The organism is Massilia eurypsychrophila, from assembly GCF_002760655.1.
Classification (GTDB): Bacteria; Pseudomonadota; Gammaproteobacteria; order Burkholderiales; family Burkholderiaceae_D; genus JAFCUW01.
On record NZ_PDOC01000004.1, the window covers coordinates 230687 to 454915 of the forward strand.

General features: G+C 64.7%; 221 protein-coding genes, 1 other RNA gene and 1 pseudogene (2 of these 223 only partly in view). 83 read left to right on the plus strand and 140 right to left on the minus strand.

Annotation, left to right across the window (positions count from 1 at the left end):
- Both CR105_RS09020 and secA read right to left on the minus strand, forming a co-directional pair.
- Positions 1–407: the start of an esterase/lipase family protein gene (locus CR105_RS09020; RefSeq protein WP_131021669.1), read on the minus strand. The gene continues 661 nt to the left of window position 1, outside the view; 407 of the gene's 1068 nt are visible here — the first part of the coding sequence; it begins with the start codon at positions 405–407; its stop codon lies beyond the left edge, outside the window.
- A gap of 151 nt (positions 408–558) precedes the next feature.
- On the minus strand, positions 559–3327 hold the full coding sequence (secA, locus tag CR105_RS09025) for a preprotein translocase subunit SecA (protein WP_099788106.1): 2769 nt from the start codon (positions 3325–3327) through the stop codon (positions 559–561).
- 227 nt (positions 3328–3554) lie between these two features.
- Between secA and CR105_RS09030 the strand changes: the two genes are divergently transcribed.
- Together CR105_RS09030 and CR105_RS09040 are read left to right on the plus strand one after the other, a co-directional pair.
- Positions 3555–4049: a DciA family protein gene (locus CR105_RS09030; RefSeq protein ID WP_229413777.1), complete on the plus strand. Its 495-nt coding sequence runs from the start codon at positions 3555–3557 to the stop codon at positions 4047–4049.
- A gap of 351 nt (positions 4050–4400) precedes the next feature.
- On the plus strand, positions 4401–4685 hold the full coding sequence (locus CR105_RS09040) for a helix-turn-helix domain-containing protein (protein ID WP_229413779.1): 285 nt from the start codon (positions 4401–4403) through the stop codon (positions 4683–4685).
- A gap of 91 nt (positions 4686–4776) precedes the next feature.
- Here CR105_RS09040 and lpxC read toward each other — a convergent pair whose 3' ends face one another.
- The 4 genes from lpxC to CR105_RS09060 all read right to left on the minus strand — a co-directional run bounded on the left by lpxC (position 4777) and on the right by CR105_RS09060 (position 8080).
- A complete protein-coding gene (gene lpxC / locus CR105_RS09045; protein WP_099788109.1) occupies positions 4777–5712 on the minus strand; it encodes a UDP-3-O-acyl-N-acetylglucosamine deacetylase in 936 nt (311 codons plus the stop codon).
- 39 nt (positions 5713–5751) lie between these two features.
- A complete protein-coding gene (locus CR105_RS09050; RefSeq protein WP_099788332.1) occupies positions 5752–6594 on the minus strand; it encodes a DMT family transporter in 843 nt (280 codons plus the stop codon).
- A gap of 126 nt (positions 6595–6720) precedes the next feature.
- Positions 6721–7224, minus strand: coding sequence for a peroxiredoxin (locus CR105_RS09055; RefSeq protein WP_099788110.1), 504 nt, complete (start codon positions 7222–7224; stop codon positions 6721–6723).
- A gap of 115 nt (positions 7225–7339) precedes the next feature.
- Complete coding sequence (locus CR105_RS09060; protein WP_099788333.1) at positions 7340–8080, minus strand: GntR family transcriptional regulator; 741 nt, start codon at positions 8078–8080, stop codon at positions 7340–7342.
- Positions 8081–8319: 239 nt separating this feature from the next.
- Here CR105_RS09060 and CR105_RS09065 point away from each other — a divergent pair, with 239 nt between their 5' ends.
- The 4 genes from CR105_RS09065 (at position 8320) to CR105_RS09080 (ending at position 11867) form a co-directional block, all read left to right on the plus strand.
- On the plus strand, positions 8320–8601 hold the full coding sequence (locus CR105_RS09065) for a UxaA family hydrolase (RefSeq protein WP_099788111.1): 282 nt from the start codon (positions 8320–8322) through the stop codon (positions 8599–8601).
- Between the two features lie 50 nt (positions 8602–8651).
- Positions 8652–9821, plus strand: a complete 1170-nt coding sequence (locus CR105_RS09070; protein ID WP_099788112.1) for a UxaA family hydrolase — start codon at positions 8652–8654, stop codon at positions 9819–9821.
- Positions 9822–9847: 26 nt separating this feature from the next.
- Positions 9848–10783 carry a hydroxyacid dehydrogenase gene (locus CR105_RS09075; RefSeq protein ID WP_099788113.1) on the plus strand — a complete coding sequence of 312 codons (936 nt, stop codon included), beginning with the start codon at positions 9848–9850 and terminating at the stop codon, positions 10781–10783.
- A gap of 64 nt (positions 10784–10847) precedes the next feature.
- On the plus strand, positions 10848–11867 hold the full coding sequence (locus CR105_RS09080) for an Ldh family oxidoreductase (protein ID WP_099788114.1): 1020 nt from the start codon (positions 10848–10850) through the stop codon (positions 11865–11867).
- Positions 11868–11909: 42 nt separating this feature from the next.
- On the opposite strand, the gene glpD is transcribed toward CR105_RS09080, so the two are convergent.
- Together glpD and glpK (CR105_RS28835) are read right to left on the minus strand one after the other, a co-directional pair.
- On the minus strand, positions 11910–13430 hold the full coding sequence (glpD, locus tag CR105_RS09085) for a glycerol-3-phosphate dehydrogenase (protein WP_229413801.1): 1521 nt from the start codon (positions 13428–13430) through the stop codon (positions 11910–11912).
- Positions 13427–14920 (minus strand): glycerol kinase GlpK, encoded by a 1494-nt coding sequence (gene glpK, locus CR105_RS28835; RefSeq protein ID WP_099788115.1) that lies wholly within the window; start codon positions 14918–14920, stop codon positions 13427–13429. The genes glpD and glpK (CR105_RS28835) overlap by 4 nt, the downstream gene beginning before the upstream one ends.
- 185 nt (positions 14921–15105) lie before the next feature.
- Here glpK (CR105_RS28835) and araD point away from each other — a divergent pair, with 185 nt between their 5' ends.
- The 10 genes from araD to CR105_RS09140 all read left to right on the plus strand — a co-directional run bounded on the left by araD (position 15106) and on the right by CR105_RS09140 (position 27259).
- Positions 15106–16842: an L-arabinonate dehydratase gene (gene araD / locus CR105_RS09095; protein ID WP_099788116.1), complete on the plus strand. Its 1737-nt coding sequence runs from the start codon at positions 15106–15108 to the stop codon at positions 16840–16842.
- A gap of 63 nt (positions 16843–16905) precedes the next feature.
- A complete protein-coding gene (locus CR105_RS09100) occupies positions 16906–17718 on the plus strand; it encodes an HpcH/HpaI aldolase family protein (protein WP_099788117.1) in 813 nt (270 codons plus the stop codon).
- An 11-nt stretch (positions 17719–17729) separates the two neighbouring features.
- Positions 17730–18842, plus strand: coding sequence for an ABC transporter ATP-binding protein (locus CR105_RS09105; RefSeq protein WP_099788335.1), 1113 nt, complete (start codon positions 17730–17732; stop codon positions 18840–18842).
- A 3-nt stretch (positions 18843–18845) separates the two neighbouring features.
- Positions 18846–20111 carry an ABC transporter substrate-binding protein gene (locus tag CR105_RS09110; protein ID WP_218968680.1) on the plus strand — a complete coding sequence of 422 codons (1266 nt, stop codon included), beginning with the start codon at positions 18846–18848 and terminating at the stop codon, positions 20109–20111.
- An 11-nt stretch (positions 20112–20122) separates the two neighbouring features.
- Positions 20123–21016, plus strand: coding sequence for a carbohydrate ABC transporter permease (locus tag CR105_RS09115; RefSeq protein ID WP_099788119.1), 894 nt, complete (start codon positions 20123–20125; stop codon positions 21014–21016).
- Positions 21013–21843 carry a carbohydrate ABC transporter permease gene (locus tag CR105_RS09120; RefSeq protein WP_099788120.1) on the plus strand — a complete coding sequence of 277 codons (831 nt, stop codon included), beginning with the start codon at positions 21013–21015 and terminating at the stop codon, positions 21841–21843. The genes CR105_RS09115 and CR105_RS09120 overlap by 4 nt, the downstream gene beginning before the upstream one ends.
- 47 nt (positions 21844–21890) lie before the next feature.
- On the plus strand, positions 21891–24131 hold the full coding sequence (locus tag CR105_RS09125; protein WP_099788121.1) for a glycoside hydrolase family 31 protein: 2241 nt from the start codon (positions 21891–21893) through the stop codon (positions 24129–24131).
- A 7-nt stretch (positions 24132–24138) separates the two neighbouring features.
- A complete protein-coding gene (locus CR105_RS09130) occupies positions 24139–25014 on the plus strand; it encodes an aldose 1-epimerase (protein WP_099788122.1) in 876 nt (291 codons plus the stop codon).
- Positions 25011–25784, plus strand: coding sequence for an SDR family NAD(P)-dependent oxidoreductase (locus CR105_RS09135; protein ID WP_099788123.1), 774 nt, complete (start codon positions 25011–25013; stop codon positions 25782–25784). Before CR105_RS09130 ends, CR105_RS09135 begins: the two co-directional genes overlap by 4 nt.
- Before the next feature lie 20 nt (positions 25785–25804).
- Positions 25805–27259, plus strand: a complete 1455-nt coding sequence (locus tag CR105_RS09140) for an NAD-dependent succinate-semialdehyde dehydrogenase (protein WP_099788124.1) — start codon at positions 25805–25807, stop codon at positions 27257–27259.
- 58 nt (positions 27260–27317) lie between these two features.
- On the opposite strand, the gene CR105_RS09145 is transcribed toward CR105_RS09140, so the two are convergent.
- The 17 genes from CR105_RS09145 to mraZ all read right to left on the minus strand — a co-directional run bounded on the left by CR105_RS09145 (position 27318) and on the right by mraZ (position 48165).
- On the minus strand, positions 27318–29642 hold the full coding sequence (locus tag CR105_RS09145) for a TonB-dependent receptor (protein WP_099788125.1): 2325 nt from the start codon (positions 29640–29642) through the stop codon (positions 27318–27320).
- 210 nt (positions 29643–29852) lie between these two features.
- The gene (locus CR105_RS09150; RefSeq protein ID WP_099788126.1) at positions 29853–30860 is read right to left on the minus strand and encodes a YeiH family protein; all 1008 of its coding nucleotides are present in this window, start codon (positions 30858–30860) and stop codon (positions 29853–29855) included.
- A gap of 170 nt (positions 30861–31030) precedes the next feature.
- Positions 31031–32242 (minus strand): cell division protein FtsZ, encoded by a 1212-nt coding sequence (gene ftsZ / locus CR105_RS09155; RefSeq protein ID WP_099788127.1) that lies wholly within the window; start codon positions 32240–32242, stop codon positions 31031–31033.
- Between the two features lie 157 nt (positions 32243–32399).
- Complete coding sequence (ftsA, locus tag CR105_RS09160) at positions 32400–33632, minus strand: cell division protein FtsA (protein WP_099788128.1); 1233 nt, start codon at positions 33630–33632, stop codon at positions 32400–32402.
- Between the two features lie 11 nt (positions 33633–33643).
- On the minus strand, positions 33644–34465 hold the full coding sequence (locus CR105_RS09165) for a cell division protein FtsQ/DivIB (protein ID WP_099788129.1): 822 nt from the start codon (positions 34463–34465) through the stop codon (positions 33644–33646).
- A gap of 6 nt (positions 34466–34471) precedes the next feature.
- A complete protein-coding gene (locus CR105_RS09170) occupies positions 34472–35440 on the minus strand; it encodes a D-alanine--D-alanine ligase (protein ID WP_099788336.1) in 969 nt (322 codons plus the stop codon).
- Positions 35441–35442: 2 nt separating this feature from the next.
- Complete coding sequence (gene murC, locus CR105_RS09175) at positions 35443–36837, minus strand: UDP-N-acetylmuramate--L-alanine ligase (protein ID WP_099788130.1); 1395 nt, start codon at positions 36835–36837, stop codon at positions 35443–35445.
- Positions 36834–37910: an undecaprenyldiphospho-muramoylpentapeptide beta-N-acetylglucosaminyltransferase gene (gene murG / locus CR105_RS09180; RefSeq protein WP_099788131.1), complete on the minus strand. Its 1077-nt coding sequence runs from the start codon at positions 37908–37910 to the stop codon at positions 36834–36836. The genes murC and murG overlap by 4 nt, the downstream gene beginning before the upstream one ends.
- Positions 37907–39118, minus strand: a complete 1212-nt coding sequence (ftsW, locus tag CR105_RS09185) for a putative lipid II flippase FtsW (protein ID WP_099788132.1) — start codon at positions 39116–39118, stop codon at positions 37907–37909. Before ftsW ends, murG begins: the two co-directional genes overlap by 4 nt.
- Entirely contained in the window at positions 39118–40629 is a 1512-nt protein-coding gene (gene murD, locus CR105_RS09190; protein WP_099788133.1) for a UDP-N-acetylmuramoyl-L-alanine--D-glutamate ligase, read from the minus strand. Before murD ends, ftsW begins: the two co-directional genes overlap by 1 nt.
- Complete coding sequence (gene mraY, locus CR105_RS09195; RefSeq protein WP_099788134.1) at positions 40629–41798, minus strand: phospho-N-acetylmuramoyl-pentapeptide-transferase; 1170 nt, start codon at positions 41796–41798, stop codon at positions 40629–40631. The genes murD and mraY overlap by 1 nt, the downstream gene beginning before the upstream one ends.
- Before the next feature lies 1 nt (position 41799).
- A complete protein-coding gene (locus tag CR105_RS09200) occupies positions 41800–43185 on the minus strand; it encodes a UDP-N-acetylmuramoyl-tripeptide--D-alanyl-D-alanine ligase (RefSeq protein ID WP_099788135.1) in 1386 nt (461 codons plus the stop codon).
- Complete coding sequence (locus CR105_RS09205; RefSeq protein ID WP_229413781.1) at positions 43185–44726, minus strand: UDP-N-acetylmuramoyl-L-alanyl-D-glutamate--2,6-diaminopimelate ligase; 1542 nt, start codon at positions 44724–44726, stop codon at positions 43185–43187. Before CR105_RS09205 ends, CR105_RS09200 begins: the two co-directional genes overlap by 1 nt.
- Positions 44723–46498 carry a peptidoglycan D,D-transpeptidase FtsI family protein gene (locus CR105_RS09210; protein ID WP_099788136.1) on the minus strand — a complete coding sequence of 592 codons (1776 nt, stop codon included), beginning with the start codon at positions 46496–46498 and terminating at the stop codon, positions 44723–44725. The genes CR105_RS09205 and CR105_RS09210 overlap by 4 nt, the downstream gene beginning before the upstream one ends.
- Positions 46495–46767 (minus strand): cell division protein FtsL, encoded by a 273-nt coding sequence (gene ftsL / locus CR105_RS09215; protein ID WP_099788137.1) that lies wholly within the window; start codon positions 46765–46767, stop codon positions 46495–46497. The genes CR105_RS09210 and ftsL overlap by 4 nt, the downstream gene beginning before the upstream one ends.
- The gene (gene rsmH, locus CR105_RS09220; RefSeq protein ID WP_099788138.1) at positions 46764–47726 is read right to left on the minus strand and encodes a 16S rRNA (cytosine(1402)-N(4))-methyltransferase RsmH; all 963 of its coding nucleotides are present in this window, start codon (positions 47724–47726) and stop codon (positions 46764–46766) included. Before rsmH ends, ftsL begins: the two co-directional genes overlap by 4 nt.
- Before the next feature lie 10 nt (positions 47727–47736).
- The gene (gene mraZ / locus CR105_RS09225) at positions 47737–48165 is read right to left on the minus strand and encodes a division/cell wall cluster transcriptional repressor MraZ (RefSeq protein WP_099788139.1); all 429 of its coding nucleotides are present in this window, start codon (positions 48163–48165) and stop codon (positions 47737–47739) included.
- 436 nt (positions 48166–48601) lie between these two features.
- Between mraZ and CR105_RS09230 the strand changes: the two genes are divergently transcribed.
- Both CR105_RS09230 and nhaA read left to right on the plus strand, forming a co-directional pair.
- Entirely contained in the window at positions 48602–49552 is a 951-nt protein-coding gene (locus CR105_RS09230; RefSeq protein ID WP_099788140.1) for an AAA family ATPase, read from the plus strand.
- Between the two features lie 147 nt (positions 49553–49699).
- Positions 49700–50926, plus strand: a complete 1227-nt coding sequence (gene nhaA / locus CR105_RS09235; protein WP_099788141.1) for a Na+/H+ antiporter NhaA — start codon at positions 49700–49702, stop codon at positions 50924–50926.
- Positions 50927–51077: 151 nt separating this feature from the next.
- Here the strand turns inward: nhaA and CR105_RS29340 are convergent, their stop codons facing one another.
- Positions 51078–51341, minus strand: a complete 264-nt coding sequence (locus CR105_RS29340) for a hypothetical protein (RefSeq protein ID WP_307189619.1) — start codon at positions 51339–51341, stop codon at positions 51078–51080.
- 111 nt (positions 51342–51452) lie between these two features.
- Between CR105_RS29340 and CR105_RS09245 the strand changes: the two genes are divergently transcribed.
- Positions 51453–51629: a DUF3606 domain-containing protein gene (locus tag CR105_RS09245; protein ID WP_099788338.1), complete on the plus strand. Its 177-nt coding sequence runs from the start codon at positions 51453–51455 to the stop codon at positions 51627–51629.
- A gap of 56 nt (positions 51630–51685) precedes the next feature.
- On the opposite strand, the gene glpK (CR105_RS09250) is transcribed toward CR105_RS09245, so the two are convergent.
- From glpK (CR105_RS09250) to CR105_RS09270, 7 genes and pseudogenes are all read right to left on the minus strand, one after another.
- Positions 51686–53185 carry a glycerol kinase GlpK gene (glpK, locus tag CR105_RS09250; protein ID WP_099788142.1) on the minus strand — a complete coding sequence of 500 codons (1500 nt, stop codon included), beginning with the start codon at positions 53183–53185 and terminating at the stop codon, positions 51686–51688.
- Between the two features lie 53 nt (positions 53186–53238).
- Positions 53239–53577, minus strand: an RNA gene (rnpB, locus tag CR105_RS09255) — RNase P RNA component class A.
- 70 nt (positions 53578–53647) lie between these two features.
- Positions 53648–53791, minus strand: a complete 144-nt coding sequence (locus tag CR105_RS29345) for a transporter associated domain-containing protein (RefSeq protein ID WP_307189617.1) — start codon at positions 53789–53791, stop codon at positions 53648–53650.
- 162 nt (positions 53792–53953) lie between these two features.
- Complete coding sequence (locus CR105_RS29350; protein WP_307189618.1) at positions 53954–54316, minus strand: CBS domain-containing protein; 363 nt, start codon at positions 54314–54316, stop codon at positions 53954–53956.
- A 117-nt stretch (positions 54317–54433) separates the two neighbouring features.
- Positions 54434–54957, minus strand: a pseudogene (locus tag CR105_RS29355) (CNNM domain-containing protein); the annotation flags it as partial.
- Positions 54958–55155: 198 nt separating this feature from the next.
- Positions 55156–55722 carry a hypothetical protein gene (locus CR105_RS09265; protein ID WP_099788143.1) on the minus strand — a complete coding sequence of 189 codons (567 nt, stop codon included), beginning with the start codon at positions 55720–55722 and terminating at the stop codon, positions 55156–55158.
- Between the two features lie 3 nt (positions 55723–55725).
- Positions 55726–56118, minus strand: a complete 393-nt coding sequence (locus CR105_RS09270; protein WP_099788339.1) for a hypothetical protein — start codon at positions 56116–56118, stop codon at positions 55726–55728.
- Positions 56119–56381: 263 nt separating this feature from the next.
- On the opposite strand from CR105_RS09270, the gene CR105_RS09275 reads away from it, so the two are divergent.
- The gene (locus tag CR105_RS09275; protein ID WP_099788144.1) at positions 56382–58085 is read left to right on the plus strand and encodes a thiamine pyrophosphate-binding protein; all 1704 of its coding nucleotides are present in this window, start codon (positions 56382–56384) and stop codon (positions 58083–58085) included.
- A gap of 2 nt (positions 58086–58087) precedes the next feature.
- Here CR105_RS09275 and CR105_RS09280 read toward each other — a convergent pair whose 3' ends face one another.
- The 9 genes from CR105_RS09280 to CR105_RS09320 all read right to left on the minus strand — a co-directional run bounded on the left by CR105_RS09280 (position 58088) and on the right by CR105_RS09320 (position 65233).
- Complete coding sequence (locus tag CR105_RS09280; protein WP_131021670.1) at positions 58088–58315, minus strand: hypothetical protein; 228 nt, start codon at positions 58313–58315, stop codon at positions 58088–58090.
- A 114-nt stretch (positions 58316–58429) separates the two neighbouring features.
- Positions 58430–58861 carry a nuclear transport factor 2 family protein gene (locus tag CR105_RS09285; protein WP_099788146.1) on the minus strand — a complete coding sequence of 144 codons (432 nt, stop codon included), beginning with the start codon at positions 58859–58861 and terminating at the stop codon, positions 58430–58432.
- Positions 58858–59625, minus strand: a complete 768-nt coding sequence (locus tag CR105_RS09290) for an SDR family NAD(P)-dependent oxidoreductase (RefSeq protein WP_099788147.1) — start codon at positions 59623–59625, stop codon at positions 58858–58860. Before CR105_RS09290 ends, CR105_RS09285 begins: the two co-directional genes overlap by 4 nt.
- Positions 59622–60164, minus strand: a complete 543-nt coding sequence (locus tag CR105_RS09295) for a DUF3833 domain-containing protein (RefSeq protein WP_099788148.1) — start codon at positions 60162–60164, stop codon at positions 59622–59624. The genes CR105_RS09290 and CR105_RS09295 overlap by 4 nt, the downstream gene beginning before the upstream one ends.
- Before the next feature lie 16 nt (positions 60165–60180).
- The gene (locus tag CR105_RS09300; protein ID WP_229413782.1) at positions 60181–61413 is read right to left on the minus strand and encodes an MFS transporter; all 1233 of its coding nucleotides are present in this window, start codon (positions 61411–61413) and stop codon (positions 60181–60183) included.
- Positions 61410–61952 carry a chalcone isomerase family protein gene (locus CR105_RS09305; RefSeq protein WP_099788149.1) on the minus strand — a complete coding sequence of 181 codons (543 nt, stop codon included), beginning with the start codon at positions 61950–61952 and terminating at the stop codon, positions 61410–61412. Before CR105_RS09305 ends, CR105_RS09300 begins: the two co-directional genes overlap by 4 nt.
- A complete protein-coding gene (locus CR105_RS09310) occupies positions 61949–63169 on the minus strand; it encodes an SAM-dependent methyltransferase (RefSeq protein ID WP_099788150.1) in 1221 nt (406 codons plus the stop codon). The genes CR105_RS09305 and CR105_RS09310 overlap by 4 nt, the downstream gene beginning before the upstream one ends.
- A complete protein-coding gene (locus tag CR105_RS09315) occupies positions 63166–63960 on the minus strand; it encodes a DUF1365 domain-containing protein (RefSeq protein ID WP_099788151.1) in 795 nt (264 codons plus the stop codon). The genes CR105_RS09310 and CR105_RS09315 overlap by 4 nt, the downstream gene beginning before the upstream one ends.
- Positions 63950–65233 (minus strand): NAD(P)/FAD-dependent oxidoreductase, encoded by a 1284-nt coding sequence (locus tag CR105_RS09320; RefSeq protein ID WP_099788152.1) that lies wholly within the window; start codon positions 65231–65233, stop codon positions 63950–63952. Before CR105_RS09320 ends, CR105_RS09315 begins: the two co-directional genes overlap by 11 nt.
- 313 nt (positions 65234–65546) lie before the next feature.
- Here CR105_RS09320 and CR105_RS09325 point away from each other — a divergent pair, with 313 nt between their 5' ends.
- The 6 genes from CR105_RS09325 (at position 65547) to CR105_RS09350 (ending at position 71225) form a co-directional block, all read left to right on the plus strand.
- Positions 65547–66488, plus strand: a complete 942-nt coding sequence (locus CR105_RS09325; RefSeq protein ID WP_099788341.1) for a MerR family transcriptional regulator — start codon at positions 65547–65549, stop codon at positions 66486–66488.
- Between the two features lie 109 nt (positions 66489–66597).
- Positions 66598–67785, plus strand: a complete 1188-nt coding sequence (gene ftsY, locus CR105_RS09330; protein WP_099788153.1) for a signal recognition particle-docking protein FtsY — start codon at positions 66598–66600, stop codon at positions 67783–67785.
- A 6-nt stretch (positions 67786–67791) separates the two neighbouring features.
- The gene (locus CR105_RS09335; RefSeq protein ID WP_099788154.1) at positions 67792–68451 is read left to right on the plus strand and encodes a cell division ATP-binding protein FtsE; all 660 of its coding nucleotides are present in this window, start codon (positions 67792–67794) and stop codon (positions 68449–68451) included.
- Positions 68448–69368, plus strand: coding sequence for a permease-like cell division protein FtsX (gene ftsX / locus CR105_RS09340; RefSeq protein WP_099788155.1), 921 nt, complete (start codon positions 68448–68450; stop codon positions 69366–69368). The genes CR105_RS09335 and ftsX overlap by 4 nt, the downstream gene beginning before the upstream one ends.
- A 449-nt stretch (positions 69369–69817) precedes the next feature.
- Positions 69818–70717 carry an RNA polymerase sigma factor RpoH gene (gene rpoH, locus CR105_RS09345; RefSeq protein WP_099788156.1) on the plus strand — a complete coding sequence of 300 codons (900 nt, stop codon included), beginning with the start codon at positions 69818–69820 and terminating at the stop codon, positions 70715–70717.
- A 97-nt stretch (positions 70718–70814) separates the two neighbouring features.
- Positions 70815–71225, plus strand: coding sequence for a hypothetical protein (locus CR105_RS09350; RefSeq protein ID WP_099788157.1), 411 nt, complete (start codon positions 70815–70817; stop codon positions 71223–71225).
- A gap of 31 nt (positions 71226–71256) precedes the next feature.
- Here the strand turns inward: CR105_RS09350 and CR105_RS09355 are convergent, their stop codons facing one another.
- Together CR105_RS09355 and CR105_RS09360 are read right to left on the minus strand one after the other, a co-directional pair.
- Entirely contained in the window at positions 71257–71988 is a 732-nt protein-coding gene (locus CR105_RS09355; RefSeq protein WP_099788158.1) for a hypothetical protein, read from the minus strand.
- On the minus strand, positions 71985–72863 hold the full coding sequence (locus CR105_RS09360; protein ID WP_099788159.1) for an ABC transporter ATP-binding protein: 879 nt from the start codon (positions 72861–72863) through the stop codon (positions 71985–71987). Before CR105_RS09360 ends, CR105_RS09355 begins: the two co-directional genes overlap by 4 nt.
- 147 nt (positions 72864–73010) lie before the next feature.
- Between CR105_RS09360 and ggt the strand changes: the two genes are divergently transcribed.
- Positions 73011–74774, plus strand: coding sequence for a gamma-glutamyltransferase (gene ggt, locus CR105_RS09365; RefSeq protein WP_099788160.1), 1764 nt, complete (start codon positions 73011–73013; stop codon positions 74772–74774).
- Positions 74775–74844: 70 nt separating this feature from the next.
- Here ggt and CR105_RS09370 read toward each other — a convergent pair whose 3' ends face one another.
- The 4 genes from CR105_RS09370 to CR105_RS09385 all read right to left on the minus strand — a co-directional run bounded on the left by CR105_RS09370 (position 74845) and on the right by CR105_RS09385 (position 77935).
- Positions 74845–75426 carry a TerD family protein gene (locus CR105_RS09370; RefSeq protein WP_099788161.1) on the minus strand — a complete coding sequence of 194 codons (582 nt, stop codon included), beginning with the start codon at positions 75424–75426 and terminating at the stop codon, positions 74845–74847.
- A gap of 18 nt (positions 75427–75444) precedes the next feature.
- Positions 75445–76140 carry a TIGR00266 family protein gene (locus tag CR105_RS09375; RefSeq protein ID WP_099788162.1) on the minus strand — a complete coding sequence of 232 codons (696 nt, stop codon included), beginning with the start codon at positions 76138–76140 and terminating at the stop codon, positions 75445–75447.
- A 68-nt stretch (positions 76141–76208) separates the two neighbouring features.
- Complete coding sequence (locus tag CR105_RS09380) at positions 76209–76784, minus strand: TerD family protein (RefSeq protein WP_099788163.1); 576 nt, start codon at positions 76782–76784, stop codon at positions 76209–76211.
- A gap of 116 nt (positions 76785–76900) precedes the next feature.
- A complete protein-coding gene (locus CR105_RS09385) occupies positions 76901–77935 on the minus strand; it encodes a DUF475 domain-containing protein (RefSeq protein ID WP_099788164.1) in 1035 nt (344 codons plus the stop codon).
- Between the two features lie 105 nt (positions 77936–78040).
- On the opposite strand from CR105_RS09385, the gene nhaR reads away from it, so the two are divergent.
- Both nhaR and CR105_RS09395 read left to right on the plus strand, forming a co-directional pair.
- A complete protein-coding gene (gene nhaR, locus CR105_RS09390) occupies positions 78041–78949 on the plus strand; it encodes a transcriptional activator NhaR (RefSeq protein ID WP_099788165.1) in 909 nt (302 codons plus the stop codon).
- 154 nt (positions 78950–79103) lie between these two features.
- Entirely contained in the window at positions 79104–80444 is a 1341-nt protein-coding gene (locus CR105_RS09395; protein WP_099788166.1) for a hemolysin family protein, read from the plus strand.
- A 7-nt stretch (positions 80445–80451) separates the two neighbouring features.
- On the opposite strand, the gene CR105_RS09400 is transcribed toward CR105_RS09395, so the two are convergent.
- Entirely contained in the window at positions 80452–80697 is a 246-nt protein-coding gene (locus tag CR105_RS09400) for a hypothetical protein (RefSeq protein WP_099788167.1), read from the minus strand.
- Positions 80698–81023: 326 nt separating this feature from the next.
- Here CR105_RS09400 and CR105_RS09405 point away from each other — a divergent pair, with 326 nt between their 5' ends.
- Both CR105_RS09405 and CR105_RS09410 read left to right on the plus strand, forming a co-directional pair.
- Positions 81024–81839 (plus strand): class I SAM-dependent methyltransferase, encoded by an 816-nt coding sequence (locus CR105_RS09405; RefSeq protein ID WP_099788168.1) that lies wholly within the window; start codon positions 81024–81026, stop codon positions 81837–81839.
- Between the two features lie 382 nt (positions 81840–82221).
- Positions 82222–83184, plus strand: coding sequence for a PilZ domain-containing protein (locus tag CR105_RS09410; protein WP_099788169.1), 963 nt, complete (start codon positions 82222–82224; stop codon positions 83182–83184).
- Between the two features lie 18 nt (positions 83185–83202).
- Here the strand turns inward: CR105_RS09410 and CR105_RS09415 are convergent, their stop codons facing one another.
- The 6 genes from CR105_RS09415 to CR105_RS09440 are packed head-to-tail and all read right to left on the minus strand — an operon-like array spanning position 83203 to position 88313.
- Positions 83203–84288 carry an AI-2E family transporter gene (locus CR105_RS09415; RefSeq protein ID WP_099788170.1) on the minus strand — a complete coding sequence of 362 codons (1086 nt, stop codon included), beginning with the start codon at positions 84286–84288 and terminating at the stop codon, positions 83203–83205.
- Between the two features lie 3 nt (positions 84289–84291).
- Positions 84292–84888 (minus strand): SCO family protein, encoded by a 597-nt coding sequence (locus CR105_RS09420; protein WP_099788171.1) that lies wholly within the window; start codon positions 84886–84888, stop codon positions 84292–84294.
- A gap of 2 nt (positions 84889–84890) precedes the next feature.
- Positions 84891–85793, minus strand: coding sequence for a heme o synthase (gene cyoE, locus CR105_RS09425; protein ID WP_099788172.1), 903 nt, complete (start codon positions 85791–85793; stop codon positions 84891–84893).
- A 5-nt stretch (positions 85794–85798) separates the two neighbouring features.
- Positions 85799–86950 carry a COX15/CtaA family protein gene (locus tag CR105_RS09430; RefSeq protein WP_099788173.1) on the minus strand — a complete coding sequence of 384 codons (1152 nt, stop codon included), beginning with the start codon at positions 86948–86950 and terminating at the stop codon, positions 85799–85801.
- Positions 86951–86953: 3 nt separating this feature from the next.
- The gene (locus CR105_RS09435; RefSeq protein WP_218968681.1) at positions 86954–87607 is read right to left on the minus strand and encodes a redox-active disulfide-containing membrane protein; all 654 of its coding nucleotides are present in this window, start codon (positions 87605–87607) and stop codon (positions 86954–86956) included.
- Positions 87576–88313 (minus strand): SURF1 family protein, encoded by a 738-nt coding sequence (locus CR105_RS09440; RefSeq protein ID WP_099788174.1) that lies wholly within the window; start codon positions 88311–88313, stop codon positions 87576–87578. The genes CR105_RS09435 and CR105_RS09440 overlap by 32 nt, the downstream gene beginning before the upstream one ends.
- Before the next feature lie 50 nt (positions 88314–88363).
- On the opposite strand from CR105_RS09440, the gene CR105_RS09445 reads away from it, so the two are divergent.
- Positions 88364–88564 (plus strand): twin transmembrane helix small protein, encoded by a 201-nt coding sequence (locus CR105_RS09445; RefSeq protein ID WP_099788175.1) that lies wholly within the window; start codon positions 88364–88366, stop codon positions 88562–88564.
- 88 nt (positions 88565–88652) lie between these two features.
- Here CR105_RS09445 and CR105_RS09450 read toward each other — a convergent pair whose 3' ends face one another.
- The 5 genes from CR105_RS09450 to CR105_RS09470 form a co-directional block, all read right to left on the minus strand.
- Positions 88653–89510 (minus strand): cytochrome c oxidase subunit 3, encoded by an 858-nt coding sequence (locus CR105_RS09450; RefSeq protein WP_099788176.1) that lies wholly within the window; start codon positions 89508–89510, stop codon positions 88653–88655.
- A gap of 85 nt (positions 89511–89595) precedes the next feature.
- Positions 89596–90159, minus strand: a complete 564-nt coding sequence (locus CR105_RS09455; protein ID WP_267873889.1) for a cytochrome c oxidase assembly protein — start codon at positions 90157–90159, stop codon at positions 89596–89598.
- Positions 90160–90327: 168 nt separating this feature from the next.
- Positions 90328–91920 (minus strand): cytochrome c oxidase subunit I, encoded by a 1593-nt coding sequence (ctaD, locus tag CR105_RS09460; protein WP_099788177.1) that lies wholly within the window; start codon positions 91918–91920, stop codon positions 90328–90330.
- 15 nt (positions 91921–91935) lie between these two features.
- Positions 91936–93120 carry a cytochrome c oxidase subunit II gene (gene coxB, locus CR105_RS09465; RefSeq protein ID WP_099788178.1) on the minus strand — a complete coding sequence of 395 codons (1185 nt, stop codon included), beginning with the start codon at positions 93118–93120 and terminating at the stop codon, positions 91936–91938.
- Positions 93121–93537: 417 nt separating this feature from the next.
- Complete coding sequence (locus tag CR105_RS09470; RefSeq protein ID WP_099788179.1) at positions 93538–94437, minus strand: methyltransferase domain-containing protein; 900 nt, start codon at positions 94435–94437, stop codon at positions 93538–93540.
- A 72-nt stretch (positions 94438–94509) separates the two neighbouring features.
- Here CR105_RS09470 and CR105_RS09475 point away from each other — a divergent pair, with 72 nt between their 5' ends.
- On the plus strand, positions 94510–95232 hold the full coding sequence (locus CR105_RS09475; RefSeq protein ID WP_099788180.1) for a ComF family protein: 723 nt from the start codon (positions 94510–94512) through the stop codon (positions 95230–95232).
- A gap of 19 nt (positions 95233–95251) precedes the next feature.
- On the plus strand, positions 95252–95722 hold the full coding sequence (gene trmL, locus CR105_RS09480) for a tRNA (uridine(34)/cytosine(34)/5-carboxymethylaminomethyluridine(34)-2'-O)-methyltransferase TrmL (RefSeq protein WP_099788181.1): 471 nt from the start codon (positions 95252–95254) through the stop codon (positions 95720–95722).
- A 78-nt stretch (positions 95723–95800) separates the two neighbouring features.
- Here trmL and CR105_RS09485 read toward each other — a convergent pair whose 3' ends face one another.
- From CR105_RS09485 to CR105_RS09500, 4 genes are all read right to left on the minus strand, one after another.
- On the minus strand, positions 95801–96073 hold the full coding sequence (locus CR105_RS09485) for a helix-turn-helix domain-containing protein (RefSeq protein ID WP_229413784.1): 273 nt from the start codon (positions 96071–96073) through the stop codon (positions 95801–95803).
- Between the two features lie 500 nt (positions 96074–96573).
- On the minus strand, positions 96574–97050 hold the full coding sequence (locus CR105_RS09490) for an adenylyltransferase/cytidyltransferase family protein (RefSeq protein ID WP_099788182.1): 477 nt from the start codon (positions 97048–97050) through the stop codon (positions 96574–96576).
- A 6-nt stretch (positions 97051–97056) separates the two neighbouring features.
- Complete coding sequence (locus tag CR105_RS09495) at positions 97057–97281, minus strand: DUF3717 domain-containing protein (RefSeq protein ID WP_180288142.1); 225 nt, start codon at positions 97279–97281, stop codon at positions 97057–97059.
- Positions 97281–98453 carry a PilT/PilU family type 4a pilus ATPase gene (locus tag CR105_RS09500; RefSeq protein WP_099788183.1) on the minus strand — a complete coding sequence of 391 codons (1173 nt, stop codon included), beginning with the start codon at positions 98451–98453 and terminating at the stop codon, positions 97281–97283. The genes CR105_RS09495 and CR105_RS09500 overlap by 1 nt, the downstream gene beginning before the upstream one ends.
- Before the next feature lie 156 nt (positions 98454–98609).
- Here CR105_RS09500 and CR105_RS09505 point away from each other — a divergent pair, with 156 nt between their 5' ends.
- Positions 98610–99551, plus strand: coding sequence for a hydrogen peroxide-inducible genes activator (locus tag CR105_RS09505; protein WP_099788345.1), 942 nt, complete (start codon positions 98610–98612; stop codon positions 99549–99551).
- A 12-nt stretch (positions 99552–99563) separates the two neighbouring features.
- Here the strand turns inward: CR105_RS09505 and CR105_RS09510 are convergent, their stop codons facing one another.
- Complete coding sequence (locus tag CR105_RS09510; protein WP_099788184.1) at positions 99564–100523, minus strand: class I SAM-dependent methyltransferase; 960 nt, start codon at positions 100521–100523, stop codon at positions 99564–99566.
- A 126-nt stretch (positions 100524–100649) separates the two neighbouring features.
- On the opposite strand from CR105_RS09510, the gene ubiA reads away from it, so the two are divergent.
- Together ubiA and CR105_RS09520 are read left to right on the plus strand one after the other, a co-directional pair.
- The gene (ubiA, locus tag CR105_RS09515) at positions 100650–101504 is read left to right on the plus strand and encodes a 4-hydroxybenzoate octaprenyltransferase (RefSeq protein ID WP_099788185.1); all 855 of its coding nucleotides are present in this window, start codon (positions 100650–100652) and stop codon (positions 101502–101504) included.
- An 81-nt stretch (positions 101505–101585) separates the two neighbouring features.
- Positions 101586–101906 (plus strand): ElaB/YgaM/YqjD family protein, encoded by a 321-nt coding sequence (locus tag CR105_RS09520; RefSeq protein WP_099788186.1) that lies wholly within the window; start codon positions 101586–101588, stop codon positions 101904–101906.
- A gap of 105 nt (positions 101907–102011) precedes the next feature.
- Here CR105_RS09520 and proC read toward each other — a convergent pair whose 3' ends face one another.
- The gene (gene proC / locus CR105_RS09525) at positions 102012–102833 is read right to left on the minus strand and encodes a pyrroline-5-carboxylate reductase (protein WP_099788187.1); all 822 of its coding nucleotides are present in this window, start codon (positions 102831–102833) and stop codon (positions 102012–102014) included.
- A gap of 9 nt (positions 102834–102842) precedes the next feature.
- Positions 102843–103544: a YggS family pyridoxal phosphate-dependent enzyme gene (locus tag CR105_RS09530; protein ID WP_099788346.1), complete on the minus strand. Its 702-nt coding sequence runs from the start codon at positions 103542–103544 to the stop codon at positions 102843–102845.
- A gap of 92 nt (positions 103545–103636) precedes the next feature.
- On the opposite strand from CR105_RS09530, the gene CR105_RS09535 reads away from it, so the two are divergent.
- From CR105_RS09535 to CR105_RS09560, 6 genes are all read left to right on the plus strand, one after another.
- Positions 103637–104680: a type IV pilus twitching motility protein PilT gene (locus CR105_RS09535; RefSeq protein ID WP_099788188.1), complete on the plus strand. Its 1044-nt coding sequence runs from the start codon at positions 103637–103639 to the stop codon at positions 104678–104680.
- Positions 104681–104693: 13 nt separating this feature from the next.
- On the plus strand, positions 104694–105830 hold the full coding sequence (locus CR105_RS09540) for a PilT/PilU family type 4a pilus ATPase (protein WP_099788189.1): 1137 nt from the start codon (positions 104694–104696) through the stop codon (positions 105828–105830).
- A 398-nt stretch (positions 105831–106228) separates the two neighbouring features.
- Entirely contained in the window at positions 106229–107887 is a 1659-nt protein-coding gene (locus CR105_RS09545) for a methyl-accepting chemotaxis protein (protein WP_099788190.1), read from the plus strand.
- A 95-nt stretch (positions 107888–107982) separates the two neighbouring features.
- Positions 107983–108465, plus strand: coding sequence for a glutathione peroxidase (locus CR105_RS09550; protein WP_099788191.1), 483 nt, complete (start codon positions 107983–107985; stop codon positions 108463–108465).
- A 118-nt stretch (positions 108466–108583) separates the two neighbouring features.
- The gene (locus tag CR105_RS09555) at positions 108584–109108 is read left to right on the plus strand and encodes a DUF4231 domain-containing protein (protein ID WP_099788192.1); all 525 of its coding nucleotides are present in this window, start codon (positions 108584–108586) and stop codon (positions 109106–109108) included.
- An 85-nt stretch (positions 109109–109193) separates the two neighbouring features.
- Positions 109194–109472, plus strand: a complete 279-nt coding sequence (locus tag CR105_RS09560; RefSeq protein ID WP_099788347.1) for a KTSC domain-containing protein — start codon at positions 109194–109196, stop codon at positions 109470–109472.
- On the opposite strand, the gene glcF is transcribed toward CR105_RS09560, so the two are convergent.
- The 4 genes from glcF to CR105_RS09580 all read right to left on the minus strand — a co-directional run bounded on the left by glcF (position 109469) and on the right by CR105_RS09580 (position 113614).
- Entirely contained in the window at positions 109469–110692 is a 1224-nt protein-coding gene (glcF, locus tag CR105_RS09565) for a glycolate oxidase subunit GlcF (protein WP_099788193.1), read from the minus strand. The genes CR105_RS09560 and glcF overlap by 4 nt on opposite strands.
- A gap of 15 nt (positions 110693–110707) precedes the next feature.
- Positions 110708–110944: a hypothetical protein gene (locus CR105_RS09570; protein WP_099788194.1), complete on the minus strand. Its 237-nt coding sequence runs from the start codon at positions 110942–110944 to the stop codon at positions 110708–110710.
- A gap of 110 nt (positions 110945–111054) precedes the next feature.
- Positions 111055–112125 carry a glycolate oxidase subunit GlcE gene (glcE, locus tag CR105_RS09575; RefSeq protein ID WP_180288143.1) on the minus strand — a complete coding sequence of 357 codons (1071 nt, stop codon included), beginning with the start codon at positions 112123–112125 and terminating at the stop codon, positions 111055–111057.
- A 7-nt stretch (positions 112126–112132) separates the two neighbouring features.
- Positions 112133–113614 (minus strand): FAD-linked oxidase C-terminal domain-containing protein, encoded by a 1482-nt coding sequence (locus CR105_RS09580; RefSeq protein WP_099788196.1) that lies wholly within the window; start codon positions 113612–113614, stop codon positions 112133–112135.
- A 71-nt stretch (positions 113615–113685) separates the two neighbouring features.
- Here CR105_RS09580 and CR105_RS09585 point away from each other — a divergent pair, with 71 nt between their 5' ends.
- Positions 113686–114240 (plus strand): cob(I)yrinic acid a,c-diamide adenosyltransferase, encoded by a 555-nt coding sequence (locus tag CR105_RS09585; RefSeq protein WP_099788197.1) that lies wholly within the window; start codon positions 113686–113688, stop codon positions 114238–114240.
- Between the two features lie 174 nt (positions 114241–114414).
- On the opposite strand, the gene dxs is transcribed toward CR105_RS09585, so the two are convergent.
- The 3 genes from dxs to CR105_RS09600 are packed head-to-tail and all read right to left on the minus strand — an operon-like array spanning position 114415 to position 117452.
- Complete coding sequence (dxs, locus tag CR105_RS09590; protein WP_099788198.1) at positions 114415–116286, minus strand: 1-deoxy-D-xylulose-5-phosphate synthase; 1872 nt, start codon at positions 116284–116286, stop codon at positions 114415–114417.
- Complete coding sequence (locus CR105_RS09595; protein WP_099788348.1) at positions 116287–117177, minus strand: polyprenyl synthetase family protein; 891 nt, start codon at positions 117175–117177, stop codon at positions 116287–116289.
- Between the two features lie 2 nt (positions 117178–117179).
- Complete coding sequence (locus CR105_RS09600) at positions 117180–117452, minus strand: exodeoxyribonuclease VII small subunit (protein WP_099788199.1); 273 nt, start codon at positions 117450–117452, stop codon at positions 117180–117182.
- A 338-nt stretch (positions 117453–117790) separates the two neighbouring features.
- On the opposite strand from CR105_RS09600, the gene CR105_RS09605 reads away from it, so the two are divergent.
- The 3 genes from CR105_RS09605 to CR105_RS09615 are packed head-to-tail and all read left to right on the plus strand — an operon-like array spanning position 117791 to position 120693.
- Positions 117791–118903, plus strand: coding sequence for an aromatic ring-hydroxylating oxygenase subunit alpha (locus CR105_RS09605; protein WP_099788200.1), 1113 nt, complete (start codon positions 117791–117793; stop codon positions 118901–118903).
- 7 nt (positions 118904–118910) lie between these two features.
- Positions 118911–119834 carry a DMT family transporter gene (locus tag CR105_RS09610; RefSeq protein ID WP_099788201.1) on the plus strand — a complete coding sequence of 308 codons (924 nt, stop codon included), beginning with the start codon at positions 118911–118913 and terminating at the stop codon, positions 119832–119834.
- 7 nt (positions 119835–119841) lie between these two features.
- Positions 119842–120693, plus strand: coding sequence for a sulfurtransferase (locus CR105_RS09615; protein WP_099788202.1), 852 nt, complete (start codon positions 119842–119844; stop codon positions 120691–120693).
- A gap of 90 nt (positions 120694–120783) precedes the next feature.
- Here CR105_RS09615 and CR105_RS09620 read toward each other — a convergent pair whose 3' ends face one another.
- Positions 120784–121467, minus strand: a complete 684-nt coding sequence (locus CR105_RS09620) for a UCP032817 domain-containing protein (protein WP_099788203.1) — start codon at positions 121465–121467, stop codon at positions 120784–120786.
- Positions 121468–121547: 80 nt separating this feature from the next.
- Entirely contained in the window at positions 121548–122297 is a 750-nt protein-coding gene (locus tag CR105_RS09625) for a ZIP family metal transporter (RefSeq protein WP_099788204.1), read from the minus strand.
- Between CR105_RS09625 and CR105_RS27755 the strand changes: the two genes are divergently transcribed.
- Positions 122236–122514: a hypothetical protein gene (locus CR105_RS27755; protein WP_131021671.1), complete on the plus strand. Its 279-nt coding sequence runs from the start codon at positions 122236–122238 to the stop codon at positions 122512–122514. The genes CR105_RS09625 and CR105_RS27755 overlap by 62 nt on opposite strands.
- On the opposite strand, the gene CR105_RS09630 is transcribed toward CR105_RS27755, so the two are convergent.
- Both CR105_RS09630 and polA read right to left on the minus strand, forming a co-directional pair.
- Positions 122492–123718 carry a DUF4382 domain-containing protein gene (locus tag CR105_RS09630; RefSeq protein WP_099788205.1) on the minus strand — a complete coding sequence of 409 codons (1227 nt, stop codon included), beginning with the start codon at positions 123716–123718 and terminating at the stop codon, positions 122492–122494. The genes CR105_RS27755 and CR105_RS09630 overlap by 23 nt on opposite strands.
- A gap of 187 nt (positions 123719–123905) precedes the next feature.
- Positions 123906–126656, minus strand: a complete 2751-nt coding sequence (gene polA / locus CR105_RS09635) for a DNA polymerase I (protein WP_099788206.1) — start codon at positions 126654–126656, stop codon at positions 123906–123908.
- A 189-nt stretch (positions 126657–126845) separates the two neighbouring features.
- Here polA and CR105_RS09640 point away from each other — a divergent pair, with 189 nt between their 5' ends.
- From CR105_RS09640 to CR105_RS09660, 5 genes are all read left to right on the plus strand, one after another.
- Entirely contained in the window at positions 126846–127271 is a 426-nt protein-coding gene (locus tag CR105_RS09640; protein WP_131021672.1) for a DUF2782 domain-containing protein, read from the plus strand.
- Between the two features lie 72 nt (positions 127272–127343).
- Positions 127344–128303 (plus strand): homoserine kinase, encoded by a 960-nt coding sequence (locus CR105_RS09645; protein ID WP_099788208.1) that lies wholly within the window; start codon positions 127344–127346, stop codon positions 128301–128303.
- Positions 128300–129064, plus strand: coding sequence for a BPSS1780 family membrane protein (locus CR105_RS09650; protein ID WP_099788209.1), 765 nt, complete (start codon positions 128300–128302; stop codon positions 129062–129064). Before CR105_RS09645 ends, CR105_RS09650 begins: the two co-directional genes overlap by 4 nt.
- Before the next feature lie 53 nt (positions 129065–129117).
- Positions 129118–129654: a hypothetical protein gene (locus CR105_RS09655; RefSeq protein ID WP_099788210.1), complete on the plus strand. Its 537-nt coding sequence runs from the start codon at positions 129118–129120 to the stop codon at positions 129652–129654.
- Positions 129655–129675: 21 nt separating this feature from the next.
- Complete coding sequence (locus CR105_RS09660; RefSeq protein ID WP_099788211.1) at positions 129676–130047, plus strand: YajD family HNH nuclease; 372 nt, start codon at positions 129676–129678, stop codon at positions 130045–130047.
- Here CR105_RS09660 and CR105_RS09665 read toward each other — a convergent pair.
- Positions 130044–132350: a UvrD-helicase domain-containing protein gene (locus tag CR105_RS09665; protein WP_099788212.1), complete on the minus strand. Its 2307-nt coding sequence runs from the start codon at positions 132348–132350 to the stop codon at positions 130044–130046. The genes CR105_RS09660 and CR105_RS09665 overlap by 4 nt on opposite strands.
- Positions 132351–132472: 122 nt before the next feature.
- Between CR105_RS09665 and CR105_RS09670 the strand changes: the two genes are divergently transcribed.
- On the plus strand, positions 132473–133018 hold the full coding sequence (locus CR105_RS09670) for an SRPBCC family protein (RefSeq protein WP_099788213.1): 546 nt from the start codon (positions 132473–132475) through the stop codon (positions 133016–133018).
- 33 nt (positions 133019–133051) lie between these two features.
- Here CR105_RS09670 and CR105_RS09675 read toward each other — a convergent pair whose 3' ends face one another.
- The 7 genes from CR105_RS09675 to CR105_RS09705 form a co-directional block, all read right to left on the minus strand.
- Positions 133052–133495 carry a hypothetical protein gene (locus CR105_RS09675; protein WP_099788214.1) on the minus strand — a complete coding sequence of 148 codons (444 nt, stop codon included), beginning with the start codon at positions 133493–133495 and terminating at the stop codon, positions 133052–133054.
- Positions 133496–133594: 99 nt separating this feature from the next.
- Positions 133595–135385, minus strand: coding sequence for a M56 family metallopeptidase (locus tag CR105_RS09680; RefSeq protein WP_099788215.1), 1791 nt, complete (start codon positions 135383–135385; stop codon positions 133595–133597).
- A 272-nt stretch (positions 135386–135657) separates the two neighbouring features.
- On the minus strand, positions 135658–136764 hold the full coding sequence (locus tag CR105_RS09685; RefSeq protein ID WP_099788216.1) for an S-(hydroxymethyl)glutathione dehydrogenase/class III alcohol dehydrogenase: 1107 nt from the start codon (positions 136762–136764) through the stop codon (positions 135658–135660).
- Between the two features lie 58 nt (positions 136765–136822).
- Positions 136823–137221 carry a response regulator gene (locus tag CR105_RS09690; RefSeq protein WP_099788217.1) on the minus strand — a complete coding sequence of 133 codons (399 nt, stop codon included), beginning with the start codon at positions 137219–137221 and terminating at the stop codon, positions 136823–136825.
- A 1-nt stretch (position 137222) separates the two neighbouring features.
- Positions 137223–137708 (minus strand): DNA-binding transcriptional response regulator, encoded by a 486-nt coding sequence (locus tag CR105_RS09695; RefSeq protein ID WP_131021673.1) that lies wholly within the window; start codon positions 137706–137708, stop codon positions 137223–137225.
- Between the two features lie 304 nt (positions 137709–138012).
- On the minus strand, positions 138013–138648 hold the full coding sequence (locus tag CR105_RS09700) for an ANTAR domain-containing response regulator (RefSeq protein WP_099788219.1): 636 nt from the start codon (positions 138646–138648) through the stop codon (positions 138013–138015).
- Between the two features lie 92 nt (positions 138649–138740).
- The gene (locus CR105_RS09705) at positions 138741–139364 is read right to left on the minus strand and encodes a glutathione S-transferase family protein (protein WP_099788220.1); all 624 of its coding nucleotides are present in this window, start codon (positions 139362–139364) and stop codon (positions 138741–138743) included.
- A gap of 351 nt (positions 139365–139715) precedes the next feature.
- On the opposite strand from CR105_RS09705, the gene CR105_RS09710 reads away from it, so the two are divergent.
- Positions 139716–142526, plus strand: coding sequence for a valine--tRNA ligase (locus tag CR105_RS09710; RefSeq protein ID WP_099788221.1), 2811 nt, complete (start codon positions 139716–139718; stop codon positions 142524–142526).
- A gap of 21 nt (positions 142527–142547) precedes the next feature.
- Positions 142548–142994, plus strand: coding sequence for a DUF2147 domain-containing protein (locus tag CR105_RS09715; protein ID WP_099788222.1), 447 nt, complete (start codon positions 142548–142550; stop codon positions 142992–142994).
- A 114-nt stretch (positions 142995–143108) separates the two neighbouring features.
- On the opposite strand, the gene CR105_RS09720 is transcribed toward CR105_RS09715, so the two are convergent.
- Entirely contained in the window at positions 143109–143564 is a 456-nt protein-coding gene (locus CR105_RS09720) for a YaiI/YqxD family protein (protein WP_099788223.1), read from the minus strand.
- A 185-nt stretch (positions 143565–143749) separates the two neighbouring features.
- On the opposite strand from CR105_RS09720, the gene CR105_RS09725 reads away from it, so the two are divergent.
- Entirely contained in the window at positions 143750–144145 is a 396-nt protein-coding gene (locus tag CR105_RS09725; RefSeq protein ID WP_099788224.1) for a hypothetical protein, read from the plus strand.
- 9 nt (positions 144146–144154) lie between these two features.
- Here the strand turns inward: CR105_RS09725 and ruvB are convergent, their stop codons facing one another.
- The 10 genes from ruvB to tyrS all read right to left on the minus strand — a co-directional run bounded on the left by ruvB (position 144155) and on the right by tyrS (position 152956).
- Positions 144155–145222 carry a Holliday junction branch migration DNA helicase RuvB gene (ruvB, locus tag CR105_RS09730; protein ID WP_099788225.1) on the minus strand — a complete coding sequence of 356 codons (1068 nt, stop codon included), beginning with the start codon at positions 145220–145222 and terminating at the stop codon, positions 144155–144157.
- A 3-nt stretch (positions 145223–145225) separates the two neighbouring features.
- Positions 145226–145804: a Holliday junction branch migration protein RuvA gene (gene ruvA / locus CR105_RS09735; RefSeq protein ID WP_099788226.1), complete on the minus strand. Its 579-nt coding sequence runs from the start codon at positions 145802–145804 to the stop codon at positions 145226–145228.
- Positions 145805–145824: 20 nt separating this feature from the next.
- Entirely contained in the window at positions 145825–146361 is a 537-nt protein-coding gene (ruvC, locus tag CR105_RS09740) for a crossover junction endodeoxyribonuclease RuvC (protein ID WP_099788227.1), read from the minus strand.
- A 364-nt stretch (positions 146362–146725) separates the two neighbouring features.
- Positions 146726–148312 carry a bifunctional phosphoribosylaminoimidazolecarboxamide formyltransferase/IMP cyclohydrolase gene (gene purH, locus CR105_RS09745; protein ID WP_099788228.1) on the minus strand — a complete coding sequence of 529 codons (1587 nt, stop codon included), beginning with the start codon at positions 148310–148312 and terminating at the stop codon, positions 146726–146728.
- An 81-nt stretch (positions 148313–148393) separates the two neighbouring features.
- Positions 148394–148627: a helix-turn-helix domain-containing protein gene (locus tag CR105_RS09750; protein WP_099788229.1), complete on the minus strand. Its 234-nt coding sequence runs from the start codon at positions 148625–148627 to the stop codon at positions 148394–148396.
- 90 nt (positions 148628–148717) lie between these two features.
- Complete coding sequence (gene dusB, locus CR105_RS09755) at positions 148718–149743, minus strand: tRNA dihydrouridine synthase DusB (protein ID WP_099788230.1); 1026 nt, start codon at positions 149741–149743, stop codon at positions 148718–148720.
- Between the two features lie 73 nt (positions 149744–149816).
- Positions 149817–150464, minus strand: coding sequence for a histidine phosphatase family protein (locus CR105_RS09760; RefSeq protein ID WP_099788349.1), 648 nt, complete (start codon positions 150462–150464; stop codon positions 149817–149819).
- A 58-nt stretch (positions 150465–150522) separates the two neighbouring features.
- Positions 150523–151185 carry a YbhB/YbcL family Raf kinase inhibitor-like protein gene (locus CR105_RS09765; RefSeq protein WP_099788231.1) on the minus strand — a complete coding sequence of 221 codons (663 nt, stop codon included), beginning with the start codon at positions 151183–151185 and terminating at the stop codon, positions 150523–150525.
- A 50-nt stretch (positions 151186–151235) separates the two neighbouring features.
- Entirely contained in the window at positions 151236–151694 is a 459-nt protein-coding gene (gene dtd, locus CR105_RS09770; protein ID WP_099788232.1) for a D-aminoacyl-tRNA deacylase, read from the minus strand.
- A complete protein-coding gene (gene tyrS, locus CR105_RS09775) occupies positions 151691–152956 on the minus strand; it encodes a tyrosine--tRNA ligase (RefSeq protein WP_099788233.1) in 1266 nt (421 codons plus the stop codon). Before tyrS ends, dtd begins: the two co-directional genes overlap by 4 nt.
- Positions 152957–153114: 158 nt before the next feature.
- On the opposite strand from tyrS, the gene CR105_RS09780 reads away from it, so the two are divergent.
- Together CR105_RS09780 and CR105_RS09785 are read left to right on the plus strand one after the other, a co-directional pair.
- Positions 153115–154482 (plus strand): M23 family metallopeptidase, encoded by a 1368-nt coding sequence (locus tag CR105_RS09780; protein ID WP_099788234.1) that lies wholly within the window; start codon positions 153115–153117, stop codon positions 154480–154482.
- Between the two features lie 72 nt (positions 154483–154554).
- On the plus strand, positions 154555–155658 hold the full coding sequence (locus tag CR105_RS09785; RefSeq protein WP_099788235.1) for an anhydro-N-acetylmuramic acid kinase: 1104 nt from the start codon (positions 154555–154557) through the stop codon (positions 155656–155658).
- A gap of 33 nt (positions 155659–155691) precedes the next feature.
- On the opposite strand, the gene erpA is transcribed toward CR105_RS09785, so the two are convergent.
- The 5 genes from erpA to rplM all read right to left on the minus strand — a co-directional run bounded on the left by erpA (position 155692) and on the right by rplM (position 158876).
- Positions 155692–156054, minus strand: coding sequence for an iron-sulfur cluster insertion protein ErpA (erpA, locus tag CR105_RS09790; RefSeq protein WP_099788236.1), 363 nt, complete (start codon positions 156052–156054; stop codon positions 155692–155694).
- 52 nt (positions 156055–156106) lie between these two features.
- A complete protein-coding gene (locus CR105_RS09795; RefSeq protein WP_099788237.1) occupies positions 156107–156505 on the minus strand; it encodes a bactofilin family protein in 399 nt (132 codons plus the stop codon).
- Positions 156506–156670: 165 nt separating this feature from the next.
- Positions 156671–157708, minus strand: coding sequence for an N-acetyl-gamma-glutamyl-phosphate reductase (gene argC, locus CR105_RS09800; protein WP_099788238.1), 1038 nt, complete (start codon positions 157706–157708; stop codon positions 156671–156673).
- A 337-nt stretch (positions 157709–158045) separates the two neighbouring features.
- Positions 158046–158438: a 30S ribosomal protein S9 gene (rpsI, locus tag CR105_RS09805; protein ID WP_099788239.1), complete on the minus strand. Its 393-nt coding sequence runs from the start codon at positions 158436–158438 to the stop codon at positions 158046–158048.
- 9 nt (positions 158439–158447) lie between these two features.
- Complete coding sequence (rplM, locus tag CR105_RS09810; RefSeq protein ID WP_099788240.1) at positions 158448–158876, minus strand: 50S ribosomal protein L13; 429 nt, start codon at positions 158874–158876, stop codon at positions 158448–158450.
- Between the two features lie 274 nt (positions 158877–159150).
- Here rplM and CR105_RS09815 point away from each other — a divergent pair, with 274 nt between their 5' ends.
- Genes CR105_RS09815 through CR105_RS09830 form a run of 4 tightly spaced genes read left to right on the plus strand, consistent with a single transcriptional unit; the run spans position 159151 to position 162986 of the window.
- Positions 159151–160587 (plus strand): alpha/beta fold hydrolase, encoded by a 1437-nt coding sequence (locus CR105_RS09815; RefSeq protein ID WP_229413788.1) that lies wholly within the window; start codon positions 159151–159153, stop codon positions 160585–160587.
- Positions 160588–160602: 15 nt separating this feature from the next.
- Positions 160603–161337 carry an ABC transporter ATP-binding protein gene (locus CR105_RS09820; protein WP_099788242.1) on the plus strand — a complete coding sequence of 245 codons (735 nt, stop codon included), beginning with the start codon at positions 160603–160605 and terminating at the stop codon, positions 161335–161337.
- Complete coding sequence (locus CR105_RS09825; protein WP_099788243.1) at positions 161334–162518, plus strand: ABC transporter permease; 1185 nt, start codon at positions 161334–161336, stop codon at positions 162516–162518. Before CR105_RS09820 ends, CR105_RS09825 begins: the two co-directional genes overlap by 4 nt.
- 42 nt (positions 162519–162560) lie before the next feature.
- A complete protein-coding gene (locus CR105_RS09830; protein WP_099788244.1) occupies positions 162561–162986 on the plus strand; it encodes an OsmC family protein in 426 nt (141 codons plus the stop codon).
- A gap of 30 nt (positions 162987–163016) precedes the next feature.
- On the opposite strand, the gene coq7 is transcribed toward CR105_RS09830, so the two are convergent.
- Positions 163017–163661 carry a 2-polyprenyl-3-methyl-6-methoxy-1,4-benzoquinone monooxygenase gene (coq7, locus tag CR105_RS09835; RefSeq protein ID WP_099788245.1) on the minus strand — a complete coding sequence of 215 codons (645 nt, stop codon included), beginning with the start codon at positions 163659–163661 and terminating at the stop codon, positions 163017–163019.
- A 31-nt stretch (positions 163662–163692) separates the two neighbouring features.
- Positions 163693–164166: a hypothetical protein gene (locus CR105_RS09840; RefSeq protein WP_229413789.1), complete on the minus strand. Its 474-nt coding sequence runs from the start codon at positions 164164–164166 to the stop codon at positions 163693–163695.
- 112 nt (positions 164167–164278) lie between these two features.
- Here CR105_RS09840 and petA point away from each other — a divergent pair, with 112 nt between their 5' ends.
- The 4 genes from petA to CR105_RS09860 all read left to right on the plus strand — a co-directional run bounded on the left by petA (position 164279) and on the right by CR105_RS09860 (position 169844).
- The gene (gene petA / locus CR105_RS09845) at positions 164279–164875 is read left to right on the plus strand and encodes a ubiquinol-cytochrome c reductase iron-sulfur subunit (RefSeq protein WP_099788246.1); all 597 of its coding nucleotides are present in this window, start codon (positions 164279–164281) and stop codon (positions 164873–164875) included.
- Positions 164876–165117: 242 nt separating this feature from the next.
- Positions 165118–166008, plus strand: a complete 891-nt coding sequence (locus tag CR105_RS09850) for an ABC transporter ATP-binding protein (protein ID WP_099788247.1) — start codon at positions 165118–165120, stop codon at positions 166006–166008.
- A gap of 8 nt (positions 166009–166016) precedes the next feature.
- Entirely contained in the window at positions 166017–169586 is a 3570-nt protein-coding gene (locus tag CR105_RS09855; RefSeq protein WP_099788248.1) for an ABC transporter permease/M1 family aminopeptidase, read from the plus strand.
- A gap of 45 nt (positions 169587–169631) precedes the next feature.
- On the plus strand, positions 169632–169844 hold the full coding sequence (locus CR105_RS09860; protein WP_099788249.1) for an addiction module protein: 213 nt from the start codon (positions 169632–169634) through the stop codon (positions 169842–169844).
- Between the two features lie 154 nt (positions 169845–169998).
- On the opposite strand, the gene CR105_RS09865 is transcribed toward CR105_RS09860, so the two are convergent.
- The 4 genes from CR105_RS09865 to CR105_RS09880 form a co-directional block, all read right to left on the minus strand.
- On the minus strand, positions 169999–172665 hold the full coding sequence (locus CR105_RS09865; RefSeq protein WP_099788250.1) for a DNA topoisomerase III: 2667 nt from the start codon (positions 172663–172665) through the stop codon (positions 169999–170001).
- Between the two features lie 240 nt (positions 172666–172905).
- On the minus strand, positions 172906–173370 hold the full coding sequence (locus CR105_RS09870; protein WP_099788251.1) for a Smg family protein: 465 nt from the start codon (positions 173368–173370) through the stop codon (positions 172906–172908).
- Between the two features lie 52 nt (positions 173371–173422).
- Positions 173423–174547 (minus strand): DNA-processing protein DprA, encoded by a 1125-nt coding sequence (gene dprA, locus CR105_RS09875; RefSeq protein WP_099788252.1) that lies wholly within the window; start codon positions 174545–174547, stop codon positions 173423–173425.
- A gap of 7 nt (positions 174548–174554) precedes the next feature.
- Positions 174555–175655 carry a LysM peptidoglycan-binding domain-containing protein gene (locus CR105_RS09880; RefSeq protein WP_099788253.1) on the minus strand — a complete coding sequence of 367 codons (1101 nt, stop codon included), beginning with the start codon at positions 175653–175655 and terminating at the stop codon, positions 174555–174557.
- A gap of 294 nt (positions 175656–175949) precedes the next feature.
- Here CR105_RS09880 and def point away from each other — a divergent pair, with 294 nt between their 5' ends.
- Together def and fmt are read left to right on the plus strand one after the other, a co-directional pair.
- Positions 175950–176492 (plus strand): peptide deformylase, encoded by a 543-nt coding sequence (gene def, locus CR105_RS09885; protein WP_099788254.1) that lies wholly within the window; start codon positions 175950–175952, stop codon positions 176490–176492.
- Positions 176493–176515: 23 nt separating this feature from the next.
- Positions 176516–177472: a methionyl-tRNA formyltransferase gene (fmt, locus tag CR105_RS09890; protein WP_099788255.1), complete on the plus strand. Its 957-nt coding sequence runs from the start codon at positions 176516–176518 to the stop codon at positions 177470–177472.
- A 329-nt stretch (positions 177473–177801) separates the two neighbouring features.
- On the opposite strand, the gene CR105_RS09895 is transcribed toward fmt, so the two are convergent.
- On the minus strand, positions 177802–178032 hold the full coding sequence (locus CR105_RS09895) for a BrnA antitoxin family protein (protein WP_180288144.1): 231 nt from the start codon (positions 178030–178032) through the stop codon (positions 177802–177804).
- 284 nt (positions 178033–178316) lie between these two features.
- On the opposite strand from CR105_RS09895, the gene metH reads away from it, so the two are divergent.
- Positions 178317–182081: a methionine synthase gene (gene metH / locus CR105_RS09900; RefSeq protein WP_099788257.1), complete on the plus strand. Its 3765-nt coding sequence runs from the start codon at positions 178317–178319 to the stop codon at positions 182079–182081.
- 27 nt (positions 182082–182108) lie between these two features.
- Here metH and yiaA read toward each other — a convergent pair whose 3' ends face one another.
- The 11 genes from yiaA to rsmB form a co-directional block, all read right to left on the minus strand.
- Positions 182109–182525: an inner membrane protein YiaA gene (yiaA, locus tag CR105_RS09905; protein ID WP_099788258.1), complete on the minus strand. Its 417-nt coding sequence runs from the start codon at positions 182523–182525 to the stop codon at positions 182109–182111.
- A 100-nt stretch (positions 182526–182625) separates the two neighbouring features.
- Positions 182626–183927: an ABC transporter permease gene (locus CR105_RS09910; RefSeq protein WP_099788259.1), complete on the minus strand. Its 1302-nt coding sequence runs from the start codon at positions 183925–183927 to the stop codon at positions 182626–182628.
- A 1-nt stretch (position 183928) separates the two neighbouring features.
- Positions 183929–184870 carry an ABC transporter ATP-binding protein gene (locus CR105_RS09915; protein WP_099788260.1) on the minus strand — a complete coding sequence of 314 codons (942 nt, stop codon included), beginning with the start codon at positions 184868–184870 and terminating at the stop codon, positions 183929–183931.
- A gap of 15 nt (positions 184871–184885) precedes the next feature.
- The gene (locus CR105_RS09920; RefSeq protein ID WP_099788261.1) at positions 184886–186163 is read right to left on the minus strand and encodes an EAL and HDOD domain-containing protein; all 1278 of its coding nucleotides are present in this window, start codon (positions 186161–186163) and stop codon (positions 184886–184888) included.
- A 99-nt stretch (positions 186164–186262) separates the two neighbouring features.
- Positions 186263–187030 carry a class II glutamine amidotransferase gene (locus CR105_RS09925; RefSeq protein WP_099788262.1) on the minus strand — a complete coding sequence of 256 codons (768 nt, stop codon included), beginning with the start codon at positions 187028–187030 and terminating at the stop codon, positions 186263–186265.
- Positions 187031–187110: 80 nt separating this feature from the next.
- Complete coding sequence (locus tag CR105_RS09930; RefSeq protein WP_054266260.1) at positions 187111–187368, minus strand: BTH_I0359 family protein; 258 nt, start codon at positions 187366–187368, stop codon at positions 187111–187113.
- A gap of 82 nt (positions 187369–187450) precedes the next feature.
- Complete coding sequence (locus CR105_RS09935; RefSeq protein WP_229413790.1) at positions 187451–187837, minus strand: GTPase; 387 nt, start codon at positions 187835–187837, stop codon at positions 187451–187453.
- Positions 187834–188556 carry a response regulator gene (locus CR105_RS09940; protein ID WP_099788263.1) on the minus strand — a complete coding sequence of 241 codons (723 nt, stop codon included), beginning with the start codon at positions 188554–188556 and terminating at the stop codon, positions 187834–187836. Before CR105_RS09940 ends, CR105_RS09935 begins: the two co-directional genes overlap by 4 nt.
- 101 nt (positions 188557–188657) lie before the next feature.
- Complete coding sequence (locus CR105_RS09945; RefSeq protein WP_099788264.1) at positions 188658–190946, minus strand: sensor histidine kinase; 2289 nt, start codon at positions 190944–190946, stop codon at positions 188658–188660.
- Positions 190947–191510 (minus strand): DUF4390 domain-containing protein, encoded by a 564-nt coding sequence (locus CR105_RS09950; protein WP_099788265.1) that lies wholly within the window; start codon positions 191508–191510, stop codon positions 190947–190949.
- Between the two features lie 45 nt (positions 191511–191555).
- Positions 191556–192974, minus strand: coding sequence for a 16S rRNA (cytosine(967)-C(5))-methyltransferase RsmB (rsmB, locus tag CR105_RS09955; protein ID WP_099788266.1), 1419 nt, complete (start codon positions 192972–192974; stop codon positions 191556–191558).
- Positions 192975–193227: 253 nt separating this feature from the next.
- On the opposite strand from rsmB, the gene argS reads away from it, so the two are divergent.
- Genes argS through CR105_RS09990 form a run of 7 tightly spaced genes read left to right on the plus strand, consistent with a single transcriptional unit; the run spans position 193228 to position 199287 of the window.
- Complete coding sequence (argS, locus tag CR105_RS09960) at positions 193228–194940, plus strand: arginine--tRNA ligase (RefSeq protein ID WP_099788267.1); 1713 nt, start codon at positions 193228–193230, stop codon at positions 194938–194940.
- 32 nt (positions 194941–194972) lie between these two features.
- A complete protein-coding gene (locus CR105_RS09965) occupies positions 194973–195644 on the plus strand; it encodes an SPOR domain-containing protein (RefSeq protein WP_099788268.1) in 672 nt (223 codons plus the stop codon).
- 11 nt (positions 195645–195655) lie between these two features.
- Positions 195656–196324, plus strand: coding sequence for a thiol:disulfide interchange protein DsbA/DsbL (locus CR105_RS09970; protein ID WP_099788269.1), 669 nt, complete (start codon positions 195656–195658; stop codon positions 196322–196324).
- A gap of 22 nt (positions 196325–196346) precedes the next feature.
- Positions 196347–197117: an SDR family oxidoreductase gene (locus CR105_RS09975; RefSeq protein ID WP_099788270.1), complete on the plus strand. Its 771-nt coding sequence runs from the start codon at positions 196347–196349 to the stop codon at positions 197115–197117.
- Positions 197114–197878, plus strand: a complete 765-nt coding sequence (locus tag CR105_RS09980) for a biotin--[acetyl-CoA-carboxylase] ligase (protein ID WP_099788271.1) — start codon at positions 197114–197116, stop codon at positions 197876–197878. Before CR105_RS09975 ends, CR105_RS09980 begins: the two co-directional genes overlap by 4 nt.
- Entirely contained in the window at positions 197878–198615 is a 738-nt protein-coding gene (locus CR105_RS09985; protein WP_099788272.1) for a type III pantothenate kinase, read from the plus strand. Before CR105_RS09980 ends, CR105_RS09985 begins: the two co-directional genes overlap by 1 nt.
- A 3-nt stretch (positions 198616–198618) precedes the next feature.
- Entirely contained in the window at positions 198619–199287 is a 669-nt protein-coding gene (locus tag CR105_RS09990; RefSeq protein WP_099788273.1) for an SPOR domain-containing protein, read from the plus strand.
- 299 nt (positions 199288–199586) lie between these two features.
- On the opposite strand, the gene CR105_RS09995 is transcribed toward CR105_RS09990, so the two are convergent.
- The 6 genes from CR105_RS09995 to CR105_RS10020 form a co-directional block, all read right to left on the minus strand.
- A complete protein-coding gene (locus CR105_RS09995) occupies positions 199587–200594 on the minus strand; it encodes a septal ring lytic transglycosylase RlpA family protein (protein ID WP_099788274.1) in 1008 nt (335 codons plus the stop codon).
- A gap of 26 nt (positions 200595–200620) precedes the next feature.
- Positions 200621–201733, minus strand: a complete 1113-nt coding sequence (gene rodA / locus CR105_RS10000; protein WP_099788275.1) for a rod shape-determining protein RodA — start codon at positions 201731–201733, stop codon at positions 200621–200623.
- Between the two features lie 3 nt (positions 201734–201736).
- Positions 201737–203698 (minus strand): penicillin-binding protein 2, encoded by a 1962-nt coding sequence (mrdA, locus tag CR105_RS10005; RefSeq protein ID WP_099788276.1) that lies wholly within the window; start codon positions 203696–203698, stop codon positions 201737–201739.
- Entirely contained in the window at positions 203698–204210 is a 513-nt protein-coding gene (gene mreD, locus CR105_RS10010; protein WP_099788277.1) for a rod shape-determining protein MreD, read from the minus strand. Before mreD ends, mrdA begins: the two co-directional genes overlap by 1 nt.
- On the minus strand, positions 204207–205292 hold the full coding sequence (gene mreC, locus CR105_RS10015; protein ID WP_099788278.1) for a rod shape-determining protein MreC: 1086 nt from the start codon (positions 205290–205292) through the stop codon (positions 204207–204209). The genes mreD and mreC overlap by 4 nt, the downstream gene beginning before the upstream one ends.
- A 72-nt stretch (positions 205293–205364) precedes the next feature.
- On the minus strand, positions 205365–206408 hold the full coding sequence (locus CR105_RS10020) for a rod shape-determining protein (protein WP_099788279.1): 1044 nt from the start codon (positions 206406–206408) through the stop codon (positions 205365–205367).
- A 318-nt stretch (positions 206409–206726) separates the two neighbouring features.
- On the opposite strand from CR105_RS10020, the gene gatC reads away from it, so the two are divergent.
- Genes gatC through gatB form a run of 3 tightly spaced genes read left to right on the plus strand, consistent with a single transcriptional unit; the run spans position 206727 to position 210030 of the window.
- Entirely contained in the window at positions 206727–207029 is a 303-nt protein-coding gene (gene gatC / locus CR105_RS10025) for an Asp-tRNA(Asn)/Glu-tRNA(Gln) amidotransferase subunit GatC (protein ID WP_099788280.1), read from the plus strand.
- Positions 207030–207078: 49 nt separating this feature from the next.
- Entirely contained in the window at positions 207079–208551 is a 1473-nt protein-coding gene (gene gatA / locus CR105_RS10030; protein WP_099788281.1) for an Asp-tRNA(Asn)/Glu-tRNA(Gln) amidotransferase subunit GatA, read from the plus strand.
- Between the two features lie 18 nt (positions 208552–208569).
- On the plus strand, positions 208570–210030 hold the full coding sequence (gene gatB, locus CR105_RS10035; protein WP_099788282.1) for an Asp-tRNA(Asn)/Glu-tRNA(Gln) amidotransferase subunit GatB: 1461 nt from the start codon (positions 208570–208572) through the stop codon (positions 210028–210030).
- Positions 210031–210133: 103 nt separating this feature from the next.
- On the opposite strand, the gene CR105_RS10040 is transcribed toward gatB, so the two are convergent.
- Genes CR105_RS10040 through pyrE form a run of 3 tightly spaced genes read right to left on the minus strand, consistent with a single transcriptional unit; the run spans position 210134 to position 211587 of the window.
- Entirely contained in the window at positions 210134–210487 is a 354-nt protein-coding gene (locus tag CR105_RS10040; protein ID WP_099788283.1) for an HVO_A0114 family putative DNA-binding protein, read from the minus strand.
- Positions 210471–210872 (minus strand): toxin-antitoxin system TumE family protein, encoded by a 402-nt coding sequence (locus CR105_RS29695; protein WP_502521905.1) that lies wholly within the window; start codon positions 210870–210872, stop codon positions 210471–210473. The genes CR105_RS10040 and CR105_RS29695 overlap by 17 nt, the downstream gene beginning before the upstream one ends.
- 52 nt (positions 210873–210924) lie before the next feature.
- A complete protein-coding gene (gene pyrE, locus CR105_RS10045) occupies positions 210925–211587 on the minus strand; it encodes an orotate phosphoribosyltransferase (RefSeq protein WP_099788284.1) in 663 nt (220 codons plus the stop codon).
- 87 nt (positions 211588–211674) lie between these two features.
- On the opposite strand from pyrE, the gene CR105_RS10050 reads away from it, so the two are divergent.
- The 3 genes from CR105_RS10050 (at position 211675) to CR105_RS10060 (ending at position 213640) form a co-directional block, all read left to right on the plus strand.
- The gene (locus CR105_RS10050) at positions 211675–212451 is read left to right on the plus strand and encodes an exodeoxyribonuclease III (protein WP_099788285.1); all 777 of its coding nucleotides are present in this window, start codon (positions 211675–211677) and stop codon (positions 212449–212451) included.
- 89 nt (positions 212452–212540) lie between these two features.
- Positions 212541–213230, plus strand: coding sequence for a DUF433 domain-containing protein (locus tag CR105_RS10055; protein WP_099788286.1), 690 nt, complete (start codon positions 212541–212543; stop codon positions 213228–213230).
- A complete protein-coding gene (locus CR105_RS10060; protein ID WP_099788287.1) occupies positions 213227–213640 on the plus strand; it encodes a PIN-like domain-containing protein in 414 nt (137 codons plus the stop codon). Before CR105_RS10055 ends, CR105_RS10060 begins: the two co-directional genes overlap by 4 nt.
- A gap of 6 nt (positions 213641–213646) precedes the next feature.
- Here CR105_RS10060 and CR105_RS10065 read toward each other — a convergent pair whose 3' ends face one another.
- From CR105_RS10065 to CR105_RS10115, 11 genes are all read right to left on the minus strand, one after another.
- Entirely contained in the window at positions 213647–214516 is an 870-nt protein-coding gene (locus CR105_RS10065) for an RluA family pseudouridine synthase (RefSeq protein WP_099788351.1), read from the minus strand.
- Positions 214517–214563: 47 nt separating this feature from the next.
- Entirely contained in the window at positions 214564–215484 is a 921-nt protein-coding gene (locus CR105_RS10070) for a M48 family metallopeptidase (RefSeq protein WP_099788288.1), read from the minus strand.
- A gap of 68 nt (positions 215485–215552) precedes the next feature.
- A complete protein-coding gene (gene metW / locus CR105_RS10075; RefSeq protein WP_099788289.1) occupies positions 215553–216173 on the minus strand; it encodes a methionine biosynthesis protein MetW in 621 nt (206 codons plus the stop codon).
- Positions 216170–217333 (minus strand): homoserine O-succinyltransferase MetX, encoded by a 1164-nt coding sequence (gene metX / locus CR105_RS10080; protein WP_099788290.1) that lies wholly within the window; start codon positions 217331–217333, stop codon positions 216170–216172. The genes metW and metX overlap by 4 nt, the downstream gene beginning before the upstream one ends.
- Positions 217334–217420: 87 nt before the next feature.
- The gene (ptsP, locus tag CR105_RS10085) at positions 217421–219169 is read right to left on the minus strand and encodes a phosphoenolpyruvate--protein phosphotransferase (RefSeq protein ID WP_099788291.1); all 1749 of its coding nucleotides are present in this window, start codon (positions 219167–219169) and stop codon (positions 217421–217423) included.
- A 41-nt stretch (positions 219170–219210) separates the two neighbouring features.
- Entirely contained in the window at positions 219211–219480 is a 270-nt protein-coding gene (locus CR105_RS10090; RefSeq protein WP_099788292.1) for an HPr family phosphocarrier protein, read from the minus strand.
- A gap of 59 nt (positions 219481–219539) precedes the next feature.
- On the minus strand, positions 219540–219947 hold the full coding sequence (locus tag CR105_RS10095) for a PTS sugar transporter subunit IIA (RefSeq protein WP_099788293.1): 408 nt from the start codon (positions 219945–219947) through the stop codon (positions 219540–219542).
- Between the two features lies 1 nt (position 219948).
- Entirely contained in the window at positions 219949–220908 is a 960-nt protein-coding gene (gene gshB, locus CR105_RS10100) for a glutathione synthase (RefSeq protein ID WP_099788294.1), read from the minus strand.
- A 145-nt stretch (positions 220909–221053) separates the two neighbouring features.
- Complete coding sequence (gene gshA / locus CR105_RS10105) at positions 221054–222355, minus strand: glutamate--cysteine ligase (RefSeq protein ID WP_099788295.1); 1302 nt, start codon at positions 222353–222355, stop codon at positions 221054–221056.
- Positions 222356–222495: 140 nt separating this feature from the next.
- Entirely contained in the window at positions 222496–224085 is a 1590-nt protein-coding gene (locus CR105_RS10110) for an ammonium transporter (protein WP_099788296.1), read from the minus strand.
- A gap of 11 nt (positions 224086–224096) precedes the next feature.
- Positions 224097–224229: the 3' portion of a P-II family nitrogen regulator gene (locus tag CR105_RS10115; protein ID WP_099788297.1), read on the minus strand. It continues 206 nt past the right edge of the window; only the last 133 of its 339 coding nucleotides appear in the window; the start codon falls outside the window, past its right edge; the stop codon is at positions 224097–224099.

Genomic DNA, 224229 nt, shown 5'->3' on the forward strand with positions numbered 1-224229 from the left:
TGCGCGCGGATGATGGCCGCGTTGGCCTCGGCGCTGGCGCGCCCCAACACCGGCGCATGGCTGACCCGGTAGCCGCTGGCACGCAGGCGCGCCGCGGCGTCGCCGAAGGTCGGCACGGAAGGCAGGCATTCGCCGAACAACCCGCCGACGATGACGACGCTCACCGCCGGCGCGCTGTCGATTGGCGGCGTGTCGACCGCCGCCGCTGCCTCGTCGGGAAAGCGGCGCAGCTTGTCGCTGCAATCGGCGTCAGGATCGTCACGCTGCACGACGGCGCAGAACATGGCGCGGTATTCGGCACGGGCATCGGCGATACGGGCGACCGGCGGCGGCGCCGCACAAGCGGCGTGCGCGGCCGTCCACAGCACCATTGCCGCCGCCGTGAGAATCGTACGTGATACGGTCATGCCTTTCCCCTCTAAACACTACGCTCAGATCAGCATCGACCCCGCTTTCGCGAGGAGTCATTTCCGCCAGTGGCGGCAATGACGTGCTTGGAGGCGAACGAAAAAAAAGCGGCGGGGTTTTCACCCAGCCGCTCTTCTCACGCGCGCCGCTTTAAGCGAGCTTGCCGTGGCACGCCTTGAACTTCTTGCCGCTGCCGCAAGGGCACGGGTCGTTGCGGCCAACCTTGACGCCCATGTAGCCTTCGTCGGCCGGCGCAGCGCTTGGCGCCGCCGTCGGCGCCAGCAGTTCCTCAGACGCCGCGTTTGGATTGAAGTCGGCATGCTGGAAGTTGAGGTTCTCGACCTGCGCCTGTTGCGCCGCGATGGCCGCTTCGGCCGCGTCGATCTCATCGCGCGACTGGATCCGCACCGTCATCACCATGCGCACCACCTCGTTCTTGATCTGGTCGAGCATGCTGCCGAACAGTTCGAACGCTTCGCGCTTGTATTCCTGCTTCGGGTTCTTCTGCGCATAACCGCGCAGGTGGATACCCTGGCGCAGGTGGTCGAGTGCGGCCAGGTGCTCGCGCCAATGGCTGTCGACGCTTTGCAGCATGACGTTGCGCTCGAAACCGCCGAACGACTCCTTGCCGACGACAGCAATCTTGGCGTTGTACGAGTCGTCCGCGGCAGCCAACACCTTCTCGAGAATGTCGTCGTCGGTGACGTTCTGGTCGTCGGCGAGCATCTGCTGCAGCGGCACGTCGAGGTTCCACTCGCCGGCCAGCGTTTTTTCCAGCGCCGGCACGTCCCACTGTTCTTCGACCGATTCGGCCGGCACGTGAGTACGCACGACGTCGTGGAAGACGCCGACGCGCAGCGACCCGATCAACTCGGAGATGTCGGTCGTCTCGAGCAGTTCGTTACGCTGGGTGTAGATCACCTTGCGCTGGTCGTTGGCGACGTCGTCGTACTCGAGCAGCTGCTTGCGGATGTCGAAGTTGCGCGCTTCGACCTTGCGCTGCGCCGATTCGATCGAACGCGAGACGATGCCCGCTTCGATCGGTTCGCCTTCCGGCATTTTGAGGCGGTCCATCACGGCGCGCACGCGGTCGCCGGCGAAGATGCGCAGCAGCGCGTCGTCGAGCGACAGGTAGAAACGCGACGATCCCGGATCGCCCTGGCGCGCCGAACGGCCGCGCAACTGGTTGTCGACGCGGCGCGACTCGTGACGCTCGGTGCCGATGATGTGCAGGCCGCCGGCATTGACGACGTGGTCGTGCAGCGACTGCCACTCGTCGCGCAGCTTGTGCGACTGCGCTTCTTTTTCCGATTCCGGCAGGGCGATGTTCTCTTCGATCAGCTGGATCTGCTTTTCGACGTTACCGCCCAAAACGATGTCGGTACCGCGGCCGGCCATGTTGGTGGCGATGGTGATCATCTTCGGACGACCCGCCTGCGCGATGATCTCCGCTTCGCGTGCGTGCTGCTTGGCGTTGAGGACGTTGTGTTCGAGCTTGGCGCCGGTCAGGATACCGGACAGCAGTTCGGAGTTCTCGATCGAGGTAGTGCCGACCAATACCGGCTGGCCGCGCTCGTAGCAGTCGCGGATATCGACCAGCATGGCGCCGTACTTCTCCTGCGCCGACTTGTAGACCTGGTCCTGGCGATCGACGCGCTTGGACGGACGGTTCGGCGGAATCACCACCGTCTCGAGGCCGTAGATTTCCTGGAACTCGTACGCTTCAGTGTCGGCGGTACCGGTCATGCCGGACAGCTTGGCGTACATGCGGAAGTAGTTCTGGAACGTGATCGAGGCCAGCGTCTGGTTCTCGTTCTGGATCTTGACGCCCTCTTTCGCTTCGACGGCCTGGTGCAGGCCGTCGGACCAGCGGCGGCCGGTCATCAGGCGACCGGTGAATTCGTCGACGATCACCACTTCATCGTTCTGCACCACGTAATGCGTGTCCTTGTGGTACAGCGCGTGCGCGCGCAGCGCCGCGTACAGGTGGTGGATCAGGGTGATGTTGGCGGCGTCGTACAGCGAGGCGCCTTCCGGCAGCAGGCCCATTTTGGTCAGGATCGCCTCGGCGTTCTCGTGGCCCGCTTCGGTCAGCAGCACCGAGTGCGCCTTCTCGTCCTTGGTGTAGTCGCCCGGCACCTGGATCACGCCTTTGCCGTCCGGCGTCTCTTCGCCGATCTGCATCGTCAGCATGCCAGGCACTTCGTTGATCTTGTGGTACAGGTCCGTGTGGTTCTCGGCCTGGCCGGAGATGATCAGCGGGGTGCGCGCTTCGTCGATCAGGATCGAGTCGACTTCATCGACGACGGCGAAGTTGAGCGAACGCTGCACGCGCTCGCGCGCTTCGTAGACCATGTTGTCGCGCAGGTAGTCGAAGCCGAATTCGTTATTGGTGCCGTAGGTGATGTCGGCGGCGTAGGCGGACTGCTTGGTGTCGTGGTCCATCTGCGACAGGTTCACGCCGGTCGTCAGGCCCAGCCAGCCGTACAGACGGCCCATCCACTCGGCATCGCGCTGCGCCAGGTAGTCGTTGACGGTGATGACGTGCACGCCCTTGCCCGACAGCGCGTTCAGGTACGTCGGCAAGGTCGCCATCAGCGTCTTGCCTTCGCCCGTGCCCATCTCGGCAATCTTGCCGTAATGGAGAACCATGCCGCCGATCATCTGGACGTCGAAGTGACGCATCTTGAGCACGCGCCGGGCGGCCTCGCGGCATACCGCGAACGCTTCCGGCAACAGGTCGTCGAGCGCCTCGCCCTTCGCGATGCGGTCCTTGAATTCAGGAGTTTTGGCCTGGAGCTCAGCGTCGGACAGCTTTTCGATCTGGGGCTCGAGCGCGGAAATCACGCGCACCGTCTTTTGATATTGCTTGAGCAGCCGCTGGTTGCGGCTACCGAAAATCTGGGTCAGTAATGACATGCTTGAATTCTTGAAAAATGCGCCGCGAAAAAGAGCCTGAATGATATCAAAAAGATACGCATCCGAAGCCGACTATGGCAAAAAGACAGTGATTTTATCATGCGATGCCGCCACACTTGGGGATATCGGCCCGGATAACAAGTGCGTCCGGTGAAACAATGTTATCAAATTGTACCGCCCCGGCACCAATCGCCCGTCAGCGACCCAGCTGTGATATGTTGCGCCTCATGCGGTTTAATTCCCACAATCAAGGCATCGGCCATATCTACGGCACCAAGTCGCGCCAGACGTCGGTTGGCGCCACCAGCTTCCTGACCGGCAACGCCAGGATGGCCAGCCTGTTGCCGGCTGCAATGCGCATGGCCAGCCTGCAAAAGGACTGCGCCGCAGCCCTGCCGCCGATGTTCGGCACCTGCGACGTGCTGTCGTTCGAGGACACCCAGCTGGTGCTGGCGACCCCGACCTCGGCCGTCGCTGCCAAACTCAAGCAGCAGTTGCCGAAACTCCAGGCGGCGCTGCAAAAGCGCGGCTGGCAGATCAATAATATACGCCTGAAGGTGCAGGTCACGCGCAGCATTCCAGCGGTGGTGCACACGCGCCAGCTGGACTTCCCGCAGACGGCGGTGGCGGCGTTCGAAGAGCTCGGCAACACCTTGCCGGAAAACGCCCAGAACGCGTCGCTGATTGCGGCGATCAAGGCGATGGCGGCCAGGCGGCGCTGAACCAAATTGCTGTCTTGCAGCACTGCATGAAGCTACGCAACAACAACGTCATAAAAGCATAAAAACATCTCCAAGTTAGATACACTTGGTGGCATGGTCTTTTACGAACTCCCCGCTTTCGCGAATGTCCGTCAGGACTACCTCGATGACGACGCATTCAAGGCGCTTCAAGATGCGTTGATTGAGAACCCCGACGCGGGCTCCATCATCCAGGGAACAGGCGGCTTGCGCAAGATGAGATCAGGCAGACGATCTTACGCCGGCCCAGGCCAAGCTCCTCAAAGCCCGACTCGCGCAACAAATCAAGGCTAAGACACTGACCTGACCAAAGGCGATATTTTTACAGAACTGATGGGCGGCTTTGATGCCCTCGATCAGGCACGCGAAGGCAAGGTTACACTCCGGAAGTACAAAGTCGAACCAAAACCTGTGCCTCGGATGGACGCTGCAGCCGTTCACGCCTTACGGACAAAGCTTGGCATGTCGCAGCCGGTTTTTGCTCGTCAATTGCGGATTGAACCGCGCACGGTGGCGAACTGGGAGCAAGGCGTATCGACACCGAATTCTCGGGCCGCGATCTTGCTCAAGTTGATAGAACGTCACCCGGAGTTACTCGCAGAAATTGCCATGCTTTAAGTCGGTCAGCAATGGGAAAGCCCGCATAAGAGCGGGCTTTTTTCTTATCAACCAAAACGGCGCCACCGAACTGTGTCGCCATGGCGTCGCTTCAGGTCAGCGCCCACTCGCGCGCCATCTGCCGCACGTACGACGCCGGCGCCGTGCCGGGCGCGTCGAACGAGACGATTTCAAAGGCATCCGGGCGCGCCAGCAATTCGAGCAGCAGCAGGTTGTTGAGCGCGTGGCCCGACTTGTGGGCGTGGTAGCTGGCCAGCAGCGGATGGCCGACCAGGTACAGGTCGCCGATGGCGTCGAGAATCTTGTGGCGCACGAATTCGTCCTCGTAGCGCAGCCCGTCCGAATTGAGGATGCGGTACTCGTCCATCACGATGGCGTTTTCCAGCGAGCCGCCGCGCGCCAGGCCCATGCCGCGCAAGCTCTCGACGTCCTGCATGAAGCCGAAGGTGCGCGCGCGGGCGACATCGTGCACGTACGAGACGTCGCCGAAATCGACCAGCGCGCGCTGGGTGGTGCCGTCCACCGCCGGGTGGTTGAACTCGATGAAGAAATCGAGCTTGAAGCCGTCGTGCGGCGACAGGCGCGCCCACTTTTCGTTGTCGCCGCTGCCCTGGCGCACTTCAACGTCTTTCAGCACGCGGATGAACTTTTTCGCCGCGCCCTGCTCCTGCACGCCGGCCTGCTGCAGCAGGAACACGAACGACGACGCCGAGCCATCCATGATCGGGATCTCTTCGGCCGAGACGTCGACGTACAGGTTGTCGATGCCGAGGCCGGCGCAGGCCGACATCAGGTGCTCGACGGTGGAAACGCGCGCCTTGTCCTTGATCAGCACCGAGGCCATGCGGGTGTCGCCGACCACGCCGGCGCTGGCCGGAAACTCGACCACCGGATCGAGGTCGACGCGGCGAAACACGATGCCGGTGTCGACCGCCGCCGGACGCAAGGTCAGCTCGACCTTGGTGCCGGAATGCAATCCGACGCCGATCGTGCGCACCAGCTGCTTGATGGTTCGTTGTTTTAACATGCTGCGATTATATCCAAGTTGGATGGCCGGCGCTCAGCCTTACGGGTGTTCCGCTTCGGCGTGGACGCGCTCGTGGCGGATCAGGTAGATGCCGCTGCCGATGATGATGGCGGCACCGATGATGGTGTAGTAATCGGGCAGCACGCGCCACAGCAGCCAGTCGAGGCCGACGCCCCATGCCAGCGCCGAATACTCGAACGGCGCCACCTTCGACGCCTCGCCCGAGCTGAACGCGGCGGTGATGGCCAGCTGGCCGATGAAGCCGGTGATGGCCAGACCGCACAGCAGCAAGGTGTGCTCGGCGCGCAGCGGCACCCAGTTCGGCGCGGCCAGCGCGGACGCGCCGATCGCCATCATCACCATCAGCCACACCACCATGTGTTCGCTGCGGTCGGTGCGCGCCAGGATGCGCACCGAGATGGCCGAGACGGCGTAGAAGGCGGCCGCGCACAGCACCGCCAGGCCGCCCATGGTGAGAAAGCCGGCGCCGCTCGGGCGCAGCACCACCAGCACGCCGCCCAGGCCGACCGCGATCGCGATCCACTGGGCGCCGCTGACGCGCTCTTTCAAGAACACCACCGACAGCGCCGTGATCAGGGCCGGCGCGATGAAGAAGATGGTGTAGGCCTCGGCCAGCGACAGCGTCTTCAGGCCATACGCGAACAGCGCCAGCATGGCGATGCCGAGCACCGCGCGCATCAGGTGCATGCCCCAGCGGATCTGCAGCATCGAGCGGTGCGCGCCGCGCCAGACGACGTAGACGCCCACCAGCGGCAGCGCCACCAGCGCGCGCAATGCGGCCACCTGCATCGCCGGGTAATGCGCAGACAGCAGCTTCATCGCCATGTCCATCAGCGAGAACACGGCTGCCGCGATCAGCATCATGGTGATGTTGCGGCGGTTTGCACCGCGGCTGGCGATTGCCTGCTGCATAAGGGGGCCGTATCAAATCAGGTAAAGAACAAAAAACGGCGCCGCGGCGCCGTTTTGCGAGAACTGCAGGATGCTTTAGCCGAGCTGCTCGAGCATCGTTTCGGCATTCGATACCTTGAAGCCGTTTTCTTCGACGTTGAGCTGCTTGACGACGCCGTCTTCGACGACCATCGAGTAGCGCTGCGAGCGCGTGCCCATGCCGTGCTTGGAAAAGTCGACGGACAGGCCGAGTGCCTTGCTGAAGTCGCCGTTGCCGTCAGCCATCATGCGGACGATGCCGGTCGACTTCTGGTCGCGGCCCCATGCGCCCATGACAAAGGCGTCGTTGACCGAGATGCACCAGATTTCATCGACGCCTTTGGCCTTCAGGGCGTCGGCATTGGCGACGTAGCCTGGCACGTGCTGGGCCGAGCAGGTCGGGGTGAAGGCGCCCGGCAGGCCGAAGATGGCGATCTTCTTGCCCTTGGTCAGTTCGGAGACCTGGAACGTGTTCGGGCCGAGGGAGCAGCCTTCGGTTTCGGTCTCGATGAATTCTGCGAGCGTGCCTTCTGGCAATTTATCGCCGACTTTGATGGTCATTGAAGACTCCTTATCTGGTAAAAGAATATTGTGGGATCGATCATAGTGCGAACAGGCAGTATGCCTGATCTGACAAGAACGTGCAGGCAAGCGACCGGCCTCGGCCGGCTGGCCGCTACTGGCTGCCGGCAGCGAAGTATTCGTAGTTGGCCGTGTTGACCGACGACACCCGGTACTCGATCGGCTGCTGATTGAACGACAACGCTACCCGGTGCATTTCCAGCAGCGGCGCGCCCGGCGCGCAACCGAGCAGCGCCGCGTGGGGCACGCTGGCGAGGTTGCCGCGCAGGCGTTCGTCGATGCGGATCACGTTCATGCCAAAGCCGGTCTGGTACAGGTTGTAGAGGGTGTTCGGGCGCTCGCGCAGCATCTGCTCGGTCAGGCCGGCGAACATCGCGGCGGGAAGATAAATCTCGTCGACGATCACCGGCTCGCCGTTCAAGGTGAGCACGTTGGTGTAGTGGACCACCTTGGCATTGCGCGAGATGGCCAGCTTGTCGGCGACGCGCTTGTCGGCCTTGGCGTGGCCGAAGCCAACCAGTTCCACCGTCGGGTAGGTGCGCACGCCGTCCTGGCGCACGATATTGAAGAAGCGGAACAGCTGCTGCTCGCGGTTGTGCGTGGCCACATACGTGCCGCGCCCCTGGTGGCGGATCAGGATGTTCTCGGCCACCAGCTCGTCGATCGCCTTGCGCAGCGTACCGATCGACACGGCGAAGCGTTCGCTGAGCTTCTTTTCGGCCGGGATCGCTTCACCCGGCTTCCACTCACCGGCGGACAGCGCCGCGAGCATGCGACGCGCCACTTCCTTGTAAAGCGTCGCGCCCAGGCTGGTAGACGGATCGAGGTCGTTCATGGTCATGGCGGCAGAGAAGCTGATGGAGCCACCATTTTAATAGCAATAAGGCGCCGCAAGGCGATTTCCCGTCCTATTTATCCAGATGATCCAGTTCACATGCCAAGCCGCTCGGCCAGCGGTCTTTAATTAAGTCTGTATGATCTATGTCATCTAGTTGACTTGGTGAATATTTGCGCCTACTATGGACTCGTTTGCAGCTCAGCGCATCCCACCCAACCCACACCCAGGAGACAAGCATGATCCATGTTGTATTGCATGACGCGACCGACACAGTCGCGGTGGCGGTCGTCGAAGGCATCCAGGCAGGCGCCGAACTGACCGCGTGGATCATGGACGACGACCGCACGGTGATGCTCACCGCGCTCGACGACATCCCGATGGGGCACAAGATCGCGATGGCCGACCTGGCCGTCGGCGACACGGTGATCAAGTACGGCGTCGACATCGGCAAGGTGGTGGCCAGCGCCCGGCGCGGACAGCACGCGCACGTCCACAACATCAAGACCAAGCGCTGGTAAGCGCGGCGTATTTCATTTCCTGCCCTCCCAACCACGAACAGGCCTATCCAATGATCTCGAAAGACACCACCTTCCTCGGCTACCGCCGCGAAAACGGCCGCGTCGGCGTGCGCAACCACGTCATCATCCTGCCGCTCGACGACCTGTCCAACGCCGCCTGCGAAGCAGTCGCCCACAACATCAAGGGCGCGATGGCGATCCCGCACCCGTACGGCCGCCTGCAGTTCGGCGCCGACCTGGACCTGCACTTCCGCACCCTGATTGGCACCGGCTCGAATCCCAACGTGGCCGCCGTGGTGGTGATCGGCATCGAGGACGGCTGGACCCAGAAGGTGGTCGAAGGGATCGCCGCGACGGGCAAGCCGGTGGTCGGCTTTGGCATCGAAGGCCATGGCGACCACGAGACGATCCTGAAAGCGTCGCGCAAGGCGCGCGAATTCGTCCAGACGGCGTCCGAGCTGCAGCGCGTCGAATGCCCGATCAGCGAACTGTGGGTATCGACCAAGTGCGGCGAGAGCGACACCACCTCCGGCTGCGGCGCCAACCCGACCGTCGGCAACGCATTCGACAAGCTCCATGCGCTGGGCAGCACGCTGGTGTTCGGCGAAACGTCCGAGATCACCGGCGGCGAGAGCATCGTGGCGGCGCGCTGCGCCAACGACGATGTACGCGAGCGCTTCATGTTCATGTTCAACCGTTACCAGGACATGATCAACCGCCACAAGACGTCCGACCTGTCCGACTCGCAGCCGACCAAGGGCAATATCGCCGGCGGCTTGACCACGATCGAAGAAAAAGCGATGGGCAATATCCAGAAGATCGGCAAGAAGTGCAGCGTCGATGGCGTCATCGACAAGGCCGAAATACCGACCCACCCGGGCCTGTGGTTCATGGATTCGTCCTCCGCCGCAGCCGAGATGGTAACGCTGTGCGCGGCGTCGGGCTACGTGGTCCACTTCTTCCCGACCGGCCAGGGCAACGTGATCGGCAACCCGATTCTGCCGGTCATCAAGATCTGCGCCAACCCGCGCACGGTACGCTTGATGAGCGAGCATATCGACGTCGATTGTTCCGGCCTGCTGCAGCGCGAAAAGTCGCTCGACCAGACTGGCGACCAGCTGCTCGAGATGATGGTGGCCACCGCCAACGGCCGCCTCACCGATGCCGAAGTGCTCGGCCACCGCGAGTTCGTGCTCACGCGACTGTACGAAAGCGCGTAATTCCCAGCCCTGCCAATGGAGCGACAATGACTGTACTGATCAGCGAATTCATGGACGAAGGCGCGGTGGCCGCGCTGGCCGCAGAATTCGCCACCGACTACGATCCGGACCTGGTCGACCACCGCGCCGCGCTGCTGGCGCGCGTGGCCGGCGCCACTGCGCTGATCGTGCGCAACCGCACCCAGGTCGATGGCGCCGTGCTCGACGCCGCGCCGCTGTTGCGGGTGGTGGGACGCTTGGGTGTTGGCCTCGACAATATCGACGTGGCCGCCTGCGCGGCGCGCGGCGTGGCCGTCATTCCCGCCACCGGCGCGAACGCGCTGGCGGTGGCCGAATACGTGATCTGCACGGCGATGGCGCTGCTGCGCCAGGCCTACACGCGCAGCGGCGAAACGGCCGCCGGCGCCTGGCCGCGCGGCGCCTTGTCGAATGGCCGCGAAATCGGCGGCAAGACGCTCGGCCTGATCGGCTTCGGCGGCATCGGCCAGCTATGCGCCAGCCTGGCCCGGGGCCTCGGCATGCAGGTCGTCGCGCATGATCCGCTGCTGGCCGCCGCCTCGCCGCTGTGGGCGCAAACCGGCGTCGGCCGGCGCTCGCTCGAGGCGCTGCTGGCCGAGTCGGACGTGGTGTCGCTGCACGCGCCGCTCACGCCCGGCACGCGCAACCTGATCGACGCCGCCGCGCTTGGACGCATGCGCGCCGGTGCTATTCTGGTCAACACCTCGCGCGGCGGCATCGTCGACGAAACGGCGCTCTCTGCCGCGCTGCACTCCGGGCATTTGGGCGGCGCGGCGATCGACGTGTTCGAGCAGGAGCCGCTAGGCGCCGGTAGCGCGCTGGCCGACGCGCCCAACGCGATCCTGACGCCGCATATTGCCGGCGTGACGTCCGAATCGAACCTGCGCGTCAGCGGCCTGATCGCCGAACGGGTGGCCGCCTTGCTGCGCACTGCGCCACATTAAACGACAACGCGGTGCGCGGCGCTTGTGCCTTGCCCCGCTTCACTTTTCCGCCCCAGGAGCGACCATGCCGCGTCATTCTATTGAACACCTCACCGAACTTGCCGTGCGCGCGCTCGAAGCGGCCGGCGCCAATGCGCCCGCGGCCCGCGCCAGCGCGCGGGCGCTGGTTGCGGCCGACGCCCAGGGACTGAACTCGCACGGCCTGTCGCGCATCCCGCAGTACACCACTTTCCTGCGTAACGGCCGCAGTGTGGGCAGCGCCGAACCTTCCATCCGCAACGCCAAAGGAGCGGCCGCGCTGGTCGATGCCCACTGCGGCATGGCCTACGCGGCGTGCGACCTGGCGGTCGAACGCTGCATCGCCAACGCGCGTGAATTTGGCATCGGCTGCGTCGGTGTCACAAACAGCAACCACTTCGGCGCCGCCGCCCTGCACCTTGAAGCAATCGGCGCGGCGGGCATGGTGGGCATGGCGTTTTCCAATTCACCGGCGGCGATGCCGGCCTGGGGCGGGCGCACGCCGCTGTTCGGCACCAATCCGATCGCCGCCATTTTCCCGCGCCGCCGCGCAGAGCCGCTGGTCATCGACCTGGCGCTGAGCGAGACGGCGCGCGGCAAGATCATGCTTGCCGCCAAAGAAGGCAAGCCGATTCCGGCCGGCTGGGCGGTCGACCGCGACGGCAAGCCTACTACCGATGCGCGCGAAGCGCTGGCCGGCAGCATGCTGCCGGCGGGCGGCGTCAAGGGCGCGATGCTGGCGCTGACGGTGGAACTGCTGGCGGTGGCGCTGACCGGCGCCGCGTTCGGCTTCGAGGCCGACTCCTTTTTTACCGATGAAGGCAATCAGCCGCGGCTTGGCCAACTGTTCCTGGCGGTCGACCCGGGCGCGCTGGCCGGCGCCGACGCCTATTTTTCGCGCACCGAGGTACTGGTGGCGGCCATGCTGGACGACGACGCCGTGCGCCTTCCTGGCGAACGCCGGCGCCAGCTCGCTGCCGATGCGGCGCGCGACGGCATTAACATCCCCGACGCCCTGTACCAGCAGATCACCGCGCTGGCGGCCGGCCAATTCAGAAGACCTTGACATTGTCCTGGCCAGTGAGTTTGGCCAGGACGATATTTTTTGTCACGGGCGGTGCTGCGCCAGCCACCGCCGCACGTTTTCCACCTCAGCGCTATCGCACGACAGGCCAAGCTTGGTGCGGCGCCACAGCACATCGTCCGCATCAGCTGCCCATTCGACCTCGGCCAGGTAGCGCAACTCGCATTCAAACAGACCTGGCGCCAGTTCCGCCCCCAGTTGCGCCAGCGAGGACACGCCGCCCAGCATCCGCGCCGCACGGCTGCCGTAGCCGCGCGCGTAGCGCAAGGCAAGCGGCTCCGGCAGCCACGGATGGGCCGCCCGGAACCGCGCCAGGAACGGGGCAAAGGCATCGCCGTTCGCCAGTTCGCCGGCGTCCTCCAGGTCGCCGCCCGGCAGCGGCTCCTGCGCGGTCCAGTCGGCGCCGGTGCAGGCCAGGCGTGGCGCCAGCAATCCAAGCGCCTCCTCGGCCAATTTGCGGTAAGTGGTGATCTTGCCGCCCCATACGTGCAGCAGCGGCGGACCGCCTGCCGGCATGTCGAGCAGATAATCGCGCGTGACGGCCGACGCCTCGCCGGCGCTGTCATCCAACAGCGGGCGCACGCCGGAGTAGGTCCACACCACGTCGGCCTTGCCGATCTGCTTGTGAAAGTAGGCGTTGGTCAGCCGGCACAGGTAGTCGACTTCATCTTCGCCGATCGCCACCTTCGCGGGATCGCCCTTGTATTCAAGGTCGGTCGTTCCGATCAGCGTGTAGTGCTCCTGGTAAGGAATCGCGAACACGATGCGGCGGTCCGAATTTTGAATGATATAGGCGTAAGGGTGCGTGAACAGGCGTGGCACCACGATGTGGCTGCCTTTTACCAGCCGCAGCGCGCGCGGCTTGGCCTGGCCCGACGCGAGCTGAGCGACCTGCGCCGCCCACGGCCCGGCCGCGTTGACCACCGCACGCGCCTTGACCTGGAAATGCCGCGCCCCTTCCAGCGTGGCCAGCCAGCCGTCGCCGTCGCGCGCCACATGCGTGCAGCTGGTGCGCGTGAGGATGCGCGCGCCGCGCTCGTGCGCATCGAGCGCATTGAGCACGACCAGGCGGGCGTCGTCGACCCAGCCATCGGAATACTCGAATCCGCGCTGCCGGCCGCCTTTGAGCGGCATCCCGGCCACATGGTCGTTCAGGCGGATGCCGCGCGAGGCCGGCAGGAAGGCACGCCGCGCCAGGTGATCGTACAAGAACAGGCCGGCGCGGATCATCCAGGCCGGCCGCGTGCTGGCCTCATGCGGCATGACGAAACGCAGCGGCCAGATGATATGGGGCGCCAGGCGCAGCAGCACTTCCCGCTCGCGCAAGGCCTTGCGCACCAGGCCGAACTCGTAGTATTCGAGGTAGCGCAAGCCGCCATGAACGAGCTTGGTGCTCGCCGACGACGTGTGCTGCGCCAGGTCGTCGCGCTCGCATAGCACCACCGACAGGCCACGGCCGGCGGCGTCGCGCGCGATGCCCGCGCCATTGATGCCGCCGCCGATCACCAGCAGGTCGCAGGCAATCTCCTGCACCGCGGCGGTCACGGCGCCGCCTGTTCTTGCCAGCTGCGCGTGAGCGCCACCGCGCGCCGCCAGCGCGCCAGCGTGGCGCCGCGCCAGTCGTCCGAACGGCGCGGCTCGAAAGCCCGGTCCAGCTTCCAATGCGCGCCGATTTCGTCCAGGCCCGACCACACGCCGCAGCCAAGTCCGGCCAGGTAAGCGGCGCCGAGCGCAGTCGTTTCGGTCACCCGCGGGCGCAGCACCGGCACGCCCAGCACGTCGGCCTGGAACTGCATCAGCAAATCGTTGGCGCTGGCGCCACCGTCGACGCGCAATTCGTGCAAGGGTGTGCCGGCATCGAGCTCCATTGCATGCATCAGGTCCGCGCTTTGCAGCGCGATCGATTCGAGCGCGGCGCGCGCAATCTGTCCGCGGCCGGTCGCGCGCGTCATGCCCAGCAGCGTGGCGCGGGCGCCGGCATCCCAATACGGGGCGCCCAGGCCGGTAAAGGCGGGCACCATCAGCACGCCGCCGGTGTCCGGTACGCTGGCGGCCAGTGCTTCGACTTCGCCGCTGTGGCCGATGATGCCCAGGCTGTCGCGCAGCCACTGCACCGTGGCGCCGCCCATGAAGACACTGGCCTCGAGCAGGTAGGTGGTCTGACCGCCGGCCTGCCAGCCGACGGTGGTGAGCAGCCGGTGCTGCGACGCCCGCGCTTCGGCGCCGGTGTTTTGCAGCATGAAGCATCCGGTGCCGTAGGTATTCTTGGCCATGCCGGGATGGTGGCACGCCTGACCGAAGGTGGCTGCCTGCTGGTCGCCCGCGATGCCCGCGATCGCGATCGGGGCGCCGAACAATGCCGCGTCGGTGTAGCCGCACACGCCGCTGCTGGGCACCACTTCGGGCAGCAGCTGGGGCGCAATGTCAAACAGCGCAAGCAGCTCGTCGTCCCAGGCGCAGGTATGGATATTAAACAGCATCGTGCGCGCCGCGTTCGATGGATCGGTCACGTGCAGCCGCCCGCCGGTGAGCATGAACAGCAGATAGCTGTCGACGGTACCGAAACACAGTTCGCCGCGCGCGGCGCGGGCGCGCCCGTCAGGCACGTGATCGAGCAGCCAGGCCAGCTTGGTGGCGGAAAAATATGGGTCGATCACCAGACCGGTGCGCGAGGTGATCAGCTCCGCGTGGCCAGCTTCACGCAGGCGCTCGCATATGGCGGCGGTGCGCCGGTCCTGCCACACGATGGCGTTGGCCAGCGGCGCGCCGCCGTCGCGCTCCCACAGCACCGTGGTCTCGCGCTGGTTGGTCATGCCGATCGCCTTGATCGATTGCGGCGCCAGGCCATGCATCGCCGCGCGCGCCACCGCAAGCTGCGCCTGCCACAGCGCACGCGCGTCGGTCTCGACCCACCCGGGATGCGGATAGTGCAGCGCCAGTTCCTGCTGCGCGCGCGCCACCGGCTGGCCGTGATGGTCGAACACGATGGCGCGCGAACTGGTTGTGCCCTGGTCTAGCGCTAATAGATAGCTCACTGGCTTCCTTCCTGGTGTACTTTACGGCTGGCGGATTGTTAAAACAAACTTTCGTTGACATCGAAGATGAATCACTTTATGGTAGACATATTAATCATCTATATGAATCTTACGGCCAAAGGTGGTGCTGCGCAAGGCAAAAGATCGCCCGCGCACACGTTGGCATACCCGAATCGAAGGAACGCATGGCCACATCGACACCACGTCGCCCCCTGTCGGAATTACGCAGCCAGCGCTGGCTGGCGCCGGACGACATGCGTTCGTTCGCGCACCGCCAGCGGCTGCAGCAAATGGGACTGCGGCGCGAAGAGTTCATGGGCCGTCCCGTCATCGCCATCATCAATACCTGGAGCGACCTGTCGCCCTGCCATGCCCACTTGCGCGAGCGCGCCGACGCTGTGCGGCGCGGCATCCTGCTCGCCGGCGGCTTCCCGGTCGAACTGCCGGCCATGTCGCTGGGCGAAGTGATGGTCAAGCCGACCACCATGATCTACCGGAATTTCCTGGCGATGGAAGTCGAGGAGCTGCTGCGCTCCCTGCCGATCGACGGCGCCGTGCTGCTCGGCGGCTGCGACAAGACCACGCCCGGCATGCTGATGGGCGCCATCAGCATGGACATCCCGGTGATCTTCTGTCCGGCCGGCCCGATGCTCAATGACCGCCATCGCGGCCACAGCGTCGGCGCCGGCACCCACACCCGCATGTTCTGGGACGACTACGTCGCCGGCGCCATCGACCAGCCGGAGTGGATACGGCTCGAAGCGAAGATGACGCGCTCGCCCGGCACCTGCAACACGATGGGCACGGCCAGCACCATGACCGCGATCGCCGAGGCGATGGGCATGACCTTGCCGGGCGCGTCGAGCATTCCGGCGATGGACTCGAACCATCCGCGCATGGCCGCGCAGTGCGGCGCGCGCGCCGTCGACATGGTGTGGGAAGACCTGAAGCCGTCGCGCATCCTCACCCGCGCCGCCATCGACAACGGCGTGGTGGCATACATGGCGCTGGGCGGCTCGACCAACGCGGCGATCCACCTGGTCGCCATCGCCGGGCGCGCCGGCATTAACCTGACGCTCGACCAGATGGCGCGCACGGCCACCACGGTACCGGTGCTGGCCAACCTGTTCCCGTCCGGCGACAAGCTGATGGAAGACTTCTATTACGCCGGCGGCCTGCCCGCGCTGCTGGCCGAGGTGGCGCCGCAGCTCGCACTCGATTGTCTTACCGTGACCGGCCGCACACTGGGCGAAAACATCGCCAGTGCCTCCAGCACCGATGCGCAGGTGATCCGCTCCCTCGCCGAGCCGGTGTCGGCGCTTGGCGCGCTGGCTGTTTTGCGCGGCAACCTGTGCCCGGACGGCGCCGTCATCAAGCCATCTGCCGCCAATCCGAAATTCTTCCGCCACCGCGGCCGCGCGCTGGTGTTCGATTCGAACGCCGACATGCTGGCGCGGATCAACCAGAGCGACCTCGATGTGGATGAGGACACGGTGCTCATTTTGCGCAACGGCGGACCGATCGGCGCGCCCGGCATGCCGGAATGGGGCAATCTGCCGATACCGAAAAAGCTGCTGCAGGCGGGCGTGCGCGACATGCTGCGCGTGTCGGATGCGCGCATGAGCGGCACCCATTACGGCACCTGCGTACTGCACGTCACGCCCGAAGCGGCCGTCGGCGGCCCGTTGGCGCTGGTGGCGACCGGCGACATCATCGAACTCGATCTCGACGCCGGCTCGCTCAACATGATGGTCAGCGACGACGAACTGGCGCGTCGGCGCGCCGCGTGGCAAGCGCCGGTGCACCCTTACCGGCGCGGCTACACGCGCCTTTACATCGAACACGTAACGCAGGCCGACAAGGGCTGCGACCTCGACTTCCTGCTGGGGAACGAGCCGACGCCGGAGCCGCCCATCTTCTGACCCGGCCTCCATCGCCGCCGGCGCACCGCATAACAACAACGAACAACAACACGAGACAAGACCATGGATATCCTGAACAATCCGTTCCGCGCGCTGCTCGCTGCCGGCTCGCCGCCGCTTGGCACCTGGCTCATGTCCGGCTCCCCGGCGACGGCCGAAGCGATGGGCTGCGCCGGCTTTGACTGGCTGTGCGTCGACATGGAGCATGTGCCGCTTGGCTTTGGCGACGCCATCGCGATCTTGCAGGCGATCGCCGGCACCCGCGCCTGCCCGGTGCTGCGCGTGGCCTGGAACGACCAGGTGCTGGTCAAGCGCGCGCTCGACATTGGCGCCCAGACATTGATGTTCCCGTTCGTCGAGAACGCCGATGAGGCACGCCGTGCGGTCGCCTCGACACGCTACCCGGCGCCGGGACAGGAAACGCCCGGCACGCGCGGCTACGCCGCCATGCACCGCGCCAGCCGCTACGGCACCGCGCAAGGCTACAACGAGCGCGCCAACGATGCCATCGTGCGCATCATCCAGATCGAAACACCGGGCTCGCTCGCGCGGCTGGAAGAAATCGCCGCCATCGACGGTGTCGACGCGCTGTTCGTCGGGCCCGGCGACATGGCCGCAGCTCTGGGCCATTTGGGCGACATCGCTCACCCGGATGTGCAGGCTGCCATTGCCGACGCCGCGCGGCGCGCCAAAGCGGTCGGCAAACCGATTGGCATCGTCGGCCCGACGCCGGAGATGGTGGCCAGGTTCATCGCCTACGGCTACTCGTACGTGGCGGTCGCGTCGGACATGGGCATGATGATGCGCCAGGCGAACGCCTTCCTGGCCGACCTGCGCGCCATTCCTGGAGTCGCACTCAACACCGGGGCCTACTGATGGATCCGCGCATGTCGGGCGTCAAGCTCGAAGGCGTCGTCAAACAATATGAAGGCGGGCTGCAGGTCATCCACGGCATTGACCTCGAGATCCGGCGCGGCGAATTCGTCGTCTTCGTCGGCCCTTCCGGCTGCGGCAAGTCAACCTTGATGCGCATGGTGGCCGGCCTCGAAAGCATCTCCGCCGGCACCATCTCGATCGACGGGCGCGTCGTCAACGAGCTGCCGCCGCGCGAACGCGACATCGCCATGGTGTTCCAGGACTACGCGCTGTATCCGCACAAGAGCGTGTACGACAACCTCGCATTCGGGCTGAAGCTGCGCAAGACCCCTGCCGCCGACATCGCCAAGCGCGTCGCCGACGCAGCCGCTATCCTGAAGATCACTCACCTGCTCGACCGCAAGCCGAGAGCGCTGTCCGGCGGCCAGCGCCAGCGCGTGGCGATGGGCCGCGCGATCGTGCGCAACGCCAAACTGTTCCTGTTCGACGAGCCGCTGTCGAACCTGGACGCACTGCTGCGCTCCGAAATGCGCACCGAGATCAAGAAGCTGCACCAGCGGATCGGCGCCACCACCATCTATGTGACGCACGACCAGGTCGAGGCGATGACGCTGGCCGAGCGCATCGTCGTGCTCGACGCCGGACGCATCATGCAGGTCGGTACTCCCGACGAGATCTACCAGCGTCCGGTGTCGCGCTTCGTGGCCGGCTTCACCGGCTCGCCGCCGATGAATTTTCTAAAGGCGACCATCGACGTGCGCGATGGCGGCGCGTCGATCGTCGTCGGCGCCAGCGCCCTGGCGATCCCCGATTCGCTGCGCGCCTGCGTGCAGGGCATGCACGGACGCGAAGTCGAATTCGGCATCCGCCCCGAAGACATCCGGCTGGCGCCGAACGGCGCCAGCCACGCCGCGCTGCCCGCAACGGTGGTGGTGGCCGAACCGCTGGGCGCCGAAACGCTTGTTACGTTCGAGTGCGCGGCCGGCGAACTGATCGCGCGCCTGCCCCCCAGCGTCAAGCTGGCGCCGGCGCAGCCGCGCGCGCTGTCGCTCGACATGGACAAGCTGCACCTGTTCGACGCCGCCAGCGGCCTGTCGCTCGGCATGACGCACCGCGGGAGCTAGCCGATGCATCCGCCTCCCGTTATGACACGCTTGCTGCTGTGCGCCGCACTGCTGGGCGGCGCCTGCCAGCACGCCCTGGCCGAGACGCGCCTGCGCGTGTTCGTCGGCGCGCAGCAGCGTCCCGAAGTGATGCAACAGGTGTTTGCCCGCTACATGGCCCTGCACCCCGGCGTTGTGATCGAAGCCGAAACGGGCGGCGCCACGTCCGAGCTGCAGTCGCGCTACCTGAACATGATGCTGAGCGCGCGCGATAGCCACCTCGACGTCTTCCTGATCGATATCGTGCGCCCCGCGCAGTACGCCGCGGCCAGCTGGCTCGAGCCGCTCGACCGCTACCTTGGCGCCGAGCGCGATACGCTCATCGACAGCTACCTGCCGGCGTACCGGCAGTCGAACGTCATCAACGGCAAGCTGGTGGCGCTGCCCGGCTTTGCCGATGCCCAGTTCCTCTACTACCGCAAGGACCTGCTGGCGCGTCACAATATCGCGCCGCCCACCACCTGGGACGAGCTGGCGGCGGCGGCCCGAAAAGTGATGGCCGCCGAAGCGAACCCCAAGCTGCAAGGCATTAGCTTCCAGGGCAAGGCGGTCGAATCGGCGGTGTGCACCTTCCTGCTGCCGTATTGGAGTCTGGGCGGCGAACTGGCCCCGCGCGGCAAGCTCGAACTGGACCGCGCCAAAGTCACCGCGGGCCTCGACATGTGGCTTGGCCTGGTGCGCCAGGGCGTGGCGAAAAAAAATATCGCCGAAGTGGCCACCGACGACACGCGCAAGGAGTTCCAGGCCGGGAACGCGCTGTTCGCCGTCAACTTCGGCTACGCCTGGAACCACTTCCAGAGCAATCCCGATACCAGGGTGCGTGACCGGGTCGGCGTGATGCCGGTACCGGCCATGCGCGGCGGCGTGCCGGCCGGCTGCATGGGCGGCTGGCAGTGGGCGGTGTCCGCGTTCTCCGGCAACAAGGCTGAATCGGTGCGGCTGATCCGCTGGCTGGCCGGCCCGGAAGCGTCGAAGATGCTGGCCCTGAAGGCGTCGAACCTGCCGGTGTTCGCGCACCTGTACCAGGACAAGGACATCCTCGCGGCCAATCCGTTCTTCGGCGCGGCGCTGCCGGCGGTTCTGGGTGCGCGTCCGCGTCCGGTCACGTCCGAGTACCGAGCGGTGTCCGATGCGCTGCGCATCAACACCAGCGCGGTGCTGGCAGGCGCCAAGAGCATTCCCGCCGCGATCACCGACATCGAGGCGCGCTTTGCGCGCGTCAACCACTAAGGGCGCCGACCATGCAAGCACGCAGTTGGAAAAACCGCCTGGCCGACCCCAGCGAACGCACCCTGGCCTGGCTGCTGCTCGCGCCCGCGGTCCTGCTGCTGCTGCTGGTGGTGGCCTATCCCGTCGGCCGCCTGATCGTCGACAGCTTCTACGACATCCGCATCACGCGCGGCACGGCGCCGCGCTTCATCGGCTTCGATAACTACGTCTATGCGTTTGGCGACGTGCTGTTCTGGCATGCGCTGAAGAACACGATGATCATCACCATCGTCACCGTTCCCGGCGCACTGATCGTGGGCCTGGGCCTGGCGATGCTGGCCAACCTGCCGTTCAGGCGCAAATGGCCGGTGCGCCTGGCGCTGTTGATGCCATGGGCGCTGCCGCTTGCCTTCGTCGGCATGATCTTCGCGTGGTTCTTCCACAGCGAGTACGGCGTTGCCAACGACCTGTTGCGCCGCCTCGGCCTGGAACAGCAGATCTGGTTCAACTCCACCGCCCTGAGCATGATGGCGATCTGCATCGCCACCATCTGGAAGACGTCGTCATTCATGGCGCTGATCCTGCTAGCGGGCCTGCAGACCATTCCCGCATCGCTGTACCAGGCCGCCGAAGTCGACGGCGCCACGCGCTGGAACCAGTTCACCGAAATCACCTTGCCGCTGCTGCTGCCGTCGATGCTGGTGGCGCTGATTTTCCGCACGCTCACAGCAATCCAGTCCTTCGACATCCCCTACAACATGTCGGGCCCGGGCGAAGAGACCAAGACGCTGGCCATGTACATCCAGGGCAGCGCGGTCGACTACCTCGATATCGGCTACAGCTCGGCGCTGGCGGTGTTCATGTTCCTGCTGTCGATGGCCACCACGTTCGTGTATCTCAAATTCGTCAGGGCGGACAAAGAATGAATTCACTGCTGTCCTCGAAGCGGCTGCGCTGGCTCGCCGCGCTGATCGTCATCTTCAACGGCGCCGCGCCGGCGCTGTGGATCCTGCTTACCTCGCTCAAGGGCGAAGCGGAACTGACCCAGCTGCCGATCACCTACCTGCCGCAGGCGCCGACGATGGTCAACTTCGTGCACGCGTTTGCAGACCAGCCGCTGCTCACGTTCCTGTACAACAGCGCCGTCGTCGCCACGTTGTCGACCATCAGCTCCCTGTTCGTCAGCACGCTGGCCGCCTACGCCATCGCGCGCCTGCGCCTGCGCTTTCGCAATGCCATCCTCACGTGCATCATCGCCGTTTCGATGTTCCCGCTGGTGACGCTGATGGTGCCGCTGTTCGAGATCATGCGCGGCCTGGGACTACTCAATACCTACTGGGCGCTGGTGCTGCCATACACGGTGCTCAATCTGCCGATCTGCACGCTGATGCTGGTCAGCTTTTTCCAGGACATCCCGCGCGATATCGAAAATGCCGCCATGCTCGACGGCTGCACCCGCATCGGTGCGCTGTGGGGCATCGTGATGCCGCTGGCGGCGCCTGGCGTGTTCACCGCCGCCATCATCGCCTTCGTCAACGCGTGGGACGAGTTCCTGCTGTCGCTGTCGATGAATTCGGCCGTGGCGTACCGCACCCTCCCGGTCGGCATCCAGCTGTACCAGGGCGAATTCTCCTTCCCGTGGCCGATCGTCTCGGCGGCGCTGGTGGTGGCGCTTGTGCCGGTGCTGATCCTGGTGATGGTATTTCAGGAGAAGGTCGTCAGCGGCCTGACGTCCGGCGGCCTGAAAGGCTGAACCGCGGCCGTCGTTCGTGTTTTTAGTAGTTTGTTACAGGAGTCTGCATGTCATCGACCGTTTTGCACCAAGCCGATTTTTCCCGTTTCGCGCAGCTGCGGCTGGTCGCGCGCGAGGCCCGCCTCGTCCGCTTCGACGCCGACGGCGTCGCCCTGACCGTCAGCGCGGTCGATGGCCGCACGCTGCGCCTGACCCTGGGCAGCACCAGTTTGCCCGACTACGCCTTGCTGCAGCCAACCGCCGTCCCGCCCGCGCTGGCGCTGGCGCAAATCGACGGCGGCTGGCGCATCGACTGCGGCGTGCTGCGTCTGGAATTGCGCGACAATCCGCTGCGCCTGTCGCTGTACCGCGACGGCGAGCTTGTGCTCGAGTCGATCACCGACCAGCACTTCAAGGGCCGCACCCGGCTGCCCGCATTCGGCCGCGCCGGCGACAACCTGTGGTGCGCCGCCATTGCGCTATCGAGCGACAGCGCCGTCTACGGACTGGGCGAAAAATACGGGGCCCTCGACAAGCGCGGCCAACTGGTGCGCGGGCGCACCGAGGATGCGCTCGGCGTCAATACCGAACTGTCGTACAAGAACATCCCGTTCTGCTGGAGCCCGGACGGCTGGGGCCTGCTGGCGCACACGCCGGGCGTGGTGCGCCACGGCGTGGGCTTCGGTCAGTGGTCGCACCGCAGCTACGTGCTCGAAGTCGAGGACGACTGCCTCGACCTGTTCCTGTTCGGCGGCGAACCGGCCGCCATCATCGACAGCTATACCTCGCTGACCGGACGCGCCGCCATTCCGCCCTTGTGGAGCCTGGGCATGTGGCTCTCGCGCGCCTATTACGCCACCCCCGAGGAAGCGATCGAGACGGCGGCAGAACTGCGCAGGCGCAAAATCCCGTGCGACGTGATCACGCTGGACGGCCGCGCCGCGTGGGAAGTGCGCACCCGCTTCGACTTCAAGTGGGACAAGAGCCGCTTCACCGACGCGGCCAAGTCGCTGGCGGCGCTGAAGGCGCACCAGCTCAAAGTGTGCCTGTGGGAGTACCCTTGCGTATCGGTTCACAACCCGCTGTTCGGCGAGCTCGAAAAAAAGGGCTGGCTGCTGAAAAAGGCGGACGGCTCGGCCTACGTATTCGACTGGGTCAAGGACCCGACCGACGATCCGTTCGGCGCGGTGCTCACGCCGCTGCCTCCATCGGGCCTGCTCGACTTTACCCATCCGGACGCCGCGCGCTTCTGGGCCGACAGCCATGACGCCCTGTTCGACGACGGCGTCGACGTGATGAAAACCGATTTCGGCGAACAGGTCGAAGACGACATGCACGCCCACAACGGCGACACCGGGCGCCGCCTGCACAACGTCTACCCGCTGCTCTACAACGGCTGCGTGTACGACGCCACCCAGCGCTACAACGACGCCCACGGGCGCGGCGCGGCCATGGTGTGGGGGCGCGACGGCTTCATCGGCAGCCAGCGCTATCCGATGCAATGGGGCGGCGACCCGCAGACCGACTGGGAAGGCATGGCCGCCAGCATTCGCGGCGCCCTGTCGTATGGCCTGAGCGGCGTGCCGTATTACTCGAGCGATGTCGGCGGCTTTTATGGCGCGCGCCAGCCCGACCCCGAACTCTACCTGCGCTGGACCGCCAACGCAATCTTCTGTTCGCATTTCCGCTACCACGGCATCGGCGTGCGCGAGCCGTGGGGCCTGGGCGAAGAGGCCGAGACGGTCGCGCGCCAGTGGCTGCTGTTTCGCTACCGGCTGATCCCTTACATCATGGGGACGATGCAACAGGCAGCTGCCACTGGCCTGCCGCTGATGCGCGCCATGGCGCTGGCGTTCCCGCACGACCGCGCCGCGCGCGCCTACGAGATGCAGTACATGTTCGGCGACGCTTTGCTGGTCGCCCCCATCATCGCCGCCGGCGGCGCCACCGAGGTATGGTTCCCCGCCGGCAGCGCGTGGTACGACCTGGGCACGGGCGAACGCATCGAGGGCGGACAGGCGCGCACGGTGCACAAGGCCATTGACCAGTTGCCGGTGTACGGGCGCGAAGGCCACCTGCTGTGCCTGGGCCCCGAGGTGCAGCACACCGGCGAAATCGACCTGGCCAATCCGGTCGACCAGGTCTGGCTGTTCGGACAGCCGCGCCACGCGCCAAGCGTGATGAACCAGTGCGTCACGCTCGAACTGGGGCGTGACGGCGCATGGCTGAGCGGCGTAACGGCTGCGCAGTGCCTGCCGGCGGCCGGCACCGGCGTGCAGCAGCGTGGCGCCCGCGTGCGGATAGATTGAGACGCGCATGAACGGCATGCTGGCACTCGCGCAGGGCGACACCAGCGCCGCCATCGACGCGCACACCGGCGGCGCCGTTGCCAGCTTGAAGTGGCGCGGCATCGACCTGCTGCGCCCCGCCGGCGAGGGCGCGACGGTGCGCGAGATGGGCATGTTCGTGCTGGCGCCCTACTCGAACCGCATCGGCCTTGGCGCCCTGCCGGGGGAAACGCGGCTGGCTGCCAATTTTCCGGGCGAGCCGCACAGCATCCACGGTTTCGGCTGGCAGCGCGCCTGGCAGGTGTCCGGCGCTGGCGCCGACTGGGCGTGCCTGGAACTGGTTCACGCGCCCGACGAGCACTGGCCGTTTTCGTGCCGGGCCACCCTCAACATCGCACTGCGCACCGATGGCGTGCGCATGCAGCTTTCGCTGCGCAATAACGATACGCGCCCGATGCCGGCGGGGCTAGGGTTTCACCCGTTTTTCCCGGTCGACGCCGCCACCTGCCTGCAGGCGCAGTGGGACGGACGCTGGGAGCTCGACGCGGCCAGACTGCCGACCCACCTGACGACGCTTTCGACCCGGGACGACTTCAGCGCCCCGCGCTCCGTCGGCGGCTGGCAGGTCGACAACTGCTTTACCGGCTGGCCGGGGCGCGCCACGCTCAGTTACGCCCATCACTGCGTGCGCATCGAGGCCGGTCCCGAGTGCCCTTATGTCGTCTGTTTTCGGCCAGCCGACGGGCGGCCGTTCGTCGCCATCGAGCCGGTCAGCCACGTCAGCAATGCCCACCAGCTCGAACAGCGCGGCGTGACAGGCACTGGCCTGCGCTGGCTGGCGCCGGCCGAGACCTTTTCCATCCGCATGGCCATTCGCGCCATGCCCACCACGAGACAGCCATGACCCGTTACCCCAGCCTCACCGACCGCCTTGTCGTCATTTCCGGAGGCGCGTCCGGCATCGGCGCCGCGCTGGTCGAGCATTTCGCACGCCAGAGCGCGCGCGTGGCCTTTTGCGACATCGACGCCGATGCCGGCGCCGCACTGGCCGAGCAGCTGGCCGGCAGCTTGCACCGTCCCGTTTTTTTCGCCTGCGACGTGCGCGACATCGGCGCCTACCAGGCAGCGCTGGCCGCGCTCGAGCAGCGCGCCGGCCCGGTGCGGGTATTGATCAACAACGCCGGCCGCGACGACCGCCACACGCTGGCCGAGCTGACGGTCGACTACTGGGACAACTGCCTCGCGCTCAATCTGCGCCACCACGTGTTCGCGATCCAGCAGGTGGCGCCTGGCATGGCGGCGGCCGGCGGCGGCTCGATCATCAACCTGGGGTCGATCTCGTGGATGCGCGGGCGCCCCAACCTGGTCGGCTACACCGCGTCAAAGGCGGCGGTGTCTGGCATTTCGCGCACGCTGGCGCGCGAGCTCGGGGAATCCAACATCCGCGTCAATGCGCTGGTGCCAGGCGCTATCGTCACCGAACGCCAGGCGGCGCTGTGGCGCAGCCCTGACGATGACAAGACATTCATCGACCTGCAATGCCTCAAGTACCGGCTCGATCCGGGCCACGTCGCGCGCGCCGCCCTGTTCCTCGCCGCGGACGACTCCGACGGCATGACGGGGCAGAACATGATCGTCGACGCCGGCCTGTCGCAGGTCGCCGTATTCGGCTAACACACACCCCAGGAGCCACCATGCTGCAACTGAACGACCCTACCCTCCTCAAGACCGCCTGCCTGATCGACGGCCAGTGGACCGGCGCCGACGATGGCGCCACGATCGACGTCATCAACCCCGCCAGCGGCGCGCTGGTTGCGACCGTGCCGCGCATGGGCGCGGCCGAAACGCACCGCGCGATCGCGGCGGCGCACGCCGCCTTCCTGCTTTGGCGCCAGACCACCGCCAAGGAACGTTCGGTTGTGCTGCGCCGCTGGTACGACCTGATTCTGGCCAACGTCGACGACCTGGCGCTGATACTCACGAGCGAACAAGGCAAGTCGCTGGCCGAGGCGCGCGGTGAGATCCGCTCCAACGCGGCCTACCTCGAATGGTTCGCCGAAGAGGCCAAGCGCGTGTACGGCGACGTGATCGCCCCGCCGTCCAACGACAAGCGCATCGTCGTCATCAAGCAGCCGATCGGCGTGTGCGCCGCGATCACGCCGTGGAATTTCCCCAACGGGATGATCACGCGCAAAGCGGGACCGGCGCTGGCGTCCGGCTGCGCGATGGTGCTCAAGCCGGCCTCCAAGACGCCGCTGTCGGCGCTCGCCCTTGGCGAACTGGCGCTGCGCGCCGGCGTGCCGCGCGGCGTGTTCAATGTCATCACCGGCGGCGCCGAGGCGATCGGCAGCGCCATTTGCGCCGATGAACTGGTGCGCAAGATCAGCTTCACCGGCTCGACCGAAGTGGGTGCCTGGCTCACCCGGCAGTCGGCCGGCACCATCAAGAAGCTGTCGCTCGAACTGGGCGGCAACGCACCGTTCATCGTCTTTGACGACGCCGACATCGATGCTGCCGTCGAAGGCGCACTGCTGTCGAAATACCGCAACAGCGGCCAGACCTGCGTCTGTGCCAACCGCATCTACGTGCAGGACGGCGTCTACGAGCAGTTCGCCGGCAAGCTGGTGGCGCGCGTGCGCCAGCTGAAGGTCGGCGACGGCACCGCTGACGGCGTCGAGCAGGGACCGCTGATCGACCAGAACGCGGTGCGTAAGGTGGAACAGCACATCGCCGATGCGCTGACCAAGGGCGGGCAGCTGGCAACGGGCGGCGCACGCCACGCACTGGGCGGCACGTTTTTCGAGCCGACGGTGATACTCGAGGCAAGCGCGCAGATGCTGGTGGCGCGCGAGGAAAGCTTTGCGCCGCTGGCGCCGCTGTTTCGCTTCGAGACCGAGGCACAGGTGATCGCCATGGCCAACGACACCGAATACGGCCTGGCAGCGTATTTCTACACGCGCGACCTGGCGCGCACCTGGCGCGTGGGCGAGGCGCTGGAAGCGGGCATGGTCGGCATCAATACCGGCATGATCGCCAACGAGGCGGCCCCGTTCGGCGGCGTCAAGCAATCCGGCATGGGACGCGAAGGCTCGCACTACGGCATGGACGACTACCTCGACATCAAGTACTTGTGCATCGGCAGCATATAAACAACTTGGCGATTAAAAAGGCCGCGTAATGCGCGGCCATTTTTTGTCTGCAGCTGGTTCAGAAGTCCTTACGCACACTGATGCCGAAGTAACGCTGATCGTCACGCGGCACGTAGCGCGCGAAGAAACCGCCGCCGTTGACCAGGTTGGTCGCGTACGACTTGTTGGCGAGGTTCTTGCCAACCAGCGTCACGCTCCAGCCCTGCTCCGAGTTGTACAGCGACAGCGTGGCGTTGATGATGCCGAACGCCGGCTGGATCGAATCGGGCGCCTGGCCGATATCGTAGACCACTTCGCTCTGGTAGTTATAGTCGGCGCCGACGTCCGCCATCCAGCCGCCCGATACCGGCATCTTGTAGTTGGCACGCAGGTTGGCGCGCCAGTCGGGCGAGAACGGCAGCGGCTTGCCATTGACGTCGCAGCTGGCCGACGCACCCGGCGGGCAGTTGAAGCTGTCGATGCGCGCCTGGATATTGGCAGCCGCTCCCGACACAGTGAAGCGCGACGAGAACTTGGCCACGAAGTCCATCTCGATGCCCTTGGTGGAAACCGAGCCGGCGTTGATCAGGCGCGTGACGATGGTGCCGGCGACCAGGTCGTTCAGGTTGGCCTGGTAGTTGTCGTACTTGGTATTGAAGGCGGCAAGATTCAGGCGCAGCCTGTTGTTCAGCAGCGAGGACTTCAGACCGATTTCGTAGGAGTTGGACGTCTCCGGCTTGATCGCGATGTTGTCGAACGCCTGCATGTTGAAGAACACGTTGTAGGCTGGTCCCTTGTAGCCCCGCGAGGCGGTTGCGTAGACCATTACATCGCGGTTGATGTCGAACTGAGGACCGATACGGCCCGAGTAACCGGTCACCGAGGTGCTGCCCGCCGCGACAAACGCCGGACGCACGCCAGGAATGGCGGCCAGCTGGGTGGAGGTGCGGTTATGGTCGAACGACAGCTTGTCGCGCGTATAGCGTGCGCCGGCGATCGCACGCAGGTCGCTGCGGAAGTTGAAGGCGCCTTCGCCGAACACCGAAGCGCTGGTGCTGTCGATGCCGTAGGTGGCCACGCCGTTATCGACCGTGGTGGTCGACGGCGTGCACGGCACCAGGCCTGACGGCAGCGCCGCCGCCACGCTGTTGACGCAGCGCGTGACATCGCGCCGGTACGTCTCGGCGTTTTCGGCCTTCATGTAGAACAGGCCGCCGACGTAGTCGAAGAACTGCCCCTTGGGCGAAGCGACGCGCAGCTCCTGGGTGAACTGGTTGAACGACAGGTCGCCCTTGTCGACGGTCTGGGGAAACTGGCGGTACGTCAGGGGCAAACGGTCCTGGTCCTGGTACTGCGTGTTTTCCCATTTGCGGTAGGCCGTGATCGACGTCAGCGCATGCGCGCCGGCGTTCCAGTCCACTTGCGCGGACAAGCCGGAATTATCGTCGGCGACCCTGGTTTCGATTTCGCTGTTGATGCTGCGGTTGGTCTTCGACGGCACCACTGGCGCGACGCCAGCCTGGTACTGGGTGTTGGGCGCACCGACTACGTTGCTCGGGTAGGCGGTGACGGTCAGTCCCACCGGCACGCCGGTCGGTGTGTTGTCGCGCGACTTGACCATGTCGGCGATCAGCGCGATCCTGGTGTCGGGATTGGGCGTGATAATCAGTTTGCCGCGGGCGCCGTTGCGGTCGTAGCCATTGAGCCTGGCGCCATTCGCCACGTTGGTGATGTTGCCGTCGTAGTCGCCGTGCATCAGCGAGAACGAACCGCGCACCACGCCCGGCTTCAATTCGCCAGAAACGCCAAAGCGCGCGCGCTTCTCGTTACCCTGGTAGAAGCCGAGGTCGACGTAGCCGCCGAACTCGGCGCCCGGATCGCGCGTGACGATGCTGATCACGCCGGCCGACGCGTTTTTGCCGAACAGCGTGCCTTGCGGTCCGCGCAGAACCTCGACACGGTCGACGTCGAGCAGGTCCATCGTCGACTGGCCCGGGCGCGCGGTGACCACGCCGTCGATCACGGTCGACACGGTCGGCTCGATGCCGGGCGAAGTCGAAATGGTGCCGACCCCGCGGATGAACAACGACGTGTCCTTGTTCGAGGCGCCCGAGCGGAAGCTGGCCGTCGGCGTTTGCGACGTGATCGCGCCGAGCGTGTTGAGGTTCGATTTTTCAAGCTGGGCGCCGCTGATGACCGTTATCGCGATCGGCACCGTCTGCAGCGGCGCCGGGCGCTTGGTCGCGGTGACGATCACCGTTTCGATCTGGCTCGACTCGGCCGACGGTGCGGCCGGCGCCTGCTGGGCGTGCGCCGGCATGCTGGCCAGGGCTGCCGCGATCAGCGACGGGAGCAGCGCAAGCTCAAGCCTGCGCGGATAGCGGGTACTAGACGTCAACTTCATGGGGTGTCTCCTCCAGTTGGACTGCTTTTCTATACACCACGCGCTTTCGCCTGCATGCGGGCGCCAGCGCCTGGCAACGATGAAACGGCTGCGTCTCGAGGTCGCGGCGATCGTTTTTCCCGTGCTGGCCGTGTCTCCGGCCATGCTTGTGAAACGATCTTATCCAGCGCTCTCGTTTAAGTCAAATGTAATTTATATCATCTATATCAATTAGCGAAGCATGAGCACTCCCGCGAAGACGAATACTGCGATCCACAGTGTCTCGCCCAGCAGCATGGCGACCGGTCGCCAGCCAAGCTGGGCGAGCGCCTGCAGTGACGTTTTCACTCCCAGCGCCGCGATTGCGGTGACCAGGCAGGCGCGCGAGACTGTGTTGAGCAGCTCCACCAGCGGCGGCGGAATCAGGCCGTAGGTATTGGCCAGCATGGTCAGCACGAAGCCGACCAGGAATAACGGCAGCAGCGCCGGCAGGTCGACCTCGGTGCTGGAGCCGCGCGTCTGGAATATCACGCACAGGGCCAGCACCACCGGCACCAGGCAAGCGACGCGGGTCAGCTTGACGATGGTGGCGACGTCGCCCGCGTGGTTCGATATCAGATAGCCGGCGCCGACCACCTGGGCGACATCGTGAATGGCGCCGCCGATGAAAATGCCGCTGGCCTCGCCGTCCAGTCGCGCCAGGTGCACCAGCAGCGGGTAGACGATCATCGCCAGCGTCGACAACGCCGTAACGCCGACGACGGTGAGCAGCGTGAAGCGCTCGTTTTGGCGCGTTTGCGGCAGCACCGCGGCAATGGCAAGGGCGGCCGACGCGCCGCAGATGCCAACCGCGCCGCCGGACAGGATGCCTTCCTGGAGCGGGCGGCGCAGCAGGCGCGCCAGCAGGTAGCCGCAGCCGATGGTCGACAGGACCGCGGCCACCACCAGCGCAATGGTGGTCGCGCCCAGCGACGCCACCTGGGGCAAGGTGATGCGCGCGCCAAGCAGCGCCACGCCGGTGCGCAGCACGCCTTTGCTGCAAAAGTCGATGCCAGGTCGGCACACCGGATCGTTCGACAGGAAGTGGAAGGCGAGACCGATGAAGAGCGCGAACAGCAACTGAGGTCCGCCGTAGCTGCTCGAAATGAACGACGCCGCCAGCGCGATCACGGCGGCGATGACGATGCCCGGCCAGAAGCGCAGCAGCGCGGCAGGCTTCCAGGCCAGCACAGAATTCATCGAAACGACCTTCGGGCTCGTGGGAGTGAGCCAGAGAATAGCATCAATTAAATATAAATGATACAGGTCATCTAGTTGAATTTAAGTACTTGGCAAAAAAGGAAAATGTCGAAAAAAGGCCCGGCGCCCCTTGTGGGGTGGCCGGGCCAGGCTGGCTATGCGTTGCCGTCTTAGTCGGCTTGCTTGCGCAGGAACGCCGGGATGTCGTACGTCTCGACGCCATTGCGCTGCATCGCCTGCACCTGCTCGGAGGCCTGCTCGCGGCGCCACACGGCCGGCTGCTTCATGCCGTCCATGGCGGCGTGACCGCCCACCGACGTCGAACCCATCGTCACGCCGGCCGATGCGTGCAGGCCCGCGCTCGACGCCATCAGCGGCGCGTTGTGCGTACCGGTGCGCAGCATCGGCTGCTGCACCAGCTGCATCGCCTTCTTGCTCTTGCCCAGGCCAGTGGCGACCACGGTCACGCGGATGTCGTCGCCCATGGCGTCGTCGTAGGCGATGCCCTGCGCGATCGATGCATCCGGAGCGGCAAAGGCGCGTACCGCCGCCATCACTTCCTTGATTTCCTTGCCCTTCAGGCCACGGCTGGCGGTCACGTTGACCAGCACGCCGCGCGCGCCCGACAGGTCGATGCCGTCCAGCAGCGGCGAGGCCACTGCCTGCTCGGCGGCGATGCGCGCACGGTCCACGCCCGACGCGGTCGCGGTGCCCATCATGGCCTTGCCCTGCTCGCCCATGATGGTCTTGACGTCGTTGAAGTCGACGTTGATGTGGCCCGGGACGTTGATGATCTCGGCGATACCGGCCACCGCGTTATTGAGCACGTCGTCGGCATGCTTCATCCAGTCGATCATGCTTTCGTCTTCGTAGATCTCCTCGAGCTTTTCGTTGAGGATGATGATCAGCGAGTCGACGTGCTTGGAGAGCTCTTCGAGGCCTTCTTCGGCGATGTCCATGCACTTCTGGCCTTCGTACGAGAACGGCTTCGACACCACCGCCACCGTCAGCGCGCCCATCGACTTGGCGATTTCGGCCACGATCGGCGCGGCGCCGGTACCGGTGCCACCGCCCATGCCGGCCGCGATGAACACCATGTGCGCGCCGCGCAGCGAGTCTTCGATGCGCGCGCGCGATTCTTCGGCCAGCTGGCGGCCGACCTGCGGCTTCATGCCGGCGCCCAGACCCGACTCGCCGATCTGAATCACGTTGTGCGCCGACGATGCAGCCAATGCCTGCGCGTCGGTGTTGGCCGCGATGAACTCGACGCCGGAGACGCCCTTGTTGATCATGTGTTGAACCGCATTGCCGCCTGCGCCGCCGACGCCGACAACCTTGATGACAGTACCCAGTGCTGCGTTATCGACCATATCGAACTCCATGATGAAACTCCTAATCAAAGTGCCGTTTCCAAGCGCCAGGACTCATAGTGGTATGAAACCTGGAGATTGAAAACTGCGTTTGTAAATAAAAAATGTAAGTGTTTGTATTCTTGTTGCAACCGTCTTGCCAATCCGCCGCCAACCCCTGCCGCCGTGCTTAGAAATTCCCTAAAAACCATTCCTTCATCCGCTGCCACACCGCCGTCACCGAACCGTCCTGGCGCGTGACGATATGCCCGCGCAGATACTGCTTTTTCGCTTCCAACAACAGACCGAGCACGGTCGCGTAGCGCGGACTGCGCACCACGTCGGCCAGCTGGCCGCGGTAGTCCGGCGTGCCAAGGCGCGCCGGCTTGAGGAATATGTCTTCCGCCATTTCGACCATGCCCGGCATGATGGCGCTGCCGCCGGTGAGCACGATGCCCGACGACAGCACGCCTTCGTAGCCGGACTCGCGCACCACCTGGTGCACCATCGCGAACAGCTCCTCGACGCGCGGCTCGATGACGGCGGCCAGCGCCTGCTTCGACAGCGTGCGCGGACCGCGGTCGCCCAGGCCCGGCACTTCGAGCGACTGTCCCGGATCTGCCAGCACCTGCTTGGCGACGCCGTAGCGGATCTTGATCTCCTCGGCTTCCGAAGTCGGCGTGCGCAGCGCCATCGCCACGTCGTTGGTGATCTGGTCGCCGGCGATCGGAATGACCGCCGTGTGGCGAATGGCGCCGTCGGAGAACACGGCGATGTCGGTGGTGCCGCCGCCGATGTCGATCAGGACCACTCCGAGCTCTTTTTCGTCGGGCGTGAGCACCGCATCGGCCGACGCCATCGGCTGCAAGATCAGATCGGACACTTCAAGACCGCAGCGACGCACACACTTTACGATGTTCTGCACGGCGGACACCGCACCGGTGACAATGTGCACCCGCACCTCCAACCGGATGCCGCTCATGCCGATAGGCTCACGCACGTCTTCCTGGCTGTCGACGATGAATTCCTGCGGCACCGTGTGCAGCAGCTGCTGGTCGGTCGGGATGTTGACCGCCTTGGCCGTCTCGATCACGCGCGCCACGTCCGTCGCGGTCACTTCCTTGTCCTTGATGGCGACCATGCCGCTCGAATTGAACGAGCGGATATGGCTGCCGGCGATGCCTGCGTAGACGTTGCGGATCTTGCAGTCGGCCATCAGCTCGGCTTCTTCGAGCGCGCGCTGGATCGATTCGACGGTCGCCTCGATGTTGACGACGACACCTTTCTTCAGGCCGCGCGACTCGTGCTGCCCGAGTCCGATCACCTCGTGGCGTCCGTCGGACATCACCTCGGCGACAACGGCGACCACTTTCGAGGTGCCGATATCGAGTCCGACGATCAGGTTTTTAGCGTCTTTTGTCATTTTGCTGTGGCCTAGTGCTTGCTGGTTTTGTTGGTTGTTGAAGTTGTCTTTTTCACGACGGCCTTCACAGGCTTGGTTCCATCTTTCGGCACTGTCAGCCCGGCGGCGGCCAGCGCCAGGCCGTTCGCGTAGCGCATGTCGATCGTGTCGATGCCGCCCTGCACCCGGCTCTCGAGCTGTGGATAAATTCCCACCAGCCGCTGCACCCGGGTACGCAAGGTGGTGTTGTCCTGCTCGCGCCCCAGCGCCACCTGCATGCCGTTATCGAGCTTCACCGTCCACGCATACCGGCTCGACAAACTCAGCGCCGCCGGCACCAGCTTGATCGGCGCGAACCACGCGCGCAGCTCGGCAAACCGCGCCAGCACTTCCTTCTCGCTGCCCTCCGGTCCGGTGAACTCGGGCAGCGGACGGTCGTCTTCCGCCTCCGCCAGGTTCGCCGTGAACACGTCGCCCTTGACCGACAGCAGCCGGCCGTCTTCGCCCCAGGTGCCGAGCGGTTCGTGCTCTTCGACCGACACGATCAGCTGGTCGGGCCACTCGCGCCGCACCGTTGCGCGCCGTACCCAGGGCACCGATTCAAACGCCGTGCGTACCTGCTCCAGGTTCGCGGTAAAAAAATTTCCCTTGATCTTGCCGACCACGCCGTTGCGCAAGGTCAGTTCACTGACCCGCTTGAGCTCGATCTCGTACATGCTGTCGACCCGCACCGTGCGCAGCGAGAACATCGGCCGCTGCGACACCCACCACACGCCCGAGGCGATGCACGCCAGTACCACCAGGGCCATCAGGCCGCTGGCGGTTGCGTTCAGGGCGCGTGCGTCTTGCCACATATGCGATTAACCCTGTTCCTTGACCAGCTTCAGGCGCGCCGTCTTCAGGATCTCGACGCACAGGTCTTCATAGCTCATGCCGACCGCGCGCGCCGACATCGGCACCAGCGAGTGCGTCGTCATGCCCGGCGAGGTATTGACCTCGATCAGGAACGGCTTGTTGTCGACCGCGCGCAGCAGCACGTCGACCCGGCCCCAGCCCTCGCAGTCGAGCGCGCGGTACGCTTCCAGCGCCAGGCGCGCCATCTCGGCGGCGGTGGCGTCGTCCAGCTTGGCCGGGCAGATGTACTGCACGTCGTCGGTAAAGTACTTGTTCTGGTAGTCGTAGTTCCCTTGCGGCGCGACGATCTCGACGACCGGCAGCGCGCGCGCGGTCTTGCCGCGGCCAAGCACCGTGACGGTGAACTCGCGGCCGGTGACGAATTCTTCGGCCAGCACGATGTCGTCGAAGCCGGCGGCGACGTCGTACGCGGCCTGCAGTGCTTCGGCGGCGACAACCTTGGTGATGCCGATGGTCGAGCCTTCGTGCGGCGGCTTGACGATCAGCGGCAGGCCGAGCTCGGCCACCACCTGCGCCAGGTCGGTCGCGCCGTCGAGCGAAGCATACTTCGGCGTCGGCAGGCCCTTCATCAGCCAGATCATCTTGGTGTAGATCTTGTCCATGCCGATCGCGCAGGCCATCACGCCGCTGCCGGTGTACGGGATGCCGAGCTGCTCGAGCGCGCCCTGCAGGCTGCCGTCTTCGCCGAAGCGGCCGTGCAGCGCGATGAACACGCGGTCGAACTTTTCGGCTGCCAGCTCGGCGATGTTGCGCTCGGCCGGGTCGAACGCGTGGGCGTCGACGCCGCGGCTTATCAAAGCGGCCAGCACGCCGGTGCCGGACATGATCGAGACGTCGCGCTCGGCGGAGCGGCCGCCGAACAGGACACCTACCTTGCCAAGTGCTGCTGCGTCAGTGGAGGAAATTTCGCTCACGATCAAGCCTTTGTATAAGAAGTCAGTTTGGCCGGGATGGTGCTGATCGAGCCGGCGCCCATGGTGATGACGACGTCACCGTCGCGCACCGCGCCCATGATCGTCGCCGGCATGTCGGCGATCGACTCGACAAAGATAGGTTCGAGCCTGCCGCCCACGCGCAGCGCGCGCGCCAGCGCGCGGCCGTCGGCAGCGGCGATCGGCGTCTCGCCGGCGGCGTAGACATCGGCCAGCAGCAGCACGTCGGGCGTCGACAGCACCTTGACGAAGTCTTCGAACAGGTCGCGCGTGCGGGTAAAGCGGTGTGGCTGGAACGCCAGCACGATGCGCCGGCCCGGATAGGCGCCGCGCGCGGCCGCCAGCGTCACTTCGGTTTCGATCGGGTGGTGGCCGAAATCGTCGACCAGCGTGAAGCTGCCGGCGCCGCCCGGAATGGCGATGTCGCCGTAACGGGTGAAGCGGCGCCCGACGCCATTGAAGCCGGCCAGGCCGCGCTGGGTGGCGCTGTCGTCAATGCCGATTTCGCGCGCGATTGCAATGGCCGAGCAGGCGTTGGCGACGTTGTGCATGCCTGGCTGGTTCAGCACGAAGTCGGTGTCTTCATAGCCGTCCTGGATGACGGTGAAGTGCATCTGCAGGCCGTTGGCGCGGGCGTTGACGGCGCGCACCTGGGCCAGCGCGGAAAAGCCGTAGGTGGTGACGGGCTTGGAGATGTGCGGAATGATGGCGCGCACGTGCGGGTCGTCGATGCACAGCATCACGCGCCCGTAGAACGGCAGGCGGTGGGTAAAGTGGACGAACGCCATCTTCAGCTTTTCGAAGTCGTGTTCGTACGTTTCCATGTGATCGGCGTCGATGTTGGTGATCACTTCGATCATCGGCGCCAGGTTCAGGAACGACGCATCCGATTCGTCCGCCTCGACGACGATGTAGTCGCCGGTGCCCAGCTTGGCGTTGGCGCCGGCGCTATTGAGCTTGCCGCCGATGACGAAGGTCGGATCGAGCCCGCCTTCGGCCAGCACCGAGGCGACCAGGCTGGTGGTAGTGGTCTTGCCATGGGTACCGGCAATGGCGATGCCGCGCTTTAAGCGCATCAGTTCACCGAGCATGATCGCGCGCGGCACGATCGGGATCATCGCGGCGCGCGCGGCGATCACTTCCGGGTTTTGGTCGTTGACCGCGGTGGAAGTGACGACGGCGTCGGCGCCTTCGACGTTCTTGGCGTCGTGGCCGAGCGTGACGATGGCGCCCAGGCTCTCCAAGCGCAGGCTGGCGGCATTGCTGCCCAGGTCAGAGCCCGACACGTTGTAGCCGAGATTGAGCAGCACTTCGGCGATGCCGCTCATGCCGCTGCCGCCGATGCCTACAAAGTGGATGTTCTTGATCTTGTGTTTCATTTGGAGTCCGCTAATTTTTCGAGTATGTCGGCGATGGCGTCATTGGCGTCGCGCTTGCCGACCGCCTGCGCGGCGATCGCCATCTGGCGGCAGTCGTCGCGGGTCAGCGATTCGAGCAGCTGCACCACGCGCGCCGCGTTCAGTTCCTGTTGCGGCAAATGGATCGCCGCCTTTTGCGTCGCCATCCACTGCGCGTTGTCGCGCTGGTGGCTGGTGGTGGCGGCGACAAACGGCACCAGCACGCTGGCCACGCCGGCCGCCGTCAGCTCCGACATCGTGATGGCGCCGGCGCGGCAGATCACCAGGTCGGCTGCCGCGTAGGCGGCGCCCATGTCTTCGATGAAGTCGACCACGTTCGCTTCGACGCCGGCGTCGAGGTACGACTTGCGCAGCGCATCGATGTTCTTCTTGCCCGACTGGTGGGTGACGATCGCGCGCGTCGCTTGCGGCATCAAGGCCAGCGCCGCCGGCACGCTGTCGTTGAGCGCCTTGGCGCCGAGGCTGCCGCCGACGACGAGGATGCGCAGCGGACCGTCGCGGCCGTCGAAGCGGCCTTGCGGCGGCGCGACGTCGAGGATCTCCTTGCGCACCGGGTTGCCGGTGACGCTGGCCTTGCCGGCGGCGCGGCCGAAGTCGGCCGGGAAGCCGAACAGCACGCGCTGCGCCAGCGGCGTCAGCGTCTTGTTCGACAACAGCAGCGCGGCGTCGGCGTTGACCAGCGCCAGCGGAATGCCGCGCAGGCGCGCCATCAGGCCGCCCGGCACAGTGACGTAGCCGCCCATGCCCAGCACCACGTCGGGCTTGCGGCGCGAGATGATGCGCAGGCAGCTGGCGAAGCTGACGGTCAGCTTGAAGGCGCCGGCCAGCGTGTGCTGCAGGCCCTTGCCGCGCATGCCGGAAAAGTCGATGGCGTCGAGCGGAATGCCGTGCCTGGGCACGATGTCCTGCTCCATGCCGAGCGAGGTGCCGAGCCAGCTCACTTCCCAGCCGCGCGCGCGCATTGTCTGCGCAATCGCGATGCCGGGGAAGATATGACCGCCGGTGCCGGCCGCCATGATCATCAGGCGCTTCATGGGCGACCTCCGCGCATCAGCACCCGGTTTTCGTAGTCGATGCGCAGCAGGATCGCCAGGCCGACGCAGTTGATCACCACGCCGGTGCCGCCGTAGCTCATCAAAGGCAGGGTCAGGCCCTTGGTCGGCAACAGGCCCAGGTTGACGCCCATGTTGATGAATGTCTGCACGCCGAGCCAGATGCCGATGCCCTTCGCGGCGAGGCCGGCGAAAGTCTGGTCGATGGCGATTGCCTGGCGGCCGATGTCGAAGGCGCGCTTGACGAGCCAGTAGAACATCGCGATCACGACCAGCACGCCGACCAGGCCAAGTTCTTCGCCGATCACGGCGAGCAGGAAGTCGGTATGCGCTTCCGGCAGGTAGTGCAGCTTTTCGACGCTGCCGCCCAGGCCGACGCCAAAGATCTCGCCGCGGCCGAAGGCGATCAGCGAGTGGGTCAGCTGGTAGGCCTTGTTGAGCGCATTGTCTTCCTGCCACGGGTCGAGATAGGCGAACATGCGCGCGCGGCGGAACGGCGACAACGCGATGATGGCGGTGAAGATGAGCACCAGCAGCGCGCCGATGCCGCCGAACCAGACCGCGTTGATCCCGCCCAGAAACAGGATGCCCATCGCGATGCAGACGATGACGCCGAAGGCGCCCAGGTCGGGTTCAAGCAGCAGCAACAGGCCAACCAGGCCGATCGCGCCGGCCATCGGCAGGAAGCCCTTGGTCAGCTTGTGCATGTATTCCTGCTTGCGTACCGTGTAGTCGGCCGCATACAGCACCGCCACAACCTTCATCAGTTCGGACGGTTGCAGCTTGATGAATTTCAGGTCCAGCCAGCGGCGCGCGCCGTTGACCGAATAGCCCAGTACCGGCATGAACACCAGCGCCAGCAGCACCAGGGTGGCGACGAACAGCCATGGCGCATAGCGCTGCCAGGTGGCGATGCGCACGCGGAAGACGAACAGGCCGGCCAACAGGCCCAACGAGATGAAGGCGGCCTGGCGGGTCAGGAAATAGGTGTTCTTGTAGGCGGCGAACTTGGGCGAGTCGGGCAGCGAGATCGAGGCCGAGTAGACCATCACCATCCCGAACAGCATCAGCAGCAAGGTGACCCAGACCAGCGGCTGGTCGTACTCCATCATTTTCGACGGCCGCGCGCGGCTGCTGCTTAACGCATCAGCGGACGAGCCGGCAAACTTGAATGGGAGCTGGAAGGCCATCAGAGGTCCTGGCCTTTCGACAGCGCGATGTCGCGCACCGCGTCGACGAACACCTGCGCGCGATGGGCGTAGTTGGTGAACATGTCAAGGCTGGCGCAGGCCGGCGACAGCAGCACGGCGTCGCCCGGCTGGGCCAGCGCGCTGGCGCGCAGCACCGCGTCGGGCAGCGAGCGGCAGTCGATCAGTTCGACGCCGGACGGCTCGAGCGCGACGCGCAGCTTCGGCGCGTCGCGGCCGATCAGCAGCACGCTGCGCACGTAGCGCGACGCCGGCTCGGCCAGCGGATCGAAATCCTGGCCCTTGCCGTCGCCCCCGGCGATCAGCACGATGCGCTGCTGTTCGCCGCCGAACGCCTTGCCCAGGCCGACCAGCGCGGCCACGGTGGCGCCGACGTTGGTTCCCTTGCTGTCGTCGTAGTAGTCGACGCCGTCGATGGCGGCGACCAGTTCGACGCGGTGCGGCTCACCCTTGTATTCGCGCAGGCCGTGCAGCAGTTGCGCCATCGGCAGGCCGATCGCCCGGCACAGCGCCAGCGCGGCAAGTGCGTTGGTGGCATTGTGCACGCCGCGGATGTGCAGCGCGTCGGCCGGCATCAGGCGGTTGACGATGGCCTCCACCGGCTCGGCCACTTCGTTTTTCTTGCGCTTCTTGTCGCTCTCTTCGCCGGGCGTGGCCATTGCCAGCCACAGCACGCCGCGCTCTTGAACCAAGCCGAAGTCTTCGGCCTGCAGCGGCGCGCTGGCGCCAAAGGTGACCGCAGGCGCAGTCGCCGACGCCATCCGCATGACGGCGGCATCATCGCGATTGAGCACGCGCACGGTGTGCTCGCCGAAGATGCGCGCCTTGTCGTTGGCGTAGGCGGCCATGTCGCCGTGCCAGTCGAGATGGTCCTGGGTCAGGTTCAACACGGTGGCGGCATCGGCTTCGAGGCTGAAGGTCGAATGCAGCTGGAAGCTCGACAGCTCGAGCACCCATGCCTGCGGCAAAGGTTCTTGCTTTACCTCTTCGTCCCGCAGCGCTTCGCGCAGCACGTCCAGCGCGGCCGGGCTGATGTTACCGGCCAGGCGGGTGCTCAGGCCTGCGCGCTGGCACAGCAGGCCGGTCAGGCTGGTGACGGTGGTCTTGCCGTTGGTGCCGGTAATCGCAATGACTTTCGGCGCGTAGCCGCGTTCGAGCTTGAGCGCAGCGAGCGCCTGGGCGAACAGTTCGATCTCGCCCCACACCGGGATGCCGCGCGCGCGCGCGCTCGGCACGATGCCACGCAGTTCGCGCTGCGGGCCGAGGCCCGGGCTGAGGGTGACGAAGTCGACGCCGTCGAGCAGCGCGTCGTTGAATTCGCCGCAGACAAACTCGACGCCCTCGACCGCGGTGCGCAGCGCATGCAGGCGCTGCGGCTCGGTGCGGGTGTCGGCCACGCGCACGCGCGCGCCGCAACGGGCCAGCCATTGCGCCATCGCCAGCCCGGATTCGCCGAGGCCGAGCACGAGTGCCTGTTTGCCCGCGTAGTTCATCAGCGCAGCTTCAAGGTGGACAGGCCGACCAGGACCAGCATCATCGTGACGATCCAGAATCGCACGACAACCTTGGTCTCTTTCATGCCCAGTTGTTCGAAGTGGTGGTGCAGCGGCGCCATGCGGAACACGCGCCGCCCTACCCCGTAGCGCTTCTTGGTGATCTTGAACCACGCCACCTGGATGATCACCGACAGCGTCTCGGCGACGAACACGCCGCCCATGATGAACAGGACGATCTCCTGGCGCACGATGACGGCGATGGTGCCGAGCGCGCCGCCGAGCGCCAGCGCGCCGACGTCGCCCATGAACATCTGCGCCGGGTGCGCGTTATACCAGAGGAAGGCGAGACCGGCGCCGGCCATCGCGCCGCAGAAGATCAGCAGTTCGCCGGCGCCCGGGATGTGCGGAATGAAGAGGTAGCGCGAGTAGGTGGCAGAACCCGTCAGGTAGGCGAACAGGCCGAGCGCCGAGCCGACCATCACGGTCGGCATGATCGCCAGGCCATCGAGGCCGTCGGTGAAGTTGACGGCGTTGCTGGTGCCGACGATGACGCAGTAAGTGAGCGCGATGAAGCCCCACACGCCGAGCGGATAGCTGATGGTCTTGACGAACGGGACGATCAGGTCGGCCTTTGGCGGCAGGTCCATCGAAAAGCCCGACTGCACCCACGCGTAGAACAGCTCCCATACCTTGGCTGTGTTCGGCGCCGACACCGAAAACGCCAGGTACAGCGCGGCCGCGACGCCGATCAGCGACATCCAGAAGTATTTTTCGCCCGAGCGCATGCCTTCGGGATCCTTGTAGACGACCTTGCGGTAGTCGTCGGCCCAGCCGACGGCGCCGAAACCGAGCAGGACGACCAGCACCGGCCAGATCAGCCGGTTGGAGAAATCGCACCACAGGAACACCGAGATGCCGATCGAGATGATGATCAGCACACCGCCCATGGTCGGGGTGCCGTGCTTGGCCAGGTGGGTCTCGGGACCGTAGGTGCGCACCGCCTGGCCGACCTTCATGCGGGTCAGCCAGCGGATCACGTACGGGCCGGCGCCAAGGCCGATGACGGTCGCGGTAATCGTCGCGAACACCGCGCGAAACGTGATGAAGTTAAAAATACGCAGAGGACCCAAGTCCTGCTGAAAGAATTGTGCGAGCCAGAGCAGCATGTTAGTGGGCGTCCTTGCCAGTGTTTTGGGATCCAAGCAGGTGTTGGACTACGCGTTCCATTTTCATGAAACGCGAGCCCTTCACCAACACAGTCGCGTCAGAGTTACTGCCCAGTTCTATATCCAGTGCGGCCAATAATTCCTCAAACTGTTCAAAATGCCGCGCGCCGGCGGCCGTCATGTGGCGCGTCAGTTCGCCGGTCACCAGCACCGCGTCGATAGCGCGGCTGGCAGCGTAGGCGCTGATTTCTTCGTGAAACTGCTGGCCCTGGGTGCCGACTTCGCCCATGTCGCCCAGGACCAGGATGCGCGGCTGCGGCGCCTGCGCCAGCACGTCGATCGCCGCGCGCACCGAATCGGGGTTGGCATTGTAGCTGTCATCGATAACTGTTGCGCCGTTCGCGCTTCTATTGTGCTGCAGTCGGCCCGACACCGGCGCGAACGCTTCGAGCCCGCGGACAATGGCCTCCTGCCTGACGCCGGCGGCCAGCGCGCAGGCAATTGCGGCGAGCGCGTTGCGCACGTTATGCAGGCCGGCGGCGGCCAGGTTGATGTCGAAATGCTGCTGTTCCTGCCCGCCGATGCGCACCGATACCGACAACGCGCTGCCGAAGTCCTGGACGGCGTGGGTGCAGCCGACGTCGCACTGGCCATCGAGACCAAAGGTGATCGAGCGGCGCTGGTCGGCCAGCCGCGCCCACAGCGGCGTGTAGACGTCGTCGCCCGGGTAGACGGCGATGCCGTTTTTCGGCAGGCCGGCCAGCACGGCGCCGTTTTCGAGCGCCACCGCTTCGACCGTGTGCATGAATTCCTGGTGCTCGCGCTGGGCGTTGTTGACCAGGCCGACAGTCGGCGCGGCGATGGCGGTCAGGCGCGCGATCTCGCCCGGGTGGTTCATGCCCAGTTCGACCACTGCCGCCTTGTGCTCGGGCGTCAGGCGCATCAGGGTCAGCGGCACGCCGATCTCGTTATTCAGGTTGCCGCGCGTGGCCAGGCGGCCGTCTTCGCCGTGGGCCGCGGCCAGGATCGCCGCGATCATCTCCTTGACCGTGGTCTTGCCGTTGCTGCCGGTGACGCCGATGACCGGAATGGCGAATTTGCTGCGCCAGAAATTGCCGACCTGGCCAAGCGCGGTGAGCGTGTTGGGAACAACGATTGCCGGCAAGGTCCAGCCGGCCGGCAGCGCTTCGACGATGACGGCGGCAGCGCCCTTCTCGGCCATCTGCGGCAGGAAGTGGTGGCCATCGAAGTGCTCGCCGCGCAGCGCGACGAACAGGGAACCGGGCGCCAGGTTGCGGCTGTCGGTGGTGACGCCGTCGAACGGGGCGTTGTGGGTCATGCGGGCGCCCGACAGCGAGGCGACCAGTTGGGCCAGCGAAGCGCGCATCAGTTAGTCCTCATCATGGTGACCCGGGCGGCCAGCGCCAGGGCGGCGTGGTCGGCGTCGGAAAACGGCATCTTGCGGCCCTTGATTTCCTGGTAAGGCTCGTGGCCCTTACCGGCCAGCAGGATCACGTCGCGCTTGGCGGCGTGCTTGACGGCCGACAGAATCGCGGCGGCGCGGTCTTCGATCGCCTGGAATGTCGACTGCGGGTGCGCGGCATCCATGCCGGCGACGATCTGGGCGATGATCGCGGTCGGATCTTCGCTGCGCGGATTGTCGCTGGTGACCAGCACGTGCGCGGCGATCTGGGCGATCGCACCCATTTGCGGGCGCTTGCCCGGATCGCGGTCGCCGCCGCAGCCGAACACGCACCACAGCTGGCCGCCGCGTTCCTGCGCCACCTGGCGCAGCGTCAGCAGCGTCTTTTCCAGCGCGTCCGGCGTGTGGGCGTAGTCGATGACGACCATCGGCGCTTCCTGACCGCCGACCTGCTGCATGCGGCCCGGCGCGGGCGTGAGCGCTTCGATGGCGTCGACCGCGGCGCGCAGCGCCACGCCCTTGGCCATCAGCGCGCCGAACACCGCCAGCGCATTGCTGATATTGAAGTGACCGACCAGCTGGGTCTTGACGGTGGCGCTGCCGTAGGCGGAATCGAGGTGGAAGTCGGTGCCCGAATTACGGCTCTTGAACTGCGAGGCGCGCAGCATGGCGACACCAGCCAGGTCCGGCTGGGCGGCGCGGTCCTGCAGCGTGTAGCCCATCAGCGGCAAGCCGGGGTTGGTCGCCTGCAGGTGCGCAACCAGCCGGTGGCCGGCCGGGTCGTCCAGGTTCAGTACCGCCGCCTTCAGGCCAGGCCACTCGAACAGCTTGACCTTGGCCGCTTCGTAGCTGGCCATGTCGCCGTGGTAGTCGAGGTGGTCGCGCGTGAGGTTGGTAAACAGCGCGACGTCGAAGTGCATGCCCAGCGCGCGGCCTTGTTCGAGGCCGATCGACGACACTTCGATTGCCAGTGCGGTGGCGCCGGCGTCGCGCGTGGCGGCGAGTTTTTCGGCCAGCAGCACGGCGTCGGGCGTGGTGTAGCCGGTGACGTCGAATTCAGGCTCGGCGCGCCCCTTGAACATGCCGACGCCGAGGGTGCCGATCACCGCGGTGGTGTGGCCAAGGCGCGCCAGGGCCTGGCCGATCCACACGGCGCACGAGGTCTTGCCGTTGGTGCCGGTGACGCCGACGGTGAACATGGCGGCGTCGGGCATGCCGTGGCAGGCGTGGGCGATCGGGCCGGCGTTCTTTTTGAGGTCGGGCACGGCCAGGTGCGCGACCCGCCAGGCCGGGTTCCAGGCGAAATCTTTCTGCTCGAAGACTACCGCGCTAGCGCCCTGGGCGATGGCGGCTTCGACAAAGTCGCGGCCGTCGCCGGCTTCGCCCGGATAGGCGAAGAAGACGTCGCCGGCGCCTACGCGGCGCGAGTCCGACGCCAGCCTGGCGCCAGGCGCGGCGACGGCGATCCAGCTACAGACATCCTGATGGCTGATGGCAGTGCTCACATGCCCTCCTCGAGAGGATTTTCCGGAATGATGATGTCGGTGACGGTCGAATCGGGCGGCACGTTGGCCGCGCGCAGCGCGCTGGTGGCCAGCGCGGCGAAGGTCGGCGCGGCGACGGCGCCGCCGGTGTGGGCGGCGGTGGTCGGCTCGTCGATCATGACGGCGATGACGAAGCGCGGGTTCGACATCGGCGCGATGCCGACGAAGTTGCCGATGTATTTGGTGTGCGAGTAGCGGCCGTTGACCAGCTTTTGCGCGGTGCCGGTCTTGCCGCCGACACGGTAGCCTGCCACCTGCGCCTTCGACGCGGTGCCCTCCGGGCTGACGACGCTTTCGAGCATCACGCGCATTTCGCGCGCCGTCTTGGAGGAGATCACGCGCTGGCCGACCGGGTTCTCGCTCACCTTCTGGAACGACAGCGGAATGATGTCGCCGTCGCGCGCGAAGATCAGGTAGGAGCGCGCCAGCTGCAGCAGCGACACCGAGATGCCGTGACCGAACGCCATGTTGGCCTGCTCGATCGGCTTCCACGCTTTATATGGGCGCACGCGGCCGGCGACGGCGCCGGGAAAGCCGAACTTGGGCTGCTGGCCGAAACCGGACTTGGTGAACAGTTCCCACATTTCTTGCGGCGGCATCGGCAGCGCGATCTTCGCCATGCCGATATTGGACGACTTCTGGATGATCTGCGACACCGTCAGCTGCGGCTTCGGATGCGAATCGTGAATCGTGTCGGAGCCGATCTTCATCGCGCCGGGCGTGATGAACAGGGTGTCCGGGCGAACCCGGTTGGTCTCGAGCGCAAGCGCGGCGGTGAACGGCTTGAGCGTGGAACCGGGCTCGAAGGTATCGGTCATGACGCGGTTGCGCAGCTGGTCGCCGGTCAGCGCCCGGCGGTCGTTCGGGTTGTAGGCCGGCCAGTTGGCCAGCGCCAGCACTTCGCCGGTATGGACGTCGAGGATCACCGCGGCGCCGGCCTTGGCCTTGAATTTTTCGACCGCTTCCTTGACGTGCGTGAAGGCGATGAACTGCAGCTTGCTGTCGACCGACAGTGTCAGGTCCTTGCCGTCGCGCGGCTCGCGCGACAGGCCGACATCTTCGACGATGTTGCCGAGGCGGTCCTTGATGACGCGGCGGCTGCCGACGGTGCCCACCAGCGTCTTCTGCTGCGCCAGTTCCATGCTCTCCTGGCCGATGTCCTCGACGCTGGTAAAGCCCACCAGGTGGGTCATCACTTCGCCCTGCGGATAGAAGCGCTTGTATTCCGGCCGCTCGACCAGCCCCTTGATCTCGAGCTTCTTGACCTGCTCGACGACGTCCATCTCGACCTGCCGCTTGAGGTAGACGAAGGTGCGGTCGGAGTCGAGCTTCTTGCGCATCTCGGCTTCCGGCATCTCGAGCAGCTTGGCCAGCGCGCGCAGCTTTTCCGGCGGCGAGGTAAGCACGACGTCCGGAAACGCCCATACCGCCCGCACCGGCAGCGACGACGCCAGCACCTGGCCATTGCGGTCGGTGATCTTGCCGCGGGTGGCAGGCAGTTCGATGGAGCGCTCGTAACGGCTCTTGCCCTGACTTTGCAGGAACTGGGTCGACACCGCCTGCAGCCACATGGCGCGGCCGGCCAGCGCAACGAACGACGCGAACAGCACGAACAGCACCACGCGCGAACGCCAGGTCGGCAGGCGAACCGCCAGCACCGGGCTTTTCGAGAACGCCACGCCTTTCGAGGCAGCGACCCGCGATCCGTTTGCGCCGTTCCCGCCGCGCTTCATTTGGCGCCTTCCGTCAGATACTGGGTGCGCGCCGGCGTCAGCGGCGTCATGTTCAAATCGGTGCGCGAGATCTGCTCGATGCGGGCGTGCTTGCCGAGCGTGGACTGGTCGAGCTGCAGCTGGGCCCAGTCGATGTCGAGCTGGCGCGCCTGCTGCTGCAAGCTCTCGAGGTCGATGAACAAATGGCGCGCCTTGTACTGCGCGCTCACCACCGACAGCGCGCACGCCACCAGCGCGGCCAGCAGCACCAGGTTGATCTTGGCGTTCATTGGGCGCCTTTCGACGGCAGCCGTTCGGCCACGCGCATCACCGCCGAACGGGCGCGCGGGTTGGCGTCGACTTCAGCATCGGACGGCTTGATCTTGGCGACGAGCTTCATCAGCGGCTGCGGCAGGTCGACCGCGCGGATCGGCAGGCGGCGGTCGGGCTGCTCGACCTTGGCTTTGCTGGCCAGGAACTGCTTGACGATGCGGTCTTCCAGCGAATGGAAGCTGATGACGACCATGCGCGCGCCGGGCGCGAGCATGGCGTACGCCTCGCTCAGGCCTGCCGCAAGGTCTTCAAGCTCCTGATTGATGAAAATCCGGATAGCCTGAAAGGTACGGGTGGCCGGATCCTTGCCCTTTTCCCGAGTCTTGACCGCGTTTGCCACGATTGCGGCAAGCTGTCGTGTGCTTGAAATTGGTTCGACTGCCCGGCGAGCAACAATCGCCTTTGCAATCTGAAAAGCAAACCGTTCTTCCCCATAATCGCGTATCACCTTTTCCAGTTGTTGTTCGGTTTCGACGGCCAGCCATTGCGCCGCCGACACGCCGCGCGTGGTATCCATCCGCATGTCGAGCGGGCCGTCGTTGCGGAAGCTGAAGCCGCGGGCGGCGTCGTCGACCTGTGGCGACGAGATGCCAAGGTCGAGCAGGATGCCGTCGACCTGGGTCACGCCGCGCGCGGCCAGCGCGCTGCGCATGGTGGCAAAACTGTCATGGACGATCTCGAAGCGCGCATCGTCGATCTGCCCTGCGGTGGCGATCGCCTGCAGGTCCTTGTCGAAGGCGAACAGGCGGCCGTTGGCGCCCAGCTTCGACAGGATCAGGCGGCTGTGGCCGCCGCGGCCGAAGGTGCCATCTATATAGATGCCGTCGGCGCGCGCGCCGCCCAGGTTGAGCGCGTCAACCGCTTCGTCGAGCAGCACCGTCCGATGCTGAAACTCGGGCACCGCCACTGGGGTCATCGCGGCGCCTTCAGAAAGAGAAATTGGAGAGAACATCGGGCATGCCGCCGGCAACGGCTTGCTGCTCGTTATCGTTAAGCCTGACGGCGTCCCAGATTTCGAAGTGAGTGCCCATGCCCAGCAGCATGACGTCCTTGGCCAGGCCGACAGCGGCGCGCAGTTCGGGCGAAATCAGGATGCGGCCGGCCGAATCCATCTCGACATCACAGGCGTTACCGAGGAAAATGCGCTGCCAGGCGCGGGCCGACATTGGCCACGCGGCGATTTTCTCGCGGTGCGATTCCCATACCGGGCGCGGGAAGAACAACAGGCAGCCATGGGGATGTTTGGTAAGCGTAAGGCGGCCTTCGCACTGAACTGCGAGTGCGTCACGGTGCTTGGCGGGGATGGACATCCTGCCTTTGGCATCGAGATTGATTGCGGACGCGCCTTGAAACACGGTTTATACCTAGCTTAGAGTTTGATGGATCGGTTTAGTTTGCGCGTCGGGGATCATGATTTATCTCCCACAAAACTACACTTTTCCACACAGTTGCCCACTTTAGAGGAAGCATCCTCTAGGGTCAAGCGGTTTCCGATTGGAAAACGGTAAATTTTCCAATGAAGTCAATGACTTAGCGCGTTTCCCTGAAGTGACGTAAAGTAAAAATATGTCGATAAATTAGGCACTTATCAAAGACAGTGAATGTGGCTTCTCAGCTGTACGGACGCTTTTATCCCCTAAAATAAATGTCCACAGTTCAATTTCTGCAACTAGCGCAGGGTACGGCGCGGCATTGCGCGATCAACCCGTCCGGGGTAGGATTTGAACGCAGGCCGGCCGTTTTAGCGGCCCTGGCGGACAGTGCCGCCACGCCACTTTCGGGAGAAAAGTCGTGAGCATCACCCTGGCGCGCACCCGCGCGCTATACGAACTCGGCGACGTGCAGGGCGCGCTCGAACGCAGCCGCGGGCGCTCGCCCGAGCTCGAAGCGTTCTACGAGCGCATGCTCGACACCGGCGCCGACCGCTTCGTCACCACGCCCTCTTCGACCGCCGCACTGGCGCCGCTGGGCGAGGAGTGTCCGAATTTCGCTGAAGTGGTGGGCGACCTGACGCGCTACCTGGGCCTGGCGCATGCCGGCGACGGCGGCTTCAACGTGATGCCGCTGTTGCTGCTGGGCGACCCGGGCGTGGGCAAGACCCATTTCGCCAAGCGGCTGGCCAAGGTGATGCAGACCGAGTGCGAGCTGATCAGCATGAACGCGCTGTCGGCCGGCTTCGTCATTACCGGCAGCTCGGCCAGCTGGAAGGGCGCCAAGTGCGGCAAGGTGGCCGAGCGGCTGGTGCGTGGTCAGTTTGCCAACCCGGTGGTGGTGCTCGACGAAGTCGAAAAGGCAACGGGCTCGTCGCAATCCGATCCGCTGGCGGCGCTGTACCAATTGCTCGAGCCGGAGACGTCGCGCGCCTTTCGCGACGAGTTCATCGACGTCGAGATCGACGCCAGCCAGATCTTCTGGGTGCTGACGGCCAACAGCACCGGCGGCATTCCGGCGCCGCTGCTGAACCGGATGGCGGTGTACGAGGTGCCGGCGCCGACCCTGGAGCAGGCGGCGGGAATTGCGCAGCGGATCTATGCGGGCTTGCTGCGCGAGCTGCACCTGGGAAAATACGACCCGCAACTGAACGGTGCCGTCATCGACAGGCTGGCCGGCGTGTCGCCGCGCGACATGCGCAAGACGCTGCTCGACAGCCTGGGGTACGCGGTGGCGGCGGGCCGCGACCAGGTCAAGGCGGAAGACATCCGCATCAAGCCGGGGGCGGGCAAGGCGCGGATCGGATTCTGAGGCCTTGCCGCGGTATCTTGCACCCGGACTGGCACCGATTTCGCGCGGCCAGGCACGTACATAAGCTATACTTTGGGCGGGTGCTCACACGCCGTGTGCAGCAGGCAAAGCGTCGGTCGGGCCGCCACGCGGATACCGCTTGCCCTCATGATCCCATCTGCCACCACATCGCATCGCCCCCTATCGCTCACCTTCAAGCGTTTTTTCGCCTCGAACAAGTCGAGCGGAATCGTTCTCATCGTTTGTACGCTGGTTTCGCTGCTGGTGGCCAACTCGCCATGGGGCGAGGGTTATCAGGCGTTGTGGCACCTGCAATTTCTCGGCATGAGCGTCGAGCACTGGATCAATGATGGCCTGATGGCGATTTTCTTCCTGATGGTCGGCCTCGAACTCGAACGCGAAATGTACAACGGCGAGCTGTCCGACTTTCGCAACGCCCTGCTGCCGATTTTCGCCGCGCTCGGCGGCATCTGCGTACCGGCGCTGCTGCACTTCAGCCTCAACGCCGGCTCGCCGACGCAAAGCGGGATCGGCATTCCGATGGCCACCGACATCGCCTTCGCGCTCGGCGTGCTGGCCCTGCTGGGCAGCCGGGTGCCCGCCTCGCTCAAGATATTCCTGACCGCGCTGGCCGTCATCGATGACCTGTGCGCCATTGTCGTCATCGCGCTGTTCTATACGAACACGCTGTCGATGGCCTATCTCGCCGGGGCGCTCGCCGTGTTCGTGGTGCTCGTCTGCATCAATCGATTCGCCCGCGTAATGGCGCTCGCCCCCTATCTCATCGGCGGCGCGCTGATGTGGGTGCTGATGCTCAAATCGGGCATCCACGCGACCATCGCCGGCGTGCTGCTGGCGTTTGCCATCCCGTTTTCGCCGCGCGAAGACGATCAGAAATCGCCGTCGCACCGGCTCGAGCACGCACTGCATGTTCCGACGGCGTTCTTGATTCTGCCGCTGTTCGCGCTGGCTAACACCGGCATCATCATCGCGGCCGGCTGGACCGAGCAGCTGGCTTCGCCGAACAGTCTCGGCATCTTTGCCGGCCTGATGTTTGGGAAGCCGATCGGCATCTTCCTGTTCAGTTTTGCCGCGGTGTCGTTTGGCCTGTGCAGGCTGCCGCTCGACCTCGGCTGGCGCCATGTGCTCGGCGCCGGGATGCTGGGCGGGATTGGATTCACGATGTCGATCTTTATCACCAACCTGGCGTTTGCCGGCCAGGCGGGCGACATCACGGCGTCGAAGATCACGATCCTGCTGGCGTCGCTATCGGCCGGCGTGTGCGGCTTCCTGTGGCTGAAGTTCTTTAGCCCGCCGTTGCCGACCGACACCGATCTCGACACCGTCGACTATGCAGTTCCGGCGCCACGCTGACCTGCGGATGTAGTGCGTTGGTCCGCGATTGCGTCGTAGCCTTGCGCAGAAAACTGCACGAAGCAAAAGCCGTGGCCGAACGGGTCCGCCATCAAGGCAAGCCTGCCCCAGGCGTGGACCGTGACGGCGGCCTCGAGTTGGGCGCCGGCGGTCAAGGCTTGCTGCACCGCAGCTGTCGATGTCTGCGACGACGACATCGAGATGCACCGGCGTCGAGTGGCGCCGATAGCTGCGCCGCGTGCCCGGCTGCACGCGTGCCGGCGGGCTTTTCGAGCAGATAGATGGGTGCGGGACCGCCGAGCAACTCGGCAACGGTGGGGCCCAGCCGCCGTCCGACTTCGAGTCCGAAGGCGGCGATGTAGAAGGCGATGGCGGCATCGAGATCGTCGACATCAAGGTTGACCACGACGTTCATCTGAGACTCCACAGACAAATGCAGCATGGGTGCGCGAGCGAACAGAAGGCCGTCGAAATGCGTGCGATTCTGGCATCATTCCAACCACGCCGTATACTACGAGGCTACATCATGAGCGAAAACCTGCCAAGCCAGCCCGTCCCTGACCGTTCGATCTACCTGCATGAGGAAATGGAAGTCGCTTACTGGATGAAAGAGCTTGGTGTCAGCAGGGATCAGCTGCGCGATGCCGTGCAGCAGGCCGGCACCGGTGCCACCGCTGTGAGAAATTTGCTTGGGTTGCATTGAGGGTTGAATAGCCAGCAGCACACCGGGGTCTGGCCGCACGGGGTTCGGCGTCGCCGTCAGACCCCGGACCCGGACGGCGCCCAGCCGCGCGAGCGTTCCACCGCCCTCGCCCACGTCGCCATCAGCTCGCGCCGCCGATCCTCCCGCATCAGCGGCTCGAACTGCTTTTCCGCCTGCCACTGCGCCGCCACTTCTTCGCGCGACTCCCAGAATCCGATCGCCAGTCCAGCCAGCCAGGCCGCGCCCAGCGCGGTCGTTTCCGTCACCTTCGGCCGCACCACCGGAACGCCCAGCAGGTCGGCCTGGAATTGCATCAGCAAATCGTTGCGCGCGGCGCCGCCGTCGGCCCGCACCTCGGTCACGGGGATGGCGGCATCTTTCTGCATCGCCATCAGCAGCTCCGCGCTCTGGTAGGCAATCGCCTCCAGCGCCGCCCGCGCAACATGGCCGCGGCCGCTGCCGCGCGTCATGCCGATCAGGGTGCCGCGGGCGTACGGATCCCAGTGCGGCGCACCGAGCCCGGCAAATGCCGGCACCAGGTAGACGCCGCCGTTGTCGGGCACGCTCAGCGCCAGCTCCTCGACGTCGCACGATTTTTCGATGATGCCCAGGCCGTCGCGCAGCCACTGCACCGTCGCCCCGCCCATGAACACGCTGCCTTCGAGCAGGTAGTCGGTGGCGCCGCCGACACGCCAGCCGACGGTGGCCAGCAGCCGGTTGTGCGAGGCGACCGCCTGCGCACCGGCGTGCATCAGCATGAAGCAGCCGGTGCCGTAAGTATTCTTGACCATGCCCTGGCTGTGGCAGGCCTGGCCGAAGGTGGCCGCCTGCTGGTCGCCGGCGATGCCGGAGACCGTTACGGGCGAGCCGAACAGGTCGGCGTGGGTGTGGCCCACCACTTCCGAACTGGACACGACCTGCGGCAGCACCTCGGGCGGAACATTGAACAGCGTCAGCAAACGCTCGTCCCACGCCACGTCGTGGATGTTGAACAGCATCGTGCGCGAGGCGTTGGAGACGTCGGTGACGTGGCGCCCGGTCAGCTTGAACGCGAGCCAGCTGTCGACGGTGCCGAACGCCAGCTCGCCGCGGCATGCGCGCTCGCGGGCGCCGGCCACGTTGTCGAGCAGCCAGGCAAGCTTGGTGGCGGAAAAGTAGGCGTCGAGTTCGAGACCGGTGGCCTGCTGGACAAGCGCGGCGTGGCCGTCGGCGCGCAGCCGTTCGCATGCGTCGGCAGTGCGCCGGTCCTGCCAGACGATCGCCGGCGCCACCGCTTCGCCGCTTTTGCGGTCCCACAGCACCGTCGTTTCGCGCTGGTTGGCGATGCCGATCGCGGCCACCTGCGCCGCGGACACGCCCGCTTCGCGCAGTACCTGGCGCGCGCAGGCGAGCTGGCTGGTCCAGATATCGCTGGCGTCGTGCTCGACCCGGCCGGGAACCGGAAAATGCTGCGCAAATTCGTGCTGGGCGCTGCCGCACAGGCTGCCATCGTGGTCGAACAGGATGGCGCGCGAGCTGGTCGTGCCCTGGTCGAGGGCGAGGATGTACTGTTTCATGAGCAGCTCCCCGATTGGCCCGTGGGCGCACACGCGCCGGGGCCGGAAATATGAAGTGAAGCAGGCCGATAGGCCGGATTTTGTTACGGCCGATGCCCTTGCGAACACCCGCTATGACAGCCATTCCTCTAGGCGCAGAATTACTCCTGCGCTCAAGCTCCCTACCCGCACGCTCCGCGAGCCGCCTCAACGCGTGCCTATTTGGGATTGCTCCAGATGGAGGTTACCGCGTTTCACCGTAACTTAATACGCTCGTCTCTGTGGCCCTATTCCTCGCCTTATACCTTGCGGCTTTCGGCGGACGGCCGTTAACCGTCATCCTGCTCTATGGAGTCCGGACCTTCCTCCCGCCGACGCATTACACGCCAGCCAGCGGCTGTCTGGCCTGCTTCACCGCGCCATTGTACCGCGCCACGGGCGGCGCCGGCGGAACGATCGGCCGAATGGCTGATAAGACGGCGCCTAGGCGTGCGGCGGCGGCGGCGCGGCGCGCGACACCAGCACCCGGTCGATGCGGTAGTTATCCATGTCGACGACCTCGAAGCGATAGCCGTTCCAGTGGAAATGGTCGGCCGGCTTAGGCACGTGGCCGAGCTCATCGAGCACGAAACCGGCCAGCGTCTGGTAGGCGCCGGACGCTTCGTCGGGGAACGCGGTGTGTTGTCGAGCTTGTCGCGCACCCGGTGCAGCGAGATGTCGCCGTCCATCAGCCAGCTGCCGTCGGCGCGCTGCACCGAATCGGCGTCGCGCTCCTCGACGCCCGGCACGTCACCGACCAGCGTATTCATCAGGTCGGCCATGGTGACCATGCCGCCGACCCTGGCCGTGTTCGTCCACCACCAGCGCCAGCTCGGCCCGGTGCGCGCGAAACTGTTCCAGCAAGTCCATCGCGCTGACCGAATCGGGGACGAACAGCACCGGTTTCATCGCCGCCAAAATGTCGATGCCGCCAAGCGAGTCGCGATGCACCGCCTGTTCCAACAGGTCGCGGGCACGCACTACCCCGAGGATATGCGAGCGGTCGCCGCGATAGACGGGAAAGCGGCTGTAGGGACTGCGCGCGATGCGCTCGAGGTTGCGCCTGGCGTCGTCGTCGATGTCGATCAGTTCGAGGTCGATGCCCGGCGTCATCACCCCGCTGAGGCGCTGGTCGCGCAGGCGCAGGGCGCGGGTGACGATCTCGTATGCATCCTTTTCGAGCACGCCGGCGGCGGTGCCCTCTTTGAGCACGCCGCTGATTTCCTCCTCGGTCGGCGCGTCGTACTTCGGCTTGTTCATGCCCAGCAAGCGAACGATCAGGTTGGTTGTCAGCGACAGGATCTTGACAAACGGCGTCATCAGGCGCGACAAGCCCTTCAGCGGCCGGCGATGGCGGTGGCAAAAAACTCGGGATTCTGGATCGCGATGCGCTTGGGCACCAGTTCGCCCAGCACAATCGACGCGAAGGTGATGCCGGCAACCACGATTGCCAGCGCAGCCGGCCAGGCGTACGGCGCCAGCAGTGGCACCGAGGCCAAATACGGCTGCAGCTTGGCAACCAGCGATGCCTCGCCGAAGGCGCCATTGAAAATCGAGATCAGCGTGATGCCGACCTGCACCGTCGAGAGCATGGCGCTGGGATCGTCAACCAACGCGAGCGCGGTGCGGGCGCCGTGACTGCCTTCGGCGGCGCGCTTTTGCAGCCGCGCCCGCTTCGCCGACACCAGAGCCAGCTCTGCCATGGCGAACACGCCGTTGAGCAAGATCAGTCCGAGGATGATGAATATTTCCATGGCAGACACGTCGAGCCGCTCGTCAAGCGTTAACCATAGAGGGCGGGCCAATCCGGCGTTTGAGCCAAACCAACCGTGTTCGTTCCTGGCGGCGTTGGCGGACGGCCGTCAACCGCCACCTTCCAATGGCTTGTGTCCACCAGCGCCTGTCTTGCCTGCTGGCGGCGCCGTCAGCTGCCGGAGAAAGCCCTTACCTGATCAGTTCAAGGCGACCTGGTCGGCCCGAATGGCGAAGATCTCGTCGATTATCTTGCCGATGTTCGTGCGAATAGCGCCTTCGTTGGCCAGGCGGAGACGTTCGGTTCCAATGAAGGACGAGTTCCATTCCGCCGTGTATGGCAGGCTAACCGTACGGTTCAGCACTTCCTTGCCGCTCGCGCGCGCCGTCAAGACGTAATTGACCGTTACAGTGACGGTCATGCTGACGCCGAACATCGGCTGCTCGACCTTTTGCATGTGCGCCGTCAACAGGTATTTACCCGCCTGCTTTCCCGCTGACAGCAAGCCGGCATCCTTCAACGACCCTTCCAGCGCCTGTTCGAACTCGCTGTTGCCCACATTGGATACCCACATCGGATTGGTTTCCTTGCCGCCGGAGACATCCTTGACGGCGACGTTGTTTCGCATCGGCGTGTTCGCAACGCGCTGCGCGGGGCTGACCTGGGCTGTCATCTGATCGGTCCGGGCAGGCGCCGCACAACCGGACAACAGGACCGCCGACAAAGTGAACAGCGAAACGAGGGAAATGGATTTCAGGATTTTCATGGTTTATTCCTTGCGAGCGAGGGGTGTAGCGGATGCAGACACCATTCCAGGGCATTTACGAATGACTGCCGATTGCTGAACTGCGTCGTATTCACCGCGCAGCCGGCCGTAATCGGCCTCTTGTTGCTTGGTGCCGCCTAGTGCGAATAGCGCTGGCCAGAACAGAATCACGCCAACGCCGGCAATGGCCTTGTCGTTGGACGCGGCGGTGTCGAGCCGCCCGCCGAGCTGCACAACGCGTGTCTGAATGCGCTGCGACTCGCTGGCGAGCTGGTCGCAATCGTAAGACTGGTATTGCATCGGCGAAGTGTAGGTCGGCGAAATATCCTTTGACGCCGTAGCGCATCCAGATAACACCAGACTCGCCGATACAGCGGCAATCGCTATTCTCTTCATGGTCTTCCCTTTATTTACGTCCTTATTGTGGAGAGGTGGCATTTTTTTATTGCCGAAACGACTTTAGTTCCTATTGGCAAGATGTGTCAATGGATATTATTTATTATTTGTTAACATGCGCCTCTATGTGGCGCGGACAACACTTCGTTCCGGTGATTTTTGAAATTTGGTGTCGCCATTTCAAAAGCCGGGTAGAAACGGCTCGCATAGAATGGCTGCTATACGCCCCAGTTCGCCTGGCGCCGATAACCACATAGGCAGACATGACCCACCCATCCCGCACCGGCGGCCAGATCCTGGTCGACGCACTCAAGATCCACGGCGTCGACACCGCCTTCGGCGTACCAGGCGAGAGCTTTCTCGACGTCCTCGACGCGCTGCACGACTCGAGCATCCGCTTCATCATCAACCGCCAGGAAGGCGGCGCCGCGTTCATGGCCGAGGCCTACGGCAAGATGACCGGGCGGCCGGGCATCTGCTTCGTCACGCGCGGGCCGGGCGCGACCAATGCCGCGATCGGCGTGCATACCGCCTACCAAGACTCGACGCCGATGATCCTGTTCATTGGCCAGGTCGGCCTCGACTTCATGGACCGCGAGGCGTTCCAGGAAATCGACTACCGCCGCATGTACGGCCAGATGGCCAAGTGGGTGGCGCAGATCGACCGCGCCGACCGCATCCCCGAATACATCGCGCGCGCCTTCCAGGTCGCCACCAGCGGCCGCCCGGGCCCGGTGGTGCTGGCGCTGCCCGAAGACATGCTGGTGGCGCTGGCCGCCGTCGCCGACACCCGCTGCTATCAGCCGGTGCAGGCGTCGCCGTCCGCCGCACAGGTCGACAGCCTGCGCACGTTGCTGGCCGCGGCGAAGAACCCGCTGCTGCTGCTCGGCGGCGGCACCTGGAATGCCCAGGCCTGCGCCGACGTGCAGCGCTTCGCCGAGGCGAACGACCTGCCGGTGGCGTGCGCATTCCGCTTCCAGGACCTGCTCGACAACGCGCACCCGAACTACGTAGGCGACGTCGGCATCGGCATCAATCCAAAGCTGGCCACGCGCGTCAAGAACGCCGACCTGCTGATCGCCTTCGGTCCGCGCCTGGGCGAAATGACCACCAGCGGCTACTCGCTGCTGGCGTCGCCGACACCGGCCCAGCAGTTGGTGCACATCCACCCGGACGCCGAGGAACTGGGCAGCGTGTACCAGGCCGACCTGATGATCGCCAGCGGCGCGCCGCAGGCAGCGGCGATGCTGGCGGCGATGGCGCCGGTGGCGGCCGACGCCTGGCGCCACACGGTGGCCGAGGCGAAAGCCGAGCTGGCGGCGTACCAGCAGCAGCCGCCGATTTTCCAGGACGGCAGCGCCCCGCTCGACCTGTGGCAACTGGTGCAGGAGCTGATGGCGGCCGCGCCCAAAGACACCATCATCACCAACGGCGCCGGCAACTACGCGACGTGGGCGCACCGCTTCTACCGCTATGGCGCCATGCGCACGCAGCTCGCGCCCACCAGCGGCGCGATGGGCTACGGCGTGCCGGCCGGGATCGCGGCCAAGATCATCGACCCGCAGCGCACCGTGGTCACCTTCGCCGGCGACGGCGAGTACATGATGAACGGCCAGGAGCTGGCCACCGCGGTGCAGTACAAGGCGGGCGTGATCATCATCGTCTTCAACAACAGCATGTTCGGCACCATCCGCATGCACCAGGAGCGCGACTATCCGGGCCGGGTGTCCGGCACGACGCTTTCCAATCCGGATTTCGCCGCGCTGGCGACGGCGTATGGCGCGAGTGGGGAAGTGGTGGCGCGCACCGAGGAATTCGGCCCGGCGCTGGCGCGCGCGCTGGAACACACGCGCACGCAGAAGCTGCCGGCGCTGATTGAACTGCGTTACGACGGCAACCTGATCACGCCGAATGCGACGCTCGAGACGATCCGCGCCAACGCTGAAAAAGCAAAGGCAGCCAGCTAGGCTTATTGCGGAGCGGCTTCGGTTAATGCAGGCGGCGGCGCCTCGGCGCCGATCAGGCGCAGCGTGAAGTCTTCGATGCCCAGTTCGGGCGGCAAGGGAACCGGCTGCTCGCCCTTGCCCAGTTCGCCCACCGGGCTGGTGCGAAACAGCGCGATCAGCACGATGAACAGGCCGCACAGCACGGTGCGCAGCGTGGCCGCACCGCGCACGACAATCTTATCGGTAGACAAGATCCGCTTGAAATACCCTGCAATCTTCATCGCCATCCCCCTGATGAGTCAACTCTGCTATGACTTATACCAGCGACAAAGTGCTGCGCGGCTGATCTGCTTCAAACGCGCGCATCACTTGTTGGCGGCGCGCTTCAGCCAGCGCATCAGCGCCCCCACCAGCGGCAACTTCTCGTACAGTTCCTCGGCCGCGTCCCAGTAGTCGCGGTGCATGACGACGGCGCCGGCGTCGTCGAAGCGGATGTGGGTGGAGCCGCGGATGCACTGGCGTTCGCGCGAGAAACGTTTCATGCGGAAAGCGAAATCCCAGGCCAGGAAGGCGTCGCCCCCTTGCAGGACGCGGGTGCCGACGGCGAAGCGCGGCTCGTCGACCTGTTCGTACATGTGGCGAAAGATCGCCGTGATCGGCACGATGCCGCGCACCTCGTTGAAGGGGTCCTTGAACTGCGCGTCGGGCGCGTAGATCGCCGGCAGCTGCGACAGCGATTCGAGGCTGAGCGTCTCGTAAAAGCGGACCAGCCGGTCGAGTTGTTCCTGGTGTTTCATAGCCCCGTCACCTTGTGGATCAGCCAGAAGTATGCGCGGTACGGCAGCAGGCGCGCAAGGCGCATGCTGTTGGTGAAGCGGCGCGGGAAGTGCACGTGGAACTGGCCGTGTTCGATCCCCTTGAGCATCGCCGCCGCCGCCTCGTCGGCGCTGATAATGGCCGGCATCGGAAAGTCGTTGTGGGCCGTCAGCGGTGTGTCGACGAAGCCGGGATTGATCTGATAGACGGCGATGCCGCGCGGGCGCAGGTCGAGGTACAGCGACTCGGCCAAATTGATCAGCGCCGCCTTGGTCGGCCCGTACACCAGCGCCTTCGGCAAGCCGCCGAAACCGGCCACCGACGCGACGATGCCAATGCCGCCGGCGCCCTGGCGCAGCAGCACCGGCAGCACCGCGTCGAGGCAGTTGAAGGCGCCGCGCAGGTTCAGGTCGACCATCGCGTTGGCCGCGGCCAGGTCGAAGCTGTCGGCGCGCATCTCGTTGTAGCCGCCGGCGACCACCAGCACCAGGTCGATGCCGCCCCAGGCGGCGACGATGGCGTCGCGCGCGGCCAGCACGCTGGCGTGGTCGGTGACGTCGAGCGGCAGCGCCAGCGCGTTTTGCGAGCCGGCGGCGGCGGCATCGAGCCTGGCGGCGTTGCGGGCCGACAGCGCCACCCGCGCGCCTTGGCGCAGCAGCCGGGCGGCAGCGGCGGCGCCGATGCCGGTCGAGGCGCCGATCATCCAGACGCGCTTGCCCGACCAGGAGTCGATGCGCGGATTCATCGCTTGGTGAACGACAGCGTCACGTGGCCAAGGTTGACGCCGAATTTGCTCATCGCGGTGCGGTTCAGCATGACCTTGCCGTCAATGAGGAACATCCAGTCTTCCATGTCGACGTTGTAGACCTTGTCGCCGACCGGCTGCGCCAGCACGTACTTCCAGCGCAGCGCGTTGCCGGACTCGATTCCTTCGGCCACGCCGACGACGTCCGGCGCCGTCGCGGTATAGGTTCCGGGGCCGGTCTTGCGGATCGTCCAGACGCGCTTTTGTGTGGTGCCGTCGGAGTAGGTGAAGTCTTCGTCGAGCGTGCCGGTGTCGCCGACCCAGCTGCAGCGCATCACGACGACGAAGCGCTTGACGACGTCGCCGGAGCGGTCCTGGAACATGCCGTGGGCGTCGAGGGTGCCGTTGAAATAGCGCTGGATGTCGAGGCGCGGGGACTCTTTCGCATACTGGTCCGGCTTGGGCGACGAACAGCCGCCGAGCGCCACACCGAGGGCCGCGCCGATCGCCAGCGCGCCGAAAAATCGTTTGGTATTCATGCTATCTCCTTATAGATCAACAATCGCGTAGCGGCGCGCGCCACAGCATGGCGGCGGCCGTCAGTTTCAATGCACACGGCAGCAGCGCGTACGCCCCCGCCAACGCGCCCACCGCGCCCTGCCCGCCCGGCACGTAGCCGAACCAGCCAAGCAGCGGCAGCGCAATGCCGGCGGCCAGCGCCAGCGTCAGTTGCACGCCCCAGTTCCACACGCCGAAATAGGCCGCCTCGCGCGAGCCGCCATGGCCGGCCTTGCCGATCACGCCGGCCAGCAGCGCCGGCGGCAGCGCCAGGTCGGCGCCAAGCGCAATCCCCGACAGCAGGCAGATCACGCCAAAGCCGACCGCGGCGCCGGGCGCCAGGCCAAACGCCCAGACGAATACCAGCGCCGAGGCCAGCATGGCGCCGGCCCACACGCGCGCCTCGCCGAAGCGGCGTGCCAGCGCGATCCACAGCGGCATCGACAGCGCCGCGGCGCAAAAGTACAGGATCAGGAAGGGGCCCGACATGGTGGCCAGGCGCAGGCGGTCGGCGGCAAAAAACAAGAACAGCGTGGCCGGGATGGCCGACGCCACCCCGTTGACCAGCAGGACGGCGAACAGCGCGCGAAAGCGCGGCTCGCGAAACGGCATGGCCAGCGAGCGCCAGTCCAGCGGCGCGGCGGCGGCGGTGGCGGCGGGACGGTCGGCCTTGGCCAGCAACAGCGCGCCGCCAAGGCCCAGCGCCACGGCGAACGCGATCGCCAGGGCGTCGTAGCCGGCGGCGGCGGTGACGCCGGCGGCCAGCACCACGCCGACCAGGCCGCACGCTTCGCGCACGCCGGTCACGCGGGCGCGCTCGCTCGGTGCGTGCGACAGCGCCGCGCCCCAGCTCTGGTGCGCGATGGTGGCCAGGCTGAAGCCAAGGTAGACCAGCATCAGGGTGGCGCCGAACCAGGCCAGCGTGGCGCCGCCCGCCATCGCCGGCGGGTTGAACAGCGCAATGAAGCTGGCCAGCAGCAGCGGCAGCGCCAGCGCCACGTAGCGCGCATAGGCGCCGCCGCCGCGCTCGATCCACCAGCCGAGCAGCGGATCGATGAAGGCGGCGGCGATGCGCGCGACCAGCAGAGCGGCGCCGATCAGCGCCAGCGGCAAGCCGGCGCGCACGGCATAAAACTGCGGCAGGTAAACGTAGATGGGCAGCGCCACCATGGCCAGCGGCAGGCCGAAGAAGCCGTAGTACAGCAGCTTGGGCAGGCCGAGCGCGGTCACGGCGGCGGCGCGGCGTTGGCCAGCAGCGCGGTGCGCAGCGCCGGCGCGGTGGTGGCCGGATCGAGCCAGATGCCGAAGAAGGCGCGCGCAAATGCCGGTTCGGCGATATTCCCGAGTGGTTTGCCGTCGAGGTAAAAGCGGGCGCCCTCGCCCGGCAGGTTGACGCCGGTGATGCGGCTGCCTTCGTTTACGTCGGGGAACAGCGCAGTCATCTGCGCCAGCCAGGCCTTGCGCTGTGCGGCGCTGCCGGCGCCGATCTTGGCCATCTGTTCGGCGCTGGCTTGGGCGATCTTGGCGCCATCGAGCTTGCGCGCGTAGCGCAGTTCGAGCGCGAACGGCGCCTGCGGCTGGTAGCCCTGCGGCCCGACCCACAGCTCGGCCGAGTAGATCTTCATGGTGAACCAGGTGAAGGTGCCGGCGCCGGCCAGGCGCGCCTGCGGGATCGACTGTTCGACGTGGCCGGGGACGGCGACGGCCTGCGCCAGAACGCACGCGCACGCCAGCGACAACAGTGCGACCAGGCGGCGCAGCGTGATCATTTCTTCACCAGCGTGAAGTGCATGACGTTGGTGTTGCCGGCCCTGAAGGCGGCCTCGCAATAGCACAGGTAAAATTCCCAGGTCAGGATGAAGCGCTCGTCGAAGCCCTGCGCGCGGACCGTGTCGAGCCGCGCGTGGAACACCTTGCGCCAGGCCGCCAGCGTGTCGGCGTAGTCGATGCCGAAGCTGAACCGATCGACTACTTCAAGGCCATGTGCGGCGGCCAGGCTGGCGAATCTTGACGGCGACGGCAGCATCCCGCCGGGGAAGATGAACTGCTGGATGAAGTCGGTGCCCTTGCGATAGCGCTCGAACAGTTCGTCGGCGATGACGATGGTCTGCACGCAGGCGCGCCCGCCGGCATTGAGGCTGTTGGCGATGCATTCGAAATAGCTCGGCCAGTAGCTTTCGCCGACCGCCTCGAACATCTCGATCGACGCCACCGCGTCGTAGCCGCCGACGCTGTCGCGGTAGTCGCGCAGGTGCAGGTCGACCTGGGCGGCAAGGCCGGCGTCGTCGATGCGCTTGACGGCGTACGCCAGCTGCTCGGACGACAGTGTCAGGCCAGTGACGTAGGCGCCGCGCTCGCGCGCCGCCATTTCGGCAAAGCCTCCCCAGCCGCAGCCGATCTCCAGCACCCGCGCGCCAGGGGCGAGCTGCAGCTGGCCGAGGATACGACGGTATTTTTCCGCCTGCGCCTTCTCCAGGCTGGCGCCGCTCGCGTCGTTGAACAGCGCGCTCGAATAGGTCATCGACGGATCGAGCCACAGCTTGTAGAACTCGTTGCCGATGTCGTAGTGGGCGTGGATGTTCTTCAGGCTGCCCGCCTTGCTGTTGCGGTTCAGCAGATGCTTGACGCGGTAGGCCAGGCTTCCCCACCAGCTGCCATACACCAGCGCTTCGATCTGGGTGCGGTTGCGCGCCAGCAGTTCGATCAGGCCGGCCAGGTTACTGGTCGTCCAGTCGCCGGCGATGTACGACTCGGCAAAGCCGATGTCGCCGGCGCGCGCCGACTGGGTAAACAGGTTCCAGTTCTTCAGCTCCAGCGCGATGGGAGACGCTCCGTGTCCGAAGTGGCGCACCTCGCCGTCGGGCGTGCGCAGCGCCAGCGCGCCGTGCTGCAGGTTCGACATCAGCTTGAGGAAGATGCGCGCCGCCGCCGGCGCCGGCGACGCGACGACCGCCTGGCCGAGGGTTTGGATGGATTCGGAAGTCATCGGGTTACCTTGTTTTGGGGTGGCGCAGGTTGGGAATGGAACGGGACGCGCTTGAGCCAGAGGCGCAGTGCCTGGATATGGATGCGGGCGACTACGCCGATGGTCATCAGCGGATACGTGAAGAAGGCGATGGCGACGCGCGCGCTGGTGATCGGCGCGCCGCTGCCGGAGACGCTTGTTTGCAGCAGCAGCTCGCCGGCGGTGTCTTCATGGTCGATGCGCGCCAGCGTCGCCTCGGCGGCGCCGCGCATCGAGCGCATGAAGCGGAAGCGGTAGCTGCCGTCGACCGGGAAAAACGGCGACACGTGGAACACCTTGCGCGCGCTGATCTCGGCGCCGTTGGCCAGGTCGCCGCCGTTATCGAGCAGGTAGAAGTGGCGCTCGCCGAAAGTATTGCGCACGTCGCACAGCACCGCGCGCAGGGCCCCGTCGGCGCGGTGGCAAAACCAGAACGAGACGGGATTGAAGACGTAGCCGAGCACCCGCGGCATCGCCTGCAGCCACACTTCGCCGTCGGCATCGAGCACGCCTTCGCGCGCCAGCAGCGCGTCGATCCAGGCGGTGAGCGGCGTGCTGCCGTCGCCGTGGTCGGCATCGTGGAACGACAACAGGTTGAAGCGGTTGCGCGCAAACAGCGCGCAGCGCGGGCTGGCAGTGCCCATCGCGCGCAGCGGCAGGCGCAGATAGTAGGCGCGATAGGCGAATGCGTTCGCCACCGGCCGCACGCGCTTGTGGCGGACCTGGCCGAAGCACAGCTGCGGCGCCGGCGCGGCGCCCCCGTCAGGCCGCATGCCGGCGCGATGCCATCAGCGATGTCAGCGACGCCGCCACCGCCAGGCCCGACTTGAGGCCATCTTCATGAAAACCGTAGCCGGTCCAGGCGCCGGCAAACCAGGTGTTCTGCGCGCCCTGGATCTGCGCCAGCGCGCCTTGCGCGGCCACCGCCGCCTGGTCGAACACCGGATGGGCGTAGTCGAACGAGGCCAGCACGCGCGCCGGATCGGGCGCGTCGATCGGGTTGAGCGAGACGATTACCGGCGTGGTGCAGGGCAGCGGCTGCAGCATGTTGAGCAGGTAGTGCACGCAGACGTCGGGCGTGGCCGCGGCGGTGCTCTGGTAGTTCCACGCCGACCAGGCCTTGCGGCGCGCCGGCAGGCAGCTCGCATCGGTGTGCAGCACGGCGCGGTTCTGCTGGTAGCGGATGGCCGACAGCAGGTCGCGCTCGTCGGCGCGAGCGTCGCCCAGCAGCGCCAGCGCCTGGTCGCTGTGACAGGCGATGACGACGTGGTCGAACTGCTCGATGCCGGCGTCGGTCTCGATGCGCACCGCGCGCGCGCCGCCGCTGCCGCGCAGTACCGAGCGCACCGGGCTATTCAGGCGGCAAGACGGGATCGCCGCCAGCATCTTGTCGACGTAATTGCGCGAGCCGCCCCTGACGGTGCGCCACTGCGGCCGCCCGCTGACCTGCAGCAGGCCGTGGTTGTGGCAAAAGCGCACGAAGGTCGACAGCGGAAACGCCAGCATCTGGTCCGACGGGCACGACCAGATGCACGCGGCCATCGGCAGCAAGTACCAGTTGCGGAACTGCGCGCTGTAGCCTTGCTGGTCGAGCCAGTCGCCGAGCGCCGCGTTCGGCATGGCGGCGCCCTGCGCCATCGCGCTCGCTTCGCGGTTAAAGCGCATGATGTCGCGCAGCATGCGCAGAAAGCGCGGGCGCAGCAGGTTGGCGCGCTGGGCGAACACGGTGTCGAGATTGGCACCGGCCCATTCGAGCATGGCGCCAGCGCCGAGCGGCAGCTTGACCGAGAACGACATCTCGCTGGGCGCGGTGTCGACGTCGAGTTCGTCGAACAGCTTGATCAGGTTCGGATAGGTGCGGTCGTTAAAGACGAGAAAACCCGTGTCGACGCCGAAGCTGGCGCCGTCGAGCGTGATGTCGACCGTGTTGCTGTGGCCGCCGAAATAGCTGCCCGCTTCCAGCAAGGTGACGTCGGCCGACGCCTGGGCGAGCCGGTACGCACACGACAAGCCGGAGATGCCGGCGCCTATCACCGCTATTTTCATGCCAACCCGCCTTCGTCATTGATCGATATTTGTCGTGGACAAAATGCTTACGAGGCCAATAATCCACCAAAATCGGACAAGAGTCAATTGTGTGTCCTAGACAAAGTAGTCGGGAGATGGTTAGATAGTGATACTTTGTAGCTGTCCGCGGCGCCGTCAGCGGCTTCGCAGTCCGAACGAACTGAAGCAATCTTTATAGACATACAAGATCCGACGCATTTGTCGTATTGTCGTCATCTCAATGTAGAATGCAGACAGCCGCCGACAGAGCGGCGTGTCCTGAACAGGAACCGACACTTTGACCGAGCCCGACATGACCAGCGCCCCCCTCACTGCCGTACTGAGCAGCATTAGCGACGTCGAACGCGACATCGGCGTTGCCAAGGAAACCCTGCGGGTGTGGGAGCGCCGCTACGGCTTCCCGCAGCCGCAGCGCGACGCCAATGGCGAGCGCGTGTACCCGGCCGACCAGGTGCACCGGCTGTCGCTGGTCAAGCGGCTGCTCGACCAGGGTTACCGGCCGGGCAAGATCATGACGCTGGGCGCCGAGGAACTGTCTGAACTGGGCAGCAAGCTAAGTCCGGCGACCCCGCACCGCGGCCTGGACGACCCGGAAATTCGCGCCTGCATCGCGCTGCTGCGCTCGCACAAGATTGCTGAACTGCGCCAGCGTCTGTCGCAGTCGATCCTGCTGATGGGGCTGCAGCGCGGCGTGACCGAACTGATCGCCCCGCTGACCTCGGCCGTTGGCGCGGCCTGGGCGCGCGGCGAAGTGGCCGTGTTCGAAGAACACCTGTTCGCGGAAATGCTGCAAGGAGTGATGCGCACCGCCATCGCCGCCGCTACCCAGCAGGCCGGCCACGCGCTGGCCACGCCGCGCGTGCTGCTGACCACGGTGCCGCAGGAACGCCACGGCCTCGGCCTGCTGATGGCCGAAGCGCTGCTGGCGCTGGAGGGGGCGCACTGCGTCTCGCTCGGCGTGCAGACGCCGCTTGGCGATATTGTCGAAGCGGCACTGTCGCAGCGCGCCGACATCGTGGCGCTGTCGTTTTCCGGCGTCACTTCGCCGCGCGCGGCGGTCGAGAATGTCAACGAACTGCGCACCCGCCTGGGCGACCGCGCCGAAGTGTGGGCCGGCGGCGCCGGCGTCGAAGCGGCGCGGCGCCACCTCAATCCTGCCAACGTGCTGAACCTGGGCGGCATTCCGGCGGCGGTGGCGCGCTGGCGTGCCCAGCATAGCGCGCTTGCCGCTTAAGCAACGCAGGCGGCGATGCACCGCCGTGCTCTGGTAAAATACCGGCCAGTCGATTCGTCGTGCCCGGCAGCGCCGGTCATGTGCATGCAGCGCCCGCCCCAAGACACCCATGTTCAGTTTTTTCAAGAAGAAACCGCCTGTTCCCGAAACAGCACCGCCGCCACCCGAGCCCGTCTTCCAGGCGCCGGTCGTCGCGCCGGCCGCGCCGGCCGTACCCGCCGTTGACTCCGCCGTGGCACCGACTGTCGCGCCGTCGACACCCTCGCGCCGCTACGGCACCACGTCGACCTTCATCGCGCCGCCGCTGGCCCCGCCGCGGCCAGCGCCGCTGCCTGTGCCGGTACCGGCGCCGCTGATCGTCGAGACGGCCGCGCGCCTCGGCAGCAGCGAAGCCGAACGCAAATCGTCGTGGATGGCGCGCCTGAAGGCGGGCCTGTCGAAGACGTCGTCGAACCTGAGCCTGCTGTTTGTCGGCGCCCGCATCGACGAGGACCTGTACGAGGAACTCGAGTCGGCGCTGCTGATGGCTGACGCCGGCATGGACGCCACCCAGTTCCTGCTCGACGGGCTGCGCCGCAAGGTCAAGGAAGACAAGCTGCTCGACGCCGCCGCCGTCAAGGGCGCGCTGAAGGTGCTGATGACGGACCTGCTGCGCCCGCTTGAAAAGCCGCTGGAACTGGGCCGCCACGAGCCGCTGGTGATGATGATCGCGGGCGTGAACGGCGCCGGCAAGACCACCACCATCGGCAAGCTGGCCAAGCACATGCAAAAGTACGACCAGTCGGTGCTGCTGGCCGCCGGCGACACCTTCCGTGCCGCCGCCCGCGAGCAGCTGATGGTGTGGGGCCAGCGCAATAACGTCACCGTCATCTCGCAGGAATCGGGCGACCCCGCCGCGGTCGCGTTCGACGCGGTCCATTCCGGCAAGGCGCGCGGCATGGATGTCGTCATGGTCGACACCGCCGGGCGCCTGCCGACCCAGCTGCACCTGATGGAAGAGCTGAAAAAGATCAAGCGCGTCATCGGCAAGGGCATGAACGGCGCGCCGCACGAGCTGCTGCTGGTCATCGACGGCAATACCGGCCAGAACGCGCTGGCGCAAGTGAAGGCGTTCGACGACGCGCTCGGCCTGACCGGCCTGGTCATCACCAAGCTCGACGGCACCGCCAAGGGCGGCGTGCTGGCGGCGATCGCGCGCACCCGCCCGGTGCCGGTGTACTTCATCGGCATCGGCGAGAAAATTGAAGACCTGCAGCCATTTAACGCCGACGAATTCGTCGAAGCGCTGCTCGGATAGGACCACATGATCGAATTTCGTTCTGTCTCGAAGCAGTATTCCGCCCATGCCATCGCCCTGCGCGAGGTCTCGCTCGACATCGCCAAGGGCGAACTGGTGTACCTGGCCGGTCCGTCCGGCGCCGGCAAGTCGACCCTGCTGAAAATGATCGCCGCCATCGAGCGGCCGACGTCGGGTTCGGTGCTGGTCAACGGCCAGGACATCGGCAAGCTGCGCAAGGAAGGCATTCCTTTCCTGCGCCGCAACCTCGGCCTGATCTTCCAGCAGCAAAAACTGCTGAACGACCGCAACATCCTGGCCAACACCATGCTGCCTTTATTAGTGACCGGCGCCTCCAAGGCGCAGGCCGAGCAGCGCGCCCGCGCCGCGCTCGACAAGGTCGGCCTGCTCGAGCGCGCCAAGGCGCTGCCGCTCGAATTGTCCGGCGGCGAGCAGCAGCGCGTGTCGATCGCGCGCGCCATCGTCAACCGGCCGCAGATCATCCTGGCCGACGAGCCGACCGCCAACCTCGACCGGGCCAGCGCCGACAAGGTGCTCGACGCCCTGCGCGCCTTCCACGCGGTCGGCGTGACGTGCATGATTTCCACCCATGACGAGTATGTACTGGACGGCGCGGCGCGCGTGATCCATCTCGACCATGGCCAGCTGGTACAGGAGCAATCATGAAGAGCTGGCTGCGGCAACACCGTTTCGCCATGATGGCGGCGCTGGGCAACGTCGGCAAGTCGCCGGGCAGCTTCCTGTTCAATGTGGTGGTGGTGGCGATTGCGCTGGCGCTGCCGTTTGCCGGCATCACCTTGCTCGACAATGTGCGGCCGATGTCGCAGCAGCTGTCGGTCGACCCCGAAATCAGCTTGTTCGTCGACGCCAGCACCACCCGCGAGCAGGCGCAGGCGCTGGCGCCGTCGCTGCGCGCGGTGCTGAAAGACCACAACGCGAAGATCGTATTCGTGCCGCGCGAACAGGCGCTCGAGACGCTGAAGGCCAAGAGCGGCCTGTCAGACGTGCTCGGCACACTGGGCGAAAATCCGCTGCCCGACAGCTACGTCATGACGCTGGGCGGTTTCAATAGCGCCGCCGAAGCGGGCAATGTCGATGCGCTGGCCGACCAGCTGCGCGCGCTGCCTGGCGTCGAGACGGTGCAGGTCGACTCGGCCTGGGTGCGGCGCCTGGCCGCCCTGCTCGGCGTGCTGCGCCTGGTGCTGCTGCTGCTGGCGCTAACACTCGGCATGGTGGTGATCGCGGTGGTATTCAACACGATCCGCCTGCAGGTGCTGACCCAGCGTGACGAGATTGCCGTTTCCAAGCTGATCGGCGCGACCGACCTGTTCATCCACCGGCCTTTCTACTACACCGGCGCGCTGCTGGGCCTGTGCGCCGGCGCCGTCGCGTTGGGCGCGGTGGCGCTGGCGCTGCTGCCGCTGAACACCGCGATCGCCGAATTCGCGCGCCTGTACGCCAGCGAATTCCAGCTGGCGCCCTTGGCGCCGCTGGCGATCGCCGCCCTGCTGGCCGTTAGCGCCGGCCTCGGCCTGGTCGGCGCCGTGCTGTCGGTGCAGCGCCACCTGGCCCGCCTGCACTAAAAAAGCTGGTGTCAGGTCTGACATTTGGACATTTCGCACGTGAAATGTCCGAATGTCAGACCTGACACCAGCGTTTTGTCGCCGGTTGATTATGAACGGCGTGCGGTGTCGTACGGCGCGCCTCCCTTGCGCCGGCTGTCGTATACTTCATGAGCGCTACCACGGCGCTTTCCCAAAGTACAACACGTTTGGTGTGATCCAGATCAATAGTGGACGGTGCCCGTCCTCTACAGTGTAAACGCGACAAATAGATACTCAAAAGCAATATTATCGCCTATCAGGGTCATAGTTCCTGGCGATTGGCACTCTATCAAAGAGAGTGCTAAACTATGTTTGCTGACGGGGAAACACAACCACCACCGTCGGCACCAGGGAACAAACGCTGCGAGCGCGCCGGGGAATTTTTCCTCCAGGCTGACGATCCGGCACTATCACAACGAGGCAACTACATGACGACGATGACCGCACAATCCGCATTGGTACCAACCGCCAATCGCGCTTTGGGCCTGGGCTTCACGGGTAACCTTGGCAATATCGACGCCTACATCTCGGCGGTGAACCGCCTGCCGATGCTGACCCACGAGGAAGAGATTTCGTTGGCCAAGCGCTTGCAGGAACAGAACGACCTCGGCGCCGCGCAAGAGCTGGTGCTGTCGCACCTGCGCCTGGTGGTGTCGATCGCCCGCGGCTACCTGGGCTATGGGCTGCCGCACGCCGATCTGATCCAAGAAGGCAACATCGGCCTGATGAAGGCGGTCAAGCGCTTCGACCCGAACCAGGGCGTACGGCTGGTGTCGTACGCGATGCACTGGATCAAGGCCGAGATGCACGAGTACATCCTGAAGAACTGGCGCCTGGTCAAGGTCGCCACGACCAAGGCGCAGCGCAAGCTGTTCTTCAACCTGCGCAGCAACAAGGTTGGCCTGGACGCGATGACCCCGACCCAGATCGACGCGCTGGCCAAGCTGCTCGACGTCAAGCGCGAAGAAGTGATCGAGATGGAAACGCGCCTGTCGGGCCGCGACATCGCGCTCGAATCGCCGACCGATGACGAGGACGACAAGTTCTCGCCGATCGCCTACCTGTCGTCGGACCTGTCGGAGCCGACCAAGGTGCTGGAAGCGCAGCAGGTCACGCGCCTGCAATCGGAAGGCCTGGAGACCGCGCTCGGCAAGCTCGATCCGCGTTCGCGCCGGATCGTCGAAGCACGCTGGCTGGCCAACGACGACGGCTCTGGCGCCACGCTGCATACGCTGGCCGAAGAGTTCGGCGTATCGGCCGAACGCATCCGCCAGATCGAGTCGGCCGCGCTGAAGAAGATGAAAGGCGCGCTGAGCGCGTTCATCTGACCGGCTGCATGCCGGCACAAAAAGGGCGCCTGTTACAGGGCGCCTTTTTTCATCGGGAGTGCGTTACCATGCTGGCATTGTCCATGCGGAACACACCATGAAACGAATCGCCCTGTGGGCCCGTTTGCTGTGCGCGTCAGTGCTGTACAGCCTGGCTGGCTGCGCCGGCACCGCGCTCGACCAGCCGCTGCGTGGCGGCAGCTTTCCGCTGGTCGAACGCCAGGCGGTGACGCTGGCGCCCGGCGTGGCGGTGCGCTACGACAGCTTCGCCGACAGCCGCTGCCCGAAAGGCGCAATGTGCATCTGGGCCGGCAAGGTCAGCTACAACTTCACGCTGACCAGCAAGGCCGGCGCGGAGAAATTCGCGCTCGATTACGAGGGCGAGCAGTACGTGTCCAAGACGCTGCCGGCGGTGCGCTTCGGCATTTCGTTCGCCGGCGTGAAGGAGCGGCCGCTGGCTGAACATGCCGTCGTGCTCGAAGTGACCATCGGGCAGAATCCGCAATAGCAAAGCGGTGACAATCGAAAAGATTGTGGCGCTAGCGCTTGCTTCCTGCCGGGAATGCCGGCGCTGCCTGCACCATGCAGCGCCAGCGGCGCCAGACGAACAGCGCGATGCCGATCGTGCCGGCCAGCGCGCACCAGGCCCAGACCTGGCCGTCGAACTGGCCGCGCACCGCCGCCGGCACCAGGAACAATGCGGCGCCGGCACCGGCGGCGAGCAGCAACGGCTGCAGTCGGTCAGCGACAACGCCGCGCGCATAGTCGCGCAGCAGCGCGCCGGCGAGCACCAGCGCGGCGCCGCACACGGCCAGCGCGCGCAGCATTTCACCGCCGGTGGCGCCCAGCACCCACAGCATCGCCAGCGTGACCACGCTAGCCAACGCCCACATCGCGCTAAACCGGGCGAGCAGGTACCTCGCCAGCGCGCGGTTGAGCTCGCGCGCCATCGGCGCCGCCGGCGACAGGCGCACCAGGCGCTGCTCGGCGGTACGGCCGTAGCAGCGCGCCGCTTCGTTAAAGGTCATCATCGCCAGGCCGAACAGCACTGCGCTCAGCACCAGGGCGCGCGTCATGGTCAGCCGTGCATGGGCGGTGCCGGTGCCCTGCACTTCGATCAGCACGCGGATCGCCACGCACACCACCACGAGCACCGCCAGCCAGCTGCGCGCGCCGCTGAAGGCGGCGGGACCGAGCACGCGCGTGAACGGCGGCTGGCGGCGCTGGCCGTTGATGCGGATCTCGCTGTGCAGGCGTACCGGCGCGCTCATTGCGTCACCTCGACGAACAGGTCGGCCAGGGTCAGGTGCTCGATGCGGATGGCCGGCTCGCGTTCGGCCAGCGCCAGCAACTCGCCGCTGGCCGCGCTGGTAACGATCTGGGTGATGCCGTCGAGATCCTTGGAGCGGCGCAGCTCGCCGCTGACGGCGAAGCGGTCCAGCAGACGGCCCGGCCCGGTGACGCGGCGCGCGCTTTGCAGCAATTCGTCCAGCCCGCCTTGCAGGGCAATCTTGCCGGTCTTTAGGAAGGCCACTTCCGACGCCACCCGCTCCAGGTCCGACAGTACATGGGTCGAGAACACGATCGTGGTGCCGCGCTCGATGAAGCCGTCGAACAGCTCGCGCAGGAAGTCGCGCCGCGCGGCCGGCTCGAGGGCCGACATCGGTTCGTCGAGCACCAGCAACTGCGGGTCATGCGCCAGCGCACGCACGATCGACAGGCGCTGCTTCTCGACGGCCGAGAGCTGGCTGATCGGACGCTTGCGCATGATCTTGTCGAAGCCCCAGCGCGCCAGCAGGCCCTCGACCTTGGCGCTGTTCCAGTGCGGATACAGCGTCTTGAAGTAATCGAGCATCTGCAGCGGCGACAGCCATTCGAACAGGTCGCAGGTGTGCGGCACGTAGGCCACTTTCGCCCGCGCCTGCGGCGACAGGTTGGCGGCCGGCTCGCCGAACACGCTGACGGCGCCGCCGTCGGTTTCCTGCAGCCCCAGCATGCAAGCGAGCAAAGTGGACTTGCCGGCGCCCTTGCGTCCCAGCAGCCCGATCACCTGGCCAGGCAGGATCTCCCAGTCGAGCTGGTCGAGGACCGGCTTGCTGGTGAACTGTTTCGAGATCGACGCTATCTGGATGATCGGTACGGTCATGACGCTTCTTTCAGTATTCTCGTGAACTCCATGCCGCGGCGGCGCGTCACAGTAATCTTATCAGCCTGACATGTCAAGCAAAACAGCCGGGGTCGGTCGCCAGTTTGATACCATCGTGCAAACGTTTCAATTATGCCGGAGCTGCCCATGATCTTCCAGCCGTGCTCGCCCACTGCCTGCTTTTTTACCCTGGCGATCGTGCTCGCGGCGCCGCCAAGCCGCGCCGGCCCGCCGGTTGCCATCGGCACCGGCGGCGCGGTGGCCACCGTCAGCGAGCAGGCGTCGAAGGCGGCGATGGCGATCCTCAACAAGGGCGGCAACGCCGTCGATGCGGCGGTGGCCGCGGCAGCAACACTCGGCGTGACCGATCCGTTTAGCTGCGGCATCGGCGGCGGCGGCTTCATGATGATCTACCTGGCTGACGGCAAGCGCGTCATCACCATCGACCACCGCGAAAGCGCGCCGGCCGCCTTCACTCCCGCGGTATTTCTGCAAAACGGCAAGGAAATCGACTTCGACCTGGCCGTCGCCAGCGGCGCCGCGGTCGGCGTGCCGGGCACGGTGCGCGGCTGGCACGACGCGCTGGAGCGCTACGGCACGATGTCGTTTCGCCAGGTGCTCGCGCCCGCCATCGACGTGGCCGACAAGGGCTTCCGCGTCAGCGAAAACTTCAATCACCTGGTGGCGATGAATGTCGATAAATTCACGCTGTTCCCGGCCATCAGCGCGCTGTACCTGAAGGACGGCAAGGCGCTGCCGGCCGGCACTACCCTGCGCAACCCCGGCATGGCAAAAGCCTACCGCGAGCTGGCCGCCAGGGGCTACAAGGCGTTCTACGACGGTCCGATGGCGCGCGCGATGGTCGACGCGGTGACGCGCCCGCCGACCGCCGCCGGCGCCGCCGTGCGGGGCGGGCGCATGACGATGGCCGACCTGGCCAACTACGAGTCGCGCATCCGCCAGCCGCTGCACACGACCTACCGCGGCTTCGACATCTACGGCATGCCGCCACCAAGCAGCGGCGGCAGCACGGTCGCGGCAGCGCTCAACATCCTCGAAGGCTACGAGCTGAAGGCGATGGCGCGCGCCGACGTGGAGCACCTGTACCTGGAGGCCAGCCGGCTGTCGTTCGCCGACCGCAACGCCTACCTGGGCGACCCGGAATACCTGGACGTGCCGCTGGCCGGCTTGCTCAGCAAGGAATACGCCGCCAGCCGGCGCACGCAGATCCGGTCGCGCCAGGCGATGGCGGCAGCGGCGGCACCGGGCGACCCGTACCTGTTCCAGAACGACCCGAGCGTGCCGCTGCGCCCGCAACCGGCGCGCGCCGCGCTGCGCGAGAGCGCGCACACCACCCACCTGACGGTTTCGGACCGCGCCGGCAACGTGGTGTCGTACACCTTCACCATCGAGTCGTGGGGCGGCAGCGGCATCACGGTGCCAGGCTACGGTTTCATCCTGAACAACGAGATGACCGACTTCGACTTCAGCGGCCCCCATCCGAACGTGCCGGAAGCGGGCAAGCGGCCGCGCAGCAGCATGGCGCCGACCATCGCGCTGAAGAACGGCAAGCCGGCGTTTTCGATCGGCAGCCCGGGCGGCTCGACCATCATCACCACGGTGCTGCAAACGATCGTCAACCACGTCGACCTCGGCATGCCGATGGACCAGGCGGTCAACGCGCCGCGCCTGTCGCAGCGCAATGCCGGCGCGACCGACGTCGAACCCGGTTTTGCCGGCAGCGCGCAGGCGACCGCGCTGCAGCGGTTCGGCCACCAGTGGGCCGGCGCACCGGAGCCAATCGGCGCCGCCAACGCGCTGGTGTTCAATGCCGACGGCACCGTGACGGCGGTGAGCGAAGGCAAGCGGCACGGCGTGGGCACGGCGCTGGTGCAGCGGCGCGGCCACTAGCGTCGGTACGCCGGCGAAAAAAAACAGGCCCGGGTTAGCGGGCCTGTTTCGGTTGCTGCGTGCGTGCGTATTACAGGTGCGGCGTGATCTGCGGCATCAGGTCGTCGAAGGTGCGGCCACTGCCGTTTTCGCCGATCGCGTGCATTTTCCACTCGCCGCCATGGCGATACAGCTTGGCCATGATCTGCGCCGTGTGCGCGCCCTGCACCGACAGGTCGTAGCGCGCTACTTCCTTCTGGTTGGCGGCGTTCAAAATGCGGCAGTAGGCATTCTCGACCTGCGAGAAGTTCTGGCCGGTGAAGCTGTTGACGGTGAAGATCAGCGACTTGACCGACGCCGGCACGCGCGACAGGTCCACTTCGATCTGCTCGTCGTCGCCGTCACCGGCGCCGGTGCGGTTGTCGCCGGTGTGGACGATGCTGCCGTCTTTGCTCTTGAGCTGGCGAAACCAGACATAGTCGACCGGCTTGTTCGATTCGTCGAACATGACGCACGACGCGTCAAGGTCGACGCTCTCGCTCTTGCTGCCAAAGCCGAACAGGCCCTTCGACTTGATCGCGTCCCAGCCGAGGCCCATGATGATGCGCGTGAGCGCGCCGCCGGCTTCCTTGTCCAGAGAGATTTTCTGGCCTTTTTGCAAATTGACTGACATGTGAGACTCCTGGTTTTTTTAACGCGCGCCCTGCTGGGTCCAGGCGCGAAATGCCGCCCGGTTGCGCGAACAGACATAGACTTTTCCACGCCCGGAAAAGCGCAGCACGACGCCCTCGCCGCTGGTCTGGCTGTTGACCAGGTTGCCGAGGAAGCCGCCGCTGGTGCCGGTCGTGATCGAGATTTCGTAGCGCAGCGTGCTGTCCCAGCACACCACGTGCGAATTGTCGATGATGGCGTCCTTGCCCGGCTCGACGTCGAGTGCCGACATCGAACCGAAACCGGACACCACCACCTGGCCGCTGCCGGACGTTTCAGTGACGAAGAAGCCGCCGCTCTGCGCAAACAGCGCATTGCCGACGCTTTGCGTGCGCACCTTCAGGTCGACCTTGGCACTGGCGGCGACAAAGGCGCCGTCGCTGATGATGTAGTTGCTGGGGCCGACATCGACAATCTGCATTGCACCTGGCAAGGTCGGCGACAGCAGGCAATCGCCGTCGCCGCGCACCGCTTCGATGTGCTGCTGGAAGAACGATTCGCCGTTGGCGAAGGTGCGCATCAACGCGCTGCCCAGGCCGCCCTTCATCTTGCCCTTCAGGTCGAGCGTCGACTCCATCATCACCATCGCGTCTGACTCGCAGTAGATGGTTTCACCCTTGGTGAGCGAGACGTGGAGGAACGGATCGACGTCTCCTGTCACTGTAAACTCTGGCATACCGAGCCTTTCTGTGGAGTGAGACTGCAGCCGGCACCGCTGGCGCCGGCCGCAAGCCTGGCGACGATTTAAACGTTGACGCCGAAGTTCTTGGCCAGGGGGCCGAGGCCGCCCTTGAAGCCCTGGCCGATTGCCTTGAACTTCCAGTCGGCGCCGGCGCGGTAGACTTCGCCGAAGATCATCGCCGCTTCGGTCGAACCGTCTTCCGACAGGTCGTAGCGGGCGATTTCCTTGCTGTCGCCGGCGTTGACGCAGCGTACGTAAGCCTTCGATACCATGCCGAAGTTCTGCTTGCGCGTTTCAGCGTCGTGGATCGTGACGCAGACCGAAATCTTGTCGACGTCGGCGGCGACCTGCGACAGGTCGACGGTAATGGTCTCGTCGTCGCCTTCGCCTGCGCCGGTGGTGTTGTCGCCGGAGTGCACGACCGCGCCATCGACCGATTTCAGGTTGTTGTAGAAGACGAAGTCGGCGTCGGAGCGCACCTTGCCCGTGCTGTTGATCAGAAACACAGCACCGTCCAGGTCGAATGCGGCGCCGTCGGTTGCGCGGGTATCCCAGCCCAGGCCTACGATCAATTTGGTGAGACCGGGAGCTTCTTTGCTCAGGTTGACGTTGCCGCCTTTTTGCAGACTGATAGCCATTTGTGTATCTCCTGGTAAATGAGTTAAAAACAATGAGAACTTGTTGAACACCGTTTAGTGTGACACACGCAGCAAACCGGTGTTCGTCCGTTTGCCGCGCGTTCCTTGCGCAATGCTCAGGCCGACGCTTCCATCAGCTTTTGCTGCTTCTTGTACCGCAGCGACGACCACACCGAGGCGAGGATGAAAGCGACGCCGATGAGGCCGGTGAACAGCTCAGGCACGTGGTACTTCATACTTGCCAGCATGATCACTGCCAGGATACCGATTGCATAGTGCGCGCCGTGTTCCAGATACACATACTCGTCGAGCGTGCCTTTCTTGACCAGGTACACCGTCATCGAACGGACGAACATCGCGCCGATGGCCAGGCCCAGCATGATGATGACGACGTCGGAGGTAATCGCAAAGGCGCCGATCACACCGTCGAAGCTGAACGAGGCGTCGAGCACTTCGAGGTACAGGAAGGCGCCGATACCGCCGCGCTTGACTACTTCGCCGGCTTCTTCCTTTTCCAGCATGCTGGAGATGACGTCGACACCGACGTAGATCAGGATGCCCCACAGGCCGGCGATCAGGACGACCATCTTCTGCGCTTCAGCGACCATGCCCAGGCTGGCCATCAGGGTGCCGAGCGAAATCATCACGGCGATCGAGGACACCTTGCCGAGCGAACCGATCTTCTCTTCAATGTGACCGAGCCAATGCATTTCCTTCTCGTCGTCGAGCAGAAAGTTGAGGAATACCAGCAGCAGGAACATGCCGCCGAACGCCGCCACTTCAGCGTGGTGGGCCGTCAGGTGGGCCGAGTACGCCTTCGGGTCTGACAGCGCCAGGTTCCACACTTCCATCATGCCAAGGTCGGCCGCCTGAGCGACGATCACCAGCGGGAACAGCAGGCGCATACCGAACACGGCGATGATGATACCGACGCCGAGGAACAGCTTTTGCCAGAATTCATCCCATGTCTTCAGGACCGACGCGTTGACCACCGCGTTATCGAACGACAGCGACACTTCCATGATGCCCAGAATAGTGGCGATGGCGAGCGCGGTGAGCGCACCGGACCAGCCGCTGTTAGAGTATCCCCACCATCCGGCACCCGCCAGGCACAGGAACGTGACGATAAATGAAATCCTGAAATGCTTCATTGGTATTCCCCTCAATTATGTAATTTGATAGCCAACATTATAGTTCCGCTGCAGCCGATTGAAAATGGGAAGATAATCGAATAAACACTTCGGAAAAACAGAACTATGAAGAACACCGGCATGAACTTTCGCCATCTCTACTATTTCTGGGTCGTCGCCAAGGAAGGCGGCATCACCCGCGCGTCCGAGCGGCTAGGGCTGGCCGTGCAGACCATCAGCGCCCAGCTGGCGCTGCTGGAGCAGTCGATCGGCAAATCGCTGTTCTCCCAGCAGGGCCGGCGCCTGGTGCTGAACGAATCGGGCGAACTGGCGCTGGCCTACGCCGACCAGATCTTCATGCTCGGCGAGCAGATGCAGGAAGCGCTGGGCGACGCCGACAGCGACAAGACCCGGCTGACGGTCGGCATTTCCGACTCGCTCCCCAAGCTTACCGCGTTCCGGCTGCTGGAGGCCACCACGACCTTGGCGCGTCCCGTGCGGCTGGTCTGTTTCGAGAACAAGTTCGAGCAACTGCTGGGCGACCTGGCGCTGCACAAGCTCGACCTGGTGCTGACGGACCGCCCGGTGCGCTCCGGCACCACCTTGCGCGTGTTCAGCCACCAGCTGCTCGAGAGCGGCACGATGGTGGTGGGGTCGCCGGCGCTGGCTGCGCGCTACAAGGCGCACTTCCCGGCGAACTTGAACGGCGCGCCGTTTTTGCTGCCAACACGCAATAATGACCTGCGGGGCAAGATCGACGAATGGTTCGAGCAGCAAGGGCTGCGCCCGGACGTGGTCGGCGAGTTCGAGGACAACGCGTTGCTGAACACGTTTGGCCGGCGCGGGCTGGGGCTGTTTTTCGCCACCGCCGCCCTCGCCTCGGAGGTCAAGGCGCAGTTCGGCGCCGTGCTGATCGGCCACGTGCCGCAGGTGCGCGAGCAGGTGTACGCGATCTCCAACGAACGCAAGATCAAGCATCCCGGCGTCGAGGCGATCCTCGCATCGGGCCAGCAAGATGGGTCGAACCCGGCGTGATTGGTACAATGCACTTGTATTTTCATGGTCGCAACCCCGGGGTCAGTGCCGACAAACGGACACGGACTGATCCCTCAAGGGGCTATAGCACCGAGGTCGTGTCCGATTGCCGGCACTGACCCCGGGGGTTCTTTTTGTCCGTAACTACCACTTTATGTATAACTTCCTGTTACTCGTGCTGGCCCTGTTTCTCGTCGTACTCAACGGTTTTTTCGTCGCCGCTGAATTTAGTATCGTCAGCCTGCGCAAGACCCGCATCCGCGCCATCGCCCGCACCCAGGGCATGCGCGGGCGCATCCTGGCCAAGGTGCACAACCAGCTCGACGCCTATCTGTCGGCCTGCCAGCTCGGCATCACGCTGGCCTCGCTGGGCCTCGGCTGGGTCGGCGAGCCGGCCTTTGCCAGCCTGCTCGAGCCGCTGTTCCTGATGGCCGGCGTCACCTCGCCCGCCGTCATCCATGGCGTGTCGATCGTGTTCGCCTTCAGCGTGATTTCATTCCTGCACATCGTGGTGGGCGAGCTGGCGCCAAAGTCGCTGGCGATCCGCAACCCGGAAGTGGTCGGCCTGTGGAGCTCGGTGCCACTGTACGCCTTTTACTGGGCGATGTACCCGGCCATCTATGTGCTCAACGGCAGCGCCAACATGGTGCTGCGCATGGCGGGCTTGCATGGCAAGGGCGGCCACGACGCCCACTATTCGACCGAAGAACTCAAGCTGATCCTGCGCACCAGCCAGCCGGGCGAAAAATTCACGCGCGACGAGCGCCACATCCTGGCGCAGTCACTCGACTTCAGCCACCTGCAGGTGTCGGACCTGATGCGCCCGATTAATGAGGTGATCGCCCTGCACGCGAGCAAGTCGCTGGAAGAAAACCTCGAGACGGTGCGCCGCAACCGCTTTAGCCGCTATCCATACTTCGACGCCAATGGCGAGGACGTGCTCGGCGTGATCCACCTGAAGGACCTGTTCTTTGCGCAGCAGGCGGGCCGCGCGATCAGCGACCTGACCCAGTACCTGCGCCCGGTGGAGACGATGTCGGCGCGCACGCCGGCGCAGGACATGTTCCGGCGCTTTCGCGACGGCGCCCCGCACTTCGCGCTGATCGGTGAAAAGGGCAAGCGCCCGGTCGGCTTCATCACGCTCGACAACCTGCTCGGCGCGATGGTCGGCGAGATCCGCGATGAATTCCGGCTCAACGAGAACGACTGGCTGCGCCAGAGCGACGGCACGCTGGTCGGCAAGGCCAGCCTGCCGATCTTCTCGCTCGAGCGCATCCTCGGCATCGACATCGACAACGAGGAACTGGGCCTGGACGACGTCGAGTCGGTCGGCGGCCTGCTGATGGTCAAGCTGGGCGATATTCCCAAGCAGGGCCAGCGCATCGAGTTTCCGCGCTTCGACATCGTCGTCAAGAAGATGAACGGGCCGCGCATCGTGCTGGTGAAGGTGATCCCGCAGCTGCAGCGCGAGGTCGATACCGACGACCTCGACTGACCGGCGGCTAGTCCAGTTCGGACTCGGCTTCCTCTTCGAGCGGCTCGGCGACGAGCACCGGTTCGATGACGGCCTGCTCGTCCGCTGTCACATTGAGCGCTTCGTCGGGCTCGAAGTCGTCGTCCTCGAGCTCGTCGCGCTCGCCGCGCATCATCACGGCGGCCGAGCGCAGCGGCGCCTTGCGCGGCGCCTTCGATTCGTCCGCCCAGGACAGCATTGCATTGACCATAATCTCAAAATGTTGCATGTCCACGGCAGTCTCCAACGTTGAGTTCGTCTGAAAAGAATATGCCTGCCGGCACCGGCACGTTTGATCTAGCGCAGAGTCTGGGACCTGTGACATTTTCGCCACCTCGCCGCTTCAGACCGTCACCTTCGCGACAGCGAGGACCCATGCTGAATCAGCATGGGTGACAAAACGGTTCAGAAGGGATCCGCGCCGCGCGAGGATGAGGGGTCATCAGTGGCGACCGCAGCGCGCGACCGAGGTTGCTTGCATTTTTGCCATTAGCTGTAATACTGTTGAGCAGGACTGCCTCGCCATCCCGGCGTGCGGCCCGCGTACGCGGAGAACCATCGATGCCGATCACCCCGGAAATGGTAGCGCTCAAGTCACGCCTGAAAGACACCTGGATGGCGGGCGACTACGCCCACTTCGCCACATTCCTGCTGCCAGGCGCCCTCGAGTTCCTCGATCATCTGAAAGTGGCGCCCGGCACCCGCATGCTCGACCTCGGCTGCGGGGCCGGCCAGATCGCCATTCCCGCCGCCAGGGCCGGCGCCGAAGTAACCGGCATCGACATCGCCACCAACCAGATCGCAGCGGCCCGCGCGCAAGCCGCCGTCGGAGGCGTGACGGTGCGCTTCGAAGAAGCCGACGCCGAGGAGTTGCCCTTTGCCGACGATTCGTTCGACCTGGTGGTGAGCCTGTTCGGCGCCATGTTCGCGCCGCGGCCGGACCGGGTGGCGGCCGAAATGCTGCGGGTGTGCCGCCACGGCGGGCGCATCGCGATGGCGAACTGGACCCCGGAGGGCCATGTCGGCCAGATGTTCAAGATTATCGGCAAGTATGTACCACCGCCGCCCTTGATGCCGTCGCCGCTGAAATGGGGCGACGAAGCATGCGTGCGCGAGCGGCTCGGCCAGCGCACGTCCAAGCTGACCAAGACGCGGCGCCTGTACCCGATGCGCTATCCGTTTTCGCCGGCCGAGGTGGTGGAATTTTTCATCGTTTTCTACGGCCCGACCGTGATGGCCAGCGATTCGCTCGACGAGCGCCGCCTGGCGGCGCTGACAAAGGAACTGACGCAGCTGTGGACGGCAAATAACAAGGCAACCGACGGCAGCACCTTCGTCGAGTCGGAATACCTGGAAGTGCTGGCGCTGCACAATTGACCCCGGCAACTCATCTTGCCGCCGCTCGAGAAGTGGTGCCGTCCTGATGTGAAGGCGTCGGGTGAATGACGCGCTGCCGGCGGCCCGCTCACACATCAACCAACAGACGGCCCCGCTTGCACGTCTCATGCGCCGGCTGAACCAAACCCGTCAACTATCCTCGTCCACGCTGCCCCCATTTCTGCCACGTCGGCGAAATGCAAGGCGGCGATTTCCTCGCGACAAATAAATAGTTAGTGCATAGACAATTTCACTGTAATGCTACGACAGCAAGGAGCCGGAAGAAATTTCCGGATGTGAATGAATGCATATCCAAGGCATTTCCAGTTAGAATTCAACAATTCTATGCGAAGTGGTTGATATTGCCCTGTACCGTAGAACAATGATCCTCACGCCGCCAGGATTCTCACCCGGAAACTTCTATGATTTTCTTTACGTAATGTCGATGCCAAAGCCGCAATTTATCTATCTGTCCGAGAGCGATATCCCTGTCGGCAGCGTGTTACCGTGGTCAGTATATCTGCGCTCTGGAGAATTGCTCGCGCCCGCGGGATTCATGGTCACCGATGCCCTGGTACAGAAGCGGCTCATGATGGCATTGCCGATGCGCGCCGCGCAAGCTACCGACCGCGGGGACCGCAGAATGGTCGTCGAGGACGGCGGCGAACGAGACAAAGAGTCGCCAGCTCACACCCCCGATCCGCTAAAGTATCTAAAACACAATGCCGAAGGCGTGGTGCTGACGTTTAAATTGCCGGTCGATTTCGAGCCGCGCAACGAACGGGTTGAATTCTACGGCCGCGTGCCACTGCAGTCGGTTATCGTGTCGGCCCCGACACTTGGGCTCGGTGCCGGCCAGACGTGGCAGAATTTCGAAGGTCTCCCGATGACAGTGCAGGTCATCTTTGGCCGCAGCCTGTGCATGTTCAAGACCACCGTCATGCGTTATTCGGGCCTGCCGAGCGGCCACCTTTTTCTGCGCTACCCGCAGGAAGCGGTGACGAAGTCGTTCCGCCAGGCGCTGCGCGTGGACGCCAAGATTCCGGCGTCGATCACCATGGCGGACGATTACACCGTGCCGGCGCTGATCACCAATTTGTCCGGTTGCGGCTGCGCGGTGGCCACCGGCTTCGTGCTGGGTCAACCCGGCACGCGCCTGAAGGTGGCATTCCGCCTCAAGATCGCTGAGAAAAACCGCGTGGTGAGCATCCCGTGCGTAATCCGCAGCATTAAGGGAAAGCTGTCTCAGCAGATGCGCTATGGCATCGAGTTCGATGAAGAAGTCGATGAATCGGTTCTGCTGACCTTGAAATCGTTCGTCTACGAAAACTTGGCGGAACGTTAACGGCGTTGGTCGCCCGCGCTAGGCTTCGCGCATCGCATCGACCTGCGCGTCGACGATGCCCGGGTCGCCTGCGGCGGTCCAGTCGCGCAGCAGCGAATACGCCACCGCCAGCAGGGTCGGGCCGATGAACAGGCCGACGAAGCCGAACGCGAACACGCCGCCCAGGACGCCCAGGAACGTCAGCAGGAACGGCTGGCTGCTGCCGCGGCTGATCAGGATGGGCTTGACGACGTTGTCGACGCCGGAGATCAGCACCACGCCCCACACCAGCATGAACGCGCCCCAGCCGACGCTGCCCTGGGCGAACAGCCAGATCGCGGCGCCACCCCAGATCAAGGGCGGGCCGACCGGCACCAGCGACAGCACGAACGTGAGCACCGCCAGCAGCGGCACGCCCGGCACGCCGGCGATCGCAAAGCCGAGCGCGGCCACCAGCGCCTGCGCCAGCGCGGTGCCGAGCAGGCCGTACATGACGCCGCGCACGGTGTTGCTGACGGTGACCCAGACGGTGGCGGCGCGGTCGCCGAAGATGCGGCCGGCGCCCACTTCGAGCGTGCGCATCAGCGCCAGGCCGTCGCGGTACATGAAGAAGCTGACGAAGGCAGCCATGCTCATCTGCACGACGCCGCCGCCCAGCACCAGTCCACCGCTCATCAAAATGCGCCGCGCCGGCTCGAGCATGCGCTTGGCCAGTTCGGTCATCTGCTCGCGGCTGGCCATCAGGGTGTTGACGTACTGGTCGAGCCAGACGCCGACCAGCGGCAGCTCGCGCAGCCAGGTCGGCGGATGCACGTTGCCCAGCTCGATCATCAGCTTGACCTGCTCGAACGTGCGGCCAATGTCGTCGGCAAGGTTATAGGCGACCAGCGCGATCGGGATGATGACGAGCAAGGTCAGACTCAAGGTCATCGTCAGCGCGGCCAGGGTGCGGCGCCCGCGCATGCGCGTGACCAGCCGCATGTACAGCGGCCACGAAGAAATCACCACCGCGGCGGCGAACAGCAGCGCCGTCAGGAACGGGCGCAGCACATACACGCAGCCCAGCGCGAGCAGCAGAACGGTCGCCAGTTTGGTGTAGTTCTTGCCGAAGCGCGCCGTCTCCATCGATCAGTCCAGCAGTTGCTTGAGGTCGGCCACGATCGGGCCGGCGCCCTGGCCGTGGCGCAGGAACAGGCGCACCTTGCCGTTCTTGTCGAACACGTAGCTGCCGGCGGTGTGGTCCATCGAATAGCTGCCCGGCGTCTTGCCCGGCACCTTGGCGTAGAACACCTTGAAGTCCTTGGCCATTGTTGCGGTGGCGGCGGCGTCGCCGTACATGCCGAGGAAGCGCTGGTCGAACGCCGGCACGTACTGCGCCAGCAGTTGCTGGGTGTCGCGCTCCGGGTCGACGGTGACGAACAGCACCTGCACCTGGTCGGCCTGCGGACCCAGCTCCTTCATGACGGTGGCCATCTCGGCCATCGTCGTCGGGCACACGTCAGGGCACTGGGTAAAGCCGAAGAACACGACCACCACCTTGCCCTTGAAGTCGGCCAGCGTGCGCGCCTTGCCGTTGTGGTCAAACAGGGCGAAGTCGTGGGCGTATGGCAAGCCGGTGACGTCGGTGTTCTGGAAGCTCGGCGGCTTGCTGGTGAGCTTGTCGCAGCCGGACAGCGCGAGCGCGGCGGCAAACGTCAAGGCAATAACGGCTGGCAGTTTTTTCATCTTTAGAATTTCAGGTAATGGTCGACCACCAGCGCGGCGAACAGCAGCGACAGGTAGATGATCGACCAGGTGAAGGCCTTGCGCGCGATCTGGTCGGTGTAGTGGCGGTAGACGCGCCAGGCGTGCCACAGGAACACGGCGTTCAGCGCGACGGCCGAGACCAGGTAGATCAGCCCGCTCATGTGCACGGCGAACGGCAGCATCGTGACCGCCGCCAGCGCGATCGAATACAGCCAGACGTGAAAGCCGGTGAAGTTCATGCCGTGGGTGATCGGCAGCATCGGCAGGCCGGACTTGGCGTAGTCGTCGCGGCGGTACATCGCCAGCGCCCAGAAGTGCGGCGGGGTCCAGACGAAAATGATCAGCACCAGCAGCCAGGCTTGCATCGGCACGTCGTTGGCAATCGCGGCCCAGCCCAGTGCCGGCGGCATCGCGCCCGACAGGCCGCCGATGACGATGTTCTGCGGCGTGGCAGGCTTGAGGATCATCGTGTAGATCACCGCGTAGCCGACGAAGGTGACGAAGGTCAGCCACATCGTCAGCGGATTGACCAGCAGGTACAGCACCGCCATGCCGGCGCCGCCGATCAGCGCCGAGAAGATGATGGTTTGCCGCTTGGTCAGTTCGCCGGTGGCGCTGGCGCGGCGCGCGGTGCGCGCCATGCGCGCGTCGATCTCGGCTTCGACCAGGCAGTTGACGGCGAACGCGGCGCCGGCCAACAGCCAGATGCCGATGGTGGCGGCGATGACGACGCGCCACGGCGGCAGCTCGTCGGTGGCGAGGAACATGCCGATCACGGCGCAGAACACCGCCAACTGCGTCACGCGCGGCTTGGTCAGCGCCCAGTACTGGGCGATGCGGTTGGACCGCTTGTGCGGTTTTTGTGTGGCGGTTTGGCTTGTCATGGAGGCTATCGGGAATGGATCTCGGCTGGCACCGGCGCGCGCGCCGGTGCGCGCAGGGCAATGTCGAGTTGGTACTTTGACTTGTAGTTTAACATGGTCACCAGCAGCACCAGCAGTGCGGCGCCCGCATTATGCAGCACCGCAATGGCCAGCGGGAAGCTGAAGTAGATGGTGGCCAGGCCGCTGGCAGTCTGCAGCGCCAGCACGATGGCGACGTAGCGCGCGGTCGGGCGCAGCGCCGCATGCGGCCAAGCGCGCCATGCGGTCAAGCCGAGCACGACGACGACGACCAGCGCGAAGTTGCGGTGCACCCAGTGGATCGCCGTCAGCGCGGAAAACGGCAGGTAGTGGCCGGCAGCGGTCTTGCCCAGCTCGCGCCACAGGGTGAAGCCGTGCTCGAAGTCCATCTCCGGCACCAGCTTGCCGTTGCACAATGGAAAATCGCTGCACGCCAGGGTGGCGTAATTGGTGCTGACCCAGCCGCCCAGCGCGATCTGCACCAGCAGCAGCGCGGCGCTGGCGATGGCCAGCGTGCGCACGCGGCGCAGCGCGGCCGGACTGCCGCCCGGCGCCTGCGGCTTGACGAGGTAGTCTGCGCGCCCGCCCAGCCATGCCAGCAGCGCCAGCAGGCCCATGCCCAGCAGCAGGTGGATGGTGACGATCACCGGCTGCAGCTTCATCGTCACGGTCCAGGCGCCGAACGCGCCCTGCACGCAGACGAACAGGAACAGCGCGGTGGGAATGGCCGGCGCGAACGTCTGGCTGCGGGTACGGCGCCATTGCACCCAGGCGGTGGCCATCAGCGCCATGATCAACACGCCAATGCCCATCGCCAGGTAGCGGTGGATCATCTCGATCCACGCCTTGACCACCGTCACTGGGCCGTGCGGCATCAGCTGCTCGGCGGCGCTGATCTGTTCATGCGCGAGGAAGGGATTGGCCAGGCCGTAGCAGCCGGGCCAGTCGGGGCAGCCGAGGCCCGAATCGGTCAGCCGGGTAAAACCGCCGAACACGATCAGGTCGAACGTGAGGAACACCGCCACCCACACCAGCTTGCGGTATTTGTTGGCGTCGGCCGACATCCACACCATCGCCAGCGGCAGGCTGGCCGCCAAGAGGCCGATCGCGCCCAGTTGCAGCAGTGTTGCCGTCTGCATCGCTTAGCCGATCGCCGATGCTTTGAGCAGCTTGCCGATGTCCTTCTTGACCTTGGCGTAGTGCTGCACCTTGTCCGCTTCGGCGGCGCCCGCCGGCACTTTCGGAAAGCGCATCATCAGGTGGCCGACCGGGTCGATCAGCCACAGGCCCTCTTCCAGCGCGGCGTTCGGCTCGGCCGGCAGCCATTGCGCGACGGCGGCGCCAGGCGCGCGCAGGATGCGCATGCCGTCGAGCTGGCGCATCAGCATGGTGTCGAGCGGCGCGGCGTCGGTGACCAGCCAGAGCCGCTCGATGCGGCCCATCTCCTTGCCCGTCATCGAGCGCACCTGCTGCATCGCGAACATCTGCTCCATGCACTCCTTGGCGCAGGTGGACGGGCCGACCTTCAGCAGCACCCACTTGCCCTTGTACTGTTCCAGGCTGGCCGGCTTGGCGTCGAGTGTGGTGGCGCCGAGGGTCGGCGGTACCGGGTGCGCGCGCGGGTCGATCAGGGTGCCGAAGTTGGTGCGCGCCTGCGGCTTGATGACGTAATAGGTCAGGTACGAAAAGATCATCGGCGCCGCGCACACGGCCAGCACCGCCAGCAGCTTCCAGCGGCCGCTGATTTTCTGTTTCTGTTCGGGGTTAGTTACTTTGCTTACTTTGGTCTGTTCCACGTCGAAATCCTGTAATGACAAAAAAGAGGAGCGCCATTGCCGCCAGCGCATACCATTGGAATGCATAACCCTGGTGTTTCTCGACACCGAGGGACGGCGCCGGCCAGCTGCGCACCAGGCCGTCGGCGGCCGGGGCCGGGCCGGCCTGCTCGATGAAAAACGGTTGCAGCTTCAGGCCGCTCGCCTTGGCGAATTCGGCCGGATCGATATTTTGCACGATTGCGCCAGGTTTCACCGGCTCCGGGGTGCCAAGCTGCATCACCCGGCCGACGCTGGCCTTGACGATGCCGTCGACCGTCACCGTGCCGGCCGGGGTCGCATACGGCGGCAGCCTGGTCGCTTCGGCGGTATTGCGCGGCAGCCAGCCGCGCGCCACCAGCACGTGGGTGTCGGTACCAACAATGCGCAGCGGCATGACCAGGTAAAAGCCGGCGCGCCCGTCCTGCGGGCGGTTGTTCAGGTACACCGGCCAGCCGGCGACGAATTCGCCCGTCACGCGCACGTTGCGGTATTCGAGCGGCGCGGCCGGCAGCAGCGCGGCGCCCAGCGCCAGCGGCGCCTCGGCGCCGCGCGCCGTCAGCTTCTGCTGCAAGGTGGTCTTTTCCAGCGCGCGCCGGTCCTGCCACTGCCCCAGCGACACCCCGAGCGCCACCAGCAGCACGGTTGCCACAAAGGGAATTGGTCGAAACCGGAAGCTGATACCCATTACAATAGATCCTTTGCCGCTGTTATCCAGTCAACTATTTACTCTGAACCATGAAAATTCTCGTCGCCATCGCCTTCCTTCTGATCATCGGCAGCCTCGGCTCGGCGCTGTTCTTCCTCATGCGCGACAAGGGCAAGAGCAACCGCACCGTGCAGGCGCTGGCGATGCGGGTCGGCCTGTCGATCACCTTGTTCCTGCTGCTGCTCGGCGCCTACAAGATGGGCTGGATCGCGCCGACCGGGTTGCGCTAAAAGCACGTATCGCTTGCGTGAAAAAAGCCGCACGAGGGATTATCCCCCGTGCGGCTTTTTCATGCGGCGGCGCCAGCGCCGCCGGCCGTTACAGCCAGTAGACCACGACGTACAGGCCGAGCCAGACGACGTCGACGAAGTGCCAGTACCAGGCGGCGCCTTCGAAACCGAAGTGGTTGTCGGCGGTGAAGTGACCCTTCAGCACGCGGTACAAAATCACCGACAGCATGATCGCGCCGAGCGTGACGTGGAAGCCGTGGAAACCGGTCAACATGAAGAAGGTCGAGCCGTAGATGCCGGACGTCATCTTCAGGTTCAGGTCGCTGTAAGCGTGCATGTACTCGTAGACCTGGAAGCCCATGAAGATGGCGCCGAGCATGATGGTGGCGAACAGCCAGATCGCGGTCTTGGCGCGGTGGCCGGCGCGCAGGGCGTGGTGCGAAATGGTCAAGGTCACGCCCGACAGCAGCAGCAGCGCGGTGTTGATGGTCGGAATCGGGAACGGGCCCATTGTCTGGAACGCGTCGACGGTGCCCGCAGGACCGGTGCCGCCCCATTGCGCGGCGTAGTCAGGCCAGATGAACTTGTGGTCGAGGTCGCCAAGCCAAGGCAAGCTGATCGCGCGGGCGTAGAACAGCGCGCCGAAGAAGGCGCCGAAGAACATGACTTCGGAGAAGATGAACCAGCTCATCGACCAGCGGTACGACAGGTCGACGTTCTTGCCGTACTGGCCAGCTTCCGATTCGCCGATGGCGTCGCCGAACCAGGAGTACAGCACCAGGATGGTGGCCAGAATGCCGGCGATGTTGAGCATCGGACCCCAGCTGGCGTCGTTGACCCAGCCGGACGCGCCGATCATCGTCACCAGCAGCGAAATGCCGGCGAACATAGGCCACTTGGAAGGACCCGGCACGAAATAGTGCGGTACGGCGTGTGGTGAACTCATCTTCATCTCCTAAATCAAACTTGGTATTCGGTCGTGGGCCGGGTGTGCCCGTTGCCCTGTGCTTCTTGCTCTGTGCTTGCTCTGACTATTGCTTTACTACCGAATTCTGGGTGCCTGCAATTTCGAAGAACGTGTACGACAGCGTGATCGTTTTCACTTCGCGCGGCAAGGCCGGATCGATGAAAAACACCACCGGCATCTGCTTCGCTTCGTTCGGGCCCATGGTCTGCTGCTTAAAGCAGAAGCACTCGACCTTCTTGAAGTGCGGCGTCACCGACTGCGGCGCGTAACTCGGGATTGCCTGCGCCTGCACCGTGCGGTTGGTGGTGTTGACCACCTCATACATGACCGTTGCCAGCTCGCCGGGATGGACGTCGATGCTGCGGGTGGTCGGGCGAAACCGCCACGGTCCCTGCGCATTGCCGTCCAGCTCGATGGTGATCGTGCGCGTCTTGTCGATCTGCGTATTGGCATCGCGTACCGCCATGCCGTCCTGCGCCGTCAATACGTTAATGCCAAGCAGTTCGCACATGTGCCTGTACACCGGTATCAGGGCGTAGCCGAAGCCGAACATCGCCACTGCCACCACCACCAGTTTGATGAGCATCGTGCGGTTCAGGCGCAGGCGCCCTTTCGGTACGGTACTCACGTTACAGCCAGATACGTTTAATGAACACCATCGCGAAGAAAAACAGCGCGATACCGCCGATGATCAGGCCGGTCTTGAGGTTGTTCGGCTTTTTTGGGTCAGACATGTTTGCCACTTAGCTCCTGTCGGCAGGCGGTGTTGGCCGCCTGCCGTGCTGCATTTGCTTGCTTACTTCACCAACGGTGGGGTCTCGAAGGTGTGGAATGGTGCCGGGCTCGGCACGGTCCACTCGAGGCCTTCGGCGCCATCCCATGGCTTGGCCGCTGCCTTGGCGCCGCCGCGGATGGTCGGCAGGATCACGAAGAACAGGAAGTACGCCTGCGACAGACCGAAACCGAAGGCGCCGATGGTGGCCACCATGTTGAAGTCGACGAACTGCGCCGGGTAATCGGCGTAGCGGCGCGGCATCCCTGCCAGGCCCAGGAAGTGCATCGGGAAGAACGTGATGTTAAACGTGATCAGCGATGCCCAGAAGTGGATCTTGCCGCGCGTTTCGCTGTACATGTGGCCAGTCCACTTGGCGGACCAGTAGTAGAAGCCGGCGAACAGGGCGAACAGGGAACCGGCCACCAGCACGTAGTGGAAGTGCGCCACGACGTAGTAGGTGTCCTGCAGCTGGATGTCGATCGGTGTCACGGCCAGGATCAGGCCGGTGAAGCCGCCCATCGTGAACACGAAGATGAAGCCGACCGAGAACAGCATCGGCGTTTCGAACGTCATCGAGCCCTTCCACATCGTGGCGACCCAGTTAAATACTTTCACACCGGTCGGTACCGCGATCAGCATCGTGGCGTACATGAAGAACAGCTGCGACGTTACCGGCATGCCGGTGGTAAACATGTGGTGCGCCCAGACGATGAACGACAGGATCGCGATCGACGCGGTAGCGTAGACCATCGACGCGTAACCGAACAGCGGCTTGCGGGCGAACGCCGGCAGGATCTGCGAGACGATGCCGAACGCCGGCAAAATCATGATGTAGACCTCAGGGTGGCCGAAGAACCAGAAGATGTGCTGGTACATGACCGGGTCGCCGCCGCCGGCAGCGTTAAAGAACGAGGTGCCGAAGTGACGGTCGGTCAGCGTCATCGTGATGGCGCCTGCCAGCACTGGCATGACGGCGATCAGGAGGTAGGCGGTGATCAGCCAGGTCCAGCAGAACATCGGCATCTTCATCAAGGTCATGCCCGGAGCGCGCATGTTGAGGATGGTGACGACGATATTGATCGAACCCATGATCGACGAAGCGCCCATCAGGTGCATCGCGAAAATCGCCATGTCCATGCCAGGGCCCATCTGGGTCGACAGCGGCGCGTACAAGGTCCAGCCGGCGGCGGTCGCGCCGCCAGGCACCAGGAACGAGGTGGCCAGCAGGATCGCGGCCGGCGGCAGCAGCCAGAACGAGAAATTGTTCATGCGGGCGAACGCCATGTCGGCGCAGCCGATCTGCAGCGGGATCATCCAGTTGGCGAAGCCGACGAACGCCGGCATGATGGCGCCGAACACCATCACCAGGCCGTGCATGGTGGTGAGCTGGTTGAAGAACTCAGGCCGGAAGAACTGCAGGCCGGGCTGGAACAGCTCGGTGCGGATCATCAGCGCCAGCACGCCGCCGGACATCAGCATGATCAAGGAGAACCACAGGTACAGCGTACCGATGTCCTTGTGGTTGGTGGCGAACAGCCAGCGGCTCATGCCATGCGGGTGGTCGTGGGCGTGATCGTGCGCGTCGTGGGCGTGATCTACAGTCGTTGTGCTCATTTGTTCTACTCCCGATTACTTACGTGCAGCCAGAACTTCGGCTGGTTGAACGATATTTTCCGCAGCCTTGTTCGACCAGTTGTTGCGGGTATAGGTGATCACCGCAGCGATGTCCGAATCCGACAGTTGCTTCCAGCTTGGCATTTCCGAAGGGTACTTGCCCGACTTCAGGCCATTCAGCAGGACGTTGATCTGGTCCGCTTTCGGGCCGTTGACGTTTGGCGAGCCATCGAGTGCGGCGAACGCGCCCGGGATGCCCTTGCCGTTGGCCTGGTGGCAGACCACGCAATTGGTGGTGTAGACTTTTTCGCCCTTGGTCTTCAGTTCGTCGATGGTCCAGACTTTGGCAGGATCGTCGGCCAGGGCCGCCATTTCCTTCTTCTTGCCGTTAACCCATGCGGTGTAGTCGGCGTCGGAGACGACCTTGACGACGATCGGCATGAACGCGTGCTCTTTACCGCACAGCTCAGCGCACTGGCCGCGGTAGGTGCCGATTTTTTCGGCCTTGAACCAGGTGTCGCGCACGAAACCAGGAATCGCATCTTGCTTGACGCCAAACGCCGGGATCATCCAGGCATGGATGACGTCGTTGGCGGTCAGGACGATACGGACCTTCTTGTTGACTGGCACGACGACTTCGTTGTCGACTTCGAGCAGGTAGTTCTCGCCGCGTGCTTCGGTTGGCGCCACGCCTGGCGAACCGACTTGCGAACGCGGGGTCGACAGGTTCGACAGGAAGGAAATGCCCTCGCCCTCGCCCTTCAGGTAATCGTAGCCCCACTTCCACTGCATGCCGGTGGCCTTGATGGTCAGGTCGGCGTTGGAGGTGTCTTTCATGCCGACCACGGTCTTCGTTGCCGGCAGCGCCATGGCGATGACGATCAGGAACGGCACCACGGTCCAGGCGATTTCGACCGCGGTCGACTCGTGGAAGGTCGCTGGCTTGTGGCCGAGCGAGCGGCGGTGCTTGAACACCGAGTAAAACATCACGCCGAACACGCCGACGAAAATGACCACGCAGACGACCATCATCCAGGTGTGCAGATCGTAGATCTCCGACGCGATCTTCGTCACGGGCGGTTGCAGGTTCAACTGGTATGGAACCGGACGCCCCGTCACCTCTGTCTGCGCCAAGGCCGGAATTCCGGCCGTCATCGCCAGACCGATCATCAAGGCTTGAAGTCGCTTTGCATATGTCATGTTTTCCCCAACCACCCAAAATTAAAATCTTTTATCGTCAACGAGCCCACCCGCGGCCGCCGCACTTTTCAACACATCGCGCAAAAAGGCCCCTAGCAGACCCGGCCGCATCGACTGCGCCGCTCCTGCTGGAACCATGACACCGCCACCGGGTAAATGCTGCACACTGATGAACGCTGCTTGCTTTTGCTGCTATCGACCACATATTGGACACAGGCAGCATCACCACCTGTTTTTCTTACGTTCACAACGTTGGCCGACAAAATTAGTCGTTGATTATACTCAAGGAGTGCCCTAACCATCAAGGGGAAATCGATCCGCAGGCGGGTCAGCACGCCCGTTTTTCCCTCTTGCCGCCCACAGTTTGTGTCAATTAATGCAATTCGGCGCCGCCACTGCACTTTTGCTTCCCGGCCGCTAGCGGCGCGGCTGGAAGCGCACGATCGCTTCGCCGGCCGCCGTCACGCGCGGCGCCGGCCGGAATGCGTGGCCGTAGATCACCTCGAACGTCAATGCCAGCTTGCCGTCGGCGCCGCGGCCGCGCTCGAGCGCCGCGCGCAGCCTGGCGCCGCCGGCGCGCCCCAGCAGGCCGCGCCGGCGGGTTGCCAGTGGATTGCCGCCCAGCGCGCGCACGTCCGCCAGCAGCGCGTCGACCGTGTCGTATGTCACCTTGATGACTTCCATGTCCATCACCGGGGTGGAAAAGCCCGCTTCCACCAGCTGGTCGCCAAAGTCGTGCATGTCGACAAACGGCAACACATGCGGTTCCCCATCTACTTCGGCGAAGGCGGCGCGCAGCTCGCGCAACGTATCCGGGCCGAAATTGGAAAACATCAGCAAACCGTCCACCCGCAGCACGCGGCGCCATTCGGCAAACACGCGGTCGGGCTGCGGATGCCAGTGCAGTGCCAGGTTCGACCACACCAGGTCGATCGAGTTCGGGCCGAACGGCAGAACGGCAAAATCGCCGGCCAGCACGTCGATGCCGGCCTTGGCCGGCAACAAGCGGCTCAGCAGCGACTTCGCGCCCGGCGTTTTTGCCGCCGCCGCCATTTCCGGCGCGGCATCGATGCCGACGATCTGGGCGGCCGGATAATCGCCATGCAACAGTGCCAGGTCGGCGCCGGCGCCGCAACCGGCGTCGAGCACGCGCTGCGGCGTGATCTTCACCAGGCCCAAGCGCTCGTGCATGCGGCTGGCGATTTCGCGGCGCAGGAAGTTGGCGCCGGCAATTTGGGCGGGGCAGGCGAACAGCCGGCGCACCCGCGCCAGCTCGATCGGCGCGCTCAGTTTCGATGGGGATTGGGGTGAAACCATGGGCGTGGTGCGGTGTAATGAGATAATGGCGGCAGTGTACATGGTTGTATCAATCTGCGAGGACCAAAGCCGATGCCTGACCGCCTGGGCCGCTGGCGGCGCCTGGCGCGCGCGCTGTTGCCGTCGTCGTGCGCGCTGTGCGCGGCCGCGTGCGACGGCGCCGTGTGCCGGCCCTGCCACGCGCAGTTTGTCGCCCGCACGGCGCGCTGCCCGCGCTGCGCCAACCCGGTCGGCGACGCCGACGCCGGACGCGAATGCGCCGCCTGCCTGGCCGAACGGCCGGCGTATGACGCCACCCTGGCCGGCGCCGACTACCGCGCCCCGCTCGACCAGCTAGTGCTGCAACTGAAATTCGGCGGCAAGCTCGCATTGGCGCCGTGGTTTGCCGAAGTGTTGCGCGACGCCGTGATCGAGGAGCGCTTCCTGCTGCCGCAGGTGCTCTGTCCGGTGCCGCTGGGCCCGGCCCGGCTGGTTGAGCGCGGCTTCAACCAGGCGCTCGAGATGGCGCGCCCGCTCGCGCGCCATCTGGGCATCGCGCTGTGCGAGCGGCTGGCAGTGCGCGCACTCGACACGCGCGCGCAGTCGGGCGTGGCGCCGGACCAGCGGCGGCGCAACATCCGCGGCGCCTTCGCCGTCGCGCCGGCGGCGCTGGTGCAGGTGCGCGGCCGGCACGTCGGCGTGGTCGACGACGTCATGACGAGCGGCCACACGCTGGGCGAGCTGGCCGCCACGCTAAAGCGCGCGGGCGCTGCGCGCGTCAGCAACTTTGTATTCGCGCGCACCCCGCCCCATTAATCTTTGAAGGAGAAACATTTTGTTCCACGTCGTACTGGTCGAACCCGAGATCCCGCCGAACACCGGCAACGTCATCCGCCTGTGCGCCAACACCGGCGCTCAGCTGCACCTGATCGAACCGCTCGGCTTTCCGCTCGACGACAGCAAGATGAAGCGCGCCGGACTCGACTACCACGACTACGCCACCATGAAGGTGCACAAGAACTGGGAAACCTACCTGGCCGCCGAAAAGCCCGACGCCGCGCGCATGTTTGCGCTGACCACGCATGGCTCGGCGCCGTTCGCCAGCGCTTCCTTTCTGCCGGGCGACGTGTTCGTGTTCGGCAGCGAAACGCGCGGGCTGGCGCCGGCGCTGCGCGAATCGTTTCCCGCGGCGCAGCGCATCCGCCTGCCGATGCGGCCCGACAACCGTAGCCTGAACCTGTCGAACACGGTGGCGGTGGTGGTGTTCGAGGCGTGGCGGCAGAACGGCTACGCCGGCGGCGCGTGACCACGCGCCTGACCCTGTAAGGTCGGGCGGTGACGTGCTTGCATCATGATGCAAGCACGTCTATTCCCATGTCGTCGATTACCTTGAGCAGCCGCTGCGCCATGGGCTGGGCGTGTTGACTGACGATTCCCACTTTGCAACCGTCGACTTCGTGATTCCCATATAACGTGCCAATACCTCCTGGCTGACCTGGTTTTTCGTGCGGATGCGCTGGACGTCAGATGCTGTGTAGTTGGGCGCGCTCAAACAGGCCCCGTCGAATTCACGCATGGTCTGCTTATCAAAAACACCGACGGCGTGAAGCGCGGCGGCAGCGCTCTGAATTGCTTCCAAAGCGTCGCTCTTGGGCATCCGTGTTTCCCGCTCACTCTGCTTCGCACCTTTTCCCATCTTCGGCGCGGCGGCTCGCTTCGCTGGAGGCTTTTTTGGCATCCCTTAATATAGCATCAATGGTTCGACGAAACCCAATTCGAAAGTTCTCGCGCGCTCTGCTACAGCATTGGCCAACTTGCGTTGGCCGAAGTTGCGGGCAAATCACTCCAGCCATACGGCGACGGCCACGACGTCAAGATAATGTGCCAGCAGATTAGTGCGAGATGGCACCGGCCGCCCGAAACGAGCACGGGCGGCAATGTGCATGATATCTACGGCAGCGTCGAGCGGCGCCAGGCTGCACGGCGCAATGGCCGCACCGCATAAAGCCCGCCTCGAGCGCCAGCGCCTTCCACATCCGATTCAAGCGCAGACTGCGCAACACCGGTGTCAGGTCTGACATTCGGACATTCACGCGTGATTGTCTTAATGTCAGACCTGACACCAGTGTTTGGCTCTATAGATTTCGGGGAGAACGGCTACTTGCTGCGCACTTTTGTCAGCAGCTTGGTCGTCGAGCGGTCGTGTTTGAAATCGATCGCCACCGCCTGCCCGCCATACGCCAGCACCGCCTGCCCCTCGGGGATGGCCGTCATGTCGTAGTCGCCGCCTTTGGCGTAGATTTCCGGCTGCGCTTCCTGCACCACTTCGAGGGCGGTGTCCTCGTCGAAGTCGACCACCAGGCTGACCGATTCAAGCGCGGCCAGCACCGCCATGCGGTCGGCGCACATGTTGAGCGGACGGTCGTCGCCCTTGCCGAGCCGCTTTACCGACGCGTCGGTGTTGGCCGCCACCACCAGCGAGGCGCCCAGCGCGCGCGCCTGCGCAAGATACGTCACGTGGCCGCGGTGCAGGATGTCGAATACGCCGTTGGTCAGCACCACCGGCTTTGGCAAGGCGGCAACGCGCGCCTTCAGTTCGTCGCGCGTGCAGATTTTCTTTTCAAATTCGGGCATTGGGCATCAATCAGTGTGTGGATTTGTCGCGCGCCAGGATTCGATCAGGCCGCGCACAGATGCGTCGAGCGTATCGATGTCGATACTGGCGGCGCGGTTGAAAATCATCAGCGCATACGCGCGCGCGAGCACGTTGACTTCGCGCGACAAGGCGTACTCGTTGCCGCGCGCGGGAGCCTGGTGTCGCCAGAAATTGATCGCCGCCTCCAGCTCCTGCACAGTGAGCACCATCACTCCTCCGGCTCTTCCTCCACCAGCATCGACAGGTCGTCGGAGGTGGTGGTGCCGGTGCTGCCGGGCTCCTTGCGGTCGCCCCGCAGCTTGATCTGCAGGCGCAGTCCGTTGGCAGAATCGGCGTTGCGGATCGCCTCGTCGTAGCCGATGAAGCCCTTGTTATACAGCTCGTACAGCGCCTGGTCGAAGGTGCACATGCCCAGCTCGCGCGACTTGTGCATGATCTCCTTGATGCCCTGGAAGTTGCCCTTCAAAATCATCTCGCCGATCGTCGGCGTGTTCAGCAAGATCTCGATCGCCGCCTTGCGGCCCTTGCCGTCCTCGGTGCGCACCAGGCGCTGCGAGACGATCGCGCGCAGGTTCGACGACAGGTCCATCAGCAGCTGGTTGCGCCGCTCTTCAGGGAAGAAGTTGATGATGCGGTCCATCGTCTGGTTCGAGTTGTTGGCGTGCAGCGTGCCGAGGCACAGGTGGCCCGTTTCGGCAAACGCGATCGCGTGCTCCATCGTTTCGGTGTCGCGGATTTCGCCGATCAGGATCACGTCCGGCGCCTGGCGCAGCGTGTTCTTCAAAGCGTTGTGCCACGAATGCGTGTCGACGCCGACTTCGCGGTGGGTGATCAGGCAGCTCTTGTTCTTGTGCACGTACTCGACCGGATCTTCCACCGTGATGATGTGGCCGGCCGAATTGGCGTTGCGGTAGTCGATCATCGCCGCCAGCGTGGTCGACTTGCCCGAACCGGTGCCGCCGACCACCAGCACCAGGCCACGCTTGGTCATGATGACGTCTTTGAGCACGTCGGGCAGGTCGAGCTTTTCGAAATTCGGAATTTCGGAGGCGATCGTGCGGCACACCATCGCCACGCATTGCTGCTGCACGTACACGTTGATGCGGAAGCGGCACACGTTCGGCAGCGAGATGGCGAAATTGCACTCCATCTGGTCTTCAAACTCGGCCTTCTGGCGCTCGTTCATCAGCGACAGCGCCAGCGCGCGCGTGACTTCGCCGGACAGCTTCTGCTGGCTCAGCGGCTTCATCGCGCCCTGGTGCTTCATGCTCGGCGGGAAGTCGGCCGACACGAACAGGTCGGAGCCGCCCTGGTGGTGCATCACCGTCAGCAGTTTGTGGATGTAAGCCTGGGCTTCGGCGGGGCCAAATGTCGTCGACATGCGCAACTTTCAAGAATGAAGCGGCGAAAAAACCGCCTTCCCGGCAATTATATCGACTGCCCTTCCGGTAAAATAGAATTTCTTTGCTGACTAAAAAGCAACTTTCTGGCACTATTGCCGCTGGCCACCTGCCCCCACCTGCCATTCACCTATCCGATGACACTCACTGAACTGAAATATATCGTTGCCGTCGCGCGTGCGAGACATTTCGGGCACGCCGCCGAGGCCTGCTTCGTCGCCCAGCCGACCTTGTCGGTGGCGATCAAGAAGCTCGAAGACGAACTCGGCGTGGTGCTGTTCGAACGGGGCGGCGCCGAAGTGTCGGTCACCCCGCTCGGCGCGCAGATCATCGCCCAGGCCGAACGCGTGCTCGAGCAGACCGCCGCGATCAAGGAGCTGGCCAAGCAGAACAAGGATCCGCTGGCCGGCCCGCTGCGGCTCGGCGTCATCTACACGATCGGGCCGTACCTGCTGCCGCCGCTGGTCAAGCAGCTGATCGACACGGTGCCACAGATGCCGCTGATCCTGCAGGAAAATTTTACCGTGCGCCTGCTCGAACTGCTGCGCCAGGGCGAGCTGGACGCGGCCATCATGGCGCTGCCGTTGCCGGAGCACGGCATGTCGATGCAGATGCTGTACGACGAGCCGTTCGTGGTGGCCACGCCGAAAGGCCACCCGTGGGCCGCGCGCAAGGAAGTGCCGGCCGAAGACCTGAAATCCGAGACCATGCTGTTGCTCGGCAACGGCCACTGCTTCCGCGACCAGGTGCTGGAAGTGTGCCCGGAGATGGCGCGTTTTTCGACGCCGGGCAACGGCATGCAGCGCACCTTCGAAGGCTCGTCGCTCGAGACCATCCGTCACATGGTGGCCAGCGGCATCGGCCTGACCGTGCTGCCGCGCGCCTCGGTGCCGGACATGAAGGACAAGAACGGCATGCTCAGCTTCGTGCCGTTTTCGGCGCCGGCGCCGTCGCGCCGCGTCGTCATCGTCTGGCGCAAGAGTTTTACGCGCCGCGCCGCGATCGAAGCGATCTGCGCCTGCGTCGCCGCGTGCGACCTGCCCGGCGTCGACATGCTGCCGCTGGCCGACGCCGCCTGAGTCGCGCCCCCGTCAGAGCGCGGTTTGCTCATGGCGCGCTACCATCGCCACCGTATGCCCGCGATCGAGCTCCGGCAAGCGCCGCAGCACGCTCGCCGCCAGCGCATCGCGCAGCCCCTTGAAACGCAGCAGCCGCCCGATCGCGCGATACCTCAAGCCGCGGTCCAGCAGCCGCGTCCTGGCCAGCCCGCACAGCACGAAATAATGAAACGCCAGCGTCTGCCGATGCCACTCGCTGTGGAACGACGCGACCGGCTCGTGCCACACATCGACTAGCGCCAGTCCCTCGCGCCGCGCCAGGTTGGCCAGCGCCAGGTCGCTCCAGCGCAGCACGTGGTGCGGCGGCATGTTCAGCGGCGCATTGGGCGCGATGGCCAGAAAGCTGTCCTCGGCCGGCACCGCCAGGATCAGCCTGCCGCCGGGCGCCAGCGCCTGCACGCACGCGTGCACGAAACTGGCCGGCTCGGGCACATGTTCGAGCACCTGGAACGAGCAGACGACATCGTACCGGCCTGGATTGGCGGCGGCATGCGCCTCGACCGGCTGCTTGCTGACCGCCAGGCCCGCCGCCTGCGCCCGCGCCACCGCCGCGTCGTTGAATTCGAGCCCCGTGTAGCTGACCGACGCCGGCAGCGCGGCGTGAAACGCGCCCTTGCCGCAACCGACTTCGAGCACCCGCGCGCCCTCTTCCACGTGGCCGCTGGCGTAAGCGTATTCGGGCTTGTCGTCCTGGTAGTACCAGTCGAACTGCTGCAGTTGCTCGTAGAACGCGGCGTCGCCGGCGCAGGGCGGCGAGAAGAAACCCAGGTCGCAGCCGGCGCAGCGGAACAGCACGATCGCCGGCGTGGCGGCAAGGCAGGCGGCCACGTCGATGCCCTTGTCGCGGTAACCGGCGACCAGGTCGGCGCTGGCGATCGATTCGGCGGCGATGACGGCGCCGCTGCTGCAGGCTGGGCAAAGTAGATTCGGCATGGCATGTCCGCAGAGTGACGTAGGCAGCCTATCGTCGCGCCGAGCTTGGGCGGTACGCTTGATCTGCCCCAAGGGCGGGCGCAAACCCGGTAGAATTCGAGCCTTGCCTAAAACACATACCTCTCGATGAACAAGCTGGCGTTGTACTTCAAGCTGATCCGTGCCGACAAGCCGATCGGCATCCTCTTGCTGCTGTGGCCGACGCTGATCGCGCTGTGGCTGGCGTCGAACGGCAAGCCGGACTGGCAGCTGGTACTCATTTTCACGGTCGGCACCGCGCTGATGCGCTCGGCCGGCTGCGCCATCAACGACTTCGCCGACCGCGACTTCGACAAGCACGTCAAGCGCACCGCCGAGCGCCCGCTCACCAGCGGGCGCATTCAGTCGTGGGAGGCGGTGGCCGTGGCCGCCGTGCTGGCGATCGTGTCGTTTCTGCTGATCCTGCCGCTCAACGCGCTGACCAAACAGTTGTCGGTGGCCGCCGTCATCATTGCCGCCACTTATCCCTACTTCAAGCGCTTCTTCGCCATCCCGCAGGCCTACCTGGGCATCGCGTTCGGCTTCGGCATCCCGATGGCGTTCGCCGCGGTGCTCGGTGAAGTGCCGGCAGTGGCCTGGGCGCTGCTGCTGGCCAATGTGTTCTGGGCAGTGGCCTACGATACCGAATACGCCATGGTCGACCGCGACGACGACCTCAAGATCGGCATGCGCACCTCGGCCATCACCTTCGGCCGCTTCGACGTCGCCGCCGTCATGCTGTGCTACGGCGCCGCGCTGGCGATCATTCTCGCGTGCGGCTGGCTGCTGGGGCTGCGCTGGTGGTTTGTCGGCGGCATTATCGTCGCGGCAGGAATTGCCTTGTATCACTACAACTTGATCCGCGAGCGCGACCGGATGGGCTGTTTTGCCGCCTTTCGCCACAACAATTGGTTGGGTGCGGCCCTTTTTGCCGGAGTCGCGTTAGACTATGCAGCAGGATAACGTTATCCAATTTGCACTTGGCGGATCCTTTGTCCGAACCGGGCATTTTCAAAAAGAAAATTTAACTAACGAGGCTATCCCATGATGGAAAAAATCCCTACCCAGACCGGCGCACGCGACCAACTGATGAATGATCTGAAAACGGTGATTCAGGATGCCGAAGGCTGGCTGCGCAACAGCTCGCTGACCGGTGAAGACCTGAAAGCGGCGAAGGAAAAGTTCGAGCGTACCATCAGCGCCGCCAAGGCCGACGTGATTCACTACCAGGAGATGGTGGTCGAGAAAACCCGCGAAGCGGCCAAGGCGACCGACGAGTACGTGCACGAGAACCCATGGCGCGCGATCGCCATCGGCGGCGCCGCCGGCTTGCTGCTCGGCCTGGCGATCTCGCGGCGCGACTAAGCCTGCGCGCGCCAAAGGCGCATCCGCGCTCTGACGGGGACGCCGAGTCCCGCACTTCGGGACTCGGCGCCCCCGTCAGGCCCCGTCAGGCCCCGTCAGGCCCCGTCAGGCCCCGTCACCGCCCAGCTGCTCACCGAGTTCGCGCCCGCGTGCGGACGCCGCCTTGACCGCTTCAATGATCGCCTGCTTGACCCCCGACTGCTCCATGCTGACAAGCGCCGCATACGTGGTGCCGCCCTTCGACGTCACGCGCTCGCGCAGCACCGCTACTTCGTCGGGCGACTGCGCCGCCAGCTGCGAGGCGCCAGCAAAGGTGGCCAGCGCCAGCTGCTTGCCCTGCTCCTCGGTCAGCCCCAATTCCTGCGCCGCCTGCTGCATCGCCTCAATAAAGTAGAACACGTACGCCGGTCCGCTGCCCGACACCGCCGTCACCGGGTCGATCAGCGCTTCGTCATCGAGCCACACGGTGGCGCCGACCGCCTTCATGATGTCGTCGGCGGCTTGCTTCTGCGCCGCCGTGACGCCGCCCATCGCCACCATGCCGGTGATGCCGCGCCCGATCAGCGCCGGCGTGTTCGGCATCGTGCGGACGATGGCGCCGTAGCCGCCCAGCCAGCGCGCCAGATCGACGCCGCGAATGCCGGCGGCAATCGACAGCAGCAGCGGCTGGCCGGCCAGATGCGGCGCCAGGCCGGCGGCCACTTCACGCATCTGCTGTGGCTTCACCGCCAGCACAATCACGCCGCTGTCGCCGACCTTGTCGTCGACCTGGGTCGCGGTGGTGACGCCGAAATTATCGGCCAGGCGCGCCAGCTGCTCCGGGTTCGGATCGACGACGTGGATGTTGGCCCCTGCCGTCAGCTGCCCGGCCAGGCCGGCAATCAGCGCCGACGCCATGTTGCCGCCGCCGATAAATGTAATCTTCATGCCTGCCCTTTAATCATAATTGCGTACTCCGAAAATGGCGCTGCCGACGCGCACGATGGTGGCGCCTTCGGCGATCGCCGCGGCCAGATCGGCCGACATCCCCATCGACAGCGTATCGAGTTCGATGCCGCCGGCGCGCAGCCCGTCGGCCAGCAGGCGCAGGCGGGCGAACCCGGCGCGCTGCCTGGCCTCGTCGGTTTCCAGTTCGGGAATCGTCATCAGGCCGCGCAGCTTCAGGTTCGGCAGCAGCGTGATCTGGCGCGCCAGCTCCTCCACCTCGTCGGCGGCGGCGCCGCTCTTGCTCGCCTCGCCGCTGGTGTTGACCTGGATGCAGATATTCAGCGGCGCCATGCCGGCCGGGCGCTGCTCCGACAGGCGCTGGGCGATCTTCAGCCGCTCGACGGTGTGGACCCAGTTGAAGCCGGCGGCGATCGGGCGCGTCTTGTTGCTCTGGATCGGGCCGATGAAGTGCCACTCGATCGGCGCGGCCGGCAGCGCGGCGGCGACGGCGGCCATCTTGTCGAGCGCTTCCTGCAGGTAGTTTTCGCCAAAGGCGCGCTGGCCGGCGGCGATTGCCTCGAGCACCGCTTCGGCGGGGAACGACTTCGACACGGCCAGTAGTTGTATCGACGCACGGTCGCGCCCGGCCGTATTGCTTGCGGCGCGTATAGTCGCATCGACAGCTTGCAGTTTGTGGGCGATTGTGGACATAATCATTGTCAGCGGGCAATTAAAAAACTTCGAGTCGATGCAAACGTGCACACTTGGCAAGGCACGCGCCCTTCACTGCACAGGGATTATAAATGGACATCTCCGAATTACTCGCTTTCTCCGTCAAGAACAAGGCGTCCGACCTGCACCTGTCATCCGGCCTGCCGCCGATGATCCGCGTGCACGGCGACGTGCGCCGCATCAACCTGCCGCCGCTCGAGCACAAGGACGTGCACGGCATGATCTATGACATCATGAACGACGGCCAGCGCAAGCAGTACGAGGAAGTGCTCGAATGCGACTTCTCGTTTGCCATTCCGGGTCTGGCGCGCTTTCGCGTCAACGCCTTCAACCAGGAACGCGGCGCCGCCGCCGTGCTGCGCACCATTCCGTCGAAGATCCTCAGCCTCGAGGACCTGAACGCGCCGAAGATCTTCGGCGACCTGGCGATGAAGCCGCGCGGCCTGGTGCTGGTGACCGGCCCGACCGGCTCAGGCAAGTCGACCACGCTGGCGGCGATGGTCAACCACCTCAACGAAAACGAGTACGGCCACATCCTGACGATCGAAGACCCGATCGAATTCGTCCACGATTCGAAGAAGTGCCTGATCAACCAGCGCGAAGTCGGGCCGCACACGCTGTCGTTCAACAACGCGCTGCGCTCGGCGCTGCGCGAGGATCCGGACTGCATCCTGGTCGGCGAACTGCGCGACCTCGAGACGATCCGCCTGGCGCTGTCGGCCGCCGAAACGGGCCACCTGGTGTTCGGCACGCTGCACACCTCGTCGGCGGCCAAAACGATCGACCGTATCGTCGACGTCTTCCCGGCCGACGAAAAGGAGATGGTGCGGGCGATGCTGTCGGAGTCGCTGCAGGCGGTGGTGTCGCAGACGCTGCTCAAGACCAAGGACGGCTCCGGGCGCGTCGCCGCGCACGAGATCATGATCGGCACGCCGGCGATCCGCAACCTGATTCGCGAGGCGAAAATCGCGCAGATGTATTCGGCGATCCAGACCGGCAGCAACGTCGGCATGCAGACGCTCGACCAGAACCTGACCGACCTGGTACGCCGCAACATCATCTCGCACGGCGCCGCGCGCTCCGCCGCCAAGACCCCGGACAACTTCCCCGGCTGATCAAGGAAGACAAATGGAACGCGACCAGGCTTCAAAATTCATGTTCGACCTGCTCCGGCTGATGACCAGCAAGGGCGGCTCGGACCTGTTCATCACCGCCGGCTTCCCGCCGGCGATCAAGATCGACGGCAAGATGACGCCGGTGTCGAGCCAGGCGCTGACGCCGTCGCACACCGCCGACCTGGCCCGCTCGATCATGAACGACAAGCAGACCGCCGGCTTCGAGCTGACCAAGGAAGCGAACTTCGCCATCAGCCCGGGCGACCTGGGACGCTTTCGCGTGTCGGCGTTCGTGCAGATGAGCTGCGTGGGCATGGTGCTGCGCGTGATCACCACCACCATCCCGAAGCTGGCCGACCTCGATTTGCCGCCGATTTTGGCCGACATCATCATGGAAAAGCGCGGCCTCGTGATCATGGTCGGCGCCACCGGTTCGGGCAAGTCGACGACGATGGCGGCGATGGTCGGCTACCGCAACGAGAACAGCTACGGCCACATCATCACCATCGAGGATCCGGTCGAATACGTCCACCCGCACAAGAACTGCGTCATCACGCAGCGCGAGGTCGGCGTCGACACCGACAGCTTCGAGGCAGCGCTGAAAAATTCGCTGCGCCAGGCGCCCGACGTGATCCAGATCGGCGAGATCCGCGACCGCGAAACGATGGAGCACGCCATCGCCTTCGCCGAAACCGGTCACCTGTGCCTGGCCACGCTGCACGCCAACAGCTCGAACCAGGCGATCGACCGCATCATCAACTTCTTCCCCGAAGAGCGCCGCGCGCAGCTGTTGATGGACTTGTCGCTGAACCTGAAGGGCATGGTGTCGCAGCGCCTGATTCCGCGCAAGGAGAGCAAAGGGCGCGTCGTGGCGATTGAAATCATGCTCAATTCGCCATTGATCTCGGACCTGATTTTTAAAGGCCAGGTACACGAGATCAAGGAGATCATGAAGAAGTCGCGCGAACTGGGCATGCAGACGTTCGACCAGGCGCTGTTCGACCTGCACGAGGCGGACAAGATCAGCTACGAAGACGCGCTGCGCAACGCCGACTCGGTCAACGACCTGCGCCTGGCCATCAAACTGCAGGGCAAGGACGCGAAGAACCGCGACCTGTCGGCGGGTACCGAACACTTGGGGATCGTGTAACACGCAAGCGGATCGGCAACGGTCCGCCTGCTGCGTCAGCGGGCGCGCGCACGGCGCCTGCTGGGTCCGCATGGCGACGCGCTGCGTCAATGAGAAATCGCGAACAAGTCGATATTAGTTGATTTTCGGTAATTTTTAGCGTATCCTGTCGTTGGTCGTTGCTCGTCCCGAGTGACCGCCCAGAATTTCCTCCACGGCCCATCTCCCCGCCGTCGCTCCACTCGGATTGACCGCTCTCCTGTTCGCCCGCTGCCTGTGACGGCATGTGCGCCACTACGCTGCACCAATCCTGTCGTTCTCGCTATCCCGTACATTCGCGGTGCTGCCATGCATGGCATGGCGCCGGTTGCGGGACCCTTCAAAAATATAGATATCGGAACCCAATAAGGACCGCAACCATGAAACTTGGAAATGTAAAAATCGGTACTCGGCTCGCCGCCGCGTTCGCCCTTGTGCTCGCACTGACTTCGCTGATGACGGTCGTTGGCATCTGGCGCCTGCATGCCGTCGCACAGGCGAGCAGCGTAATGGACAGCGCCAATTTGAAGGAACGCCTGACGCAAGAATGGCTGCGCGGCATAGTCGCCAACTCGGTGCGCACCTTTGCCAAGGCCAGAAGCGACAACCCCAACGATCAGGCGTACTTCCAGCTCGAGATGGATAGCGAGAGCGCGAACCTGACCAAAATTCAGCAGCAACTGCAGAAGCTGGTAACGGACGCTGAGGCAAAGCGCTTGATTGATCTGATCGGCGAACGCCGGAAAGCTTACGTCGACGTCAGAAAAGCCACGTTCGCCATGCTGGGCGGCGACGATGCGCTGCTGGCTGCGCACGTCAAGACGAGGCTGCTGCCGGTGATGACGGCGTATAGCCAGTCGGTGCGCGACCTGGTCGAATTTCAAAATGGCGTGTTCGGCCGTGCCAAGGCCGATGTCGATGCGCTGGCGAGCTCCGGACGCACACTGCTGACCATGCTGGGGATCGGGGCCATGGCGCTTGGCGCGGCATGCGCGTGGCTGCTCGCGCGCAGCATTACCCGGCCAATGGCCTACGCCGTTTCGATTGCCCACGAAGTCGCCTCGGGCAACCTTGCGCATCCGATCGTCGTCAGTTCGAGGGACGAGACGGGCCAGTTGCTGCAGGCGCTAGCGGACATGAAGACGAGCCTGGTGGACATCGTCGGTGAGGTGCGGACCGGTACCGACACCATCGCAACGGCGTCGGCGCAGATCGCCGCCGGCAACCTCGATTTGTCCTCGCGCACCGAAGAACAAGCCAGCTCCCTCGAGGAAACGGCGGCCTCGATGGAAGAAATGACCAGTACCGTCAAGCAGAACGCCGAGAACGCGCGCCAGGCCAATGGGCTGGCAGCGTCCGCTTCCGAAGTGGCGTGCAAGGGAGGTGCCGTGGTAGCGCAAGTAATTGACACGATGAGTTCGATCAACGCGTCGTCAAAGCAGATCGGCGACATCATCGGCGTCATCGACAGCATCGCGTTTCAAACCAACATCCTGGCGCTCAACGCCGCCGTCGAGGCAGCGCGCGCTGGCGAACAGGGTCGCGGATTTGCCGTCGTTGCCGCCGAAGTGCGCAACCTGGCGCAGCGCTCAGCGGCGGCGGCGAAGGAAATCAAATCGCTGATCGACGACTCGGTTGTCAAAGTCGACAACGGCTCCAGGCTGGTCACTGAGGCCGGCGCCACGATGGACCAGATCGTCTTCAGCGTCAAGCGCGTCACCGACATCATGGGCGAGATCACCAGCGCGAGCAAGGAGCAGACTTCCGGGATCGAACAGATCAACCAGGCCATCAGCCAGATGGACCAGGTCACCCAGCAGAACGCGGCGCTGGTGGAAGAGGCGGCAGCGGCGGCCGAATCGTTGCAGGAGCAGGCTGGCGCGCTGGCACAGGCAGTCAGCGTATTCAAGCTTGCCGGCGATGTCGGCCCGGCTGTAATGGCGGCCGGCGTGACGACGCGGGTCCATCGACCACGGCCCGTGGCGCCGGCCAAGCGGCTGTCGGTTGCGGCCGGGGCCGCCGAATGGGCAGCGTTCTGAACGGTTCGTGGCCGCCAAAAACATGGTAGATTGAAGGCTGCTCATCGGTTGCGCAGCGCGGCCAACCGAGCCAACTACATCGGGATGGTCTGACCATGAATGCTTTTGACTTCCAGGCTGCGGCCATCGACGGCGAACAGGTTGAGCTGTCGCGCTATCACGGCAAGGTGCTGCTGATCGTAAACACCGCCAGCGCCTGCGGCTTCACGCCGCAATACAAGGGGCTCGAAGAAGCGTATCAGCAGTTCCGGGCACGCGGCTTCGAGGTGCTCGGCTTCCCATGCAACCAGTTCGGCAAGCAGGAGCCGGGCACCGAAGCGGACATTGGCGCCTTCTGCGAGAAGAACTTCGGCGTGACGTTCCCGCTGTTTGCCAAGGTCGACGTCAACGGCGAGAACGCCCACCCGCTGTTCAAGCACCTGAAGGAAGCGGCGCCTGGCCTGCTCGGCACCGAAGGCATCAAGTGGAACTTCACCAAGTTCCTCATCAATAAAGACGGCAGCGTGTACAAGCGCTATGCGCCGCAGACCAAGCCGGAAGAAATCGTCGCCGACATCGATAAGCTGCTGGCCGCCTGAGCGGCGTAGCGCGGCAGTTTCCACCCGGCAGCCGAGCTTGCCGAATCCTTGTGCTATCCGGTGGCCGCCGCCATGACGGCTGCGTATGCTTGACTGAACTCACCTTCAGGAGGCAACGATGGACGGCGCACATTCCAGGGTGGAAGAATTCCTCGCGACACTGCGCGAACAGGCCTTGCTGAAGGATGAAAAAACACCAGGCAGCGTGCGCTGGTACATCGCGTTTTACCAGTTGCGTGCGCCGCAGCGGCGCAAGGCTTTCCGCGCAGCAGGATTCTGCCTGCTTTTCCTGAGCATCAGCCTGCCCTTCATCACGCAGAGCGTGCCTGTGGCCAGCCAGGCGCAGGTGGCGTCGACGTTGTCGTGGCTGATCGCCATCGTGGCGGCGTCGAGTTCGTTCTTCAACTGGCAAAAGGCGTGGCAGCTGTACACGCAAACGCAGCTGACCTTGCAGTTCGCGCTGACCGAATGGGAGACGCGCACCGCTGAGGCGCGCGCTGCAGCGTCCGAAGAAGAGGCGATGCGAATCCTGAAGGCGGCGTTGCAGCAATTGACCCGGGCGGTCAGCGATGCGGTGTCTAACGAGACGGCGCAGTATTTCGAGGGCGTCAAAGTGCCGGAGCAGCGGTCGAAGCACGCGTAGCGCGTCACTATGCAAAGGTGGCAAGGATTTCTGCCATGCCAGCGCAGTGACGGTATCATTGGATATCGTGAACTGGGAGCTGACCATGGAGATGAAGCGCGTGAATGCCGGCAAACTGCGGGCGATCGGCTACGACAGCCGCCAACGCCTGCTGCGCGTCGAACTCGACGACGGCAGCGCCATCGAATACGCCGGCGTCGACAGCGAGGTGTGGCGCAAGCTGTCCACCTCGGGCGCCGCGTGGAGCTACTATCGCGACAAGATCGAGGAAGAGTTCAGCGGAAAACGGGCGGCGCCGCGCGCGTCATCGCAGTCGCGCGACGCCCTCAATGACTTGTTCGGCACGGCGGACGACCAAGGCTAGTGCGCCAGCGCGCGGTCGATCAGCTCGATCCAATGCGTCACCGGCGTGTCGGTGCCCGACTGCAGATGCGTCAGGCAGCCGATATTGGCCGAGACGATTTCTTCGGCGCCGGTCGCCCGCAGGTTCGCCAGCTTCTGGTCGCGCAGCGCATGCGACAGCTCCGGCTGCAGCACCGAATACGTGCCCGCCGAGCCGCAGCAAATGTGGCTGTCGGCGCACAGCGTGACGTCGACGCCGGCCGCGCGCAGCACGCCTTCGACCTTGCCGCGAATCTGCTGGCCATGCTGCAGCGTGCATGGCGGATGGTAGGCGACGCGCTTGGTGATCTTGCCCTTCAGGCGCGCGCCTAATTCGGTTTCGAATTCCGGCATGATTTCCGACAGGTCGCGCGTCATGCTCGAGATGCGCTCCGCTTTGGCCGCGTACGCGCTGTCGTGCGCCAGTAGATGGCCATACTCCTTGACCGTCACGCCGCAACCCGACGCGTTCATGACGATCGCCTCGACCTGGTCGACGTACGGCCACCAGGCGTCGATGTTGCGGCGCATGTCGTCAAGGCCGCCGTCCTGGTCGTTCATGTGGAAGCGCAGCGCGCCGCAGCAGCCAGCCTTTGGCGCGACCACCAGCTGCACGCCGACCGCGTCGAGCACCCGCGCGGTCGAGCTGTTGATGTTCGGCCCCATCGACGGCTGCACGCAGCCTTCCAGCACCAGCATCTTGCGCGCATGCGTGCGGGTCGGCCATACGCCGGCGGCAGGCGTCGCGGGCAGCTTGTCCTGCAGATTTTTCGACAGCAGCGGGCGCACCAGCTGGCCGGCCTTGAACGCCGGCTTGAACAGCCACTCGCGCGGCAGCGACTCCTTCAGCACGGTGCGGGTGATGCGCTCGCTGAGCGGGCGCGATACGCGCTCCTCGACCACCCTGCGGCCGATATCGGCCAGGCGGCCATACTTGACGCCCGAAGGACAGGTCGTTTCGCAGTTGCGGCAGGTGAGGCAGCGGTCGAGGTGGATCTGCGTCTTGCGGGTCGGCTCGGCGCCTTCGAGCACCTGCTTGATCAGGTAGATGCGCCCGCGCGGCCCGTCGAGTTCATCGCCGAGCAGCTGGTAGGTCGGACAAGTCGCCGTGCAGAAGCCGCAGTGGACGCAGGCGCGCAGGATGGCCTCCGCTTCGTCGCCTTCGCGGGTGCCTTTGATGAAATCGGCGAGATTGGTTTGCATGATCCTTTGGTTTCTCTACTGGCGACCCGGCGGATTCGGCTTTTCGCTGAGCCCGCGCCTGAGCTTTTCCCGGTCGCGTTCATATTGTTCAAAATTCGGGCCGATGCGCTTCAAGCACGCATTGCGGTCTTCGATCAACTTCATGCGGTTGCAGCGGTTGGTATCGGCGTCCTGCCCGATATCATAAAGCAGGCCGCATCCGGATGCAGACAACATCACAGCCAGGCACAACAAGGGCGGCAGTATCTTCATTTTGGCTCGGGGACGTGGTGGCTGAGGGAGCTGCCATCATAACCAGCCACCCGCGCCCGCCGCATATTAATTTTGCAAGTACCACCATGCGGTCCCTCTTGGCCCGATTTTCAGTACATCCGCCCAGGATTGAAAATGTGCGACGGATCGAACGACGCCTTGAGCCGTTCGTGGATCCGCGCGATCGCCGGCGCCAGCGGCTGGAACACGCCGACGCTCTTGTCGCCGCCGCGAAACAGCGTTGCGTGTCCGCCCACCGCCGTCACCGCGCTGCGTATGTTCTGCGCGGTGGCCGCGTCGCCGCTCGCTTTCAGCCAGCGCTGGGCGCCGCCCCATTCGATCAGCTGCTCGCCTTTCAGGATGATGGCCCCGGTGGTGGCCGGCACCGACAGGCGCCAGATGCTGTCGGCGCCCGCAAAGAACAAGTGCTGCTGCTCGCGCACGCTGGCCCAGAATGCGCGCGCATCGTCGACTGGCGCGCCGCCGAACTGGCGCGCCGCCGCGTCGACCGCGGCCTGCGCGCCGGACAGGCGCACCGTCAGCTGCCCATCGTGCCAGCAGCTGGCCGACAGCGGCAGCGGCTGGCCGCCCCACTCGTTGAGCCGGCGCAGCGCGTCGATCTCGCTCATCTCGAAGCGCAACGTCGTCTCGCGCACCGCCAGCGGCAGCACCTTGATCGAGTGCTGCAGCATCAGGCCGAGCGTGCCCATCGAGCCGGCCAGCAGGCGCGACACATCGTAGCCTGCGACGTTCTTCATGACCTGGCCGCCGAAGGTGAGCACTTCGCCGGTGCCGTCCATCAGCACGGCGCCCAGCACGAAGTCGCGCACGGCGCCGCTGGTGGCGCGGCGCGGACCGGATAAACCTGAGGCGATGGCCCCACCGAAGGTGGCGCCGTCGCCGAAATACGGCGGCTCGAAGGCCAGCATCTGGTGGCGCTCGGCCAGCGCGGCCTCGATCTCGGCCAGCGGCGTGCCGCAGCGCGCGGTGATCACCAGCTCGGTCGGCTCGTAGTCGACGATGCCTTTGTGGCCGCGCGTGTCGAGAAGGTCGCCGGCCAGCGCCTGGCCGTACCAGTCCTTGGTGCCGCCGCCGCGGATGCGCAAGGTGCGCTTGTCGGCCGCTGCCGAGCGCACCTGCTGCCTGAATTGTTCAATTTGCGGCTCTGTCATTGTCGTCATTCGCTTGTCAAAAACGCGGCAGGTCGGCGAACGGCAGCACGCCGCCGCTGACCCGCATCTTGCCGAATTCGGCACAGCGGTTCAAGGTGGGGATCGCCTTGTCCGGATTGAGCAGGAACGGCACGTCGAACGAGCGCTTCACCGCGAAAAACATATCAAGCTCGGGCCGGGTGAACTGCACGCACATCGAGTTGATCTTCTCTTTGCCGACACCGTGTTCGCCCGTGATGGTGCCGCCCACTTCGACGCACAGCGCGAGGATGGCGGCGCCGAACGCTTCGGCGCGGTCGAATTCGCCCGGCTGGTTGGCGTCGAACAGGATCAGCGGGTGCAGGTTGCCGTCGCCGGCGTGGAACACGTTGGCGCAGCGCAGGCCGTATTCGGCTTCCATCAGCTCGATGCCGGTCAGGACCTGGGCCAGCTTCTTGCGCGGGATGGTGCCGTCCATGCAGTAGTAGTCGGGCGAGATGCGGCCCGCCGCCGGGAAGGCGTTCTTGCGGCCGGACCAGAACTTCATCCGTTCGGCCTCGGTCTGCGATACCTGGATGGCGCTGGCGCCGGCCGCCTGCAGCACCGCCGTCATGCGTTCGATTTCTTCGTCGACCTCGAGCTGGGTGCCGTCGGCTTCGCACAGCAGGATGGCGGCGGCGTCGATGTCGTAGCCGGCCTTGACGAACGGCTCGACCATGCGCGACGAGGTACGGTCCATCATTTCGAGGCCGGCCGGGATGATGCCGGCCGCGATGACGCTCGCCACCGCGTTGCCGCCGGTGACGACGTCATCGAACGAGGCCATGATCACGCGCGCCGATTGCGGCTTGGGCACCAGCTTGACGGTCACTTCGGTGACGATGCCGAGCATGCCTTCGGAGCCGATGAATACGGCCAGCAGGTCGAGGCCAGGCGCGTCGAGCGCCTCGCCGCCCAGTTCAATGATCTCGCCGTCGATGGTGGCCACGCGCACGCGCAGCACGTTGTGCACAGTCAGGCCGTACTTGAGGCAGTGGACGCCGCCCGAGTTCTCCGCCACATTGCCGCCGATGGTGCAGGCGATTTGCGACGACGGGTCGGGGGCGTAGTACAAGCCGTGCGGCGCCGCCGCTTCCGAGATGGCCAGGTTGCGCACGCCCGGCTGGACGACGGCGGTGCGCGCATACTGGTCGACGCGGACGATCTTGTTGAGCCGCGCGGTCGAGATGACGACGCCGTCGTGCAGCGGCAGCGCGCCGCCGGACAGACCCGTGCCGGCGCCGCGCGGCACGATCGGCACCTTCAGGTCGCGGCAGATGTTAAGGATCGCCAGCACCTGTTGTTCGGTGTCGGGCAAGGTGACGACCATCGGCAGCTGGCGGTAGGCCGCCAGGCCGTCGCATTCGTAGGGACGGGTGTCTTCCGGGTCGGACAGCACGCAGCGCTCGGGCAAGGCGGCACGCAGTGCTGTGGCTACCTGCTGCCGGCGCACGGGATCGATTGTGAGGGATTGGGACATAAGTCGATTGTACTGGATTGTCGTTATGCCGTATCCTCGACATTATTCGATTCGCAGAACCAGGGAAAATTATGGGCAACAGGCTTTCAAAGATCGCCACGCGCACCGGCGACAACGGCACCACCGGCTTGGGCGACGGCAGCCGCACCGAGAAGGACAGCGCGCGTATCGAGTCGCTCGGCGACGTCGATGAACTCAACAGCTTCGTCGGGCTGCTGCTGTGCGAGGAGATGCCGGCCGATCTGCGCGAAGAGCTGGTCTTGATCCAGCACGACCTGTTCGACCTGGGCGGAGAGCTGTGCATTCCGGGCTACCAGATGATCACCGACGTGCACGTGGGCCGGCTCGACGATTTGCTCGAGAAGTACAACGCCAATCTGCCGGTGTTAAAAGAGTTCATCCTGCCGGCCGGCTCGCGGGCCGCGTCGCTTGCGCACGTGTGCCGCACGGTGTGCCGGCGCGCCGAGCGCAGCATCGTCACGCTGGGCAAGAACGAGACGATCAACGAGCATCCGCGGCAGTATGTGAACCGGCTGTCGGACCTGATGTTCGTGTTGTCGCGCGTGCTGAACCGCTTTGCCGGCGGCAGCGACGTGCTGTGGCAGCACGACAGGGGTCGGGTCTGATATTCGGACATTTCGGCGCGGGGGTCAGGTCTGACATTCGGACATTTCGGCATCTTGAAATGTTCGAATGTCAGACCTGACCCCAGCTTTTTTGCGGCCGCGTGAACGCCGGGGTCAGGTCTGCCATTCGAACATTTGAAAAGCTAAATGTCCGAATAACAGACCTGACCCCAGCTAGCTGTTGTTGACCACCAGGCGCGGCACCGCGGCGCCAAAGCGCTGGCGGATCGACGCGGCGATGCCGGCAGCGTCCAACCCGACGCCAGCCAGCAGCGCGGCCGGGTCGCCATGGTCGATGAACTTGTCGGGCAACCCGAGCATCAGCAGCGGCTTGACGATGCCTTCGGCTGCCAGCGCCTCGGCCACCGCGGCGCCGGCGCCGCCCATCACCGAACCCTCTTCGACCGTGACGAAATAATCGTGGTCGCGCGCCAGCTGCTTGACCAGCTCGACGTCGAGCGGCTTCACGAAGCGCATGTTGGCTACCGTCGCATTCAGCCCTTCGGCGGCCGCCACGCTCGGCGCCACCATCGAACCGAACGCCAGGATCGCCACGCCGGTGCCGCGCCGCTTGATTTCGCCCTTGCCGATCTCGATCGAGGTCAGCTCCTTTTCGATTGCAGCGCCGATGCCGGCGCCGCGCGGATAGCGCACCGCCGCCGGCCCCGGATAGTGGAAGCCGGTGGTGAGCATGCGGCGGCATTCGTTCTCGTCGGAAGCCGCCATCACCACCATGTTCGGGATGCAGCGCAAATACGACATGTCGTAATTGCCGGCGTGGGTGGCGCCATCGGCGCCGACCAGGCCCGCTCGGTCGAGCGCGAAGACGACGTCGAGGTTCTGCAGCGCGATGTCGTGGATCAGCTGGTCGTAGGCGCGCTGCAGGAAGGTCGAGTAGATTGCCACCACCGGTTTCAGGCCTTCGGTGGCCAGGCCGCCGGCGAACGTCACCGAGTGCTGCTCGGCGATGCCGACGTCGAAATAGCGCTCCGGGTACTGCTGCTCGAAGCGCACCATGCCCGAGCCTTCGCGCATTGCCGGCGTGATGCCGACCAGGCGTTTGTCGGCGGCCGCCATGTCGCACAGCCAGTTGCCGAACACTTCGGTGTAGGTGACCTTGCCGGCCTTGGTCGGCGCGATGATGCCCTCGGTCGGGTTGAACTTGCCGGTGCCGTGGTACAGGATCGGCTCGGCCTCGGCCAGCTTGTAGCCCTGCCCTTTCTTGGTCACCACGTGCAGGAACTGCGGCCCCTTGAGCTTCTTGATGTTTTCCAGCGTCGGGATCAAGGACTCGAGGTCGTGGCCGTCGATCGGGCCGATGTAGTTAAAGCCGAATTCCTCGAACATCGTGGCCGGCACCACCATGCCTTTGGCGTGTTCTTCGAGGCGCTTGGCCAGCTCGCGCACGGGACCGGGCAGCACCGATTTGCCGACGTTCTTGGCGGCGGCGTAGAACTGGCCCGACATCAGGCGCGCCAGGTAGCGGTTGAGCGCACCGACCGGCGGCGAGATCGACATGTCGTTGTCGTTCAGGACCACCAGCAGGTTGATGTCTTCCTGCACGCCGGCGTTGTTGAGCGCCTCGAACGCCATCCCGGCCGTCATCGAGCCGTCGCCAATGACGGCGATCGCATGGCGGTGCTCGCCCTTGATCTTGGCCGCCTGCGCCATGCCCAGCGCGGCCGAAATCGACGTCGACGAGTGCGCCGTGCCGAACGTGTCGTACTCGCTCTCGTCGCGCTTCGGAAAGCCCGAGATGCCGTCGAACTGGCGCAGCGTGTGCATGCGCTCGCGCCGGCCGGTGAGGATCTTGTGCGAATAGGTCTGGTGGCCGACGTCCCAGACGATGCGGTCGTGCGGCGTATTGAACACGTAATGCAGCGCGATGGTCAGCTCGACCGTGCCGAGGTTGGACGACAGGTGGCCGCCCGTTTTCGATACCGACTCGAGCAGGTATTGGCGCAGCTCGTCGGCCAGGGGCGTAAGCTGGGTGCGCGCCAGCTTGCGCAGCTGGGCCGGTTCGTTGATTGTCTCTAGCAAGTTCATTTATGCTTTCCGCTGCACGATCAGGTCGGCGATGTCGCGCAACCTCAGTGCTTTTTCTCCAAACGGCGCCAGCGCATCATGCGCTTCGCGCCGCAGTTTTTCCGCCAACAGCTGCGACTCTGCGAGTCCCAGTATCGACACATAGGTCGGCTTGTTGGCCGCCGCGTCCTTGCCGGCGGTCTTGCCCAGCGTGGCCGAATCGGCCGTCGCATCGAGCACGTCGTCGACGACCTGGAAGGCCAGGCCGATCGCGTTCGAATACGTATCGAGCGCGGCGCGTTCATCAACAGCGACGTCGCGTCCCGCCAGTGCGCCCAACACTACCGACGCGCGCAACAAGGCGCCTGTCTTGAGTTGGTGCATGCGCTCGAGCTGCGGCAGTGTCAGGCTCACGCCGACGCTGCCCAGGTCAATCGCCTGTCCGCCGCACATGCCGGCCGAACCGGCGGCGCTGGCCAGCACGCGCATCATCGCCACCTGGCGCGCTGGCGGGATCATCTGGTCTTCAGCGAGCACCATGAAGGCCTGCGCCTGCAGCGCATCACCGACCAGCAGTGCGGTCGCCTCGTCGTAGGCCACGTGCACGGTCGGCTTGCCGCGCCGCAGCGCGTCGTCGTCCATGCACGGCATGTCGTCGTGCACCAGCGAGTAGGCGTGGATCATCTCCACCGCCGCTGCCGCGCGCGCCAGCGTGCGCATGTCGGCGCCGAACACCCCGCCGGCCGCGTACGCCAGCAGCGGACGCACGCGCTTGCCGCCGCCGAGCACCGTGTAGCGCATCGCCTCGTGCAGGCGGGCCGGTTCCGTGACGGCCGCCGGCAGGAACGATTCCAGCGCCTGCTCGAGATGGGCCTGCACCGTTTTCATCCAGTCGTCGAAGGCCGCCGACATCGTCATTGGGCGCCCTCGCCGATGCCCTCGGCGGCGAACGGCTTGAGCATGTCGCCCTCTAACACCTTGACCTGCGATTCGACTTTTTCCAGCTGCGCGGCGCAGTACTTGACCAGCTCGGAGCCGCGCGCGTAGGCGGCGACCGACGCTTCCAGCGGCAGCTGGCCCGATTCCATCTGGGTCACCAGCTGCGCCAGTTCGGCCATCGCCTGTTCGAAGGATTCGGGCGCCAGTTGCGCGGCCGCTTCAATGTCGTCTGTTAATTTCTTTGCCATAGATGCTTTTGTAAATCGGCCGCGCGCAACTTGTGCGCCAGCAGCCAGTCTAATTCCTTATTCTAGAACAATCCATCCTGTTCGGTCGCGCAGGCCGCTCCAGCCTGGAGGCGAGCCGACATTTTATAGCAATCGGTCACACTGACATGAAAACGATGTTTCGTGAGCAATATGCGCGTCGCCTCCCACCACATTCACGCGCAGGACCGGGACTGTAGAGTCCGTTACACGGTATAATCGCCGGTTCTGTCCGAAATACCGTATTCCGCAGCCTAGATACTGGTCTTTGGATTCTTTCTCTTCTTTTGCTTTGAAGCTCATATTAAAGGGGGGTTGGGATGTCCGATCTGGCTACCCACGCCAAGCTGGCGCGCCCGAATGCGCAGCTTCCGGTAGATGTCTACTTTGACGAAGCGCTGCTCAAGCGCGAGATGCAGCAATTGTTCCAGGCCGGGCCGCGCTATGTCGGGCACGAACTGATGGTGCCCGAGGTCGGCGATTTTGCCACGCTCGCGGCCGAACACGAAGGGCGCATGCTGGTGCGCAACGCCGGCGGCATCGAAGTGCTGTCCAACGTCTGCCGTCATCGCCAGGCGCTGATGTTCAATGGCCGCGGCAATGCCGACAATATCGTCTGCCCGCTGCACCGCTGGACGTACGACCTCAAAGGTGAGCTGATCGGCGCCCCGCACTTTCCGGAAACGCCGTGCCTGCACCTGTCGAAAACGCCGCTGCAAAACTGGAACGGCCTGCTGTTCGAGCAGAACGGCTATAACGTCATGGACAAGCTGGCGAACCTGTCGGTCACCAAGGACTTCGATTTTTCCGGCTACATGTTCGACCACGTCGAAGTGCAGACCTGTAATTACAACTGGAAGACCTTCATCGAGGTCTACCTCGAGGATTACCACGTCGAGCCGTTCCACGCGGGCCTGGGCGGCTTTGTCAGCTGCGACGACCTGCGCTGGGAATTCGGCCGCGACTACTCGGTGCAGACGGTCGGCGTGAACCGCGGCCTGCAGAAATCGGGCTCGCCGATCTACCAGAAGTGGCAGGAGCAGGTGCTCAAGTTCCGCGGCGGCGTCGCGCCCGAAAACGGCGCCATCTGGTTCACGCTGTATCCGAACATCATGGTCGAGTGGTATCCGCACGTGCTGATCGTCTCGACCCTGTGGCCGGATGGCCCGCAAAAAACGCGCAACGTCGTCGAATTCTACTACCCCGAAGAGATCGTGCTGTTCGAGCGCGAGTTCATCGAGGCCGAGCGCGCCGCCTACATGGAGACGTGCGTCGAGGATGACGAGATCGCGCTGCGGATGGACGCCGGCCGGCGCGCGCTGATGGCGCGCGGAGTCAGCGAAAGCGGGCCGTATCAGTCGCCGATGGAAGACGGCATGCAGCACTTCCACGAGTGGTACCGCACCAATATCGACCTCGCCCTACCGCGTTAAGGATTCGATGGCCTCGATGTGGATGTTGTCAGCCGCCTTTCTGTTTTCCGTGATGGGCGCGTGCGTGAAACTGGCGTCGGACAGCTTTTCGATCTCCGAGATCGTCATGTACCGCGGCCTGATCGGGGTGGTCATGCTGGCGGTGCTGGTGGCTTACCGCGGCGGCAGCCTGCGCACCGCGTTCCCGTGGCAGCATGCGTGGCGCGGCGCGGTCGGCGTGGTGTCGCTGTGGATGTGGTTCTACGGGATCTCGCGCCTGCCGCTGGCGACCGCCGTCACGCTCAATTACATGTCGCCGATCTGGATGGCGGCGTTCCTGTTCTGCGCCGGCTGGTGGCATTCGAAGGACCACGTCGAGTGGCCGCTGGTTGGCGCCATCCTGCTCAGCTTTGTCGGCGTCACGCTGGTGCTGCAGCCGGCGTTCGAAGCGCAGCAGTGGCTCGGCGCCGTCACCACTCTAGCTTCCGGCATCCTGTCGGCCGCCGCCTACCTGCAGGTGCGCAAACTGAGCCTCTTGGGCGAACCCGAATACCGCGTCGTGTTCTACTTCGCGCTGGTGAACCTGCTCGCGGGCCTGGCCGGCAGCGCCACCACGGTGGCCGATCCGTCGATCGACACCTGGCACCAGATCGACGCGTACGGCGCCGGCCTGATGCTGCTGATGGGCGTGTCGGCGACCCTGGCGCAGATGGCCATGACGCGCGCCTACGGTACCGGCAAGACGCTGGTGGTGGCCAACCTGCAGTACACCGGCATCATCTTCTCGAGCGTGTTGGGCATGCTGCTGTGGGGCGACAGCTTCGGCTGGCATGTCTGGCTCGGCATGGCGGTGATCCTCTGCTCCGGCCTGGCCGTCACCTATTACAATACGCGCAAGACCGAGCGCGGCGTCGCGGTCGACAAGACCGATCCGATTGCAAGTGAAACCTGAGGACTCCATGAACACGACATTGATCTCCGCCAGCGAACTCGCTGCCCGCATCGACGACCCGGCGCTGGTCATCGTCGACTGCCGCCACGACCTGATGAACCTCGCCGCCGGTCGCGAGGGCTACGCGGTGGGGCATATCCGCAATGCCGTCTTCGCCGACATGGAAACGGCGCTGTCGGGCGCCAAGACAGGCGCCGACGGCCAGTTTCGCGGCCGCCATCCGCTGCCCGAGCGCGCCGCGCTGATCGAGACCTTGCGCGCCTGGGGCATCGACGACGACAGCCAGGTCGTCGCCTACGACGCCCACGGCGGCATGTTCGCCGCGCGTTTGTGGTGGCTGCTGCGCTGGGTCGGCCATCCGGCGGTGGCGGTGCTCGACGGCGGCCTGGCCGCGTGGCAGTCGCAGGCGCTGCCGATGACGGCCGACGTGCCGGCGCCGCGGCGCGGCGCCATCGCCGAGCGCGCGCCGCTGGTCGCCACCGTGACGGCCGGCGACGTGCTGGCCAACATCGGCAGCGGCGAGCGCACGCTGATCGATGCGCGCGCGCCGGACCGCTTCCGCGGCGAGAACGAGACGATCGACCCGGTCGGCGGCCATATCCCGGGCGCGAAGAACCGGTTTTTCAAGGATAACCTGCAGGCCGACGGCCGCTTCAAGGATGCCGCCCAGCTGAAGGCCGAGTTTGCGCCGTTGGTGGCCGATCCGGCCAGCGCCGTGATGCAGTGCGGCTCCGGCGTGACCGCCTGCCACAACCTGCTGGCGCTGGAGGTGGCCGGCATGCCTGGCGCGGCGCTGTATCCCGGCTCGTGGAGCGAGTGGGTCGCCGACCCGTCGCGGCCAGTAGCCAAAGGGGTCTGACGATAGGGGCCCTGACCAGGCCCTGACCAAGGGGGTCTGACCCGCTTGCTGGGTCAGACCCCGTGTTGTTAGCTCAAGAGTCGTCGCGCCTTAGTCGCCGCCGCAGCCACCGCCGCCATCACATCCATCCCCGCCGCAGCCGGCGACAGCGCCGCACGACGATCCGTCGCGCCGCGTTAGGTCGACCGCTGCCGTCATCCCGACCGGATAGAACAAAGCCCCTTCTGGCCGGCCGTGCTGGTCGAGGCGCCGGCATCCGACCTGGCCTTGCACCAAGCGGTAGCCGTAGCCGCCCGGCATAAACAAGCTGCCATCGAGTGCAAACAAGCGCGGCACAATCGGCGCGGAGGGGTCGCCGCCGCGCAGCTGACGCGCGGTGGCGATGCAGGTGGCCAGGGCGTTCTCCATGTCCGGTCCCATCTCCGCCTGGTCGACATGCGCGATGGTCCTGCCGAAGTGCTGGATGCAGAAGGCGTCGAGCGAGCGCGCGTCCATCCGTGCCCACGCGTGCCAGACCGAATCGGCGGCGATCGACGGCAGGAGGCAGCGCTTGCCGCTGGTACGCACGCAGTCGAAAAATGTCAGCAGGCCCTCGGTGGCACGGGCGAAAAAAAAGGCATCCTGTGGGATGCCTTTGAATTCGAACTGCGCCGTACGTTGCCAGTACGGGAACAAGCTGGCGGGAATCACCGCTGTCGCCTTCCAGTAGCGCGACATGTGGCGCACCCTCAACGCCCGCACCTGGTCGATGCTGTCCATCAATTTGTTGATCATGTTGTCATCTCCTTTTTTATTGTTTTTCATGGCTATAAATATAGGCCGCGAATATGACAGGAAGATGACAAAAAAGAGTTCTAGTGGCCGGCGGTGAGGAACAGCACAATGATGACACCCAGCCCGATCATCAGCACCTGCGGCACCGATTCCTTGACCGTCGCGCGGCGCTGCATCTGCGGCATCAGGTCGCTTACCGCAATGTAGATGAAGCCGGAAGCTGCGAACACCAGCACGTACGGAATCAGCCCGCTGGCGCGGTCGAGCGTGTAGTAGCCGAGCAGGCCGCCGGCGACCGCCATCAGGCTGCACAGCAAATTGAACACGTACGCCCGCTTGCGCGTAAAGCCGGCGTTGAGCAGCACGATGAAGTCGCCGATCTCCTGCGGAATTTCGTGCGCGATGATGGCCAGGCCGGTGACGATGCCGAGCTCCGGATTGGCCAGGAAGGCGGCCGCGATCAGGATGCCGTCGGTGAAGTTGTGCATGCCGTCGCCGATCAGGATCATCCAGCCGGAGCGCCCCGCTTCGTGCTTGTCGTGGCCGTGCGCGTGGTGGTGGCCGTCGCCTTCGTGGTGGTGCGAATGGCGCAAGATCGCCAGCTTCTCGAGCATGAAAAAGCACAGCAGCCCGGCCAGCAACGTGGCAAACAGGCTGCGCGGGTCGGCCTTCGACTCGAACGCTTCGGGCAAGGCATGCAGGAACGAGGTCGACAGCATGATGCCGACCGACAGGCTGACCATGCGCTCGACCATCTTCGAGAGCAGCGTGAACGAAAACACCGCCGCGGCGGTGATGCTGAAAACGCCGGCAATCGTGGTCGCCAGCAGGATGGAAATGAGAATCGGGTCGATTTTGATGCCTCTTGTTCGGGTCTTGCAATTGCCGCAAGACCGGCATTGTACCGCCCAGATTGCCGAGGCACACTTTGTGCGCGCAAAAACCGCTCCCCGAATGCAGCGCGGCGATGAAAATATATCGCTATATTTTCATCGCCGCGCCTGGATCTACCTACCCTTGCCGGTTACGGCGCCAGCGCGAAGTTGACGTTCGACTGGTTGGCCGTGGCGATATCGACCACGGCGATCGACTTGACGGCGTAGCCGGTGGCGGACGCGTCAAGCTTGTACTTGCCGGCGCCTGGAACCGTGGTCAGGCTCTGGGCGAACACCAGCGGCAAGGTGGCGCCGTAGGCGGCGTACTGCGGCGCGGCGACCGGCAGCTTGGCCAGCGTGTAGGCGCCGCTCGCCAGGTCAGCGCCCTGGTACTTGATGGTCACGGTCGGACCGGCGGCAAACGTCTGCTTGGCCGCGACGAACGCCGCCTCGGTGCTGCTGGCCGGCGCCAGCGTGACGGCGCCGCTGATGGAACCGGAAGCGCTGGCAGCTAGCGCGATCGGCGCCGCCGACGTCGACAACGCGGTGGTACTGGTGGTGCTGGCGACCGGCACGGCGCCGATCACGGAAGCGGCGCGGTCGTCGGCGGTGATGACGACATCGTAGTTGCCGGGAGCCAAGCGCGAGAGGAAAAATTCGCCGGTCGAAGTCGGCGCGGTGGAGCTGACGATGACGCCGTTCTGCTGCGCCGACACCATCACGCGGCTAGGCAGCAGCGCGGTGCTGACGAAGCCGGAGATGCCATTGGCCGCCGCCGGCACGACCTTGATGACCGGTTTCAGCGCGTACTTGCCGTTGCCGCGGGTGAGCACCGATTTGCAGGCGTCGAAGTCGAGCACCAGGTCGACCTTCTGGCCGGCGGCGATATCGAACTCATTGACCAGCTTGATGCCGCTTTGCGTGCCGCTCGGCGTTTCCAGCGTCTGTTCGGCGGTGCTGCCGGTCGGGATCACGGAGTTGGCCAGGCCGGTGCCGGTATTGGCGTCGAGCACCAGGCGCAGCTGGGTGTATTTGCCCGGCGCGAGCGAGGTCTGGCCGAGCGACTCGAGCACGCCGTTGGTCAGGTTCAGCAGGTTGATCTTCTTGGCGGGGCTGAGCGTGATGTCGGTCCAGCCGGCATCGGTGTCGCCGGCCGTCGAACTCTGGTGCACGCGCACCTTGTTGACGGTGACGTTGACCGCGTCGAAGCCGCAGGCCGGCGCGTCGGTCATCGATACCGCGAGTGTGCCCATCGTCGCAGTCGGGGTCGGCGCCGGGGTGCCGCCCCCGCCACCGCCGCCGCCGCAGGCAACGAGAGTGGCCGCGGCGATCGCGGTGGTGGCCAGCAGGCCGGTGCGGATGACGTTTTTGCGCATGAAGTTGCCTCTTTTTTAGTTGTACGAATCGAGAACTGCTCTCAGCCGAACTGCACTGTAATGACAGCTTACTATCCGTACGGCAACTTCTGCGTGCGTCACCGCACGTTGAAACCTCCGCTTACACTTCTTACAAGGTGTTCTTGTCACCCCAACAATTTAACGTTGCGCTTACCCAACGACAACATCAATGGGCCTCATCCCAGTTGTTGCCGACGCCAACTTCCGCCAGCAGTGGCACTTTCAATTCGGCCACGCTGGCCATCAGCTCGGGCAGCTTGACCTTCACCAGCTCGAGCTCCGCCTGCGGCACTTCCAGCACCAGCTCGTCGTGCACCTGCATGATCATGCGGGTGGCGAGACCGTCGCGTTCGAGCCAGTCCTGCACGGCGATCATCGCCAGCTTGATCAGGTCGGCCGCGGTGCCCTGCATCGGCGCGTTGATCGCGGCGCGCTCGGCGCCCTGGCGGCGCGGGCCGTTCGGCGAATTGATCTCCGGCAGCCACAGGCGCCGGCCGAACACGGTCTCGACGTAGCCGCGCGCCTTGGCCTGCATGCGCGTGTCGTCCATGTAGGCTTTGACGCCCGAAAAGCGCGCGAAGTACTTGTCGATGTAGCTTTGCGCGGCGGCGCGCTCGACGCCCAGGTTGGTGGCCAGGCCGAACGCGCTCATGCCGTAGATCAGGCCGAAGTTGATGACCTTGGCGTAGCGGCGCTGCTCGCTGTCGACGTCGGCCGGCGCCAGGCCGAAAATCTCGGCGGCGGTGGCGCTGTGGATGTCGACGCCTTCGGCAAACGCGCGCAGCATCGCCTCGTCTTCCGAGATGTGCGCCATGATGCGCAGCTCGATTTGCGAATAGTCGGCCGACACGATCACGTTGCCGGGCGCGGCGATGAACGCTTCGCGGATGCGGCGCCCCTCGGCGGTGCGGATCGGGATGTTCTGCAGGTTCGGGTCGTTCGACGACAGGCGCCCCGTCACCGCCACCGCCTGCGCGTAGTTGGTGTGGACGCGGCCGGTGTCGCGGTTGACCATCTTCGGCAGCTTGTCGGTGTAGGTCGACTTGAGCTTGGAGATGCCGCGGTATTCGAGCAGCACCTTCGGCAGCGGGAAGTCTTCGGCCAGCTTTTGCAGCACTTCCTCGTCGGTCGACGGCGCGCCGCTCGGCGTCTTCTTGATCACCGGCAGTTGCAGCTTGCCGAAGAAGATCTCGCCGATCTGCTTGGGCGAACCGAGGTTGAACGGGCCGCCAGCCAGTTCGTGCGCTTTCGCTTCGAGCTCCATGATGCGCGCGCCCAGTTCGCCCGACTGCACATCGAGCAGCGCGCCGTCGATCAGCACGCCGTTGCGTTCGATCTTTTGCAGCACGACCGAAGTCGGCAGCTCGATGTTGCGGTAGATGAATTCAAGCTTCGGGTCACTGTCGACATGGCCCTTCATCGCCTGGTACAGGCGCAGCGTGATGTCGGCGTCTTCGCCGGCATATTCGGTCGCGCGCGCCAGTTCGACCTGGTCGAAGCAAATCTGGCCGGCGCCCTTGCCGCACACGTCGGCCATCGGAATGGTGGTGTAGCCGAGGTGACGCAGCGCCATGTTGTCGGTGTCGTGCGCCTTGTGCGACTCGAACACGTACGACTGCAGCAAGGTGTCGTGGACGATGCCGCGCAGGCTGACGCCGTGGTTGGCGAACACGTGGGTGTCGTACTTCAGGTTTTGGCCCACTTTCGGCTTGTCGGGATTCTCCAGCCATGCCTTCAGCTTGCCGATGACCAGCTCGCGCGACAGCTGCTCGGCGACGCCGGCGTAGCGGTGCGCCAGCGGGATGTAGGCGCCCTTGCCCGGCTCGACCGCCAGGGCAATGCCGACCAGCTGCGCCGTCATCGGCTCGGTCGACGTCGTTTCGGTGTCGATCGACGTCAGTTCGGCGCCGTCGACCAGCGCCAGCCAGCGCTCCAGGCCAGCCTCGGTGGTGATGGTTTCGTACTCGCCGCGGATCAGCGGCACCAACTGCGGCTCGCCGAACAGGTCGCCTTCGGGCGAATTGAGGGCGGGGCCTTGCGGACGGCCGGCGTTGGGGTTGCCGACGATTTCGCGCAGCAAGGTCTTGAAGCCGTAGCGCTGGAAGAAGTCCTTCAGGCCGTCCATATTTTCTGGCTGGCCGACCAGCGTCTCGGTGATCGACACCATGTGCGCCGACAGGTCGCAGTCGCACTTGACGGTGATCAGCGCGCGCCCTTGCGGCAGCCATTCGAGCGCGGCGCGCAGGTTGTCGCCGACGGCGCCGGTGATCTTGGCATTGTTCTCCATCACGCCTTCCAGGCTGTCGTGCGCGGCCAGCCACTTCAGGGCCGTTTTCGGCCCGCACTTCATCACGCCCGGGATGTTGTCGACCGAGTCGCCGATCAGCGCCAGGTAATCGATGATGCGGTTCGGCGCCACGCCGAACTTGGCCAGCACGCCGGCTTCGTCGAGCGTCTCGTTGGTCATCGTGTTGATCAGGGTGACCTTGTCGTTGACCAGCTGCGCCAGGTCCTTGTCGCCGGTCGACACAATCGTCTTCATGCCGAGCGCGGAGGCCTGCACCGACAAGGTGCCGATGACGTCGTCGGCCTCGACGCCGTCGACCATCAGGATCGGCCATCCCATGTGCTTGACCGCTTCGTGGATCGGCTCGATCTGCAGGCGCAGGTCGTCCGGCATCGACGCGCGCGTGGCCTTGTACTCCGGGTACATGTCGTCGCGGAACGTCTTGCCCTTGGCGTCGAACACGCAGGCGATGTAGGCGGCCGGATAATCGGCGCGCAAACGGCGCAGCATGTTGACCATGCCGTGCATGGCGCCGGTAGGATGTCCGTCCGGGCTGCGCAGATCCGGCAAGGCGTGGAATGCGCGGTACAGGTAACTGGAACCGTCGACTAACAACAGGGTATTTTGCATGGCGCTAACTGAAAGTGAGGCCGGACCGGGCCGGCGAAGTGTCTGGCATTATCGCAGAATCCGGCATGGAAAAAACGCAACCATGCGCAACGCGGTATGCTCTCCATATGAGGACGAATTCGACACGTTTCACTGGCAACGGTGTCAATTTGTTACAATGACATATAACGAATCACAAGGTGGACCATCATGTCGCGCACTTCTTTTGTCTGGAAAACCCTGCTGTTGGGCATGCTTGCGCAAGTGGGCATTGCACACGCGCAGCAGACCGCCAACACGCCGCCGCCGAAGATGGAGCGGATCGAGGAAGGCAGCGACATCCCTGCGACGACGATCACGCCGAAAAACCGCAGCCGCACGAACATCAATGAAAAGCGCGAGGGCGGGCGCATCACCGAAGTGGAAGTGACATCCGGCAAGAGCACCTACACGATGAAGGGCACTCCTCCGGGCTCCGTGGCGCAGACCGGCGACGCTACCGGCAGCACCTTGCGCCCGCCGCAGTGGAAGGTGCTGGAGTTCGACCTGTCCCGCAAGAAACAAAAGGATGCTGAAGCGGCGGACACTGGCACGGCTGATGCGCCGCCACCGCCGCCGCCGAAACCCGGCAAGTAAGCTGTTCCGCAGGCACGGTCCGCACGGCGGCACCGTGTCCCAATTTTCCCTTTACACTACCTTCGCTCGCACATGGCAGTCTTCACCGCGGTCAGTCTGGATGACCTCACCCACTGGATCGAGCAATTCCCCCTAGGCAAAGCAATCGCGATCAAGGGCATCGCCTCCGGCATTGAGAACAGCAATTTCTTCATCACGACCGAGCGCGGCGAATTCGTCTTGACGATCTTCGAGAATCTGACGTTCGAACAACTGCCGTTCTACCTGCAGCTGATGCGCCACCTCGCCGAGCGCGGCGTGCTGGTGCCGGCGCCGGTGGCCAATGCGCAGGGCGAGCTGGTGGTGCCGCTGCACGGCAAGCCGGCCGCCATCGTCAGCAAACTCGACGGCACGTCGCAGATGCAGCCGCAGCCGCTGCACTGCGCCGCGGTCGGCGCGATGGTGGCGCAGATGCACCTGGCCGCGCGCGACTTCCCGTTGTCGCAGCCGAACCTGCGCGGCCTCGACTGGTGGACCGAGACCACGCCAAAGGTGCTACCGTTTCTATCAAGCGACAACGCCGCCCTGCTGCGCGCCGAGATGGCCTTCCAGCATGCGTTTGCCACCGGCGAAGCGTACGCCCGCCTGGCGCGCGGACCGGTGCATGCCGACCTGTTCCGCAACAACGTCATGTTTGACGGCGACCGGCTGACCGGGTTCTTCGATTTTTACTTTGCCGGCTGCGACACCTGGCTGTTCGACTTGGCCGTCACCGTCAACGACTGGTGCATCGTGCCGGAGACGGGCGTCCTCGATGCAGCGCGCGTTCGCGCGATGCTCGATGCCTACCACGCGGTGCGCCCGTTTACCGCAGATGAGGCGGCCTCGTGGCACGCGATGCTGCGCGCCGCCGCGCTGCGCTTCTGGTTATCGCGCCTGTATGATTTTTACCTGCCGCGCGAGGCGGAAATGCTGACCCCGCACGACCCGTCCCACTTCGAACGCATCCTGCGCGAGCGCATCGCCACCCCTGCACCGGGGTTGTTCGCATGAGCGCGCTTCCGGCAAAGACCGGCTGGGCCTGGCTCAAGCAGGCGATGACCTTGTTCCGCAAGCAGCCGGCGGCGCTGACGACAGTTATGTTCGGCAACGTCCTACTCAGCATTTTGCTTGGCAACATTCCGCTGCTGGGGCAGATCGCCGCAGTCGTGCTGATCCCGTCGTTCAGCATGGCGTTGATGCAGGCCTGCCTGATGATCGACCACAACGAGCGCGTGACCCCGGCAGTGCTGCTGACCGGCTTCAGGAAGCCCGCCGTCTTCAACCTGTGCAAGGTCGGCCTGGCCTACCTGGCCGTCACCGCCGTATTGACCTTGATGGCGTACCTGATGATCGGCGAGTCGTTCTGGAAACAGGCCGCCACGCCCACCGCCAACCCGGTCGTCGATCCTTCCGACCTGATGGGCGTGCTGTTAGTTGCCCTGCTGCAGGTAGCGACCGTGGTTGCGCTGTGCTTCGCCGCACCGCTGGTGTTCTGGCAACAGATGGCGCCGGCCAAGGCGATCTTCTTCAGTTTCTTTGCCGTCATGCGCTCGTTGCGGGTGTTCGTCGTGATGCTGATGGCCTGGTTTGGCATGTTCATGGCGGCCACCGTCGTGCTGCTGATGCTGCTCGGAAACGGTTCGATGGGCCGGGTTGTGCTGACCTGGGTCGCCTTCCTGTTCATCCTGCTGTTGCAGTGCGCCATGTACGCCGGTTATCGCCAGGTGTTTGGCGTGCCCGAGTTGAAAGGCAAGCCCGGTCCGGCGCTATAGGGTGCGTGGGATGTTAAACTGCGCGTCACATACCACGCATCCAGATTGATACCATGAACACCACCACCAAGCCGGCCGCGCAAAAAAAGCGCGCCGAGCCAAGCGCCGAGCGCGCCGCCAATCCCTTCCTCGACGCCGAGTTGTACACGCGCACGCGCGAGTATTCGCCGCGCGAGGCGATCTTTTCCAAAGAGATGAAGGCCATCAACGAGCGTGGCGCCGGCAAGCGCAACCGCGATCCGCTGCAGGCGCCGTCGCTGCAGCCGCTGCTTGGCATGGTCAAGAAGGGGCTGTCGCTGAAGGACATGTTCGGGAAGATTATCGCCGGCACGGACAAGGGGCTGTGGGAAGGGTGGATGTCGACGTTCGGCTTCGAGATCCGCTCGGTCAACTACGCGCCGACCGGCAAGCGCAACGCGGTGTTGGCGCTGGACATCGGGATTTCGTCGAAGGCCAACGCGCTGTTCGCCAAGGAAGGCATCCCGAACTGGCGCAGCCTGGTGGTGGAAGATTGCGCCGAGCTTAAGATTCGCCACGCGACCGAGAAGACGCCGTTCGACGCCTGCGCAGTTTTCTACCTGGATAAATGATTTTTCAGCGGAGGGAATGCGATGATTGCGAAAAAACCTGACTCAGCCCGCCTCGACAAGGTCGTCGCCGACGCCCGCCGCGCCGCCGATACCCGCGAGCTGGGCTACCGCGAGCGCTCGCTCAAGATGTACCCGTGGATCTGCGGCCGCTGCATGCGCGAGTTCACGCACGCCAACGTCTCGCAGCTGACCGTGCATCACCGCGACCACAATCACAACAACAACCCGCCAGACGGCAGCAACTGGGAGCTGTTGTGCCTGTACTGCCACGATAATGAGCACTCGCGCTACCTGGAAGCGGACCGCGGCGCCGGCCTGCAGGCGCCGGAAATGCAGGCGGCGACGCACAATCCGTTCGCCGCCCTCGCCGGCCTGATGAAGAAGAAGGACTAGCGCGCCAGGCGTTCGAGCTTGGCCACCGACAGGTCGAGCACCTTCATGCCGGCGCGGCCGAAGTTGATCTGGGCGCGCGCATTGCCGCCGCCACCTTCGATGTTGACGATGACGCCTTCGCCGAACTTGGCGTGCTCGACCGACTCGCCAATGCGCCAGCCGGGACCCGTCTGCTTCTGCGTAATCTGCTGGGCAATCTTGTTGTCCGACCCGGCGCTGCTGAACTTGGCGTCATCCCACGCGTTCTTCTTGTTGCCGAACCACTGCGCCTGCACCCGCGGCGACATCCACTTCAATGCCGGCTCCGGCAACTCGTCGAAGAAGCGCGACTTCATGTTGTAGCGCGTCTGCCCGTGCAGCATGCGCTGCTGCGTGAAGCTCATGTACAGGCGCTTCTTGGCGCGCGTGATCGCCACGTACATCAGGCGCCGTTCTTCGTCGACGCCGTCGAGCTCGCGCGAACTGCTTTCGTGCGGGAACAAGCCCTCTTCGAGACCGGTAATAAAGACGGCGTCGAATTCGAGGCCCTTGGCCGAGTGCACCGTCATCAGCTGCAGCGCATCCTGGCCGGCCTGCGCCTGGGCGTCGCCCGCCTCCAGCGACGCGTGCGACAGGAACGCCGACAGCGGCGACATCACGGTCGGCAGCGGCGCGTCGGCGTCGAAAACCTCGATGCCGTCCTGGTTCAGGATCGCTTCGCCGGCCTGGGCGTCGGCGCGCGGGCCCATGTGCGCCGGCGCGCCCTGGCCGAAGCCTTCTTCCTGCACGAAATGGGTCGCCGCGCTGACCATCTGCTCGAGGTTTTCGATGCGGTCGGCGCCTTCTTTTTCGTTGCCGTAGTGGGTCAGCAGGCCGCTGGCCTCGAGCACCACGCGCACCATTTCGGGCAAGGCGAGCTGCTGCGTCTCGAAGCGCGCGCCTTCGACCAGCTTGACGAACGAGCCGAGCGAGCTGCCCGACTTGCCCGACACATAAGGCACCGCGGCGTACAGCGAGATGCGGTACTGCTCGGCGGCCGCCTGCAAGGTTTCGATCGAGCGCATGCCGATGCCGCGCGTGGGGAAATTGACCACGCGCAGGAAGGCCGAATCGTTGTGCGGGTTGTCCATCAACTGCAGGTAGGCGATCGCGTGCTTGACCTCGGCGCGCTGGAAGTAGCGCTGGCCGCCGTACACGGTGTACGGCAAGGCGGCGGCAAACAGCGCGTGCTCGATGACGCGCGACTGCGCGTTGGAGCGGTACAGGATGGCAATCTCGCTGCGCGAGGCGCCGTCGGCGATCAGGCTCTTGATCTCTTCGATCAGCCACTGCGCTTCTTCGAGGTCGGACGACGCTTCGTAGATACGCACCGGCTCGCCGTGGCCGGCGTCGGTGCGCAGGTTCTTGCCTAGGCGCTTGCTGTTGTTGGCTATCAACTGGTTGGCGCTGTCGAGGATGTGGCCGTGCGAGCGGTAATTCTGCTCCAGCTTGATCAGGTTCTCGACGCGGAACTCGCGCTCGAAGGCGCTCATGTTGCCCACGTTGGCGCCGCGGAAAGCGTAGATGCTCTGGTCGTCGTCGCCGACGGCGAACAAGGCGCCGCCGAACTGCTCGCCGTGGCCAGCCAGCAACTTCAGCAGGTTGTATTGCAGGTCGTTGGTGTCCTGGAACTCGTCGACCAGGATGTGCTTGAAGCGCGCCTGGTAATGTTCGCGCAGCGGCTGGTTACGCTGCAGCAGTTCGAACGAGCGCAGCAGCAGCTCGGCGAAATCGACGACGCCTTCGCGCTGGCATTGCTGGTCGTACAGCTCATAGAGCTCGACCATCCGACGCTCGATCGGATCGTAAGCTTCGACCTTGTTGGCGCGCAGGCCCTGGTCCTTCGCGTTGTTGATGAAGTACTGCAGGTTTTTGGCCGGGTATTTTTCATCGTCCACATTGTTCGCCTTGAGCAGGCGCTTGATCATCGATAGCTGGTCTTGCGAGTCGAGAATCTGGAACGCCTGCGGCAGCGCGGCGTCGCGGTAGTGCGTGCGCAGGAAACGGTTGCACAGGCCATGGAAGGTGCCGATCCACATGCCGCGCGTACTGATGGGCAACATCGCCGACAGCCGGGTCAGCATTTCCTTCGCCGCCTTGTTGGTAAACGTCACCGCCATGATCCCGGCCGGCGACACCTGTCCGGTCTGGATCAGCCAGGCAATGCGGGTGGTCAGCACGCGCGTCTTGCCGGAGCCTGCTCCGGCAAGGATCAGGGCGCTTTGCTGGGGCAGTGTGACGGCGGCGAGTTGTTCGGGATTGAGGTTGTGGAGGAGATTCTGCATCCAGTCATTATACCCGCCAGGGTACGCGGCCGGCCGTCCGGAAAGGTAGCGACAAGCGGAACTCATAGGCGAATTTCAGCGTCCAACGCGGGGTACCTTCCCGGATCAGAGGAGAACGTGAAATGTTGAATCGAGTCGTTGCAGTGACCGCGCTGGCGGTCGGCGGGATGATGCTGTCCAAGCAGCTCAAGAAAAACCGCAATTCCCAAGGCACCTCGTCGATTGAAGAATCGTGCGAGATCAACGTGCCGGTCAGCACCGCTTACAACCAGTGGACCCAGTTCGAGGAGTTTCCGCAGTTCATGGAAAACGTGCTCGAAGTGCGTCAGCTGGATGATCGGCACCTGCACTGGCGCGCAACGGTAGCCGGGGAAGAAAAGGAATGGGACGCCGAGATCACCGAGCAGGTGCCGGATAAGCGCATCGCCTGGCGCAGTGTCACGGGCGCGCGCAACGGTGGCGTCGTCAGCTTCCACAAGCTGTCCGACAACGCTTGCAGGATCATGCTGAAAATCGAGTATGAGCCCGAAGGCACGATGGAAAAACTCGGTGATGCGATGGGCGCGGTGCGCATGCAGGCACGCAGCAGCCTGCAGCGCTTCAAGGAACTACTCGAGAAGCGCGGCAGCGAAACTGGCGCCTGGCGCGGTCAGATCGCCCAGCACTAAGGCAGTACACGGGCACGTCCGGAAAGCGGGCGATCAGTTCACCGACGGCCCGATTGCGGTTTTCGTCACCACCATGGCGAGTTCGCAACCGGGCGTGCCGGTTTCCTCCACCTTGACCGTGGCCGTTGAGCCGAGGTGAGCGACCATCACCGGGTGCGCGGGCTTCGTTCTGCCGCACTCGACGGTGCCTTCGAGCCGGACCGTTTGCTTGCCGGCCGGCGTCAGCACGAACGACGCCATCATTTTCGCGCCCTTGTCGTCTAGCATCACCTTGAACGGCTCGCCGGCGCGCGCACGTACTGTCGGCGCCGCTTTGCTGGTGGGCGTGGTGAAGGTCATGGCAATGTCGTACGTCTCGGGGACCGATTGCGCCTGCACCGGCAAGGCGATGAAGCCACCGGCAGCGACGGCGGCGGCGACCAGAACACGGCAGGCAGAGCGCCGTGCGGCGCCAGGTTGGGACAGAAGCATCGTCATCAGGGGTTCCCCATCATCGCCCGTTGGTGGGCGTGGAAATATCGATCCGACCATCATACCTGACCAGACCGCCCTGACAACGAGCCGCGACGTCGATGCTTAAGCGGCTGGCGCGGGCGCGGCCAGGCCCTTCGCCATCGCGTCGCGGATCAGGGCGCGCATTGTCCTTTCGGCGACGCGTGCCTCGGCGTCGATCTGCTTGCCGAGCACGTCCATTTTTTTGCCGAGCGAATCCATCGGCTTGCCGGCATCTTCCATCTGGCGCCCGAGCTCGGCCATCGGCGCGTTCGTCTGGCGTGCTTCCTCGCGCGACAGCGCGTCTGACTGTTGCTCCATCTGCCGGCCGAGCATACGCATCTGCTTGCCGAGTTCATCCATCTTGCGATTCAGCGTCTCGCGCTGCGCGGAATCGGCCCGCTCCATGTCGCGTCCCAGTTTTTCCATCTGGCGGCCAAGCCGCTCCTGGTCGCGTCCGAGCGCCTCGACCGCGCGCTCGCTGTGCCGCCGCTGGCCGCGTCCGGCCTGTTCAGCCTGCCGGCCTTCGCGCTCCATCTGGCGGCCGAGTGATTCCATCACCTTGCCGTGCTGCTCCATCTCCCGGCCGAAGACGTCCATCTCGTCGCCGAGACGCTCCACCGGCGCCCACGCATCGACGACCTTTGCCAGCACCGCGGGGTCACTCACCACGTAGGCTTTGCCGGCGTCGCGGAACCACAGGAATTGGCCGGGAATCGCGCGCTTGGCGGCGGCAATCGCTTTCCAGTCAGAACTACTGCCGCTGCCCTGGGTGCCGCGCTCCCCGGGCCGCACCAGCGCATATGCCTGCTCGGTGCCACCGCGCACCGAGATCGTCTTTTCGGTTCTTGGCTGTGGCGACGGCGACGGCTGCGCATTGGCGTAGAAGGCGGCGCAGGCGCAGGCCAGGCCGAGGATGGGCAGCGCCATCTTCCAGTGCAACGGTTCGGATTCGGGACGGACCAGGCGTTTGATGCGATTCATGAGATTTCCTCCGTGTGCCGCGTGGGCGAGTTGAGGGGTGGTGGAAAGCTGGAAACGGTCCAGCTCGGATAAGGCCAGCGCCAGGCGCCGCGGTTCGCCCAGCACGCCCGCGGCGAGGTCATCGGCGACCTGTTCGCGTTCGAGCCGGATGCGTTTCGACAGCCACCAGACGGCGGGGTGGTAGAACAGCACGACTTCGATCGCGCTCTGCACCAGGTTGACCAGGTAGTCGTGGCGGCGGATGTGGGCCAGTTCGTGCGCCAGCAAGGCTTCGAGCAGATGGACCGGCATGCCGCTCGCGACCGACGCCGGCAGCAAGATGACCGGGCGCCACCAGCCGGCGGTGAGCGGGCCAGGCACATCGTCGACCAGCCCGAGCCGCACCGGACGATTGATGCCGAAGCGCTCAGCGAGCTGTTGCACCCTGCCCTGCCACGCCGGGTCGGGACGGCAATTGGCGGGATGGCTCAGGCGCCGCACCCACAGCAGGCCGAGCAGCATGCGCAGCGCCAGCGCGCCTGCGCCGGCCGACCACAGCAGCATGACCAGCGGCAGGCGCGACTGCAATGCTTGTTCCCACAGCGCCAGGCGGGCGCCGGCCAGCGCCGCGGGGGCGTCGGTCGCTGCGGCGAGCGGGACGGCAAGGGCCAGCGGCATCAGGCTGGTGGTGGCGGAGTCGGCGTCGAAGATGCGCTGCAAGGTGCCGGCCAGCGGCAACGCCGCGCACAGCAGCAGGGCGGCGCAGGCAACGGCGTAACGAGTTTGCGGACGGGCACTGCGCAGCAGGCCCAGCAGCAGCGCGGCACCCCATCCGACCAGCAGGCCCTGCCAGACGAAATCGAGCAGCGCCCACGCCAGGCTGGGTACCACTGCCGGCAGCAGCGCGTTCATCGGGTAATTCCTGGGTGTGGCAGGTTCATGCGATCTCCATGTCGTGGAAGTAGAATAAAATATCTAGAACAAAAAGTCTAGAAGTTTTTTTCTACTTGCGCTGGCAGCGCGACAGGATGGAGACTAGACGTGAACTGGGGAGTGGGAAAGCGACGTGCGACGGATCGCAAAAACTGAGGGGTGGGTGGCTTGATTGACACGGCTAGACCGCGCTCGCCGGCGCCGTCATCCTCGCGCAGCGGGGATGACGTTGGTTTCTGGCGATTTCTGCGTTAGAAAATGACGACCGAGCGGATTGACTCGCCGCTCTTCATCAGGTCGAAGCCTTCGTTGATCCGTTCGAGCGGCAGGCGGTGCGTGATCAGGTCGTCGATGTTGATCTTGCCGTCCATGTACCAGTCGACAATTTTCGGCACGTCGGTGCGGCCGCGCGCGCCGCCAAACGCCGAACCCTTCCACACGCGTCCGGTCACCAGCTGGAACGGCCGCGTCGAGATCTCCGCCCCGCCCGGCGCCACGCCGATGATGATCGACTGGCCCCAGCCCTTGTGGCAGCACTCGAGCGACTGGCGCATCGTGGTGGTGTTGCCGATGCACTCGAAGCTGTAGTCGGCGCCGCCGTCGGTCAGGCTGATGATGTCGTCGACGACGTTCTCGGTGGTGGTCGGATTGACGAAGTGGGTCATGCCGAACTTGCGCGCCATCTCCTCGCGGGCAGGATTGATGTCGACGCCGATGATCTTGTCGGCGCCGACCATGCGCGCGGCCTGGATGACGTTCAGGCCGATGCCGCCGAGGCCGAACACGACGACATTGGCGCCGGCTTCCACGTTGGCCGTAAACAGCACCGCGCCGACGCCGGTGGTGACGCCGCAGCCGATGTAGCAGATCTTGTCGAACGGCGCGTCCGAGCGCACCTTGGCCAGCGCGATTTCCGGCACCACGATGTAGTTCGAGAACGTCGACGTGCCCATGTAGTGATGGATCGGCTTGCCGCCGATCGAGAAGCGGCTGGTGCCGTCCGGCATCAGGCCGCGGCCCTGGGTCGAGCGGATTGCCTGGCACAGGTTGGTCTTGCGCGACAGGCAGAATTTGCACTGGCGGCATTCCGGCGTGTACAGCGGAATGACATGGTCGTCGCGGCGCAGGCTGGTGACGCCCGGGCCGACATCGACGACGATGCCGGCGCCCTCATGGCCGAGGATGGCCGGAAAGATGCCTTCCGGATCGGCGCCGGACAAAGTGAAATAGTCGGTGTGGCAAATGCCGGTCGCCTTGATCTCGACCAGCACCTCGCCTGCCTTCGGACCTTCCAGTTCGACTTCTTCGATCGTCAGCGGCTGGCCCGCTTTCCATGCTATCGCTGCCCTGGTTTTCATGCTGCTTCCGTGTCTGTGTAAAGTGCCTTCATGATAACAGCGACGGGCGCGATCCGTGTCAGGCCGGCTGCGGGCGCCGCTCCCAGAATTCATTGACCTGCCCGGCCAGGCGCAGCGGTACCAGCGGCTTCGGGATCGCGCCGATGGCGCCGGCGTCGAAGTAGCGCTCGATGTCGGCCGGCGAGGTCAGGCTAGTGACGAACAGCGCCGGCGTGTCGGCCAGGTGCGGCATGCCGCGCAGCAGGCTTAGCGTGGCGAGGCCGTCAAGGTCGGGCATCATGACGTCGAGCAGGATCAGGTCGGGGTGAAAGTTTTGCGCGGCGATCAGCGCTTCGTGGCCGGAACAACAATCGCGTACAACGAATTTGCCGATCACTTCAAGCACCAGCTTGGCGGTGGTACGCACGTGCAGGTCGTCTTCAACGTACAGAATGGTTTTCAGGTCGGTGTCGATCATCTCAGTCTCCTGCGCAAGTTGGGGTGGCGATGCCGAGCAGCTTGGCGATCGTGGTCCACAGCTGGCGCGGCGTGGCCCATGGCTTGGCCAGGTACACGCCGGATCGCTCGCGCCAGGCCGGCTGGCGCGCCGAATACACCAGCAGTGGAACGGCGCTCAGCGCCGGCAGCAGGTCGGCCGCATTGCCGTCTGGCAGGTCGGGGTCGATGACGACGGCCGAAAAGATCTGCTGGCGCAGCAGCTGGCGCGCACCGGCGAGCGTTTGCACGTGGGTCACGCGCGCTTCCGGCGTCAGCAGCGCGGCCAGGTTCTGCGCCGAGCCACTGTCGCGGTCGATGTGCAAGATGTGCGGCACAGCGGGGCCGGCGCGCTCGGTTGGCTCGGCAACAGAGGCGGCGGCGGCGCCAGGAACGGCGGTGTCGCCCAGCGGCGCCGTCGCGATGCCGCGCCCGTGCATGCGGTTTAAGAATATTTCAGTCGATTTCATGCCGACATCCTTCAGAGTACCAATACGATTGACATCCGGAGGCGTACGCGTGCGCGTGGCGCGACGAATAGGCAGTTCCGGAAATGGGATCGGCGGAGCGGGGCCGGCAACTTGAGTCGGCCGCAGGGGGAAGGCGGCGCTGGCAAAGCGTGTAACGGGCAGCGATGTGAGGCAGAGTTACAGATCGGGGCAATTCATGGAATTCCCGTGGGGCAAGTATAACCCAGGAATGCGCCGCACACGTGCGGCGCACCATTTAAATTTAATGGCCAGGCCGGCAATATTGCCCGGCCGGGCCAGCGCCCTACTTCGGCGTCTTGACGCGGCTGGCGAAGCCGCCATTCAGGCTGTTGAGCACTTCTTCGGCGGCCAGCAGCTGGTCGGCCACCTCGTTGATCTTGCGCCGGCTCGAGCGCGCATGGTCGCGCAGCACTTCGAAGGCCGTGTTGCGGTCGGTATGAAAGCGCCCCATCAGAAGGCCGACCGCCAGGCTCGTTTCGCGCCCGGCCGCGAGCGCCGCGTTGAGGTTCACTTCGGTGCGGCGCAACTGGCGGATCTCGTCGGCGCGCGCCAGGCTCGCTTCGAACGCCGGCATCAGGCGCGCGGCGTCGACCGGCTTGACGACGAAGCCGACCGCGCCGTAGGTGGCCGCCTGGCGGGCGACGTCGCCATCGACATTGGCCGACAGGAACATGAACGGCACCGACGTGTTCTCTTGCAGGTGGCGCGCCAGTTCCATGCCGGACATGCCGGGCATGGTGATGTCGAGCAGCGCCATGTCGGGTTCGCGCGCTTCGATACGGCGGATGGCTTCGGCCGCGGAGTTGGCACACACCGTTTCATAGCCGGCATGGCCAAGGATGGTGGCAAGGAACTCGAGCAGCAGGGTGTCGTCATCGACGAGCAGGATCAAGCGTTTGGCGTGGGTGGCTGTGGTCATTTTTGAGGATACAGTCAAAGTCCGGATGGAAAATAATTATACGGTGTGCGCGGCGGCCCGGGCATTTATCCGTTTGCAGGCGAGTTCGTCGCTCACGGCATGCCGTTGGCGCAGAACCTGGCGAAGCCGGCACGCGCGCTCAGGCGCTGGTAGTACGCGGCCAGCGCGGCATATGCCGGTCGCTCTAGCGGCGTCATCAGCCAGCGGTTGATCGACAGGCCCAGCACGATATCGGCTACGGTGAAATCATCCGCGGCAACGAAGGCGCCGGTCGTGGCGACGCGCTGGTCGAGGATGCCGAGCAGCCGGTTCCAGCTGGCGCAGCTGGCCGCCACCTGGCGCTCATCGGCGTGGGCGGCGCTGCGCCGCACCAGCGCCATGAACGCGTAGCGCCAGGCAGTGTTGAGCTCGGTTGCCTGCCAGTCCATCCATTGCTCGACGAGTGCGCGCCGGCGTGGCGCCGCCGGCAGCAATACGCCGTCGCCGTACTCTGCGCACAGGTAGCGGCAGATCGTGTTCGATTCCCACAGCACGGTGGCGTCATCGACGAGCACCGGCACCATCTTATTCGGGTTAAGCGCAAGGAATTGTGGCGCATCGGTCGCAAGCTCGCCGTCGCCCCACGCTTCCAACTGGTACGGCAAGTTCAGTTCGGCGCAAGTCCACAGCACCTTGCGCACGTTGATCGAGGTCGGCTTTCCTAGAATTTTCAGCATGAAACATTGTGCCGCAAATCCTTGCTGGGGTCACTTGCTGGGGTCAGGTCTGACATTCGGACATCTTGGTGGGGTCAGGTCTGACATTCGGACATTTATAGCGAACTGGCCCCTTGAAACCAATACCGATCAACAATTTTCACCGGCTTTAACGGTCGCGCTTGCCCAATGCGGACCGAATTTGTCCGAATGTCAGACCTGACCCCAGGTTTTTGTCCGAATGTCAGACCTGACCCCAGCTTTCTATCCGATTGTCAGACCTGCCCCCCGCGAAAAGAGCCGGGGCCGGCGGCGCAACGTCAGCCCCTGTCATCTATAATGTTTGTTTTCTCCAAATGCCCAGCCCACACCATGGAATTAGCCAAGTCTTTCGAGCCAGCCGATATTGAACAGTTCTGGCGCAACGAGTGGGAACAGCGCGGCTACTTCGCCGCCACCACCGACGCCGACAAACCGTCGTTCAGCATTCAGCTGCCGCCACCGAATGTGACCGGCACCCTGCACATGGGGCACGCGTTCAACCAGACCATTATGGATGGCCTGACCCGCTACTACCGGATGCGCGGCCACAACACGGCGTGGATCCCGGGCACCGACCACGCCGGCATCGCCACCCAGATCGTCGTCGAACGCCAGCTCGATGCGCAGAAAATCTCGCGCCACGACCTCGGCCGCGAGAAGTTCGTCGAGAAGGTGTGGGAATGGAAAGAGAAGTCGGGCAACATCATCACCGGACAGATGCGCCGAATGGGCACTTCGCCCGATTGGGCGCGCGAATATTTCACGATGGACGAGCCGCGCTCGAAAGTGGTCACCGAAGTGTTTGTCCGCTTGTTCGAGCAGGGCCTGATCTACCGCGGCAAGCGCCTGGTCAACTGGGACCCGGTGCTCGGTACCGCCGTGTCCGACCTGGAAGTGGCGCAGGACGAGGAAGAAGACGGCTTCATGTGGTACATCAAGTACCCGCTGGCCGACGGCAGCGGCCACATGACGGTCGCCACCACCCGTCCTGAAACCATGCTCGGCGACGTCGCCGTGGCAGTCGACCCGACCGACGAACGCTACACCGACATAGTCGGCAAGATGCTCAAACTGCCGCTGACGGACCGCGAAATTCCGGTCATCGCCGACGAGTACGCCGACAAGGCATTCGGCACCGGCTGCGTGAAGATCACGCCGGCGCACGACTTCAACGACTACGCGGTCGGCCAGCGCAACAAGCTGCCGATGATTTGCATCCTGACACTCGATGCGAAAATCAGCGACGAGGCGCCGGCCGTCTACCGCGGCATGGACCGCTTCGCCGCGCGCAAACAGATCGTCGCCGACCTCGATGCCGCCGGCCTGCTGGTTGAAGTCAAGCCGCACAAGCTCAAAGTGCCGCGCGGCGATCGCACCGGCGTCGTCATCGAGCCGATGCTGACCGACCAGTGGTTCGTGGCCATGAGCAAGCCGGCGCCGGAAGGCACCCTCTTCCCCGGCAAGTCGATCGCCGAAGTGGCACTCGAGAAAGTGGCTACCGGCGAGATCAAGTTTGTGCCGGAAAACTGGAGCACCACCTACAACCAGTGGCTCGGCAACATCCAGGATTGGTGCGTGTCGCGCCAGTTGTGGTGGGGCCACCGCATCCCGGCCTGGTATGACGACGCAGGCAACATCATTGTTGCCCGCAGCGAAGAAGAAGCGCAGCAAAAAGCCAAGGCGGCCGGCGTCACCGGCGCCCTGCGCCGTGACGACGACGTGCTCGACACCTGGTTCTCGTCGGCGCTAGTGCCGTTCTCGACCATGGGCTGGCCGGAAGAGACGCCGGACATGAAGATGTTCTTGCCGTCGTCGGTGCTGGTCACCGGCTTCGACATCATCTTCTTCTGGGTCGCGCGGATGGTGATGATGACCACCCACTTCACCGGCAAGGTGCCGTTCGAAACGGTCTACGTGCACGGCCTGGTGCGCGATTCGTCCGGCCAGAAGATGTCCAAGTCGAAAGGCAATACGCTCGACCCGATCGACTTGATCGACGGCATCGGCATTGAAGAGCTGGTCGCCAAGCGCACCACTGGCCTGATGAATCCGAAGGACGCGCCGAAGATCGAGAAAGCTACCCGCAAGGAGTATCCGGCAGGTATCGCCGCGTTCGGCACCGATGCCGTGCGCTTCACGATGGCCAGTTATGCCTCGCTGGGGCGCAGCATCAACTTCGACCTGGGGCGCGCCGAAGGCTACCGCAACTTCTGCAACAAGATGTGGAACGCGACCCGCTTCGTGCTGATGAATACGGAAAACAAGGATTGCAGCGCCAGCGACGCCGACCTGTCGCAGGCCGACCGCTGGATCCTTTCGATGCTGCAGCGCGCCGAGCAGGACGTCGCCAAGGGCTTCGAGGACTATCGCTTCGATAACATCGCCGCGACGATCTACAAGTTCGTCTGGGACGAGTATTGCGACTGGTATCTGGAAGTGGCAAAAGTCCAGGTTCAGCACGGCACCGAGGGCCAGCAGCGCGCCACCCGCAACACCTTGCTGCGCGTACTCGAAGTCATCCTGCGCCTGGCGCACCCGATCATTCCATTCGTCACCGAAGCGCTGTGGCAGACCGTCGCCCCGCTGGCCGGCAAGAAGGTCGATCCGGCCGGCGACTCGGTCATGCGCCAGCCGTATCCGCAGGCTAAGCTGGCGCTCATCGACGAGTCGGCCGAAGCGTGGATGCTGCAACTGAAGGCGCTGACCGACGCCACCCGCAACCTTCGCGGCGAAATGCAGATCTCGCCATCAGTAAGGGTGCCGCTGATCGTCGAAGCGGCCGATGCCGCCGGCAAGGCGCAGCTGCACAGCTTCGCTCAGTACGTGCAGGCGCTCGGCAAGTTGTCGGAAGTGCAGATCGTCGATGCGCTGCCGGAGTCGCCGGCCGCGGTATCGATCGTCGGCACCACCAAGCTGATGCTCAAGGTCGAGATCGATGTTGCCGCCGAGCGCGAACGCCTGTCGAAAGAGATCGTCCGCATCGAAGGCGAGATTGCCAAGGTCAACGGTAAGCTCGGCAACGAAAGTTTTGTCGCCCGCGCGCCGGCCGCCGTGGTGGCACAGGAAAATGAGCGCCTGGTTAATTTTTCTGCAACTATCGACAAGTTACGTGAACAGTTTGCTAAACTCCCTGCTGCCTAATAAACAACAACGGAGACAAAAATGCGCAAACTGATACAAGCTGGCCTGATTGCCGCGGTGCTCGCGGTTCCTTCAACGTGGGCGCAAGACGCCTCGCCGGTGGGGATGTGGAAGAGCATCGACGACGACACCGGCAAGCCGAAGGCGATGATCCGCATCACCGATAACCAGGGGCAGCTGGAAGGCCGCATCGAAAAACTGTTCCGCCCGGCCGACCAGGAGCAAAATCCGAAGTGCGACAAGTGCGACGGCGCGCGCAAGGATCAGCCGATGGTGGGCATGATGATCCTGTCGGGCTTGAAGAAGGATGGCGACGCATACAGCGGCGGCGAGATCCTCGACCCAGCCAACGGCAAGGTGTACCGCAGCAAGGCGACGCTGAAAGATGGTGGCAAGAAGCTGGAAGTGCGCGGCTATGTCGGCGCGCCTATGTTTGGCCGTTCGCAGACCTGGGTGCGCGAGCCGTAACAGCAAGCAGATACATTCTGTCCTGTGTCGAAGCGGGGACCTGCTGAGCTAGCTCGGCATAGGTCCCCGCTGTCGCGAGGATGACCGCTTTTTAGTTACAAGTATGGCAAGCTTCTATCGACCGGCGAGCGCCCTGGCCAGGTGCCGGTCCAGCTGATTCGCAAAGTTTTGCCGGTCCGCATTTCCGTACGGCGCCGGCCCACCGGTATCGACCCCGCCGCTGCGCAACTCCTCCAAGAACGCCCGCATCGACAAGTGCTGGGCAATGTTGTCGACCGTGTAGAACTCGCCGCGCGGATTGAGCGCGTATCCGCCTTTTTCCAGCACTAGGCTGGCCAATGGAATGTCGGCCGTCACGACCAGGTCGCCGTGCGCCAGCAGGCGCACGATTTCCAGATCGGCCACGTCGGCGCCGGCGCTCACCTGCAGCGCGCGGATGAAACGCGAGCCCGGCACGCGCAGCAGCTGGTTCGCCACCAGCGTCACGGTCAGCTGCCGGCGCTCTGCCACGCGGAACAAAATCTCCTTGCACACCAGCGGGCACGCGTCCGCGTCGACCCAGATTTGCATCGCATTCCTCTCTTCAGATTGTTATGCATTTTGCATGACAGTGTTGTCAAAATGTTGCAACGGCAATTGCCTTTCGGAAAATGTCGGGTTGTGTTATCGTTAGCAAATTCCGCTGGTATTTGCGCAACTATTTGTTATTTAAAGCAAGAACAAGCCTTGGAGCCGTCATGATAATACTTCGATGTGTGTCGTTCCTGATCGGGATAGTCATCCTGATGGGCGCGCCGTTCATCCTGCTGCCAGACGCGCCGCAGCGCGGCAGCGACGTCCTCAACGTCATTGGCGGATGCATTATCATCGCCCTGCTCGCTTCGGGTTTTTTCTTGGTTGGCATTGCCGGCAACCGCATGAAACGGTCCCTGCGCGCACGCGTGCTGGCCGCCGTATTGCTCGGCTTCCCCATTCTCGGCAGCATCGGTGTGCTGATGCTGGACCAGACACCGGTTGAAGTGTGGATGATCGGTCCGTTGCTGTTCTGCTCTATTTTGCTGTTTATCGGCTTCGTCTATCCCGGCCGGCGCGGGCCAAAGCACCGGCGCATGCGCCCGCGTGATCCGTCCGCCACCATCGCCGAAGCGTAACGTCACTGTTTACTGGTCCGGCAGGGCGTCCCACAAGTCGCCCGTCGGGCTGGTGCGCGGCGCCGCCACCCCGAAGTGACGGTACGCCAGCGGCGTGGCGATCCTGCCGCGCGGCGTCCTCTGCAAATATCCCTGCTGGATCAAGAACGGCTCGATCACATCTTCGATGGTGTCGCTTTCCTCGCCGATCGCCGCGGCCAGGTTGCCGATGCCGACCGGCCCGCCGCCAAACTTGAACAGTACCGCTTCGAGCAACTTGCGGTCCATCACATCGAAGCCAACCGAATCGACGTCGAGCATCACCAGCGCGGCGTCCGCCATCGCCTTGGTGATTTCGCCGTTGCCCTTCACTTCCGCGTAGTCGCGCACGCGGCGCAGCAGCCGGTTGGCGATACGCGGCGTGCCGCGCGCGCGCAAGGCAATTTCGCGGGCGCCATCGTCGACGATCGGCGCGCCGAGCAGTGAGGCGCTGCGGGTGACAATGCGCGACAGCTCCTGGGCGTTGTAGAACTCGAGCCGGGCGACGATGCCGAAGCGGTCGCGTAGCGGATTGGTCAGCATGCCGGCGCGCGTGGTGGCGCCGACCAGGGTGAACGGCTGCAGGTCGAGCTTGACCGAACGCGCGGCCGGACCTTCGCCGATCATGATGTCGATCTGATAGTCTTCCAGCGCCGGATACAGGATTTCCTCGACGATCGGCGACAGGCGGTGGATTTCGTCGATGAAGAGGACGTCGTTCGCTTCCAGGTTGGTCAGGATGGCCGCCAGGTCGCCCGGGCGTTCGAGCACCGGACCGGACGTCTGGCGCAGGTTGACGCCCATCTCGCGCGCGATGATGTGCGCCAGGGTGGTCTTGCCAAGGCCTGGCGGGCCGAACAGCAACGTGTGGTCGAGCGCTTCCTTGCGCTTGCGCGCGGCCGAAATGAAGATCTCCAGCTGGCCGCGGATTTTTTCCTGGCCGACGTATTCGTCGAGATGCTTGGGGCGCAGCGCGCGCTCGATCGCCTCTTCGTTGGGCGAAGCGGGCGTGGCGGCGATGATGCGCTGCTCGGTGAAATCGTCGGTTTGAATACTCACTGATTACCCTTTTGTGAGCGCCTTGAGCGCGTACTTGATGCCGTCTGAGACGGAAGCACCGGCCGGCATGTTCTTGATCGCAGCCAGCGCCTCCTTGTCAGAATACCCCAAAGCCAGCAGCGCGCTAAGGATGTCCGATTGCGCGTCGTGCAAGACGGCGGCGCCGGGTGCGCCGAGGTCGGCGCCAAGCTTGCCTTTGAGTTCCAGCAGCAGCCGCTCGGCGGTTTTTTTGCCGATACCGGGAACCTTGACCAGCCGGCCGGCCTCCTGCAAGGTCACCGCCTGCGCCAGGTCGGCGATCGTCATGCCCGACAGGATCGACAGCGCGGTGCGTGCGCCGACGCCGGTGATCTTGATCAGCTGGCGGAACACGCTGCGCTCGGCCGCATTGCCGAAGCCAAACAGCAGGTGCGCATCCTCGCGGATCGCCTGGTGGGTGAACAGGGTCACCTTCTCGCCCAGCCCCGGCAGGTTGTAATAAGTGCTCATCGGCACATCGACTTCATAGCCGACGCCGTTGCAATCGACCAGCAGTTGCGGCGGATTTTTTTCGAGCAGGATTCCGGAGATGCGACCGATCATCGATAGCCTTATTAAGTGAGTTAAACCAGGCGGCCGCGCTTCATGCGCAGGCCGCCGAGGGCTGGCGCCACGGCGCCGATCAGCGCCAGCGCATCATGGCTGTTGGCGTGGCAAATGGCAACGCCGAGCGCGTCGGCGGCATCGGTTCCTGGCAGTCCCGGCAGCACCAGCAGGCGCGCGACCATCTCCTGCACCTGGGCTTTTTCCGCCTTGCCGGTGCCGGTGACGGCTTGCTTGACCTGCAGCGCGGTGTATTCGGCCACGTCGAGGTCGCCGCCAACGAGCGCCGTGATGGCGGCACCGCGCGCCTGGCCGAGCAGCAAGGTCGACTGCGGATTGACGTTGACGAACACCTTCTCGATCGCGGCGCAGTCGGGATTATAGGTGCGGATGATTTCGGCGATACCGGCGAAGATGACCTTCAGGCGCGGCGGCAGCGCGCTCTCGCTGCCGGTCTTGATGGTGCCGGAAGCGATATAGCGCAGCTTGCTGCCGTGCTTTTCGATCACCCCGAATCCCGTGGTGCGCAGCCCGGGGTCAATGCCTAAAATTATCATGCACGAATGTTATACCGGTCGGCAACGTTCGTGTGAAAAGACTGTGCAAAAACACAGGCATTTCATCGCCCACTCCGCCGGCACCAAGAAATTGGGGTCAGATCCGTTTATCGTTCGGCGCAATTCCAAAAAACCGCCGAACAAACGGGTCTGACCCCAATTGGAAGTTCACTGTCGGGCGATCGAAAATGGGCCCAGACGAACGCGGTCATCACTGTAAGAATAACGCCTGGTGCTTCGGCTGAGCTGGTCAAAATACGCGCCCGAATAAATTGGGGTCAGACCCGTTTGTCGTTTGGCGGAATCGAGTAATACCGCCGAACAAACGGGTCTGACCCCAATTTTTAAGGTGTTGCTCGCAGGATCAGTGGCGGAAGTGGCGGACGCCAGTGTAGAGCATGACCACGCCGCGCTCATCGGCAGCGTCGATCACTTCCTGGTCGCGCATCGAGCCGCCCGGATGGATCACGCAAGTGGCGCCGGCATCGACTACGACGTCGAGGCCGTCACGGAACGGGAAGAAGGCGTCGGATGCCACCGCCGAGCCCGCCAGCGTCAGGCCGGCATTCTGCGCCTTGATCGAGGCGATCCGGGCCGAGTCGATCCGGCTCATCTGGCCGGCGCCGACGCCCAGGGTCATGCCGTTGGCGCAGAAGACGATCGCGTTCGACTTGACGAACTTGGCAACGCGCCAAGCAAACATCATGTCCTGCAGCTGCTGCTGGGATGGCTGCGCCTTGGTGACCACGCGCAGTTCGCCCAGGCCAACGTTCCTAGCGTCGGGCGACTGCACCAGCAGCCCGCCGCCGACACGCTTGACGTCGAACGGATTGTTGCCTTCGCCAAGCGGAATCTGCAGCAGGCGCACGTTCTGCTTGGCCGCCATCAATTGCAACGCTTCGGCGCTGAACGACGGCGCGATCAACACTTCCACGAACAGCTTGGCGATCTCGGCGGCGGTGCGCGCGTCGACTTCGACGTTAAAGGCGATGATGCCGCCAAACGCCGAGGTCGGATCGGTCTGCAGCGCGCGGCCATAAGCGTCCGCCGCATCGGTGCCGATTGCCACGCCGCACGGATTGGCGTGCTTGACGATGACGCAGCCGGCCGGCTGGCCGAGCCCGCCCAGCGACTTGACGCATTCCCACGCGGCATCGGCATCGGCGATGTTGTTGTACGACAGCTCCTTGCCCTGCAGCTGCTGGTAGTTGGCCAGCGCGCCGGCGGCCGGCTGCAGGTCGCGGTAAAAGGCGGCCGACTGGTGCGGGTTCTCGCCGTAGCGCATGTCCTGCACCTTGTCGAACGTCATGTTCAGCACTTGCGGATAGGCAGCGCGCGTGGCGTGCGCCTTGTCTTCGCCCAGACTGGTCAGGTAGTTGGTGATGGCGCCGTCGTACTGCGCGGTATGGGCGAACACTTTCTTGGCGAGCATGAACTTTGTGTCGTAGCTGACCGTGCCGGCCGCCGCCGAGGTGCCCTTCATTTCGGCCAGCACCAGGCCGTAGTCGGCCGGGTCGCACACCACCACGACGTCCTTGTGGTTCTTGGCGGCCGAGCGCAGCATGGTCGGCCCGCCGATGTCGATGTTCTCGATCGCATCTTCCAGGGTGCAGCTGTCCTTGGCGACGGCTTGCTGGAATGGATACAGGTTGACCACCACCATGTCGATCGCCGGGATGTTGTGCTCGGCGAGCTTGGCAACGTGATCGGGAAAGTCGCGCCGCGCCAGAATGCCGCCATGCACTTTCGGATGCAGCGTCTTGACGCGGCCATCGAGCATTTCCGGAAAGCCGGTGTAATCGGCCACTTCGGTGACGGCAACGCCATTTTCGGCCAGCAATTTCGCGGTGCCGCCGGTCGACAGGATGTTGACGCCCATGGCGGAAAGCGCGCGTGCAAAGTCGAGCACGCCGGTCTTATCGGAAACGGAAATCAGAGCTTGTGTGATCATGGGAGTGGCCCGGTTGATGAGGATTCGGTGTTCAGCCGCGATGGGCGCGAACGACCGCGCCCCACCGTCGGCGCCGGCGCTTTACAGCAGCCCGTGTTCTTGCAGTTTCTTGCGCAAGGTGTTGCGGTTGATGCCCAGCATTTGCGCCGCGTGGGACTGGTTGCCCTCCGCGCGCAGCATCACCACCTCGAGGATCGGCTTCTCGACAGTGAGGACGACCATGTCGTAAATGTTCGACGCTTGTTGTTCGCCCAGGTCGTTGAAATATTCTTCGAGACTTTTCTGGATAACTTCCTGGATACTTTCTTTGCTCATTTTTTCTACTTGATCCGGCTGATTAATGTTGTCGCCGCAGCTCTTGAGGCAGCGTTCGTCCCATATTCTTATTTTGTGCTCGCCCTTTTCCTATGCGGCAAGGGACTCGTCAACGACGCTGACGGGCCGGTATTGTAACCGCTCGCCGAGTCTGTGTTGCGATTCGAAGAACTGGTCGAGCGCGGCCAGCTGGTCGGCGGTCGATTCCAGCAGGTTCATCTGGCGGCGGAATGTCTCGCCACCCTCCAGTTCACGTACGTACCAGCCGATGTGCTTGCGGGCCGTGCGCACGCCGAGGAACTCGCCGTAGAATGCGTAGTGCGCTTTTAGGTGCTCGTGCATCAGGGCGCGCACTTCCGCCACCATCGGCGCCGGCAAGTAGGTGCCGGTGCGCAAAAAATGGTCGATCTCGCGGCAGATCCACGGCCGCCCCTGCGCCGCGCGGCCGATCATCACCGCGTCCGCACCGGTAAAGGCCAGCACGTCGCGCGCTTTTTCGGGAGTCGTGATGTCGCCGTTGGCGACCACTGGAATCGTCACGGCTGCCTTGACCGCGGCAATGGTGTCGTACTCGGCGTCGCCGGAGTAGCCGTCGGCGCGGGTGCGGCCGTGCAAGGTCAGCATCTGGATGCCGGCCTGCTCGGCAATCCGGGCAATGCGCAATGCGTTCTTGTTGTCGCGGTTCCAGCCGGTACGAAACTTCAACGTCACCGGCACGTCGACGGCGCCGACGACCGCGTCGAGGATGCGTTCGACCAGGCTTTCGTTTTGCAGCAGCGCCGAACCGCACCAGCTGTTGCACACCTTCTTGACCGGGCAACCCATGTTGATGTCGATGATCTGGGCACCGCGCTCGACGTTGAATTTGGCGCAGTCGGCCAGGTCCTGCGGATCGGCGCCGGCGATCTGTACCGCTTTTGGCTCCATCTCGCCGGCGTGGTCGGTACGGCGCGAACTTTTTTCGGTTGCCCACAGGCGTGGATTGGAAGCGGCCATCTCCGACACGGCATAGCCGGCGCCGAGCTGTTTGCACAGCTGGCGGAACGGGCGGTCCGTGACGCCCGCCATCGGAGCGACGAATACATTATTGCGCAGCAGGTAAGGGCCGATTTGCACTGGAGAATAAAAAAGAGAGGACGGAACCTGCTATCTTAACCGATCTACTGCTCAAATTATAAGCACTATTTTGTTACGATAACTCGTCGAGGGCGCGTGGCGTCAGGTGTGCCACTTCGCCCCAGCTCGCCAGCGCCAGCTTGCCGCCCTGCACCGTGAAGCGGTTGATGCTGGCATTGAGGACCGGAAAGTTGCGCGGCGTCTCCAGCGGCAGGTCGAGCGCCGCGCGGTAGGCGCACTCGAGCACGCCGCCGTGGGCGACGACGACGATGTTACCGCCTGGATGGGCATTCGCCGCGGCGACGATGCCGTCCACCGATCGCGCGTAAAACTGGCGGAAGCTTTCGGCCACGCGGACGCCGGCCGGCATCAAGGCGTCGACATCGCGCGCCTGCCATGCGGAAAATTCAGCCGGGAAGCGCTGCTCGATCTCGGCGTACAGCAAGCCTTCGAAGCGGCCGTAGCAGCGCTCGCGCAGCGCCGTATCCTGGCTGACGGTGATGCCGCGCGCGGCGGCGATCGCCTGCGCCGTTTGCAGCGCGCGCTGTAGGTCGCTGGCAAAGACGGCGTCGACGTGCTCGCCGGCGAGCGCATCAGCGACCGCGCCGGCCTGGCGCAAGCCTTCGGCGTTGAGGGCGATGTCGATGTGACCTTGCAGGCGGCGTTCGGCGTTCCAGGCAGTTTCGCCGTGGCGGATGAGAATGATGTTGGTGTTCGGCATGGCCGCCATGATACCAGTCTGGCCGCCCCGGTTGGCCTCGAGACTGTCGCGGCTGCGCTTACTTCGCCAGCGATTCGGCCACTTCGGGATTGAGCGAATAGACTCCGAACACCTGTGCCTCGTCGAGGATATGGCCGCGGATCGCCAGCCGCGCCTCCGGCCCCGTGAAATCGCCTTCGAGCGGAAACGGCACATCCAGCGCGTACAGGCAGAACAGATACGCGTGAAGGCGCAGGTCATTCCACGGCGGGCATGGCCCGTCATAACCGAAATACTCGCCCGCCATGTCGGGATCGTCAACAAACAACGCCGTGTAATCGTTCAGCCCCTGGCGCAACTGATGCTCGGTGCCATTCTTAATAGTGAACGGCAACAGCGGACCAGGCTTGCCGTGCGGCGTGACCATCTCGGATAACTTGCCTTCGCCCAGAGACTTGATCGCCACCGGAATGTCGACCAGCGTCCAGTGATAAAAATCGACCCGCGGCAGATCCTCGGCCAGCAACTTGCCTTCCTGGTTCATGCCGTGCTTGACGGCTGGCGCATCGACATCGCGGCAGAACAGCGCCAGCGACTGCGTGCCGGACGGAACTTCGTCCCACCCCAGGTGGGGATTACGATTGGGGGCGTAGCGCACATGCGTGGCCGGCTCGATCTGCGCGAACGCGCATTCCGGCGGGATGACGCCGCCTTCGGTGAATGAATCGCTCCACAGTCTCATCGCAGTCTCCTGCCCGTATGGTCTATTGACCGCGGCGCAGGCCGGAGGTTTCACCCAGGGCGCGCCGCCGGTGCGATTTGCAGCCAGAACGTGACAGGCCCATCGTTGATCAGCGCCACTTTCATGTCTGCGCCGAACTGGCCCGTCGCTACCATAGCATGGCGCGCGCGCGCCCGGCGCACCATATGTTCGAACAATTTCACGCCGTCCTGCGGGCTGGCGGCCGGCGAAAACGACGGCCGCGTGCCGGAATTAGTGTCCGCCGCCAGCGTAAATTGCGGCACCAGCAACAGGCCGCCGCTGATGTCGGTGACGCTGCGGTTCATCTTGCCGGCGTCGTCACTGAACACCCGATAGGCCAGCAATTTGGACAGCAGCGCGTCAGCTTCCTTCTCGGTATCGCCCTTCTCCGCGCACACCAGTACCAGCAGGCCGGCGCCGATCGCGCCAATCTCGGCGCCATCGACCACGACACTGGCCTGGCTGACCCGTTGCAGCAGGCCGATCATGCAGACAGCGTCACGCGGGCAAACTTGCGCTTGCCCACCTGCAGCACGAAGGTGCCGGCGTCAAGCTTGAGCGCCTTGTCGGCGATCACCACCCCGTCGATGCGCACGCCACCCTGGTCGACCATGCGCATCGCTTCCGAGGTCGATGCGCACAGCCCGGCCTGCTTGAGCAGCTGCGGCAGGCCGACCGGGGCGCCGGACAGCGCCAGTTCGGCGACGTCGTCCGGGATGCCGCCCTTCGAACGGTTGACGAAATCGGCCAGCGCGTCAGTCGCCGCCTGGGCCGAATGGAAGCGCTCGACGATCTCCTGCGCCAGCGCTACTTTGGCGTCGCGCGGGTTCATCCCTTCGGCGACAGCCTTTTTCAATGCCGCGATGTCGGCCAGCGAGCGAAACGACAGCAATTCGAAGTAGCGCCACATCATGACATCCGAAATACTCATCAGCTTGGCAAACATGGTGTTGCCCGGCTCGGTGATGCCGATGTAATTGTTCTTCGACTTCGACATCTTCTCGATGCCGTCGAGTCCCTCGAGCAAGGGCATGGTCAGGATGCATTGCTGCTCCTGCCCATAATCTTTCTGCAATTCCCTTCCAACCAGCAAATTGAATTTCTGATCTGTTCCACCTAGCTCAAGGTCCGCCTTCAAAGCGACGGAATCATAGCCTTGCATCAAAGGATAAAGGAACTCATGGACGCTGATGGGAGTCCCACTCTTGAATCGTTTGGTAAAATCGTCGCGTTCCATCATTCTTGCTACGGTGTAGCGCGATGACAATTCGATCATGCCGCGCGCCCCGAGCGGATCGGACCATTCGGAGTTGTAGCGAATTTCCGTGCGGGACGCATCCAGTACCAGCGACGCCTGCTTAAAGTACGTCATCGCGTTCAGTTCGATCTGTTCGCGCGTCAGCGGCGGGCGCGTGATGTTCCGGCCCGACGGGTCGCCGATCATCGACGTGAAGTCGCCGATCAGGAAGATCACCTGGTGCCCCAGGTTTTGCAACTGGCGCATCTTGTTCAGCACTACCGTGTGGCCGAGGTGCAGGTCGGGCGCGGTGGGGTCGAGGCCCAGCTTGATGCGCAGCGGCTTGCCGCTGTGCTCAGAACGGGCGAGCTTTTGCGCGAATTCGGCTTCAATGAGCAGCTCGTCGACGCCGCGTTTGGTGATGGCGAGCGCTTCCAGCACGTTATCTGTCAGCGGCAGCGCCGGTGAAGCCGGCGCGCCGGCGGCGTTCTTGGAAGGTGAGGAAGTGGTCATATGGTCTTATTAACTGATATTCAAAAAAGTGGGGCAGGCGCGAGAGTTTGCTATAATGCCCGATCCTATTAACGTTGCCCAATGAAAACTAATCAAACCAACAACAATAAAAAGTAGTGATCCATTGGATGTTCAAGCGGCAAATTTTAACTGATTGCATGAACCCTACACACAAAATCACAGGTAAGCGCTGGACCGGCCTGCTGGGAACAACGCGAAAGGTGCGCATCATCAGCGCCAGCGCTATCTTCCTTGCAGTGTGCGCATTCGGAGCCGCTGGCGTCGCGCCATTGGCACCGGATGCGTCCGATGTCCCAGTCAAATCCATCGCCCAGGATCTGGAACTGCCGAACCTGGCAGAACAGATCTCCGCGCTCCAGCAAGAGCCACAGCAATTCATCCACGAAGAAAAAGTACGCCCAGGCGATTCGCTCGCTTCGCTGCTGTTTCGCCTCGGTGTCGATGACCAGGGTGCGATCGCCTTCATCAAGAGCGACAAGGTCGCCAAGGGTGTGATGCAGCTAAAAACCGGCAAGCGCGTGCAGGCCAAGACCGACGAAGACGGCGAGCTGCAGTGGCTGCGCGCGACAGTGGTCGACGCCAACGACAACCCGGTCAAGAATATTTCGATTACCCGCAAGGATGACAAGTTCATCGCGCGCGAATCGGCGCCCCAGCTCGAGCGGCGCGTCGAAATGCGTGCACGCCAGATTACCAATTCGCTGTATTCGGCGACCGATTCAAGCACCGACGGCGGCAAGCTGCCCGACTCGATCGTCGCCCAGATCATCGAGATGTTCTCGACCAGCATCGACTTCCGTACCGACCTGACCCGTGGCGACCGTTTCAACGTCGTCTACGAAACGTTCTGGCAAGACGGCGAGATGGTGCGCACCGGCCGCATCCTCGCTGGCGAATTCGTCAACCGCGGCGTCAGCTACCAGTCGGTATGGTTTGAAGACCCGACCAGCAAGCAAGGCGGCGGCTACTACACCTTCGACGGCAAGGCGCTGAAAAAAGCCTTCCTCAAGTCGCCGCTGGAGTTCTCGCGGATTTCATCGGGCTTCTCGAACCGCATCCATCCGATTTCCGGTGCGTGGAAAGCACACAAGGGCGTCGACTACGCAGCCGCGCTCGGTACGCCGATCCGCGCCTCGGCCGATGGCGTGATCGACTTCGCCGGCGTCTCTGGCGGCTACGGCAACATGGTCGTCATCAAGCATTGGGCCAGCTACACCACCGCCTACGCGCACATGAGCCGGTTTGCACGGGGCATGCGCAAAGGCACCAAGATCAGCCAGGGCGACATCATCGGCTACGTCGGCTCGACCGGCTGGTCGACCGGCGCCCACCTGCACTACGAGTTCCGCGTCAACAACGAAGCGCGTGATCCGAACACGGTGAACAAGATCGCCCAGGCGCCGCTGACGCCGGCCGAACTGGCCCGCTTCAAGAAATCGGCTGCCGACATGACACACCGCTTCGCGCTGCTGCGCCCGGGCGGCAATTCGATGGCGGCCCGCTAGCTCATCGTTCGCGCACGCACCCATCATGGGCGGGAAAGCACAGCTTTCCCGCCTATTTTTTTGAGCCAACCAATGACCACTTTATCTTCCTTGTATATCGGCCTGATGTCCGGCACCAGCCTGGACGGCGTTGACGGCGTGCTGGCCGACTTCGCCGACGACGGCGCCATCCGCACCCTCGGCGCCGCCTTCGTCCCGTTCGGCGCGCCACTGCGCGCCGACCTGATGGCGCTGCAAGCGTCGGGTGTCAATGAAATCGAGCGCGAGGCGCTGGCCGGCAACCAGATCGCGGCCGCCTACGCTGCCTGCGTGGCGCAGTTGCTGCCGGCGGCAAGCGGGCCGGTGCGCGCCATCGCCGCGCATGGACAGACCGTGCGCCACCGGCCGGAGCTCGGCTTTACGCGCCAGACGATCAATGCGGCGCTGCTGGCCGAACTGACCGGCATTGACGTGATCGCCGACTTCCGCAGCCGCGACGTTGCCGCCGGCGGCCAGGGCGCGCCGCTGGTGCCCGCTTACCACCACGCCCAGTTCGGCAAGCCCGGCCAGACGCGGGTGGTGGTCAACATCGGCGGCATCGGCAACATCAGCGTGCTGCAAGCAGGTGGCGCCGTCACCGGCTTCGATACCGGGCCGGGCAACGTGCTGATGGATGGCTGGATCGCGCGCCACCAGGGCAAGGATTACGATGCCGATGGCGCCTGGGCCGCCAGCGGCAGGGCCAGTGAAGCGCTGCTGGGAGTATTGCTGGCGGAACCCTACTTTGCCATCACCGGGCCGAAGAGCACCGGCCGCGACCTGTTTCACATGGCGTGGCTCGACGCAATGCTGGCGCGCAGCCCCGCCCTGCCGGCCGCCGACGTGCAGGCCACGCTGACGCGGCTGACGGCGGTGTCGATCGCGCGCGCGATCCACGGCGAAGCCGTCAATATTGATGCTGTGTATGTGTGCGGGGGCGGCGCCTACAACGGCGCACTGATGCGGGAACTGGCGGCGGCGCTGGGCGGCGACGTCACGGTGGAGTCGACCGCGGCGCTGGGCGTGGCGCCGAACCGGGTGGAAGCGCTAGCGTTCGCCTGGCTGGCGTTTCGCTTCCACCAACGCAAAGCGGGCAATTTGCCCGCTGTGACCGGGGCCAAGGGCGACCGGATTCTCGGCGCACTTAACCCCGCGTAATGAAGTGCTGCCCTCGTCAGGGCAGCGTGGGACTTAGGCCGAGAACGACGAACCGCAGCCGCAGGTCGACGTGGCGGTTGGGTTCTTGATGACGAACTGGGCGCCTTCGAGGTCGTCCTTGTAGTCGATCTCGGCGCCCACCAGGTACTGGTAGCTCATCGAATCGATCAGCAGCTGGACGCCGTTCTTGACCATCGTGGTGTCGTCCTCGTTGACGATTTCATCGAAAGTGAACCCGTACTGGAAGCCCGAGCATCCGCCGCCCTGTACGAACACGCGCAGTTTCAGGTCCGGATTGCCCTCTTCCTCGATCAGCTGCGCGACCTTTTGGGCGGCGCTGTCGGTGAAGATGATCGGCGAAGGGATGACGTCTTGCATTTCGGCTACTGCATTCATGGGTGACTCCTACTTGGGTACAATTGGGCCCATTATAGACTGTTGACGGTTCTCACGCTTCGCTTGCTTCAGCGACGGCCAGGTGGAACACCGGCTCCCCGGTCAGCTGATGGGTGAACTTGCCGGTAACGGTCGCGCCGCCGTGCATTTCCAACAGTTTGTAATGGACATCACCTATGATGCGGCCTTTCGGCTGCAATTCAAGCAGCTCGGACGCAAAAACCGAACCGGCGATGTATCCATTGACCACCAGGTTGGCGCAGCGCACCTCGCCTTCGATGCGGGCGTGCTCGGACACGATCAGCACATTGTCGGGACCGTCGGCAGCGACAACATTGCCGTGCACTTCGCCGTCAATGCGCAGGCCGCCGGTAAAACACAGGTCGCCCTCGATACGGGCGGAGATGCCGATAAGGCTGTCAACTTCACTTTTGGCGTTTCGACCGAACATATTAGCTGTCCTCGCAGTGACTAATCGCAACAGGCGATCGATGCTGATTGCAAATTCAATCAGACATTGATCAATTTACCGTTCCCAACGTCCGCCGCTTTGATCTAGATCGTCGCCACCGGCGTATTTCTCGACGGCAGCGCCGATCAGCCATTTAGTCCAGCGTTAAGGCAACAGTGCGATATGCTTCAGTCCGGTCGATTCGGGCAGGCCGAACATCAGGTTCATACACTGCACTGCCTGGCCGGCGGCGCCTTTGACCAGGTTATCCTGGACCACCAATATGACTACCATGTCCGAGCCATCCGGGCGATGCAGCGCCAGGCGCAGCATGTTCGAGCCGCGCGTCGAGCGCGTTTCCGGATGCGAGCCGAACGGCATCACGTCGACAAACGGCTCGTCCTGGTATTGCTGCTCGAACAACGCCTGCAATGCCTCATTGCTGATGTCCGTGGTCAGGCGGGCGTACAGCGTCGCGTGCATGCCGCGGATCATCGGCACCAGGTGCGGTGTGAACACCAGGCCCACCTTGTCGTCGGTATAGCGCTGCAGCTGCGCCGACGTTTCCGGCGTGTGGCGGTGACCGGCCACGCCGTAGGCCTTGAAATTGTCGCTCGACTCCGAGAACAGCGTGCCGATCTCGGCCTTGCGGCCGGCGCCGGAGACGCCCGACTTCGCATCGGCAATCAGGCTGGACGCGTCGACGAGGCCGGCCTTGAGCAGCGGATAGAATCCCAGCTGCATCGTGGTCGGATAGCAACCCGGGTTAGCGATCAGCTTGGCCGACTTGATCGCCTCGCGATTGAGTTCCGGCAGGCCATATACCGCCTGCTCCAGCAATTCGGGCGCGGTGTGCGGGATTTTGTACCACTTCTCGAAAGTGGCCTGGTCCTTCAGGCGGAAGTCGGCGGCCAGGTCGATGACCTTGACGCCGGCGGCCAGCAGTGCGGGCGCCTGCGCCATGGCAACGCCGTGCGGGGTCGCGAAGAACACCACGTCGCACTGGGCGAGGTCGATTTTGTCGGGCGCCGAGAATGCCAGGTCGACATGGCCGCGCAACGACGGGAACATGTCGGCGACCGGCAGTCCGTCTTCCTTGCGCGACGTGATGGCGGTCAGTTGCGCATCTGGATGGGCCGACAGCAATCGCAGCAATTCCACGCCTGTGTACCCGGTGCCGCCTACGATGCCAACTTTGATCATGTCTGTTCCTTCGAATATAAGAATAAGGTGCTGCTGAAACAAGCGTGCAATTTTAACAGCCCTCCAAAAATCTCGCGTTCTACTGCGCCCTTAAAAAATTGGGGTCAGACCCGTTTGTTGTTCGGCACAGGCACTCTACCGCCGTCGGACAAACGGGTCTGACCCCAATTTTTAAGGGCGCCGCGGTGTTTGTCATTTGGCGTAGTGCACCAAACGCCGTTGAACAAACGGGTCTGACCCCAATTGTTTACTAGCCAAATTGGGGCGAAAAAAAGCCGCCGGGCTTTGCAGCCGGCGGCTTTTTCGCGCAGCGCCGCAAGGCGCCGCAGGGGGCGAATTAACGCTTCGAGAATTGCTTTGCGCGACGTGCTTTGCGCAGACCAACTTTTTTACGCTCGACTTCACGGGCATCGCGCGTAACGAAACCGGCACGTGCCAGGTCGCCCTTCAGCGTTGCATCGTAGTCGATCAGGGCGCGGGTGATGCCGTGGCGAACTGCACCAGCTTGGCCGGACTCACCACCACCGTGAACGTTGACCTTGATGTCGAAACGCTCGACATTGCCGGTCAGTTCCAGCGGCTGGCGAATGACCATCATTGCCGTTTCGCGCGAGAAGTAATCAGTCGCCGGCTTGCCATTGACGATGATTTGGCCAGTGCCAACTTTGATGAAGACGCGAGCGACTGCACTCTTGCGACGGCCGGTGCCGTAATTGTAGTTACCGATCATGTCAGCTCCTTAGAGAACGAGTGCTTTAGGTTGCTGCGCAGCGTGCGGATGGGAACCTTCCGCGTACACTTTGAGCTTCTTGATCATCGCGTAGCCGAGCGGGCCCTTAGGCAGCATGCCCTTGACCGCTTTTTCGAGCGCGCGACCCGGAAAACGCTGTTGCATTTTCAGGAAATTGGTTTCGTAGATACCACCTGGGTAACCCGAGTGACGGTAGTACGTCTTCTCAGTTGCCTTGGTACCGGTCACGCGCAGTTTACCTGCATTGATTACGACGATGAAATCGCCGGTGTCGACGTGCGGAGTGAATTCAGGTTTGTGCTTGCCGCGCAGTCGGAGTGCCACTTCGCTGGCAACACGTCCGAGGATCAGATCCGTCGCGTCAATCACTAACCAATCGCGCTGGACTTCATGTCCTTTAGCGGAAAAAGTTTTCATGTTGACTTCCTAATATGTAAATCGCTCAAATGGTGGTTCCGCTCTTGCTGCCCGCGGACTCTGCCTTATTGTCTTTCCTGAGCAAACGGAAAGCCGGCAATCATAGCGCACTTCGGTCCGCCAAGTCAACCGCCAAGGCCGCCGCTGTTGCATCGGGCGTCGCGTCCTGGCTGGATTAAGTTGCCCGATTTCATTTACCGTAAACTGCAAAATCGATTGACCGATGAAACAGTGCCACTCTAGTATTGCTTGGCATTCACCACGGGGAGTTCTAGTGACATTTCGACGTTGCCTCGATGCGCCGCTGCTTGGCCTGCTATTGCTGGCCACCGCCGCCGCCCACGCCGCCGGCGGCCTGCAGGGCCGCTCCTGCCACCTGCCGGGCGTCGAGGAAGCCCTGCGCTGCGTCAGCGTGCCGGTCGCGCTTGATTACGCCCGCCCCGCCGGCGCCAGCATCAAGCTGCACGTGACGGTGGCGCCGGCATATCGCGAATCGGCCCTTCCAGACCCCTTGTTCGTGCTCGCCGGCGGCCCCGGCGAAGCCGGCTCGGACGTGCTGCCGCTGCTGAACAATACGTTTCGCCGCATCCGCGCCACCCGCGACATCGTCTTCATCGACCAGCGCGGCACCGGCCGCTCCGGCAAGCTCAGCTGCGACGACAGCAAGGCCACCGACGCGGCCATGACCGAGCAGCAGCTCGAAGCCGAGGTGCTCGCCTGCATCGGTGCGATGAAGGTCGATTTTGCCGCCTACGGCACCGCCAACGCCGCGCGCGACATCGACCAGGTGCGCCGTGCGCTCGGCTACGACAAGATCAACCTGTTCGGCGGCTCCTACGGCACCCGCCTCGGCCAGGCGTACGCGCGCGCTTTCCCGGCGCAGCTGCGCGCGATGGTGCTCGACGGCGTCGCCGCGCCCGAGCAGGTCATTCCCGCCGGCGGGCGCGACGGCCAGGCCGCGCTCGACGCGCTGTTTCGCCAGTGCGCCGCCGAGCCCGGCTGCCAGCGGGCTTTCCCCCAGCTGCGCCAGGAGTTCGACGCCCTCAGCGCCAGGGTGGCGGCCGGCAAGGTCAAGGTCGCCGTCGCCGATCCGCGCACCGCCGAACCGCTGAGCCTGGCCATGAACAGCGGCCGCTTTCTCAATACCGTCCACAGCATCCTGTATTCGCCGGCCGACAGCCGCCGCCTGCCGTTCCTGATCCACAGCGCCGCCAACGGCCGCTGGGAGCCGTTCGTGGCGCGCCGCAACGTGGCGGCCGACTTCTCGGCCAACGGCTCGATCGCGCTGGTGCTGCACCTGGCCGTCATCTGCGCCGAGGATTTCCCGCGCCTGACGCCGGCCTTGCGCGCCGACGACGCCTCGGCGCTGACCGCGCCCGTGCTGTCGCGCCTGCCGGCAATGTGCAAGGCGATCAACGTCGCGCCGGTCGCCTTCGTGGCGCCGACCAGGATCGAGGCGCCGGTGCTGATGCTCTCCGGCGTGCTCGACCCGGTGACGCCGCCACGCCGCGCCGAGGCCGCCGCCAAGTACATGGCGCGCGCCCAGCACCTGGTGGTGACCAACGCCGGCCATGGCATCGCGCAGCTCGGCTGCACGCCGCGGCTGCTGCGCGAGTTTCTCGACAATCCGGCCGCGCCGGTACAGGCGGCGTGCCTGAAAGACCTTCCGGTGCCGGCCTTTCAGCTCGGCAGCTCCGGACCGCAACCGTAACCGCCGGGACAGACCATGATCGAAACGCAGGATGTACGCAAACAATTCGGCGCCGTGCAGGCACTTGGCGGGGTCAGCTTCAAGGCGCAGGACGGCCAGATCACCGCACTGCTGGGCCCGAACGGCGCCGGCAAGACCACCTTGCTGCGGCTGCTGGTGGGCCTGCTCAAGCGCGACCACGGCAGCATCAGCATCGACGGCGTCGATCCGGAAAAGGACCCGATGGCGGTGCGCCGCAACATCGGCTTTCTGACCGACCAGTTTGGTTTGTACGACCGCCTCAGCACGCGCGAATACCTCGTCTATTTTGGCGAGCTCAACGGCATGGCTGGACCAAGCCTGCAGCAGCGCATCGATGAAGTGTCGAACCTGCTGGGCATGAACGACATCCTCGAGCGGCGCGCCAAAGGCTTCTCGCAAGGCCAGCGCATCAAGGTGGCGCTGGCGCGCACTCTGCTGCACCGCCCACGCCACCTGCTGCTCGACGAACCGAGCCGCGGCCTCGACGTGATGAGCACGCGCGCACTGCGCGCCGCCCTGACCGAGCTGCGCCGTGACGGCTGCTGCGTCATCATGGCCACCCACGTGATGCAGGAAGTGACCCACCTGTGCGATGACGTCATCGTCATTGCCAAGGGCCACACCGTGGCGCAAGGTTCGCCACAGCAATTGTGCGAACGCACCGGCATCGCCAGCCTGGAAGACGCCTTTGTCAGCCTGGTCGGCACCGAAGAAGGGATCGTCGCATGAAGGCGAAATGGCTGATCGTGTTCCTCAAGGAGTTTCGCGAAACGCTGCGTGACCGCCGCTCGCTGGGGCTGCTGGCGCTGTTTACGTTGATGTACCCGGTGATGCTCGGCCTGGTGCTGCACCAGCAGATCAAGAAGGCCACCAAGCCCGAGCGCGAAGGCATCGAACTGGCCGTCATCAACGCCGCGATGGCGCCGAACCTGATGACCCAGTTCAAGCACAAGAACATCACCGTGCGGCCGATGGGGCCGATGGACGAAGAGCAGATCGCCACCATGCTGCGCGACAAGAAGACGGTGGCGGTGCTGCGCATCAGCGACAAGTTCGCCGACAACTACCAGGCGATGCGCCCGGCCGAAGTCGAACTGTGGTTCGATTCGGCGTCCGACAACCGCGCCCGCCAGCGCGACATCGAGGACGTGCTGCAAAGCTACGGCTCCGGCGTGGCCAGCGCCCGCCTGCTGGCGCACGGGGTGTCGCCGGCCACCGTCGCGCCGGTCAAATTGCAGCGCTACGACACCGGCACCACGGCGGCGCGCTCGGCCGGCCTGATCGGCGGCATCCTCGGCTTCCTGTTCTTCCCGGCCGTCATCTGCGGCCTGTCGGCCGCGGTCGACAGCACCGCGGGCGAACGCGAACGGCGCTCGCTCGAAGTGCTGATGTCGCAGCCGGCGCACAGCTGGGAACTGGTGGTCGGCAAGTGGCTCGCCGCCGCCAGCCTGGCCATCATCGGCATCACGCTCGAACTATTCCTCGCGCACGCCATCATGAGCTGGCTGCCGCTGGAGGAAATCGGCATGGCCTGGCGCGTCACCACGCTCGACCTGTTGCTGGTGAGCCTGGCGTCAATCCCACTGTCGCTGTTCGCCTCGTCGCTGCAGATCGCGGTGGCGATGAACGCCAAGTCGTTCAAGGAAGCGCAGAGCATGCTCACGTTCGTGCTGTTCATGCCGATGGTGCCGGGGCTGGCGGTGACGATGATGGACCTGAAGACGGCGATGTGGATGTACAGCGTGCCGATGCTGTCGAACCAGACCTTGCTGCGCGAAATCGCCCGGGGCGACCAGATCGGCGTGTTGCCCTACCTGCTGACGTTTGCCAGCTCGATGGTGTGGGCGCTGGCGGCGGTGGCGTTTGCCAGCTGGCGCATGAAGAGCGAGCGCTACGTGCTGGCGGTGTAGGCGGTAGAATAAGGCGCACTTATCGATTACCTGAGGATCGCAATGGAAGTTAAAGTCAGCTGGAACGGCCCGTCGGGCATGAGTTTTCGCGCCGAGACCGGTTCTGGCCACATGGTCAGCATGGATGGCGCCCCGGATGGCGGCGGCCACAACCTGGCGCCGCGGCCGATGGAAATGGTGTTGCTCGGCACCGGCGGCTGCACCGCCTACGATGTGGTGCTGATCCTCAAGCGCGGGCGCGAAGACGTGCGCGGCTGCGACGTCACGCTCAAGGCAGAGCGCGCCGAGTCCGATCCGAAAGTGTTCACCAAGATCCACTTCCACTTCACCGTCACCGGCAGCAAGCTCAAGCCGGGCAGCGTCGAACGCGCGGTCAGCCTGTCGCACGACAAGTATTGCTCGGCGTCGATCATGCTGGCCAAGACGGCCGACATCACCCACTCGTTCGAAATCGTCGACGTCAATTAATCGGCGGCGGGGTTGGGGGCTGCGGCGTATTTAGATGTAGTACGCCGTGGTGGTCATGACCTTGGCCATCGCCGTCATCGCCGCGCGCGCCGGCGCCGGCACCTCGATTGCCCCGAGCGCCTGCGCCGCGGCGCCATGCGCGGCCTCGTCAACGCGCATCTGCTCGACGATCGCGCGTGACTTGCTGTCGTGCGCAGGCAGCGACACCAGGTGGCTGTCGAGGTGAGCTTCGACCTGGCGCTCCGTTTCCACCACGAAGCCCAGACTGCGGGCGTCGCCCAGGTGGGCCGCCACGGTACCCATCGCATAGGCGCCGGCATACCATAAGACATTGAGCATGCTCGGCTGCGAGCCCAGCTCGGCTAACCGCTGCGCCGTCCACGCCAGGTGATCTTCCTCTTCACGGCCGGCCTGCTCGAACTGCGCGCGCATGGCGTCGGTCTTGGCGAAGCGCGCCTGCGCATCGTACAGCGCCTGGGCGCACACTTCGCCGACATGGTTCACCCGCATCAGGCCGGCGCTGCGGCGCTGGTCGGCCGCCTCCAGGTTGACGTCGGGCGCATGGGCGCCGGGGTTCGGCCGCGTCGCCGTCGCCACGCCCGCAATGACGCGCAGCGCCTTGTCGAAGCCGACGATCAGGTTGTCGAGGGGATTGCGGGAAGAGTTGGCGACCATGGTGTGTGTGCAAAAAGCAAGTAAAAGGACATTATAGAGTGCCGGACGCGGCCGGGTCGCCGCCCTCGACGGCCGGGTTCTCCGCTGGCCTGGCCGACGCCTTCTGGCGCTCGATCCAGTCCAGTACCGGGCCGCCGATGTCGAGCTTGGAAATATCCTTCGCCACGCCAAGGTTGAGCGACAGCAAGAAGGCGATGGTGTCGACCGGCACTTCCGGGCAATGCTCGGCGAACACGCTGACGAAACGCGGCGCATCGACCACCGCCACCACTTTCTCGCCGCTCATGAACTGCAGCGCGCTGGCAATGCTGTGCCCGCCGCCGAGCGACTGGTAGATGAAGCGATTGTAGTCGCGGTCGACCTGCTTGAAGTCGATGGTGTCGGACGTCATCAGGCCGGCCAGGTAATACAGCCCCAGCGCAACACGGAACCACGCCACCGACTCCTCGCGGTTGCGCGCGGCGCGTGCCACCGCCAGCACCTTCTCTTGAATCACAGTGTCCATGCGGACATTATCCACATTTCCGGCGCCGCTGGCGACGATTCTGCGCGCCGGATCAAACCAGCACGCCGTTTTCGCTGTCCAAGCGAGAGCATCGACTTCACGCGAGGACGCCATGGAGCAGACACTTCCCCCCAATCCGCGCCGCCATTTCCTCGGCGTCGCCACCAGCGCCGTGGGCACCGTCGGCCTGGTCGCCGTTGCCATCCCGTTCTTCAAGACGATGACGCCGAGTGAACGCGCGCGCGCCGCCGGCGGCCCCGTCGACGTTCCGCTCGCCAGCGTGCCGCCGGGCACCATCACCACCGTCGAATGGCGCGGGCGCCCGGTCTGGATCCTGCACCGCACCCCGGCCATGCTGGCCTCCCTGGGCGGCCACGACGCCGACCTGGTCGACCCCGCCTCGCAGGAAGACCAGCAGCCGTTCTATGCGCGCAACGCCACGCGCGCGACGCGGCCGGAGTTTTTCGTCGCCACCGCCGTGTGCACCCACCTCGGCTGCATCCCCGCGTTCCGCCCGGAAGTGGCGCCGCCCGACCTCGGCCCGCGATGGCCCGGCGGCTTCTTCTGCCCTTGCCACGGCTCGACCTTCGACCTGGCCGGGCGCGTGTTCCGCAACGTGCCGGCGCCGCGCAACCTCGAAATTCCGCCGTACAGCTTCGCCGGCGACAACGTCGTCGTCGGCGTCGAACCGCTCGAAGCGAACACCTGACGTCAATACGCGCGCCCGCCCGGGCTGCCAACCGGGCGCAAACGCCGCCGCTAGCGTAGCATCGCGGGCGCGGCGCGCCTGCGCCCCACTCCACCAAATATGCAATCTGGGACAGCCAAAGCGCGGACTGTCGCATGAGCCGCCCGGCGCGGCATAAATTTTATACAATGCAATAATCGCGAAGGTGCGCCCGCCGGCTCACTTGGTACGCTCGCGCTCGCAATCAGGATCAGGAGTCAGTAATGGAATTACGCATCCGCAATTTGTCCAAGACCTACGCCAACGGCGTCGTGGCGCTGGACAAGGTCACCCTCACGATCCCGGCGGGGATGTTCGGACTGCTCGGGCCGAACGGCGCCGGCAAGTCGACCTTGATGCGGACGCTGGCGACCTTGCAGGAGTGCGATTCCGGCTCGGTGTTCTTCGGCGACCTCGACGTACTCGACGAAAAGGACGACATCCGCCGCCTGCTCGGCTACCTGCCGCAGGACTTCGGTGTCTACCCGAAAGTGACCGCTTACGAACTGCTCGACCATTTTGCCGTTCTGAAGGGCTTGTCGCACAAGGCGCGCCGGCGCGAGGTCGTCGATGGCCTGTTGCAGCAAACCAACCTGTTCGACGTGCGCCACCAGCGCCTCGGCGGCTTTTCCGGCGGCATGCGCCAGAGATTTGGCATCGCCCAGGCGTTATTGGGCGATCCTCGCCTCATCATCGTCGACGAGCCGACCGCCGGCCTCGACCCGCAGGAGCGGGTCCGCTTCCACAACTTGCTGTCCGACATAGGCGACGACAAGACCGTGCTGCTGTCGACCCACATCGTGTCCGACGTCGCCGACCTGTGCGCCAACATGGCGATCATCAACAAGGGCCACGTGCTGCTGTGCGGCGAACCGCAAAAGCTGATCGACGACATCGACGGCAAGATCTGGGCGCGCTTTGTCGCCAAGCATGAACTGGCCGCGTTCCAGCAACGCCACGCGGTGATCTCGACGCGCCTGCTGACCGGGCGCACCTTGATCCACGTCTACGCCGAGCGCGATCCGGGCGACGGCTTCGAGCCGGCCGTCGGCGACCTCGAGGATGTCTACTTCGCCACCATTGCCGGGCGCCATTTGGCCGCCAGCAATTGCTAGGGCCACCAATGCTGGCAATTGCATTATTCGAAGCGCGCCAGCGGCTCAAGCTGGTGTCGACCTGGATCTACTTCTTCATGTTCCTGGCGCTGGCGATGCTGTGGATGGGCGCCGCCGGCGGCGCCTTCAAGGACGCCAACGTGACGTTCGGCAGCAAGGTGTTCATCAACGCGCCGCGCTCGATCGAGCTGACCGTCGCCTTTCTCGGCTGCCTCGGCATCATTGTCGTGGCGGCCATGATGGGCCGCTCGGTGCAGCAGGACTTCGAATACGATATGCACCATTTCTTCTTCAGTGCGCCGATCCGCAAGTACCAGTACGTGTTCGGCCGCTTCCTCGGCGCCTACCTGACCTTGGCGGTGGTGTTTTCCAGCATCGTGCTGGGCGCCTGGCTCGGCATCTTCATCCCCGGCGTCGAAGCGGACCGGCTCGGCCCGACGGTGGCGTCGATGTACCTGCGCCCTTACCTGTTCACCCTGCTGCCGAACGTGTTCATTTTCGGCGCCCTGTTCTTCGTGCTCGCCGCGCTGACCCGGCGCATGCTGCCGGTCTACGTCGCCAGCGTGGTGATGATGATCGGCTATATCGTCGCGCCCCAGCTGGCGCGCGACCTCGACTACAAGACGCTGGCCGCGCTGATGGACCCGTTCGGCACCACCGCGCTGATCCGCATGACCGAATACTGGACCACGGCCGAGCGCAACACCCGCGCCATCGAATTTGAAAGCGTGTACCTGATCAACCGCATGGTCTGGTCCGGCTTCGCGCTGGCAGTGCTGCTGCTGGGCTACTGGCGCTTTCAATTTGTCGGCACGCTCGACAGCCGCGCCGCCAACCGTCCGGAAGGCGAGAGCGAGCAGGTCTTGTCGAGCGCGGCAATCAGCACCCGCGAGCCGCCCGATTTCGCCGGCCGCAGCATGGCGTTGCTGCTGCTGCGCTCGACATGGCTGAACCTGCGCGAGTCGCTCAAGAACGTTTATTTCGTCGTCATCGCGCTGGCCGGCGTGCTGGCGCTGTTCGCCGGCGCGCTCAGCCTCGGTTCGATCTACGGCACCAATACCTACCCGGTCACCTACCAGGTGCTCGAACTGATCGGCGAGACGTATCCGCTGTTCATGCTGATCGTCACCACTTTCTACGCCGGCGAACTGATCTGGCGAGAGCGCGAGGCGCGCGTGGCCCAGATGCTCGACGCCATGCCGGTGCCGGGCTGGCTGCCGCTGGTGGCTAAGACGCTCAGCCTGATTGCGCTGCAGGCGGTGATGCTGCTGCTGGCGATGATCTGCGGCATGCTGATCCAGATGTTCAAAGGCTACTTCGCGCTCGAACCGGGCCTGTACCTGCAGACGCTGTTCCTCATCAAGCTGCCGCAATACGCGCTGGTGGCGGTGCTGGCGATCGCGCTGCAGGTGCTGATCAACCAGAAGTTTCTCGCCTACTTCGCGATGGGCCTGTATTTCGTGGCCACCGTGATGGCCGGCGCGTTCGGCTTCGATCATCCAATGCTCGTCTACGGAGAGTCGCCCTCGTTCATCTATTCGGCGATGAATGGCTGGGGCCACTACCTGGCGCGCGAACGCTGGTTCATGCTGTACTGGGCCGGCGCGGCGCTGATGCTGATGGCGCTTGCGCATCTGTTCTGGCCACGCGGCTACAACGCCGAACTCGGCAGCCGCCTGCAACTGGCGCGCCACAACCTGAGCATGCCGGCGCTGGCCACGTTCGTGCTCGGCCTGGCCGTTTTCGGCGGCGCCGGCGGCGTGCTGTATTACAACCTGCACGTTGCCAACGACTACCAGACTTTGTCGCAGAAGGACAACGCGCGCGCCGAGTACGAGAAGCGCTACAAGCGCTTCTCGGCGCTGCCGCAGCCGCGCGTGACCGACGTCAGCTTGCAAGTGGACATCGAGCCGGAACGGCGCAGCCTGCGCGTGAAAGGCGTCTACCAGCTGGAAAACCGCAGCGCCACGCCGATCGTCGAGATCTTCCTGCACCAGCTCCCGGAGAGCACCGTCAAGCTGAACATGGGCAGCGGCGCCCGCCTGCTGCTGGCCGACAAGGCGCGCGGCTTCTACGCCTTCCGCCTGCCAAGCGCGCTTCAGCCTGGCCAGCGCATGGCGCTCGAATTCGACGTCGCCCAGCAACCGAACGGCATTCTGGGCATCGGCATGGACACGCCGGTGCTGGCCAACGGCACCTTCTTCAACAACGACGTCCTGCCGCGCATCGGCTACCAGGCCGGCATCGAACTGCGCGACGCGCGCGACCGCAAGCGCCAGGGCCTGGAGCCGCGCAAGAACTTGCCGGCCGCGGCGGACCCGGCCGGCGCGACCAACAATTACGTTGCGAGCGACGCCGACTGGATTAATTTCAACGCCGTCGTCAGCACCAGCCCCGACCAGATCGCCATTGCGCCGGGCACGCTCGAGCGCGAGTGGATCGACAAGGGCCGGCGCTATTTCCATTACAAGATGGACAAGCCGATCCTCAATTTCTACGCCTTCCAGTCGGCCCGCTACGAAGTGCGCCACGAGCGCTGGCAGGACGTGACGATCGACGTGTATTACCACCCGGGCCACGACTTCAACCTCGACCGCATCATCGGCGGCGTGCGCGCCGCGCTCGATTACGGCGCGGCCAACTTCAGCCCATACCAGCACAAGGTGCTGCGCGTCGTCGAGTTCCCGCGCTACGGCCAGTTCGCGCAATCGTTCCCGAACACCATCCCGTTTTCGGAAAGCGTCGGCTTCATCGCCCGGGTTGACGACAAGAACCCGAAGGACATCGACTACCCGTTCTACGTCACCGCGCACGAAGTGGCGCACCAGTGGTGGGGCCACCAGCTGGTCGGCGCCAACACCGGCGGCAGCACCGTGCTGAGCGAGACGCTGGCCGAATACACGGCCCTGATGGTGATGAAAAAATCGGTCGGCCCGGCCAAGATGCGGCGCTTCCTGCGCTACAACCTCGACCAGTACCTGCGCGGGCGCGCGATGGACAACCAGCGCGAGCAGTCGCTGGTGATGAACGAGGACCAGCGCTACATCCATTACCGCAAGGGCAGCCTGGCGATGTACCTGCTGCAGGACCTGGTCGGCGCCGACAAGATCAACGGCGTGCTGCACGAGCTGCTGGTGCGCCACGCCTTTCACGGCGCGCCGTACCCGAACGTGACGATGCTCACCACGGCGTTGCGCGCCGTCACCCCGCCCGAGCTTTCCTACCTGATCGACGACCTGTTTGAATCGGTGGTGTTGTACGAGAACCGCGCCACCGCGGCGACGGCGAACAAGCGCGCCGACGGCCGCTACGACGTGACGGTGACCGCCACCGCCGGCAAGGTCCGGGTCGGCGCCGCCGGCGACGAAAAGGACGCGCCGCTGAAGGACATGATCGAATTTGGCGTCGACGACAAGGACGGCAATCCTTTGCTGCGCGAGCGCCGCGTGGTCGCGAGCAACGATGTGACGGTAACGATGGTGGTGGCTGGGCGGCCTGCCAAGGCCGGGATCGACCCTGATAATAAATTAATCGATCGAAAGCCCACAGATAACCTGATTGACGTGGAAATGCGTTAGACTAAGGAAACAATTAAAAAACAAAAAAACCTCAGGGAGTTTGCCATGTCCACAGTTGTTGCCGAAATTGCCGGCAAAATTCAGCTTTTGAGCAGTGCGGAGAAAAACGATCTGCTGCGCTTGCTGCTGCTTGACATCGAGGGTGCGGACGATGCGGACGCCGACGAAGCCTGGCGCAACGAGATCGTGCACCGCGTCAAGGCGATTCGCAACGGCGAAGCGGCGATCAAGGCCTTGCAGGAAGAGTGGCAAGAGTAAATCGCTGACGGCGCCGCCGTCGCGCCGGTAACAAAAAAACCGCGTCCTGCAAAGGCACGCGGTTTTTTTATTGCCGTAAGCACAATCAGCCAGAGGGCCCGTCATCCTCGCGCACGCTGGGATGACGCGTAGGGGCGAGCGTTACGGCGGGCGATTACTTCTTGGCGGCGACGGCGCGCTTGGCCGGCGCTTTCTTCGCTGCCGGCTTCTTCGCCGCGGCTTTCGCCGGAACCTTTTTCGCCGCCGCTTTCTTCGCCGCCGGCTTGAGCACGCCAGTCTCTTCCGCGCCTTCCGCCTCGTCCGGCACCGCCGCGGCCTTGCCCTTGGCAGGCGGCTTGGCCTTGCGCGGCTCGAACTCGAAGCTGATCTTGCCGTCCTTGCCCTTCACCAGGAAGGCCTTGAACGGACGGCGCGTACGCTGCGACACGAAGCCCGGCAGCAAGTCGGTCTTGCCTTCGTTGAGCAGCTTGGCCATTTGCTCGGGCAAGATTTCCTGCTGCAAGATGATGCGGCCGCTGCGGAAGTCGCACGTCTTCGGCTTGGCAACGCTGTGCTCGCACACGTACGCCAGGCCCATTTCGAACACGCCGGCATTGCACTTCGGGCAGGGGCCTAACGCCGTCTGGCCGGTAAAATCGACACCCTCGCCGTTTTCGCCTTCTTCGTCGTTCTGGCCGAAATCGAACTCGAGCTTGAAGTTGTTGATGTCCTCGTCGCGCACGATGCGCAGGATCGCCGCGAACGGCCGCCCCATCTTCGAGCGGAAGCCCTGCATCGGACCGATCGTGCGGTTCTTGAGCAACTCTTCAACTTCGGCAATTTCGAACTGGCGGCTGCCAGGCGTCTTGCTCATGTTGAACTCGCACTTGGTGCAGGCGAAGCGGCGGTAGTTTTCCTTGACCACGCCGCCGCAATTCGGGCAAGGCGTCGTCAAGGTCGTGTAGTCGCCGGGGATCGTGTCGTTGTTGTATTCCTTGGCGCGCTTGACGATGATCTGCGTCATCTGGGCGATTTCGCGCATGAATTCCTCGCGCGAAATTTTGCCCTTCTCCATTTGCGACAGCTTGTATTCCCACTCGCCCGTCAGTTCCGGCGCCGTCAGTTCGTTGACGCCGAGACCGCGCAGCAAGGTCATCAGTTGCGCCGCCTTGGCCGTCGGCATCAGTTCGCGTCCTTCGCGCAGCAGGTAACGCTCGCCGAGCAGGCCCTCGATGATGGCCGCGCGCGTTGCCGGCGTGCCCAGGCCTTTGCCGGCCATCGCATCGCGCAGCTCGTCGTCGTCGATCAGCTTGCCGGCGCCTTCCATTGCCGACAGCAAAGTCGCTTCCGTGTAGCGCGCCGGCGGCTTGGTGACCAGGCCGTTGGCGGTGACTTTCTCGGTCAGCACTTTCTCGCCCTTGGCGACCGGCACCAGGTTGCCGCCGGTGCTGTCGTCCTTGTCGGCGTCGGTCGATGCTTCCTTGCCGTAGATTGCCAGCCAGCCCGGATTGGTCATGACCTTGCCTTCAGTCTTGAACTGGTGGCCGGACACTTCGGTGAAGCGGGTGGTGACCTGGAACTCGGCCGGCGGGAAGAACACCGCCATGAAGCGGCGCGTGACCAGGTCGTACAGCTTCTGTTCCGGCTCCGACAGGTTCTTCGGCGCGACGTTGGTCGGGATGATCGCGAAGTGATCCGAGATCTTGGTGTTGTCGAAAATGCGCTTGTTCGGCTTGACCCAGCCCTTGTCGCTGATCTGCTTGGCGAACTGGTGGTAGTTGTTGTTCTCCGCCAGCACGCCCATCGTTTCCTTGACGGTGGCGATGTAGTCTTCCGGCAGGTGGCGCGAATCGGTACGCGGGTACGTCAGCACCTTGTGCTTTTCATACAGCGCCTGGGCCAGGCCGAGCGTGTTCTTGGCTGAAAAGCCAAAGCGCCCGTTCGCCTCGCGCTGCAGGCTGGTCAGGTCGAACAGCGCCGGCGCCATCGAGGTGGTCGGCTTGCTTTCTTCGGTGACATTGCCCTGGCGGCCCTTGCAAGCCATCGCGATGGTGTCGGCGGCAACCTTGCTCCACAGGCGCTCCGGGCGCTTCTCCGGGTCGTTTTCGTCCTTTTTGAAGGACTGGTCGAGCCAGCGGCCTTCGTAGATGCCGGCCGCGCAGACGAACTCGGCGCGCACTTCCCAGTAATCGCGCGAGATGAACTTCTTGATCTTTTCTTCGCGCTCGGCAACGATCGACAAGGTCGGCGTCTGCACGCGGCCGACCGTCGTCAGGTAAAAGCCGCCCTCTTTCGAGTTGAACGCCGTCATCGCGCGGGTGCCGTTGATGCCGATCAGCCAGTCCGCTTCCGAGCGGCAACGCGCCGCATCGGCGAGCGGCAGCATCTCTTCGTCGCTGCGCAGCTTGGTGAAGCCTTCGCGGATCGCGTTCGCCGTCATCGATTGCAGCCACAGCCGCTTGACCGGCTGCTTGGCCTTGGCGTTTTGCTGGATCAGGCGGAAGATCAGCTCACCCTCGCGCCCGGCATCGCAGGCGTTGATCAGGGCCGAGACGTCCTTGCGCTTGATCAGTTTATTGAGCACCTTCAGGCGCGCCTCGGTCTTGGCGATCGGATTGAGCGCGAAGTAAGGCGGAATCATCGGCAGGTGGGCGAAGCTCCATTTGCCGCGCTTGACGTCGTGCTCTTCCGGCACGGCGATTTCGAGCAGGTGGCCGACCGCCGACGACAGCACGTACTGGTCCGATTCGAAGTACTCATCGTGCTTGGTGAAGCCGCCCAGCGTCTTGGCGATATCGTTCGCGACAGAGGGCTTCTCGGCGATGATGAGGGTTTTTGTCATTTGGTTTGGCGTACTTATAAAGTGGTTCGGCAGGCGCATGATACATGGCTTGGCCAGAGGGGATGCAATTGCAATCCTGATATCTAATCGGAAACAATGAAAATGTGCGGCCAATGATAAGCGTGTTGCGATGAAATTCGCAAGGGGCCTCTGCATCCACCGTCATTCCCGCGGACGCAGGAAGTCGGGTTCGCCAATGGCGAGCACGAGGTGAGGAAAGGTAAGGGTAACGCGGGGATATTAGTGCAGCAGGCGCGGCGTCTGCTCGTCGTCGGAGCCGAACAGGTCGTCGAACATCAGCGCGTCCGGCTCCTTGCCTTGGCTCCACAGCAACATCAGCACGATGATCTTCAGCTTGCCCAGGCTGACGGGCGACTCGCCCAGCGCCAGCGCGCGCTCGATGACGATTTCGCGCTGCAGCGCGCTGAGCACCTTGGCGCTCTCGAGAAAGGAGATGAAGCCGACCGCGCCGCTGCCGAGGACGTCGAGTTCCTGCGCCACATAAAACCGCGTGCCGGTCGAGGCCACCACGTCGCCATGCTCGGCACCGGCCATTTCGGTCAGGTCGGTCAGCCATACCAGCGCTTCGGAAATTTCGACATCGTCGAAACCGACCGCCGACAGCTTGCGTGCCAGCGCTTCCGGCTCGGGACAGGCGTCCGGACGGTAGTAGGTTTCGTAGAGATAGACAAGGATATCGAACATGGCTCTACTCTATCAGTTAAGTCCGCTGGGGCCAAGCACCGCACATACAGGGTCACCGTTTGATGCGCTGGAACAATCCGCCGGGCAAGCGCTCGACGTGGCCGGCCAGCTCCAGCTCCAGCAACACCAGGCTGAGCGGCCCGGGCGCGGTGGCGCAGTGCACCGCCAGCGCGTCCGGTTCGGCCGGCTCGTAGCCCATGGCGTCGAGCACCGCCTGGCCGGCGCGCGACGTCGCCGCCGCCGGCGCGGCGATCACCATCGTCGCCAGCGGCGACATGCGCAGCTCTTCGAGCACGTCGGCGGCCGACTCGACCAGCTTGGCGCCCTCCTTGATCAGCTTGTGGCAGCCCTTCGACAGCGAGGAATGGATCGAGCCGGGAATGGCGAACACGTCGCGGCCCTGGACGGCGGCGACCTGCGCGGTGATCAGCGAGCCCGACCTGGCGGCCGCCTCGACCACTAGCACGCCGGCCGAAAGGCCGCTGATGATGCGGTTGCGGCGCGGGAAGTTGGCCGACAGCGGCGGCGTGCCGAGCGCGTATTCGCTGACGATGCAGCCTTCCTGCGCGATGCGGTGCGCCAGCGCGTGGTTGCGCGCCGGATAGACGGTATCGGCGCCGGTGCCGATCACCGCCACCGTCGAACTCGGACCTGCCAGCGCGCCCAGGTGGGCGCAGGCGTCAATACCCAGCGCCAGCCCCGACACGATGGTCAGGCCCGCGCAGCTGAGCGCCTGGGCGAACACTTCGGCATTGGTGCGGCCCTGCAAGCTGGCGTTGCGGCTGCCGACGATCGCCAGCATCGGCGAAGCCAGCAGTTCCGGCCAGCCTTTTAAATACAGCAACGGCGGCGGATCGGGAATGTTGGCCAGCGCCGGCGGATAGGCGGCGTCGTGCAAGGTCAGCAGGTGGTTGCCCGACTGCGCCAGCCAGTTCATCGTCAGGTCGATCTGGCGCAGCATGGCAGGCGCGGCCGCTTCGCTCAGCGCGCGCGCCACCGGCGCCGGCACGTGGTCGCACAGCGCGCGGTAACCGGCGTCGAAAATACGGGACGGGGAAGCGAACTCGGCAAGAAGCCTGCGGACCGTCGCCGGTCCGACGCCTGGCGTTTGTTCCAGGCGGATCCAGTCGGCCAGTAGCGCGGCCGGGTCGGGTGGGCGAAGGTCCGTGTCTCGCACGGCGGTGTTACTCCGGTGATTTGGCGACGTCGCCGACTTCCACCGGCTTCGTCACTTGCATGATCAGGCCATACGACACTTGCTTGAACACGCGGAAAATGAACAGGGTCCCGATCTGTTCGTCGGGCAGCTTGATCATCGTTTTTCCCAGTCCAAGAAAACCCTTGTTGCCACCCGGGTCAGCGACAGTCTGACCGAAATGATAAAGCTGCAGCACGGCGCCGACATCGAGTCCATCAACTGAACCGCGATTGATGCTGACCACCTGGTTCTGCCCGGCGTACGTCACCCCCGAGTAGATCGACAGCACGCGCGCGCTGGTCTGGCGCTCCGGCTGGTGCGGCACGTAATTGCGGATCGGCGTCGGCGGCGCCGGTATCAGGCGGTCGCCCACGCCCATCTCCTGCTTGGCGGCCGACACCGTAAACGTATGCACGTCCTCGCCCGCCTTCGCTTCCTGCTGCAGCTTGACCGTGCCCAGGTACACCGCCTCGTAGGCCAGCAGGCGGCCGGTGTCAGGATCCTTCAGCTCGTTGCCCGGCCTAAACACCTGGAACGAACTGCCGCCGTTGAGGCGGCCGCGCACGTACAGCTTGTCGTCCTTGCCGAGGTAGACATGGCCCTCTTCCAGCGCGGCGATGCGCGGCGCGTCCTTCAGCTCGTCTTTTTCGACGATCAGCGGCATCGACAAGAACGGGTCGATCACGCTGGCCGAGATCGAGCGCACCGCGTCCACGCCGAGTCCCTCGGTGCGAATCTGCGGCGACAGCCGGGTGGTGCCGTCGATGCCGTCGGCGTTGTTGCTCGCGCCCGGGCGCGTCAGGCTCAGGCGCCGGTTGGCGCGGTCGAAGTAGACGATCTGGCCTGGATAGATCCAGTGCGGATTGCGGATCTCGTCGCGATTCATGCCCCACACCTGCGGCCAGCACCAGGGATGGTCGAGGAACTTGCCGGAGATGCCCCACAAGGTGTCGCCGCGCACCACCAGGTGCTGGTCGGGCGCGTTCGGCCGGAACTCGCAAGTGGCGGCCTGGACAGGACCGGCCAGGGCGCACGCAAAAAGCGCCCCGACTGCAATGCGCGTGCCGACTGTGCTAAAATTTTTCATAAGTGTCCGTAAAGTGCGGCCTGAAGTACGCCTGAAAGCGGCATTGCTGGTGCACACAGTTCCCGTCCATCGCGGCGCGGAAGCCGATGCAAGCCAGCGCCTCCACCCGCCAGACGGATGAAAAGGTTGCCGAACTGGATCAAATTCTGCACATAAATCCTTGAACTAGCAAGACAAACCACGTCGGGTTACCCCACCCATCTGTTGCGTTTCTGTTGATTTGGGGCATTATTTTACGGACCTGCGTCAAAGCCGCGTTTTATCGTTAATCAAATATTACTGAGTTGTCCCCCAATGGCCTTACTGAACATTCTGCGCTACCCCGATCCCCGCCTGCACAAGGTGGCCAAGCCAGTCACCGAATTTGGCGAGCGCCTGCGCACGCTCGTCGACGACATGGCCGAGACCATGTACGACGCGCCCGGCGTGGGCCTGGCCGCCAGCCAGGTCGACGTCCACGAGCAGCTGATCCTGGTCGACATTTCCGACACCAAGGACGACCTGAAGGTATTCATCAATCCCGAAATCACCTGGTCGAGTGACGAGAAGCAGGTCTACGACGAAGGCTGCCTGTCGGTGCCTGGCATCTACGACGGCGTCGAACGGCCTTCGCGCGTCAAGGTGCGCGCGCTTGGCCTCGATGGCAAGCCGTTCGAGCTCGAAGCCGACGGCCTGCTGGGGGTCTGCATCCAGCACGAGATGGACCACCTGCTCGGCAAGGTCTTTGTCGAATACCTGTCGCCGCTCAAGCGCAACCGCATCAAGGCCAAGATGGTCAAGGAAGTGCGCGGGCTCGAGCGCGACGCGGCGCTGAAGGCCGCCGGCCGCCGCTACTGACCTGTGCTGTTTCGAAGGAATCGATGAAAGTCATATTTGCCGGCACGCCGGAATTCGCCGCGCTTGCGTTGGCCAGCCTGCACGCGGCCGGATTCGACATTCCGCTGGTGTTGACCCAGCCCGACCGCCCCGCCGGCCGCGGCCTGCAGCTGCATGCGTCGGCCGTCAAACAGTATGCGCTGGCGCACGGTATCGAGGTGCTGCAGCCGCTGTCGCTGCGGATGGACAGTGCCGATCCGGTGCGCGCCGAGCAGGCCCGCGCTGCCCATGAACGCCTGCTGGCCACCGATTACGATGTGATGGTGGTGGCCGCCTATGGCCTGATCCTGCCGCGCAGCACGCTCGACATCAAACCCTGCATCAACATCCACGGCTCGCTGTTGCCGCGCTGGCGCGGCGCTGCGCCGATCCACCGCGCGATCGAAGCGGGCGACGTTGAAACGGGCGTGACCATCATGCAGATGGAAGAAGGGCTCGATACCGGCCCGATGCTGATGATCGAGCGCGTCGCCATCGATGCGGCCGACACCACCGCCACCTTGCACGACACCCTCGCCGCCCTCGGCGCGCGGATGATTGTTGCCACGCTGCGCAAGATGGAAGCCGGCCCGCTCGAAGCGGTGGTGCAGCCGGAGGCCGGCGTCACCTACGCGGCCAAGATCGGCAAGGAAGAAGCGCGCCTCGACTTCAGTCAGTCGGCGCAGTTATTGGGCCGCAGGATCCGCGCCTTCAACCCGTTCCCTGGCGCGCAGGCGCAGGTCAACGGCGTGACGATCAAGATCTGGGGCGCCGAAACGCTGGACGCCGATACGCTCGCGCTGCCAGGCCAGGTGTTGGCGGCCGATGCCGCCCACGGCATCGTGGTCGCCTGCAAGAGCGGCACCTTGCGCCTGACCGAACTACAAAAGCCCGGCGGCAAGCGCTTGCCCGCGGCGGAGTTCCTCAAAGGTTTCCCTCTCGCCGAACAGCGCTTCGACTAATCAGTAGGGCGCCAGCACCGTCGGTGGTACCTACACCGGGGTCAGTGCCGGCAAACGCACACGACCTCGACGTTAAGACCGCCGCTACAACCTCCGGGGTCAGTGCCGGTAAACGCACACGACCTCGACGCTAGGGGCGCCACTACAGACGGGGCCGTGTACGATTGCCGGCACTGCCCCCGGGGGATTAGCGGTTGTACCTACACCGGGGTCAGTGCCGGCAAACGCACACGACCTCGACGCTAGGGGCGCCACTACAGACGGGGCCGTGTACGATTGCCGGCACTGACCCCGGGGGATTGCGTTTGCCGGCACTGACCCCCGGGGGATTAGCGGTTGGCCGCGCCGTCGTCGCGGTGGTCGGCCATGTACTGGCGCAGGATCTGGTTGATGCGCGTCTGGTAGCCAGGACCGTTACTCTTGAACCATTCGAGCATGTCGGTATCCAGGCGGATCGTGACGATCTGCTTGAGCGCGACCACGTTCGCCTTCGGCGCCGATGCTGCTGCGGTCTCGACGACGCTTGGCGCGTCCCACTCTTGTACAAATTCTTTGTTCATTCGACTGTCCATTCTTACATGTGATGAGAGTCAGGCGGCGCCCGCGGCAGCCCGGTAAGGTAGGAGTTTGTAACGAACTTGTAACGACAAGATTGCGGAAAAGTTGCTTATTGTATCGTTATGTAACAACTGTCAAATTGAAACAAAATGATACAAACACTGAATGGCGATTTGCGCACAGTGCAACCTGGGCCCGGCAGTAAAACCAAATTAGCCCGATGACGTATAATTTTAGACCCGCCCGCGCCCGCGGTTCCGCCGCTTCGCCCCTAGAAAGAACCACGATGACCATCGCCGCCAATGCCTCCCAGACCGATATCCAACTGCGCCAGATCCTGGCGCGCCGGATCATGATCCTGGACGGCGCGATGGGCACCATCATCCAGCAGTACAAGCTGGGCGAGCAGGAATACCGCGGCGAGCGCTTCGCCGATTTCGCCTCGCCCGCCGGCAGCGGCTCCCGCGAGCTCTTCGTCAAGGGCAACAACGAACTGCTGACGTTGACGCAGCCGCACATCATCCAGGAAATCCACGAGCGCTACCTCGCCGCCGGCGCCGACCTGCTCGAGACGAATACCTTCGGCGCCACCTCGATCGCCCAGGACGACTACCACATGGGCCACCTGGCCTACGAGATGAACGTCGCCGCCGCCCGCCTGGCGCGCGCCGCCTGCGACAAGTTCACCAGCGCCGACAAGCCGCGCTTCGTCGCCGGCGCGCTCGGGCCGACGCCGAAGACTGCCTCGATTTCGCCGGACGTCAACGACCCGGCCGCGCGCAACGTCAGCTTCGACCAGCTCGTCGCCGCCTACCACGAACAGGTGCGCGGGCTGGTCGACGGCGGCGCCGACGTGCTGCTGGTCGAGACCATCTTCGACACGCTCAACTGCAAGGCCGCGCTGTTTGCCATCGACCTGTATTACGAGGAGAATCCGGCCGTGGTGCGCCTGCCCCTGATGATCTCCGGGACCGTCACCGACGCGTCCGGGCGCATCCTGTCCGGCCAGACCGTGCCGGCATTCTGGAACTCGGTGCGCCACGCCAAGCCGCTGACGATCGGCCTCAATTGCGCGCTGGGCGCCGCGCTGATGCGCCCCTACGCCGAAGAGCTGGCGCAGATCGCCGACACGTTTGTCTGCATCTACCCGAACGCCGGTCTGCCCAACCCGATGAGCGACACCGGCTTTGACGAACTGCCGGCCGACACCTCGTCGCTGCTGCGCGAATTCGCCGACGCCGGTTTTATCAACATCGCCGGCGGCTGCTGCGGCACCACGCCCGAACACATCGCCGCCATTGCCGCCATGCTGGCCGATACCGCGCCGCGCGCAGTGCCGCAGGTGCCCACCGCGCTGCGCCTGTCGGGCCTCGAGCCGTTCACCATCGACGCCGATTCGCTGTTCGTCAACGTCGGCGAGCGCACCAACGTCACCGGCTCCAAGGCGTTCGCCCGCATGATCCTCAACGAGCAGTTCGACGAGGCGCTGTCGGTGGCGCGCCAGCAGGTCGAAAACGGCGCCCAGGTCATCGACATCAACATGGACGAAGCGATGCTCGACTCGGTCGCGGCGATGACGCGCTTCCTCAACCTGATTGCCTCCGAGCCGGACATCTCGCGCGTGCCGATCATGATCGACTCGTCGAAATGGTCCGTGATCGAAGCGGGCCTGAAGTGCGTGCAGGGCAAGGCGATCGTCAACTCGATCTCGATGAAGGAAGGCGAGGAAGAATTCATCCGCCAGGCGCGCTTGTGCCGCCGCTACGGCGCCGCCGTCATCGTCATGGCGTTCGACGAGAAGGGCCAGGCCGACACCTTCGAGCGCAAGACCGAAATCTGCAAGCGCGCATATGATTTGCTCACGCAGCAGATCGGCTTCCCGCCCGAAGACATCATCTTCGATCCGAACATCTTCGCCATCGCCACCGGCATCGAAGAGCACAACAACTACGCGGTCGACTTCATCAACGCCACCCGCTGGATCAAGGAGAACCTGCCGCACGCGAGCATCTCGGGCGGCGTGTCGAACGTGTCGTTCTCGTTCCGCGGCAACGACCCGGCGCGCGAAGCGATCCACACCGTGTTCCTGTACCACGCCATCAAGGCCGGCATGACGATGGGGATCGTCAACGCCGGCATGATGGGCGTGTACGACGACATCGCGCCGGAGCTGCGCGAGCGCGTCGAGGACGTCGTGCTGAACCGCCGCGACGACGCCACCGAGCGCATGATCGAAATCGCCGGCACGCTCAAAGCCGGCGACAAGCAGGACGCCCAGACTCTCGAATGGCGCGAAGGCACGGTGCAAAAGCGCCTGTCGCACGCGCTGGTTCACGGCATCACCCAGTGGATCGTCGAAGACACCGAGGAAGCGCGCCAGGAGCTGCTCGTTTCCGGTGGCCGCCCGATCCACGTCATCGAAGGCCCGCTGATGGACGGCATGAACGTCGTCGGGGACCTGTTCGGCCAGGGCAAGATGTTCCTGCCGCAGGTGGTCAAGTCGGCGCGCGTGATGAAGCAGGCCGTGGCGCACCTGATCCCGTACATCGAGGAAGAAAAGCAGCTCGAAGAAAAGCGCACCGGCATCGTCGCCAAGCCGAAGGGCAAAATCGTCATCGCAACCGTCAAGGGCGACGTCCACGACATCGGCAAGAACATCGTCTCGGTGGTCCTGCAATGTAATAACTTCGAAGTGGTGAACATGGGCGTGATGGTGCCCTGCTCCGAAATCCTGGCGCGCGCCAAGGTCGAAAACGCCGACATGGTCGGCCTTTCCGGCCTGATCACGCCGTCGCTCGAAGAGATGGCGCACGTGGCGCGCGAGATGCAGCGCGACCCTCACTTCCGCATGCTGAAGATTCCGCTGCTGATCGGCGGCGCCACCACGTCGCGCGCCCACACCGCCGTCAAGATCGCCCACAACTACGATGGCCCGGTGGTGTACGTGCCGGACGCTTCGCGCTCGGTGTCGGTGGCGCAGTCGCTGCTCACGCCCGAGTCGCGCGACCAGTACATCGACGACATCGCCGCCGACTACGTGCGCATCCGCGAGCAGCACGCCAATAAAAAAGCGCTGCCGATCCTGCCGCTGGCCGCGGCGCGCGCCAACAAGGCGGTGGTGCCGTTCGCGCCGGTCAAGCCGAAGTTCATCGGCCGGCGCGTCATCAAGAACGTCGACCTGGCCGCGCTGGTGCCGTACATCGACTGGGGCCCGTTCTTCCAGACCTGGGACCTGGCCGGCCCGTTCCCGGCGATCCTGACCGACCCGGTGGTCGGCGAAGCGGCCTCCAAAGTGTTCGAGGAAGGCCAGGCGCTGCTCAAGCGGATCATCGACGGGCGCTGGCTGACCGCCAACGGCGTCATCGCGCTGCTGCCGGCCAACAGCGTCAACGACGACGACATCGAGGTCTACACCGACGACGCGCGCGGCGACGTGGCGCTGACGTGGTACGGCCTGCGCCAGCAGGGCGTCAAGCCGCTGGTCGACGGCGTGCAGCGGCCGAACCAGTGCCTGGCCGACTTCATCGCGCCGAAGGCGTCGGGTGTGGCCGACTACATCGGCATGTTCGCCGTCACCGCCGGCCTGGGCATCGAGAAATACGAAAAGCGCTTCGAAGACGCGCACGACGACTACTCGTCGATTTTGCTCAAGTCGCTGGCCGACCGCCTGGCCGAAGCGTTCGCCGAGTACCTGCACGAGCGCGTGCGAACCGACCTGTGGGGCTATGCAGCCGGCGAAAACCTCGCCAGCGCGGAGCTGATCGCCGAATCGTATTCCGGCATCCGTCCGGCGCCCGGCTACCCGGCGTGCCCGGAGCACACCGTCAAGGCAGACATGTGGAAGGTGCTGCAGCCGGAAGAAATCGGCATGACCCTGACCGAGTCTTACGCGATGTTCCCCGGCGCCGCGGTGTCGGGCTTCTACTTGGCGCACCCCGACTCGAAGTACTTCGTCGTCGGTAAAATCGGCGTCGACCAGGTGGCCGACATGGCCAAGCGGCGCGGCGTCGCCACCGAGCAGCTCGAAAGCTGGCTGGCGCCGAACCTTTGAGAAATTAAACCACTACTCGCCTGCGGCTCACTGGTCCAGCGCCGCGGCAGCGCCGGCGCCTGCCACATCGCGCACGTTCTTCTGCACCGTCACGGCGGCAAACAGGCTCAATACGAACGACATCGCGTAAAAGCCTTTTTCGCTGCTGGCCATCGTCGCGTTCCACAGGCCGACCGCCAGCAGCGATGCCACCGCGATGACCGACACCCAGCACAAGCCGTAATACATGCTGGTGACAGGCGTGCCTTCCATCCGGTCGCGCACCGATTTTTGCAGCGACACCGCGGCGAACAATCCGTACATCAGCAGCGTTAGGTAATAGCCCTTTTCATTGAGCGCCATGTTGGCGTTCCACAGGCCGATCAGGTACATCAGCACGCCGACCATCAAGGCGAGCCAGGAGGCGCCGACGAAGGCGGATGACGGCGTATTTTGCATGGACATGGTTGCTCCTCAAAGAGTGACAGCGGGAAGGAGCCATCAGCGTAGCCTCCTTCTCCCAGCAGTCCTTGCGTTTAAGCAACGAGCGAGTTGGCCGCGCCAGTTAGCGCTGGTCGCGCCTGAACTTGACGATGGCCAGCGTGGCGAACAGCAGCGCGAACCCCAGCTGCACGGCCATCGCCATGGCCGCGGCGTCGAGCCCCAGGCCGCGCCAGGTCATGGCATCGAGCCCGTCGACCGCCCAGCGAGTCGGCATCGCCAGCGTCACCTGCTGCACCCATTGCGGGAACATGAACGACGGCACCCACGCGCCGCCCAGCATGACCATGATCAGCGTGGCGAAGATGGCGATGCCGCGCGCCGCTTCCGGGGTTTTGCCGAACGCCGCGATCAGCAGGCCGAAGCTGGCCGTCAGCAGCGCGAAGCACAGCGCCACCCCGACAAATCCGGCCAGGTTGGTGATGCGCACGCCAAACACCGCCACCGCCACCGCGAACATCACGCACAACAACGTGAACGAGATCAGCGCGGCCGATGTGGCGCGCGCCAGCAGCACGGTGGTCAACGTCACCGGCGCGGCCAGCAACCGGTTCCAGATGCCGCTTTGCCGCGCCAGCAGGATGCCGATGCCCATGTCGATACCGAGAAACAGCAGGAACTGCACGCCCATGCCGGCGAACGAGTGCGCATAGCCGTTGTAGCCATGCGCCAGCGTGCCGGAGCTCACTTCCTTGTCGCTGGTCGTGAACGGCATCGACAGGCCGCCTGCGGCCACCGGCTCCATGGCAGCGCCGGCGGCCGGCGTTGACTGCTCGCGCTGCTGGTATTTGTTCACGCTGCCGAGCATGTCGCGCAGCGCCACCGAATCCGGATCGGTGGCGCCGGATACGTCCAGCTGGCGCATGGTCTTGTCGGTCAATGCCTTGCCGGTTTTACCACCGAACATTTCAGCGCTGACCACTTGCATCACGTGCTGCGTCAGCATCCCCTTCACCATTGCCAGCACCGCCTGCTGTGATGGGTCGTACAGCACCTCGATCGCCGGCTTCTGGCCGGCGCCGAACAGCGCCGAACCGGCCGCCTCGCCGAATCCCGCCGGGATCACGATCGCCGCCTTCTGCGTGCCCTTGCCGACTGCCTTGCGCGCCTGGGCGGCGTCCATCTCGGTGACGTGCAGCGTGGCGTCGGCCTTCAGCGCCGCGGCGATTTTCGCGCCCACTTCGCCGCGGTCCATCTGCACCAGGGCGACGTCGATGGCGCCGCCCTCCGCCTTGCCCGAGCCGCCGAACAGGTAGCCGAAGAAGGCTGCCATCAGGATCGGCAGCAGCAGGTTGATCAGCAGCGCGCGCCGGTCCGACAGGAACAGCAGCAGGTCTTTGCGAACCAGCGCGAGGAAAGCGGTCATGTCAGTCGCGCAGCGAGCGTCCGGTCAGGTTGAGGAAGATGTCTTCGAGCTTGGTGCGGGCGGTGGCGAAGTGCAGCGGCCGGCATCCCTGGCGCTCCAGGAAGCCCATCACGGCCAGCGCATCCTCGCCGCGCGCCAGGCCGATGTCGAGCACGCCGCCGTCGGCGTCGACCGACTTCACGCCGGCCAGCGCGCGAATGCCTTCGCACAGCGGCGGCAGCGCCGGATCGGCCAGTTCGACGCGCAGCGCCGCCTGCGCCGGCAGGCGCCGAAACAGCGCCGCCGGACTTTCGTCGGCCAGCACCTTGCCATGGTCGATGATGACGATGTGGTCGGCCAGGCGCTCGACTTCTTCCATGTAGTGGCTGGTGTAGATCAGCGAGCGCCCCATCGCCTTGAGCTGTTCGAGCGTATCGAAGATGGCGTTACGGCTTTGCGGATCGACGCCGACGGTCGGCTCGTCGAGGATCAGCAGCTGCGGGTCGTGCATCAGCGCGGCGGCGATATTGAGCCGGCGCTTCATCCCGCCCGAAAACGTCTCCGCCTTGTCGCCGGCGCGATCAAGCAGGTTCACCAGCGCCAGCACCTCGTCGCAGCGGCGGCGCGCATCGGCGCCCTTGATGCCGTACAGCGCGGCGAACAGCTTGAGGTTTTCGCGCGCCGACAGATCCTCGTACAGCGCCAGGTCCTGCGGCACGAAGCCGATCTTGCGCTTGGCCTCGGACAGGCCCTGGACGATCTGCTGGCCGTCCAGTTCCACCGTGCCGGCGTCGGGGCGCAGCAGGCCGCAGACCATGCTGACGGTGCTCGACTTGCCGGCGCCGTTCGGCCCGATCAGGCCGACCGTCTGGCCGGCGCGCACCTGGAACGACACGTCGTCGACCGCAAGCCGCGCGCCGTACGACTTCGTCAGCTTCGATACGCTCAGCAGCACCGGGGTCATCGTGGTCGGCCGGCGTTACAGCGCGTAGCGAACCACCGAGTCGCTCCATGAGAAGGCGGCCACTTCGAACTGCACCAGTTCGTCGCTGGAGATGGCCAGCTGCTTGAGCGCCGGCATCACCATGTCTTCCGAGCCGTCCATCTGCTCGATCGATTCGGCCAGGCGCAGCAATTCGCCGAAGAACCCGGTGCGGTGCGTCAGCGCCCCCGACACTTCGTCGCTGACCGGGATCTGGACCACGATCTCGGACATCGGGATGCCGAACAGCGCATCCATCAGCGACATGATGCCGACCGTGAAAGCGATGTCGGCGACGTTGCGCTGGCTCGGGCGCAGGCGCTTGGCCAGCAGTTCGAGCAGGCGCCCGCGCGTGGTGGCGAGCATCAGCAGCGGCGAGGCGCTGTGGCCGCGCTGGGCCGGATCGGCGTACAGCAAAATCTGCAGCCAGCGCTGCAGCTGGCGCCGGCCCAGCACGATCAGCGCCTGGCTGACCGAGTCGATTCTCTGGCGCATGCCGACGGCCGGCGTGTTCACCAGCCGCAGCAAATTTAACGCCAGCGTGACGTCGCGCTTGACCGCGCGCTCGATCTCGATGTTTTCGGCGTCCGACGTCACCAGCTTCATCAGCTCCATGACGGCCAGCTGCGACGGCGTCAGCTTGCGCCCTCTGATCACCGCCGGCTGCGCAAAATAGAAGCCCTGGAAGTAGTCGAAGCCGAGCGTGCGGCATTCGTCGTGCTGTACGCTCGACTCGACCCGTTCGGCGATCAGCTTCTTGTTGTCGCGCTTGAGGACCGGCGCCATCGCCAGCAGCTTCGAGGCCGGAATGCCGCGCATGTCGAACTTGACGAAGTCGATCATCGGCAGCAGCCGTTCGACGTTGGGCGTGATGTCGCTGACGCCATTCAAGGCGAAGCGGAAACCATGGCCGGCCAGTTCCGCCATCCGCGCCAGCAGCGGCGCCGTCGCCTCGACCGACTGGTGCACTTCGAGCACCATCTTCTCGCGCGGCAGGAACACGAAGATGTCGCTCATGATGACGGCGGCGTCGACGTTGAGGAAACCTTGCGCGTCGCCGATCGCCTTGTCGAGGCCAAGCTGGCCGGCGTGGGCGATCACCGCCGCGGTGGCGGACAGCCCGTTATCGAAATCGGCCGCGCCGGCCGGTGCATTACGAAACAGCAGCTCGTAGCCGAACAGCGCCTGGTTGCGGTCGAGGATGGGCTGGCGCCCCAGGTAGAAATCGCGTACGCCAAAGTCTTTCAGCGCGGCTTGCGGGGCGGTGTCGTTCATCGCTAGGTAGTTCCGGGGACGGGAGAATGTCCGTACTGTACCGCATTCTCTTGCATCAGTGAACTTTTTGTCATCAGCCGGCGGCTTGCCGGCGTGACATCACGGCAACGGCGTACCGTCGACGAACACTTTCATTTCCCCAGGCAGAAATTCGGTCCAGCGCTCGTTGGTCGTCAACGGCTCGGTGACGATCACCGCCACCCGGTCTTCCGGCGTCGTCACTTGCGAAAAATCGACGCTGACGTCTTCGTCCGACAGCTGCGCGGTGGCGAACGGGTACTCGCGCACCACGTAGCACAGCCTGGTCGAGCAGTGAGCGAACAGCGCCGCGCCGTCCGACAGCATCATGTTGAAGGTGCCGTGCGCGGCGATCGAGCGGGCCAGCTCGCCGACCGCCTCGCGCAGCTCGGCCAGCGGCGGCGCGTTGTCGCCAAAGCGCTCGCGCAATTGCTGCAGCAGGTAGCAAAATGCCAGCTCGCTGTCGGTGCAGCCGACCGGCCGGAAGGCGCCGTTCAGCACCGGCGCGAACTCCTTCAGGTCGCCGTTGTGGGCGAACACCCAGTAGCGGCCCCACAGTTCGCGCACGAACGGATGGCAGTTCTCCAGCGCCACCTTGCCCTGCGTGGCCTTGCGGATGTGCGCGATGACATTGCGCGACTTGATCGGGTAGCTTTTGATGAGGGCGGCGACGGGCGAGGCGATGGCGGCCTGGTGGTCGACGAACAGGCGCACGCCGGCGCCTTCGAAAAACGCGATGCCCCAGCCGTCATGGTGGGTATCGGTGTGGCCGCCACGCATGGCGAAGCCGGTAAAGCTGAAAACGATGTCCGTGGGGACGTTGCAGTTCATTCCGAGGAGTTGGCACATGGTGTTGAGCTTGGGTCTGACCCGCTGTATGGGTCAGACCCAGGTGTGCCAGTATGCACCAATCGGCGCGGCAATAACAATCAGTGCAGCAGCACTGGCTGGCTCATCAGCGAATCGTAGGAGCCGAGAAAGTCGTCGATCTCTTCCATCGTCGGTTCGCTGGCGATCAGGTTATTGACGTCGCGCCGGAACGACTGTGCCAGTTTGCCGCCAATAAACGCTTCGCGCCGGCCGGATTTGTCGACGATCTCGTAGCCGCCGAAACGCAGCGCCTCGAGGTTGTGGTCGACGCCGAACTCGACGACGCTGTACTGCTCGCTGTTGTAGATCATGTTCATGGTGGGTCCTCTCGATCAGACGGTTTCGCAGGCTGACTTGCCGCTCCGCCTCATCTCTGAGGTGGGGCTGGCCGGCGTGAATTCAAGAGTGCAGGTCCGGCGTCAGTTCCAACAGCTGATCGTATGGCGGCTGCCGCAGCCACGATCTCAACTGATCAAGGTGCTCCGTTGTTGCCAGCCCGATATACAGTCGTTCGGGGCGCCGCCGCAGGAGACGATTTAATGTTACACGTAAAACGAGATTGCCGGTGCAGCACAGGCAACCGGGCGCTATGCGCTCGATCAGCAGTGTGGGAGATGGGATCAGGATGGTTTGCCCGTCGGGCAAGCCTTCGAGCAGCACCGCGCGGCAGGCGCCGCTAGGTGAGTCCGCCGGCAGCTGCGCCGCGATCAAGCGTTCGCGCGCGCCGGCGGTGGCGCCCGTGACCAGGGTGGTGATGGTGCCCGGCAGCGGGGAGATGCTGCTCACCCCCCCTTTTTGGCCAGCTTGCCCGGCTCGACGCCAAGCTGCTTGAGCTTGCGGTACAGGTGGGTGCGCTCGAGGCCCGTCTTTTCGGCCACCCGCGTCATCGAGCCGCCTTCGCGGCCGAGATGGTGTTCGAAATACATCCGCTCGAAAGCGTCGCGCGCCTCGCGCAGCGGCAGGTCGAACGACAGGTTGTAGCCCTGCGGCTCGCCGTTCGGCACGGCGCCCATGCGCGGCGCGATCGACGCCGACTGCAGCGACTGCGAAGCGAACATCGCCGACGCTGCCGACACGTTTTCTTCCGGCTGCGGCGCCATCATCGGGCGCGCCGCGGCGACCGGCGCGCGCACCGTTTCCTGCGCCCGCGTCAGGCCCTGCTGCACCGCCTTCAGCAGTTTTTGCAGGGCGATCGGCTTTTCGAGGAAATTGAGCGCGCCGATGCGGGTCGCTTCGACCGCGGTGTCGATGGTGGCGTGGCCCGACATCATGATGACCGGCATCGTCAGCAGGCCGTCGCGCTGCCATTCCTTCAGCAATGTGACGCCATCGGTGTCGGGCATCCAGATATCGAGCAGCACCAGGTCCGGCGCGCCGGCGGCGCGCGCGTCGCGTGCCTGCTGCGCGTTTTCGGCCAACTGGATCGCGTGGCCTTCATCGCCCAGGATCTCCGAGAGTAGCTCGCGGATGCCCATTTCATCATCAACTACGAGAATGTTTGCCATCTGTGTTTATGCTTTCTCTGATATCACCCGCTGACAAGAGCGTCACGCGCGTCTAACGCCCACTCTGTATTCTAAGCGTGATTGTATGATTGAACCGGACGTTACGCCAAATTTGCAGCCTCAGGCGCTAACTTTAACAGCAAAATCAGGACCGACGCGCCTGTTCCGTCCTGGCGGTTCTGGATATCGATGCGGCCACCGTGTTCGTCGACGATTTTCTTGACCATCGGCAGCCCCAGTCCGGTGCCGCGCGCCTTCGACGTGACGTACGGTTCGAACGCGCGCGACAGGATGCGCGGGGCGAATCCCGGACCGTTGTCGACGATTGCCAGGCGCACCGCGGTGCCCTCGCCGCCGACCGCGTTCTGGTAGTGGATCGCCTCGGTGGTGACGTCGATGCGGGCCGGCTCCATGCCCTCGGCGCGCTCGGTCAACGCGTCCTGCGCATTGGCCAGCAGGTTGTGGATCACCTGGCGCAGCTGGGTGGCGTCGCCCATCACCGCCGGCAGCGTCGGCGCCAGCGCCGCGTGGATGATGTCGGAGTCGTCGCCGGCCAGGTACAGGTCGAGGATCTCGCGGATCAGGCTATTGAGGTCGAGCGGCTGCAGCACCGCCGGCGGCGCCTTGGCGTAGTCGCGGAAGTCGTCGACCATGCGCTTCATGGCGTCGACCTGGTTGACGATGGTGCTGGTGCTGCGGTTAAGCAGCGCCACGTCTTCCGGCGACAGCTTCGCCTCGAGCTTCATCTGCAGCCGCTCGGCCGACAGCTGGATCGGCGTGAGCGGGTTCTTGATTTCGTGTGCCAGCCGGCGCGCCACCTCGCCCCAGGCCACCGAACGCTGCGCCGAGATCACGTCGGAGATATCGTCGAACACGACGATGTAGCCGCTGCCGACACCGACCGGCAGGCGCGAGCCGCGCGCCAGCAAGGTGATGTCGTGGTCGTCGCTGGTGCCGACGCGGCGCGGGATTTCGATCTCCTGCTGCCAGTGGGTGCGCTGGCGCGCGCTGCCGGCGGCGCTCTGCGCGCTCTGGGTCGAGAAAGCGCGGGTGACGGCGCCGGCGAACACCTCGAGCCCCTCGATCTCGGCCAGCGCGCGGCCGACATGGCCGCTGACGTCGTTGAGCAGGATGCGGTCGACCGCGTCGTTCGAATTGACGACATTGAAATCGGCGTCGAGCACGATCACGCCGGCCGACATGTTGCCCAGCACGGACTCGAGGTGGGCCTTGGCGCTTTGCAGCGCCGCCCGGTTGCGCTCGACGGCGCTGCGCGCCTCGAACAGCTGGCCCGTCATGGTGTTGAACGACTGCGTCAACGTGCCCAGTTCGTCGGTGGTGGTGACGATCGGGCGCGGCGACAGGTCGCCCTCGGCCACCGCGCGCGTGCCTTCGGCCAGCACCAGCAGCGGCTGCGCCAGGTTCGACGCGATCAGGAAGGCGCTGGCGACGGCGCCAAAAATGGCCAGCAACAGGGTCAACGTCAATGTCTCTATGTACATCTTGCGCAGGCCGCTGCGGGCCACGAAGCGCAGCCTGTATTCGTTCAGCGCCGCGTGCAGCACCTCGGCGTTGGTGGCCAGGTTGACCGGCACCGACTGCACCAGCTGCAGGTAGCGCGGCGCCGCGCCCGGCGGCTCCGGCACCGCCATCACCACCCGCAGGCGCAGGCCGGTGGCCGCATCGAGCGCGTTGGACGGCGCGCCGCTGGTGCTGTCCTGGGCATCCGGACCGACGCCGCTTTCGGACTGGGTGTACCCGCCCGGCATGGCGGCCGTTTTCAGCATCGACGGCGTCGGCAGGTCGGCCGCCAGGTTGGCCAGCTTGTCTTCCGAGGCGGCGGCGACCAGTTTGCCGTCGGCGTCGACCACCATCGCGCTGACCACGCCGTCCTGCTCGGCGACGATGCGGCTCAGGATCGCTTGGGTCTCGCGCTGCTGCTGACCGGCCAGCGTCGCCGTCGACACCGTGGCCGAGGCGCCCAGTTCCGTCAGCGACTGGTCCAGCGCGGCGCGGCCCAGGTTCAGGCCGGACTGCAGCGCCGCCTCGATCTTGACGTCGAACCAGGAGTCGATCGAATGCGACACGAAGCGCACCGACACCAGGAAGATCACCAGCCCAGGCAGGATGCCGATGCCGGCAAACAGCAACACCAGGCGCGCCATCAGGCGCGAGCCGAATTTGCCGCTCTTGTAGCGTACGTACAGGCGCGCCAGCGCCACCACCACGAAGATCAGCAGGCCGGCGGCAACCGCCGCGTTCAGTCCCAGCAGCCAGGAATAGTAGCGGTCGAAGAAGGTGGAATTGTCGGACGCCGAGGCGAGCACGAACAGCAGGATGCTGACGATCGCACCGGCCACAATCACCCCGTACTTCAAGGCCGGCTTCACTTACTCCGCCTTGTACAGGAAGGTTTTCTTGTTGGAGCTGAGCTGCCAGCCGGCGTCGTTCAACGCGTTCACCTGCAGTGGCTTGAGCAGCAGCTGGCGGTCCATGAACATGCGCACCGTGACGTTGTACACCTCGCCCGGCTTGAGCGCGCCCTTCGGCGCAATCTGCCAGCGGCCCGGCCGGCGCACGTTGGCGAGCGCCTCGTCGAGCGTCTGGAACGGTTGCTGCACGCTGCCGACCACCGCCACGTTGTACTGGCGGTGCAGTTCGTTGTAGGAGATGCGCAGCGTCTGGCGCGACGTCACCGCTTTCTCGTCGTACCACCACCAGCGCGGGCGCGTCAGTTCGATTTCGGTGGTGAAGTACAGCGCGACCCCGCGCGAGATCGCGTGTTCCAGGTCCTGACTGAGGTCGAACGCGTAGCGCGCATCGAGCCGGTAGCCGTCTTCGGTCGCTTCGATGTGGGCCCGCGTGATCTCCACGCCGTCGGCCGCCTGCGCCTGCGCGCAAGCGAACAACAGCAGCAGCTGGCAGGCGAGCAGTCGAAGAAATCGGATTGTCACAAGTGGGCCAAAGCCTTAAAAAACCATTGCATTGTCAAAGACCCGTCACGCCGCATTCTTTTGGAACAGGGCGTAAAACAAACCATCATGATCCTCGAGCGCGCCGCCGGTGGGAAGCAGCTGGCCCGGCGCCGGCAGGCGCGTGGCGCCGTGGCGCGCGCCGAAAGCTGCCGCTTGCGCCTCCGATTCCTGGGGCCAAAGTGAACAAGTCACGAACAGCAATTTACCATTTGGCCGCAGCATCTGCCAAAGGTTGTCGAGAATTTTGGCCGAAAGTGTTGCAAGTTGGAGCGCGTCGCCCTTGCGCCGCAGCCAGCGGATGTCGGGGTGGCGCCGCACGATGCCCGACGCGGTGCACGGCACGTCGGCCAGGATGCGGTCGAACTGCTGGCCGTCCCACCACACCGCCGTCTGCGCGTCGAACGCCTTCAGGGTCGCCGATAAACCGAGCCGCTGCAGGTTTTCCTCGATCCGCACCAGGCGCTTCGGGTCGGAGTCGACCGCGGTCAGCTCGATGTCGGCAAGTTCGAGCAGGTGGCCGGTCTTGCCGCCGGGCGCCGCGCACGCGTCCAGCACCCGCATGCCGTCGGCGATATCCAGCAGCGGCGCGGCCAGCTGGGCGCCGGCGTCTTGCACCGAGCACAGTCCCGCATCGAAGCCGGGGATCGAGGTCACGCCGATCGGTTTGTCCAGCCGCACCGCCGATGGGCCGATGCGCGCGGCGCCGATGCCGGCGCCGGCAAGCAGCTGTAAATACGCCTCGACGCTGGTCTTCCTGACGTTCACGCGCAGGGTCAATGGCGGCTGCTCGTTGCCGGCCGCAAGGATCGCCTGCCAGTCGCGTGGATAGGCCGCCTTGGCCGTATCGATCCACCACTGCGGGTAGTTCCACTGGGCCACCGGGTCCTGCAACGCCGTCTTGACGAGCGATTCGCGCTCGCGCAGGAAGCGCCGCAGCACCGCGTTGACCATGCCCTTGGCATGCGCCATGTCGGGGTGCGAGGTGGCCACCGTGACGGCCTGGTCGACGACGGTGAACTCTTCATATGGCGGCGTGGCGCCGGCCGGCGTGTCGATCAGCGCCAGCGCGCAGCACAGCAGGCTGGCCAGCATCGGCGGCTCCGGCGCCTTCGACGTCATCAGGCTGAGCAGCACTTCGCTGCGGCCCAGCTGGCGCATGGTGCGGTAGGAGATGTCCTGGATCGCGCCGCGCGCCTGCGGCGACGCCTGCGTCACGCCGAACGCGGTGAGCAGCGCCTGCGGCAGCGCGGCGCCGCCGCGCACCTGCGACACGGCGTTGGCCGCGCCGAGCAGGCACAGTGCCAGCGAATCGGGCTTCAGGCGCGGCAGGTAGCCCGGCTGCAGCACCGGCTTGACTTCGTAGCTGGCGCGCAGCGGCGGCGCCGGCCTGGCCGACTTCGGCGCGGCAGGTTTGATGGAGAGCGTGGGGCGCTTGGCGGTCATGGTGATCTTTGCTGGTGTTCTGGCGGTGGCTGGCGCGGCCGGCGCCGCGCAAATGCGCGCAGCGGACCGCGCTGTAAAGGCGCCAATTGTAACGGCTAAGCCTCCAGGCGCGCCAAAACGGGGCGTTTTGACAACAAAATCGCCTGGACCTGTGGCAACGGCGGCGTATTCCCGGCAGCGCCAAACCAGTATAATTGGCGATGTTTGCCCGTGGCCCGGCCACCGCTTTTTCACCCTGACAGAATACCCGCACATGCTCGCCCAACAAAAACTTGAAATCGTTGCCCTGTTCCAGGCCGCCCTCGCCCCACTGACCGCCGGTACCGATCTCGCCCCGGCCGTCGTGCTCGAGCGACCGCGCGACCCGGCGCACGGCGACATCGCCTGCAACATCGCGATGCAGTTGGCCAAGCAGCTCAAGACCAATCCGCGCGAACTGGCCACCAGGCTGGTCGCCGCGCTGCTGGCCGATCCGGCCGCCAAGGGCATCATCGAGTCGGCCGACGTCGCCGGTCCGGGCTTCATCAACCTGCGCGTGGCCGCCGCCGCCAAGCAGTCGGTGGTGCGCTCCATCTTGCAGTCGGGCGCGCAGTATGGCCGCAGCGACGCCGGCGCCGGCGACAAGGTCGTCATCGAATTCGTCTCGGCCAATCCGACCGGCCCGCTGCACGTCGGCCACGGCCGCCAGGCCGCGCTCGGCGACGCGCTGTCGTCGCTGTTCGAGTCGCAAGGCTACGCGGTCACCCGCGAGTTCTATTACAACGACGCCGGCGTGCAGATCGCCACCCTGGCCAACTCGGTGCAGGCGCGTCTGAAAGGCTGGCGTCCGGGCGACGCGCAATGGCCCGAGTCGGCCTACAACGGCGACTACATCGCCGACATCGCCGAAGACTTCAAGGCCGGCAAGACGGTCGCAGCGAGCGACGGCCTGCCGGCCACCGCCAGCACCGACGTCGACGACATCGAATCGATCCGCGCCTTTGCCGTGACCTACCTGCGCAACGAGCAGGACATCGACATGCAGTCGTTCGGCGTCAAGTTCGACAACTACTTCCTCGAGTCGTCGCTGTACAAGGACAACAAGGTGCACGCCGCGGTCGACGCGCTGATCGCCTCGGGCAAGACGTTCGAGGAAGGCGGCGCGCTGTGGCTGCGCACCACCGAGTACGGCGACGACAAGGACCGCGTGATGAAAAAGTCCGACGGCACCTACACCTACTTCGTGCCGGACGTGGCGTATCACCTCGTCAAATGGCAGCGCGGCTTCGTCCAGGCCATCAACATCCAGGGCAGCGACCACCACGGCACCATCGCGCGGGTGCGCGGCGGCCTGCAGGCGCTCGGCCTCGGTATCCCGCAGGGCTACCCGGACTACGTGCTGCACAAGATGGTCACCGTGATGAAGGACGGCGAAGAGGTCAAGATCTCCAAGCGCGCCGGCTCCTACGTCACGGTGCGCGACCTGATCGAATGGTCCGGCAACGGCGACATCAATCGCGGGCGCGACGCGGTGCGCTTCTTCCTCATCTCGCGCAAGGCCGACACCGAATTCGTCTTCGACGTCGATGTCGCGCTGGCGACCAGCGACGAAAACCCGGTCTACTACGTGCAGTATGCCCATGCGCGCATCTGCTCGGCGCTGGCCAACTGGGGCGGCGACGAAGCGCAGCTGGCCGGCGTCGATCTGTCGCCGCTGACCACGCCGCACGAGGCAAGACTGCTGGCCAAGCTGGCCGAGTATCCCGAGATGGTGCAGCGTGCCCAGGCCGAACTGAGCCCGCACCAGGTGGCGTTCTACCTGCGCGAGCTGGCCGGCGAACTGCACAGCTACTACTTCGCCCACAAGTGGCTGCTCGACGACGACGAAGCGCTCAAGCTGGCACGCCTGGCGCTGGCGACCGCCACCCGCCAGGTGCTGCGCAATGGCTTGGCGCTGATCGGCGTGTCGGCGCCGAACAAGATGTAAGCGTTTTGAAGCAGACAACCTTGAAGGCACCAATGCACTCCACACCTCGTTTCTCACCGGCCCGGCGCCAGCGCGGCAACACCATCACCGGCGTCATTATCGGCCTGATCATCGGCCTCGGCATCGCCGTCGCCGTGGCGCTGGCGATCACCAAGGGCGCCACGCCGTTCACCGACAAGTCGGGCAAGGTCGGCAAGATGGCCGAGCCGACCGCCGGCCAGGCCGCCGATCCGAACAAGCCGCTCTACAGCAACAAGGAAGCGGCGCGCGAAGCGAACCGCCAGATCGCCGACAAACCGAAGGCGGCCGCCGACCCGCTGGCCCAGGTCATCGCCAACATGAAGGACCCGGCCGACGTCAAGGCCGAAGTGAAGGCGCCGGCCGTCGTGGTCGCCGCCGCTCAGGTGCCGGCCTCGCATGAACTGGCGCGCGTGGTCAACGCCAGGGCCGACGTGGCGGCCGACGACAAGATCATCTACTTCCTGCAAGCCGGCGCGTTCCGCGAAATGACCGACGCCGAAAGCACCCGCGCCAAGCTGGCCCTGCTCGGCTACGAGGCCACCATCAGCGACCGCGCCAGCGACGCCGGCGTGCTGCACCGCGTGCGCATCGGGCCGTTCGGCCAGGTCGAATCGATGAACAAGGCGCGCGCCAAACTGATCGACAGCGGCATCGACGTCGCCATCGTCCGCAACCAGAGATAAGAGAACACTTCATGCGACTGATCCGAACCTTGCTGTGCGCCGCCGCCATCGGCCTGTCCGCCGCCGTGGCGGCCGCCCCCGCAGATCCGAAAAACGGCGTCGAATACCTGACCTTGCCAGAGGCGCAAAACACCGACGCCGCCGGCAAGGTCGAGGTCACCGAGTTCTTCGCCTATTACTGCCCGCACTGCCAGCGCTTCGAACCGCTGCTGGCCGAGTGGGTCCGCAAACAGGGCAATAATATCGTCTTCAAGCGCGTCCACGTGCCGGCCGGTCCGAGCGTGATGGCGCAGCAGCGCCTGTTCTACACGCTCGAAGCGCTCGGCCTGGTCGGCACCCACCACCAGAAGGTGTTCGACGCCATGCACGTCGAGCGCGTGCGCCTCGGCTCCGACGAGCAGGTGCTCGCCTGGGCCGCCAAGGCCGGCATCGACCAGGCCAAGTTCACCGAAGCGTGGAACTCGTTCGGCGTGCAGGCCAAGCTGCGCCGCGCCAGCGCCATGATGGGCGCCTACCGCGTCGACTCTTGGCCGATGGTGGCTGTCGGCGGGCGCTACATGACGTCGCCGAGCCAGGCGGGCGAAGCGAGCACCGCGCCGCTGACCGAACAGCAGCAGGGCCAGGCGGCGCTGCAGGTGATGGACTTCCTGGTCGCGAAAGCGAAAGCGGAAAAGAAGTAGTGCGTACCAAGCCGCGCGCGCCATGAACCGCGTTTTCATCACCGGCGCGTCGAGCGGAATCGGCGAAGCGCTGGCGCGCGAATATGCGCTGCAAGGCGCCACCCTGGGCCTGCTGGCGCGCCGCGGCGACGCCTTGCGCCGGCTTGCCGCCAGCCTGCCCAATGCCGGCCTGCACAAGGTCTACGCGGTCGACGTCACCGACCGCGCCGCGCTGGCGGCGGCGGCGGCCGACTTCATCGCCGCCGGCGGCGCCGACATCGTCATCGCCAATGCCGGCGTCTCGCAAGGCACGCTGACCGAACACGCCGAAGACCTCGTTGCCTTCGACGCCATCTTCGCCACCAACGTCAGCGCCACCGTCGCCACTTTCGCGCCGTTCATCGCCGCCATGAAAACGCGCGGCGGCTCGCCGACGCTGGTGGGGATCGGCAGCGTCGCCGGTATCCGCGGCCTGCCCGGCGCTGGCGCCTACAGCGCGTCGAAAGCGGCGGTGCTGGCCTACTGCGAATCGCTGCGCCTCGAAATGAAGCCGTACGGGATCCGCGTGGTGACCATCGCGCCGGGCTACATCGACACGCCGATGACGCGCCACAATCCCTATCCGATGCCGTTCCTGATGCCGGCCGCGACCTTCGCCGAAAAGGCAACCATCGCCATCGCAGTCGGCGCCAGCTACCGCGTCATCCCGTGGCAGATGGGCGTCGTCGCCAAGCTGCTGCGCGCGCTGCCCAACGCCGTCTACGACCTGGCGTTTTCGCGCGCGCCGCGCAAACCGCGGGCAAGCAAGCCATGAACGCGGCCGCCATCGCCGCGCTGTGCCGCGCCGCCGTCGACATCGAAGTGGTGGCCGAAACCGGCTCCACCAATGCCGACCTGATGGGGCGCGCCGCCCAGCTGGCGCGCCCCACCCTGCTGATCGCCGAACACCAGAGCGCCGGGCGCGGGCGGGCTGGCCGCAGCTGGCTGTCGGCGCCGGGCGACTCGCTGACGTTCTCGCTGGCGTGGCAGTTCGACGGTTCGCCCCAGCAGCTGCTTGGACTGCCGTTGGCGGTCGGCGTCGCGCTGGCCGAGGCGCTGGCCGCGCTGGCCGTGCCGGTGCAGCTGAAGTGGCCGAACGACGTGCTCAAGGACGGCAGCAAGCTGGCCGGCATCCTGATCGAAACCCAGGGCGCGCCGGGCGGCACCTGGGCGGTGATCGGCATCGGCCTGAACCTGTCGATGCCGGACCGGATCGAAGAGCGCATCGGCCGCAGCATCGCCACCGCACCCTGGCTCGCGCGGATGGAGCGCGACGCGCTGATGGCGGCGCTGACCGACGCACTGGCGGCCGGCATGGACCAATTCGCCCGCGAGGGCTTTGGCGCCTTCCGCGCGCGCTGGGACGCCCTGCACGCCTGGCGCGGCCAGCCGGTGGCGATCGTCGACCAGGGCGCCGTGCTGCAGCAGGGCGTCGCGGCCGGCGTCGACGACAGCGGGCGCCTGCTGCTCGACACCGACGGCGGCCGCGTCGCGGTACTTGCCGGCGACGTCTCGCTGCGGCTGGGTGAATCCTGATGCTGCTACTGATCGATGCGGGCAACACCCGCGTCAAGTGGGCGCTGGCCGCCGACGATGCGCCGCCCGGCCGCTGGCTCGAGACCGGCGCCGTCGTCCAGGCCGACCTCACCCAGCTGGCCGCCAGCTGGCAGCACCGGGCCATCACCCGAGCGCTCGTGTCGAACGTCGCCGGCGCCGCAGTGCGCGCCCGGCTGCAGCAGATGCTGCCGGCCACGCCGATCGAGTGGTTCGCATCCGTTGACCAACTCGCCGGCGTGCGCAACGGCTACCGCAATCGGTCGCAGCTGGGGTGCGACCGCTTTGCCGCTGCCATTGGCGCGCGCGCGCTGGAGCCGGGCAAGGCGCTGGTGGTGGCCACCTGCGGCACCGCCACCACCATCGACGCATTGTCCGCCGACGGCGTGTTCCTCGGCGGGATGATCCTGCCGGGGCTGGGCCTGATGGCTGCCTCGCTGGCGCGCAATACGGCGCAGCTGCCGCACATCGCCCCCGGCGGCAGCGAGGCCGCCGGCTTTGCCGACAACACCGACGACGCCATCCTGTCGGGCTGCCTGTCGGCGCAGGCCGGCGCCATCGAGCGCGCCATCGGCCTGCTCGGCGCCGATCTGTGCCTGCTCTCCGGCGGCGCCGCGCCTTACATCGCGCCGTTGCTGTCGGCGCGTTCGTATACTGCGCGCATGGTCGACAACATTGTCCTGGTCGGCCTGCACGCCGCCGCAACTTCGAGGAATTAGCCCGTGCTGAAATTTATCTTCTGGTGCCTGTTGTGCCTGAACGGCGTGCTGCTCGCCTATGGCCAGGGCATGCTCGGCAACTTCAAGGGCAACGAGCGTGAACCGGCGCGCATCAAGAACCAGCTCAATATCGACAGGCTGGCGCTGCTGACGGCGGCGCCGGCGGCGGCGGTTGCCGCCGCGCCGGCCGCGCCGGCCACGGCAGAGACGCTGGCCTGCTTCGAGATCGGCAGTTTGGCGCAGGCCGAAGCGCGCCGGTTCGAAGCCCGGCTTTCGCCGCTGGACCTGGGCGAGGGGATGACGCGCCTGGCGCTGGCGTCGACCGATGTATCGAGCTACATGGTGATCATCCCGCCGCAGGCCAGCAAGGAAGCGGCCGACAAGAAGGCCGGCGAACTGAAGGCGCTTGGCGTGACCAACTTCTTCATCATGTCCGACAATTCGCCACTGCGCTGGGCGATATCGCTGGGCGTTTTCAAGTCCGAGGCGGCGGCGCAATCGCTGCTGGCGACGCTGACCAAGCAAGGCGTCAGCAGTGCCCGCATCAATCCGCGCGGCACGCAGACGACGCGGCTGGCGTTCCAGTTTCGCGGCATCGACGTGGCGGCCAAGGCGAAGATCGACGACATCGCCGAATCCTTCCCGGCGCTCAAAACGCGCGCCTGCAAATAGCCAACAAACGCTGGGGTCAGGTCTGACATTCGGACAAATAGCTGGGGTCAGGTCTGACAATCGGACAAATCGCTGGGGTCAGGTCTGACATTCAGACATTTTCGGCGCCAACTCAGAGCCGAATCGCCGTTTTATTATCAGCTGGACAGTATCAGGCGGGCACGTCAATGCAAATTGCGGTGGAAATGTCCGAATGTCAGACCTGACCCCAGCAAAATGTCCATATATCAGACATGACCCCGGCAAAATGTCCGAATGTCAGACCTGACCCCAGCAATTCCGGCAATTCAGCAACAATTTCAGTCGGCAGTACGCCTGACGACGATCGGCTTGATCGCCAGCGCGGCCGGCAGTTCGCGCGCAGCCTCAAGCGCTTCGGCGCGGCTGTCGAAGGGACCGCCGAACAAGCGGTGCAAGGCGCCCGACTGCATCACTTCGACAATCGGCACCGCGCCCGACGCCAGCACCTTGCTGCGCACTTCGGCGGCGCGCTCGGCCAGGCTGAAGGCGCCAAGCTGCAGGTAATAGCCGTCGGTCGGCGCACGTACCGGCGCAGCGGCGCCGACGTCGGCCAGCTGCGCATCACTCTGCAGAACAAAACTCCGCTCGGCCACCAGCGAGGCTACCTGCGGCGGCGGCAGCACTTGCGGCGCCGGCGTCACCACGCCACCCGGCAGCAACCGTTCCAGCTGCACTTCGTGGCTGCCCTTGCCGAGCAGGCCCAGTTTCAACGCCGCGGTGTACGACACGTCGACGATGCGGCTCGCATGAAACGGTCCGCGGTCGTTGATGCGCACCACAACCTGCACGCCGGACGACAGGCTGGTGATGCGCGCGTACGATGGAATCGGCAGCGTCGGATGGGCCGCCGTCATCTTGTACATGTCGTAGACTTCGCCCGACGAGGTGCGCTGGCCATGGAATTTTTTGCCGTACCACGACGCCACGCCGCGCTGCGCGAACTGCGCGTTGCCGTTCATCGGCACATAGGTCTTGCCGAACACCGCGTACGGCCGGTTGGCATATCTGGACAGCGGTTCGGCCTTGACCACCGCATCGGGCACCTGGCGCAAGCCGGCCGGCGGCATGTCGCCCGGACCGTCGTCCATGTAGTAGCCGCCGCGCCCCGAACCGGCCGCCGGCAGCGCCGGCAGGTCGTCGGCCTTCGGATGGACGACGCCCGCGGTGGCAGGCCGCGGCGGTGGCTGCAGCTGGGGGGCGGCCTGGTTCGCCGTCGTGCCGCAGCCGGCCAGCAGCGCGGCGCCGGCCAGCGCCACGGTCGCCGCAAGCTTGTTCGATACGGCCATTCGCGCCTCCGTGGTGAAAAGGGTAATCAGGTTTGCACCAGCTTGCGGTGCCGCGAAATACTCATCAGTATACCCGCCCCCAAACCGAGCGTGACGAAGGCGGTGCCGCCGTAGCTCATGAACGGCAGCGGCACGCCGACTATCGGCAAAATGCCGCTGACCATGCCCATGTTGACGAAGGCGTAAACGAAAAAATTCATCGTGAGGGCGCCGGCCAGCAGGCGCGCAAACAGCGTCGGCGCGTTGGCCGCGATCATCAGGCCGCGCCCGATCAGCAGCAGGTAGATCAGCAGCAGCCCCAGAATGCCGATCAGGCCGAACTCCTCGGCGTAAATCGAGAAGATGAAGTCGGTCGTGTGCTCGGGCACGAACTCCAGGTGCGACTGGGTCCCCTTCAGCAGGCCCTTGCCCGAGATGCCGCCAGAGCCGATCGCGATGACCGACTGGATGATGTGGAAGCCCTTGCCCAGCGGGTCCTTGGTCGGATCGATCAGCGTCAGCACGCGGTCGCGCTGATAGTCGTGCATCAGCGACCAGGCCACCGGCAGCGCCGCCGCGCCGGCGATGAACAGGCCAAGCAGCGCCTTCCACGACAGCCCGGCCAGAAAGATCACGAACAGGCCGGCCGACAGCACCAGCAGCGACGTGCCCAGGTCAGGCTGCAGCTGGATCAGGCCGACCGGCACCGCCAGCAGAACCGAGGCGACGATGAACGAATGCCAGCGCACCATGCCGGCTTTCTGGTGGAAGTACCAGGCCAGCATCAACGGCATGGCGATCTTCATGATTTCGGACGGCTGAATGTCGACGCCGACGTACAGCCAGCGGCGCGCGCCCTTCTTGACGATCCCGAACAGGAACACCGCTACCAGCAGCGCCACGCCGACCGTGTAGATCGGCACCGCCAGGCGCATCAGCGTCTGCGGCGGCACCAGCGCGGCGGCCCACATAATGATGAAGGCGACCATCGTATTGCGGATCTGTCCTTCCAGCCGGCCCGGGTATTCGATGCCGGCCGAGTACATCGTGATCATGCTGGTGGCCAGCAGCAGGAACAGGATCATCGCCAGCGGCGCGTCAAATACCAGCAGGTGCGGCTTCATGCGTCGCCACAGGGAACGTCGTTCGTTGATGCGCATGCGTCAGTCCTTCGCCGGCGGCTCGGCGCCCGGCTGGAATGGCGCCGGAACGGCCGGCACCTCTTCTACTTCGACTTCGACCGGCACCGGCTTGGCGCCGTCCTTCGATGTCGGCCGCTTGCCCGTCAGGTAGTAGTCGAGCGCCTTGCGCGCGATTGGCGCAGCGTAAGCGGCGCCGAAGCCGGCGTTTTCGACGATCAGCGCCAAGGCGATCTTCGGCTTGTCGGCCGGCGCGAAGGCGACGTACAGGGAGTTGTCGCGCAGGCGCTCGCCCATCGCCTTGGCATTGTATTTTTCGCCGCGCTTGAGGCCCACCGTCTGCGACGTGCCGGTCTTGCCCCCGGCCTGGTAGGCGGCATTCGCGAACGCCAGCCGGCCGGTGCCCTCCTGCGTCACGCCGACCATGGCGCGCTTGATGAAGTCGACGTTCTCCTGCTTGAGCGGAATGCGGAAGCTCTCCTTGGCAACCGTCTTGGTGCGCTCGCGAGTGCGACCGTCTTCGACCGACTGCACCAGGTGCGGCCGCATCACCACGCCGTTGTTGGCCAGCGTCGACACCGCGTGCGCCAGCTGCAGGATGGTGTAGCTGTTGTAACCCTGGCCGATGGCGATGTTGACATTGTCGCCCTTCTGCCAGACCTGCGCCGCCTTGTTCTTCGAGAAGCGCTGGCGCTTCCAATCCTTCGACGGCAGCACGCCGGTCTTTTCGTGATCGAGGTCGATGCCGGTCAGGCGGCCGAAGCCGAACGGCTCCATGAAGTCATGGATATGGTCGATCCCCATCTCGTTGCCGAGCTGGTAGTAGTAGGTGTTGCACGAGATGACGATCGACTTGTACATGTCGACCGTGCCGTGTCCACCGACCTTGTCGTCCATCCAGCGGTAGCTGCCAAGGCTGAACGAGCCGGCGTCGTGGATCGCCTGCGACGGCGTGCGAAAGCCCTTCTCCAGCGCCGCCAGCGCCATGAACGGCTTGAAGGTCGATCCCGGCGGATAGGTGCCCTGCAGCGGACGGTTCAGCATCGGCCGGTCGAGCGAGGTATTGAGTTCGTTCCAGCTTTGGCTGTCGATGCCGTCGACGAACAGGTTCGGATCGAACCCCGGGCGCGACACGTACGCCAGGATGTCGCCGGTCTCCGGCTCGATCGCCACCAGCGCGCCGCGGAAGTCGTCGAATGCCTGTTCCAGGATTTTCTGCAGCTCGATGTCGATCGACAGTACCAGGTTGCTGCCCGGCGTAGCTTCCGTGCGCGACAGCGTGCTGACGGCGCGTCCGCCGGCCGTCTTGATGACTTTCTCGTAGCCGGTCACGCCGTGCAGCAGCTTCTCGTAGCTCTTCTCGACGCCTTCCTTGCCGATGTGATCGGTGCCGCGGTAGTTGGTGGCGTCGGGCCCGTCCTCCAGCGCGCGCGCTTCGCCCTGATTGATGCGGCCGATGAAGCCGATCACGTGGGCCGCGGTTTCGCCCAGCGGGTACTGGCGGAACAGGCGCGCCTGCACGTCGACGCCGGGAAAGCGGAAGCGCTGCGCGGTGAAGCGCGCCACCTCGTCGTCGGTCAGGCGGGTGCGCAGCGGCACGCTCTCGAAGTTCCTCGACTCGGCCATCAGGGTGCGAAAGCGCTTGCGGTCCTTCGGCTCGATCACCACCAGCTTGGCCAGCTCGTCGATGACCGAGTCGAGCGAGTGGTGCAGCTTCGACGGCGTGATCTCCAGCGTGTAGGCGGAGAAGTTACGCGCCAGGACGACGCCGTTGCGGTCGAGGATCAGGCCGCGGTTCGGCACGATCGGCACGATCGCCAGCCGGTTGTCCTCGGCCAGCGCGGCGTAGTCGTCGTGCTTGATCACCTGCAGCCAGACCACGCGCGCCACCAAGATGGCGAAGCACAAGAACACCAGCGTGAACAAGGCGGTGACGCGAACCCGGAACAGGTGGATCTCGCGGTCGTTATTCTGTAATTCAGTCATCAGATCGGGCGGGTGTGATCGCGGTCGACGGCGCGCCGCTGCGGCGCCAGCAGCATCCAGGTAATCACCGGCCACAGTGCGATGGCGACGACACTCTCGACGAAGATCAGCCAGCCCTGGAATTTTCCGGTGATGATGAAGCGCACCAGCACCTGCAGCAACTGCGTCAGCAGCAGCAGCGGGAACACGTGCAGCGCCTGCGTCATGGTCGGGAACCACAGTATGCGCCGGTGGATCATGATCGCCAGGTAGGACAGCAAGGTATAGGCCAGCGCATTTTCGCCCAGCAGCGTCGAGTCATGCACGTCCATCATCAGGCCCATGAAAAAGGCCATGCCGATGCCGACCTTGCGCGGCTGGTGAATACCCCAGAACACCAGCACCAGCGCGACGAAATCGGGGGCGCCGATCAGATGGCCCCACGGCAGCAGGTTGAGCATGAACGCCGCCGTCAGGCTAAGCGCGATGAACAGCGGGCTGACGGGAAGCAGGATGTAATGCGGACGGTTCATTGTCCGGCTCCTTTATTGACAGGCGGCGGCAGCGCCCCAGGCGTTGCAGCCGTCGTGGCGGCGGGCGGCGTCGCTGCCTTCGGCGCTGGCACCGGCGCCGCTTTCGGCTGCGCGGCGGCGGGCGCCGTCGGCGCCTTCGGCTGGACCACGGCGCCCGCCAGCGGCGGCGCATTCGACGGTGGCATCTTCGTCAGGCTGGACTTCTTGCCGATGACCTTGACCGGCTCCGGCGCGGGGCGCGGCAGCAGGTCGGGCCGTGACATCAGGATCAACAGCTGGCGGTTGCGGTCGATGCCGGCCAGCGGCTGGCACACCACGCGGCCGAACGCGCCGGTTGCGCTGCTTTCGACCTGCATCACCTTCGCCACCGCCAGCCCTGGCGGGTAGACGCCGTCCATGCCGGACGTGATCAGGACGTCGCCGACAACGATGTCCGCATTTGGCGCCATGAAGCGCAAATCGAGCAGGCCCGATTGACCGCGGCCGTAGGCGACGCTGCGCAGGCCGTTGCGCAGCACCTGCACCGGGATGGCCTGTTCCTTGTCGGTCAGCAGCGTCACTTCGGAGGTGAACGGGAATACGCGCGTGACCTGGCCGACCACGCCGGAGCTGTCGATGACCGGCAGGCCAAGCTGCACGCCCTGGCGGATGCCACGGTCGAGCACCACCTTGCGGGTCGACGGGTCGCGCGCGTCGTACAGGATCTCGCTCATCATCGATCTGACCGGCAGGTGCTCGCGCGCGCCCATCAGGCGGCGCAGGTGGGCGTTCTCGGCGATCTGGTGCTGCGCTTCCTGCAGCGACCTGGCGGCAGCGACCTGCTCACTCTTGAGGGTGTCGACTTCCTTTTGCAGGGTCGACACGGAGGAGAAGTAGTTGCCCATGCTGGCGAGCGCGTCGCGCGGCATCAGCGCGGCCATCTGCAGCGGGTACAGCACCGTGCCGGCGGCCTGGCGCACCGTCGCCAGCAGGCCTACCCGCGCATCCATCATCAGCAAGGCGATCGAAATGAATGCGAAAAACGCCACCTTGACCCGGGCCGGGGCGCCTTGCTTGAAGAGTGGCGGAGGACTGTATTCCATGACTTCCAATAAGACTGTGTCGACCTGTGGCTATACCAAGGTCGACACCGGGACTAGCGATCAGCCGTGCTTTTACTCGTACGAGAACATCGACCCGAGCTTGTCCATGCGCTCGAGCGCCATGCCCGAGCCGCGCACCACGCACGTCAGCGGGTCTTCAGCCACCAGCACCGGCAGGCCGGTTTCTTCCATCAGCAGGCGATCGAGGTCGCGCAGCAGCGCGCCGCCGCCGGTCAGCATCATGCCTTTTTCGGCGATGTCGGCGCCCAGTTCCGGCGGCGTCTGTTCGAGCGCGTTCTTCACCGCCGAGACGATGTTGTTGAGCGGGTCGGTCAGCGCTTCGAGGATCTCGTTCGACGAGATCGTAAACGAGCGCGGAATGCCTTCGGACAGGTTGCGGCCCTTGACTTCCATTTCCTTCACTTCCGAACCCGGGAACGCCGAGCCGATGGCCTTCTTGATCGCCTCGGCGGTCTGCTCGCCGATCAGCATGCCGTAGTTGCGGCGGATGTAGTTGACGATCGCCTCGTCGAACTTGTCGCCGCCGACGCGGATCGAGCCCTTGTAGACCATGCCGCCGAGCGAGATGATGCCCACCTCGGTGGTGCCGCCGCCGAGGTCGACGACCATCGAGCCGGTCGCTTCCGACACCGGCAGGCCGGCGCCGATGGCCGCGGCCATCGGCTCTTCGATCAGGTACACCTGCGAGGCGCCGGCGCCGAGCGCCGATTCGCGGATCGCGCGCCGCTCGACCTGGGTCGAGCCGCACGGCACGCAGATGATGATGCGCGGCGAAGGACGGAAGAATTTCGAGTCATGCACCATGCGGATGAACTGCTTGAGCATCTGCTCGGTGACGGTGAAGTCGGCGATGACGCCGTCCTTCATCGGCCGGATCGCCTCGATATTGCCGGGCACTTTGCCCAGCATCTGCTTGGCTTCCTTGCCGACCGCCTGGATCGTCTTCTTGCCGTTCGGGCCGCCTTCCTGGCGGATCGCCACGACCGATGGCTCGTCCAACACGATGCCCAGGCCGCGCACGTAGATCAGCGTGTTCGCGGTGCCGAGATCGATGGCCAGGTCATTCGAAAAATAGCTGCGTAAAAAACCAAACATGTGTGTCCTGATGCGCAACGGTGTGCGCCTAAGCATTAATGAGGAACCGCGTAACCTTGCCGCGACACCATTCTTGCAGAAAGCGGCACGGTCTTTTATATGCGGCGGCAGCCCGTTTTCGGCGCCGGCAACGCATTAGCCCGCCATTCTACCTTATAATTTGCCCGTTAAATGCCGAAAAGCCTCTCAATTGCAGGCCGTTACGCTATGCCGGATCGGCGGCATTGCCAAGGTTTTACGATCTTTTAGCGCGCCGTTATGTAAATTTCTTCAACTTTCCTCAACTTATCGAACGCGGCGTTTGCCGCGCTATTTGCCATGTCCCTGACTCTTTCAGACGTAAAACGGATCGCCAACCTGGCCCAACTCGACATGGACGACGCGCACGCCGAGATCGCGCTGGGTGAACTCAATGGCATCTTCGCGCTGGCCGAGCAGATGCAGGCGATCAATACCGACGGCGTGGCGCCATTGTCACAGCCGCTCGCCGCCGTCCTCGGCACCTTGCCGCTGCGCCTGCGCGACGACGTCGTCACCGAGCAAAACCAGCGCGACGCCTACCAGGCGCCGGCGCCGAAGACCCAGGACGGCCTGTACCTGGTGCCGAAAGTGATCGAATAAGCCGTCGCCATCCGCCGACCGCCCCCTCCCCGAATCCGACCCCCGAGCCATGCATACAAAAACCATCAAACAGCTGTCTGCCCTGCTGCACGCGAAACAGGTTTCCGCCACCGAGCTCACGCAGCACTACCTGCAGCGCGCCGCCGCGAGCGACCTGAACGCCTTCCTGCACATCGATCCGGCGCTGTCGCTGGCGCAGGCCGGCGCCGCCGACGCGCGCTTTGCCGCCGCCAGCGCCGGTCCGCTGACCGGCATCCCGATCGCCCACAAGGACATCTTCGTCACCGAAGGCTGGCGCTCGACCGCCGGCTCGAAGATGCTGGCCAATTACGTCAGCCCGTTCAACGCCACCGTCGTCGAGCGCTTCGGCCAGGCCGGCATGGTCACCCTCGGCAAGCTCAATTGCGACGAATTCGCGATGGGTTCGTCGAACCAGAATTCGGCCTTTGGCGCGGTACTGAACCCGTGGGACAAGCTGGCCGTGCCAGGCGGCTCCTCGGGCGGCTCGGCCGCGGCGATCGCCGCGCGCATCGCGCCGGCCGCCACTGCCACCGACACCGGCGGCTCGATCCGCCAGCCGGCGTCGTTTTGCGGCGTGACCGGCATCAAGCCGACGTACGGGCGCGTGTCGCGCTTCGGCATGATCGCGTTCGCCTCCTCGCTCGACCAGGGCGGCCCGATGGCGCAGACGGCCGAAGACTGCGCCATGCTGCTGGGTGAAATGGTCGGCTTCGACGAGCGCGACTCGACCAGCCTGACCGCCGCCCAGGGCAACGTGCGCGAAGACTTCACGCGCGACCTGGCCGAGCCGCTCGCCGGCCTGCGCATCGGCGTGCCGAAAGAGTACTTCGGCGAAGGCTTAGCAAGCGACGTCGAGGCGGCCGTGCGCGCCGCGCTCGAGCAGTTCGTCAAGCTCGGCGCCACCCTGGTCGACATCTCGCTGCCGAAGACGTCGCAGTCGATCCCGGTCTACTACATCATCGCGCCGGCCGAAGCGTCGTCCAACCTGTCGCGCTTTGACGGCGTGCGCTACGGCCACCGCGCCAGCGAATACAAGGACCTGGCCGACATGTACAAGAAGAGCCGCGCCGAGGGTTTCGGGCGCGAAGTCCAGCGCCGCATCATGGTCGGCACCTATGTGCTGTGCCACGGCTACTACGACGCCTACTACCTGAAGGCGCAGAAGATCCGCCGCCTGATCGCCGACGACTTCCAGGCCGCGCTGGCCAGCTGCGACGTCATCATGGGTCCGGTCGCGCCGACCGTGGCGTGGGACCTGGGCGAGAAGACCGACGATCCGGTTAGCGCCTACCTGGCCGACATCTACACCTTGTCGACCAGCCTGGCCGGCCTGCCCGGCATGTCGATCCCGTGCGGCTTCGGCCAGGGCGACAAGAACGGCCAGCGCCCGGTCGGGCTGCAAATCATCGGCAACTACTTTGCCGAAGCGAAGCTGCTGGGCATCGCCCACCAGTACCAGCAGGTCACCGACTGGCACACCCGCGCGCCCGCCGGCGTCTGAGAAAGAAGAGAGAACACTATGCAATGGGAAGTCGTCATCGGTCTTGAGAACCACGTGCAGCTCACGACCAACTCGAAAATTTTTAGCGGCAGCGCGATCCGTTTCGGCGCCGAGCCGAACACCCAGGCCAGTCCGGTCGACCTGGCGCTGCCGGGCGTGCTGCCGGTGATGAACCGGGGCGCCGTCGAGCGCGCGATCCGCTTCGGCCTGGCCGTCAACGCAAAAATTTCGCCGCATTCGATCTTCGCGCGCAAGAACTACTTCTATCCGGACCTGCCGAAGGGCTACCAGATCAGCCAGTTCGAAGACCCCGTCGTCATCGGCGGCCAGGTCAGCTTCGGCTTCGAAAAGGACGGCAAGTTCGAAACGCGCACCATCAACCTGACCCGTGCCCACCTCGAGGAAGACGCCGGCAAGTCGCTGCACGAAGACTACGCCGGCATGACCGGCATCGACCTCAATCGCGCCGGCACGCCGCTGCTGGAGATCGTCTCCGAGCCCGAGATGCGCAGCGGCGCCGAAGCGGTCGCCTACGCCAAGGCGCTGCACTCGCTGGTGGTGTGGCTGGGCGTTTGCGACGGTAACATGCAAGAGGGTTCCTTCCGCTGCGACGTCAACGTGTCGGTGCGCCCGCTCGGCACCACCGAACTGGGCACGCGCTGCGAGATCAAGAACCTGAACTCATTCCGCTTCATCGAGGAGGCAGTCCAGTACGAAGTGCGGCGCCAGATCGAACTGATCGAAGACGGCGGCAAGGTCGTGCAGGCCACGCGCCTGTGGGACCCGGACAGGAAGGAAACGCGCGCCATGCGCACCAAGGAAGACGCGCAGGATTACCGCTACTTCCCCGATCCGGATTTGCCGCCGCTGGAGATTTCGCCCGAGTGGATCGAGCGCATCCGCGCCGACATGCCGGAGCTGCCGGCGGCGATGCGCATCCGCTTTGTCAGCGACTACGGCCTGACCGAATACGATGCGCTGATCCTCACCTCGTCGCACCAGCTGGCGGCGTACTTCGAGGCCGTGGTGGCGGTCGCCGGCAAGCCGAACGCCAAGGCAGCGGCCAACTGGCTGATGGGCGACGTCGCCTCGACCCTGAACCGCGAGAACGTCGACATCGCCGACTCGCCGGTCGAAGCGTCGCAGCTGGCGCAGCTGCTGCTGCGCATCGCCGACGGCACCATCTCGAACAAGATCGCCAAGGAAGTGTTCGCGGCGATGTGGGAAGCGAAGTCGAACGACGAGAACCTGGCCGACCAGATCATCGACCAGAAAGGCCTGCGCCAGATCTCCGACAGCGGCGCGCTCGAAGCGATCGTCGACGAGGTGCTGGCGGCGAATGCCAAGTCGGTCGAGCAGTACCGCGCCGGCAAGGAAGCGGCGATTAACGCGCTGATCGGCCAGGCGATGAAGGCGTCGAAGGGCAAGGCCAATCCGGCGCAGTTGACGGAGCTGTTGAAGAAGAAGCTGGCCGGTTAAATTCGCGGCGCTTAAACGAAAACGGCGACCCTCGGGTCGCCGTTTTTTGTCGCTCAATCTCAAAATGACTATGTCATTTTGACCTTTTGCGAGGCACTTTAGTTCAGGCTAATTCGATCGTCACGCGGTCGCATGCTGCAACAGGAACGACGACGCCCTCTTTGCGATTAAGTTTGACCAGCGAGAAATTCGCCATGGTCTGAAGGGACTGTGCGACCTCGGTGACCGGCTTGCCCACCGCGAGAGCCAGCGCATCGACGGACTGCGGTTGCTGCTCACGCAAAACACGCAGCAAGGCCATATTGTCGTCGGACACCACCTGCAGCGCGTCGCTGATCGACGGAAACCAGACTTTCGGCTCCCCGGGCAGGACCTTCCGGGTACCAGCAACGACTGCCAGCGTTCGGGCCTGCATTTCGGGAACGGTTGCAATTCCGATCTTAATGGTCTTGCTCATGGTCCACCTCTTTAAGCACCCGATTTATCTCGTTGAGAAAGTCAATCGGCAATCGGTCCGCCCCGCGGTACTCATAGACAATTGGTTCATCAACTGCGTAGCAATGGAAATGGTCCCAAGCAAGCCGGACTTTGGAGTGTCCTGCTGTCCTTAACGGATGCGCATTATCGAATCCGGTCAGTCTTTCGCCATTGGGGGCATGCAAGGTCAAACTGTACTTCAGGCCGAAAGGTCGCGCTGAACTTGTCTTGACTCGATGGGCTTGAATTTTCGTCCATAACCAGAAACCGTTTGACTTTGAATTGTGCCATCTAGTTCTAGCAAATGCGCAATGCCGGGATCGATGGGCGCCTTGCCCCGTCTTCTCGAGTTCATGCAAAAACATATCAAGCCTAAATCTGGCGCGCCATCCTGCCCATCAAAACATCAGCAGAAATCTATATTCCGTAGCGCGTCCGGTAGGCCGACACTGCCTCGCGATACTGCGCCAGCTGCGGATCGGCCCCGGAGCCCGACAGATAGCTGAACAAGTCGTCGAGGTTGCCGATCGAGATCACCGGGATGCCGAACTCGCGGCTCACTTCCTGCACCGCCGAACTGGCCGACAGCGCGCCGTCCTTGCCGCTGCGCTCCATGCGGTCGAGCGCGATGAGCACCGCGGCCGGTTCGGCGCCGGCGGCGCGGATCATGTCGACCGATTCGCGCACCGACGTGCCGGCCGAGATGACGTCGTCGATGATGACGACCTTGCCCTGCAGCTTGGCGCCGACGATGGTGCCGCCTTCGCCGTGGTTCTTGGCTTCCTTGCGGTTGAAGGCGAACGCGGTGTTGCGACCCTTGCCGGCCAGCGCGACGGCGGTGGCCGACGCCAGCGTGATGCCCTTGTAGGCCGGGCCGAACAGCATGTCGAACTCGACGCCGGAGTCGAGCAGCGTCTGCGCGTAAAATTGCGCCAGCTGGGCCAGCGTCTGGCCTTCGTGGAACAGGCCGGCGTTGAAGAAATACGGCGACAGGCGTCCTGCCTTGGTCGTAAACTCGCCGAAGCGCAGCACGCCCGCAGAGACTGAAAACGCGATAAACTGTTGCCGCAAATTGTCCACGATGATCCCTGTCGATTAAAAGTGGCTGTATTTTAATCCCGGGACACATTGCGCGCCACCGCCCTGCCCTTTTCTTCGCCTGGAACCATGCCTAAAATTATCTCAGCCAATCTCAACGGAATTCGCTCCGCCCACAAAAAAGGCTTCTTCACGTGGATGGCTGCGCAGCAAGCCGACTTTATCTGCGTGCAGGAACTGAAGGCGCAGCATGGCGACATGACAGAGGAATTCCTCATGCCCGGCGGCTACCATGGCCATTTCCACTACGCCGAAAAGAAGGGCTACTCCGGCACCGGCGTCTACAGCAAGACCAAGCCGGATGCGATGCGCACCGGCTTTGGCTGCGCCGAATTCGATGCCGAAGGGCGCTACACGCGCTGCGATTTCGGCAACCTGACGATCATTTCCGTCTACTGCCCGTCAGGCTCGTCGTCGCCGGAGCGCCAGGTCGCCAAGTTCCGCTTCATGGAGACATTCTTGCCGCACCTGCTGGAACTGAAGGCCGAGGGGCGCGAGGTAGTCATCTGCGGCGACTGGAACATTGCCCACAACGAGATCGACCTGAAGAACTGGAAGGGAAACAAGAAGAACTCGGGCTTCTTGCCCGAAGAGCGGGCGTGGCTGACGCGCGTGTTCGACGAAGTGGGCCTGGTCGACGTCCATCGGGACATCGACAAGCGCGAGGAGCAGTACACCTGGTGGAGCAACCGCGGCCAGGCTTGGGCGAAGAACGTCGGATGGCGCATCGACTACCACGTCGCCACTCCCGGCATCGCGGCCCAAGCGCACACGGTATCGATCTACAAGGACGAGCGCTTCTCGGACCACGCGCCGCTGATCATCGACTACACGGTGCGGCCATAGGGAGAGTCGGTTTGACTTGACGGGGGAATGATGGCAACCTGACCGGACTCCTCATCATTGGCGACTCGGCCTCAGCTGCAAGCGACCACATGGAAATTATTGGCACCGGCATCTACCCTTTGCATCAAGCCGCGCGACTAGTGGGTGCGGAGCCACGCGCGCTACGCCGTTGGGTTCAGGGGTACTCACGGAGATATAAAGGGGAGCAAGTGCGCTCCGAGCCGCTTTGGAAGACCCAACTGAGGGACCAGGATCTGCCGGACGATGTCATCGGCTTCCGGGATTTGCTCGAACTTCGAATGGTCGCCGCTTTTGTCCGGCACGGTGTCGACCTCAAGGTTATCCGAGCAACTGTTGAAGCGGCTTCGCATAATTTCGGCCTAGACTATCCATTGACCAACCAGCAGTTTCGAACTGATGGCAGACGCATTTTTTTGCAAGCATTGAAAGAAGCCTCTGAAGAAGAGCTCCTGATGGACGATTTGCGCAAGCAATTCGTTTTTTCAGACATCATCAAGCCGACGCTATACGAGGGAATTGAATACGGCACGGACGGTGCTATTCGTTGGTTTCCGCTCGGGAAACGCAAGACAATCGTTCTTGACCCGGCCCTGCAGTTCGGCACGCCGGTGATATCCGGCACTGGCGTTCCGACAGATACCATCTACGCTTCGTACATGGCGGAAGGCCGGGACCAAGACATGGTAGCGAGAATTTTCGATCTCACTCCCAAAATGGTGACCGATGCGGTCGACTTCGAGGAAAGACTCGCTGCTTGAAGTTCTTCTTCGACAACAACCTATCCAAGCACCTCGCCCACGGCAATGGCGAACTATCCACGATAACTCCAGGGGTAGAACAAGTAATTCATCTAACCGACCGCTTCGCGCGCGATGCTCCTGACCTGACTTGGATCGGGGAGTTGGCGGAAGATGGGCCGTGGTACATCATTTCCATTGACCGCTTTAAAAAGCAACATGGCGCTGAGCGGGAGGCGATTCGACGAGCCGGTCACACCGTATTTATTCTAGACGCCCAATGGTCGAAACACGAATTTTGGCTGCAAGGCGCACGCTTGGTCAGGTGGTGGCCGCAAATCGTTGCTTATTCAGCCCTTGTCAGCGGCGGCGCGTACCGGGTACCCTGGCAGCACTCCCCAACGGCGAAACTGCAAGCGATCGGTTTTTGAGTTTCGTTAACCTCCGAGCGTCCGCTCGCTGGCGAAGCGGCGCGGTTCGCCGCTGAGCGGATCGACAAACTCCAGCGAACGCGCCAGCAGCTGCAGCGGGCGCGTGAAGTCGTCGCCGCGGCACGGCTGCGCCACCGGATAGAAGGCGTCGTTGTGGATCGGCGCGCCCAGCGCCGCCATGTGGACGCGCAGCTGGTGCTTGCGGCCGGTGTGCGGGCGCAAGCGGTACAGCGCCAGCGCGCCGCGCATGCCGATCAGGTCGACGATGGTCTCCGAATTCGGCTCGCCCTCCACTTCCTGCATGCGGAAAAACGGCGTGCCCTCGACCATCAGGCTGCGGCGGGTGTGCGGAAAAGCCAGGCCGCCGATCGGCGCGGCTAGTGCTTCATATTCCTTCGACACGCCGCGCTTCTGGAACAGCGACTGGTAGGCGCCGCGGCTGCCGACGTTGGGCGAAAACAGCACCACGCCGGCGGTCTCGCGGTCGAGCCGGTGAATCGGCACCAGGTCGGGGATGCCGAGTTTGAGCTTGAGGCGCACCAGCAGCGTCTCGTGCAGGAAGCGGCCGGCCGGCGCCATCGGCAGGAAGTGCGGCTTGTCGACCACGACCAGGTGCTCGTCCTGGAACAGCACGCGCTCCTGGAACGGGATCGGGGTTTCGGCGTCGAGCTCGCGGTAGTACCAGATGCGCGAGCCGCCGCGCACCGGGCTTTCCGGCGCGAGCGGCAGGCCGTCGCCGTCGACGACGTGGCCACGCGCCATGCGCGAGCGCCAGGCGTCGGCGCCGATATCGGGAAAGCGCGCCACCAGGAAGTCGAGCATCAGGCCGGCGCTGCCCTGCGGCAGCCACAGGTAGCTGGGCGCCACGCCGTGCATGATCGGCAAGGGCACGACCGCATTGAGCGCGGCCTGGCGTCCGATCTTCAATTGGGCAGCGCGGCGGTGCGGTACGGCGGCAGCTGGTCGACGCTGACGCCCTTGGCGCGCGCGTACAGCGGCAGCAGCACGTCCATGTGGCGCTCCATCTCGACGATGCGCTCCTCGCCGCCCGGGTGGGTCGACAGGATCTGGACCGGCGCGCGCTTGTTGAGCGCGCCCATCTTGCGCCACAGGGCGATGCCGGCGCGCGGGTCGAAACCGGCGCGCGCGGCCAGGTCGAGGCCGATCAGGTCAGCCTCGCGTTCCTCGTCGCGGGAGAATTTGAGCACCACCAGCTGGCCGGCGCTGCTGGCGACAGTATCGGTCAGGCGCGGATCCACGCCGAGCCAGGCCGACAGGCCGAACCCGATGATGCGGCTGGCGACGCCGGTGGCAGTGGCCTTGGCGGCGCGCTCGCGGCCGTGCTCGCGCAGGGCGTGGGCGATTTCATGGCCCATCACGGCGGCCGCCTCGTCGTCGGTGAGTTTTAGTTGCGTCAGGATGCCGGTGAAGAAAGCGATGCGCCCGCCGGGCATGCAGAAGGCGTTGACCTGTTCGGAGTTGAGCAGGTTGACCTGCCACTTCCATTCGGCCGCCTGCGGATTCCAGCGCTCGGTGTACGGGATGATGCGCTTGGCGATGCCGCGCAGGCGGCCCACCTGCGGATGCTCGTCCGGGATCAGCGCGCCGGCCTGGCGCGCCTGTTCGATCAGGCCGGCATACTGCTGCGAGGCCTGCTGGTCGACCGCCTTCTCGGGTTCGAGATGGCGCCACCTCGACAACGGCTTGACGGCGATGCCGTCCTGGACCTGGGTTTGCTCGGCGGCGGCCGGCCCGGCGTCCGCCGGCGGCGCTTCCTTGGCGCGGTCGCAGGCCGCCAGGGCGCACAACGCGGCGATGGCGGCGAAGCGCTTGAGTTTGATCATTGCTGGTTCCATAGTGCTAATTTTGACAACACATCATCTCAGAAAACGCGCGAAAGTAGCACACGCCATCACGCCAGCCGGCGCTCCGTCTTGCGCAGCCTGAAGACCGCCAGGCTGCCGCGCAAATTGGGCAGGAACGAGACCGGACGGCCGCCTTCGGCCAGCGCCACGCGTTCGAGCACTTCGAGTCCGCATTCGGCGGCCAGTTCCTCGAAGTCGTAGATGGTGGCGCAGCGCACGTTGGGCGTGTCGTACCACTGGTACGGCAGCGCTTTCGACACCGGCATGCGCCCGCGCGCGAGCGCCACGCGGTGCGGCCAGTAGGCGAAATTGGGGAAGGAGACAATTGCCTCGGCGCCGACGCGCACGATATCGCGCAGCAGCGCTTCGACGTGCTGCATCATCTGCAGCGACGACAGGCACAGCACGGTGTCGAACGAATTGTCGCCGAAGATGGCCAGGCCCTTCTCCATGTCCTGCTGGATGACGTTGATGCCGCGCTGCGCCGACTCGAGCAGCTTGTCGTCGGCGATCTCGATGCCGTAGCCGGTGCAGCCCTTGTCGCTCTGCAGGTAGCTCAGCATGGCGCCGTCGCCGCAGCCGACGTCGAGCACGTGGGCGCCGCCCGGCACCCAATGGGCGATGAAGGCGAGGTCCGGACGCGCGCTGGACAGTTCCTGGAAATTCATGCGTGCTCCGTCATCGTCAATTGGCAGGTCGCGTCCCAGATGCGCTGGTACCAGGCGCGCACCATGTTCAGGTAGCGCGAATCGTCGAGCAGGAAGGCATCGTGGCCGTGCGGCGCGTCGATCTCGGCGTAGGTCACGCGGCGGCGGTTGCACACCAGCGCCTGCACGATCTCGCGCGAGCGCTCCGGCGAAAAGCGCCAGTCGGTGGTGAACGAGGCGACGAAGAACTCCGCTTCGGTGCCCTCGAGCGCGCGCGTCAGGTCGCCGCCGCAGCCGCGCGCCGGGTCGAAGTAGTCGAGCGCCTTGGTGATCAAGAGGTAGGTATTGGCGTCGAAGTATTCGGAGAACTTGTCGCCCTGGTAGCGCAGGTAGGACTCGATCTCGAAGTCGATGCCGAAGTCGAATTTGTAGTCGTTGCTTTCGGCGGCGTTGCGCAGCTTGCGGCCGAATTTCTCCGCCATGTCGTCGTCGGACAGGTAGGTGATATGGCCGACCATGCGTGCCACCCGCAGGCCGTTTTTCGGCACCACGCCGTGGGCGTAGAAGTCGCCGCCGCGGTAGTCCGGGTCGGACAGGATGGCCTGGCGGGCGACGTCGTTAAAGGCGATGTTCTGCGCCGACAGCTTCGGCGTAGAGGCGATGACGACGCAGTGGCGCAGGCGCTTCGGGTACATGATCGACCAGGCCAGCGCCTGCATGCCGCCGAGCGAACCGCCCATCACGGCGGCAAATTGAGCGATACCCAACTGGTCGGCCAGGCGCGCCTGCGCGGCGACCCAGTCTTCCACCGTGACGACCGGGAAGGCGGCGCCGTAAGGCTTGCCGGTGGCCGGATTGTCGTGCATCGGGCCGGTCGAGCCGAAGCAGGAGCCGAGGTTGTTGACGCCGATGACGAAGAAGCGGTCGGTGTCGAGCGGCTTGCCGGGGCCGACCATGTTGTCCCACCAGCCGACCTGCTTCGGGTCGTCGGCATACACGCCGGCAACATGGTGCGACGCGTTGAGCGCGTGGCACACCAGCACCGCGTTCGACTTGTCGGCATTGAGGGCGCCGTAGGTTTCGTACATGAGGGTGTAGCCGGCCAGCTGCGAGCCGCTTTGCAGGCGCAGTGGTTCGGCGAAATGCATCGCTTGCGGGGAGACTATTCCAATGGATGCCATGAGACTTTAGAAAAAAGTAGAACGAAGAGTTGACGCCAACTACACCGAGGTCTGACCCTAAAAGAAAAATCGGGTCTGACCCCTCGATCAGACACCAAGGCGTTCGACGGCTTCGGCGATTTCGGCCGGCTCCATCGCGCGCAGGATCTTGCGCGTCTGCGGCGTGATCTTGGTCAAGTCGCTGGCGAGGATCTCCTGCTTGACCGCCAGCAGCTGCGCCGGATGCATCGAGAATTCGCGCAGGCCCATGCCGAGCAGCAGGCGCGTGAGCTTGACGTCGCCGGCCATCTCGCCGCACACGGCGACGTCGATGCCGGCCTTGTGGCCGGCGGAAATGGTCATTGCGATCAGCTGCAGGATCGCCGGATGCAGTGGATTGTACAGGTGCGCCACCTCGTAATCGACGCGGTCGATCGCCAAGGTGTACTGGATCAGGTCATTGGTGCCGATCGACAGGAAGTTCATGCGCCGCACGAACATCGGCAGCGCCAGCGCGGCGGCCGGGATTTCGATCATGGCGCCGACGTCGACCTTCTCGTCGAACTTGTGGCCAGCTTCGCGCAGCTGCGCCTTGGCCTGCTCGATCATCGCCAGTGACTGGTCGATCTCGAAGGCGTGCGCCAGCATCGGGATCAGCAGGCGCACCTTGCCGTAGGCGGAGGCGCGCAGGATCGCGCGCAGCTGGGTGAGGAACAGCTGCGGCTCGGCCAGGCAGTAACGGATCGCGCGCAGCCCGAGCGCCGGGTTGAGCGCGGTGTGCTCGGTCTGGTCGAGCGGCTTGTCGGCGCCGATGTCGAGCGTGCGGATGGTGACCGGCCGGCCCTTCATCGCCACCACCGCCTTGCGGTACTGCTCGAACTGTTCGTCCTCGGTCGGAATGCGGTGCGCGTGGCCGGCGCGGCCCATGAACAGGAACTCGGAGCGGAACAGGCCGACGCCGGCGGCGCCCTGCTCTAGCGCGCCGGGGCAGTCGTCGGGCAGCTCGATGTTGGCCAGCAGCGTGATCGGCGTGCCGTCGAGCGTGATTGCCGGCGTTTTCTTCAGCTTGAGGAGCTTCTTGCGCGCCTTTTGCAAGGTAACCTGGCGCGCGCGGTACTGTTCGAGCACCAGCGGGCTCGGATTGGCGATGACGACACCGGCGTCGCCGTCGATGATGACCCAGTCGTCCTGCTCGATCAACTGCGAGGCCTGCGACATGCCGACGGCGGCCGGGATGTCGAGGCTGCGCGCGACGATCGCGGTGTGCGAGTTCTGGCCGCCGACGTCGGTGACGAAGCCGATGAAGGAGCGGTCGCGGAACTGCAGCATGTCGGCGGGCGAAATGTCGTGGGCGACGACGATCATCTGCGGCTGGTAGGCGTCGGTCGTCACCGGCGCCGGCTGCAGCTGCGCGGTCCCCATCAGCACCTTGAGCACACGCTCGGCGACCTGCTGGATGTCGGCCTTGCGCTCGCGCAGGTACTCGTCTTCGATCTCGTCGAACTGCGCCGACAGCTCGTCGATCTGGGTCACCAGCGCCCATTCGGCGTTGTAGTGACGCGAGCGGATGATGTCGAGCGGCGCTTCCGAGATCAACGGGTCCGACAGGATCAGCGCATGGACGTCGATGAAGGCGCCCAGTTCGGTGGGGGCGTCGCGCGGCAGGTCGGTCCACAGCGCCTGCAGGCCGCGGTGTACTTCGGCGATGGCATCCTGCAGGCGCTTGACTTCGGCCTCGAGCTGCTCCTCCGGCACCAGGTAGTGCTTGACATCGAGCGCGGCGGGCGTGAGCAGGTGCGCGCGGCCGATCGCGATGCCGCGGGAAACAGGAATACCGTGAAGCGTAAACGATGCCATCGATGGTCCTGAGTTGGAATGGCGCGCGCTATACACCTGGCTTACTCGCCTTCGCCGAACTTGTCGGCGATGAGGCCCGTGAGCGCGGCCAGCGCGGCCGCTTCGTCGGCGCCGTCGGCTTCGAGGGTGACCTTGGCGCCCTTGCCGGCGGCGAGCATCATGACGCCCATGATCGACTTGGCGTTGATGCGCCGGCCGTTACGGGTGAGCCAGATCTCGCTCTGGAACTTGGCGGCGAGCTGAGTGAATTTGGCGGAGGCGCGCGCGTGCAGACCCAGCTTGTTGATAATTTCTAGTTCTTGTTGAATCATGTTTTTATCGTCTCAATCACACAGAAATGCACTCAAAAAAGGCCGCGCGGCGGCCGTCCCTATTCCGGGCCGACGCGGATCCGGTTGTCGACCCTGACGGCGCCGCTCTGGGCGCCGGCCAGCGCCATTTCGACGACCACGTCGAGCGTGTCGCGGCGGTAGGTGATCGCGCGCAGCAGCATCGGCAGGCTGATGCCGGCGATGACTTCAACCTGGCCCGGCACCGCCAGCGAATTGCAGCAGTTCGACGGCGTGCCGCCCTTGATGTCGGTGATGACCAGCACGCCGCTGCCGTCGTCGATGCGGGCGACGGCTTCGCGCGCCAGCTCGTGCACCTGGGCGGGGTCCTGGTCGGCGGCCACGTCGATTGCCTCGAAGCGCTCGGTGGGGCCGCGGAACACGTGGGCGACCGCCTCGATGAACGCCTTGCCCAGCGGCGCGTGGGTTAACAACAAAATGCCGACCATATCAACCTTGTCCCGCCGCTTGTCCAACCCGGCACTCGAGCGCCTCGATGAACATTGCCGCCACGTCGAAGCCGGCCTGGTCAGTGATTTCCTGGAAGCAGGTCGGGCTCGTTACGTTCACTTCCGTCAAGAATTCTCCAATAACATCTAATCCTACCAGCAACAGGCCACGGGCGGCCAGCAAAGGGCCGAGCGCCTCGGCAATTTCGCGGTCGCGCTCGGTCAGCGGCTGGGCGCGGCCGATGCCGCCGGCGGCCAGGTTGCCGCGCACTTCGTCGCCCTGCGGGATGCGCGCCAGCGCGAACGGCACCGGTTTGCCGTCGATGACGAGGATGCGCTTGTCGCCGTGGACGATGGCGGGAATGTACTTCTGGGCCATGATGGTGCGTGTGCCCAGCTCGGTGAGCATTTCGATGACCGAGCCCAGATTCATGCCGTCGGCCTTGATGCGGAAGATGCCGGCGCCGCCCATGCCGTCGAGCGGCTTGAAGATGACGTCGCCGTGCTGGGCATGGAATGCCCGCAGGCGCGCCAGGTCGGACGACACCAGCGTCGGCGAGGTGAACTGGGGGAACTGCAGAATAGCCAGCTTTTCGTTGTGGTCGCGGATGGCGGACGGCTTGTTGAACACGCGCGCGCCCTGCGCCTCGGCGATGTCGAGCAGCTGGGTGCCGTAGACGTATTCCATGTCGAACGGCGGGTCCTTGCGCTCGAGGACGGCGTCGAATTCGGACAGGCGCGTTGATTGCTGGGCGCCAAGGCGGTACCACTCGTCGGGCTCGCCCGTGAGGGTAATTTCGGTGACGTCGGCGGTGACGATGCCGTCTTCGAGCGCCATGTGGCGCTGTTCGAAGGCGAAAATGCGATGCCCGCGCCTGACCGCTTCGCGCATCATGGCGAAGGTGGAATCCTTGTAGATTTTAAATCCAGACAGCGGATCGGCGAGAAATGCGATTTTCATGGGAAATTCCGTTCAGGCTAATGGTTCGATTTTAGCCGGAAACGGGGTTTTCCGCCGGGGATGGCAGAGTTGGCCGGGGTCCGACCCCGGTTGTTGTTTCGGGGCTGACCCCGGTGTTGCCGGGGCCACCTGCGGGTCTGGCTTCTTAATACACTTCCGGGTTGGGATCGGTGCGTTCCATTTCGAGGGAAGCGGCCAGCAGACCCAGCCGGGCCACCACGCCGTAGACGTAGAAACGGTTCGGCGCGGCCGTGCCGGGCTTGGCTTTCAGGTCCGGCACCGCGTGCTGCTGAGCAAAGGCGAGCGGCACGAACTGCGAGCCAGGGGCATTCAGGTTCTGGTCGACGCCGCGCTCGGCGTGGACGCGGTAAAAGCCGCCGACGACGTAGCGGTCGATCATGTAGACCACCGGCTCGGCAACCGCGCTGTTGATGCTCTCGAAGGTCGGCACCCCTTCCTGGATGATGACGTCGCTGACGGCCACGCCGTCCTTGATGACCGACATGCGCGCGCGCTGGTTGCGGTTCAGGTCCTTCAGTTCATTGGCGTCCTTCACCGTCAGGATGCCCATGCCGTAGGTGCCCGCGTCGGGCTTGACGATGACGAACGGCTTCTGGTCCTTGATGCCGTATTCCTTGTACTTCTTGCGGATCTTGGCCAGCAGCATGCTGACGTTGTCGGCCAGGCACTCGGAACCGTTGTCGTCCTCGAAATTGACTTCGCCGCACTTGGCGTGGAACGGGTTGACCATCCACGGGTCGAAGTCGATCAGCTTGCCGAACTTCTTGGCCACTTCGTCGTAGGCGGCCAGGTGGTTGCTCTTGCGGCGGATCGCCCAGCCGGCGTGCACCGGCGGCAGCAGCGACTGCTCGTGGATGTTTTCCAGGATCGACGGGATACCGGCCGACAGGTCGTTGTTGAGCAAGATGGTGCACGGATCGAAGTCGACCAGGCCGACGCGGCGGCCGTTGGCCGAGCGCACCAGCGGCTCGACGACCAGCATGTTGCCGTCAGGCAGCGCCAGCGGCGTCGGCTGGGTGATGTCCGGCGACAGCGAACCGAGGCGCACGTGCAGGCCGGTCTGGCGGAAGATCTGCATCAAACGCTGGACGTTTTGCAGGTAGTGCGGATTGCGCGTGTTGGTCTCGGGGATCAGCAGCAGGTTGCGGGCGTCCGGGCAATACTTGTCGATCGCGGCCATGGCCGCTTGCACCGACAGCGGCAGCATCTCGGTAGCAAGATTGTTGAAACCACCAGGGAACAGGTTGGTGTCGACCGGCGCCAGCTTGTAGCCGGCGTTGCGCAGGTCGACCGAGCAATAGAACGGCGGCGTGTGCTCCTGCCATTCCATGCGGAACCAGCGTTCGATGGCCGGCGTGGCCTCGAGGATTTTCTTCTCTAGGTCGAGCAGCGGGCCAGTCAGGGCCGTGACGAGGTGAGGAACCATGAATGACGTCCTTCAGACTTCTGAGTATTGTGAAAACCGTAAATCGGGGCGAAAACGTCAATTAAAAGGAGCGCCGATGCAAAAGGCGCCCCGCAGGGCGCCTGAAGGCCCGCTTGCGCGGGCCAGAAAGCTGAGATGGATCAGGCGTGGTAGGCGGATTCGCCGTGGCTCGTGATGTCGAGCCCTTCCCGTTCCTCTTCTTCCGGTACGCGCAGGCCGACCACCAGGTCAACGAGCTTGTAGGCAATCACCGACACGACCGCCGACCAGATGATGGTGGTGCCGACCGCCTGCACCTGGATCCATACCTGGTTGCCGATCGAATAAGCATCGGCCGACATCTTGTTGGTGGTGTAGTCGAAAATGCCCTGACCGCCCAGTTGCGGCGCAGCGAACACGCCCGTCAGCAGCGCACCGAGAATACCGCCCACACCGTGCACGCCGAACACATCGAGTGAATCGTCGGCGCCGATCATGCGCTTCAGGCCATTTACGCCCCACAGGCAGATGATACCAGCGAGCAGGCCAATGACCAAGGCGCCCATCGGACCGACGAAGCCGCAGGCCGGGGTGATGGCCACCAGGCCGGCAACCGCGCCGGACGCGCCGCCCAGCATCGATGGCTTACCCTTGGTGATCCATTCGCCAAATACCCACGAGATGGTGGCGCAGGCGGTAGCGAGCAAGGTGTTGATGAAGGCCAGCGCGGCGACGTCGCCCGCTTCCAGTGCCGAGCCGGCGTTGAAGCCGAACCAGCCGACCCACAGCAGCGAGGCGCCGATCATCGTCATCGTCAGCGAGTGCGGCGCCATCGATTCACGGCCGTAGCCGACACGCTTGCCGATCATGATCGCGCCGACCAGGCCAGCGACAGCGGCGTTGATGTGCACCACGGTGCCGCCCGCAAAGTCGAGCGCGCCCTTCTGCCACAGCCAGCCGGCCTTGGCCGATTCGGTTGCCAGGGTTGCGGCATCCTTGATGGCGTCCGGACCGGTCCAGAACCAGACCATGTGGGCGACCGGCAGGTAGCCGAAGGTGAACCACAGCACGATGAACAGCAGCACGGCGGTGAACTTGGCGCGCTCGGCAAAGGCGCCGACGATCAGCGCGCAGGTAATTGCCGCAAAGGTGCCCTGGAACGCGACGAAGACGAACTCGGGAATGACGACGCCCTTGCTGAAGGTGGCCGCCGACGAGAACGTTGCCGTCGCCGGATTCCAGATGCCGTTCAGGAATGCGCGGTCAAACTTGCCGATGAAGGCGCTGCCCTCGGTAAACGCGAGTGAGTAACCATACAGGCACCAGAGGACGATGATGACGGAGAAGATCATGAACACCTGCAGCAGCACCGACAGCATGTTCTTCGAGCGCACCAGGCCGCCGTAGAACAGCGCCAGCCCTGGAATCGACATCATGATGACGAGGATGGTGGCGATGAACATCCAGCTGACGTCGCCCTTGTTGGCGACCGGCGCGGCCGGCGCGGCGGCCGGTGCGGCTTCTGCGGCGGCTGGTGCTGCCACTGGGGCGGCAGCAGGCGGCGCTTCAATCGGCGTGACAGCGACGCCAGGGGCCGCGGCCGGCTGGGTGTCGGCCTGCGCCAGCACGATCGGCGCGGCATGGTCGGCGCCCCGGTGACTGGCCGCCTCATGCGCGTTGGCACTGACGGCGCCGCTCATGGCGACGACGACGGCTACCCCGGACAACCATTTTGTTATATTTTTATGCATCTGGATTCCCCTTAAAGTGCTTCGTTGCCGGTCTCGCCGGTACGAATGCGGACGACCTGCTCGAGGTTGTACACGAAGATTTTGCCGTCACCGATCTTGCCGGTGCGGGCCGCTTTTTCAATCGTTTCGATCGCCTGCTCGACG

Bases quoted from the DNA above. Each gene is read 5' to 3' on its own strand.
- secA (WP_099788106.1), bottom strand. From the start codon at position 3,327: ATGTCATTACTGACCCAGATTTTCGGTAGCCGCAACCAGCGGCTGCTC.
- CR105_RS09030 (WP_229413777.1), top strand. From the start codon at position 3,555: ATGCGGTTTAATTCCCACAATCAAGGCATCGGCCATATCTACGGCACC.
- CR105_RS09040 (WP_229413779.1), top strand. From the start codon at position 4,401: ATGGGCGGCTTTGATGCCCTCGATCAGGCACGCGAAGGCAAGGTTACA.
- lpxC (WP_099788109.1), bottom strand. From the start codon at position 5,712: ATGTTAAAACAACGAACCATCAAGCAGCTGGTGCGCACGATCGGCGTC.
- CR105_RS09050 (WP_099788332.1), bottom strand. From the start codon at position 6,594: ATGCTGATCGCGGCAGCCGTGTTCTCGCTGATGGACATGGCGATGAAG.
- CR105_RS09055 (WP_099788110.1), bottom strand. From the start codon at position 7,224: ATGACCATCAAAGTCGGCGATAAATTGCCAGAAGGCACGCTCGCAGAA.
- CR105_RS09060 (WP_099788333.1), bottom strand. From the start codon at position 8,080: ATGAACGACCTCGATCCGTCTACCAGCCTGGGCGCGACGCTTTACAAG.
- CR105_RS09065 (WP_099788111.1), top strand. From the start codon at position 8,320: ATGATCCATGTTGTATTGCATGACGCGACCGACACAGTCGCGGTGGCG.
- CR105_RS09070 (WP_099788112.1), top strand. From the start codon at position 8,652: ATGATCTCGAAAGACACCACCTTCCTCGGCTACCGCCGCGAAAACGGC.
- CR105_RS09075 (WP_099788113.1), top strand. From the start codon at position 9,848: ATGACTGTACTGATCAGCGAATTCATGGACGAAGGCGCGGTGGCCGCG.
- CR105_RS09080 (WP_099788114.1), top strand. From the start codon at position 10,848: ATGCCGCGTCATTCTATTGAACACCTCACCGAACTTGCCGTGCGCGCG.
- araD (WP_099788116.1), top strand. From the start codon at position 15,106: ATGGCCACATCGACACCACGTCGCCCCCTGTCGGAATTACGCAGCCAG.
- CR105_RS09100 (WP_099788117.1), top strand. From the start codon at position 16,906: ATGGATATCCTGAACAATCCGTTCCGCGCGCTGCTCGCTGCCGGCTCG.
- CR105_RS09105 (WP_099788335.1), top strand. From the start codon at position 17,730: ATGTCGGGCGTCAAGCTCGAAGGCGTCGTCAAACAATATGAAGGCGGG.
- CR105_RS09110 (WP_218968680.1), top strand. From the start codon at position 18,846: ATGCATCCGCCTCCCGTTATGACACGCTTGCTGCTGTGCGCCGCACTG.
- CR105_RS09115 (WP_099788119.1), top strand. From the start codon at position 20,123: ATGCAAGCACGCAGTTGGAAAAACCGCCTGGCCGACCCCAGCGAACGC.
- CR105_RS09120 (WP_099788120.1), top strand. From the start codon at position 21,013: ATGAATTCACTGCTGTCCTCGAAGCGGCTGCGCTGGCTCGCCGCGCTG.
- CR105_RS09125 (WP_099788121.1), top strand. From the start codon at position 21,891: ATGTCATCGACCGTTTTGCACCAAGCCGATTTTTCCCGTTTCGCGCAG.
- CR105_RS09130 (WP_099788122.1), top strand. From the start codon at position 24,139: ATGAACGGCATGCTGGCACTCGCGCAGGGCGACACCAGCGCCGCCATC.
- CR105_RS09135 (WP_099788123.1), top strand. From the start codon at position 25,011: ATGACCCGTTACCCCAGCCTCACCGACCGCCTTGTCGTCATTTCCGGA.
- CR105_RS09140 (WP_099788124.1), top strand. From the start codon at position 25,805: ATGCTGCAACTGAACGACCCTACCCTCCTCAAGACCGCCTGCCTGATC.
- CR105_RS09145 (WP_099788125.1), bottom strand. From the start codon at position 29,642: ATGAAGTTGACGTCTAGTACCCGCTATCCGCGCAGGCTTGAGCTTGCG.
- CR105_RS09150 (WP_099788126.1), bottom strand. From the start codon at position 30,860: ATGAATTCTGTGCTGGCCTGGAAGCCTGCCGCGCTGCTGCGCTTCTGG.
- ftsZ (WP_099788127.1), bottom strand. From the start codon at position 32,242: ATGGAGTTCGATATGGTCGATAACGCAGCACTGGGTACTGTCATCAAG.
- ftsA (WP_099788128.1), bottom strand. From the start codon at position 33,632: ATGACAAAAGACGCTAAAAACCTGATCGTCGGACTCGATATCGGCACC.
- CR105_RS09165 (WP_099788129.1), bottom strand. From the start codon at position 34,465: ATGTGGCAAGACGCACGCGCCCTGAACGCAACCGCCAGCGGCCTGATG.
- murC (WP_099788130.1), bottom strand. From the start codon at position 36,837: ATGAAACACAAGATCAAGAACATCCACTTTGTAGGCATCGGCGGCAGC.
- murG (WP_099788131.1), bottom strand. From the start codon at position 37,910: ATGAAGCGCCTGATGATCATGGCGGCCGGCACCGGCGGTCATATCTTC.
- ftsW (WP_099788132.1), bottom strand. From the start codon at position 39,118: ATGGCCTTCCAGCTCCCATTCAAGTTTGCCGGCTCGTCCGCTGATGCG.
- murD (WP_099788133.1), bottom strand. From the start codon at position 40,629: ATGAACTACGCGGGCAAACAGGCACTCGTGCTCGGCCTCGGCGAATCC.
- mraY (WP_099788134.1), bottom strand. From the start codon at position 41,798: ATGCTGCTCTGGCTCGCACAATTCTTTCAGCAGGACTTGGGTCCTCTG.
- CR105_RS09200 (WP_099788135.1), bottom strand. From the start codon at position 43,185: ATGCGCGCTTCGCTGGCCCAACTGGTCGCCTCGCTGTCGGGCGCCCGC.
- CR105_RS09210 (WP_099788136.1), bottom strand. From the start codon at position 46,498: ATGAAGCGCGGCGGGAACGGCGCAAACGGATCGCGGGTCGCTGCCTCG.
- ftsL (WP_099788137.1), bottom strand. From the start codon at position 46,767: ATGAACGCCAAGATCAACCTGGTGCTGCTGGCCGCGCTGGTGGCGTGC.
- rsmH (WP_099788138.1), bottom strand. From the start codon at position 47,726: ATGACCCCAGTGGCGGTGCCCGAGTTTCAGCATCGGACGGTGCTGCTC.
- nhaA (WP_099788141.1), top strand. From the start codon at position 49,700: ATGATCCCATCTGCCACCACATCGCATCGCCCCCTATCGCTCACCTTC.
- CR105_RS29340 (WP_307189619.1), bottom strand. From the start codon at position 51,341: ATGAACGTCGTGGTCAACCTTGATGTCGACGATCTCGATGCCGCCATC.
- CR105_RS09245 (WP_099788338.1), top strand. From the start codon at position 51,453: ATGAGCGAAAACCTGCCAAGCCAGCCCGTCCCTGACCGTTCGATCTAC.
- glpK (WP_099788142.1), bottom strand. From the start codon at position 53,185: ATGAAACAGTACATCCTCGCCCTCGACCAGGGCACGACCAGCTCGCGC.
- CR105_RS29350 (WP_307189618.1), bottom strand. From the start codon at position 54,316: ATGACGCCGGGCATCGACCTCGAACTGATCGACATCGACGACGACGCC.
- CR105_RS09265 (WP_099788143.1), bottom strand. From the start codon at position 55,722: ATGAAAATCCTGAAATCCATTTCCCTCGTTTCGCTGTTCACTTTGTCG.
- CR105_RS09270 (WP_099788339.1), bottom strand. From the start codon at position 56,118: ATGAAGAGAATAGCGATTGCCGCTGTATCGGCGAGTCTGGTGTTATCT.
- CR105_RS09275 (WP_099788144.1), top strand. From the start codon at position 56,382: ATGACCCACCCATCCCGCACCGGCGGCCAGATCCTGGTCGACGCACTC.
- CR105_RS09285 (WP_099788146.1), bottom strand. From the start codon at position 58,861: ATGAAACACCAGGAACAACTCGACCGGCTGGTCCGCTTTTACGAGACG.
- CR105_RS09290 (WP_099788147.1), bottom strand. From the start codon at position 59,625: ATGAATCCGCGCATCGACTCCTGGTCGGGCAAGCGCGTCTGGATGATC.
- CR105_RS09295 (WP_099788148.1), bottom strand. From the start codon at position 60,164: ATGAATACCAAACGATTTTTCGGCGCGCTGGCGATCGGCGCGGCCCTC.
- CR105_RS09305 (WP_099788149.1), bottom strand. From the start codon at position 61,952: ATGATCACGCTGCGCCGCCTGGTCGCACTGTTGTCGCTGGCGTGCGCG.
- CR105_RS09310 (WP_099788150.1), bottom strand. From the start codon at position 63,169: ATGACTTCCGAATCCATCCAAACCCTCGGCCAGGCGGTCGTCGCGTCG.
- CR105_RS09315 (WP_099788151.1), bottom strand. From the start codon at position 63,960: ATGCGGCCTGACGGGGGCGCCGCGCCGGCGCCGCAGCTGTGCTTCGGC.
- CR105_RS09320 (WP_099788152.1), bottom strand. From the start codon at position 65,233: ATGAAAATAGCGGTGATAGGCGCCGGCATCTCCGGCTTGTCGTGTGCG.
- CR105_RS09325 (WP_099788341.1), top strand. From the start codon at position 65,547: ATGACCAGCGCCCCCCTCACTGCCGTACTGAGCAGCATTAGCGACGTC.
- ftsY (WP_099788153.1), top strand. From the start codon at position 66,598: ATGTTCAGTTTTTTCAAGAAGAAACCGCCTGTTCCCGAAACAGCACCG.
- CR105_RS09335 (WP_099788154.1), top strand. From the start codon at position 67,792: ATGATCGAATTTCGTTCTGTCTCGAAGCAGTATTCCGCCCATGCCATC.
- ftsX (WP_099788155.1), top strand. From the start codon at position 68,448: ATGAAGAGCTGGCTGCGGCAACACCGTTTCGCCATGATGGCGGCGCTG.
- rpoH (WP_099788156.1), top strand. From the start codon at position 69,818: ATGACGACGATGACCGCACAATCCGCATTGGTACCAACCGCCAATCGC.
- CR105_RS09350 (WP_099788157.1), top strand. From the start codon at position 70,815: ATGAAACGAATCGCCCTGTGGGCCCGTTTGCTGTGCGCGTCAGTGCTG.
- CR105_RS09355 (WP_099788158.1), bottom strand. From the start codon at position 71,988: ATGAGCGCGCCGGTACGCCTGCACAGCGAGATCCGCATCAACGGCCAG.
- CR105_RS09360 (WP_099788159.1), bottom strand. From the start codon at position 72,863: ATGACCGTACCGATCATCCAGATAGCGTCGATCTCGAAACAGTTCACC.
- ggt (WP_099788160.1), top strand. From the start codon at position 73,011: ATGATCTTCCAGCCGTGCTCGCCCACTGCCTGCTTTTTTACCCTGGCG.
- CR105_RS09370 (WP_099788161.1), bottom strand. From the start codon at position 75,426: ATGTCAGTCAATTTGCAAAAAGGCCAGAAAATCTCTCTGGACAAGGAA.
- CR105_RS09375 (WP_099788162.1), bottom strand. From the start codon at position 76,140: ATGCCAGAGTTTACAGTGACAGGAGACGTCGATCCGTTCCTCCACGTC.
- CR105_RS09380 (WP_099788163.1), bottom strand. From the start codon at position 76,784: ATGGCTATCAGTCTGCAAAAAGGCGGCAACGTCAACCTGAGCAAAGAA.
- CR105_RS09385 (WP_099788164.1), bottom strand. From the start codon at position 77,935: ATGAAGCATTTCAGGATTTCATTTATCGTCACGTTCCTGTGCCTGGCG.
- nhaR (WP_099788165.1), top strand. From the start codon at position 78,041: ATGAAGAACACCGGCATGAACTTTCGCCATCTCTACTATTTCTGGGTC.
- CR105_RS09395 (WP_099788166.1), top strand. From the start codon at position 79,104: ATGTATAACTTCCTGTTACTCGTGCTGGCCCTGTTTCTCGTCGTACTC.
- CR105_RS09405 (WP_099788168.1), top strand. From the start codon at position 81,024: ATGCCGATCACCCCGGAAATGGTAGCGCTCAAGTCACGCCTGAAAGAC.
- CR105_RS09410 (WP_099788169.1), top strand. From the start codon at position 82,222: ATGATCCTCACGCCGCCAGGATTCTCACCCGGAAACTTCTATGATTTT.
- CR105_RS09415 (WP_099788170.1), bottom strand. From the start codon at position 84,288: ATGGAGACGGCGCGCTTCGGCAAGAACTACACCAAACTGGCGACCGTT.
- CR105_RS09420 (WP_099788171.1), bottom strand. From the start codon at position 84,888: ATGAAAAAACTGCCAGCCGTTATTGCCTTGACGTTTGCCGCCGCGCTC.
- cyoE (WP_099788172.1), bottom strand. From the start codon at position 85,793: ATGACAAGCCAAACCGCCACACAAAAACCGCACAAGCGGTCCAACCGC.
- CR105_RS09430 (WP_099788173.1), bottom strand. From the start codon at position 86,950: ATGCAGACGGCAACACTGCTGCAACTGGGCGCGATCGGCCTCTTGGCG.
- CR105_RS09440 (WP_099788174.1), bottom strand. From the start codon at position 88,313: ATGGGTATCAGCTTCCGGTTTCGACCAATTCCCTTTGTGGCAACCGTG.
- CR105_RS09445 (WP_099788175.1), top strand. From the start codon at position 88,364: ATGAAAATTCTCGTCGCCATCGCCTTCCTTCTGATCATCGGCAGCCTC.
- CR105_RS09450 (WP_099788176.1), bottom strand. From the start codon at position 89,510: ATGAGTTCACCACACGCCGTACCGCACTATTTCGTGCCGGGTCCTTCC.
- ctaD (WP_099788177.1), bottom strand. From the start codon at position 91,920: ATGAGCACAACGACTGTAGATCACGCCCACGACGCGCACGATCACGCC.
- coxB (WP_099788178.1), bottom strand. From the start codon at position 93,120: ATGACATATGCAAAGCGACTTCAAGCCTTGATGATCGGTCTGGCGATG.
- CR105_RS09470 (WP_099788179.1), bottom strand. From the start codon at position 94,437: ATGGTTTCACCCCAATCCCCATCGAAACTGAGCGCGCCGATCGAGCTG.
- CR105_RS09475 (WP_099788180.1), top strand. From the start codon at position 94,510: ATGCCTGACCGCCTGGGCCGCTGGCGGCGCCTGGCGCGCGCGCTGTTG.
- CR105_RS09485 (WP_229413784.1), bottom strand. From the start codon at position 96,073: ATGCCCAAGAGCGACGCTTTGGAAGCAATTCAGAGCGCTGCCGCCGCG.
- CR105_RS09490 (WP_099788182.1), bottom strand. From the start codon at position 97,050: ATGCCCGAATTTGAAAAGAAAATCTGCACGCGCGACGAACTGAAGGCG.
- CR105_RS09495 (WP_180288142.1), bottom strand. From the start codon at position 97,281: ATGGTGCTCACTGTGCAGGAGCTGGAGGCGGCGATCAATTTCTGGCGA.
- CR105_RS09500 (WP_099788183.1), bottom strand. From the start codon at position 98,453: ATGTCGACGACATTTGGCCCCGCCGAAGCCCAGGCTTACATCCACAAA.
- CR105_RS09505 (WP_099788345.1), top strand. From the start codon at position 98,610: ATGACACTCACTGAACTGAAATATATCGTTGCCGTCGCGCGTGCGAGA.
- CR105_RS09510 (WP_099788184.1), bottom strand. From the start codon at position 100,523: ATGCCGAATCTACTTTGCCCAGCCTGCAGCAGCGGCGCCGTCATCGCC.
- ubiA (WP_099788185.1), top strand. From the start codon at position 100,650: ATGAACAAGCTGGCGTTGTACTTCAAGCTGATCCGTGCCGACAAGCCG.
- CR105_RS09520 (WP_099788186.1), top strand. From the start codon at position 101,586: ATGATGGAAAAAATCCCTACCCAGACCGGCGCACGCGACCAACTGATG.
- proC (WP_099788187.1), bottom strand. From the start codon at position 102,833: ATGAAGATTACATTTATCGGCGGCGGCAACATGGCGTCGGCGCTGATT.
- CR105_RS09530 (WP_099788346.1), bottom strand. From the start codon at position 103,544: ATGTCCACAATCGCCCACAAACTGCAAGCTGTCGATGCGACTATACGC.
- CR105_RS09535 (WP_099788188.1), top strand. From the start codon at position 103,637: ATGGACATCTCCGAATTACTCGCTTTCTCCGTCAAGAACAAGGCGTCC.
- CR105_RS09540 (WP_099788189.1), top strand. From the start codon at position 104,694: ATGGAACGCGACCAGGCTTCAAAATTCATGTTCGACCTGCTCCGGCTG.
- CR105_RS09545 (WP_099788190.1), top strand. From the start codon at position 106,229: ATGAAACTTGGAAATGTAAAAATCGGTACTCGGCTCGCCGCCGCGTTC.
- CR105_RS09550 (WP_099788191.1), top strand. From the start codon at position 107,983: ATGAATGCTTTTGACTTCCAGGCTGCGGCCATCGACGGCGAACAGGTT.
- CR105_RS09555 (WP_099788192.1), top strand. From the start codon at position 108,584: ATGGACGGCGCACATTCCAGGGTGGAAGAATTCCTCGCGACACTGCGC.
- CR105_RS09560 (WP_099788347.1), top strand. From the start codon at position 109,194: ATGGAGATGAAGCGCGTGAATGCCGGCAAACTGCGGGCGATCGGCTAC.
- glcF (WP_099788193.1), bottom strand. From the start codon at position 110,692: ATGCAAACCAATCTCGCCGATTTCATCAAAGGCACCCGCGAAGGCGAC.
- CR105_RS09570 (WP_099788194.1), bottom strand. From the start codon at position 110,944: ATGAAGATACTGCCGCCCTTGTTGTGCCTGGCTGTGATGTTGTCTGCA.
- glcE (WP_180288143.1), bottom strand. From the start codon at position 112,125: ATGACGACAATGACAGAGCCGCAAATTGAACAATTCAGGCAGCAGGTG.
- CR105_RS09580 (WP_099788196.1), bottom strand. From the start codon at position 113,614: ATGTCCCAATCCCTCACAATCGATCCCGTGCGCCGGCAGCAGGTAGCC.
- CR105_RS09585 (WP_099788197.1), top strand. From the start codon at position 113,686: ATGGGCAACAGGCTTTCAAAGATCGCCACGCGCACCGGCGACAACGGC.
- dxs (WP_099788198.1), bottom strand. From the start codon at position 116,286: ATGAACTTGCTAGAGACAATCAACGAACCGGCCCAGCTGCGCAAGCTG.
- CR105_RS09595 (WP_099788348.1), bottom strand. From the start codon at position 117,177: ATGTCGGCGGCCTTCGACGACTGGATGAAAACGGTGCAGGCCCATCTC.
- CR105_RS09600 (WP_099788199.1), bottom strand. From the start codon at position 117,452: ATGGCAAAGAAATTAACAGACGACATTGAAGCGGCCGCGCAACTGGCG.
- CR105_RS09605 (WP_099788200.1), top strand. From the start codon at position 117,791: ATGTCCGATCTGGCTACCCACGCCAAGCTGGCGCGCCCGAATGCGCAG.
- CR105_RS09610 (WP_099788201.1), top strand. From the start codon at position 118,911: ATGGCCTCGATGTGGATGTTGTCAGCCGCCTTTCTGTTTTCCGTGATG.
- CR105_RS09615 (WP_099788202.1), top strand. From the start codon at position 119,842: ATGAACACGACATTGATCTCCGCCAGCGAACTCGCTGCCCGCATCGAC.
- CR105_RS09620 (WP_099788203.1), bottom strand. From the start codon at position 121,467: ATGATCAACAAATTGATGGACAGCATCGACCAGGTGCGGGCGTTGAGG.
- CR105_RS09630 (WP_099788205.1), bottom strand. From the start codon at position 123,718: ATGCGCAAAAACGTCATCCGCACCGGCCTGCTGGCCACCACCGCGATC.
- polA (WP_099788206.1), bottom strand. From the start codon at position 126,656: ATGCAAAATACCCTGTTGTTAGTCGACGGTTCCAGTTACCTGTACCGC.
- CR105_RS09640 (WP_131021672.1), top strand. From the start codon at position 126,846: ATGTCGCGCACTTCTTTTGTCTGGAAAACCCTGCTGTTGGGCATGCTT.
- CR105_RS09645 (WP_099788208.1), top strand. From the start codon at position 127,344: ATGGCAGTCTTCACCGCGGTCAGTCTGGATGACCTCACCCACTGGATC.
- CR105_RS09650 (WP_099788209.1), top strand. From the start codon at position 128,300: ATGAGCGCGCTTCCGGCAAAGACCGGCTGGGCCTGGCTCAAGCAGGCG.
- CR105_RS09655 (WP_099788210.1), top strand. From the start codon at position 129,118: ATGAACACCACCACCAAGCCGGCCGCGCAAAAAAAGCGCGCCGAGCCA.
- CR105_RS09660 (WP_099788211.1), top strand. From the start codon at position 129,676: ATGATTGCGAAAAAACCTGACTCAGCCCGCCTCGACAAGGTCGTCGCC.
- CR105_RS09665 (WP_099788212.1), bottom strand. From the start codon at position 132,350: ATGCAGAATCTCCTCCACAACCTCAATCCCGAACAACTCGCCGCCGTC.
- CR105_RS09670 (WP_099788213.1), top strand. From the start codon at position 132,473: ATGTTGAATCGAGTCGTTGCAGTGACCGCGCTGGCGGTCGGCGGGATG.
- CR105_RS09675 (WP_099788214.1), bottom strand. From the start codon at position 133,495: ATGACGATGCTTCTGTCCCAACCTGGCGCCGCACGGCGCTCTGCCTGC.
- CR105_RS09680 (WP_099788215.1), bottom strand. From the start codon at position 135,385: ATGAACGCGCTGCTGCCGGCAGTGGTACCCAGCCTGGCGTGGGCGCTG.
- CR105_RS09685 (WP_099788216.1), bottom strand. From the start codon at position 136,764: ATGAAAACCAGGGCAGCGATAGCATGGAAAGCGGGCCAGCCGCTGACG.
- CR105_RS09690 (WP_099788217.1), bottom strand. From the start codon at position 137,221: ATGATCGACACCGACCTGAAAACCATTCTGTACGTTGAAGACGACCTG.
- CR105_RS09695 (WP_131021673.1), bottom strand. From the start codon at position 137,708: ATGAAATCGACTGAAATATTCTTAAACCGCATGCACGGGCGCGGCATC.
- CR105_RS09700 (WP_099788219.1), bottom strand. From the start codon at position 138,648: ATGACCACAGCCACCCACGCCAAACGCTTGATCCTGCTCGTCGATGAC.
- CR105_RS09705 (WP_099788220.1), bottom strand. From the start codon at position 139,364: ATGCTGAAAATTCTAGGAAAGCCGACCTCGATCAACGTGCGCAAGGTG.
- CR105_RS09710 (WP_099788221.1), top strand. From the start codon at position 139,716: ATGGAATTAGCCAAGTCTTTCGAGCCAGCCGATATTGAACAGTTCTGG.
- CR105_RS09715 (WP_099788222.1), top strand. From the start codon at position 142,548: ATGCGCAAACTGATACAAGCTGGCCTGATTGCCGCGGTGCTCGCGGTT.
- CR105_RS09720 (WP_099788223.1), bottom strand. From the start codon at position 143,564: ATGCAAATCTGGGTCGACGCGGACGCGTGCCCGCTGGTGTGCAAGGAG.
- ruvA (WP_099788226.1), bottom strand. From the start codon at position 145,804: ATGATCGGTCGCATCTCCGGAATCCTGCTCGAAAAAAATCCGCCGCAA.
- ruvC (WP_099788227.1), bottom strand. From the start codon at position 146,361: ATGATAATTTTAGGCATTGACCCCGGGCTGCGCACCACGGGATTCGGG.
- purH (WP_099788228.1), bottom strand. From the start codon at position 148,312: ATGATCACACAAGCTCTGATTTCCGTTTCCGATAAGACCGGCGTGCTC.
- CR105_RS09750 (WP_099788229.1), bottom strand. From the start codon at position 148,627: ATGAGCAAAGAAAGTATCCAGGAAGTTATCCAGAAAAGTCTCGAAGAA.
- CR105_RS09760 (WP_099788349.1), bottom strand. From the start codon at position 150,464: ATGCCGAACACCAACATCATTCTCATCCGCCACGGCGAAACTGCCTGG.
- CR105_RS09765 (WP_099788231.1), bottom strand. From the start codon at position 151,185: ATGAGACTGTGGAGCGATTCATTCACCGAAGGCGGCGTCATCCCGCCG.
- dtd (WP_099788232.1), bottom strand. From the start codon at position 151,694: ATGATCGGCCTGCTGCAACGGGTCAGCCAGGCCAGTGTCGTGGTCGAT.
- tyrS (WP_099788233.1), bottom strand. From the start codon at position 152,956: ATGACCACTTCCTCACCTTCCAAGAACGCCGCCGGCGCGCCGGCTTCA.
- CR105_RS09780 (WP_099788234.1), top strand. From the start codon at position 153,115: ATGAACCCTACACACAAAATCACAGGTAAGCGCTGGACCGGCCTGCTG.
- CR105_RS09785 (WP_099788235.1), top strand. From the start codon at position 154,555: ATGACCACTTTATCTTCCTTGTATATCGGCCTGATGTCCGGCACCAGC.
- erpA (WP_099788236.1), bottom strand. From the start codon at position 156,054: ATGAATGCAGTAGCCGAAATGCAAGACGTCATCCCTTCGCCGATCATC.
- CR105_RS09795 (WP_099788237.1), bottom strand. From the start codon at position 156,505: ATGTTCGGTCGAAACGCCAAAAGTGAAGTTGACAGCCTTATCGGCATC.
- argC (WP_099788238.1), bottom strand. From the start codon at position 157,708: ATGATCAAAGTTGGCATCGTAGGCGGCACCGGGTACACAGGCGTGGAA.
- rpsI (WP_099788239.1), bottom strand. From the start codon at position 158,438: ATGATCGGTAACTACAATTACGGCACCGGCCGTCGCAAGAGTGCAGTC.
- rplM (WP_099788240.1), bottom strand. From the start codon at position 158,876: ATGAAAACTTTTTCCGCTAAAGGACATGAAGTCCAGCGCGATTGGTTA.
- CR105_RS09820 (WP_099788242.1), top strand. From the start codon at position 160,603: ATGATCGAAACGCAGGATGTACGCAAACAATTCGGCGCCGTGCAGGCA.
- CR105_RS09825 (WP_099788243.1), top strand. From the start codon at position 161,334: ATGAAGGCGAAATGGCTGATCGTGTTCCTCAAGGAGTTTCGCGAAACG.
- CR105_RS09830 (WP_099788244.1), top strand. From the start codon at position 162,561: ATGGAAGTTAAAGTCAGCTGGAACGGCCCGTCGGGCATGAGTTTTCGC.
- coq7 (WP_099788245.1), bottom strand. From the start codon at position 163,661: ATGGTCGCCAACTCTTCCCGCAATCCCCTCGACAACCTGATCGTCGGC.
- CR105_RS09840 (WP_229413789.1), bottom strand. From the start codon at position 164,166: ATGGACACTGTGATTCAAGAGAAGGTGCTGGCGGTGGCACGCGCCGCG.
- petA (WP_099788246.1), top strand. From the start codon at position 164,279: ATGGAGCAGACACTTCCCCCCAATCCGCGCCGCCATTTCCTCGGCGTC.
- CR105_RS09850 (WP_099788247.1), top strand. From the start codon at position 165,118: ATGGAATTACGCATCCGCAATTTGTCCAAGACCTACGCCAACGGCGTC.
- CR105_RS09855 (WP_099788248.1), top strand. From the start codon at position 166,017: ATGCTGGCAATTGCATTATTCGAAGCGCGCCAGCGGCTCAAGCTGGTG.
- CR105_RS09860 (WP_099788249.1), top strand. From the start codon at position 169,632: ATGTCCACAGTTGTTGCCGAAATTGCCGGCAAAATTCAGCTTTTGAGC.
- CR105_RS09865 (WP_099788250.1), bottom strand. From the start codon at position 172,665: ATGACAAAAACCCTCATCATCGCCGAGAAGCCCTCTGTCGCGAACGAT.
- CR105_RS09870 (WP_099788251.1), bottom strand. From the start codon at position 173,370: ATGTTCGATATCCTTGTCTATCTCTACGAAACCTACTACCGTCCGGAC.
- CR105_RS09880 (WP_099788253.1), bottom strand. From the start codon at position 175,655: ATGAAAAATTTTAGCACAGTCGGCACGCGCATTGCAGTCGGGGCGCTT.
- def (WP_099788254.1), top strand. From the start codon at position 175,950: ATGGCCTTACTGAACATTCTGCGCTACCCCGATCCCCGCCTGCACAAG.
- fmt (WP_099788255.1), top strand. From the start codon at position 176,516: ATGAAAGTCATATTTGCCGGCACGCCGGAATTCGCCGCGCTTGCGTTG.
- CR105_RS09895 (WP_180288144.1), bottom strand. From the start codon at position 178,032: ATGAACAAAGAATTTGTACAAGAGTGGGACGCGCCAAGCGTCGTCGAG.
- metH (WP_099788257.1), top strand. From the start codon at position 178,317: ATGACCATCGCCGCCAATGCCTCCCAGACCGATATCCAACTGCGCCAG.
- yiaA (WP_099788258.1), bottom strand. From the start codon at position 182,525: ATGTCCATGCAAAATACGCCGTCATCCGCCTTCGTCGGCGCCTCCTGG.
- CR105_RS09910 (WP_099788259.1), bottom strand. From the start codon at position 183,927: ATGACCGCTTTCCTCGCGCTGGTTCGCAAAGACCTGCTGCTGTTCCTG.
- CR105_RS09915 (WP_099788260.1), bottom strand. From the start codon at position 184,870: ATGACCCCGGTGCTGCTGAGCGTATCGAAGCTGACGAAGTCGTACGGC.
- CR105_RS09920 (WP_099788261.1), bottom strand. From the start codon at position 186,163: ATGAACGACACCGCCCCGCAAGCCGCGCTGAAAGACTTTGGCGTACGC.
- CR105_RS09925 (WP_099788262.1), bottom strand. From the start codon at position 187,030: ATGTGCCAACTCCTCGGAATGAACTGCAACGTCCCCACGGACATCGTT.
- CR105_RS09930 (WP_054266260.1), bottom strand. From the start codon at position 187,368: ATGAACATGATCTACAACAGCGAGCAGTACAGCGTCGTCGAGTTCGGC.
- CR105_RS09940 (WP_099788263.1), bottom strand. From the start codon at position 188,556: ATGGCAAACATTCTCGTAGTTGATGATGAAATGGGCATCCGCGAGCTA.
- rsmB (WP_099788266.1), bottom strand. From the start codon at position 192,974: ATGACCGCCAAGCGCCCCACGCTCTCCATCAAACCTGCCGCGCCGAAG.
- argS (WP_099788267.1), top strand. From the start codon at position 193,228: ATGCTCGCCCAACAAAAACTTGAAATCGTTGCCCTGTTCCAGGCCGCC.
- CR105_RS09965 (WP_099788268.1), top strand. From the start codon at position 194,973: ATGCACTCCACACCTCGTTTCTCACCGGCCCGGCGCCAGCGCGGCAAC.
- CR105_RS09970 (WP_099788269.1), top strand. From the start codon at position 195,656: ATGCGACTGATCCGAACCTTGCTGTGCGCCGCCGCCATCGGCCTGTCC.
- CR105_RS09975 (WP_099788270.1), top strand. From the start codon at position 196,347: ATGAACCGCGTTTTCATCACCGGCGCGTCGAGCGGAATCGGCGAAGCG.
- CR105_RS09980 (WP_099788271.1), top strand. From the start codon at position 197,114: ATGAACGCGGCCGCCATCGCCGCGCTGTGCCGCGCCGCCGTCGACATC.
- CR105_RS09985 (WP_099788272.1), top strand. From the start codon at position 197,878: ATGCTGCTACTGATCGATGCGGGCAACACCCGCGTCAAGTGGGCGCTG.
- CR105_RS09995 (WP_099788274.1), bottom strand. From the start codon at position 200,594: ATGGCCGTATCGAACAAGCTTGCGGCGACCGTGGCGCTGGCCGGCGCC.
- rodA (WP_099788275.1), bottom strand. From the start codon at position 201,733: ATGCGCATCAACGAACGACGTTCCCTGTGGCGACGCATGAAGCCGCAC.
- mrdA (WP_099788276.1), bottom strand. From the start codon at position 203,698: ATGACTGAATTACAGAATAACGACCGCGAGATCCACCTGTTCCGGGTT.
- mreD (WP_099788277.1), bottom strand. From the start codon at position 204,210: ATGAACCGTCCGCATTACATCCTGCTTCCCGTCAGCCCGCTGTTCATC.
- mreC (WP_099788278.1), bottom strand. From the start codon at position 205,292: ATGGAATACAGTCCTCCGCCACTCTTCAAGCAAGGCGCCCCGGCCCGG.
- CR105_RS10020 (WP_099788279.1), bottom strand. From the start codon at position 206,408: ATGTTTGGTTTTTTACGCAGCTATTTTTCGAATGACCTGGCCATCGAT.
- gatC (WP_099788280.1), top strand. From the start codon at position 206,727: ATGTCCCTGACTCTTTCAGACGTAAAACGGATCGCCAACCTGGCCCAA.
- gatA (WP_099788281.1), top strand. From the start codon at position 207,079: ATGCATACAAAAACCATCAAACAGCTGTCTGCCCTGCTGCACGCGAAA.
- gatB (WP_099788282.1), top strand. From the start codon at position 208,570: ATGCAATGGGAAGTCGTCATCGGTCTTGAGAACCACGTGCAGCTCACG.
- CR105_RS10040 (WP_099788283.1), bottom strand. From the start codon at position 210,487: ATGAGCAAGACCATTAAGATCGGAATTGCAACCGTTCCCGAAATGCAG.
- CR105_RS29695 (WP_502521905.1), bottom strand. From the start codon at position 210,872: ATGTTTTTGCATGAACTCGAGAAGACGGGGCAAGGCGCCCATCGATCC.
- CR105_RS10050 (WP_099788285.1), top strand. From the start codon at position 211,675: ATGCCTAAAATTATCTCAGCCAATCTCAACGGAATTCGCTCCGCCCAC.
- CR105_RS10055 (WP_099788286.1), top strand. From the start codon at position 212,541: ATGGAAATTATTGGCACCGGCATCTACCCTTTGCATCAAGCCGCGCGA.
- CR105_RS10065 (WP_099788351.1), bottom strand. From the start codon at position 214,516: ATGCACGGCGTGGCGCCCAGCTACCTGTGGCTGCCGCAGGGCAGCGCC.
- CR105_RS10070 (WP_099788288.1), bottom strand. From the start codon at position 215,484: ATGATCAAACTCAAGCGCTTCGCCGCCATCGCCGCGTTGTGCGCCCTG.
- metW (WP_099788289.1), bottom strand. From the start codon at position 216,173: ATGAATTTCCAGGAACTGTCCAGCGCGCGTCCGGACCTCGCCTTCATC.
- metX (WP_099788290.1), bottom strand. From the start codon at position 217,333: ATGGCATCCATTGGAATAGTCTCCCCGCAAGCGATGCATTTCGCCGAA.
- ptsP (WP_099788291.1), bottom strand. From the start codon at position 219,169: ATGGCATCGTTTACGCTTCACGGTATTCCTGTTTCCCGCGGCATCGCG.
- CR105_RS10090 (WP_099788292.1), bottom strand. From the start codon at position 219,480: ATGATTCAACAAGAACTAGAAATTATCAACAAGCTGGGTCTGCACGCG.
- CR105_RS10095 (WP_099788293.1), bottom strand. From the start codon at position 219,947: ATGGTCGGCATTTTGTTGTTAACCCACGCGCCGCTGGGCAAGGCGTTC.
- gshB (WP_099788294.1), bottom strand. From the start codon at position 220,908: ATGAAAATCGCATTTCTCGCCGATCCGCTGTCTGGATTTAAAATCTAC.
- gshA (WP_099788295.1), bottom strand. From the start codon at position 222,355: ATGGTTCCTCACCTCGTCACGGCCCTGACTGGCCCGCTGCTCGACCTA.
- CR105_RS10110 (WP_099788296.1), bottom strand. From the start codon at position 224,085: ATGCATAAAAATATAACAAAATGGTTGTCCGGGGTAGCCGTCGTCGTC.